This window comes from Streptomyces flavochromogenes (genome assembly GCF_000717595.1).
Classification (GTDB): domain Bacteria; phylum Actinomycetota; class Actinomycetes; order Streptomycetales; family Streptomycetaceae; genus Streptomyces; species Streptomyces flavochromogenes.
This window is the reverse complement of record NZ_JNZO01000001.1, coordinates 230,687-461,372: the sequence shown is the minus strand read 5'-3', so window position 1 is coordinate 461,372 and position 230,686 is coordinate 230,687. Positions and strand designations below refer to the sequence as shown.

The following is a 230,686-nucleotide window of genomic DNA, read 5'->3' as shown; positions in this document are numbered from 1 at the left end:
GTCGGCGCGGTGGACCGCAGCGACAAGATCGCCCCGTTCTCCAGCCGCGGCCCACGCATCGCCGATGCCGGGATCAAGCCGGAGATCACCGCGCCCGGCGTCGGGATCGTTGCCGCCCGCGCCACCGGCACCACCCTCGGCGTCCCCGCCGACGCCGGGTATACCACCATGAACGGCACCTCGATGGCGACCCCGCACGTCGCCGGTGCCGCCGCGATCGTCGCCCAGCAGCACCCCGACTGGACCGGCGCCCGCATCAAGGCCGCCCTCACCTCACATGCCAGGACGGCTGCCGACCAGAGCGTGTACGAGCAGGGGTACGGGCGGGTCGACGTCGCCGCGACCGTCGGCTCCGACCTCGACCTGGCCGGAATCGTCGACTTCGGGCTGGTGAAGTGGCAGGACACCGCCTTCGACAAGCGGACCCGCACGCTGACGTTCACCAACGACGGCACCACGGCCGCGTCCCTGAACCTCACCACCTCCGGCACCGCGCTGCCCGCCGGAGCCCTCACCCTCAGCGGAGGCGGCCAGGTCACCGTCCCCGCCGGAGGCACCGCCGAGGTCACAGCGACCCTCGACCCCAACCTCCTGCCGGCCGGCCGCTACACCGGCTCCCTCACCGCCACCGCGGCCGACGGCCGGTCGGTCCACACCCCGGTCGGCTTCATCAAGGAGTCCCCGAAGCGCGCCGTGACGGTCGGCTTCAAAGACCGCTTCGGCAAGACCCCCACCGGGGTCGAACTCACCGTCCAGGGACTCGACAACGACATCGTCGCCGGCTACCGCCTCAAGGCGCGGGACAGCTACACCTGGCGGCTCCCCGTCGGCCGGTACTCCATCATCGGCTCGCTGACCTCGGCCGACGCCGAAGGCCGTGGCAACGTCGCCTACTCCACGGACCTCTTCGCGTTGCCGGAGATCGACATCACCGAGCAGGACCAGGAGGGACTCACCGTCGACGCGGCGAAGGCGAGCGACCTCGACCTGACGGTACGGGGCGAGAAACGCCCGCTGGAGGACTCGCACTTCTCGCTCCTGATGCAACGCACCAGCCCCGACGGGGCGGAGCCGCAGCAGCGCGGGATCACCGACGTGCTGAACTCCTCCGACCAGAAGTACGGGGTCGTGCCGAGCGAGACCGCCACCACGGGTGAGCTCACCCTGTCGACGTTCATCACCGCACGCGAGCCGCTCCAGCGGCTGTCGGTCACCAGCCCGGTGCGCCGCGACATCACCCTCCGCACCCCGGGCAACGCCGCCCGCTTCGACGGCAAGAAGAGGCTCACCCTGGTCGACGCCGGAGCCGGCACCGAGGCGGACTTCGCCGCACTCGACGTCAAGGGCAAGGCCGTCCTGATCACCGCGACGAACATGGTCGGCATCACCGAGCAGGCCCGGCGGGCCGTCTCCGCCGGAGCCGTCGCGATGATCGCCGCACCGGCCGCCGAAGGCCCCATCACGAGCTTCGTCGGCACCAACCTGGCGATCCCCGTCTCCACCACCGACTACGACGACGGCCGTGCACTCGTCGCGCGCGCCGCGAAGAGTCCCGTCTCCGTCGCCCTGACCGGCGTGTACGAGTCCGGCTACACCTACGCCGCCCAGTTCTACGACACCGGCCGACTCCCCGCCTCCCTGGCGAAGACCACTTCGGACCACGACTACGTCAGCGTCCGCAACACCTTCCACGCCGACCAGGCCCGCCGCGTCGGCTTCGAGTCCCTGGACACATGGGGTCCGTACGGCATCCCGTCCATCCGCACCGCCCAGTTCGTCGGTGAGGGTGGCAGCCGCACCGACCACATCCTGGCCGGCCCCCGGCTCACCTACCAGCAGATGGTCATGCCCACCACCGGCTACACCGCCCGCATGGAAGGTCCCGTCGTCCGCTATCCCCAGGCGGGCCGCCACTACTCCGACACCTGGTACGACGCACCCCTGCATCCCTCGGCCGCCACCCAACTGCCCTGTGCGTTCTGCCGCACCGACGCCGGTACCGTGCTGACCGACAATCAGGGCGGCGACGGCGACGCCGACCACCGGCTGACGTCGGGCCGCTGGCCGACCTGGACGTACTACCGCGACGGACAGAAGATCACCGACCTGGGTACCCTGATGATCCCCGGACAGGCCGACTACCGGCTCGTCCAGGACACCAGCCGTACCTTCCCCTTCGCCGGAGTCACCCTGGGTACCAAGGTGAACACCGAGTGGAACTTCCGCTCGGCCGCGCCCACGCACAACACCGTCGAGGACTGCGGCACGGTCCTGGCCGGCGCGAAGGTCTGCGCGACACTGCCGGTCGTGGTGCTCGACTATGACATTCCGGTCGACGTGCTCAACCGTGCCGCGTCCGCCCGAGAGTTCACCTTCACCGTCAGCGGAGGGCGCGCCAAGGGTTTCACCGGTTCGTCCGCGATGGCCGGGGCGACGGTCTCCGTCAGCTACGACGACGGAGCCACCTGGAGCGACACCCGCGGCCGGCGCCGGGACCCCAACTCGTTCGAGATCACTGTCGAGCACCCCGCGAAGACCGCCACCAACGGGTTCGTCACTCTGCGGACGGAGGTGAGTGACGGACACGGCGGACGCACCGTCGAGACCATCACCCGGGCCTACGCCCTGAAGTAGCCCGTCCCGCCGGCCGTCCGACAGCGCCGTCCGGACGGCCGGCAGCACCGGCTCGTACACCGGTCCGCGTGAGCGGCGTACCCAGCCCGCGCGGACCGCCCGGTCCAGCGCGGATCCCGGCACCCCTGACATCCGCACCTGAGCGGGCGACAGGGGTGTCGGCGCTTGTGCCAGGAGATCGAGCAACTCCGCCACGGCGGGGGGTTCGTGACGCAACCGGTCCGTCACCGTGGCCCGGCTCAGCGTTCCCCGCGCCACAGACAGTGCGAACAGCGGGTTCCCGCCCGAGGACCGGTGGATCTCGGCCGCTCGGAGGGGTCCCACCAGACGGGCGCATTGGGCCGTGCTCAACCGCCCGAGCACCCATTCCTGCCCTGGAGTGCCCAGGTGCGGCACTACCGCGTCTCGCTGCCGGTGTGCCACGACGAACCGCACCGGACGGCGGGCGCACCGCCGTATCAACCGCCCCAGGAACGTCCGGGCCGGTAGCGGCAGTCGCTCGGCGTCGTCCACCAGCACCGCCACCGGGTGCAGATCAGAGAGCTCCGCAAGCAGGTCCGAGAGTGACGACAGCATCCGTGGGGTGGGCGCCCGCCGGGACACCTCGGGGTCCGTCGCCTCGGGACACCGGTCTGCGAGCACCGCCCTGGCCCGGGCGGGCAGGTACCGCACCAGCTCCTCGAACGCGGTGAGCATCGCCGTGTAGGGGCTCGTGCCCTCGACGGTACCTCGTACCCGCAGGACGCGGACCCCTTGCGCCCCCAGGCCCCGAGCGGACTCGTGGAGCATCCGGCTCAGGCCGATCCCCGGTTCTCCGGTGAGCGTCATGACCGGGCGGTCGGTGCGGCGCGGCACCGTCGTCAGTGTGGCCAGCTCCCGCCGTCGGCCGATGAACGCGCCCGTCGTCCGTGCGGCGACCGACGGGGCCGCCGGGCCCGGTCCGGCCACCGCCCGCGCGAACAGCTCCCGCAGACAGGGGTCCGGGTCCAGACCGTGCGCCTGGGCCTGGGCTTTCCGGTGCAGGTGGTAGTGGTCCACGGCCTCCCCATGGCGGCCCAGCCGCAGCAGGACCTCCAGGAGCGCCCGGCAGACGTCACCGGCCGTGGGGTCGACGGTCAGGACCCGCCGCAACGGCCCGACCGCCCGTTCGGGGTGGGCGCCCGCCCGGTGCACGGCAGCGAGCGCGAGCACCGTCTCCCGGCGCAGTGCTCGCACGTCGCGCCGGCATTCCGCGACGAGGGGCTCGGTCTCGTCGTCGGGCAACAACTCGGGGACCAGACCGAGCGCCGCCCGCTCCAGTGCCTCCGGCGAGAGAGGCTCCAGCCGAGCCGCCTCCCGTAGGCTCCAGAGGTCCACCCGGACCAGGCCGGATGCCAGGCGCAGTTCTCCACCGGCCCCTGCCCGTACGTACGAGGAAGCGGCGCGCGGAGCCAACTCCGGTTCCAGGAAACGGCGCAGCGCGTGCAGTGCGACGCGCAGACTGCCCGCCGCCGCGGTCGGCTCCGCGTGGGGCCAGAGCAGTGCGGCCAGCCGGTCGCGGCGCATGCGCCGTCCCTCGGCCAGGGCGAGGGTCCGCAGCAGTCTGCGGGCGCCGGACCGGGGCCAGCGGTCCTCGGGGATCTCCACCCCGTTCCTCAGGACGCGGAATCCGCCGAGGAGCTGGATGTCCAGTGGTTCGGCCGGCGCTGATGTCATGGGGTTCCCCGCTCAGGGTCGATGGAGAGTCCGGGGCACGTTAGGCGGCGACCGTTACCCGGCCATTACCCCGAGGGCGCGGAGCGGAGGGTGCCGGGCCGCTTCACCGCCATGTCACAAAAGCGCCGGGCGGGAGGCCTGTTGCGCACGTCATACGCCGCGCAGGCTTCCGGCGGGCTCGAACCCCCGGGCCCTAGGAAGGGAGTTACCCCACTCATGCGCAGACCTGTAGCACAGGGCTCCGTGGCGCTGGCGCTGACCGCGCTCCTCGCCGCCGCGGGCACCGCACCCGCGACGGGATCGGACACCGAGGGCGAGGCGCGCCTGACGGCGCTGAACCCGTCGAAGTCAGCCGTCGCGGCCCACACGGTCCGCCTGATCACCGGTGACAGCGTGGTGGTCACCGGCACGGGCGATCAGCGGATCGTCACGTTCGCACCGGACGCGGACAGCCCCAGCGGCGTCGCCGAGATCCAGCAGTACGGCACCGACATCACCGTCATCCCCGAAGAGGTGCGGTCCCTGCTCGACGCGGGCGCACTCGACACGCGGCTCTTCGACATCGACGGGCTGATCGCCCAGGGATACGCCGACGGTGCGGATCTGCCCCTCATCGTGCGCCACGCCGAGGAGTCCGCTCCTCTCCCGGCCGGTGCCGAGCCGGTGCGGACGGTGGCGGCTCTCGACGCGACGGCCGCCGTGGTCGCCGCGCCGCGCACCGGCGCGTTCTGGAAGGGGCTGCGCTCCGCCGCGCGGGGCGCGACCGCGAAGAGGCTGGCCGGCGGTGTCGAGAAGGTGTGGCTCGACGGCAAGGTCAGGGCCACCCTGGCCGAGAGCGTCCCGCAGATCGGCGCCCCCGAAGCCTGGGCGAAGGGCTTCGACGGAAAGGGTGTGAAGGTCGCCGTCCTCGACACGGGCGTCGACGCCACCCATCCCGACCTGGCCGGACGGATCACCGAGGCCCGCAACTTCACCGAGACCGGCGACGCCGTCGACCACCACGGCCACGGCACCCATGTCGCGTCCACGGTCGGCGGAACCGGGGCCGCGTCGGGCGGGAGGAACAAGGGGGTCGCCCCGGGCGCGGACCTCATGGTCGGGAAGGTCCTCAACGACGCCGGCCAGGGCAGCGACTCGTCGGTCCTGGGCGGGATGGAGTGGGCCGCGCGCAACGGGGCCAAGGTCATCAGCATGAGCCTGGGGACCGCCGCGGCCACCGACGGCACCGACCCGCTCAGCACGGCCGTCAACGAGCTGACCGCCGAGACCGGGGCGCTCTTCGTCATCGCCGCGGGCAACACCGGGCCCGGCGCCACCACCATCGGCTCACCGGGCTCGGCCGACTCCGCGCTGACCGTCGCGGCCGTCGACAAGCAGGACAGGATCGCGTCGTTCTCCAGTAGGGGCCCCCGCCTCCGGGACAGCGCGCTGAAGCCCGACATCGCCGCCCCGGGGGTGAACATCGTCGCGGCACGCGCCGCGGGCACCACCATGGGCACCCCCGCCGACGCGCACTACACGGCGGCCAGCGGCACCTCGATGGCCACCCCGCACGTCGCGGGTGCTGCCGCCATCCTTGCCGGGGCGCACCCCGACTGGACGGCCGCCGACATCAAGGGCGCCCTCATGTCGGCCGCCGCCGTGGTCGGCTCCGGGGCCTTCGCGGAAGGCTCGGGCCGTACCGACGTGCCCGCCGCCCTGGAACAGACCGTGTGGGCGACCAATGCCTCCTTCGGCACGGTCGCGCCCCGCGGCGCGGCCGAACCGGTCACCCGGCAGATCACCTTCCACAACACCGCGGACCGGCCCGTCACGCTCGCCCTGACCGGCGCGCTCACGCTGGACGCGACCGGAGCGGTCGCGGAAGGCGCCCTCACGCTGGGGGCCGACACCGTGACCGTGCCGGCGCGCGGGAGCAGCGAGGTGGCGGTCACCGTCGCCCCCGACCTGGCCTCGGCGTACGGCACCTACACGGGCACGGTCACCGCGACCGGCGACGGAGTGACCGCGCACGCCACCGTGGCGCTCAACCGGCAGCAGCCCACGGTGAAACTGACCTTCAAGGGCGTGATGCCGGACGGCACCGCCCCGACGACGGGCACCTCGGCCTTCCTCTACGACCTGCGTGCCGACAGGGCCCCGACGTCGATCCGGCTCGGAGCGGGCGGTATCGGTTCCGCCCAGGTCCAGCCGGGCCGCTACACGATCGTGGGACACCTCCAGCAGGGCCAGGAGTACGTCTCCTTCGGGATACCCGACATCACCGTCGGCGACCAGGACATGAGCGTCACCGCCGACGGCCGCGACGCCGTACCCGTCAAGGCGACGACCCCCGAGCGCAGCGAACTGCGGAACCTGATCCTCGCCGTCGGCAGACGCTCCGCCGAGCAGAACTTCGGCGTCACCAGCACCATCGTGCTGGGCAGGGCCGGCGGCCACCAGTGGGCCATCCCGGCCTCGAAGCCGCGGGACGGAACGTTCGGCCTCACCACCAACTGGATCCTCCAGAGCCCGCCCGTCATCGCGAGGGCACAGCTCCGCTCCGGCATGCTCGACCTGGCCGCCGAGTCCTTCCTCGCGTCGGGCCGGTTCGACGGCACCCGCTCCTACGCCACCGTGGACGTCGGACACGGCTCGGCGGCCGAGCTGGCCGAGCACCCCGTCGGGGACAGGCTGGCCCTCTTCCGCGAGGGAGGGGAGGACATCTACACCGTCCTTCCACGGCTGATCGCCGCCGGCGCCGCCGCGGTGATGGTCGTCAACGAGATCGACGACCGGCAGGTCGGCACGTACCCGAGCACGGTCCCGGTCTTCGGTGTTCCCAAGAGCAGCGGTGACCGGGTCGCGGCTGCGCTGGCCGAGGGTCCGGTGACGGTCAAGCTGACCGTGGAGAGCCACCCCTCTTACGCCTACGGGCTGGTGCGCGGAACGGCCGACGGGATCGCCGCCGACCAGACGTACGCTCCCACGGCCTCGGAACTCGCCGGGATCAAGCTGAAGAACTACTCGCCCGCCGCCGACCCGGCAGCCCTCAAGGGCAGCCAGGACGGCTGGCTCGGGTACAGCGAGATCACCGGTCGCGGCTCCGGCGGCTTCGGCGCGCTCACCTTCGGCACCACGCAGCGCGTCTACGTCAACGCGAAGGACGCCAAGTGGCAGCGGGTCGCCGTGCCGCTCGGCAACGGTCCCGCGATGCTGGCCCCGCTCAAGCCGTACACGGCCGGAACGACCGTCACCGAAGAGTGGTTCAAGCCGGTGATGCGGGCAGCGACGCCGAGCACCGCAACCTCGCCCGACACCGGCATGCCCGCTTCGCGCAACGACGAGGGCATGCTCGTCCAGATCCCTGTGTGGGCCTCGGCAGCCGCCGGTTCCTGGGAGGGAGTGTCGATGCGACCCGGTGACACCAACGAGTTCCGGGCCTACCGCGACGGGCAGTTCCTGGGAGCCGCGCCGGTGGCCTACGCACGGATCACCGGACTTCCGGCGGCGAAGTCCTCGTACCGGTTCGAGCTCGACGCCAAGCGCACCGAGGCCTGGTGGGGCGTCAGTACCGAGGCCCACACCGCCTGGACCTTCGACTCGGCACAGCCCGCCGGCGTCGACTGGGAGACGCTGTCGCTCCTCGACGCCGACTACGTCCTGGACGGTGTCGCTCTTGACAGCACCGTCGACGCGGCCCGCACTCATCGCCTGGAGGTCACCTTCCGCAACCCCGGTGCACACTCGCGCCTCACCGGCGCGACGATCGGTGTCTCGTACGACGGCGGCAGCACCTGGACCACCCTGCGGAGCGACGTCACCGATCGCACGGCCACCGTCGGCATCAATCCTCCGCGCCACGCGGAGACCGTCTCGCTGCGCGTCCGGGGCACGAACGCCGCGGGCAGCACCCTCGACCAGACGGTCCTGAACGCGGTCCGGGTCGTGAACTGACCCACCACGTACGCCGACGGGCTGTAGCTCCCACTCTCGGCAGAGTGGGGGCCGCAGCCCGGACGCCGTACGGCCTCGACGTCCAGGTCACGCCTGGGGACGGCGCCGGGCAGGGTGTGATCCGGTACCGGGCCGGACGTGATCCACCCGTAACGCCCTGGCATGAATCGGGTCTCGTTAGGAGAAGGACCGATCGCTAGGATCCCTCACATGTCCATAGCCGCAGCGCAGTCCGGATCCGGGCCCGTCCCCCTCCGGATCCGACTGCTCGGCGGATTCCGCGTCAGCCGGGAGAACGGAGCGCCCGTCGCCGAGCGCTGGCGGCGCACCACCGGACGGACCCTGGTGAAACTCCTCGCGGTGGCACCGGAGCGTACCCGGCACCGCGAAGAGGTCATGGACGTCATGTGGCCCGAGGCCGCTCCGGCCACCGGGCTGCGCAACCTGCGCGTCGCCCTCCACGCCGCACGCCACGCCCTCGAACCCGAGCTGGCCCCCCGCGCCGGATCCGCCTACCTCCTCTCCGAAGGGGACCTGCTGAGGCTGGCACCCGACACGGTGCTGGTGGACGTCGAGGAGTGGGAGGCCGCCGCTCGCGAGGCGCTGCGTACCGGGAACCTCGACGCGATGTCCGTCGCGCGCGCCGCCCTGGGCCCCGAGCTCCTCCCCGAGGACCGGTACGAGGACTGGGTCCAAGCTCCCCGGACGGCACTGGGTCGGCTGCGCGACCATCTCACTTCGGGCCTCAGCGAACGGCTGATCGCCCAGGGGCAGCCCGAACAGGCCCTCCAGGTGTTGCGCGGCGCGGTCGAGGACGTGCCCACCGACGAGGCCAGGCATCTGCTGCTCGCGCGCACCTTCCTCGACACCGGGCAGCCGCGCCTCGCCGTCCAGCAGTACCACGCCTGCCGGGAGGCGCTCTCCGAGGAGCTGGGCGTGAGGCCCTCGGCCGAGTTCGAGGAACTGCACCGCTCGGCGCTCGCCGCCATCGCCCCGCGCCAACCCGTCCCGGTCGGCGTACGGCCCCAGCCGCTGCCCGCGGCGATACGGCAGCCCGCCCCATTGCCCCTGATCGGCCGTCAGCGGTCCCTGAATCTCCTCACCGAACACGCCACTTCTGCCACTGGCGGCGCGCTGGTGCTCGTCCGCGGCGAGGCGGGCATCGGCAAGACCCGGCTGGTCGCCGAGGCCGCCCGCAAGGCCGCCGGAAGCGGGGTCACCGTGCTGTGGGGCGCGGTCCACGAGGCAGAGGGGCAGACGCCCTACGGAGTGTTCGCCGAGGCGCTCGACAGCTATCTCGCCGCCTGCCCTCTGGACGAGCGCGCCGCTTTCGGTGCCGAACACCCCGCCCTCGCCGCCCTCCTTCCCAGCCTCGGGGCACCGCCGCCCGCCGTCGGAAGCCCCGAGGAGGAACGCGGCCGTCTCTTCCGCGCCGTGTCGGGGATGCTCACCGACCTCGCTGCCGTCCGCCCCGTCCTGGTCGTCCTCGACGACCTGCACAGCGTCGACCCCGGCTCGCTCAGCCTGCTGCACCACCTCGTCCGCACCGCTCACACCCGGCGCTGGCGGTTCATCGGCACCCGCCGCGACGAGCCCGCCACGACAGGCGGAGGAGAGGCCTATGCCCTGGACGCGTTCATCAGCCGCCGGATGGCCATCGAGATCGACCTGTTGCGGCTCGGCCGCGCACACTGTGACGAGCTCGCCACCCTCGCCACCCGTGACCAGTCGCCCGAAGGCCTACCCGCTGACGTCTCCCGCATCTTCGAACTCTCGCTCGGCAACCCTTTGTTCGCCTTGGAGCTCGCTGCCGGGCAGCCCGCCGAACGACGCGCGCACGGAATACGCACCGGCTCCGCCCCGGAGGAAGTCGAGATCCCCGACCGGATCAGAGGCCTCGTCGCCCAGCGCCTGGCACGCCTGCCCACAGACGCCCGCCGGGCTCTCTCCGCGCTCGCCGTCGCCGGGCGCGGCACGGTCGCCCTGGCCGAGCTGGAGCCGGTCGCGTCCCGCGGCATGCACCCGCCGCTGAGCGGCCCGGCCGTCGTCGCCGCGCTGGACGCCGCCGGCGAAGCGGGTCTGGTCGACGAACGTGACAGCGTCATCGCCGGCCGCCCCAGCCCCGGCTACGCCTTCCGGCACCCCCTGGTCCGCCTCGCCTGTGCGGACCAACTCGGCAAATCTGCGCGCCGGTTGCTGCATTCCGCTTACGCCGACGCCGTCCTGGGCGTACGGCCCGACGCGGTGGACACCGTCGCCTACCACCTCTCCCGCGCCGACGACGCCCGCGCCCCCGAGTTCCTCCGTCGTGCCGCACAGCGCGCCGCTGCCCTCTACGCCAACGACACCGCCTGCGGCTACTACGAGGAGCTGATCGCCAGGCTGGACGCCGAGGGCGACCCCACCGCGGCTCTCGTCCGCCTCGACCGGGCCGACGTGCTGCGCCGCGCCGCCCGCTACGGAGAGGCGGAGGACACCCTGCGCAGGGCCCGTCGAGAGCTGTTCGACGCCGGCGACAGGTCCGCTGCCCGACGTGCCACGGTGGCGCTCGCGGAGGTTCTCGGCCGGTCAGGGCGGCCCGAGGACGGCCTCGTCGCTCTCACCGAACTCGCCGCGACGGCCGCCACCGCAACCGCCGAAGAGCGCGCCTCCCTCTACGTCTCCACCGCGGCCCTCAGTTTCCACGCGGGCCGTCCCGTCGACGCCGCGCTCGCCGCAGACCGGGCAGAGGACGCCATGGCCCACCTGCCCGAACGGGTACGACTTCCGCTCCACGCACGGCTGCTCACCGTTCGTTCCGCCTCGCTGCTCGTGGCCGACCGCCCCCGCGACGCCCGGCTGACCGCAGGTCGGGCGCTGGAGGCGGCCACCCGGGCGGGCGATGTGGCCCTCCAGTCCAGCGCCCTGTCCGTGGTCGGTGAACTCGCCCGCAAGGAGGGACGGATGGAGGCGGCCCGCGACCTCGCCCGACAGGCCGTCGCCCTCACCCGGCGGACAGGAGACCCCTCCGTCCTCGCGTTCGACCAGAGCAACCTGGCAGGGGCCGAGCTCCTCGTCGGAGCCCACCAGAGGGCCGACGCGCTCGCCGAGTCCGCCGTGAAGCTCGCCCGCACCCTGGGATCCACCTGGTGCCTGCCCTACACCCTCGTCACCCTCGCCGAGATCCGGCTGCGCACCGGGCGCCTCGACGAGGCGGAAACCTCCCTCGCCGAGTGCGCCCGCGCCCTCGGCGACAGCGGAGATCCACAGGTCGGCGCGGGTATGCGACGGCTCGCGGCCGAGCTGGCCGAGCTGCGCACGGCCCGTGTCACCACTCCGTGATCACGGTAATCGCCGGGTAACGGCCCCTGGCTAGCTTCTCCCCGCGGGCCTCGTCTCGGACCGCGCAGTCCACTTCCGGACCGAACGCGGGGAGCCCCATGCATGCCACGACCGGTGCGGACGGCACCGTGACCGCCGTCGTCGACGCGGGTGGTGAGCCGTGGCATCGCGTACAGGCACTGCTCGAAAGACGCCTGGACGACCTGCCGCCGGAGAGCCTTCTCGAAGTGGTGACCGCCGACCGGCACGTGAGCGCCGCGCTCCCCGGCTGGTGCGCCGCCTCCGGCAGCACGCTCCTGGCCACCGAGAAGACCGCGGACACCACCTCGTTCCTGCTGCGCGTGCCTGCCGACACCGAACCGCACGTCGCTTCCATCCACCTTCCGGAGATCTCGTGAGACGCCGCTATCGCGCGCAACTGACCCTGGTACTCGCCACTTCCCTGCTCTGCGCGCAGCCGCTCGGAGCAGCTGCCACACCGACGCCCGAGACTACTGTCGCCACCCCGGCCCTGACCGAGGTTCCGGCCCGTTCCGCATCCGTCACCCTCATCACCGGTGACCGGATCACCGTGGCCACCGCCCCCGACGGGACGACGTCGTACACCGCCGTCCCGCCGGAGGGCGCGGCACCCGGCCGGATCCTCACCCGCAGCGACGACGGCGGCGACGCGTACTTCTATCCCAGTGACGTCATCGGCCAGGTCGGCACGGTCCTCGATCCCGAGCTCTTCAACGTCAGCGCGCTGATCCGCGACGGCTTCGACGACGCGCACCGCGACTCCCTGCCGCTGATCGTGCAGCACGCGGCCACCGCCGAGCCCGAGGCACTGAAGGCCGATGGACTGCTGCCGGCCAAGCGGAAGTTCGCCACCCTGCACGCCCGTACCGCCGTCCTCGACAAGAACGAGGCGGACCGGGTCGGCAGGGAACTCGCGGACGCGACCCCCGCCGCGGGCGGCACGGCGCCGCGCGTCCTCGGCGCCGACGCCGGCGAGCTCAAGGGCATCAGCCGCATCTGGCTCGACGGCAAGGTGAAGGCCGACGCCCTGGACCGCAACCTCACCCAGGTCGGCGCGGACAAGGCGTGGGCGGCCGGACGTACCGGCAAGGGTGTCAAGGTGGCGGTCCTCGACACGGGCGCCGACCAGACCCACCCCGACCTCGAAGGCCGCATCAGCGCCACCGCCGACTTCACCGGCAGCGGCGGCGTCCTGGACAAGGTGGGACACGGCACGCACGTCGCCGCCACCGTGGCGGGCAGCGGGACGGGTGCCCCAGGCGTTCGCTCCGGTGTGGCCTACGACGCCGATCTGATCGTCGGCAAGGTCCTCGGCGACGACGGATCCGGCTCCGACTCGCAGGTCATCGCGGGCATGGAGTGGGCGGTCGCGCAGGGCGCGAAGGTCGTCAACATGTCACTGGGCAGCGGCGCGACCAACGGCGCGGACGCGGTGACCACGGCCCTGGAGGGCCTGGCGACCGCCTCCGACACCCTCTTCGTGGTGTCCGCGGGCAACAAGGGCCCAGGCGTCTCCACGGTCTCGGCGCCCTCCATCGCCCCGCACGCCCTCTCCGTCGCCGCCGTCGACTTCATCGGCGGCACCGCGTCGTTCTCCTCGCGCGGCCCGTCCTTCAACGGCACCGTGAAGCCCGAGATCGCGGCCCCCGGCGTCAACGTCGTCGCCGCCCGCGCCACGGGCGTCGCCATCGGCACCATCCAGTCCGACCCCCGCTACACCGCCCTCTCGGGTACGTCGATGGCCGCCCCGCACGTGGCGGGAGCCGCCGCCGTGCTCGCCCAGGAACACCCCGACTGGTCGGCCGACCGGCTCAAGCACACCCTGATGTCCACGGCGACCGCACCGGCCGCGAACCAGGGCGTCCACGAGGTGGGCAGCGGCGTCATGAATCTCGACGCGGCGCTGAGGCAGACCGTCGTGGCCGACACCGGCGCGGTCGACTTCGGCAAGGCGGGGGCCGACGGCGGACCGATCACCCGCACCGTCGAACTGACCAACACCGGTGAGGCGGCGGCCACGCTCGACCTCGGCGCCACCCTGGCCACCGCCGGCGCGCAGACCCCGGCCGGCATGATCACTGTCTCCCCGTCCCACGTCGAACTCCCCGCCGGCGGTGCCACGAAGGCCACCCTCACCGTGAACGCCGACGGCACCCCGACCGGGGCGTACTCCGGGGCGCTCACGGCCACCGGCGGCACCGGCGGACTTCGGATACCGCTGGTCCTGGACCGGGCCAAGAACCTCACCGTCAGCAATCTCGACCGCGCCGGCAACCCCACCGCGGGCCAGGTGTCCCTACTGAACACGGACAACGGCAGCACGTACACCTTCCCCATCGGCACCGGCGGGACCGCGACCGTCCGGGTTCCCGACGGCCGCTACATCGGCCTCGCCTCCCTCTCCATGCGGACGGACGGGGTCAACCAGCTCGCCGTCGTCAGCGCCGACGTGGCGGCCGACCAGGACGCCGTCGTCTTCGACGCCCGCACCAGCCGGCCCTGGAACGCCTCCGTGAAGGGCCGCGACACCCGGCAGGAGTCCCTGACGGCCAACGTGCGGCGCGGCACCGACGACGGAAAGTACGCGCTGACCCGCACCATCGTGGTCGGCGGCGCCTACGGGGCCTTCGGCACCGACGCCCTGTGGATCACCCCCACCACCGACGCCCACCTCGGCACCGTCCTGTTCAACGAGCACTGGCGGCTCGCCGACGCCCGGAGCGACCACTACGCGGGTGACAGCTCCGCGCTGTACGACCTGGCGTTCACGGCCGACAACGTGCCCGCCGACCCCCGGCACGCCCTGACGGACCTGGACATCGAGAAGCTCGCGAAGGTGAGGACCACCCACCGAGGCATGAACGAGAGCCTCCGGTATCAGGAAGGCAGCACCCCGTACGGCACCGGCCTGACCGACCTGAACGTCACCTCTCCCTCCGGTCTCACCGTGCCTCGCTCCCGGGTCGAGTACATCACCGCGCAGGGCGTCGCCTGGCTGCGCTTCAGCTACCGCCGTGTCGCGAACGTGGTGATGGACTACACCCCCCAGAAGTTCACCTACACCCCGGGCCGTACCACCAGGGCCACCTACTTCGAGGGCCCCCTCTCGATGGCCGCCGGTGGACAGGTCACCGGCGCGCGGCTCCAGCTGGCGTTCAAGGACAGTGTCAACGCGGTCGGCCGGAGCGGCACGTACGGTGACTTCAACGTCCCCCAGCGCTGGTCCTCCACCACCCGCCTGTACCGCGACGGCGTCCTCGTCGCGGACAAGGGCAGCACGATCGACGAGACGTTCACGGACGCCGGCCCGGCCTCGTACGAGCTGACGCGCTCCTTCACCTCGCAGGGCGTCTTCCCCATGGGCGGAGAAGGGACCGCCACCTGGAAGTTCTCCGCGGGCGGCGGTGCGAGCACCGAGGCCACCCCGGTCGGGCTGCTGAACGCGACCTTCGACGCCCCGCTCGACGACCTCAACCGGGCCCGTCCCGGCCGCCTCCTCGACGTGACGGCACAGCTCACCGGCGCCCAGGGCCGGCTCGACGACGTCCGCGCCTGGGTCACCGCCGACGGCGGCGAGACCTGGACACCGACCCCGGCGCTCGGCGGCCACGGCGGGCGCTACCACGTGATGGCCCCGCCGTCCTCGCTGGTGTCCGGCGGATTCCTCGGGCTGCGGCTGACCGCGCGGGACAGCGCGGGCGGTTCGCTCGACCTGTCCCTTCCGCGGGCGATCCCCGTACGCTGACGCGCGCCGCGCCGGCGTCCCGGTCCTGATCGGGGCGCCGGTTTCGGCGTGTGTACGGGCGAGGCCTCTACGGGGAGGGAGTGTCGAACCCGGTGGACCCGGCCGCGGCACCGCCTCCGTCACGCGCGACCGCGATCCCCGCGCCCGCTAGGGTCACCGGGGAGCGTCGTCGCGCAGGAGCAGGGCGGCCAGGGCCAGGGCGTTTCCGCGGGGGGAGGCGATGTCGAGGCCGGTGAGCTCGGTGATTCTCGCCAGCCGGTTGTCCACGGTGTTGGGGTGCAACCCGAGCCGGTGCGCGGTGCTGCGCCGTTCGTGGCGGTGCTCGATGTGGACGCGCAGGGTCTCGATGAGTTCGGGCCGGGCGCCGAGGGGATCGAGGAGAGCGGCGATGCGGTCGCTGCTCTCGTCGTGTCGGGAGAGGTGGTACTCCAGCAGGACGTCGTCCATGCGGTGCACGCCGGCGGGTCGTCCGCAGGCGCGGGCGACCCGGACGATGTCGGTGGCGGTGCGTGCGGCGGTCGGCACGTCCCGGGGGGTGGCGGCGGTGACCGCGGCCACGCGGACGTCGTCTCCGCAGGCCTGCCGGAGCCGCACGGTCAGCTCCTCGCAGGCACGGACGCCGTCGGTGTCGTCCGGCCGCCGAGGGGCGATCACGTGTCCGCCGTCGGCGCCGAGCAGGGACGCGGCCCCCGCGTCGAAGGTGCGGTCCAGGACGGTCTGGACGCGGCGCGTCCGGCGGCGCTCCGCCACGGCCGAGGCATCGGGATCCCGCTCGCACGGAACATACAGGTGGACGACGAGGGTGGGGCCTTCGAGTCTCAGCTCCTCGAAGGCCCGCGCGGGGGGCAGGGAGCCGTCCAGCAGGCCCCGTACGAGGGACCGGTGGTGTTCGCGGCGTTCGGCGGCTAGCGCGGCCTGCTCGTCGAGGTAGGTCTCGGCGACGGCTCCGATGACGGCCTCGTGGCTGCGGAGGAGGAGGTCGACGAGTTCCAGGAGCGCGCCTTCCTCTCCGACCGCGGTCTCGTCCCTGAGGGCCTGCCAGAGCACGTGGACGGCGGTGGAGTGGCTGCGCAGCAGGGTGTGCAGGGGCATCCCCTCGTCGGCGCGCTGGGCGGCGCGTTCCCGGAAGAGGCGGTAGTCCCCGGCGTCGTTCCGCCCGTCGCGTACGCGGTGCAGGAAGAGGCGCAGCCCGTGCCGGACCGTCGCGGCGACCTCCACGTCCTTCACGTCGGTGGGGAGTTCGCTGTATCCGGGCAGCCGCTCGAACGATTCACGGGCCATGCGGCGGGCGAGCTCGTTGACGCGGCCCTCGCACCGGGCGGCGAGCGCCCGGGCCGCGGGCGAGAGGGCGGGACGGCCGTCGTCGGGTGCGGACGGCGGGGTGCTCGGCACCGATGCTCCTCCCGGGGAGATGTGACGGATCACAACACAGGGCGTGAACGACTGTGAAGGCTGCGGATATCCCCCCGCCAGCCTCCGACGCAGACTCTACAGACACCAGAGGGCCACACGGGAGGCGCGGGACGCGCTCCCCGGGGTGACGTGCGAGGAGCCGGAAACTATGACGGAACACAACTCCAGCGGTTACATGGAGTACGCGGACCGGGTCTGGCGCGGGGAGGAGTCTCTGCTGGCCCACTTCACGGGGGAGTTCGCCGGCGGCGGACTCGTGCGGGTCGCCGAGCGGACCGGCTTCTTCCCGGCCTTCGCGAACGTAGCGGTGTTCGACACTGGGGACGGGCTGGTGCTGGTCGATTCGGGCGACTTCCGTACGGCGTCCCAGCTGTACGACGCGGTGCGCAGCCGCTCCCGGGCGCCGGTGACCACCATGGTGTACACCCACGGTCACGTGGACCACGTCTTCGGTGTGGGCCCCTTCGACCAGGAGGCCGCCGACGCCGGCACGGCGCTCCCGGAAGTCGTCGCGCACGAGGCGGTGGCGGCCCGCTTCGACCGCTACCGGGAGACCGCCGGCTACAACACCTGGATCAACCGACGCCAGTTCGGCGTGCCCTCCCTGAACTGGCCGACGGAGTACCGCTACCCGGACACCACCTACCGCGACCGGCTGACCCTGCGCAGGGGAGAGCTGACCTTCGAGCTGGTGCACGCCCGCGGCGAGACGGACGACCACACCTACCTGTGGATCCCGGAGCTGAAGACCCTGTGCACCGGCGACCTGTTCATCTGGAACTCGCCCAACGCCGGCAACCCGCAGAAGGTGCAGCGCTACCCGGTGGAGTGGGCGGCCGCCTTGCGCGCCATGCAGGAGCTCGGCGCCGAGGTCCTGCTCCCCGGACACGGCGTGCCGATCCTCGGCGCCGGCCGCATCCGCCTGGCCCTCGGCGACACGGCGGAACTGCTCGAATCCCTGTGCACCCAGACCCGGGACCTGATGAATGCCGGCGCCCGCCTCGACGAGGTGCTGCACGGCGTGAAGGTCCCGCCCGGCCTGCTGGACAAGCCGTATCTGCACCCCGCGTACGACGAGCCGGAGTTCGTCGTACGGAACCTGTGGCGACTGTGGGGCGGCTGGTACGACCAGAACCCCGCCAACCTCAAGCCGGCCCCCGAAGCCGCGCTGGCCGCCGAACTCGCCGAGGCCGCCGGCGGCGCTCGGGCGCTCGCGGACCGGGCCGGGCGGCTGCTCGCCCGCGGCGAGCTGCGTCTCGCGACGCACCTGGCCGAGACCGCCGCGTTGGCCGCACCCACCGACCCCGACGTGGCCCGGATCCGGGCCGAGGTCTTCACCCGTCGGGCAGCGGCGGAGACCTCGACGATGGCGCGCGGCGTCTTCAACTGGGCCGCCGCGGAGTCCGCCGCCGTGGCGGAGGGCACCGACGTCGCCACCGAGCTGACACGCAGCGACGAAGGGCGGCGACGAGCCGCGGGCGTCATCAGCGTGGGCGTCGTCGACGACGACAGCTGCGGCTGCGCCGCCGCCATGGACGACATCGCAGAGCAAGGGGTGTGACCGTGGACGCAGCGACCGCGATGATGCGGGGCGCGAGCCCGACGGCCCCGAGGGCAGGTGGCCGGCAGGCATGGGCGACCACCTGGCTCCTGCTGGTCTTCATGCTGGTGAACTTCGCCGACAAGGCCGTCCTGGGGCTGGCCGGGCCGGAGATCATGAAGGAGTTCGGACTCACCCGCCAGGAGTTCGGCACGGCCCAGGCCGCGTTCTTCAGCCTCTTCTCGCTCTCCGCGCTGGGCGTCTCGTTCCTGACCCGCAAGGTGCGCACGTCGGTGCTGCTCCTGGTGATGGGCGTGCTGTGGGCCGCCGCCCAGCTGCCGATGCTCTGGGGTGGGGCGGGCTTCGCGACGCTGATCGCCACCAGGGTGTTGCTCGGCTTCGCCGAAGGGCCCTCGGCCCCGGTCGCGGTCCATCACGTCCACGGTTGGTTCGAGCAGCGTGAGCGCACGCTGCCGACGGCCATCCTCATGGTGGGCGCGGCGGCGGGGGTGGCGGTGGCGGCGCCCACCCTCGGTGCGGTGATCTCCCACTTCGGCTGGCGCTGGGCGTTCGGGGCGGCCGGGCTCGCGGGCCTGCTGTGGGTGGCGGTGTGGAGGGTCAAGGGCAAGGAGGGGCCGCTGGCCCCGCCGGTGGGCCGTGACGCGCGTTCTACGGAGGGGAGCTCGGGGGCCGCGGACGTACCGCTGCGCGCCGTCTTCCTCTCCGGCACTTTCGTCACGGCGGCACTGGGCGCGTTCGCCGCCTATTGGGTGATGAGCGCCAAACTCACCTGGCTGCCGGACTATCTCCAGACCGTGGTGGGCTGGGACCTCGACCGGGCCGCCGCCGCGGTCGGCGGGGGAGCCGTGGCCAACGGCGCGGTCCTCCTGGCGCACGGGTTGCTGGCCCGCCGAGCCGCTCTGCGCGGAACGGGCGGAAGGCTGCCGGCCGGTGCCGGCGCCGGTCTGCTCCTGGTGGCCTCGGCGGGCGCGGTGACCGTGTTCGCCACCGTCGACACGCTGTGGATCAAGGTCCCGATGATGTTCGGCCCGATGGCGGTCGCCCTGGTCATGATCACTGCCGCGCAGACGGCCATCGCCCGCATCACACCGCCCTCGCAGCGCGGCGTCGTCCTCGGCGCCCTGGTGGCGGTCTTCGCCCTCGGCGGCATCGTCTCGCCCCTGGTCCTCGGCCGGATCGTGGACAGCGCGGCGACGGCCACGGCCGGCTACGAGAACGGCTGGCTCGTCACGGCGGCCCTGTTGCTGTTCACCGGCCTCCTGGCGGCGTGCTTCATGCGCCCTGAAAGGGACGCCGAGCGGCTCGGCGTCCCGGAGTCACCGGGCGCAGCGGCCCCCGTCGTCCACTGAGGGCGCGCCCCGCCGGCCCGGCGCAGACCGCGACGGGGCGCTGGGGAAGTTCCGGATGCGCCCCGGAGACGAGTGTGGAAGTTTATGGCAAAACGTATTAAACGGGTGAGGAGATCGGTGTGCCGGAGTTGACCGTCGAGGAGGCGCGGAGCGCCGCGGCCGAGGGCTGGATCTGGGGATACGCGCTCCTGCAGAACTACCGGACGATGTATCCGCAGGCGGTCGACCCGGACGACCCCCGGTACGTGGGCGGGTTCGGGCGCTTCCGCCACTACTCGGAGCCGTTCACCCCGGCCAACACGGACGTCGTGACCCCGAACAACGACACCCCGTACTCGTGGGCGTGGCTGGACCTGAGGGCGGAGCCCCATGTGGTGTCGGTTCCGGCCGTGGACCGGTACTACGTCCTGCCCCTGCACGACCTGGACACCTCGTACGTCGGCTACATCGGCGCCCGCACGACCGGCTCGGAGGCGGGCGACTACCTGGTCGCCGGGCCCGGCTGGGACGGCGTGGTCCCCGAGGGCATCGCGGGCGTGCTGCGCGCCGAGACCTTCCTCGTCGGGATCTTGGGCCGTACGTATCTGGCCGGTCCCGACGACGTACCGGCCCTGCGGGAGATCCAGGAGCAGTACCGGCTGCGCCCGCTGTCGGAGTTCACCGGCACCACCCCGCCGCCGCCGGACGAGGAACCGGTCTGGCCCGTCTGGCGGGAGGAGGATCTCGACACCGTCGAGTTCTTCACCCTGCTGGACTTCCTGCTCCAGTTCTTCCCCGTCCTGGGCACCGAGCGGGAACTGCGCGGCCGGCTGGCCGCGCTCGGTGTGCGGGGCAGCGGGGAGTTCGAGCCCGCCGCGCTGAAGCCGGAGATCCGCGCCGCGATCCAGCAGGGCATCGAGGACGCCCAGGCCCGCCTGGAGGAGGCGAAGAAGGACGCGGTCGACTCCACCCACTGGTTCGGCACCCGCGCCGAGCACGGCACCGACTACCTGACCCGCGCGGTCGGCGTCGACAAGGGCCTCTACGGGCTGCCGGCGGCGGAGGCCTGGTACGCGGGCTGGGCCGGGGACGACCAGGGAAACCGGCCGCCGAACGCCTCCACGCACGACCACGTCATCCGTTTCGCCCCCGGGGAGCTGCCGCCGGCCCGCTACTTCTGGTCGGCGACGATGTACCGCCTGCCCGAGCGGCTCCTCGTCGCCAACGAGATCGACCGCTTCTCGATCGGCGACCGGACCCCGGGCCTCGTGTACGACGACGACGGCGGCCTGACCCTGTACGTAAGCAAGGGCCGCCCGGCCGATCCGAAGCAGGCGGCGAACTGGCTGCCCGCGCCCGACGGGCCCTTCACCATCGCCATCCGCGTGTACGGCCCCGACGCCTCCGTACTCGACGGCTCCTGGACCCTGCCCGCCCTGAGCGTCGAAGCCTGAGAGAGGACCCCGTCGTGCCCCACCGGACGGACAACCTGGCCGACTTGGCCGCAGACGCGTACGTCTACGGCTACCCCCTCGTCTTCGACGCATCGATGATCTCCGCCTTCATGCACAAGGGCTTCGGCTCGCTGCCTCCCACTCCCTTCAACCGGTTCGGCCACTCCACGAAACTGGCCACCCCGGACGCCCACTTCGTGTCCGTGAACAACGACACCGTCTACTCGATCGCTCAGGTCGACCTCTCCGGCGGCCCGGTCCTGCTCCACGTGCCGGACACCGCCGGCGCGTACTACGTCCTGCAGTTCGTGGACGTGTGGAGCAGCAACTTCGCGTACCTCGGACAGCGCGCCACCGGGACGGAGGAAGGCGACTGGCTCATCACTCCGCCCGGTTGGTCCGGCACCGCTCCCGACGGGGTACGCGGGGTGATCGACGCCCCGACCGCCGTGATCTCCATCGTCGGCCGCAACGCCTGCGACGGCCCTGAGGACATGCCCCGCGTGCAGGCCCTCCAACAACAGCTCACGCTCACCCCGCTCGACAAGACAGCCCACCGGACCGGTCTGCCGACCCCGGATCCCGATGCCCCCGAAGAGCTGCGCTTCTACGAGCAGCTGCGCGTGTGGATGGCTGACTTCCCACCCGCCGGGCCCGACCAGGACCACCAGGAACGCTTCCAGCCGCTGGGCCTCCTCGAAGAGGGACCCTCGCCGTACGTGAACGCCGAACCCGCCCTCGTCAAGGCCCTCACCGAGGGGCTCGCGACCGGCAAGGCGCGCGTCGAGGCAGCGGCGAATCCGCCCGCCGAAGGAGAACGTCCGCCGGGCGCCTGGGTGATGAACCCGCATCTGTTCGACTACAACCTCGACCACTTCGGCGTCGGAACCCTGGACACCCCGCAGTGGCGGATCGCCGACCGTGAGGCGTCCTACCTCGTCCGGGCCGGTGCGGCACGCTCCGCGCTGTGGGGCAACCATGGCTACGAAGCGGTGTACGCGCACACCTTCACCGACGCCGACGGCGAGCAGCTGAACGGATCCCGGTCCTACACCCTGCGCTTCGAAGAGCAGCCGCCCGTCGAGTCGTTCTGGTCGGTGACCATGTACGACACCCCCGACTACTACCTCGTCGAGAACCCGGTCGGCCGCTACTCGCTCGGCGACCGCACCCCCGGCCTCGTGTACGGCGAGGACGGATCCCTCACTGTCGTCATCCAGCGCGAGCGCCCCGAGGACCCGGCCGAGGCGGCGAACTGGCTGCCCGCTCCCGCCGGCGACTTCCGCCCCATGATCCGCCTCTACACGCCCGGCCCGTCCGTCCTCGACGGCACCTACAGGCTTCCGCCCATCACCGCAAGGAAGTGAGGTAGCGATGGGAGACGCCATCGGGGGGATGCTCGCCTCCGCGGTCGGCATCGCCATCAGCCCCCTTCCGCTGATCGCCGTGATCCTCATGCTGGCCACCCCGAAGGGCCGGCGCAACGGCGTCGCCTTCACGGCGGGCTGGGTGGTCTCGCTCGCGGCGCTCGTCACCATGGTCGTCCTCGCCGGCTCGGGCGGGGACGCCTCGGGCGGCGACGACGGGCCGGCCTCCTGGACGCTGTGGCTGAAGCTCGGCCTCGGGGTGCTGTTCCTGATCATGGGCGTCAAGCAGTGGAAGGACCGGCCCCGGGAGGGTCGGGCGGCCGAGCCGCCGGCCTGGATGAAGGCGATCGACACCTTCACCCCGGTCAAGTCGGCGGGACTCGCCGCCGCGCTCGCCGTCGCCAACCCCAAGAACCTGGTCCTGGCGGTCGGCGGCGCCGTCTCCATCGCCGCCAGTACCGCCTCGGCCGGCGGCAAGACGGTCGCCGCCGTCCTGATGGTGCTGATCGCGTCCCTGTGCACCCTGCTGCCGCTCGGCGTCTACCTCCTCGGTGGCGATGAGTCGGTGAAGGTGCTCGGTGAGTGGAAGGCATGGATGGCCGCCCACAACGCGGCCATCATGACCACGGTCCTGGTCGTCCTCGGCGCCAAGTACGTCGGCGACGCGGTGAGCGGTCTGGCGGGCTGAAGGTGCACGTTCCCGTTCGTCGGCTCCGGCGCCGTCTCGGCCGCCCGAAGCCCGCGGACGTGGGTTCCGGGCTGGTGACGGGGCTCTTCTCGATCCCGGAGGGCATGGCGTACGCGGCGATCGCCGGCTTCAACCCGGTCGCCGGACTCTACGCGGGCGTGGTTCCGGCGATCGTCGGCTCGCTGACCTCCCGGACCGTCCTCATGGTCACCACTCTGACCAGCGCACTCGCGCTGACCTCGCAGAGCGTGCTCTCGGACGCCGGCCTCGACCCGAAGGACGCGGGGAACGTCGCCACCCTGACCCTCATGGCGGGCGTGGTGATGCTCCTGATGGGCGTGCTGCGGCTGGGTGTGGTCATGAGCTTCGTCTCCAACGCAGTCATGACCGGCTTCTCCACCGGCATCGCCCTCCAGATCATCACCGGTGTCCTGAAGGACGCCACCGGCTACACACCGGAGGGTGACAACCGCCTCGTCCAACTCGGCGACTGGATCGCCCACATCGCCGACTGGCACCTCGCCGCGACCCTCGTGGCCGTCGCCACGATCGCCGTATGGGCGGCCACCCGTCTCGTACGACGCCTGGAACCGGTCGCCCTGCTCGTCGCCATGGTCGCCGCCTCCGTGGCCGTCGCCCTGCTCGGCACGAACGTCGAACTCGTCGGCGGCATCGCCCACATCCCCGCCGCCCTCCCCGGCCTCTCCGCACCCGACCCGTCCGCCGTGCCGCACCTGCTCGGCGGCGCGGTCGCGGTCGCGCTCGTCGGCCTCGCTCAAGCGGCGAGCATCGGCCCGTCCGTCCCCAACCCCGACGGCTCGAAGTCCTCCGTCAACGGCGACTTCGCCGCCCAGGGGCTCGCCAACCTCGCCGGCGGCCTCTTCCAGTCGCTGCCCTCCGGCGGCTCCCTGTCCCGCACCGGCGTCGCCGTCTCCGCCGGCGCCCGCACCCGCTGGGCGGGCATCCTCTCCGGCGTCCTGCTCGCCCTGATCGTCCTCGTCTGCGCCCCGCTCGCCGAACACATCCCCATGCCCGTCATCGGCGGCCTGATCCTCGTCGTCGGCGGCGAGCTGATCTGGGGCAAGCGCCACGACATCCGCCTGGTGCTCCGCACCTCCCGCCTGTCGTCGGCGGCGATGATCCTCACCTTCCTCGCCACCACGCAGCTCCCCCTGCAGCAGGCGATCGTCCTCGGCGCCGTCCTCTCCCTGTTCCTGTACTGCGTCCAGGCCGCCCGCCGCGCCCGCCTCGTCGCCCTCGTCCCCGACGACCGGGGCCGCTGGCGCCCCGACGACGTCCCGGAGCGCCTGCCGTCCGGGGAGGTCACCGTCCTCTACTACGACGGCGTCGGCTTCTTCGCCGAACTCCCCGGCATCGAGAAGTCGCTGCCGCCCACCGACGACGCCCGCGGCGCCGTGCTGATCCTGGCCATGCGGGGCGTCCCCGACGTGCCGTCGTCCACCATGACCAAGGTCCTTCGCCGCCACGCCCAGGACCTCCACCGGTCGGGCGGCCGGCTGATCCTCGCCGGCGTGGAACCGGGCCTCGCCCGCTCACTGAAGGCCGCCGGTCTCGACCGGGACCTCGGCCCGGGCGGCATCGTCCCGGCAGGAGGCGCCCTCTTCGACCCCCTCGACCAAGCCCTGTCCGGCGCGCGCGCCTGGATCGCTTCACCGGACCGAGCCCCCGGCCGGGACTGACAGGTGAGCGAGGTGCGCTGAGACACCTGTGAGCACTTACCAGGTGGGTAGCCCTCCCGAAGGAGGACACGCCCACTGGCGCCTTCGCCGGGCTCATGGGCCGTGGCCACCCTCGGGGAACCGCCCTGCCGAAGGCTGGGGGAGGGACCCCGGAACGCACCTGGAACACCTCGCGGCCGACTCCGCGCGGCAGTTCCTCCAGGATGCCGCCGACCGTCTGGGGCGCCCCTGCACGCGTACCGAGCCCACCGGACGAGTCGAGTGCGAGGTCGTCGCCGCGGCCGAGGGGTGTGACCTGCTGATCCTGGCCCGGGACGGCGACCGTGCCCACCTCGGACCGCACAGCCTCGGTCCCGCCGCACGCTTCGTCGTCGACCACGCCCCCTGCCCGGTGCCGCTCGTGTGGCCCGAACCGCCGCCGGGACCGCCCACTTCGCCTCCTCCTCTTCCGCGTCGTACCGGCTGACGGGCGACGAACCGCCAGCCGGCGGGGCCGGTCACGCGCCTTGCTTCCGCGCGAGGCCGGCCGCGAGCAGGAGGCTTGCTGTGGCCGACGTGGCCGACGTGGCCGACGTGGCCGACGTGGCCGACGTGGCCGACGTGGAAGGGGGCTGAGCGGGACTCAGCGATTGAAGGTCAACCGCGGTGCCGCGTTGCGGGCCAGCGAGTGGGCCTGGTCGGGCCACCAGGTGCCGGCCGGCGGGTCGACGATGCCGTACTCGGGGTCGATCGTGCCGCCGGTGTTGCGCGTGCAGCTGCCGTCGGACTCGCCGGGGATCTTGACCCACAGATAGGCGTCGACGAGCGGGACACCGGTGTCGGCGGTCGGGCGCGCGCCGAGGCCGCGGCCGGGCGCGTTGCACCAGATCTCAGGGTCGCCGGTGTACTTGCCGGGCTCCGGGGTCCAGGCGCCCAGACCGTTGCGGCTGGTGTCGATGACGAAGTGGTGCAGGGCGTCGTTCGGCGGGGTGCCCACGTTCTGGTCGAACCAGGCGTCGGTCCAGCGCCAGGTGGCCGGGTCGGCGGAGTCGACCGCGTTGCCCGGGGCGCCGTCGTTGGGCGCGGCGGGCGAGTAGTACTGGGTGGCGCACCAGTCGGTGTGCCCGCGGGCGTGCTCGGGTCCTTCGGTGGCGAACCACATGCACTTGGCTATCCAGCTGCCGTAGCGCGCGTTGTGATCGGTGGGGTGGGTGTTGGACACGTTGAGGGCGAAGCCGTCGCTGTCCTGGACACCGGCGTCGAGCAGTCGTCGCGCCATGTCGCCGACGGGCCGCCACAGGACGTTGCCCGCGTCGAGGTAGACCGCGGTGCGGGCCTTGGCCTTGATGGTCCTGACGGCGTACGCGAGGTCGGCGACGCGGGTCGCCGTGAGTTCGCCGGTCGGGTCCACGCCCGGCCCGCAGTCGCTCGGGAGGAGGGCCAGGCCGTCGGGCTCGACCACGACGACGGCCTTGCTGTCGCCGATGCCGGCGGCGAAGGCGTCGATCCACTGCCGGTAGGCGGCGGAGGACGCGGCGCCGCCGCTGGAGTACTGGGTGCAGTCCCGGCCCGGCACGTTGTAGGCGACCAGGACCGGCGTCCGGTTCACCAGCCGGGCCTCGCGGACGAGGCTTCTCACCTTGGTCCGGACCTCGTCGGGTGTGCCTTCGGTGAACCAATCGGCCTGCGGCCAGCTCGCGAGCCTGGCCATGTTCAGGGCGTTCGCGAAGTCGCCGTTCCCGAGGTCGGTGAGCGCCTGCTTGGCGGCCTTGCTGTGCGGGTCCACGTAGAACCTCGTGGCCGGGGTGAGCGCGTCCGCGACGGGTGCGGCCTGCGCCTGCGCCTGCGTCGCGATGAGGGCGGCGCAGGCCGCGAGCGCCGCGAGGGCGGCGGTCGTACGGCGCCGGAGGCTGCGTGGATTCATGGGGGCTCCTGGTCGGAGGGATGGGGCGAGGAGGGCCGGTGGTGCCTGTGGCCCGGTCGCGGGGGCGGCGGATACCGGGCCACAGGAGTCGGATGTCAGTAGCCGTAGATCATCTTGTAGGCGGCCTCCGGGAGGAACTGGCCGGCCGTGGAACCGGTTCCGACGCCACAGTTGCCGTCGGACTCGCCCGGGGCCTTGATCCACAGCAGCATCTCGGCGCCGCCGCCCAGCCGGGTGGGCGTGCCGATGCGGCGGCCGGCCGCGTTGCACCACTCGCCGTTGGAGCCGTTGCCGTTGCGGCTGGTGTCGACGACGAACGGCTTGGTGTAGCCGTAGCGGGCGACCAGTTCGCTGTTGACGGCGTTGCCGTAGGCGGTGTTCTGGGCGGTGGTGTAGTAGTTCGAGATGTTGAGGGAGAAGCCGTGCGCCTGTCGGAGCCCGGCTTCGTGGAGGCGCTGGGCCATCGTCGCCGCGCTCACCCAGCCGGGGTTGCCGGCGTCGAGATAGACCCAGGTGTTGGGGGCCTGGCGGTTGAACTCGGCGAGGGCGCCGCTGATCATGCCCTGGCGTTCGCGGATCTGGGTCTGGTTCAGGCAGCCGTAGTCCGCGAGGGAGTCGGGTTCGAGGACGACGACGGCCGGGCGGTTGGCGATTCCGCCGGCGAACTGCGCGATCCAGGTCGCGTAGGCGGAGGCCGACGAGGCTCCGCCTCCGGAGTGCCCGCCGCACGAGTCGCGGAGGTAGATGTTGTACGCGACCAGGACGGGCAGCTTGTCGTGGGAGTCCGCTGCGCCGACGTACGCGCCCGCCGCGGTGCCGATCGTGCCGCTCCAGGCGCCGAACCAGCGGGCCATGGGCGTGTTGGCGAGGGAGGTGTTGATCGCGGGGGATCGGCCGTCGCCGGGGTTGGCGGCGACCCACTTCCTCGCGCTGGAGTCCGGGTCCGTGTAGAACCCGCTGGTCATGGTGGTGGGATCCGCAGCGTGGGCGGACGGGGCGACGGCGAGCGCCAACGGCAGTGCGGAGAGGGCTGCGACGAGGGCGCGGATTCTGCGGCGCATGGCTGTACCTCGATTTCCTGACGGCGGACGCGTCGACCGCTCTCGTCCCGAGCGGTGCGACGCGGTGAGGAATTGCGGTGGTACGAAGTTCTCGGTGCGGCGGCTCACGGAGGCGGCGCACCGGCGGGGACACCAGCGCACTCCGGACGCACAGGAGCCAGTGGAAGCGCTCCCACTGGAAGCGTTCCCAGGCCACGATCTGTGGGGCCGAGGTGTGGCCGTATCGTGTGATGCGTCCATCGAGACTGTCAAGTGCGCCCACTTGAACAGCACTTCACAGGACGAGGGGAAGGGTTTACAGTCCTGAAACTGGAAGCGCTTCCAGCCTTCCAGGTGTTCAGATGGAGTGAGGAGGGCAGCTCATGGCGCAAGGTGTGCCGAACCGGCAGTCGACACTCGACGAGGTGGCCGAACTGGCCGGAGTCTCGCGATCGGTGGCCTCGCGTGTGCTCAACAACGCCCCGCACGTCAGCCGCGCGAAACGCGAGGCCGTCGCCCGGGCGGTCCTTCAACTCGGATACGTGCCGAATCCGACCGCCCGGGCGCTGGCGACCCGTCAGACCGGTGCGGCCGCCCTGGTCGTCTCGGGAGAGGATCCGTCGATCTTCGCGGACCCGTTCTTCGCTCAGGTGATCGTGGGTGCCTCGGCCGCGCTGGAGGAGGCCGAACTACACCTGATGCTGTGTCTGGCGGCCTCCGACCGGGGGCGCCGGCGCGTGGAGCAGCTTCTCCGGTCCAAGGGGGCCGACGGAGTGATGCTGATGGCGCTGCGCGAGGACGATCCGCTGGCCCGCATGGCGGAAGAGACGGAGATTCCCGTGGTGTTCGGCGGGCGCCCGGTCGGTTTGGACCCGCGTTGGTATGTGGACGTGGACAACCTCGGAGGAGCGCGCGCGGCGACCGAGTACCTGATCTCGCTCGGCCGGACCAGGGTCGTGACGATCTGCGGGCGGCTGGACACGGAGGTGGGGCGCGCCCGTTACCGCGGCTACCAGGACGCCATGCTGGCGGCCGGCCTCGAACCGTATCCGCCGGAAGCCGGTGACTTCACCGAGTCGAGCGGCGCGGCCGCCATGGCGGCGCTGTCGGCGCGGCACCCGGAGCTGGACGGAGTGTTCACCGCCAGCGACAACATGGGGGCCGGGGCGTTGCGCACACTGCGTGATGCCGGCCGCCGCGTCCCCGCCGACGTCGCCGTGATCGGCTTCGACGACCTGGCCGTGGCCAGGATCTCCGATCCGCCGCTGACCACGGTGCATCAGCCCGTAGAGGGTCTCGGTCGTGAGATGGCGCGCATGCTCGTCGCGCTCATCAACGGGCAGGCCCCCACCCCACTGATCCTCCCCACGCGTTTGGTCACCCGCGCCAGCGCCTGACGAACCGCCTCCCGACCGGGCCTGGCGTACGGCCCCGTGCTCCGGCCCGCGCTCTGCGTGCGCCCCCCTTCCCCGCTGGCCCGTGCGCCCTTCGGCGCTCACCCGCGCCCCGCGTACGGCCTGCCCCCTGCCAGCCGGCTTGACAGACCGTCAAGGTGGCGGCAGGGTTTCGACGCCACCTTTTGGGAGCGCTCCCACTCTGGGAAGGCGCGCCCGCGGCGTCGATCACCACGTCGAAGTCCGCGAGACCGGAGGCGCGGTCCCACGTCCGGTAGGCGGTGGCTCCGAAGCGACGGGAGAGATCGGCTCGGTCGGGGCTCGTACCGACGACGGGTCAGCTCGCTCGGGGAGAAGGCGCAGAGGAGCTGTACGGCGAGCAGCCCGAGGGCGCCGGAGCCGATGACGGCCACCCGTGAACCGGGCAGCGGGCGCGCCTTCAGGACAGCGGCGGCCGCGCAGGCGGCCGGCTCGAGGAACGCGGCGGCGGTGAGATCGGCGTCCGGCGCGAGGGTGTGCAGGAGACGAGCGGGGAGGACCCCCGGCGGCTCACAGGAAGCTGCCCTGGGCAGTGGTCGGAGTGGAACACATGGGGCGACTCCTGACGTTCGATATTTCGGTCGTCGTTCGAAATTGTGTCGCGACGATACGAAGCGTGGTGGGGCGTGTCAACGGGCCGCATTCTGCGGGGTCTTCTGTGTCGAACGGCCCTCAGCGGCTCTGTTAACGCTCACATCCTTGAGGCGGAACTCGATGCGCCGCGACTCGTCACTCCGCATCAAAAAAGGTAACGGCCGTACGAGCCCTTGAGTTACGAGTCTGTTAGCGCTCACAATGTGTCGCGTTCGGCAGCCCACCGGTCGTCGGGGGCCTAGGCGCACTCCGCCTCCGCCCAGCTCAACCACTGCTGCGCAGCCACACCTTCGCCGGGCCCCGCCCCTCCAGGGCACCGCCCTGTACGACGCACGTCCCGAAAGGAACCACGACATGGCCCACAGAGCCCTCCGTGTCATCACCGCCGCTGTTCTGGCCGCTGGTGTGCTGACCGCCTGCACCACCGAGCCCGCGCCCACCGGTACCACCGGCGGCACCGGCAAGGGCTCCTCCGACGGCAAGCTGGTGCTCGGGTTCGCCCAGGTGGGAGCCGAGAGCGGCTGGCGCACCGCCAACACCAAGTCCGTACGCGAGGCGGCCGAGAAGGCCGGCATCACGCTGAAGTTCTCCGACGCGCAGCAGAAGCAGGAGAACCAGATCAAGGCGATCCGCACGTTCATCCAGCAGAAGGTGGACGTCATCGCCTTCTCCCCGGTGGTGGAGTCCGGCTGGGACACCGTCCTCAAGGAGGCCGAGAGCGCCGGCATCCCGGTGATCCTCACCGACCGTGCGGTCGACTCGCAGGACACCTCCCTCTACCGGACCTTCCTCGGCTCCGACTTCGTCAAGGAGGGGCAGGAGGCCGGCAAGTGGCTCGTGAAGGAGTACGAGGGGACCTCCGAACCGGTCAACGTCGTCGAGCTCCAGGGCACCACCGGCTCCGCACCCGCCAACGACCGCAAGGCCGGCTTCGCCGAGGTCGTCAAGGGCGACTCCAAGTTCAAGGTCGTCGCGTCCCAGACCGGGGACTTCACCCGCGCCAAGGGCAAGGAGGTCATGCAGGCCTTCCTCAAGTCCCACAAGGACATCGACGTCCTGTACGCCCACAACGACGACATGGCCCTGGGCGCCATCCAGGCCATCGAGGAGGCGGGCAGGAAGCCGGGCACCGACATCAAGGTGATCTCCGTCGACGGCATCAAGGACGCCTTCGTCGCCATGCAGGAGAAGAAGATCAACGTGGTGGTCGAGTGCAACCCGCTCCTCGGCGACCAGCTGATGGAACTCGCCGAGAAGGTCGCGGCGGGGGAGAGCGTCCCGCGACGGGTCGAGGTCAAGGAGGGCGTCTTCACCCAGGACCAGGCCGCGGCCGCCCTGCCCGGCCGCCAGTACTGACCCGACGCCCGCACCAGACCGGGGGCGGTCCTCGCGCCGCCCCCGACCCCTCAGGAGAGGAGGGCGGATGGCAGTCCCACCCACCCCCACACCCACCCGCACCGACCGGCCGGTCCTGGAGGCCCAGGGCATCCGCAAGGTGTTCCCCGGCGTCCTCGCCCTCGACGGCGTGGATCTGCGCCTCTTCCCCGGCGAGGTCCACGCCCTGATGGGCGAGAACGGCGCCGGGAAGTCGACCCTCATCAAGGTGCTCACCGGCGTCCACCCGCCCGACGCGGGAACGGTCTCCGTCGACGGCAGCTTCCAGCGATTCGCCGAACCGCTGGAAGCGCAGCACGCCGGAATCAGCACGGTGTACCAGGAGGTGAACCTGTGCCCCAACCTCTCGGTCGCGGAGAACATCCTCATCGGCCGTGAACCCCGGCGCCTGGGGCTGGTCCACTGGTCGGCCCTCCACGAACGCGCGGCACGGCTCATCACCGAACTGGAACTCGACCTCGACGTCCGCATGCCGCTGGGCACGTACTCCCTCGCCGTCCAGCAACTGGTCGCGATCGTACGGGCCGTGGACGTCAAGGCGAAGGTCCTCATCCTCGACGAGCCCACCTCCAGCCTCGACCGGGACGAAGTCGCCCAGCTGTTCACCCTGGTCCGCAGACTGCGCGACCGGGGTGTCGCGATCCTCTTCGTCACCCACTTCCTCGACCAGGTCTTCGACCTGTGCGACCGGGTGACCGTCCTGCGCAACGGGCGCCTCGAAGGCGAGTACCGGATCGACGAGCTGACACCCGTCACCCTCGTACACCGCATGGTCGGCAGCGAACTGCGCATCCTGGACGAACTGGCCGAGACATCCCACACCGGCCCCACGGCCGGCACCGGTTCCGGGGACACGTCCTTCCTCAGCGCCCGCGGCCTCGCCCGGGCCGGTGCCGTCCAGCCCTACGACCTGGACATTCACCGTGGCGAGGTCATCGGCCTGGCCGGGCTCCTCGGCTCCGGACGCACCGAGGCGGCCCGGCTGCTCTTCGGCGCCGACCACGCCGACGGAGGCGAGCTGCGGATCGACGGCAAGCGCGCCGTCCTGCGCTCGCCGCGCGCCGCGATTGCCCACAAGATCGCCTTCTGCTCGGAGAACCGCAAGGCGGAGGGTCTGATCGGCGAACTCACCGTCCGCGAGAACATCGTGCTCGCCCTCCAGGCCGCACGCGGCTGGACCAAACCCCTTTCCCGCACCCGGCAGGACGAGATCGCCGCCCGGTGGACCGAGGTTCTCGACATCCGCCCGGCCGACCCCGAGGCACAGGTCCGCAACCTCAGCGGGGGCAACCAGCAGAAGGTGCTGCTCGCCCGATGGCTGCTCACCGACCCCCAGCTGCTGATCCTGGACGAACCCACCAGGGGCATCGACATCGGTGCCAAGACGGAGATCCAGAAACTGGTCACCAGCCTGGCCGCGGAAGGCACAGCGGTCCTCTTCATCTCCGCCGAACTCGAGGAAGTGCTGCGGCTGAGCCACCGCGTGGGCGTCCTGCGCGACCACCGGCTCGTCGCCACCCTCCCCAACGACACGACCCTGACGCCCGACCGGATCCTGGGCGCCATCGCCACCGGAGCCACCTCATGACACCACCTGACGACACCGGCGCCGGGGGGCGCCCGGTCCGGGCGCCCGGCACCCGGCGGCTCATGGAGCACCGCTTGTTCTGGCCCGCCGCCGTGCTGGCCGCCCTGCTGGTGGGGAACGTCGTGTTCACCCATGACTTCCTCGCCGTCCGCGTCCAGAACGGACACCTGTACGGCAGCCTGATCGACATCCTGCAGTTCGGTGCCCCCCTGATCCTCGTCTCGCTCGGCATGACGCTCGTGATCGCCACCCGGGGCATCGATCTCTCGGTCGGCTCGACGGTCGCCATCGCCGGCGCCCTCGCGTGCGAGCACATCACCACCGCGAAGGACCCGGGGAGCCTGTCCACCGTCCTGTCCGCAATCGCGCTGGCGGTCGGCGTGGCCGCCGCGATCGGACTGCTGAACGGCTTCCTCGTCGCCCGGCTCGGCGTCCAGCCCATCATCGCCACGCTGGTCCTCATGGTCGCCGGGCGCGGCGTGGCCCAGCTGATCACCGACGGCCAGATCATCAGCGTGTCCAGCAGCGCCTACAAGATGATCGGCGGCGGCTACTGGCTCACCCTCCCCTTCGCCGTCCTCCTCGCCGCGGCCCTTGTCGCCGTCACCTCCCTCGTCACCCGGCGGACCGCGCTCGGGCTGCTCATCGAATCGGTGGGCGGCAACCCGGTCGCCAGCCGACTCGTCGGCATCCGGGCAGTCGGCCTCCTGGTCATGGTCTACGTCGTCAGCGCCGTGTGCGCCGCGGTGGCGGGCCTGATGATCAGCTCCAACGTGTCCAGTGCGGACGGCAACAACGCCGGCCTGTGGATCGAACTGGACGCGATCCTCGCCGTCGTCATCGGCGGCACCGCCCTGACGGGCGGTCGCTTCTCCCTCGGTGGGACGGTCCTGGGCGCGCTGATCATCCAGACCCTCTCGACCACGATCTACACCCTCGGCGTACCGCCCGAGACCACCCTCGTCTTCAAGGCCCTGGTCGTCATCGTCGTGTGTCTCGTCCAGTCGCCCGCGTTCCGCGCGCGACTCTCACGCCGTCGCCGAACGGCCGCCCCGGACCCGGCATCCGCGGCCGGCGACCTGACGGCCCGCCGGCAGGAGGTCCACCCGTGAGCACCCCCCTCGCCAAGCCGTTCCACCGCTTCTCGGCACGGCACGCCGCCCGCCTGCCGCTCATGGTGACGGCCACGCTGCTGGTCGCGATGTTCTCGATCGGCTCCGTGCAGTACGAAGGCTTCTTCTCCGCGCAGGTCCTGCTGAACGTCCTGATCGACAACGGCTTCCTGCTCGTCGTGGCGATCGGCATGACGTTCGTCGTCCTCACCGGCGGGATCGACCTCTCGGTCGGCTCGATGGTGGCCCTGTCGACCATGCTGACGGCCTGGCTCGTCGAACAGAACGGCCTGCCGCTCGCCCTGGCGGTGCCGGTGGTCCTGCTGGTGGGAGCCGGGGGCGGCGCCCTCATGGGCTGGGTGATCCACGCCTTCGAGATCCAGCCCTTCATCGTCACTCTCGCGGGCATGTTCCTCGCCCGCGGCCTCTGCTACATGATCAGCACCGAGTCCATCTCCCTCACCGACCCGACGACCACGCGGATCGCCCAGACGCGGGTGCTCCTGCCCGGGGGCCTGTTCGTCTCACCCGCCGTGATCATCGCCCTGGTCGTGCTGACACTCGCCTTCGTCGTCCTCCACCACACCCGCTTCGGCCGCACCGTCTACGCCTTGGGCGGCAACGAGTCCTCCGCCCGTCTCATGGGCCTGCCCGTAGGGCGCACCAAGGTCGCGGTGTACGCCGTGAGCGGCCTGTGTTCCGCCCTCGGCGGTCTGCTGCTGACCTTCTACATGCTGTCCGGCTACGCCCTGCACGCCGTCGGCATGGAACTCGACGCCATCGCCGCCGCCGTGATCGGCGGGACGCTGCTGACGGGTGGTTCCGGTTTCGTCCTGGGAACCGCCCTGGGCGTGACGGTCCTCGGCCTGATCCAGACCATCATCAGCTTCCAGGGCACGCTCAGTTCGTGGTGGACCCGCATCGTCATCGGCGGTCTGCTGTTCGTCTTCATCCTCCTCCAACGCCTCTTCGGAGGATCGCGCCAGGTGGAATAGACCCCTCGCCGAGAGCGAATCCCGGGCCGTCCTCCGCGTACGAACGCGGCCAGGGAGGGGGCAGGGCCATCCCTGCCCCTTTCCGGCTGTGCCCTCTCGCCGACAAGGAACCTCCATGAACCCATCACCGTCCCCCTTCACCGGGGTCCCCCCGGTCTGCCGCCCCGATCCGTACGCCGGACAACGATGGACCTTCGGCTTCCCCGGCGGACTCACGGCGGAGGTGCACACCCGCGGCGCCCGCCTCCACGAGCTGTGGGCTCCGGACCGGAACGGCACCCCGGCCGACATCGTCCTCGCTCCCCACGACCCCGCCCGGGCGGCCGACACCGCCCGGTACTTCGGCTCCACCGTCGGCCGCTACGCCAACCGCATCGCACACGGCCGGTTTTTTCTGGACGGGAAGCCGTACCAGCTGACCACGCAGGAGAACGGCCACTGCCTGCACGGCGGCACCGACGGCTTCGACACCCGCCTCTGGGAAGCCGAGAGCGTGCACACCCCGGAGTGGACCGGTGTGCTCCTGCGCCTCCGGAGCCCGGACGGCGACCAGGGGTTCCCGGGAAACCTGGACGTCACCGTCAGCTGTCTCATCGGCCGCGACGGCGAACTCGCCTTCACCTACTCGGCGGTCACCGACGCGGCCACCCTGGTCAACCTGACCAACCACGCGTACTTCAACCTCCACGGCGAGGGCGCCGGCGACATCCTCGGACACGAACTCGCCGTGCACGCCTCCCACTACACTCCGGTCGACGACGACCTCCTTCCCCACGGGGACCACCGCCCCGTCTCCGGCACCGCGTTCGACCTCCGCCGGCCGCTGAGGATCGCCGACGCCCTGGCCCGCCCCGGCGCGGACGGCGGGTACGACCACAACTTCGTCCTGAGCCCGCATGGCGACGAAACCCTCCGCCGGGCCGCCGTCCTCCACGCGCCGTCCACGGGCCGCAGCATGGAGGTGCTGACCACGGAGCCCGGACTGCAGGTCTACACCGCGGGCCAGTTCGACGGAACGGTCCTCGGCAAGAGCGGTACGCCCTACCGGGCGGGCGCCGGCATCGCTCTGGAAACCCAGCACTTCCCCGACTCCCCGAACCGCCCCGGTGACCCTTCCGCGGTGCTGCGCCCCGGCGACGAGTACCGGTCGAGGACGGTCTTGCGGTTCAGCACGCGCGGCTGACCGCGTACGAGCACGCTGACATGGCTGTGCCCGCCGGCGGAGGAGCCGGCGGGCACAGCCATGTCCAGAGCGTTGTCAGGCTCCCGCCCTGCGCTTGTTCCACACGTCGAAGCCCACCGCCGCGAGCAGCACGAGGCCCTTGATGACCTGCTGCCAGTCGGTGCCCACCCCGACGAGGTTCATGCCGTTGTTGAGCACGCCGAGGACCAGGCCGCCGATGATGGCTCCCAGGACGGTCCCGACTCCACCGCTCATCGACGCCCCGCCGATGAACGCGGCGGCGATGGCCTCCAGTTCGAAGTTCACGCCCGCCTTCGGGGAGGCCGCGTTGAAGCGCGCGGCGAAGACGAGCCCGGCGAGCGCCGCGAGCATTCCCATGTTGAGGAACACGGCGAAGGTCACCTTCTTGTCCTTGACCCCGGACAGCTTGGCGGCCGGCAGGTTCCCGCCGATCGCGTACACGTGGCGGCCGATCACCGCGTTGCGCATCACGTAACCGAAGCCGACCAGCAGCGCGGCCAGGATCAGGAGGACCACGGGGGCGCCCTTGTAGCTTGCGAGCAGCAGGGTGGTGACCAGGACAGCGGCGACCAGTGCCGTCAGCTTCAGCGCGAACAGGCCCGTGGGAAGCGGCTCCAGAGCGAATTCGCGCTGGCGACGGCGGTCCCGTACCTCCTGGAACACCACGTAGGCGACCAGTCCCAGGCCGAGGAGCAGGGTCCCGTTGTGGTAGTTGGTCTGCGGCCCCACCTCCGGCAGGAAGCCGTTGGCGACCTTCTGCAGTCCGTCCGGGAACGGGCCGAGCGTCTGACCCTTGAGGAAGATCTCCGTGAGCCCGCGGAACAGCAGCATGCCGGCGAGGGTCACGATGAACGACGGTATGCCGACGTACGCGATGAAGAAGCCCTGCAGGGCTCCGGCGACGGCTCCCAGCAGCAGGGTGAGGAGCACCGCGAGGGGCCAGGCCACATGGTGCTCGACCATGAGCACCGCCCCGATGCCACCGACCAGGGCCATCAGGGAGCCCACGGACAGGTCGATGTGCCCGGAGACGATGACGATCATCATGCCGATGGCCAGGATGAGGATGTAGCTGTTCTGCAGCACCAGGTTGGAGACGTTCCGCGGCAGCAGGAGGTCGCCGCCCGTCCAGATCTGGAACAGGAGCACGATCAGGGCGAGTGCGAAGAGCATCCCGTACTGGCGCATGTTCCGCCGGACGCCGTCCAGAAGCACCCGGGTCAGCGGTGCCCCGGTGGACGGAGTCCAGCGGCCATGAGGCGCCGGCGTGGTCGATTTCGTGCTGACGTCGGTGCTCATGCCTGGTGTCCTTCGCTGGAGGCGGCGCCCGCGGTGACCGCCGGTGGTGCGGGGGTGTCCTGCGTCATGTGCCGCATCAGGACTTCCTGGGTGGCGCCCTCGCGGGCGACTTCGCCGGTCAGCCGGCCCGCGGCCATGGTGTAGATGCGGTCGCACATGCCGAGCAGTTCGGGCAGCTCGGAGGAGATGAGGAGAATCGCCTTGCCCTCGGCGGCGAGCCGGTCGATCACGGTGTAGATCTCGAACTTGGCTCCCACGTCGACTCCGCGTGTGGGCTCGTCGAGGATGAGGACGTCAGGCCCGGCGAGGATCCACTTGCTGAGAACGACCTTCTGCTGGTTGCCGCCGGAAAGGCGGCCGACCGGCTCGAGGACGTTCGGAGCCTTGATGTTCATGGTCCGCCGGTACCGTTCGGCCACCTTGCGCTCCTCGTGCCCGTCGACGACGCCGCGGCGGGCGAGGGCGCCGAGGGACGCGAGCGAGATGTTCCGGCTCACGGAGTCCCCGAGGTTGAGCCCGTAGTGCTTGCGGTCCTCGGTGACGTACGCGATGCCGTGGGCGACCGCCTCGGGGACCGTGCGTGTCCGTACCTCGCGGCCGTCCTTGAGCACGGTGCCCTGCTCGTAGAGGCCGTAGGAACGGCCGAAGACGCTCATCGCGAGTTCGGTGCGGCCGGCACCCATGAGTCCCGCGACGCCGACGATCTCCCCGCGGCGGACCTGGAGCGAGACCCCGTCGACGGCCTTGCGGCCGCGGTCGAGGGGGTGACGTACGGTCCAGTCCCGGATCTCCAGGACAGGGCCGGCGGAGGGCGGGCCCTCGTACGGCGTGCGGTCGGGGAACCGGCTGTCGAGGTCCCGCCCCACCATGCCGCGGATGATGCGTTCCTCGGTGGTGGCGGGGTCCCTGACGTCGAGAGTCTCGATGGAGCGCCCGTCGCGCAGGATGGTGACGGAGTCGGCGATCTGAGCGATCTCGTTCAGCTTGTGCGAGATGATGATCGACGTGATGCTCTGGCTCTTCAGCTCCCGCATCAGCCGCAGCAGCTTCGCGCTGTCCTCGTCGTTGAGCGCCGCGGTGGGCTCGTCGAGGATCAGTAGGCGGACGTTCTTCGCCAGTGCCTTCGCGATCTCCACGAGCTGCTGCTTGCCGACACCGATGTCGGCGACCCGGGTCTCGGGGTGTTCGTCGAGCCCGACCCGCCTGAGCAGTTCGGAAGCACGGCGCAGCGCCTCGTGCCAGTCGATGATCCCGCGCCGGGACGGCTCGTTGCCGAGGAAGACGTTCTCGGCGATCGACAGATAGGGAACGAGTGCGAGCTCCTGGTGGATGATGACGATGCCGCGCTGTTCACTGGCCCTGATGTCCTTGAACCGGCACGGCTCGCCTTCGAAGAGGATCTCTCCTTCGTAGGTGCCGTGGGGGTGGACGCCGGACAGGACCTTCATGAGCGTCGACTTGCCGGCACCGTTCTCTCCGCACAGGGCGTGCACCTCGCCGCGCTCCACGGACAGGGTCACGTCGGACAGTGCTCTGACCCCGGGGAATGTCTTGACGATGGACCGCATCTCGAGGACGGGCCCGGCCGGGGGCGAGGCGAAGACGGGAACCTTGGGGGAGTGGGCCGGGGCGGGCGTCACCGCAGTTCCTCGGCGTTGATGTAGCCGGAGTCGACCAGGACCTTCCGGTAGTTCGTCTTGTCGACGCTGACCGGATCGAGCAGGAAGGCCGGGACCACCTTCTTGCCGTTGTCGTAGGTGGCGTCGTCGTTGATCTCGGGCTTCTTGCCGGCGAGGACGGCGGTCACCATGTCTGCGGCGACCTGCGCGAGTGCGCGCGTGTCCTTGTAGACGGTCTGCGTCTGCTGGCCCGCGATGATCGACTTCACCGAGGCGACCTCCGCGTCCTGGCCGGTGACGACCGGCAGCGGCTTGGCGGCGCTCCCGTAGTCGTCGGACTTCAGGGCGGACAGGATGCCGATGGAGATGCCGTCGTAGGGGGAGAGCACGGCGTCGACCCGGGCGGTGGAGTACGAGGAGGTCAGCAGGTCGTCCATGCGCTTCTGCGCCGTCCCTCCGTCCCAGCGCAACGTGGTGACCTGGTTGAGCTGGGTCTGCTGGGAGCGTACGACCAGCTGCTTCTTGTCGAGGTAGGGCTTCAGTACCTTCATGGCGCCGTTGAAGAAGTACTTGGTGTTGTTGTCGTCGTTGGACCCGGCGAACAGCTCGATGTTGAAGGGGCCCTTCTTCGAGCCGGCCTTCAGCCCCAGCTTCTCGACGATGTACGTGGCCTGGAGCTCGCCGACCTTCTCGTTGTCGAAGGAGGCGTAGTAGTCGACGTGCGGGGAGCCCAGGATGAGCCGGTCGTAGGAGACGACCGGGATGTGGGCGTCGGCCGCCTGCTGCAGGACGTTGGACAGGGCCTCGCCGTTGATGGCGGCCACGACCAGGGCGTCGACGCCCTGAGTGATCATGTTCTCGATCTGGGCGACCTGCTGGTCGGGGTCGTCCTCGCCGTACTGCAGGGTCGTGGCGAAGCCGGCCTTCTTCAGGCTTTCGGTCATGTTGCGGCCGTCGGCGATCCACCGCTCGGAGGATTTGGTGGGCATCGCGATGCCGATGGTGAGTTCCTTCGTGTCCTTCGACTCCTGGCTGCCGCCCTCGCTGTTCTGCCCGCAGGCTGTCAGGAGCAGGGCACAGCCGGTGGTCACGGCCAGGAGGGCGGATGCGGATCGGAACTTCTTCATGGGTTACCTGGCAATCCCGTCGTCGAGGGCGGCTCCGGCCGAGGGACGGGTCCGGCGGCGGCGCGTGAGCTCGCACCACCGGGACGGCGCCGTTCCGGCTGGGTGGCCGGGGCGTCGGCGCCCCGGTCGAGGTTGATTGTTAGCGCTCACAACAGCGTGATACAAGAGGCGCTAAGGTTTTTCTCGCATCGATATACAGCCCGTAAGCACGGAGAAGGGAGGCGAACGTGGTGCATCCCGCGGATGACGTCCGCCCGCCGACGATGGCCGACGTCGCACGAGAGGCGGGGGTCTCCCATCAGACCGTCTCCCGGGTGCTGAGCGATCACCCCAACGTGCGCGCGGCCACCCGGGAACAGGTCACCCTGGCCATCGAGCGGCTGGGCTACCGTCGCAACTCCGCCGCACGCGCCCTGGTGACGCGCCGTACGAGGACGCTGGGTGTCATCGCCGTCAACACCGCCCTGTACGGCCCTGCCAGTACCCTGACCGGCCTGGAGGAGGCGGCCCGGGAGCAGGGCTACCTCGTCTCGACCGTCAGTCTGCGCACCGGAGAGGGGCAGGGGCTCAAGGACGCCATCGACCACCTCGCGTCCTGGGGCGTGGAGGGCGTCGTCGCCATCACCCCGCAACGCTCGCACGTGCAGGCGCTCGCCGAGCTGGACGCACCCTTCCCCGTGGTCACGGTGGAGGGTGGACACCAGCTCGACCTGCCCGGCGTCTCCCTCGACCAGGAGCTCGGCGCCCGCATGGTCACGGAGCACCTGCTCGCCGCCGGGCACGGCAACGTCTGGCACGTGGCGGGCCCCGACGACTGGCTGGAGAGCGAGGCCCGCACCGCGGGGTGGCGCACCGTCCTGGAGGAGAGCGGTATCCGCCCTCCGCGCGTACTGACGGGGGACTGGAGCCCGCTGTCCGGGTACCGGGCGGGACAGGAACTCGCGGGACTCGCCCTGGCCCGTCGCGGGACGACACCGGTCACGGCCGTCTTCGTCGCCAACGACCAGATGGCGCTCGGCGTCCTGCGGGCGCTGCGCGAGGGCGGGATCCGCACCCCCGGACAGGTCGCCGTCGCCGGCTTCGACGACATCCCGGAGGCCGAGTTCTTCCCTCCGCCGCTGACGACGGTCCGCCAGGACTTCGCCGCCATCGGGCGCCGGAGCATCGGGCTGCTGGTGGACCACATCGAGGGTCGCGCCCGGAAGGCCGAGCACCTCCTGGTGGAACCGCAGCTCATCATGCGCGCGAGCACGCGCCCCTCGAACGAATCCTGACGCGGGGGGTGGGCTCTCGCCGCCACCTCATGGAGGCCGGCGTCAGGTCTCCTGTCCGCTGTTTCTGCTGTCCGGGGCCTGCCGTCTGTCGCTCGATGTCCGGCGTCCGGCGTCCGGCTGCGTACGCGCGTCGGTCCGCCCCCGCAAGCGCTCCGTCGACCGTTCCGTCCGCTCGTCCTCCCACGGGGCCGGTCGCGACGCCGGGCCGTCTCAGGGGCGGTAGGTGAGCGCTCACTTCACAAGCTCGGCTTCCTGCCGAAAGTTCGGCAAGAACTGCACGCAGCTCTTGTCCAGATTGATTGTGAGCGTTAACAATCAGGGTGCTCCTCTGGCCCTGTTCATGACGAGAGAGACCGCATCGTGACCACACACACCGTTTCCGGCCCCGCAGCCCCTCACCAGCCCGAGGCATGCACCATCGGAGTCGACTTCGGCACCCTCTCCGGGCGCGCCGTCGTGGTCAGGGTCCGGGACGGCGCAGAACTCGGTTCGTCGGTCCACGAGTACCGCCACGCAGTCATCGAGGACCACCTTCCCTCCACCGGCGCCCCCCTGCCCCCCGACTGGGCCCTGCAACACCCCGAGGACTGGCGCGACGTCCTGCGTACCGCTGTGCCGGCGGCGCTCGCCGACGCCGGAGTCGACCCGGCCCGCGTCATCGGCATCGCCACCGACTTCACCGCCTGCACGGTCCTGCCGACCGCCCAGGACGGCACTCCGCTCGCCCTGACGTCCGAGTGGGCCGACCGCCCGCACGCCTGGCCCAAACTGTGGAAGCACCACGCGGCCCAGGCCCATGCCGACCGCATCAACGCCCTCGCTCACGCACGCGGCGAGAAGTGGATCGCACGGTACGGCGGCAAGATCTCCTCCGAGTGGCAGTACGCCAAGGCCCTGCAGGTCCTGGAAGAGGACCCGGCCGTCTACGCCGCCTCCGCCCGCTGGATCGAGGCGGCCGACTGGATCGTCTGGCAGCTGACCGGAAGCGAGTCCCGCAACACCTGCACCGCCGGCTACAAGGGCATCCACCAGGACGGGACCTACCCCTCGCCCGCCTTCCTCGCCGGACTCCACCCGGACTTCGCCGACTTCCCCGCCACCCGCCTGGAGCACCCCCTGTCCCCGCTGGGCTCCCGCGTCGGCACCCTGAGCAGCCGGGCCGCAGACTGGACGGGTCTCCCCAAGGGCATCGCCGTCGCGGCGGGCAACGTCGACGCCCACGTCGCCGCACCCGCGGCGGGCGCCGTGGAGAACGGCCGGATGCTCGCCATCATGGGCACCTCCACCTGCCACGTACTCAACGGCGCCACCCTCGCCGAGGTCCCCGGCATCTGCGGGGTCGTCGACGGCGGCATCGTCGAGGGTGCCTACGGTTACGAGGCCGGTCAGAGCGCGGTAGGCGACATCTTCGCCTGGTGGCTCCGCCAGGGCGTCCCGGACCACTACCGCGCCGAGGCCGAGGCAGCGAGCGAGGACCTCCACGGGCTCCTGACCCGCAAGGCCGCCGACCAGCCGGTCGGCGCGCACGGCCTGGTGGCCCTGGACTGGATGAACGGCAACCGTTCCACCCTGGTCGACCACCACCTCTCCGGAGTCATCGCCGGCCTCACCCTCGACACCCGGCCCGAGGACGTCTACCGGGCCCTGCTCGAATCCACCGCCTACGGCACCCGGGTGATCGTCGAGACTTTCGAGGGCGGCGGGATTCCCGTCGAGGAGTTCATCGTCACCGGAGGGCTGAGGAAGAACGCGCTGCTGATGCAGATCTACGCCGACGTGCTCCGCCGCCCCGTGTCCGTCGGCACCTCCGAGCAGGGTCCGGCGCTCGGCTCAGCCATCCACGCCGCGGTCGCCGCGGGCGCCTACCCCGACGTCCGCTCCGCCGCTTCCGTGATGGGCAGCGTCCAGCGCCACGCGTACGTGCCCGACCCCGCACGGGCGGACGCCTACGACGCGCTGTTCGACGAGTACCGCGCCCTGCACGACCACTTCGGTACCGGAGCGGACCTCCTCCTGCACCGCCTGCGACGGATCCGCAACACCGCGCGCCTCGTCACCATCTGCTGACCGGGGCGCCTCGCCACCACCGGCCTCCGCCGGCCCGACCTCTCCGCCCCAGCACCTCCGAGGAGCACACCCGACATGACGCTCGCCCAGCCCGACCGCGAGATCTGGTTTCTCACCGGAAGCCAGGCCCTCTACGGCGACGACACCCTGGCGCAGGTCGCCGACCAGTCCCGCGCCATCTGCGACACCCTCGCCGGGCAGCCCCGGATGACCGTCCGCCTGGTGTGGAAGCCGGTCCTCACCGACGCGGCGGCCATCCGCGCGATCTGCCTGGAGGCCAACGCCGACGACCGCTGCATCGGTCTTGTCACCTGGATGCACACCTTCTCCCCGGCCAAGATGTGGATCGCCGGCCTCGATGCCCTGAGCAAGCCCCTGCTCCACCTGCACACCCAGGCCAACCGCCAACTGCCCTGGTCCACCATCGACATGGACTTCATGAACCTGAACCAGGCCGCCCACGGCGACCGCGAGTTCGGCTTCGTCCAGACCCGCCTCGGTGTCCCGCGCAAGACTGTGGCGGGCCACGTCTCCACCCCCGAGGTCGTCGACCGCATCGCCGGTTGGGCCCGCGCCGCCGTCGGCCGCTCCGAACTCACCACTCTCAAGCTCGCCAGGTTCGGCGACAACATGCGCGACGTCGCCGTCACCGAGGGCGACAAGGTCGAGGCGCAGCTGCGGTTCGGGGTCTCGGTCAACACGTACGGCGTCAACGACCTCGTCGCCGCGGTCGACGTTGCCGACGAGGACACCGTCACCGCCCTCGTCAAGGAGTACCAGGACCTCTACACCCTCGCGCCCGAGCTGCGGACCGGCGGCGAGCGCCACGCATCCCTGCGCTACGCCGCCCGCGTCGAAGCCGGTCTGCGCACCTTCCTCACGGACGGCGGGTTCCGCGCCTTCACCACCAACTTCGAGGACCTCGGCGGTCTGCGCCAGCTGCCCGGCCTCGCCGTGCAGCGCCTGATGGCGGACGGCTACGGTTTCGGCGGCGAAGGGGACTGGAAGACCTCCACACTGCTGCGCGCGCTGAAGGCCATGGCCCACGGCCTGCCCGGCGGCACCTCCTTCATGGAGGACTACACCTACGACCTCACGCCAGGCCAGGAACTCATTCTCGGCGCCCATATGCTGGAGGTCTGCCCCTCCCTCACGACGGCCACGCCCAGCTGCGAGATCCACGCGCTCGGCATCGGCGGACGCGAGGACCCGGTCCGACTCGTCTTCGACGCGGATCCCGGTCCGGCCGTCGTCGTCGGTCTCGCCGACATGGGCGACCGGTTCCGCCTCGTCGCCAACCACATCGACGTCGTCGCCCCGCCCGAGCCGCTGCCCAAGCTCCCCGTCGCCCGGGCCGTCTGGCGCCCCCGTCCCGACCTGCGCACCTCCACCGAGGCCTGGCTGACGGCCGGAGCGCCGCACCACACCGTCCTGACCACCGCCCTCGGCGGCGAGGAGCTCGGCGACCTCGCCGAGATGCTGCGGACCGAACTCGCCGTCATCGACGAGGGCACCACGGTCCGGGCCTTCACGCGCGAGATGCGCTGGAACCAGGCGTACCACCGTCTGGCCCAGAGCCTGTGAGCACCCCCGCCACCCCGTCCACCCCCACGAGGACGGAGCCCTCCGTGAGCACCGCCGTCTCCAAGGAACTGCGGCGGGAGGTGCTGGAGGCCAACCTCCGCATCCCCCGGGCCGGTCTGGCCACCCTCACCTGGGGCAACGTGAGCGGAGTGGACCGACAAGCCGGCGTCTTCGTCATCAAGCCCTCGGGTGTGGCCTACGACGTGCTGACCGAGGAGGACCTGGTCGTCGTCTCCCTGTCCGACGGAAGCGTCGTGGAGGGCCACCTGCGACCGTCCACCGACACAGAGACGCACCGGAGCCTCTACCTGGCCTTCCCCTCCATCGGAGGCGTGACCCACACGCACTCCACCCATGCCGTCGCCTTCGCTCAGGCCCGTCGTCCGATACCGGTGCTCGGCACGACCCACGCGGACACCTTCAACGGTCCCGTCCCCGTCACCGCGGCTCTCACCTCCCAGCAGTGCGCCACGGACTACGAGTACAACACCGGCCAGGTCATCGTGGACCTGCTGGGCCGTGACGACATCCGGGCCCGCGAGGTCCCCGGCGCCCTGGTAGCCCACCACGGCCCCTTCACCTGGGGCGCCGACGCCACCGCGTCCCTGGAGCACGCCATCATCTGCGAGGCGGTGGCCGAGATGGCCCTCCACACCATCGCCCTGGGCACGGTCGAGCCTCCGCAGCACCTCCTGGACCGCCACTTCACACGCAAGCACGGCCCGGACGCCTACTACGGCAACCCCTCCTCCGCCTGATAGCACCGAGGGGAGCCAGGATCATCCTGGCTCCCCTCCAGGGTGCGCCGCAGCGTGTCAGGTGCGGGTCCAGCGCTGGTTGCCGCTGTTCCAGCAGGAGTAGAGCTGGATCAGCGTGCCGTTGGCGGTGCCGTTGGCAGCGGCGTCGAGGCAGAGGCCGGACTGGACGCCGACGATGGATCCGTCGGAGTCGAGGCGCCACTTCTGGTTGTCGCCGCCCCAGCAGCTGTAGATCTGGACCTTGGCGCCGTTGCCTGTGCCGGCGGCGTCCAGGCACTTGTCGCCGTAGACCCTGAGCTCACCCGCGGCGGTGTGGGTCCACTGCTGGTTGGTGCGGTTGTTGCAGTCCCACAGCTGGACCTGGGTGCCGTCGGTGGTGACGGCACCGGGTACGTCCAGGCAGCGGCCCGAGGCGACTCCCTTGATCGGTCCGGAGCCGGGGGAGGGGGTCGGAGTGGGGTTGGGGTTGGGGGAGACGGAGTTGAGCGCGTTGAGGACGGAGGAGTAGGCGGGCTTCTTGCTGCCGTCGCCGTTGAAGAGCAGCGGCGTGTGCTCGGCTCGCCAGGAGTCGGTGTCGCGCACGCCCCAGACGGTGATGCCGAGGCAGCGGGGAACAGCCAGGCAGTCGTTGGTCACGTTGGCGTAGGTCGTGCCCGAGGCGCCCTGGATGTCGAGTTCGGTGATGGCCACGTCGACGCCGAGGGCCGCGAAGCTCTGCAGGGTGGTGCGGAAGTTGCCGTTGTAGGGGCTGTCGTTGTTGAAGTGCGACTGGAAGCCGACGCAGTCGATGGGCACGCCGCGCTGCTTGAAGTCCTTGACCATGGCGTACATGGCCTGGGTCTTGGCCCACGTCCAGTTCTCGACGTTGTAGTCGTTGTAGCAGAGTTTGGCGGCCGGGTCGGCGGCACGTGCGGTGCGGAAGGCGACCTCGATCCAGTCGTTGCCGGTGCGCTGCAGGTTGGAGTCGCGCCGGGCTCCCGAGGTGCCGTCGACGAAGGCCTCGTTCACGACGTCCCACTGGCCGATCTTGCCCTTGTAATGGGCCATCACGCCGTTGATGTGGTTGTTCATGGCCTGGCGCAGCGCGCTGCCGCTGAGGTTCTGCATCCAGGCGGGCTGCTGGGAGTGCCAGGCCAGGGTGTGGCCCCGTATCCGCTTGCCGTTCTGCACCGCCCAGTTGTAGACGCGGTCGCCGGCGGTGAAGTCGAACCGGCCCTGCTGGGGTTCGGTGGCGTCGATCTTCATCTCGTTCTCGGCGGTCACCGAGTTGAACTCGCGGTTCGCGATCGTCGTGTACGTCGAGTCGCCGAGCCTGCCCGAGGCGATGGCGGTGCCGAAGTACCGGCCGCTCTGCGCCGCCGCACTGCCGAGCGTGCTCTCGGCGGCGTGTGAGGCCGGCGGCGCCACCAGCACGGTGGCGGAACCGAGGACGCCGACGATCAGCGCCGCGCCGAGGACACCTATTCTCCGGCGGACGGTGGACGGGGGAATGGCATGTGAACGCATGGCTGGACCTCCGGTACGGAAATCACGGATGGATGCGAGCGCGGCGGAAAGATTCCGCGAGGATGATGTCCGCGTGCGTGGATAAAAGACGCGGACCATCAGGGCGCAATGATACGAGGCCGGCGCCGCGACATGCAGGTCAAGGGGCGGTGGCGTCCTCGGGATTCAGTCTGGAAACACTGCAGGAACATGTCAAGTGTTTCGGAGATGTTTCGGGAATTCGGCCCGAGAATGGGGCCTTTGAGGCCTCTCGAAAGGGTCCTTCAAGGAATGTCGGGAGCGCCATGAACGAAGCAGTCCCTATCGAAAGTATTTCGATGGGGACTGCTTCGTTCATAAGCGAGTTATTGCTTCGGTTCCCATTTCCGGGTCGTCGATGCCTGTCGCCCCGGAGGGCCGGCGCGGGTACGCGATGTCGAACCACGTGAAGTGGGCGTGGTTCGTGGACGGCTGGCCGTGGGAGGTGGCGTAGAGGCCGAGCTGGACGCTGGTGAACAGCGGCGTGAGGAACGTGGCTTCGACGGTGGCCAGGTCCTGCCAGGTGCCGTCGGACGCCGCGTGGGCGAAGGTGTGGCTGAAGCCCCGGACGCGCATCCCCAGGCGAACGGGCCCCGGGGGGACGGGAGCGCCGGCCAGGACCTCGGGCCCGTGGCGGAGGACGAGTCCTTCCTCGGTGCGAAGGAAGAGGAGGTGGGTGTCGTCGTCGAGGACGACGGCGAGGCCGGCCTGTTCATCGGGTGCGGCGGGGGTGAAGCGCAGTTCGGTGGAGACGTCGCAGTCCGGCTGTTCCTGCGGGCGGACCAGGAGGGAGGGGACGGTGCGTTCGCCGAGGCGTTCGGGGCGGAGCTGGAGGCGTATCCCGTCGCCGGTGGTCCAGAACGGCGCGCGGGGGGTGCGCAGGGTGCTCCAGTCGGTGGAGAGCGCGGCGAAGTCGTCCTGGAGACGGCGCCGGGGGCTCGTGTGGTCGACAGGGGAGAAGACCGGCCAGCCGTCGTTCCAGGTGACCCTGCTGAGGAAGGTCTCGCGTCCGATGGCGGAGCCCGGGCGGACGCCCAGGAGGACGGCCCGCCAGTCGCCGTCCGGGGTCTGCACGAGGTCGGCGTGCCCGGTGCAGGTCACGGGGCCCGTGGCGGGAGGCAGCACAGGGTTGTCGGGGGCGCCCTCGTACGGGCCGGTCACGTGGTCCGCGAGCGCGGCCACCACGCTGTGGTCCACGTCGGTACCGCCCTCCGCGGTGAGCAGGAGATAGGTACCTTCGATCTTGTAGATGTGCGGGGCCTCCGACCAGCGGGCGCCCGGTCGGCTTCCCGACCACAGGACGTACTCGGGTCCCGTGAGCCGTCGTTCGCGGGGAAGGTACTCACGCATCCAGATCTCGGTGCGGCCGGCGGCCTCGTCCAGCACACGGGCGGCGGTGAACCAGGCCCGGCCGTCGCCGTCCGGCCCGTCGTCGAAGAACAGCGACGGGTCGAAGCCCTCTCCTTCCAGCCAGTACGGTTCCGACCAGGGCCCGGCCGGGTCGTCCGCCGTGACGACGAAATGTCCGGGGCCGTCCATCAGCGTGCAGACGAGGTGAAAGAGCCCGTCATGGTGGCGGATCGTCGGCGCGAACAGGCCGCGGGAGGGCTCGCACCCGTCGAGATCGAGCTGGGACGGCCGGTCCAGCGCGGAGCCGAGACGTCGCCAGTTCACGAGATCGCGGCTGTGGAACACGGGAAGCCCCGGGAACCACTCGAAGCTCGACGTCACCAGGTAGTAGTCCGCCCCCACCCGGCAGACGGACGGGTCGGGCCGGAACCCGGGCAGCACGGGATCCCCGAAGGACGTGGTCACGGCACCGGGACGATCTCGACCGGCACGGACAGCACCCGGTCGGCCGCCGGGTGACGTACGGGGCCGTGCAGGGTGAAGGAGCCCTGGAGCGGGAGGTCGCCGCTGGACCGTCCGACGGCCACGCCGATCTCTCCGGGCTCCACTCTCCTGCGCAGGTCGACACCGGTGAAGGAAGTCCGGTCGGCGTGGACGGAGAAGGTGATCCGGGCGGCCTCGCCCGGCCGCAGCTCTACCCTGCCGAATCCGGCGAGCCACCGCCTCGGTCGCACGACGGACGCCTCGGGGTCCGAGAGGTAGAGCTGGACCACCTCGGTCCCGGCCACCTCGCCGACGTTGCGTACGGTGACCGCGACGGAGACGGCTCCGTCCGTCGGGGCGACGGGATCCACGGAGAGATCCGAGCAGGTGAAGCTGGTCCAGCTCAGCCCGTGCCCGAACGGGAAGAGCGGAGTCGGGTCCACCGAGCTCCAGTCGGTGTGCCCGCCCAACGTGGAGTGCAGGTAGGTGCCGGGCTGTCCCCCGACCTGGCGGGGGATGGAGACGGGGAGCCGCCCGGATGGCTCCGTGGCCCCGCTGACGATCCGGGCCAGCGCCGTCCCGCCCTCCTCGCCGGGGAAGAAGGCCTGGACGACGGCCGCCGCGCGCTCCGCCAGCGAGCCGAGCGCGTAGGGGCGTCCGGAGACGAGGACCAGGACGGTCGGCACCCCGGAGTCCAGCACGGCGGAGGCGAGTGCGGCCTGGTCGCCGGGCAGGTCGAGGGTCTCGGCGTCACAGCCCTCTCCCGAGGTGCCCCGGCCGAACATGCCCGCCCGGTCGCCGAGTACCAGCACGTTCACCTCCGGATCCTCCGCGGTGACCGTGAACCCGGCAGAGGCGAACGCCTCGCCGAGCGTCGGGATCTCCAGCCCTGGGGCGCCGGGCAGCGCCACGTGGTTGGGGAAGGAGTAGCAGCCGAGGAACGACTGGGGGTCGTCGGCGTACGGCCCGCTGACCGCGACCCGGCACGGACGCAGCGGCAGGATGCCGTCGTTGGCGAGCAGCACGGTGGACCGCTCGGCCAGGAGCCTGGCCAGTGCCCGGTTCTCCGGCGGGTCGAGGTCGACCGGTTCGGGCTCGACGGGTTCCCAGTCGGGGTCGAGCAGACCGAGTGCGGCCTTCTGCAGCAGGACCCGCTCCGCGGCCCGGTCGACGAGCTCCTCGGGTACGTCTCCCGACCGTACGAGCGCGGTCAGCGGCTCGCCGTAGCAGCGTGCCGTGGGCAGCTCGACGTCGATTCCGGCGGTCAACGCCAGCGCGCCGGCCGTGCCGCGCGACCCCGCGACGCCGTGCCGGCTCTCCAGGAAGGAGACGGAGTAGTAGTCGGCGACGACGACGCCGTCGAAACCGAACTCGTCCCTGAGCAGTCCGGTCAGCAGGCGTTCGTCGGCGGCGACCGGGACGCCGTCCACGTCGGTGTAGCTGTTCATCACCGACCGGGCGCCTCCCTCGCGCAGCGCCCGTACGAAGGGCTCGACCAGCACGTCGGCGAACTCGCGCGGCCCCGAGGCGACGGGGGCCATGTTCCGGCCGCCGCGCGAGGCCGAGTAACCGGCGAAATGCTTGAGCGTCGCCACGATGCCGGCGCCTTCCAGGCCCTGCACGTACGCGGTGCCGATCGCCCCGACGAGATAGGGGTCCTCACCGATGCACTCCTCGGTCCTGCCCCACCGGTAGTCGCGGACCACGTCGAGCACCGGAGCCAGCCCCTGGTGGACGCCGACCCGCCGCATCCCCTCGCCGATGGCCCCGGCCATCCGCCGCACCAGCCCGGGATCGAAGGACGCGCCCCAGGCGAGCGGCCCGGGGAAGACCGTGGCCCCGAACGTCATGAACCCGGTCAGGCACTCCTCGTGAGCGATCGCCGGGATGCCGAACCGGCCGGCCTCGGTCACCTGCCGCTGGAGTGAGGCGAGCCGCTCCATCCCGGCTTCCGCGGTGATCGGAGCGGTTCCGTACACCCGGGTGAGCTGGCCGAGCCCGAGCCCGACGATGTCGTCGAGGCTCGGCGCGGGTTCGCCGGAATCGTCCTCCATCGGCGCGACGGGTGTCCCGGGATTCGAGGGCAGTGCCCAGAAGCCGGCGAGTTGCCCGGTCTTCTCCTCCAGCGTCATCCGACTCAGCAGATCGGCGACTCGCACGGAAGCGGGCAGCAGAGGATCACACCAGGGCTCGGTCAAGGGGTTCTCCTAGGGACGGGGCGGGGCGGTGGAGACCCGGACCTTGAGCTCGGTCGAGAGCTCCATCCGAGGGCTGACCAGGGGCTGGTCCTCCAGAAGCTGGAACAGTGTGCGGGCGGCGAGCCGGCCCATCTCTTCCAGCGGCTGACGCACCGTCGTCAGCGGAGGCGACAGCCATTCGCACATCGGCAGGTCGTCGAAACCGACCACACTGAGGTCCTGCGGGATGCTCAGTCCGCCCTGCCGGGCGGCCTCGTAGACGCCCATCGCCTGCTGGTCGCTCCCGGCGAAGACGGCCGTCGGTGGATCGGGCAGGGCGAGCAGCTCCTGGGCACACCGGAACCCGCCCTCGTGCTGGAAGTCGCCGAACCGGATCAGGTCGCGCTCGACCTCGATCCCGGCCCGCTCCAGAGCGGCCCGGTAGCCGTCGATGCGGGCCTGGCTGCAGAGCATCTCCTTGCGCCCGCCGATCGCGGCGATCCGGCGGTGCCCCATTTCCAGCAGGTGCTCGGTGGCGGCGAGGCCGCCCGCCCAGTTGGTCGCGCCGATGCTCGGCACGCCGTTGCCCGGCAGGTCGATCGGGTCGATGACGACGAGCGCCACCCCGCCCCGCTCGATCTGGGCGCGCTGAGCCTGGGTGACCGACGCGGTGACGAGGATGACGCCGTCGCTGTGGTGCAGGACCGGCAGTGCGGCCCAACTCGACGGCGTGGCTTCGCCGGGCGGGACGAGCGATACGACGGTGCCGACGCCCCGTTGGGCGCACTCGGCCTCGACGCCGCGCAGTATCTCCACCGCCCACGCGCTGTCCAGACCGCCGATGATCAGGTCGACCAGGCCCGACCTGCGTGCCCTGCCCTGCCGACCGGGCGGGAGGTAGTTGTGGGACCGCAGCAGGCCCTCGATCCGTTCGCGTGTCGAGGGCGCGACATCGGAGCGGCCGTTGATCACCTTGGAGACAGTGGCCTGGGAGACCCCTGCCTCTGCGGCGATGACCGCCAGAGTCGCACGCTGCTCGCTCAACTTCTCTCCTCTTCGACGCCGTCGATCGACGACGGATATCGCAAACTTTCGAAGAGTTTCTGATCGGTGTGACTGCTTGTCAAGCCCAGGATCACAAGCTTTTCCGAGATGGATCGGTGAAAGGTCTTGACCGTGCAGCCTGGTGTTCCTAGTTTATGGCACCACAGAATTCGAGAGTGTTTCGAAAGGTTTTCGGGCGCAAAAGCGGCGTCGTACCCGGCATCCCCATCACGGAGGTCCCATGGCCAGCACTCCCCCGAGCCGACGAAACTTCCTGGCACTCGCGGGCTTGACCGCACTGTCCGTCTCCATGACCGCGGCCTGCGGGGCCGGCGCGTCGGGCGGAAGGGCGTCGGCCGACGGCAAGGTGACGTTCGAGTGGTGGAACATCGCCACGACGGAACCGGGCAAGTCGCTCTTCCCGCAGATCGCCACGGCGTTCACGACCGCTCACCCGAATGTCGCGATCAACACGACCTCGTTGGAGAACGAGGCGTTCAAGTCCAAGCTGACCGCCACCACATCCTCGGGCAAGCTCCCCGACGTCTTCCAGACCTGGGGCGGCGGCGTGCTCCAGCAGCAGGTCGACGCGGGGCTGGTCGAGGACCTCACCGACCTCCTGGACTGGTCGTCCCAACTCACCCCGGTCTCGCTGCAGGCCTACCAGTTCGGCGGCCGCACCTACGGGGTGCCCTACGACATCGGCATGGTCGGCTTCTGGTACAACAAGAAGCTCTTCGCCAAGGCCGGGATCACCACCCCACCGTCCACCTGGGCCGAGTTCCTCGACGACGTCCGGAAGCTCAAGGCGGCGGGCACCACCCCGATCGCCCTCGCGGGCAAGGAGAAGTGGCCGGGCCACTACTACTGGGCCTACCTCGCGATGCGCGTCGCCGGCCTCCCCGCGCTGGAGAAGGCCGCGACCACCAAGGACTTCACCGGCGCCGGCTTCGTCCAGGCGGGCGTCCACCTCAAGGAGCTCGTCGACCTCCAGCCGTTCCAGACGGCCTTTCTCGGCGCCGGCTACGCCACCCCCGGCGGGCAGGCCGCGACCATGGGCAACAGCGAGGCCGCCATGGAGCTGATGGGGCAGTGGGGACCGTCGGTGCAGAAGGACGCGGGCGCCGACCTCGGAGCGGACCTGGGCTTCTTCCCCTTCCCGACGGTCGACGGCGGTGTGGGACAGGCCACCGAGGTGTTCGGCGGCGGCGGTGGCTTCGCGCTGCGCAAGGGCGCCCCGAAGGAGGCCCTGGACTTCCTGAAGTTCTTCGTCCTGGAGAACGAGTCCAAGCTGCTGGCATCCAACGGCTACCTGCCGGTGGTCAAGGGAGCGGAGAGCCGGCTCACCGACGCCAACAAGAGGGTGGTGGCCGGCAGCCTGGGCAAGGCGACGGGCTTCCAGCTCTTCCTCGACCAGGCCTATCCGCCGGCGGTCGGCCAGGAGGTCAACGACAGCGTCGCCGACCTCATAGCCGGCAAGAAGACCCCTGAACAGGTCACCGCCTCGATCACCGAGGCTGCGAAGAGTGCCTAGCTTGTTGTCCACCCTGACAAAGGAGCGGACGGAGGAGGCCGTGCCGACGCCCCCGCCACGCCCGGCCCGGGCGCGCCTGCGCGGGTGGGGACACTGGGCGTCGGTCGCCTGGTTCCTCGTCCCGGCCCTGGTCCTCTTCCTCGTCTTCGTCCTCGCCCCGATCGTCGTCGCCGTCTTCACCGGCTTCTTCAAGTGGGGCGGGATCGGCCCCATGGACGACTTCGTCGGCTTCGCGAACTACACCAGGCTCTTCGACGACCAGGTCTTCCTCGGCGACCTGGGACGCGGGCTCTACCTGATCGTCCTGTCGATCACGGTGCAGCTGCCGTTCGCGCTGCTCACCGCGGTCCTGCTCAACCAGAAGCTGCGCGGCCGGGCCGTCTACCGGATGCTGTTCTTCGCGCCGTACATCCTGTCCGAGGTGGTCACGGCCGTCCTCTTCACGATGATCTTCCTGCCCGGTGCCGGCATGGCCGACCATCTCGCCGGGCTCCTGGGCCTGGAGGGGCTGCGGGGCAAGTGGCTCGCCGACCCCTCGACGGTCATGCCGACCCTCTTCGTGGTCATGATCTGGAAGTACTTCGGCTTCCACATGATGCTCTTCCTCGCCGGACTGCAGAGCATCCCGACCGAGATCCTGGAGGCCGCGTCCATCGACGGCGCCGGCGCCTGGCAGCGCTTCCGGCACGTGACGCTGCCGCTGCTCGGGCCGACCATCCGGATCAGCGTCTTCCTGTCGATCATCGGGTCCATCCAGCTCTTCGACCTCGTCTGGGTCATGACCGCGGGCGGGCCCAACCACTCCTCCGAGACGATGGCGATCGCGATGTTCCAGTTCGGGTTCAAGCGGTACCAGGTCGGCTACGCCAGCGCGATCAGCGTGGTCCTGTTCATGATCAGTCTGGTCTTCTCCCTCTTCTACCAGCGGTACGTGCTCCGCCGTGACCTGAGCGGGGCCGTCACCTCGGGAGGCGCCCGATGAACACCCGTCGGACGGCGCGCGGCCTTTCGCTGCACGCCGTGGTCTGGCTGATCGCCGCTTTCGTCGTCGTGCCGCTGATCTACGCGGTGATCTCCGGGTTCAAGAGCACCGGCGAGCTCACGACGAACCCGTTCGGCCTGCCGGAGCAGTGGAAGATCGGCAACTACACCGGAATTCTCGGCGACGGAATGTTCTGGCGGCAGATCGCCAACAGTGCGGGCATCGCGATCGGCACGACGGTCTGCGCGGTGGCGGCCTCCGCGATGGCGGCGTTCGTACTGGCCCGCTATGCCTTCCGGGGCAGGGAGTTGTTCTATACGCTTTTCACGATCGGGCTGATGTTCCCGTTCGCGGTGGCCGTCCTGCCGCTCTTCCTCATGCTGCGCACTTTCGGCCTGCTCGACAACCCGCTCGGAGTGATCCTCCCGCAGGCGGCTTTCGGGCTTCCCATGACGATCGTGATCCTGCGTGGTTTCTTCCGGACCATCCCGGCGGAGATCGAGGAGGCCGCCACCATGGACGGCTGCGGCAAGCTCCGCTTCTTCTGGAAGATCCTTCTGCCGATGGCACGTCCGGCGCTCGGTACGGTCTCGGTACTGTCGGTCGTCGCGAGCTGGAACAACTTCTTCCTGCCGCTGCTCGTGTTCAACGACCCGAAATGGCAGACGATCCCGGTCGGCGTCCAGCAGTTCCAGGGCCAGTACTCGACCGACTTCGCGCTCGTCCTCGCCTACATCGTGCTCGCCATGGTCCCCGCCCTCGCCTTCTACGCCGTCGCCGAGCGCCAGCTGATCGGCGGCCTCACCGCCGGCGCCACCAAGGGCTGACCCGTCCCGCGTGCCCTCCACTCCGAGGAGACCCCGTGAAACGCCTGACCGCGCTGACCGCAGTCATATTGTTAGCGCTAACAACTCACGTTGCCGCCGCTGACCCCGCGCCACCCGCCCCCCGCCCCGCTATCGACTTCCGGGCCGAACTCCAGCCCATCGACGGATTCGGCTTCTCCATGGCCTTCCAACGGGCCGACCTGCTGCACGGCACGCGCGGACTCAGCCCTGCCAAGCGGCGCGAGGTGCTCGACCTGCTGCTCGGCAAGGAGAAGGGCGCGGGCCTGTCGATCCTGCGCCTGGGTATCGGGTCGTCGACCGACCGGGTCTACGACCACATGCCGACGATCCTGCCGTCCGATCCCGGCGGGCCCGGCGCCCCGCCGAAGTACGTCTGGGACGGCTGGGACGGTGGCCAAGTCTGGCTCGCCAAGGAGGCCAAGGCGTACGGCGTCAAGCGGTTCTTCGCCGACGCCTGGAGCGCGCCGGCCTTCATGAAGACCAACGGCAGCGAGAACGACGGCGGCGAGCTCCTGCCCGAATGGCGTCAGGCCTACGCGAACTACCTCGTCCAGTACGCGAAGTTCTACCAGCGGGAAGGCATCCCGATCACCGACCTGGGGTTCACCAACGAACCCGACTGGACGGCGACCTACGCCTCGATGCGGTTCACCCCGCAGCAGGCCGTCGACTTCCTCAAGGTGCTCGGGCCGACCGTTCGCGCGTCCGGACTGAAGACCGGCGTCGTCTGCTGCGACGCAGCGGGCTGGGGCCGGCAGGTCGCCTACACCGAGGCCATCGAGGCGGACCCCGAGGCCGACAAGGCCGTGCGGACCGTCACCGGCCACCGCTACAGCGGTCCGACCACGGTCCCGCAGCCGACCGACAAGCGGGTCTGGATGTCGGAGTGGTCACCGGACGGCACCACCTGGAACGAGAACTGGGACGACGGCAGCGGTTACGACGGCCTCACCGTCGCCGCCGACATCCAGAACACCTTGACCGTCGGCAACGCCAACGCCTACGTCTACTGGACCGGCGCGTCCCTCAACGCGACCCGGGGACTCATCCAGCTCGCCGACCCCGGTGACGACTACCGGGTGTCCAAGCGGTACTGGGCACTGGCCGCCTTCAGCCGGTTCATCCGCCCCGACGCCGTCCGCGTGCCGGTCACGGACGCCGACCCGGCCCTGAGTGTCACGGCCTTCCGCAACACCGACGGCAGCCGCGTGATCGAGATCCTCAACACCGCGACCACCGAGAAGTCCGCCGAGTTCGCCCTCCGCGGCGGCCACGACCGGCACCCCGAGGGCTACGTCACCGACGAGACCCGCTCGATCACCCCGGCCGACGTCGCCTCCGCGCACGGTACGACCCTCACGGCCACGCTCGCCCCGCGCGCGCTGACCACGATCGTCCTCGACTGAAACGACGGACCCCCTCCGAGGAGTCATCCATGTCCATGTCCCGGCACCTCATCGCCCTGTCCGCCGCCGTCTGCCTCGCGGCCGGCCTCGCCGCCGCGCCCGCGAGCGCCGAGCCGCGTCCCAGGACGCTCGGCGAACTGGCCAGGAAGCACCACAAGTACTTCGGCTCGGCCACCGACAACCCCGAGTTCACCGACGCCGCCTATCTGAAGCTCCTCGGCAGCGAGTTCGGGCAGACCACCCCTGGCAACGCCATGAAGTGGTACGCCACCGAACCCGAGCCCGGCGTCTTCGACTTCACCGCCGGCGACGAGGTCGTGGCCTTCGCCAAGGCCCACCACCAGAAGGTCCGCGGCCACACCCTCGTCTGGCACAGCCAGCTCCCCGCCTGGCTCACCGAGCGCAGCTGGACCGCCGAAGAGCTGCGCCCCGTCCTCAAGAACCACATCCAGAAGGTGGCCCGGCACTACAAGGGCAAGGTCATCCACTGGGACGTCGTCAACGAGGCCTTCAACGAGGACGGTACCTACCGCGAGTCGGTCTTCTACAAGACGCTCGGCCCCGGCTACATCGCCGACGCCCTGCGCTGGGCCCACGAGGTCGACCCGCACGCCAAGCTGTACCTCAACGACTACAACGTCGACGGGATCGGCCCCAAGAGCGACGCCTACTACCACCTGATCAAGCAGCTGAAGGCCGACGGCGTCCCGGTGGAGGGCTTCGGCATCCAGGGGCACCTGGCACTCCAGTACGGCTTCCCCGCCGACGTCAAGCAGAACATGCAGCGCTTCGCCGACCTCGGCGTCGAGGTCGCGGTCACCGAGCTCGACATCCGGATGAACCTCCCCGCGACCCCGGAAAAGCTCGCCACCCAGGCCACCTGGTACGCCGACTACGTCGAGGCCTGCCTCAAGGTCAGGAAGTGCGTCGGGGTCACCATCTGGGACTACACCGACAAGTACTCGTGGATCCCCTCCGTCTTCCCCGGTGAGGGCGCCGCGCTGCCCTACGACGAGAATCTGGCGCCCAAGCCCGCCTACCACGCGATCAGGAAGGTGCTGGGCGGATGATCAGGACGGCGATCGTCGGAACGGGCGGGATCGCGGGCATCTGCCACGTACCCGCCCTCCGGGCGCAGGCACACCGCGCCGAGATCGTGGCCGCCGTCGACGTGGACGCCGCACGCGCCGAGGCCTTCGCGGCCGAGCACGGCATTCCCGCCGTCTACACCGACCTGCGCACGATGCTCGACGAGCAGTGGCCGGACCTCGTGCACCTGTGCACGCCGCCGTACCTGCACGCCGAACAGACCGTGGTCTGCCTGGAGTCCGGGGCGTGGGTGTGGTGCGAGAAGCCGGTGGCCCTTTCGCTGGCCGAGCTCGACCGGATCCACGCGGCCGAGGGCACCGCCGCCGCGGGCGCCGTGTTCCAGCACAGGTACGGCTCGGGCGCCCGGTACCTGCGCGACCGGATCGCGGCCGGGACCCTGGGCCGTCCGCTGGTCGCGCAGTGCGTCACGGCGTGGTACCGCGACGACGCCTACTACGACGTGCCCTGGCGCGGCACCTGGCGGAGCGAGGGCGGCGGCCCGACGCTCGGCCACGGCATCCACCAGATGGACCTGATGCTCGCGGTGCTCGGCCCATGGGCCGAGGTACGCGCGATGGCCGGCCGCCTCGCACGCGACGTGCAGACCGAGGACGTGTCCACGGCTCTGGTCCGGTTCGAGAACGGAGCCCTCGCGACGGTCGTCAACAGCGTCCTCTCGCCACGCGAGGAGAGCTACCTGCGGTTCGACCTCACAGGTGCCACGGTCGAGCTGCGGCACCTGTACGGCTACTCCAACGCGGACTGGACGTTCACCGCCAGGTCGCCCCACGCGAAGTGGGAGCCGCCGGACGACCTGCCCAGCTCGCACACCGCTCAGCTCGCGGAGTTCCTGGACGGCTACGAGGCCGGGATCCGGCCCGGCCTCGGCCGACCCACCATGGAACTGGTCACCGCCCTGTACAAGGCAGCGATCACCGGTCTGCCGGTCCGGCGCGGAGAGATCGACGCGACCGACCCGTTTTACGGATCGCTCGACGGGGGACACCCGGAGGTGTTCCGATGACGTCCGAATTCCCCGAGCACGTCGAACTCCCGGAGCACTTCGAGCTCCTGGAGCGCTTCGAGCTCCTGGAGCGCGAGGACGCGCTGACCGTCCGTGCACGCGGCACCGACCTCTTCCGGTACGTGCACCGGCCGGTCATGGACCCCTTCGAGGCGCCGAAGCCCTACCTTCATCCGGTGCGCACCCTCGCCGGCGACGTGGTCACCGCGTACCGCCCGCACGACCACCGCTGGCACAAGGGCGTCCAGTTCACGGCCTCATGGGTGTCGGGACAGAACTTCTGGGGCGGCGGCACCTACCTGCGTGGGCAGGGCTACGTCGACCTGCCGAACCTCGGCACGATGCGCAGCCTCTCCCTGGCCGCCGAAGAGAGCCCCGGCCGCGCCGTCGTCACCGAACACCTCGCCTGGCACACGATGGCGGGGCAGCACTGGATCGACGAGCGCCGCACGCTGACCGCGCGCGACGTCGAGGCCGACTCCTGGACCCTGGAGATCACCACCTCGCTGACCAACGTCCTCAGCACCGCCCTGATGTTCGGCAGCCCCGGCACACAGGGCAGAGACCTGGCCGGATACTCGGGCCTCTTCTGGCGCGGCCCGCGCGACTTCACCGGCGGCGGGGTGATCGGCCCCGGCATGGGCGAGCAGGGCGACTGGCTGGCCTTCGTCGGCACGCACGACGAGGTCGACCGCTCCTCCACGCTGCTGTTCCTGGACGATCCGGACGCCCCCTGCCACTGGTTCGTCCGCAGTGAGCCCTTCCCCGCCGTCAACCCGTCCCTGGCGTTCGACAGGGAACTGCCGCTGGCCCCGGGCGACACCCTGTCGCGCCGCTACAGGATCGTCGTGGCCGACGGCGCGTGGACCCCCTCACGCCTGTCCCGCCACGTCGAGGAACACCCGTGGTGACCCCGCTTCCCGGCGGGGTGGGGATCTCCGGGCTGACCGTGTACGACTGGGAGGCCGCCGACGGGCTGTGCGGCGGTACCCCGCACATGCACCTCGTCTGCTCAGAGGCGTACGTGGTCATCGGCGGCGAGGGCAGCGTCCAGACCCTCACCACCTCCGGTTTCGCCGACACCCCGCTGCGCCCCGGCGACGTCGTCCGGTTCACCCCCGGAACAATCCACCGCCTCGTCAATGCCGGCGGCCTGCGTCTCGTGGTCCTCATGCAGAACAGCGGCCTCCCCGAGGCCGGCGACGCCGTCTTCACCTTCCCCGCGCCCGTGCTCGCCGATCCCGACGCCTACCGGGCGGCGGCCGTCCTGACCGGCGACCATGCCGCGGCGGCGCGCCGCCGCCGTGACCTGGCACTGGAGGGATTCCTGACCCTGCGCCGCGAAGGAGGGCTGCGGGAGTTCCACAGCGCGGCGCACCGCCTGAAGAGCGAGTTGCTCGACGCCTGGTGGTTCCGCTGGCGTGACGGCCCGCTGGCGGCGACCCTCGCGACCGGATGCCAACTGGCAGGGCTGAAGGCCGGAGACCTCTCCCACCTCGATCACGGCGAGGTGTCGCGGCTGGAGCGCCCGGAGGACCCGGTATTCGGCATGTGCGGCCGTCTCCGTCCCTATTCCGTCCCCGATCTCCCGACGCGCCCGCCGCGCGGTTCGTCGAAGTCATCTCACCCCCACCCACCGAAGGAGCTCTCCTGATGAGATTTCGCCGTCCACCCCTGGTCCTGAGTCTCGTCCTCGCGGTCCTGTCGTCGCTGCTGCTCGGGGCCTCTCTCCTCACCGCCCCGCCTGCCGCCGCCGCGACCGTCGACACCAACGCCTGGTACCTGCTGGTCAACCGCAACAGCGGCAAGGCCCTGGATGTCTACAACCTGGCGACCGGTGACGGCGCCCGCATCACCCAGTGGACCAGGAACGACCAGAACCAGCAGCAGTGGCAGTTCGTCGCCTCAGGCGACGGCTACTACCGTGTCAAGTCCCGCCACTCCGGCAAGGTCCTGGACGTCCAGAACAGTTCCACGGCCAATGGCGCCGCGATCGTCCAGTGGGCCGACGTGAACGGCACCAACCAGCAGTGGCGCCTGGCCGACAGCGCGGACGGCCACGTCAGGCTCGTCGCGCGCCACAGCGGCAAGGCCCTCGAAGTCCAGGGCGCCTCCACCGCCGACAACGCGAACGTCGTCCAGTACGACGACTGGGGCGGCGCCAACCAGCAGTGGCAGTTCGTCAAGGTGGGCGGCGGCACCCCCGGCACCTGTGCCCTTCCCTCGACGTACCGCTGGTCGTCGACGGGCGCGCTGGCACAGCCCAAGGCCGGATGGGCCTCGCTCAAGGACTTCACCGTCGCCCCCCACAACGGCAAGCACCTCGTCTACGCGACGACCCACGGCACCACGGGGACGGGAGTGGGCTGGGGCTCGATGAACTTCACTCCGTTCGCCGACTGGTCGCAGATGGCCACGACGGGCCAGAACAAGATGTCGAATTCCGTCGTCGCACCCACGCTCTTCTACTTCGCGCCGAAGAACATCTGGGTGCTCGCCTACCAGTGGGGCAGGACCGCCTTCTCCTACCGGACGTCGACCGACCCCACCAACCCGAACGGATGGTCGGCGGAGCAGGAGCTCTTCTCCGGAAGCATCGCCGGGTCGGGAACGGGCCCCATCGACCAGACGCTCATCGGCGACGGGACGAACATGTACCTGTTCTTCGCCGGTGACAACGGCAAGATCTACCGGGCCAGCATGCCGATCGGGAACTTCCCGGGCAGCTTCGGCTCGTCGTACACGACGGTCATGAGCGACACGGAGAAGAACCTCTTCGAGGCGCCCCAGGTCTACAAGGTCAAGGACCAGAACCAGTACCTCATGATCGTCGAGGCCCGGGGCGCGAGCGAGCACCGCTACTTCCGCTCGTTCACGGCAACCAGCCTCAACGGCTCGTGGACGCCGCAGGCCGCGACCGAGAGCAACCCCTTCGCCGGCAAGGCCAACAGCGGCGCCACCTGGACCAACGACATCAGCCACGGCGAGCTGATCCGCGCCGGCGCCGACCAGACCTTCACGATCGACCCCTGCAACCTGCAGTTCCTCTACCAGGGTCGTGATCCCAACTCCGGCGGCGACTACGGCCAGTGGGCCTACCGCCCGGGTCTGCTGACGCTCCAGCGCTGACCACGTGGCGGGCCCGGTCGTCGCCCGGGCCCGCCATGGTCGCGGGCCAGGGCCGCGTCCGGACCCGCGTCACCTGTGCCGGCCGCCCACCGGGCGACGCCGGCGGACCGACCCCGTCTCACGTCGTATTCTTTGCCGACGCAGAGGCCGGTCGCCGTCCGCCGGTGGACCGCTTCCCTGGAGAGGGTGGGAATGGGGCTCATCGACGTGGACCACGCGGGGCTGGTCGTCGCGGCGCAGGCCGGTGACGACGGTGCGCGCGAGGAGCTGATCGCCGCGTACCTGCCGCTGGTCTACAACATCGTAGGGCGAGCGCTGAGCGGCCATGCCGACGTCGACGACGTCGTCCAGGAGACCCTGCTGCGTGTGGTGCGCGACCTGCCGGCCGTGCGCGCCCCGGAGAGCTTCCGGTCCTGGCTCGTGTCGATCACGCTCCGCCAGATCAACACCCACCTGCACCGGAAGCACGCCTTCGCCGAACGGACCGCGGTCATCGACGAGGCGCACCGGATACCGGACGCCGGCGCGGAGCCTGTGGACACGGCGATCCTGCGGCTGCATGTCGCCGACGAGCGCCGTCGCGTCGTCGAGGCCGGCCGATGGCTCGATCCGGATCATCGGGTGCTGCTGTCGCTCTGGTGGCAGGAATGCGCCGGTTCGCTGAGCCGTGACGACATCGCCGCCGCGACCGGGCTCACGGTCGCCCACGTCGGAGTGCGCCTGCAACGCATGCGTGAGCAGCTGGAACTGTGCAGGACGATCGTCGCCGCGCTGGAGGCCGACCCGCGCTGTACCCGACTGGACGAGGCCGTCGTCGGCTGGGACGGCTCGCGCGCATCGGTGTGGCGCAAGCGCTTGGCGCGGCACACCCGTGACTGCCCGGTCTGCACGGCGCCGACGGCGGAACGGGTTCCGGCCGAGATGCTCCCCCTCGGCCTCGCGACACTGGCCGTGCCGGCCGGACTGGTCTCCGCGCTCGCCGCCAAGGGCCTGCTGTCGGGTACCGCCGCGATCGCCGCCGGGCCGGCCGCGGCACACCTCGCTGTCGGCACCGCGACGGGGGGAGGTGGCCTGCCCGTCGCGCTGACCGGCAAACTCGCGGCGATCACCGCTCACCCGCTGGTGAGCCTCGCCACCGGCGCGGTGCTCATCGCCGGAACCGCCGTATATGCGACCTGGCCCGAACCGGCGCCTCGGGTGCCCGCCGTCATCGCCGCCCCCACGGCCGGCACCGCCTCGCCGGCCCCGTCGGGCACCAGGACGTCGGACGAACCGTCCCCCGTGAGTCCGTCCGCCGCCGCAGCCACTGTTCCGCTCGGCGCACGGTCGCTGGAGTCCGTGGACGAACCCGGACTGTTCGTCACTCATACCGGCGACCACGCGACGCTCGGTCGGGTCTCCGCGTCCAGCGGCGCGCAGACCCGCGACCGGGGCACCTTCACGGTCATCGCGGGGCTGGCCGACACACGGTGCGTCACCTTCCGCGCCGCGGACGGCCGGTACCTTCGCCACTACTACCTCCGGCTGCGGCTGAGCGCCGACGACGGCAGCAATCTGTTCCGTGAAGACGCGACCTTCTGTCCGCGCCCTGGGTCGGTCGCGGGGGCGGTGACCCTGCACGCGCACAACTATCCCGGCTCCGTCCTCCGCCACCGTGACGGAGGCATCTGGCTCGACGGCTCCGACGGAACACGGACCTTCGCCGGGCAGGCATCCTTCATCGTGCGCCGGACCTGGTCCTGAGAGTCGCTCCTGCGCCATGCCGTTTCCCACCAGGCAGTGAGGCGGGTGCCTTGCACCGCCTCCGCGGGGACGACCGAACCGCGGGGCTCGGCATAACGCTTTCTGCCTGCGACATGCGTCACTGAGCGAACTTCCGGGCGGCGCGACTTTTCTGTTACGCGACCGCGAGTTCGGCAGCCTCCACTTCAGGGGTGACCTTCCCCCACTGGCATATCCCCCCTGAAGAGAGGCCTCCCATGACGCAACGCCCCCACCTGAACCGCGACCCGCGAGGAAAGGCATGAAGGGCCTGCACCGGCTCCGCCGCCGTCGCCGTACCTGGGCGATAGGGCTGTCGGCCGCGGCGGTGGTGACCGGTGTCGTGACGTTCCTCCCCAGCTCCGCGGGCGCCGCAGGCCTGGGTACTCACGCGGCCCCCTCGGGCCGGTACTTCGGCACGGCTGTGGCCGCAGGCCGGCTCGGCGACTCGGCGTACACCGCGATCGCCGACCGGGAGTTCAACATGATCACCCCGGAGAACGAGATGAAGTGGGACGCCATCGAGCCGTCCCGCGGCCGTTTCGACTTCGGTCCCGCGGACCGGATCGTCGACCGTGCCCTGGCACGCGGTCAGCGCGTACGCGGCCACACCACGGTCTGGCACTCGCAGCTCCCCTCCTGGGTGGGCTCCATCCGCGACGCGCAGACGCTGCGCGGTGTGATGAACCACCACATCACCACCCAGATGAGCCACTACAAGGGCAAGATCTACGCCTGGGACGTGGTCAACGAGGCGTTCGCCGACGGCGGCAGCGGCCGGCTCCGTGACTCGGTCTTCCAGAAGGTGCTGGGCGACGGTTTCATCGAGGAAGCGTTCCGCACCGCCCGCGCGGCCGATTCCTCGGCCAAGCTCTGCTACAACGACTACAGCATCGAGAACTGGTCGGACGCCAAGACTCAGGGCGTCTACCGCATGGTCAAGGACTTCAAGTCCCGTGGCGTGCCGATCGACTGCGTCGGGTTCCAGAGCCACTTCGGGGCGGGCGGCCCGCCGGCGCGCTTCAGGACCACCCTGGCCGCCTTCGCCTCCCTGGGCGTCGACGTCCAGATCACCGAGCTGGACATCGCCCAGGCGTCACCCACCCACTACGCGAACACGGTCAGCGCCTGCCTGTCCGTGGCACGGTGCACCGGCATCACGGTGTGGGGCGTCCGTGACAGCGACTCCTGGCGGAGCGGCGAAAGCCCCCTGCTGTTCGACCGGAACGGCAAGCCCAAGCCCGCCTACACCGCCGTCATGAACGCTCTCACGTCCGGCTCCGGCCCCACGCCGACCAAGCCGACCGACCGTGCCGGGGAGATCAAGGGTGTGGCCTCCGGCCGCTGTATCGACATCCCCGGCTCCGCCACCGCCAACGGCACCCGGGCGCACCTGTGGGACTGCAGCGGACAGGCCGGCCAGCGCTGGACCCACACCGCCGCCAAGCAACTGAAGGTCCATGGCGACAAGTGTCTGGACGCCAAGGGCAAGGGCACCGCCAACGGCACCCCGGTGATCATCTGGGACTGCAACGGCGGCGCCAACCAGCAGTGGAGCATCAACACCGACGGCACGATCACCGGTGTCCAGTCCGGGCTGTGCCTCGACGCCGTCGGCGCGGCCACCGCGAACGGCACCACGATCCAGCTGTACACCTGCGCGTCGGTCGGCAACCAGAAGTGGACCGCCCCCTCCGCGACGGGCAGCGGCGCGTGTGCTCTTCCCTCGACGTACAAGTGGAGCTCCACGGGCGCCCTCGCCCAGCCGGCGAACGGATGGGCCGCGGTGAAGGACTTCACTCACGCCATGCACAACGGCAAACACCTGGTCTACGCGTCGAGCGCGTCGGGAACCTCGTACGGCTCGATGGCGTTCAGCCCCTTCACGAACTGGTCCGACATGGCGTCGGCCGGCCAGACGAAGATGAGCCAGAACGCGGTGGCACCGACGCTCTTCTACTTCGCGCCGAAGAAGATCTGGGTGCTGGCGTACCAGTGGGGGGCATCGCCCTTCAGCTACCGCACGTCGAGCGACCCCACCAATCCCAACGGCTGGTCCGCGCCGAAGCCACTGTTCACCGGCAGCATTCCCCGCACCGTATCCGGCACCGGCCCGATCGACCAGACGCTCATCGGCGACGGGACGAACATGTACCTGTTCTTCGCCGGTGACAACGGCAGGATCTACCGGGCGAGCATGCCGATCGGGAACTTCCCGGGCAGCTTCGGCTCGTCGTACACGACGGTCATGAGCGACACGGCGAAGAACCTCTTCGAGGCCCCCCAGGTCTACAAGGTCAAGGACCAGAACCGGTACCTCATGATCGTCGAGGCCCGGGGCGTGAACGAACAGCGCTACTTCCGCTCGTTCACGGCCTCCAGCCTGAGCGGTGCGTGGACCCCACAGGCCGCGACCGAGAGCAACCCCTTCGCGGGTAGGGCCAACAGCGGAGCCACGTGGACCGACGACATCAGCCACGGTGACCTGGTCCGCAGCAACCCCGATCAGACCATGACCATCGACCCCTGCAACCTGCAGTTCCTCTACCAGGGGAAGTCCCGCACCGCGGGTGGCCCCTACGACCGACTGCCGTACCGGCCGGGCGTCCTCACCCTGCAGCGCTGACCCGCCCGATCCACGGTTACCCAAGGAGAACACCCCCCTCATGAACAACCCCACGAACGGCGCGCGCCGCGGGCGTCACCGTCGTCGCTGGAGCGCCACCGCCCTGCTGCTCGGTGTGCCCGCCGCCGTCGTCCCGTACCTCCTGTTCACCCAGGAGGACTCGCAGGCCGCGACGGTCGACGCCAACGCCTACTACCGGCTGCTCTCCGTGCACAGCGGCAAGGCCCTGGACGTCAACGCCTTCTCCACCGCCGACGGCACCCGCATCCAGCAGTGGACCGACCAGAACACCGCCAACCAGCAGTGGCGGCTGCGGCCCACCGGCGACGGCTACTACGAGCTGGTGAACCGCAACAGCGGCAAGGTGCTGGGCATAGCCGGCGATGCGACCGCACAGGCGGCCGCCGCCGAGCAGCAGACCGACAGCCCCTCCGCCTCCCAGGAGTGGCGGATCGACGAGGTGAGCGATTCCGGCGCCGTCACCTTCACCTCCCGCAGGAGCGGTCAGGTCCTGGACGTCTCCGGAGGCTCCACGGCCGACGGCGCGGCGGTCATCCAGTACGGCGGCCATGGCAGCACCAACCAGCAGTGGAAGCTGGTGAAGACGGCCGAGGCGCCAGCCACCGGGACCGGACCGTACACGTGGAGGAACGCCCAGGTGGTCGGCGGCGGTTACGTCACCGGGCTGGTGTTCAACCCGCGGGAGAAGGGTCTGCTGTACGCGCGTACCGACATGGGCGGCGCCTACCGTTGGGACACCGGTGCCGAGCAGTGGATCCCGCTGACCGACTGGCTCGGCGAGAAGGACTGGAACCTGCTCGGCATCGACGCGCTGGCCACTGACCCCGTGGATTCGAACCGCCTCTACCTCGCGGCGGGCACCTACACCAACGAGTGGGCCGGCAACGGCGCGATCCTGCGCTCCACCGACCGGGGCCGCACCTTCCAGCGCACTGAGCTGCCGTTCAAGCTGGGCGGCAACGAGGACGGCCGCGGGGCGGGCGAACGGCTCGTGATCGACCCGTCGGACAACCGCACCCTGCTGCTGGGCACCCGCAAGAACGGCCTGTGGCGCAGCACGGACAGCGGTGTGACATGGCGGCAGGTCTCCTCGTTCCCCGTCAAGGACGGGGCGAGCAGCGGCGCGGGCATCTCCTTCGTGACGTACGGTCCGGCCGGCAGCAGGACGATCTACGTCGGTGTCGCCGACAGGTCCACGTCCCTGTACCGCTCCACCGACGGCGGCAGCACCTGGCAGGCCGTCCCCGGGCAGCCCACAGGACAGCTGCCGCAGCACGGCGTGCTCTCCGGTGACGGCTCGCTGTACCTGACGTACACCAACGCCCTCGGACCCAACGGCGTGACGGCGGGTTCGGTGTGGAAGCACACGCCGGCCGGCGGGGCCTGGGAGAACATCTCCCCGTCCCAGGGCGACTACGGGTTCTCCGGCCTGTCCGTCGACCCGCAGAAGCCGTCCACGGTGATGGTCACCACCCTCGGCCGCTGGTGGCCCGAGGACGAGATCTACCGGTCCACCGACGGCGGCACGACCTGGAAGCCACTGGCCGGGAAATCGGTACGGGACGCCTCCGCCGCTCCCTACGTCGGTACCCACACCGGGCACTGGATGACCGCCCTGGCCATCGACCCCTTCAACTCCGGGCACGTGCTGTACGGCACCGGCAACGGCATCCTGCGCAGCAAGGACGCCGACGCCTCCGACCGCGGAGGCACCAGCCACTGGAGCATGGGTGCCCGAGGGCTGGAGGAGACCGCGCTGATGGACGCGATCGCCCCGCCCGGCGGAGCCACCGTCATCACCGCCATGGGTGACCAAGGCGGCTTCCGCCATGACGACCTGACCAAGGTGCCCGCCGGGCGGCTGAACAACCCGATGATGACCAACAGCACCGACATCGACTTCGCCCAGGCCAACCCCTCGATGATGGTCCGCGTCGGCCGGGGCGGCGCGCAGGACGGCGCCTACTCCACCGACGGCGGCATCAGCTGGACCGGCTTCAAGACGGAGCCGGCGGCCGGCGCCCAGGACGGCCATGTCGCGCTTGCGGCGGACGGCTCCACCATCGTCTGGACCCAGGCCGGCCAGGCCCCGTACCGCTCGGCCGACAAGGGGGCCGGCTGGTCCAAGGTCCGCGGCCTGGGCACCGGCGCCGTCGTCGTCGCCGACCGCTCCTCGGCCAGGACCTTCTACTCACTGTCCGGCGGCACGCTCCACGCCAGCACCGACGGCGGCGCGACCTTCACCGCCCGCGCCACGAACCTGCCCGCCGGCCGGCTCACGGCCGTCCCCGGCGTCGCCGGAGACCTGTGGATCGCCGGCGGCGGCCAGGGGCTGCTGCACTCCACCGACGGCGGCCGCACCTTCACCACGCTCGCCACGGTGCGGTCCGCGTCCGCCCTCGGCTTCGGCAAGGCCGCACCCGGCGCCTCCTACCAGGCCCTCTATCTGATCGGTACGGTCAAGGACGTCACCGGCGTCTTCCGCTCCACCGACAAGGGCGCCACCTGGCTCCGCGTCAACGACGACGCCCACCAGTGGGGCGCCATCGGAGGCGTCGGCGTCGTCACCGGCGACCCCGACACCTACGGCCGCGTGTACGTCGGCACCAACGGACGCGGCCTCCAGTACGGCGACCCGTCCTGACCCTCCCCCCCAGCGGGGCCGCAGGCACGGCGCCTGCGGCCCCGGCAGGTGCTACGGCCTCCCCCCCCCGGGAGGGGCGACCCGTTGCCGACACGCCTCGGGGGCTGCTTGCGCGGCCGGCTCAGTCGGACCGGGCGGGGGCTCGTAGTTCGACCTTGTACCCGCCCTGTGGGGTGGATTCGGCGGTGAGGATGCCGTCGAGCAGTTCGGCGCGTTCCTTGAGACCGATGAGGCCGTGGCGGGCGCTGGGCAGGGCGACAGACGGGCGGGTGGGGGCGGTGTTGGTCACGGTGACGCCGAAGTGGTGAGCGTCGTGCCACAGGCGTACCTCGGCGCGGGCGCCGGGGGCGTGTTTACGCACGTTGGTGAGTGCTTCCTGGACCGTACGGTAGACGGTGCGCTGAGCGGTGGTGCTGATGCCGGCGGGAAGCTCCCCGGCCAGGGTGGTCTCGATGCCGCTGTTGGCGATGAGCTGCCGGAGGTCGGCGAGGGTGGGCTGGGGGGTGAGTGCGGTTTCCCTGCCGCCTGAGGCGCGGAGCAGGGTGACCATGTGGCGGAGTTCGTCCAGGGTGTTCGTGCTCAGGGTGCGGATGGTGCGAGCCGCCTCTCGGGCGTCGAGGTCCTTGGCGGCCACCTGCATCGCTCCGGCCTGTACGGCGATGAGGCTGACCTGGTGGGAGACGACGTCGTGCATCTCGCGGGCGAGTTGGGCGCGCTCGCTGGCGAGGACGGTCTGGGCGTGCAGGGCACGTTCGTGTTCCCGGGCCTCTTCGACCTCGACGAGCTGTCGGGCCACGTCGTGCCGGGCCTGCACGAGCTGGCCGAACAGGACGGGGGCGACGGCCGTGGCCAGCGTGTAGACGAACTGGACGAGCGTCCATGTCCGGTCGCCGTCGAACGCGTCGGACAACGGCCAGACGAGGGTGTCCACCCCCGCGTTCAGCAGGGCACAGCCGGCCAGCATCGGTCGGTTGCGGGTGGACGCGGCCAGTGTGTACAGGGCGGTGATCGGCGCGACCGCGACGTCCATGAAAAGGGTCATGGGCAGGGTGAACAGGAAGACGGCAAGCGGGAAGCGCCTGCGCAGGAACAACGCCGTGCTGCCGAGGGCGACGCAGGCCCAGACGAGAGGGGTCCCCTCGCCGTAGAGGTTGATCCAGGCGTCGAGCACGGCGAGGACGACGAGACCCCCGTCGACGGCCCAGGGGGGTACGCGCCGCCACAGTGCCCGGCCCGTGCTCATCGCCCGTTGTCCCGTGACGGGTTGTCGCCGTTCCTGCCGAGCAGTCCGGCGCGCTCGGCGAGCAGTGCGGCCTGGACACGGCCGGCGACCCGCAGTTTGTTCAGGATCGAGCTGACGTGGTCCTTGACGGTGCCCGCGCTCAGATGGATACGGGTGCCGATCTCGGCGTTGGACAGTCCTTCCGCGACCAGGACGAGGACGGCGCGCTCCCGGTCGCTGAGCAGGTTCACCCGTGCCACCTCCGCGTCCTGGGGTGCTCCCGCCCCAGGATGACCGCGCAGCAGCGCGCGTGAGGCTTTCGGGGACATCACCACCCCGCCGGCGGCCAGGGTGCGCACGAGCTGGGCGAGCTGCTCGGGTTCGGTGTCCTTGAGCAGGAAGCCGGCGGCACCCGACCGCAGCGCGGTGAGGATGTACTCGTCGGTGTCGAAGGTGGTCAGCATGGCGACGTGCGGCGGTGCGGCCAGTTCCTGGATCTTCCGCAGGACGGTCAGGCCGTCCACGTCCGGCATGCGGATGTCGAGGAGTACGACGTCCGGCCTCTCGCGCCGGATGACGTCGGCCGCCTGCGCCCCCTCCGCGGTCGCGACGACCTCGATGTCGGCGGACGCGTTCAGGATCATCTGGAAACCGGACCGCACCAGGGCCTCGTCATCCACCACCACTACCCGGATCACCGGCGTTCCGCCTCACACTCGTCTGCTCCGTCCGGCCTCTCGGCGATCCGTGTCGGCACCCGCACCCGGGGCGTACACGCTCTCGTACGGTGATCGCCTGCCGTCGACAGTACGTCCGGCAGGGTACGCGGTGGCGCGATGACCGTGGAGTGTGGACATCCGGCGGGTCGGCTCCAGCCGTTCCGGGGGGACGATCCCGCCTGTCGGCGGGCAGTGCACGAAGGACGGCGGATGGTGTCCGTCGTCCTTCGTGCGCTGGAGTCGGTCCATGGGCCCGCACGAGTCCGCGGGCCGCAGCCGTTTCCCTACCGTTCGAGGACGACCCCGTCATGCCCCGCCCGTTCCTGCGTCAGCCCGTCCGCGCTCTGCGTCGCTGTGCGGCGCGACCCCGTGTGCTCTTCGGGGGTGTGTACGGGGCGGTGCTGGCCAGTTCCATGGTGGCCGCCCTGACGGAACAGGGTGAGACGGCGCCCGCCGATCGGTTCAACAGCGCCCAATGGCTCCTGGTGACGGCTTTCGCCTCGGCCTTGGCCCACGGCTACGCGCATCTGATGGCCCTGCGTGGCGACCGGACCCATCACGGTGTGCGCGCCGGGGTGCGGCTGTTGCTGTCCGAGTGGCCGTTGGTGGTGGCGACGGTGCCGACGCTGGGCGTGCTGCTCGGCGCCGCCTGGGGATGGTGGCCCACGGCGGACGTCGAGTGCGTGGTCTTCGCCGTGAACGTGGTGCTGCTGTTCGCCTGGGGTCTGTCCGCGGCCCGCGCCGCCGGTCGCACCTGGGGCTCCGCCGTGGGGATCGGCACGGTGGACGCGTTGCTCGGCCTCGTGGTCGTGGTGGCCAACGCCGTCATCAAGTAGGACGGTGGGCCGTCCGGGCCCGCGAACCGTCCTGGGCGCCGTTCCGCCACTCGGCGGGGCTGGTCCCGGCCGGTCGGCGGGGATCTCACCGAAGCCCGTCGGATGGTCCGCTTCCTGGCGGCGCCCGGAGATTGTCCGTATCACACAGATATAGCCGCCGCAGGAGAACTCGCCTCCACTGCCCCGCTCTTCGACCGAGTCCCAGGAAGCTCTCCGGAGGTCCCTCGACGGGGCGCCTGGTCGGGGTGGATCTGGCCCGCGCGCTGGCGGTGTTCGGCATGTACATCGTGCACATCGGCCCGCCGCTGTCGGCCACGGACGGCGTCGCCAGATGGGTCCGGTATCTTGCCGACGGCCACTCGTCGGTTCTGTTCGCCACCCTCGCCGGGTTCTCGCTGATGCTGATCGCCGGGCGCCGTGAGCCGAAGACCGGCCTGGCGGGTCGGCAGGCGAAGGCCCGGATCGCGATCCGCGCCGTGGTCCTGCTGGCGCTGGGCACCGGGCTGGCGATGGAGTACGGGGGAGTGATCATCCTCGGCTTCTACGGTGTCTACTTCCTCCTCGCCCTGCCCCTGCTGCGGCTGTCCGCCAAGGCACTGGCGATCACCGCGGCCGGGCTCGCGCTCGTCACACCCCAGCTGGCGTTCGTCCTGAACTCGCGGCTCAGCGAGTCCGTCCAGCAGACCATCGACGCCTACGACCCGCTCAAGAAGATCAGCGAGGTCGGCGTGCTCGACCTGCTGCTCACCGGCTTCCATCCAACGATCACGTGGATGTCGTTCGTGGTCGCAGGCATGGCGCTGGGCCGCCTCGACCTGTCGTCCGTCCCCGTCCAGCGTCGCCTGGCCGCGCTCGGTGCCGCTCTGACCGTCGGCGCGTACGGCCTGTCCCTGCTGCCGGCGGGCAAGGACGCGCTGCGCAGCATGGCGGAGGACGGGAAGTCGTCCGCCGGGTTCGAGAAGGCGTCGTCCTTCGGCAGCGGATCCTTCGAGGCCCCCCGGCGGGCGGCCTCGGAACTGCTGTCCGCCGGGCCGCACAGCGGCACCACGTTCGACATCGTCGGCAGCGTGGGCGTCGCCATCCTCGTGATCATGGGCGGGACGGTGCTGATGGACCGCCTGCCGCGCCTGCGCAGCCTGGCGAAACCCGTCATCGCCGTGGGCACCATGTCCCTGACGGCCTACGTCGGTCACTTCCTCGCCCAGCCCATGCTCGGCACATCGGCCGGCGAAAGCAGCCAGACGTCCTGGATCCCCGTGCTCCTGTTCATCCTCGGAGCGATCGCGTTCGCCGCGGGCTGGTCCCGCTTCTTCCGCCGCGGACCGCTGGACGCGTTGCTCAACGCCGCCACCAACCGGCGAAGCACATCCGATGAGGCCGGGCCGGGACGTTCGGCACGCATGGCCCGTCCCGGCTGCGCCGATCCACGCGTGGCACTCCTCGTGGTCTCTGCGTGGACCTCCGCCCCGCCGTGCGGCGGGGGCGGCCGGTGGGGGACACCCGCTCTACCCGCCGGGGCGCCCCGCCGGGGTCAGGAGCTGGGTCGCGGCCAGCTGTGTGTACAGCTCGTCCCTGTCCACCAGTTCCTCATGGGTGCCGATCGTACGGACCGTGCCGGCGTCCATGACGACGATGCGCTCGGCGTTCGTGACCGTGGACAGGCGGTGGGCCACCACCAGGACGGTGGTCTCGCGTGCCGTCTCGGCGATGACGTCCCGCAGCGCCAGCTCGTTGGGCGAGGTGAAGGGCTGCGACGGCGACCGGCTGGACGCTCCGGAGGTCCCGGCGATCCAGCTGAAGGCGCGGGGGAGGGTGCGCTGAACTGGGGTTTTCTCCCCGGAGTCGATGTAGGGGTGGGGATGCCTCGGCCTGCCTGTCGCTGTCGTCGCGAGTGTGGGAGGGAGGCGTGTGGCAGCGCCTCCCGGTCTCGCGGTAGGCGGGTGTGCTTCCAGGATGTGCTCGCGTCCGAGCGGGTCCGGTCAGCTGAATGCTGACCCTTTGCCGAGTTTGATGACAGGGCGTCAGGCGCGCGACATCTGGTGCGGGGAGTGTCGGCGGGCCGGTCTTTCCGCTCTCCAAAGCGGCTTCACTCTCCCCAGTTGCTCCTGCTGCCCGGCGGCGTCCGCTGGTGAGAAGGCCCTTCTTGGCTCGGCGTAAGGCTAGGCGCCGCTTGGGAGGGTCGGCAGCGCACGCTGCCGAGATGATGGTCTCTGCGTCCTGCCTGTGCGGTTCGCTTCGGTTGCGCCGTCGAGTGACAGGGGCGGGAGCCGGGATGTGTGAAGTGGCTCGGTCGAGTCGCCTCGTTGGCCCAGGCGGGTTCTCCGTGCGATCACCTCTGGGGATCGGCGTCGCGGCCTTGCCGAGTTCGGGCTGGTGACACGGCGTGGCTCTCGTCCTTCACCGGTTGTGCGCTGTCGTGCCAACTCCTGGGCGCAGGAGGTCAACGCGGTCGGTCGGGTCGCTCGTAGCTTGACGAAGTGCCGAGCCGCCGATGCGGCAGGTGCGCTATCGATTGCTTCGAAAGGACCCCTCATGTTCGACATCAACAAGGTGCAGGCCGCTCCGAGCAAGGACCTGCTCACGCCCGACAACTCGGTCATGCTCTTCGTGGACCACCAGCCGCAGATGTTCTTCGGCACCGGCAGCGGCGACCGGACCGCGATCATCAACAGCACCGTGGGTCTCGCCAAGGCCGCCCAGGCGTTCGACGTGCCGGCCGTTCTGACCACGGTCGCCGCCGAGTCCTTCTCGGGCCCCCTGCTGCCGCAGCTCGCGGAGGTGTTCCCCAAGAACGAGATCATCGACCGCACCACCATGAACGCCTGGGAGGACGAGGCGCTCGTAGCGGCGGTCAAGGCGACCGGACGCAAGAAGATCATTGTGTCGGGTCTGTGGACCGAGGTCTGCCTGGTGCTGCCCGCGCTCTCGGCGCTGGAGCAGGGTTACGAGGTGTACGTCGTGACCGACGCCTCCGGCGGCGTCAGCCCGGCCGCCCACGAGCACGCGCTGCAGCGGATGATCGCCGCCGGCGCCGTCCCCGTGACCTGGGTCCAGGTCCTCCTGGAGCTGCAGCGCGACTGGGCGCGCCAGGAGACGTACGGCGCCGTCATGGAGATCGTCAAGGCCCACGCGGGCGCGTACGGCCTGGGTGTCGTGTACGCGCAGTCGGTCATCGGCGCGCACGCGGCCGGCTGACCCCTGTGGACACCGGCATTCTGATCCTGCGTCTGCTGGTGGGACTGCTCGTCGCCGGGCACGGTGTGCAGAAGGTCAGCCGACACCTGGGCGGCAAGGGACTCGAGGGCGGTACGGAGGAGTTCCGTGGTGACGGTTTCCGCGGCGGCGCCCTCACCGCCCTGGCGGCGGGCGGCGGTCAGATCGGCTCCGGCCTGCTGCTCGCCGCCGGCCTCCTGACCCCTCTCGCCGCCACCGGCGCCATCGGGGTCATGACCGTCGCCCTCACCGTGAAATGGCGCCACGGGCTCTGGGTGCAGAACGACGGGTACGAGTACCCGCTCGTCCTCATCGGCACCGCTGCCGCGCTCGCCGCCACCGGCCCCGGCGCCTGGTCCCTCGACGCGGCCCTCGGCCTCACGCCGTACCCCCTGGGGTGGGCCGCCCTCGCGCTCGTGGCCGGTCTCGGCAGTGGGCTCCTCACCCGGCTCGTCCTGCACCGGCCCCCCGCCGCCCCGGCGATCGCCGAGCGCTGAGCGCGAGCAACGCAGACCGGGTCCGGCCGGCCGCGCACCCCCGACCGGGCGGCCGGGCCCACCCACCCACTTCTCCCTGTACAGGAGTACTCGATGGACACCCTCACGTCTCCGCACGGCGGCGGTCAGCCCCTGCTGCATCAGAAGGGCGCCGAGATCCAGGCGTTCGGCACGCTCAAGCAGCTGCCGATCGGCCTCGGCCACGACACCCGTATGTACGCCTGCCAGCGGCTGAACCGCGTCCTCGCCGACACGCAGATCCTCTACTCCCTCTACAAGAAGCACCACTGGCTCATGCGCGGGGCGACCTTCTACTCGCTCCACCTCATGCTGGACAAGCACGCGGAGGCCCAACTGGCCATCGTGGACGCGCTGGCCGAGCGGGTCCAGAGCCTCGGCGGCGTCGCCGTCGGGGACCCTCGCCACGTCGCGGAGCTGACGGCGATCCCCCGGCCACCGGACGGGGTGGAGCCGGTTCCCGTCATGTTGTCGCGGCTCCTCGACGCGCACGAGCGGATCCTGATCGACGCGCGGGACGCTGCCGCCCGGATCTCGGCCGAGGGCGACGAGGGCAGCACCGACCTGCTCGTCTCCGAGGTCATCCGTACCGGTGAGGCGCAGGTGTGGTTCCTGGCCGAGCACCTCGTGGACACCCCGCTGGTACGCGGCTGATGGCGGCCCCGGACGAGGACGCGTACGACGTCGTCGTGGTCGGCGGAGGGCCGGCCGGCGAGGTCGTCGCCGACCGGATCGTCCGGTCGGGGCTGACAGCCGTCGTCGTCGAGGCAGAGGCGGTCGGCGGCGAGTGCTCCTACCGTGCCTGCGTGCCGAGCAAGGCTCTGCTGCGTCCCGGCGCCGCCCGAGCGGAGGCCCGCTCGGTCGACGGGGCCCGGCAAGCGGTCACGGCGGCACTCGACCCGGCGCGGGTGTTGGCCCGCCGCGACCGGTTCACCGGGCGCGGTGACGACACCGGCCAGGCCGACTGGCTCGACGGTGCGGGCATCGCGCTCGTACGGGGCCACGGACGGCTCGCCGGTGAGCGCCGGGTGGAGGTGACCGCGCCCGACGGCACGGTCCGTACCCTGCAGGCCCGGCGCGCGGTCGTGGTCTGCACCGGCACGGAACCCGCCCTCCCGCCGGTCGAAGGGCTCGACCGGATCGGTGTGTGGACCAACCGGCAGGCCACCACCGCCGACGCGGTGCCCGCGCGGCTCGTCGTCATCGGCGGGGGAGTGGTGGCCTGTGAGATGGCCACCGCATGGCGCTCGCTCGGCGCCTCCGCCACCCTGCTCGTCCGCGACCGGGCCCTGCTGACCGGCTGGGAGCCGTGCGCCGGCGAAGAGGTCACCCGAGGGCTGAGCGATCTGGGCGTCAGGATCCGCTTCGGGGTGTCGGCCGTCCGGGTCGCCCGTGACGAGACCACGCGCACCGTGACCGTGGAGACCGACGACGGCACCGCCCTCGTCTGCGACGAGGTCCTTGCCGCCGTGGGCCGTCGCCCGCGCACGGCCGACCTCGGCTTGGAGACCGTCGGACTGCCCGTCGGCGACTGGCTCCCGGTCGACGACACCTGTCGGGTCACCGCGGGGATCGACGGCGACTGGCTCTACGCCGTCGGCGACGTCAACCGGCGCGCGCCTCTGACCCACATGGCCAAGTACCAGGCCCGTGCCTGCGCGGCGGCGATCGTCGAGCGAGCCGCCGGGCGTCCGGCCGTCACCGGCGGGCGGCAGCGGTGGAGCGCGGAAGCCGACCGTTTCGCCGTGCCGCAGGCCGTCTTCACCCGTCCCGAGGTGGCGAGCGTGGGTCTCACCGAACGCGCGGCACGCGAAGCGGGTCTCGCGGTACGCACGGTGGAGTACCGCATCGACGACGTCGCCGGCGCCGCGCTCCACGCGGACGACTACCGCGGCCTCGCCAAGCTCGTCGTCGACGAGACCCGAGGCGTCGTCGTCGGCTGCACCCTCACCGGCCCGATGGCGACCGAGCTCATCCACACGGCCACCGTCGCCATCGTGGGCGAGGTCCCTCTGGAGCGCCTGTGGCACGCCGTGCCCGCCTTCCCGACGGTGAGCGAGGTCTGGCTCCGGCTCCTGGAGGCGTACGGCCTCTGAGGTCTGGCCCCTCCCCCGAGCCCCGCTCGACGGGCGTACCCCTCCCGCTTGACCGAGCACAACCCAACGCTTCCCCCCCCCACCCGACAAGGACACACCCACCCATGCAACTCACGAGGCGCACCCTCGCCCTCGCCATGCCCGCGACGCTCGCCGCCCTGATCGGCGCCGCACCCGTGAGCCGCCCCGCCGCCGAGAACACCGACCGGTACGTTCCCAAGCCCACGATCGTCCTGGTCCACGGAGCGTTCGTGGACGCCTCCAGCTGGAGCGGCACGATCAGGCGGCTGCAGCACGCCGGCTACCCCGTCCTGGCCCCCGCCAACCCGCTGCGCGGTCTCGCCGCGGACACCACCTACCTGCGCAGCGTGCTGGCCGCTGTCGACGGACCCGTCGTCCTGGTCGGCCACTCCTACGGCGGCGCCGTCATCAGTGGCGCCGCGGTGGGCAACAGCCGTGTGAAGGCCCTCGTCTACATCGCCGCGTTCACCCCGGACAAGGGCGAGAGCGCGGCCGAACTCGCCGCCAAGTTCCCCGGCTCCACCCTCGGCGACACCGTGAACCCGCGGTCGTACCCGCTGCCCGGCGGTGGCACCGGCACCGAGCTCGTCATCGAACGGTCCAAGTTCCACCGGCAGTTCGCCGCCGACGTCCCCACTGCCGACGCGGCTGTCATGGCCGCGACCCAGCGCCCGGTCGCCACCACCGCGCTGGAGGAGAAGGCCGGGGAAGCCGCCTGGAGGACGATCCCGTCCTGGGCGCTGATCGCCACCGCCGACAGGAACATCCCGCCGGCCGCCGAACGGTGGATGGCCCGGCGCGCCGGTTCGCAGATCACCGAAGTGGACGCGTCCCATGCAGTGGCCGTGTCCCGCCCGGCCGTGGTCACCCACGTGATCCTCGCCGCCGCGCGGGCGCCCCGCTGACTGCTCTACCCGCCCCGTACCTCCCCTGAAGGAGAACCCCTCATGAAGAACCGTCCGGTCCTCGAACCCGCCGCCCAGGCGTTCGCCGATGCCACCGCCCAGCCGCCGTACCTCTACCAGATCCCCGTCGCCGAAGGCCGTAAGGCCGTGGACCACGTGCAGAACGGTGAAGGCGTCCCCCTGCCGGACGTCGACGAGGAGTGGATCACCGTCCACGGCGGCCCGACCGGTGACGTCCGCGCCCGGATCGTCCGCCCCCGCGGCGCCACCGGCCCGCTCCCCGTCATCCTCTACATCCACGGCGCGGGCTGGGTGTTCGGCAACGCCCACACCCACGACCGGCTCGTCCGCGAACTCGCCGTCGGCACCCGGGCGGCCGTGGTCTTCCCCGAGTACGACCTCTCGCCCGAGGCGCGCTACCCCGTCGCCATCGAGCAGAACTACAGCGTCGCCCAGTGGGTCGCCCGCGAGGGCCACCACAACGACCTCGACGGCACGAGGATCGCCGTCGCGGGCGACTCGGTCGGCGGCAACATGAGCGCCGCCCTCACCCTCATGGCCAAGCAGCGCGGCGACGTCACGCTCGTCCAGCAGGTCCTCTTCTACCCGGTCACGGACGCGAGCTTCGACAACGACTCGTACCACCAGTTCGATGAGGGCTACTTCCTGCGCCGCGACGCCATGAAGTGGTTCTGGGACCAGTACACGACCGACGAGGCCGAGCGCGCCCAGATCACCGCCTCGCCGCTGCGTGCCTCCACAGAGCAGCTCACCGGCCTGCCGCCGGCCCTGGTCATCACCGCCGAGGCCGACGTCCTGCGCGACGAGGGCGAGACGTACGCGGCGAAGCTCCGTGCCGCCGGCGTCCCCGTCACCGCTCTGCGCGTCCAGGGGGTCATCCACGACTTCGTGATGCTGAACGCGCTGCGCGAGACGCATGGAGCGGAACTGGCCATCGGCGTCGCCACCGACGCTCTGCGCAAGGCCCTCGCATGACCGGGCCGTCCATGAGCATGCCGGTGGCGGGCCTCGTCCCCGCCCAGCGCCGGGAACCCGCGCAGGCCGACCTTCTCGTCCGCAATGCGAAGGTGTTCACCGGCGACCCCGGCCGACCCGAGGCCCGTGCCATCGCGATCCGCGACGGCCGGGTCGCGGCCCTCGGAGACGACCACGACCTCGCCCATCTCGTCGGGCCGGGCACGAAGGTCGTGGACGCCCTGGGCCGCCGGGTGATCCCAGGACTCAACGACTCGCACCTGCACGTCATCCGGGGCGGCCTGAACTACGTCCTGGAGCTGCGCTGGGACGGGGTACGGAGCCTCCGCCAGGCTCTGGCCATGCTGCGTGAGCAGGCCGGCCGCACCCCGAAGGGGCAGTGGATCCGGGTGGTGGGCGGCTGGACCGCCGAGCAGTTCGCCGAGCGCCGGATGCCGACCGTCGCCGAGCTGAACGCCGCAGCCCCCGACACCCCGGTCTTCGTCCTGCACCTGTACCAGTCGGCCCTGATGAACCGGGCCGCGGTGCGGGCGGCCGGGTTCACCCGCGACACCCCCGATCCTCGCGGCGGCCAGATCGTCCGGGGCCGGGACGGCGAACCCAACGGAGTCCTCCTCGCCGCCCCGAGCGCGCTCATCCTCTACTCGACCCTGGTCAAGGCGCCGGCTCTCGACGAGGCCGACAGACGGACATCGACACGGCACTTCCTGCGGGAGCTGAACCGCTTCGGCCTGACCTCCGCGGTCGACGCCGCCGGCGGCTTCCAGAACTTCCCCGACAACTACGCGACCGTCGTCGACCTCGCCAGGTCGGGGGAGCTGACCCTCCGCATCGCCTACCACCTCTTCCCGCAGACGGCCGGGCAGGAACTCGCCGACCTGAAGCGCTGGACCGAGGTGGTCAAGCCCGGGGACGGGGACGAGTGGCTCCGGCTGAACGGCGCGGGTGAGAACCTGACCTGGGCCGCTGCCGACTTCGAGAACTTCTCCGAGCCCCGGCCCGAGCTCGCCGAGGGCTACGAGACCGAGTTCGAGAGCGCGGTACGGCTCCTGCTCGAGAACGGCTGGGGCTTCCGCCTCCACGCCACGTACGACGAGACGATCCGCCGCGACCTGGCCGTCTTCGAGAAGCTCGCCTCGGAGGGACTCTTCCCCGGCGGCAACCGGTGGCTCTTCGACCACGCGGAGACCGTCTCGGCCGGCAGCCTCGACCGGATCGCCGCCCTCGGCGGAGCCGTCTCCGTCCAGAACCGCATGTCCTTCCAGGGCGCCGCGTTTCTCGACCGCTACGGTGCCGAGGCAGCCGCCCACACCCCGCCGGTGCGGGCCATGCTCGACCGCGGCCTGACCGTCGCCGCCGGAACCGACGCCACCCGCGTCTCCTCGTACAACCCCTGGGTCGCACTCCACTGGCTGGTGACCGGGCGCACCGTCGGCGGCACGTCCCTCTACCCGGCGGGGAACCTGATCGACCGGGAGACCGCCCTCGGCCTCTACACCCGGGGCGGGGCGCAGCTCACCGGCGAGCAGGACGTCAAGGGAACCCTGCGCGAGGGCTCGTACGGCGACCTCGCGATCCTCTCCGACGACTACCTGACCGTCCCCGAGGGCGTCATCCCCGACATCGAGTCCGTCCTCACCGTCGTCGGCGGCCGCATCGTCTACGCGACCGCGGAGTACGAGGGGCTCGACGATGCCCTTCCGCCGGTGAGCCCAGAGTGGAGCCCCGTGGCCCGCTTCGGCGGCTACCAGAGCGGTGCCCGTCAGGCGTCGCTCGTGGCCGAGGCCGTCGCCGAGTCCGAGCAGCACCGCCGGTGGCGTGTCGCCCGCGGCTCGGTCCCCCAGACCACGCCGTCCTTCGTCGACCCCTGCTTCGATCACTGAAAGAGAGACATCCGATGACTGCCGCCTCCCCGGCCGCCGACGGCGGCGAACTGGACCCGGCCGCCCCGCCCGGACGCCGTTTCGAGCCGGACCTCCGGTCGATGACACGGATCAACCTGCGCCCCATCGCCTCACCCATGCCGCTCGGATTCTTCACGATCGCCATCGCGTCCGTGATGACGGGCTGCCTCCAGCTCGGGATCCTCGGCGAGGAGGCCCGCACCGCCGTCGCCTTCACCGTCCTGCCGGCCTTCGCCCTCCAACTCCTGGTCAGTGTCCTGGCCTTCGGCGCCCGTGACGTGATCGCGGCGACCCTGATGGCGGTGTTCGCCGGCAGCTGGCTGCCCTACTCGCTCATCATGCTCAGCGGTGCGGCCGACGGCCTGAAGGTCCTCGGCGTCTTCAACCTGGCCCTCCTCTGCTTCGGCGCGTTGATGACCGCCGTGACCGGGCCCAAACGAGCGCTGTGGCTCGTCCTCGCGGTCTCCCTGCCCCGCTGGGCGGCCACCGGCCTCGCGGGCGTCACCGGCGCCGAATGGCTGACGCGCACGTCCGGGGCGCTCGGCCTGCTGGTGGCGGTCGTTGCGATGTACACGGCGTTCGCCCTGATGCTCGAGGACATGCGCAGCGAGCAGGTCCTGCCCATCGGCCGCAGCGGCCCCGCCCACCTCGCCGTCGAAGGCGACCTCGCCGTCCAGCTCCGCAACCTCGAACGCCATGCGGGCGTGCGCCGCACCCTCTGATCGCAGCCACCGCCCCCGTCACACCACGACCGCACAGGAGCACCCATGGAACCCCGAGTGACCGACCGGCCCGAGAAGTCCCGGTACGAGGTCCTCACCGGCGACGGCACCGACATCGCGGGCTTCGCCGAGTACCACCTCTCGGAGGGCGAGATCGCCTTCTTCCACACCGAGATCGATCCCCGCTTCGGCGGCCGGGGCCTGGGCGGGCTGCTCGCCCGCGGCGCCCTCGACGACGCCCGGACCCGCGGGCTGCGCGTCCTGCCGTCCTGCCCCTTCATCCGGGGCTGGATCGGCAAGCACCCCGAGTACGCCGACCTGGTGCCCGAGGCGCGCCGCGCCCGCTTCGGCCTGTGAACCACCCCACCGCCGCCTTCCCCGTCTACTCACCGAGGAGTTCCCCCATGGCCCGACACGCCCGCCCCACCGTCGTCCTGGTCCACGGCGCCTTCGCCGACGCCTCCAGCTTCGCCCGTGTCATCCCCGAACTGACCGCCGCCGGCCTGGAGGTGATAGCCCCGGCGGTGCCCAACCGGAGCCTCGTCGACGACGCCGCGTACATCGCCTCCGTGGTCCGTGCCGTCGAAGGCCCCGTCATCCTGGTGGGGCACTCCTACGGCGGCGCCGTCATCACCCTCGCCGGTACGGAGGACAACGTCCGCGCCCTGGTGTACCTCGCGGGCTACGCCCTCGAGGAGGGCGAGAGCCTGGGCGAGCTGCAGGGCGGCTTCCCCGACTCCGGTCTCGGCGAGGCGCTCGTCTACACCCCGTTCCCGGTGGCCGGTTCCACCGAGAACGGCACCGACGTCTCGGTGGCGATCGACCGCTTCCCCGCCCTGTTCGCCGCGGACGTCGACCCCGACCTCGCCGCGGTGCTCGCCGTCTCCCAGCGCCCCCTGGCCGCGCGGGCCTTCTCGGAGGCGGCGCCGGTCGCGGCGTGGAAGACCAAGCCCTCGTGGGGCCTGGTGGCCTCCTCCGACCGGACCATCAATCCCGACGTGGAGCGCTACGGCTACGAGCGCGCCGGCATGACCACCGTCGAGGTCGACTCCTCCCACCTGGTCATGCTTGCCCAGCCCACGGCCGTGGCGGAGCTGATCCTGGAGGCGGCCGGGTCCACGGGGCACTGATCCGACGCTTGAACTTCGAACGATTGGTCTCTGTCGTTCGAACGCTGTAGCTTTCCGAAACGTCCGCCGAGAACTTGCGGCGGGCGATCGGAGGAAGCACAACCATGAGGTTCGGCGCGAGGCTCGCGCTCGCGGTCATCACCCTCGCCGTCACGGCCACCGCCTGCGGCACCCCGCAGGACAGCGGTTCGCGCTCGCACACCACCGCGGACTGCGGACCGTACGCCCGGTACGGCAAGCACCCCGGCACCGAGGTCACCGTCTACGCGGAGAACCGGGACCGGGAGGCCGATCTGTTCGAAGAGACCTGGGCGGACTTCGCGGACTGCACGGGAATCGACGTCCAGTACGAGGGGGACGGGGAGTTCGAGGCGCAGATCCAGGTCCGGGTCGACGGCGGGAACGCGCCCGACGTGGCGTTCTTCCCCCAGCCCGGTCTCCTGGAACGCTTCGCGCGGGACGGGAAGCTCAAGCCCGTGAGCGCCGGCGTCGCCGCTCTCGCGAAGCAGGGCTGGTCGGCCGACTGGAACAGCTACGCGACCGTGGACGGCACTCTCTACGGCACGCCGCTCGTCGCGAACGTGAAGTCCTTCGTCTGGTACTCCCCGAAGTTCTTCCGCGACAAGGGGCTGAGCGTTCCCCGCACGTGGTCCGAGCTGATGGCCGTGACCGAGAAGGTCGCGGCGTCGGGCGTCAAGCCGTGGTGCGCGGGCATCGAGTCCGCCGAGGCGACCGGCTGGCCCGTGACGGACTGGATCGAGGACGTCCTCCTTCGCCAGCAGGGCACGCACGTCTACGACCAGTGGGTCGCCCATGAGATCCCGTTCAACGACCCGCGGGTGATCAAGGCCATGGACAGCGTGGGGTCCATCCTCAAGAACGACCGGTACGTCAACGGCGGCTTCGGCCCGGCCCGGTCCATGGCGTCGATCTCCTTCCAGGAGGCTGGCACGCCGGTTCTCTCCGGCGACTGCGCGATGCACCGCCAGGCCTCGTTCTACGCCGACATGTGGCCGAAGGGCACCGAGATCGGACCGGACAAGGACGTCTACACCTTCCTCCTGCCGGGGGCCGACCCGGCGAACCGCCCCGTACTGGGCGGTGGGGTGTTCACCGCGGTGTTCGTCGACCGTCCCGAAGTGCGGGCGTTCCAGGAGTACCTGGCCTCCGCGGACTTCGCGAACGCGCGCATGAAGAAGGGTCCGTTCGTCTCGGCGAACAGGGGCGTGGATCCGGCGAACGCCGCGACCCCGGTCGACAGGCTCTCGATCCAGCTGCTCCAGGATCCCCGGACACAGTTCAGGTTCGACGGTTCAGACCTGATGCCGGCGTCGGTCGGCGCCGGGACGTTCTGGAAGGGGGCCGTCGACTGGATCGGCGGCGCGAGCACCCGGCAGGTCGCCGACTCCGTCGAACGGTCCTGGCCGAGCCACTGATGTCGTTCGACACCGTCGCCCAGCAGCCCAAGCTGATGTACCTGCTCCAGGGCGTCGCCGCCTTCGCGGCGGTGGTCGCCCTGGTCCTGCTCGCGCTGCACCGGGGGCCGGTACGGAGGAGGGCCGCGGCCCTGATCCTGCTGACCCCCGCGCTGCTGCTGCTCACGGTCGGTCTCCTCCTGCCCGGTCTGCGCACCCTGGTGCTGTCGTTCACCGTCGGCGGGGGAGACGCGTGGGCCGGCTTCGACAACTATGTGTGGATGTTCACCGACCACCGGGCGCTGGTGGCGCTGCGTAACACCCTGGCGTGGGTGGTGCTCGTGCCGCTGACGTCGACCGCGGCCGGTCTGCTCTACGCGGCGGCTGTCGCACGGTCGCGGTTCGGGGCGCTCGCGCTGTCCCTCGTCCTCATGCCGATGGCGATCTCCCTCGTCGGCGCGGGTGTCGTCTGGAAGTTCGTCTACGCCTACCGTCCCTCGGAAGCCGGGCAGATCGGGCTGCTGAACCAGCTCGTCGTCGGGTTCGGCGGCGAACCCAGGCAATGGCTCGTGGACTCCCCCTGGAACGTCCTGTTCCTCATCGGGGTGATGGTGTGGACCCAGGCGGGCTTCGCGGCCGTCCTGCTGGACGGCGCGATCAGAGCCGTACCCACGGAGCTGACCGAGGCCGCCCGGCTCGACGGCGCGTCCCCCCGGCAGATCTTCCGGCGGATCACCCTGCCGTCGATCAGGCCCACGCTGCTCGTCGTGCTCCTCGCCCAGGCGATCGGCACCTTCAAGGCCTTCGACATCGTCAAGACCATGACCGGCGGACAGTTCGACACGGGCGTCATCGCCCACGAGATGTACGACCAGGCCTTCCGCTACGGCGAGACAGGCCGCGGCGCGGCGCTCGCCGTGCTCCTCTTCCTCTTCGTCACCCCCTTCGTCGCCCACCAGATCAGGGCGCAGCGGAGGACGAGGTGAACGGCGTCCGGGAGCGTCTCGCCTCCCGCGCCTTCACGTCGGTCGCCGTGGTGATCGCGGTCCTCTGGACGACACCGACCCTCGGTCTCCTGCTCTCCTCGTTCCGCCCCGAGGAGGAGATCAAGACGACGGGCTGGTGGACCGTGTTCGGTACGCCTCACCTCACGCTCGACAACTACGGCGAGGCGCTGTCCGGCGGCGGGAACGGGTCGGGGCGGCTCGCGGAGTACTTCGTCAACTCCGTCGTCATCACCGTTCCCTCGGTGCTGTTCCCGCTCGTCCTGGCCTTGTTCGCGGCGTACGCCCTGGCCTGGATCGACTTCAGGGGGCGCGACGCGCTCGTCGTCGGCATCTTCGCGCTCCAGGTCGTGCCGCTCCAGATGGCGCTCGTCCCTCTCCTGAAGCTCTTCTCCCAGGGCTGGCTCTTCCTGCCCGCGTGGCACCTCACCGGACCCGCTCGGTTCGGCCAGGTCTGGTTCGCCCACACGGTCTTCGCGCTGCCGTTCGCAGTGTTCCTCCTGCACAACTTCCTGGCAGGACTGCCCCGGGACCTGATCGAGGCCGCCCGCATCGACGGCGCGTCGCACGGGACGCTCCTGCTCCGGATCGTGCTGCCGCTGGCCCGCCCGGCCCTGGTCAGCTTCGCCATCATCCAGTTCATCTGGGTGTGGAACGATCTCCTCGTGGCACTGACCCTGTCCGGCGGAACGGCCGAGACCGCGCCGATGACCGTCAGACTGGCGAGCCTGGCCGGGACCTACGGCAACGAATGGCAGCGGCTCACCGCGGGAGCCTTCGTGGCGGCGGTCGTCCCGCTGCTCGTCTTCTTCTCCCTACGGCGGCACTTCGCACGGGGACTGCTCGCCGGATCGGTCAAGGGATGAGCCCCGACCGGCCCGACGAACGAGCCATGGCCACGCGGCTGAGCCGGCCCGGACTGCGGGGCCGCGAAGCCGAGCTGGAGCGGCTGCGCGCCCTGGTCGAGGCGGTGCGCGACGGCGAGGAAGGAGCGATCGCGCTGCTCCTGGGCGAGCCCGGGATCGGGAAGACCGTGCTGCTCCAGGAGGCCGTCTCGCTGGCACGGGCCCACGGATTCCTCGTCAGCCACGGACGTGCCGAGGAGCTGCACGAGCTGGCCCCCCTCGCCTCACTGGCCTCGGGCCTCCTGCACGGCGACCCGCCACTGCTCTCCGGCACGGACTTCGCGGACCTCGCCGGCCACCACGACCAGCGCATCTGGCTCGTAGAACGACTGGCCCAGCTGATCGAGGAACGCTCGGCGGGCACGCCCCTACTGATCGCGGTCGACGACGTCCAATGGGCCGACCCGCTGAGCCGCTTCGCCCTCAGTGTCATGCCGGCACGGCTGCTCAGCTCTCCGGTCCTCTGGCTGCTCACGGGCAGGGAGGACCCGGAACTGCACGGGCAGGGACCGCGGACGACGACCCTCCCGCTGCGGCCGCTGTCAGAGACGGCCCTGGCCGAGCTGGCCCGCGACGTCCTCGGCGGGGACCTGCCGGCGCGGGTCGAGGAGCTCCTTGACGGGGCGGGCGGCAACCCGTTCCTCGCGGCCGAGATGCTCACAGGCATCGCGGCGACGGGCGCGGACGGGCCGGAACCGCCCGAGCGGCTGGTCCTCGGCGTACGCGGCCGACTGGCCGACCTCCGGCCGGACACCCTGCACTTCCTGCGGATCGGCTCGGTCCTCGGCCGCGCGTTCTCACTCGCCGACGCCGCCGCCCTGTGCGGCCGGCCCGCCTCCGCACTCAGCGCCGAAGTGGACGAGGCCATCGCCGCCGCCCTCCTCCACGACGACGGCGAACGCCTCCTGTTCCGACACGACCTGCTCCGCCAGGCGGTGTACGCCGACCTTGCCCCCTCCGTACGCCGGGCGCTGCACCGGGAGGCCGCGAGCCGTCTCGTCTCGGCGGGCCGGAGCTCCGTCGACGCGGTCCCGCACCTGCTGAAGAGCGCCGAACCCGGTGACATGGAGGCGATCGGACTGCTCGGCACAGCCGCCGAGGACGTGGTCGACGTGATGCCCGACCTCGCCGCCGACCTGGCCGTACGCGCCCTGGAACTCGTACCGCCCCGTGCGCCCATGGCGTACGACGTGGGCGAGCGGGCCATCGTCGCGCTGACCCGCGCGGGCCGGTACACCCGGGCACGGGACACCGGCGACGCGCTGCTCGCCCGGCAGCCGCCCCTCGACGTCTTCGCCCGTCTGCAGTCCGTACTCGGCGACACGCTGTGGCACCTCGACGACGTCCACGAGCTGACCCGCCGCACGACGGCGGCGCTGGCAGCCGTCACCGACCCCGCGATCCGCGCCCGCCTGACCGCCCGGCAGGCCCTGGCCCGGTCCCGCGGGAGCGACCTCGGGGCCGCTCGCGAGACCGGCGAACGGGCGCTCGCCGAGGCGGAGCGGGCCGGCGACCGGGAGGCCCGCGTCCTCGCGCTGTGGGGCCTTGGCGAGATCGCCCTCAACGCGGGCGACTGCGCCGCCGCCGTCGAACACCACACTGCGCTGTGTGTGTTCGACACGGCCTTCCTCCCCGAGGAGGCCGTCGCCCGGATCCACACGGACGACTTCGACACCGTACGGCGACTGCTCCGGACGGCGGGCGACGCCCCCCTGCGCCCCGCCATGCTGATCTGGGCCCAGGGAACCCTGAGCATGGGGCTCGGCCGGCTCGACGACGCGGACGCCGACTTCATCACCGTCGAGCGGCTCGAAGCGGACCTCCACGTGCCCGGCAACCTGGTCAACCTCCGCGTCAACCGCGGTCTCCTCGCGATGCTGCGCGGCGACCGCGAAGCCGCGCGGGAACACCTGGACGTCGTGCGGGCGGCCGTGACCGACCGGCCGAACGCCGGCAACCACGCCACGCACCAGTACTTCGAGGCCGTCGTCGCCGACTCCGGCGGCGACCACGCGGCAGCGGCCGAACTGGTCCGGTCCGTGCAGCGGGACCACCCCTTCCTCCGGTGGCGGCTGCTGCGCCCTCATGTCGTCCAGGCCGTGCGGATCGCCCTGCGCGGCGGGGACCGGAACCTGGCCGAGGACCTCGCGGACCAGGCCGCCGAACACGCCGCTCGCAACCCCACCGTGCCGACCGCCCAGGGGACCGCCGCCCACGCGTCCGCCCTGGTGAACGGCGACCACGGACTCCTGGAGCGGGCGGTCCGCATCCTCCTCACCGGCCCCCGGCCGCTGCCCCTCGCCGCCGCATCCGCCGACCTCGGGCGCGCGCTGCTGACCTCGGGCCACGCCGCCGCGACACCCGCCCTGACCAGGGCGCACGGCCTCTACGCCCAGGCCGGGGCCGACGCGGAGGCCGACCGGGTCCAGGCCGATCTGGAACGAGCCACCAGCCGCCCCGGCCGGCGCACCGGACGCCTGCGGCCGCGCGCCGACCAGGGCTGGGACGCGCTGACCGCCTCGGAACGCAAGGTGGCCCGGCTGATCGCCGCGGGTCACTCCAACCGGTCGGCCGCGGAGGCCCTCGTCGTCTCCCCGCACACGATCAACACCCATCTGGCGTCGATCTTCCGCAAGCTCGGGGTGCGCTCGCGGGTCCACCTGGCCCGGATCGTCCTGGCGGAGGACGACACCGGAACGGCCACCGGCCGCTGAGCAACCTCTGCGCCCCCGTGCCAGGTGCGGTGCGCAGGACGGCAACAGGAGGCGCGGGACCGGTCCTAGCGTGACGGGCATGCCGCGCCGCTCCGACGCGCGGACCAGTCCACCCGAAACGAGGGAACCCCCATGCCGTACATCACCGTGGGCCAGGAGAACACCAACCCCATCGAGCTGTACTTCGAGGATCAGGGTGCCGGGCAGCCGGTCGTCCTCATTCACGGCTTCCCGCTCGACGGGCACTCCTGGGAGCGCCAGAGCGCCGCGCTGCTCGACGCCGGATACCGCGTGATCACCTACGACCGCCGCGGTTTCGGGCAGTCCTCGCAGCCGACCACCGGCTACGACTACGACACCTTCGCGGCCGACCTGAACACCGTGATGGAGGCCCTCGACCTGCGGGACGCCGTCCTCGTCGGCTTCTCCATGGGTACGGGCGAGGTCGCCCGCTACGTGTCCACGTACGGCTCCGCCCGCGTCGCCAAGGTCGCCTTCCTGGCCTCCCTGGAGCCCTGCCTGCTGAAGAGCGACGACAACCCGGACGGCGTCGCCCCGAAGGAGTTCTTCGACGGCGTCGTCGCCGCCGTCAAGGCCGACCGCTACGCCTACTACACGGCCTTCTTCAGCGACTTCTACAACCTCGACGAGAACCTGGGCACCCGGATCAGCGAGGAAGCGGTCCGCAACAGCTGGAACACCGCGGCCGGCGGCGGCTCCTTCGCCGCGTCCGCCGCGCCGTCGACCTGGTACACCGACTTCCGCGCCGACATCCCGGCCGTCGACGTGCCCGCTCTGATCCTGCACGGCACCGCCGACCGCATCCTGCCGGCCGAAGGCACCGCGCGCCCGTTCCACAAGGCGCTCCCGTCGGCTGACTACGTCGAGATCGAGGGCGCCCCGCACGGACTGCTGTGGACCCACGCGGAGGAGGTCAACGCCGCCCTCCTCGCCTTCCTGGCGAAGTGAAGACGCCGCACCGTTGACCCGCTAGGTGACGCCGGTGCCCCGGCGTCACCCCGGCCCCCGGTCCCGGCGCGGGAACCGGACGACCTCAGGAGAGCAGACGCCCCATGCAGTTCGGCATCTTCACCGTCGGGGACGTGACCCCCGACCCCACCGACGGCCGTACTCCGTCGGAACACGAGCGCATCAAGGCGATGGTCGCCATCGCCCTCAAGGCCGAGGAAGTCGGCCTTGACGTTTTCGCGACCGGCGAGCACCACAACCCGCCGTTCGTCCCGTCGTCGCCGACGACCATGCTCGGCTACATCGCCGCCCGTACCGAGAAGCTGATCCTGTCCACGTCCACGACGCTGATCACCACCAACGACCCGGTGAAGATCGCCGAGGACTACGCGATGCTCCAGCACCTGGCCGACGGCCGGGTCGACCTCATGCTGGGCCGCGGCAACACCGGTCCGGTCTACCCGTGGTTCGGCCAGGACATCCGCCAGGGCATCAACCTCGCCAAGGAGAACTACACGCTGCTGCGCCGGCTGTGGCGCGAGGACGTCGTGGACTGGGAGGGCACGTTCCGTACGCCGCTCCAGTCCTTCACGTCGACACCCCGGCCCCTGGACGGCGTCCCTCCTTTCGTCTGGCACGGATCCATCAGGTCCCCCGAGATCGCGGAACAGGCCGCCTTCTACGGCGACGGCTTCTTCCACAACAACATCTTCTGGCCGGCCGACCACACCAGGCGCATGGTGCAGCTCTACCGGCGCCGGTTCGCGCACCACGGCCACGGCCGGCCCGAGGACGCCGTCGTCGGCCTGGGCGGACAGGTCTTCATGCGCAAGAACTCCCAGGACGCCGTACGGGAGTTCCGTCCCTACTTCGACAACGCTCCCGTGTACGGCCACGGCCCGTCGATGGAGGACTTCACCGAGCAGACCCCGCTGACGGTGGGCTCTCCCCAGCAGGTCATCGAGCGGACCCTGTCGTTCAGGGAGAGCGTCGGCGACTACCAGCGCCAGCTGTTCCTGATGGACCACGCGGGCCTGCCTCTGAAGACCGTCCTTGAACAGCTGGACATCCTCGGCGAAGAGGTCGTGCCCGTCCTGCGGAGGGAGTTCGCGAAGGGGCGTCCGGCCGGCGTGCCGGAGGCCCCCACGCACGCGTCGCTCCGAGCGGTCCGGGAGGTGTCCGCCGCATGAGGCTGATCGTCGTCTCCGCGGGGCTGAGCACCCCCTCCTCCACCCGCCTGCTCGCGGACCGGCTGACCGAGGCGGCCCGCGACGAACTCGCCGCCCGCGGGCAGGTGCCGTCGATCGAGGTCGTGGAGCTGCGGGAACTGGCCGGCGACATCGCCGACCACCTCGTGACCGGATTTCCGCCGCCGCGACTGAGCGCCGCGATCGACGCGGTGACGGCGGCTGACGGCCTGATCGTGGTGACTCCCGTGTTCGCGGCCTCTTACAGCGGTCTCTTCAAGTCCTTCTTCGACGTGATCGATCCGGAAGCCCTCTCCGGGAAGCCGGTCCTGACTGCGGCGACGGGCGGTACCGCCCGCCACTCCCTGGTCCTTGAGCACGCCGTGCGCCCGCTCTTCGCCTATCTCCGCGCCGTCGTCGTCCCCACCGGCGTGTTCGCGGCCTCCGAGGACTGGGGCTCGGGGGGAGACGAGTACACCGACGGCCTGCCCGGCCGCGTTCGCCGGGCGGGCGTCGAGCTCGCCGCGCTCATTGCGGCGCGCCCGGTCGGTGAACAGCCTGAGGACGACGTCGCCGACCTCGAACGGCAACTCGCCGACCTGCGCTTCGACTGAGACGGGCCTCGGGCCGGGCGACGGCGGGGTGGTTCATATGGTTCATACTGTTCCGCCGTATGAGCGTGAACCGAGTGACGACAAGGACCGTGCCCGAGGAACTCGAGGGTGCACGGACGCCCCTCCGCGGCAGGGACGCCGAACTGGCGTTCATCGAGGCGCGGCTCGACGCGCTCGACCGGGGCGAAGGCGGGATCATCCGCGTCGAAGGCCCCGTCGGCATCGGCAGGTCCAGGATCCTCGTGGAGGCCGCGGCGGCCGCGCGGCGGCGCGGGACGAGGGTCTTCGAGGGGACGGCGGACCCCGACGAGCACTTCGTGCCGCTCGGTCCCTTCCTCGACGGCGTGCTCGGCGGCAACGAGCCGCTGTCGGGAGTCGTCCGTCTCCGGGACCTCGCCACGACACCCGGTCAGCGGTTCTGGCTGCTCCAGGAACTGGGCGACCGCCTGCGGGAGACCGTGCGGAACGGCCCGCTGCTCGTCGTCCTCGACGACCTCCAGTGGTGCGACGACCTGACCCTCCTCACCTTTCACACCCTCGCGGCCGGACTCTCGTCGCACGCCATCCTGTGGCTGGTCGCCGTGCGCGGCGGCAATGTGCCGTCGGGAGTGCGCACGACCCTGGACAGGATCCGGCAGGCAGGCGCACACGAGCTCGCGCTGGGAGCGCTGGGGGACCGGGCGACCGCACAGATCACCGAGGACGTCCTGGGCGCCGCTCCCGACCCGGACGTCCTGAGCGTCGCCCGCCGCGCCGAGGGGGTGCCACAGCTGCTGGTCGAGCTGCTCGGCTCCTGGCGTGCGGACGGGGCGGTGACGATCGAGAACGGCATGGCCGGGCTGTCCGCCGGCCCCCCGACCCCACGGGTGCTTCCCTCCGTCGAGCGCCGCCTCGACCAGCTGTCGGCGGAGGCCCGGGAGCTGGTGCGGACGGCGGCCGGGGTGGGCGGCCCGGTCACCGTCGGACAACTCGCCGAACTGCTCGGCAGGTCCCCGGCGGTGCTCGTCACGGCACTGCAGGAATCCCTCGACGCCGATCTGCTCGCCGAGAGCGGCGACCGCCTCGCCTTCCGCCACGACCTGATCCGCGAGGCGGTGGGAGCCGGCCTCCCCCTGCCCCTTCAAGCCGCCGAGCCGCCGTGGGGGAGCGCGGCCTCCTCCGTCGAGCGTCCCGGGCCCTCGGCGGGAACAGCGGGCCGGGACGCCGCGGAGGCCGACCGGCTGCGCGCGGAAGCGGCGGAACTCGTGTCCACCGCACCCGGACCTGCTGCGGAGCGCAGCCTCAAGGCCCTGGAGCTCACCTCGGCGGACGCCCCGGAGCGGCCTCGGGTCATCGCCGAGACGATCCCGCTGCTCTGGCAGACGGGCCGAGCCGCGCAAGCGCGTGAGCTGGGGGCCGCCGCCCTGGCGGCCGGCGGTCTCGGACCCGAGGACGAGGCCCTCATACGCCTTGCCCTGGCACGCCTCGCCGTACAGTTCGACTTCTCCGAGGCGGTCCGCCAGGCCCGCGCCGGCGCGGAACTGCCCGGGATATCCGCGACCGCGAGGGGGCGACTGCTCGCCATGCTCGCTGTCGGCCTGTCGATGTCGGGCGAGCACGCTGCGGCCGAGCAGGTCGCCGCGGAGGCGTGGGAGACCGCGGCGGCAGCGGGGGACCGCACTGCCGAGGCCACGCTGACTACAGTCCGCTCGGCCGTCAGTTTCCACCGCATGGACCTGACCGAGGCTTTCCGGCAGGCCGAGCGGTCCGCCGCGCTGGCCGACGCCCTGGGCGTCAGCACCTCGCTGTGGGTGCCGGAGGCCTTGTGGCACGCTCTCCTGTCGAACACCACGGGACGCACCGCGGAGGCGCTCGCCGTCGCGGAGGAGGGCATCCGGATCACCAGGGAGCAGGGTCGCACGGCCGCCACCCGCATGTGGCTCATGACCCGCACCCGCGTCCTTCTGGAAACCGGACGGCTGTCGGACGCCCGGGCCGACGCCGAAGCCGCGTCCCCGGCGACCGGCGATCCCGGCCCGGGCAACCTCGCCGACGTCACGCTCCGGTACGTGATGCTGCGCGTCGCCCTCCATACCGACGACCGGCAGACCGCAGAAGCGTACGCGGCGGAGGCGAGGCGCATGCGGAGCGACGGCGCACCCGTCGTCCGGCACTTCGGCACCTGGATGCTGGCCCTGATGGCCGACTTCGCAGACCGGCCCGACCGCGCCATGGCCGAACTCGACGAGGTGATGACGTCGCCCGCTGCGGACCGGCCCGCCTACGCCGGCCTGATCGACCCCGCCGACGCCCCGGTGCTCGTCCGTATGGCGCTGCGCGCGGGCAGGCACGAACGGGCCGCGCAGGCGGTCGCCCTGGCCGAGAAGCGAGCCGTGCTCAATCCCGGCTTCGCGTTCCTCGCCGCCACCGCTGCGCATGCCCGAGGGCTCCTCGACAACGACCTCGCCCCTCTCGTACGCGCCGTCCGGCTGTACGAGGACTGCCCTCGGGTACTGGCCCGGGCGTCGGCGCTGGAGGACGCCGGACGCAAGCTCGCGACCACCCGCAGGTCCGAGGCGGTGCCGTACTTCGAGACGGCCCTCGCGCTCTACGCGCGATCCGGTGCCGTGCGGGACGTCGCACGCGTCCGCCGGCGCCTGCGGGCCGCCGGCGTCCGCCGCCGGCCCTCGGCGGCCGGACTCTCCGACGCATGGCCCGAGTTGACGGCCGCGGAACTACGGGTGGTACGTCCCGTGGCCCGAGGGCTGACCAACCAGCAGGTGGCCGAGCACCTCTCCCTCTCACCGCACACGGTGAGCTCGCACCTGCGCCGGGCCTTCACCAAGCTGGACGTCACCTCGCGCGCCGGGCTGACCCGGCTGGTCAAGCACCGTGACAGCGGAGAGTAGTCGGTTCGTATCCCACGTGGGTGTCGTGGCAATGGACGATTCATGCGATGTGCCGACGTCGTCGTTTCCTCAGACTGATCAAGAACCGCGGAATGCAGAGGTCTGCGGGGAACAGTTGATCGAGAGAGGAACAGCGCATGACCGTAAGGCTCCAGCGAGCCCGCCCCGGCAGCCCCGAGCTCCAGGCATTCGTCGACGAGCTCGCGGAGCGGCTCGGGCGGTCCGTCGCCGTCGACGACCCGCTGGTCCGCATGGTCTGCACGAGCCGCCACTTCGGCGACGAGGACCCGGTGCGCATCGGCACCCTGTTGCAGGGCCGCGCCGACAACGCGGCCATCCGCCATGTCCTCGCCCAGGGCGTGACCCGGTGGTCCAGACCCGGGTTCATCGACGGCCGTGACGATCTCGGACTGCTGCCCCGTTACGTCGTGCCGCTGCGCGAGCGCGGACATCTCCTCGGGCTGCTCGTGGTGGTCGTGCCTGAGAAGACGCTGGGGGAGGAGGAGACCGCTGCCATCGCCCGGGCCGCGGACGCCATGTCGGCACAGATGTACGGAGAGCAGATCGCCGCCGACACCCGGAAGGCCGACGAGCGGGACCTGGCCCTCGCACTCGTCGGCGCCGACGTCGCCGCACGCATCACCGCGCGTCGGCACGGCAAGGAACTCGGGCTGCTCGGGGCGGCGGAGCACGTCCTGGTCACCGTCGTCCAGCTGAGCTGCGGGACGGAGCTCGTGCGGCAGTCCGAGGCCGCCCTGTGGGCGGCCTTGGAGGGGTTCCGGCAGACGCGCACCGCCCAGGGCCTCATCGCGATCGGCAAGGAGCGGGCGCTGCTGCTCCAGCTCCGAGACCGGCCGCCCGGCCAGGACGAGATCGCCGCCCAGTCCGCTCGCATCCTCGAGGAACTCCGCACCTTCCTCGACCCGTCGGCGGACCCCGTGATCGGCGTCGGTGGCAGGCACGCCGGCCTGGACGACGCATGGACGTCGTACGAACAGGCGCTCGTGGCGGCCCGCGCGGCACGCCGACTGCCCACCCTGAAGAGCATCGGTGACTGGGAGTTGCTCGGGGAACTCGCCGTGCTGCTCCAGCTTCCCGAGTACGTCCTGAACGCGTCCCTGGTCCCGAAGCCGCTCCGGAGCTTGAGCGAGGCTCATGGCGGCGACCGCCTGCGGGACACCCTGCGCTGCTTCCTCGAACACGCGGGATCGATTCCCAGGACCGCGGACACCCTGGGCATCCACCGCACCTCGCTCTACTACCGCCTGCGCCAGATCCAGGAGACGACCGGACTCGACCTCGACGACGGCGCCCACCGGCTCACCCTGCACCTCGGCCTCAGGATCGAGGAACTCCTCGCTCCGGGCGCCGACAGGACCCTGTGACCACGGACTCGCTTCGACAAAGCGAGGAGGATCCACGGCCTGATTCCTACAGCTCGCGGTGGTTCAGGCGACGGGCGCCATTCGATGATGTTCGAGACGGGCGGGAACGACGTACCGCCTCTGACCAGGGGAGAGGTCATGAAGGAACTGATCACGACGGACGGCGCACGGCTCGCCTACCAGGACACCGGCGGCGAGGGCGTTCCGCTGGTGATGCTGCACGGCTGGGGGCAGACGCAGGCGATGTTCCGCCACCAGGTCGAGGGACTTGCGCCCGGTCGTCGCGTCGTCACCGTCGACCTCCGCGGCCACGGGAAGTCCGGCAAACCGCGTCACGGCTACCGCATCGCCCGGCTCTCCCGCGACGTGCTCGAACTCGTCGACCACCTCGGGCTGGCCCGTTTCGACGCGCTGGGCTGGTCCATGGGCGTCTCCGTGTGGTGGAGCTTCGTCGACCAGTACGGGACCGGACGGATCCGGCGCTTCGTCGCCGTCGACCAGCCCGCGGCGGTCGCCGCCGTGCCCTGGACGACTGAGCGGGAACAGCGGGACTCCGGCGCCATCTTCGATGTGTCGGGGCTGTTGTACCTGGGCGCGGCACTCGCGGGGCCGGAGGGCGACACGATCCTCGCCGACTTCGTGCGCGGCATGTTCACCGGCGAGCCCGACCCCGAGGTGCTGGCCTTCGTCGCTGAGGAGATCAGGTCCACGCCCGCCTACGCTGGCGTACCGCTGCTGTTCGACCACTGCGCGCAGGACTGGCGCGACGTGCTTCCCCGGATCGATGTGCCGACCTTGGTCATCGGCTGTGAGGGAAGTCATGTGCACCCCGATTCGCAGCGCTTCGTCGCCGAACGGATTCCCGGCGCACGCCTGCACGTCTTCACCTCCGACGTGGCGAGCTCGCACTTCCCCTTCCTGGAGAACCCGCCGGCCTTCAACGCCGTGGTGGAGAAGTTCCTGGCCGAGCAGCGGGCGATGGGGGCGTGAACCCGCCCCCTCCGCCCGCACGAACCTACGGCTAGGAATCCCCATGACTCTCACACTGACGTCACGTGCGCCCGAGCAGGTGCCCCGGCAGGCGTCTGATCCGACCTCGCTCCCCTCCCGCTCGGGGTGGCTGGTCCAGATGCTCTCCGAGATGCCGGACACGAACGACCGGAACCACGTCTACCTCGGTGTCCATGTCCGTGGGCCCGTCACCGTCCTCCATGAGCGTGCCAAGACCCTGTTGGAGCCGAACGACCTGGTCTTCTGCGACCCGGCCCGACGGCACCTGCTGCAGTTCGGCGAGGACTGCCAGATGATCTTCTTCCGGGTGCCCCGCTGCTATCTGGGCGTCAGGGAGGCGGAACTGGACCAGGTGCTCGGCGTCCCCGTACGCGGCGGGGAGGGGATCGGGGCGCTGGCGTCCGACTTCCTGACCGCGCTCGCCGCAAAAGCGGAGTTCCGCCGGTCCACGATCGGGGACCGGCGTGCCCGGACGGCTGTGCACCTCCTCTCCGTCCTGGTCATGGAACTCCTCGAAGCGGACACGACGGACGAGACCGACGACGCGTCCGGGACCGGCAACGAGATGCTGTCCCGCATTCGCGCCTACATCGAAGAACACCTGATGGACCCCGACCTGTCACCGGATTCGATCGCACGCGCCCACCACATCTCCGTCCGATACCTGCAGAAGCTCTTCCAGAACGACGGCAGCACGGTGAGCCAGTGGGTGCGGCAGCGCAGGCTCGAGTTCTGTCGGTTCGAGCTGGGCCGCTCCAACCGGAGAATCACCATGGCCGCGGTGGCGCACCGCTGGGGCTTCAGCAGCCCCTCGCACTTCAGCCGCACGTTCCGCGGCGCCTACGGCATGAGCCCCAGCGAATGGCAGGCGCTGGCGACCTCGGCCTTCGCACCGACGCATGCGGGCGCACAGGACGAGCGAAGGCGCTGAGACGCGTGTGCGCCGTCATGACAGCGTGGTTGCGCGCAGAGACAAGAGGTGCCGTTTCCTCGGCTCTACCGTGAGTAACAGTCGCACGGACCTCTACCGAATTCCGGGCCGCGCCCCGACCGTCGTCGTGACGACGTCCCACACGTGGCCCGACACTGAGAAGAGAACTCGCATGACCCACCCCACCGTCGTCCTCGTGCACGGCGCCTTCGCCGACGCGACAGGCTGGATAGGCGTCATCTCGGAACTCCGGAGCAGCGGTATCCCGGTGATCGCTCCGTCCAACCCGCTCCGGGGCCTGACCGCGGACGCCGCTTACCTCGCCTCGGTCCTGGCGCAGATCGAGGGTCCGGCCGTACTCGTCGGCCACGCGTACGGCGGTGCGCTGATCACCGTGGCCGGCGCCGCGGAGAACGTCGTGGGGCTCGTCTACGTGGCCGCCTACGTGCCCCACGAGGGCGAGAGCCTCGGCCAGCTCCAGGGGGGCTTCCCCGAGCCCCCGCTGGCGGGCAACTTGAAGGAGTGGACGTACCCGCTCCTCGACGGCGACTCCGCGGTCGAGGTCACGATCGAGGAGACCGCCTTTCCCTCCGTCTTCGCGGCGGACGTGCCCGAGGACGTCGCCGGCGTCCTGGCGGCGGCTCAACGCCCGCTCGCCACGGCCGCGTTCACCGAGCGCGCGCCCTCGGCAGCGTGGCGGACGAAACCGTCCTGGGCTCTGGTGGCCGGGGCGGACCGCACGATCGGCCCCGAGGTCCAGCGCTTCGGCGCCGCACGGGCCGGAGCCGTCGTCGTCGAACTCCCGGACGCCTCCCACGCCGTCGCCCTGTCCGAGCCCACAAGGGTCGCCGACCTGATCAGAGACGCCGTACGGGCGACGAGCTGACCGACCGGCCATCGGAATCGACAGGAGTGGGACCGCGTCAGCCGGTACGCCACGCCCTCAGGACGGACGGGAGGGCCCTACCCACCTGGCCGCGGAGCGCGTCCCGAGTGACGGTGACAGCTTCCACTTCAGCGCGGCGTCCTGATCCGTGGGCGGGTCACCTCGACGAGTACCGTGGCCGAGGTGATCACCGGAAGGTCGGCGTCGCGGGCGGCGGTGAGCCACTCGTGGACCTCGCGGTCGTGCTGTACGGCCTTGGCCAGGTCCTCGCTGTCCAGGACGAGAGCGCCGCTCACGCGGCTGCCCCGGCCCCGAACGAGGGGCTGCCGGGCGGCTTGGGGTCGGCGAGCCGGCTTCCAGGGCGATCGAGCGTCGACCGGCCGATGACCGAAGGGGCTGTGTTCTCTGAACCAGAGTGGTGTCGGTGCCCGACAGGCCGGTGCGTGGACGCGCGTCGTCCGTGTGTGCAGAGGGGTCTCCCACATGGTTGACGGGTCGTCAGGTAAGTCGGCATGCGGTCAGCATGAGTCGCCGGGCGTTCCCGGAGGATTGCCTGAACAGGCTTCTGTGGTGGCGCGAAAGCCCAGGTAGGAAGCCGTCTCGCCTGACCGGAGCGATGTTCCTCACAAACATCGGACGGGGGTGCCGGTGTAGAGTCGCGACCGCCCTTGACCTGCAGAAAGCAGGCAGGGAGCCGTCTTAGAGGAGTCCATCGTGCTGCGCACCATGTTCAAGTCCAAGATCCACCGGGCCACCGTGACCCAGGCCGACCTGCACTACGTCGGCTCCGTCACCGTCGACGCCGACCTGATGGAGGCGGCCGACCTTCTGCCGGGTGAGCTCGTGCACATCGTCGACATCGACAACGGCGCCCGACTCGAGACCTATGTCATCGAGGGCGAGCGCGGCTCCGGTGTCATCGGGATCAACGGCGCCGCCGCACACCTCGTGCACCCCGGCGACCTCGTGATCCTCATCAGTTACGCGCAGATCGAGGACGCAGAGGCCCGGACGTTCGTGCCGCGCGTCGTGCACGTCGACGGCGACAACCGCATCGTGGAGCTGGGGACCGACGCCTCCGCGCCCGTCCCCGGGAGCGACACGGTGCGCGGCCCGCACGCCGTGCCCGGGCCCGCCGCCGAGTCCGTGACCGCACACGTCTGACCCGTCCACGCCGAGGGAGCCTCGTCTCGTGGCCGAGCCGGAGATCCGTGACGACCGGGCGAACGGACGCCTGGAGGCCTTCGAGGGCGGCGCCCGTGTCGGTGTCGTCGTCTCCTTCGTGCTCGCCGCCGAGCCGCACGCCCTCGTCGCCGTGCACACCGTCGTCGAGGACGGCCACGAGGGCAAGGGCGTCGCCGGAGCGCTCGTGCGCGCGTTCTGCGCGATCGCCGCGCGTGAGGGCGTACCCGTCGTGCCGCTCTGCCCGTACGCCGCCGCCTGGGCGGAGCGTCACCCGGACGAGGCCCCGATGGCCCCCTCCGAGGTGGTCGACGCGGCGAAGCTGCAGCTGAAGGCCACCCCGGGCCTGTGGTGACCATGACCGGCACCCTGGCCCTGCTGCACACCTCGCCGGTCCACGTCCCCGTCTTCGACGGGCTCCGCGACCGGCACCATCCCGGGCTCGTCCTGCGTCACCTCGTCGACGAGGAGCTGCTGGCGCGCGCCCGTGAGGCGGGGCCGGAGGCGGTCGGCGGGGCGGTGGCCGCCGCGCTCGCGGCGGCCGTCGCGGACGGCGCCGAGGCCGTGCTCTGCACCTGCTCCACCATCGGCGGGATCGCCGAGCGGCAGACGGGCGTCCTCGGCGTGCCCGTGCTCCGGGTGGACCGGCCGATGGCGGCGGAGGCCCCCCGGTACCGCCGGATCGTCGTCGTGGCCGCGCTGCGCTCCACCCTCGAACCCACCGTCGCCCTCATCGCCGAGGAATCGGGACCGGAGACCTCGCACGTCAGCACCGTCGTGGTGGAGGGGGCTTGGGAGCTGTTCGAGGCGGGGGACCGGGACGGCTACCTCGACGCCGTCGCGGCCGCCGTGGACGGTGCGCCCCCGGTGGAGGGCTGCGTGGTCGTCCTCGCGCAGGCGTCCATGGCCGACGCCGTCGACCGGACGACCACCTCGCGCCCCGTCCTGGCGAGTCCACGCCTCGGGCTCGCCGCCGCGGCCGCAGCCGTGTCCGGTTCGCGCGGTGCGGTCGGCGACTGACCCGAAGGACGGGATCCGGCGGGCGCCGCGGCGTCCGCCGGGCCACTCTGGGGAGGGAGGAACCCGTCGACCGAGAGGTCCGTGATGACCCACCCGTATCCCGATCCGCTGCCGCCCTCGCCCATTCCGCCGCCCGTTCCCTCACCGCCGCCGGTCCCCCCGCCGAACCCGGTCCCGGCCCCTCCGGACCCCGATCCGAGCCCGGCGCCGCAGCCCGGCGGGCCCGTACCGGAACCCGAGCCTCAGCCCCAGCCGGGTCCCGCCGGTCGCCGTCCGCCGTCAACGGGAAGGTGACATAAGGACCTTGGGCTTTGGCGTATCCCTTGTCACGGAGCGTGCGCCACCCCTAACTTGGACGGCTGCTGCTGTGTTCAAGGGGGGCCCATGGCCGTACGCGGACGTCACCGCCGCCACCAGCCGAGCCGGATCAACCGTGCCTCGCTCACCGTCACCGCGGGAGGCGCCGGAATGGCGCTGCCCTTCATCGGCGCGGGCACCGTCCAGGCCGCCTCGCTCGACGTCTGGGAGAAGGTCGCTTCCTGCGAGTCGACCTCCCACTGGCACATCAACACGGGCAACGGCTACTTCGGCGGTCTGCAGTTCAGCCAGTCCACCTGGGAGGCCTACGGCGGCACGCACTACGCGCCGCGTGCCGACCTCGCCTCCAAGGACCAGCAGATCGCGATCGCCGAGCGGGTGCTGAAGGGGCAGGGGCCCGGCGCCTGGCCGTCCTGCGGCCCGGGTGCGGGCCTCGCCCGGGGCGGAGACGGCCCGGGCATCGCCCCGGGTACGGCGACCGCGAAGGCGTCGCGCGGCGGGAACGCGCCCAGCACCGCCTCCCTGCCTGGGCAGCGCGCCTTATCCGAGCGGCCGGCCGGGAACGCCGGCCCGACCGCCGTCCCCACCGTGCGTGAGATGTACACGGTGACGCCCGGCGACTCCCTGTCGAAGATCGCCCGTGACGAACGGGTCCAGGGCGGCTGGAAGCGCCTGTACGACGCGAACCGGCCCGTCGTCGGCGACGACCCCGACCTCATCCTTCCCGGCCAGCGCCTGACCCTGCGCATCGCCGCCCCGAAGAAGCCCCCGACGAAGGCCCCCTCGGCCACGACGTCCCCGCCGAGGCTCTCGGGACCGGGCACCGCGCCCCGGACGCGCCCCGTCGCACCGCCGACCACGAAGCCGGTCGCCCAGCCGCCCGTGGCGAAGCCGGTGGCCAAGCCCGTGGCGAAGCCCGCGGCCAGACCGGCCGTGAAGCAGGTGTCCAAGCCCGCCACGAAACCCGTGGCGAAGCAGACGTCCAAGCCCGCCGCGAGGCCCGCGGTCAAGCCCAAGGCGAAGCCCGCGTCCAGGCCGCGGCCGCCCGCCGCGGCGGAGGACCGCTACTCCGCCCCTGTCTCCGCCTCCATCGGCACCCGGTACGGCAAGCCCGGGTCGTCATGGTCCAGCGGCTACCACACCGGTGTCGACTTCCCCGTGCCCACCGGCACCTCCGTCAAGGCCGTGGCGGGGGGACGGATCGTCTCCGCCGGCTGGGGAGGCGCGTACGGCTACCAGATCGTGCTCCGCCACGACGACGGCCGCTACAGCCAGTACGCCCACCTCTCCGCGCTCGCCGTCCGCGAGGGCCAGCGGGTCACCGCCGGCCAGCGCATCGGCCGCTCAGGATCGACCGGCAACAGCTCGGGACCGCACCTGCACTTCGAGGTACGGACGGGTCCCGGGTACGGCTCCGACATCGACCCCCTGGCCTACCTCAGGGCGCGCGGGGTCTCCCTCTGACCCCGCCGCTGGTCCGGAGTCCGGCGCACGCCCCTGACCCGACGCCGGGAGTGACTCGGCCGGCACCGTCATCCGGTCCAGCGTGAGCTGGATCAGGCCGCCCGCGGCCACCGCGCCGCTGATCAGCGCGGCGACTGTGCCCGCCGTGCCGTAGCGGAAGCTCTCGCCGAACAGGGTCAGGCCCACGGCCGCGGCGACCACCGGGTTGACCACCGTGACGGTGGCCAGCGGCGCCGCGAGCCCCGCGCCCCGGTACGAGGCCTGGGACAGGAGCAGCCCGGTCACGGCGAGCGCCGAGAGCACGAGCAGCGCGGTCCACTGGGCGAGCGGAGCGCCGGGCGTCCACTCCTCCGCCACCGACTTCGTGAAGACCGAGGCGATACCGAAGGAGACACCCGCGGCGGCCGCCAGGACGACGCTGCGCAGCACCGACCTGCCCACCAGGTGCGCGGCCGCGAACAGGGCGGCCACCACGGCGAAGGTGCAGCCCGCGAGCAGCCACCGGTCGCCGTCGGCGAGCGACCGCGCCTCGGCACCGCTCGTCAGGCTGAGCAGCCCGGCCAGACCCACCGTGGCCATCACCGCGCCGCGCCAGGCCCGCGATCCCGCCCTGCGGCCGACGAACAGCGCCGCCATGGGCAGCGCGAACACGATCGTCAGCGCACCGAGCGGCTGGACCAGGCTGAGCGGTCCGTACGCGAGGGCCGCGACGTGCAGGGTCGCGCCGACGCCGTTGAGCAGGACGGAGCCCCACCAGGCCGGGCTGCGCAGCGGCGCGTAGCGCGGACCTGCGGCGGAGGCCGCGACCCGCTCCTGCACGATCGCCGCGGCCGCGTAGGCGACCGCCGAGACCAGGGCCAGGAGAACGGACAGCAGGAGGGGACTCATACCTTCCACGATCTCTCTTCCCGGCCGATCGCGTCGTCGTACCAGGGGACGTCTTCGCGGGTACACCTGTCGCAGTACATGGGCCCGACGTACGCCTGGAGATGTACACCCGTGCAGGTCAGAACGGGTGCAAAGCGACTTTTTCGAGCTGTCCGGAGGCGCTCGCGGAGAGGCGGTACGGTGTGCGGAAATCGTCGGATCCGGACCCGCGGGGACGGGCTGAGGACAGAACCAGGGGGAGCTCGGGGTGGATCTTGTGGAGAGCGGGTCGGTGGGCGGATTCTTCGCCCTGCGCACCAGCCCGCCCGAGACCGGCGGAGCGCACCGCCCGCTCGCGCGCCTGTACGCGGGCGACGACGGCCCCCTCCACGCGCGCGTGGACCGGGTGGCCGCCCGGCTCGGCGCCCCCGAGCGGCGCGTCGGGGCGTCCGTCGCCCACCTGGGGCTCGCCGCCCGGCTCTGGTCGACCGCCCTCGGGCCCGCCGCCCTGCACGGCCGGTTTCCCGCCCTCGACCCCGCCGAGCTGCACTGGGACGGGGCGCTCACCTCCCCCGACGACCTGTGGTGGGCCGGCTCCGACACCCGCCCGGCGTCCGTCGACGCGATCCGCGCGGCCGTCCAGGAGGCCCACCTCGTGCCGCTCCACGCGGCACTCCGCCGCGACGGGCACATCTCCCCGCGCCTTCTCTGGGGCAACGCGGGCTCCGCCCTGGCCGGCGCCCTGCGCGAGCTGACGCGCTGGGCACACGCCCACGGCCGCCCCGAGGTCGCCGCACGGGCCGCCCGCCTGGTCTCCGGACTCCTCGACCACCCCGACCTCGCCGGTACGGTCCGCGGCCCCCGGCTGCGCCGCGCCAGCTGCTGCCTCTACTACCGCTGCCCCGGCGCGGGACTGTGCGGCGACTGTGTCTTCGACCACGCCCCCCGAACGGGTTTGGAGGGGCGGCCCCCCGCTCCGTAAAGTTGCGGAGGTTGCCGTCCCGCGAGCCCACGGACGGTGACAGCCCACGAACGGTGACGTACGAGCGAACGAGGAACCCGAAGGCCATGACGGTGACCGAAGAAAACCAGGACTACGGGCCGGGTATCGACCCCGATCGCCTGGCCGTCTGCCTCGGCGTCCTCGACGAGCTCGACAAGCTGGACGTCGACCACCCGGACGCCATCCGCGTCCGGCGCGCCACCGCCGGGATCTACCGGACCGTGAAGCAGCGCCGCCGCCAGGAGCGCCGGGCGTCCAAGACCGCCAACGACAAGGCGGTCACCGAGGCCACGGCCACCGGCTCCGCGCAGCGCATCGACGACGAGACCGAGGGCATCCTGCCCTCCTCCGTCACCGAGGAGGGCAGGATCGCGGGGATACTCCAGCGTCCGCGCTCCTGCTACGTCTGCAAGACGCGGTTCGTCGAGGTCGACTACTTCTACCACCAGCTCTGCCAGAGGTGCGCCGCCGAGAACCGGGCCAAGCGCGAGGCCCGCGCCGACCTCACCGGCAAGCGCGCCCTGCTCACCGGCGGCCGGGCGAAGATCGGCATGTACATCGCGCTGCGGCTGCTGCGCGACGGCGCCCACACCACCATCACCACCCGCTTCCCCAAGGACGCCATCCGCCGCTTCAAGGCGATGGAGGACTCGGCGGACTGGATGCACCGCCTCGAGGTCGTCGGCATCGACCTGCGCGACCCGGCCCAGGCCGTGGCGCTCGCCGACCAGATGACCGAGGCCGGGCCGCTGGACATCCTCATCAACAACGCGACGCAGACCGTGCGCCGGCTGCCGTCCGCGTACGCGGCCCTGGTCGAGGGCGAGAACGCCGCGCTGCCGGCCGGCGAGCTGCCCGCCCACCACGTGATCGGCGCCTTCAACTCCGGCGCGGTCGGCGAGCTCGTCGGATCGTCCGAGCTTCCCGCCGGCGTGCGCGACCTTGAGGCCCAGCAGGTCGCCGACCTCGCGCTCGTCGCGGGCAACGCCACCATCGCCAAGCACCTCGACGGCACCGCCATCGACGCGGGCGGCCTGGTGCCGGACGTCGTGGACTCCAACACCTGGGTGCAGAGCATCGAACAGATCTCCCCGGTGGAGCTCCTCGAGACCCAGCTGTGCAACTACACGGCGCCGTTCATCCTCATCAGCAAGCTGCGTCCCGTGATGGCCGAGGCGGCGAAGAAGGCGGCCAGCGGACGTTCCTACGTCGTGAACGTCTCCGCCATGGAGGGTGTCTTCAGCCGCGGCTACAAGGGCGCGGGCCACCCGAACACCAACGCCGCCAAGGCCGCGATGAACATGGTGACGCGGACCAGCGGCGAGGAGATGTTCAAGACCGACGGGATCCTCATGACCTCGGTCGACACCGGCTGGATCACCGACGAGCGTCCGCACTTCGACAAGCTGCGCCTCGCCGAGGCCGGCTTCCACGCCCCGCTCGACCTGGTCGACGGCGCGGCCCGTGTCTACGACCCGATCGTGCGCGGCGAGGACGGCGTGGACCTCTACGGCTGCTTCCTGAAGGACTACGCTCCCGCGAACTGGTAGAAACCGTCCGCGACCGGTCGTACGAGCGGATTCCGTCGCCTGACAAGAGCGCCTCACCGGCCAGGTGGGGCGCTCTTTCGGCTCGGTTCACCCGATTGCGTCACAGTTCGGAGCCCGGTAGAGCGCGGGCGTGCTCATTTGGTTACTCTGATGTTCACGGTCGGCCACCGAGGAGACACACCGTCCTCACGGCCTTCCAGGGACAAGGCCTTCCACCAAGGCCGCGGTCCCGCCCGACGAACGGCGCCACCGCGACCGACCGGCACTTGTCCTACAGGTACGTGACACGAAGGAGTGCGCGGTGACACCAGAACTGACGAAGCAGGAACCGCGACCGGCCGAACCCAAGAAAGACCGGCCGCGCAGGAACGGTGAGCTGGGAAGCCTCGAAGTGTGGGCTCACGCAGCCCCGATCCGGCTCGCGGGCTACGAGGACGACCTCGCGGAGCCCCACATCCTGCCCGGTATCGACTGATCCCCTGCTTCATCCCCGGTGCCCCCGGCCGTTCGCGGCCCGGGGGCACCGGTGCGTTCAGCGGGGCCCGTGCGCCGGTTCCCGCAGCCGGGTCGGCGGCAGGTACTCGCGTACGAGCGTCCGGTGCCACCAGGCCCCGGTCGCCCGGAGTTCGCGCCAGTTCGTGTACCGGTACCGGTAGAGCCGGGCGCGGACGAACGTCGGTGGCGCGTCGGGGAACGGGTTGTGGGCGAGCAGCCGCAGGGTGTCCCGGTCGCCGTCGAGCAGCCGCTCCACGAACGGGCCGAACCAGTCGCGCGCGTACCCCGGGCTGAGCGCCGCGAACCACATCAGCCAGTCGAGCCGCAGATGGTACGGGGCGAACTGGCGCGGCAGCCGGCGCGGATCACCGGGCTTGCCCTTGAAGCCGTACTCCCGCCACACCGTGCCCGCGTGCGGGGCCGGGGCGTCGGTGCCCTCGACCACGATCTCGTCCCTGATCCGTCCGACCGTGCCGAACGCTCCGTACGTGTTGACCAGGTGGTACGGGTCGTACGAGCGGTTCATCGCCTGGTTCCGGGAGAGCAGGTTGCGCACCGGGCGGTAGCTCCGTACCAGGACGAACGCGGTGACCGCGACGACCACGACCACGTACCAGAGCGGCGGATCAGGCAGGGGGTGCTCGCCGGTGACGGGGGAGGCGTCCACGACGGAGAGGGCGAGCACGATGGTGATCCAGTTCAGCCAGGCGAAGTTGCCGGAGAGCACCAGCCACAACTGGGTCGCGATCATCAGACCGGCCGCGATCGTGGCCACCGGCTGCGGGGTGAACAGAAGGAACGGCACGAAGAGCTGGACGACGTGGTTGGCCGCCACCTCCACCCGGTGCAGGGGGCGCGGCAGATGGTGGAAGAACCAGCTCAGCGGACCGGGCATCGGCTGGGTCTCGTGATGGTGGTAGAGGCAGGTCAGGTTGCGCCAGCACGGGTCGCCGCGGATCTTGATGAGCCCGGCGCCGAACTCGACCCGGAAGAGCAGCCAGCGCAGCAGGAAGAGCACGAGGACGGGCGGCCCCGTCTCGTCGTTGCCGAGGAAGACCGCGAGGAACCCGGTCTCCAGGAGCAGCGACTCCCAGCCGAAGGCGTACCAGGTCTGGCCCACGTTCACGATCGACAGGTACAGGGCCCACAGGACCAGCCACAGCAGCATCGACACCGGCAGCGGAACCGCGTCCCCGGCGCCCGCGAGCAGCGCGAGGGCGAGCGCGGCGCCGGACCAGGCGACGGCGGCGAAGAGGCGGTCGGAGTAGCGCCAGTGGAAGAGCGACGGAGTGCTCCGCGGCCGGGTCCCGCGCACGTACTCCGGTACCGGGAGCATGCCGCGCTCCCCGATCAGCGCCCGGAACTGCAGGGCCGCCGACAGGAACGCCACGCAGTACAGCCCGGCGAGGCCCCGCTGGAAGACGATCCGGCTCAGCCAGTGGTCGGGTGCGGTGAACCACTCCATCACTTCCAGTATCGGCCCGGGATCACGTCCTGACGAGGCGCCGCAGCGTCCGGCCCAGCTGACGCGCGTACGCCCGCTGGAGGAGGGGGATCACGGGGCCGCCGAGCCGGGTGTACCAGGCGGCGGGGCGGCTGAACGCGGTGACCGCGAACCGGACCGTCCCGTCCGGATCCAGGTGGACCATGAAGGACTCCTCGCCGCACTCCGGATGCCCGGTGAGGGTTCCGTAGGCGAAGCCGATGCGCTGTTCCTCGTACGCCGTCCAGATCACCGAGCAGGGGGCGCCGAGCCGGAGCGGGCCGAGGCCCGCCGATATCTCGACGGACACGCCGGGTGCGGCACGCTCGGAGCCGGCGAGGAGGCGCGCCCCGGTGGCGCGGTGCATCCGCCAGGTGGTGACGGCGGCCCCGGCGGCCTCGAAGGCGGCCCGGCCGTGGCCGACGACCGACTGGTGCCGCAGATGGTGGTAGCCCTCGGGGAGGGCGTCCGGGGCGCGGGTGGCGGCGACCTCGCGGTAGCTCAGGGTCGGGCGGGGGCGGTCTGGCCGGGACAGGCTGCTCATGAGGCGGGTCATGCCGGAAGCTCCGTTCGCGGGTGAGCCGTGGGGCGGGTGGGGTTGGTGGGAACCGGGGGAGTCGAGAGGTGCGCCGCCTGCGGGTGGTCCGAGCCGAGGCGACGGTGGGCGAGCAGCGCGCAGACCGCGAAGCCCAGGGCGTTGCCCAGGCCGTGGGTCGCGGCCGTCCAGGTGAGATCGAGGTGCGGAAGGCCGGTCGCCTCGCCCAGGGCCCAGCTCAGCGCGAGCAGCATGGTGACGAAGAGGACCAGGGCGGAGAGCGCGAGCAGCCCCCGGGTGAGGCGGTCGGCGGCAAGGGCGCGGCGCTCGCGCAGGGTCAGGACCGCGACCGCCGTCATGCCGGCCGTCAGGACGACGGCGCCGAGCAGCTCGGCCCAGTCGTCGACGAAGTAGCCGAGCAGGACGAGCAGGGTGCCCGCGGGGACGCTGAGCGCGGCGAAACGGCCGGTGGGGCCGTCGCAGACGCGGCAGAGGAGACCGGCGACGAGGGCTGCGGCGAAGCCCGCGAAGTGGAAGTGCGGGACGGTCAGCGCCAGGATGTCCAGGTCGAAGCCGAAGAGCGGGTACGAGGCCCGTTCCGCGACCAGCGCGAGGCCGGCGACGGACGGCGCGACCAGGGCGGTGAGGACCGCGACCTCGCCCGGCACGAGGGACCGGGTCAGGAGCAGCCGGGCGGGGGCCTGGAGCGCGAGGGCCAGCGTGGCGAGGGCGTAGACGGCGGCGAGCGCGGTCGAGAGTCCGGAGCGGGGCAGCCACAGGGCGAGCGCGCCGGGGGCGGCGAACAGCGGCCAGGCCCGTCGGAGCGGATCCCATCCGGGTGGTCGGGGGCCGTCGAGGAGTGCGAGCCCCGTCGGGACCACCCAGAACATGCCGATCGTGACGACCGTTCCCACCAGGACCGACAGTGCGGTCATCGCGCATCCCCCCCACTTGAACGTGTTCAACTGGCGAGTTCGAGCGTAGAGCCTTTCTTGAACGCGTTCAAGTGCAGGGGTCGACACGGTCGGCCGCCCTCCGCTTGCGGGGCCCGGCGCACTGCGACAGACATGAAGGACTGGCCGGAACCGGGCGCCGTGGCCCGGGGGAGAGAAAGCGGGAGAACCAGGTGCGCTCACCCTTCGACCGGACGCGGCGAACCCCCACCGCTCCCGGCGCGACCCACCCGACCGCTCACGATCCGACGGCTCCCGACCCGACCGTTCCTCGCGTGACGCCCCGCGCCGCCGTGACCCGTTCCGCCCTCGCGGCGCTCACCGCGTCGCTCCTCCTCGCCGGGTGCACCTCCGTCTGGGAGGGATCCCGGGGCGGCGCCCAGCCCGCCGCGGCCGGTTCGACGCAGGACGTCCTCCTCCAGCCGCACGCCGCCCAGGGCCCCGACCCCTTCACCGAGTCGTCGGCCAGGGCCACCTCGCAGGGGTCGTCCCCGGCCCGGAACCCGGACACCGGGGGCGCGCAGGTCCGTGAGGTCACCGGCTCCACCCCCGGCCTCTACGGCGGCACGCGCGCGGAGGGCAGCTGCGACGTCGAGCGGCAGGTCGCGTTCCTCTCCGCCGACCGGGACAAGACCCGCGCCTTCGCCGAGGCCGCCGGCATCCCCGAGGCCAACGTCCCCGACTGGCTGCGCGGGCTGACCCCGGTCGTCCTGCGCTCGGACACCCGGGTCACCAACCACGGCTACCGCGAGGGCAGGGCCAACGCCTTCCAGTCCGTCCTCCAGACCGGCACGGCGGTCCTCGTCGACCAGTACGGCTCCCCGCGCGTCCGCTGCGCCTGCGGCAACCCCCTCCGCACCCCGGCAGCGGTCCGGGACGGCGTCCACCAGGGCGAGCCCTGGGACGGCTTCGACCCCGAGCGGGTGATCGTCGTCCGGCCGACCACCACCGTGGTCACCAGCCTGGTCATCGTCAACACCGCCGACCGCAGCTGGATCGAGCGCGCCACCGGCAGCGACGGCGCCGAGGACCGCAAACCCGCCGTGGAACCCGGCTGCGACCCGGACGCGTGTGCCCTCGCCGACGCGACACCCGACGGCGCCTCACCCGACCCCGCCACCCCGGACACCCCCTCCCGGGCGCCCGCCCCGGTCCCCCCGGCCCCGGAGAACCCGCTGCCCGACGCCTCCGGGACCGGTGGCACCGGCAACGACCCGAGCCCGACCGATCCCGAGCCGTACCCCGTGCCCGACACGGACCCCCGCCCGCAGCCGGACCCCGCCGACCCGTACGCGGTCCCCCCGGGCGAGCAGACCGTCCCGGACGGCGAACTGCCGCCCGAGGAGCTCTTCCCCGCCGACCCGGTCCCGGATCAGCCCGAGACCTTCGAGGGATGAAACGGATCTTCATGGTGCGCACGGGCGGAGCTGCGCCTAGCGTGGCCCCATGAACGCGGGCAACGGGGGCGGGGATGCGGTCGAGCGGCTCAGCCGCGTCCTGGAGGGAAAGGGCGCAGGGACGGCGCGGATCCTGGCCGCGTTCGGTACGGCCTTCCGGATGGGCGGTTTCGACTGGGATCTCGCCGACGGCACGATGATCATGGACGAGGCCGCTCTCGACGTCTTCGACCTGGACCGTGCGGACTACGACGACCGCCCCGAGTCGCTCGGCTCGCGGGTCCTGCCGGACGAGGCCCGCCGCCTCGACACCCTGGTCGCGCAGGCGCTCAAGGACGGCAGCGCGGAGTACGGAGCGTACTTCCGCATCCGCCGCCGCGACGGAGGGCACCAGTGGACCCACACCCAGGGAATCGTCCACCGCGACGACACCGGCCGCCCGGTCCGTATCGTCGGCGTCGTCCGGGACGCCACCCATGAACTCAGCGAGTCCGCCGCCCGGCTCGGCCTGGACGAGGGGCGGCGCCGGCGCGCCGGGGTCGTCGAGGGCACCACGGCCGCCCTCGCCTACGCGCGGACCGTGCAGGACGTCATCGACCTGCTCAACGACTCCCACGCGCTGGAACACTTCGGCGCCGCGAGCCTCGTCATGGGCCTCCTCGACGCAGGCCGCATCCATCTGGTCGCCGAGGGCCCCGACGGTGCCTTCGTGCCGGGCACCCGATTCACCCGGGTGGACGAGCCGTACCCGATGAGCGAGGTGATCCGCACCCTGCGGCCGCGGTTCATCGAGTCGCCCCGGGACTTCGCCGACTCCTTCCCGGTGCTCTGGCCGCACATCAGCGGACTCGGCATCACCGCCGCCGTCTATCTGCCGCTCATCGCCCAGGCCCGGCCCATCGGCGCGCTCGGGCTCCTCTACAGCGACAAGACCGGCTTCAGCGAGGACGAGCGGACCCTCCTCGTCGCCCTCGGCAGCAGCATCGCCCAGAGCCTCCAGCGGGCCATGCTGTACGAGCAGGAGCACGACCTCGCCGAGGGGCTCCAGCAGGCGATGCTGCCCCGCCGGATCCCCGACGTGCCGGGCGCCCAGACGGCCGTCCGCTACCGTTCGGCGCGCCTCGGCCGGGACATCGGCGGCGACTGGTACGACATCATCGCGCTCCCCGGTGGGCGGGTCGGCGCCGTCATCGGGGACGTACAGGGCCACGACACCCACGCGGCGGCCGTCATGGGCCAGCTGCGGATCGTGCTGCGCGCGTACGCCGCCGAGGGGCACACCCCGGCGACGGTGATGGCCCGCGCCTCCGTCTTCCTGCACGAGCTCGACACCGAACGCTTCGCCACCTGCACGTACGCGGAGGTCGACCTCGGCACCGGGGTCGTCCAGGTGGTGCGCGCCGGCCACGTCGATCCGCTGATCCGGGAGATGGACGGCCGCTGCCGCCGGATCCCCGTGGAGGGCGGACTGCCGCTCGGGCTCTCCGCCGAGTTCGGCCGGCTCGACTATCCGGTGACGACGCTGGAGCTGGACCCCGGGCAGACGCTGATGCTCTACACCGACGGTCTCGTGGAGAAGCCCGGATCCGACCTCGACGAAGGCCTCCAGTGGCTCTCCTCCCTCGTCCGGCGCGGCCCCGCCGACCTCCAGGAACTCGCCGACCACCTGTGCGACGTGGTCGCCGACCGGGGTGGTGAGGACGACGTCGCGATCCTGCTCCTGCGCCGCCAGGCCGCGGCCGCCGCTCACGGAGCGGGCCGGTTCCAGCAGCACGTGGCCCAGAACGACCCCGAGGCGCTGAGCTCGGCCCGGCACATGATCAGGGCCGCCGTCCGGGCCTGGGGCGCGGAGGAACGGGCCGACGAGATCGAGCTCGTCGCCGACGAGCTGATGACCAACGCGCTGATGCACACCGACGGCGGGGCCATCGTCACCCTGCGGATCCTCGGCGGGACCGAACGGCGGCTCCGGGTGGAGGTCGAGGACCGCTCCAGCGCGCTGCCCCGGCGCCGGGAGGCGGGAGAGGCGGGCGTCTCCGGGCGCGGACTGCTGCTCGTCGACCAGCTCTCCGACGTCTGGGGAGTGGAGTCGCGGGGGAGCGGCAAGTGCGTGTGGTGCGAATTCACCGTGCAGAACTGAGCCCGTCACAGAGAGGTGCGACTGTTGACAGAAGGGCGAGACTGCTGACAGAGCGTGCATCGATCGTCCTTGACCGTAACTGTCGGTACGCGATTGACTTCGTGCTCCCGGCTCTCCGTGCCGCCCGTATGTGAGGACACCCGTGAGCAGCGAGCTACTGGCACCGCTAGACCTGGCCTTCTGGCACCTGGAATCCACCGCGCACCCCCTGCACCTCGGGGCGCTGGTCCACTTCGGCCCCGCCCCCACGGACAGCGGCCAGGAGCCGCCCGACGTCCTCGGCCTGCTCGCCCGCCGCGCCGCGGCCGTCCCCCGGCTCCGGATGCGCGTCCGCGACGTCCTGATCCCCGTCGGAGGGGCCGCCTGGAGCGCCGACCCCGACTTCGACGTGAGCCGGCACGTCCACGAGATCGCCCTCCCCGGCGCCGACTTCCCCGCCGAGGCCGCCCGCCTCGCCGCCGAACTCATGGAACGGCCCGTCGCCCGCGGTCTGCCGCCCTGGGAGATGTACCTGCTCAGCGGCGCACCCGACGGTTCCTTCGCCGTCCTCGTGAAGCTCCACCACGCCCTCGCCGACGGCATGCGCGCGGTCGCCATCGGCGCCGGGATCTTCGACGAGATCGCCGCGGGCCGCCGCACCGCGGGACGCGCCCGGCCCGTACCCCCGCGCTCCTGGCTCCCCGGGCCCGGACGGCTTCTCGGCATGGCCCGCGACCGGCTCGGCGACCTCGGCCGGGCCGTCGAGGTCGGCGCCTCCGTCGTCCGCGCCAGCCGTCTCGACGGACGGCCCACCGCCGCCCTCGCCGCCGAGTCCAGCGGCACCCGCCGGATCGCCACCGCCTCGCTGCCCCTGGAACGAGTCCACCGGATCCGCCGCGTCACCGGCGGCACCGCCAACGACGTCCTCCTCGCCCTGGTCGCCGGGGCCCTCCGCCGCTGGATCGACGGGCGCGGGCTGCCCCTCCCCGGAGCCGACCTCCGGGCCCTCGTCCCCGTCTCCCGGCGCCGGCCCGGTACCCCGCCCGGCCCCGGCAACAGCCTCTCCGGCTACCTCCTCGACCTGCCCGTCACCGAGGCCGACCCGGCGGCCAGGCTGGCCGCCGTCCGGGGCGCCATGGACCGCAACAAGGCCGCAGGCCCCCTCAGGGGCGCCGGAGCCGTCGCGCTCCTCGCCGACCAACTGCCGCCGCTCGCCCACCGCTTCGGCGCCCCGTTCGCCTCCGGCGCCGCCCGGCTCCTCTTCGACCTCCTGGTCACCCAGGTGCCGCTGCCCCGCTCCGCGCTCTCCCTCGGCGGGGCGCCGCTGCGCGCGCTCTTCCCCATGGCCCCGCTGGCCCGCGGCCAGTCGCTCGCCGTCGCCATGTCCCCGTACGGCGGCCAGGTGCACATCGGCCTCGTCGCCGACGGCGAGGCCGTCCCCGACCTCGACGCGCTGGCCGATGCCCTCACGGCCGAACTCGACCTCCTGGACCCGCCGGACACGCCGTAACCCCGGGGCTCACGCGGTACGGAGCGTGCCCCGGAAACCCCGTCCGGTCCGCGGGGGACACGACGCACCCCCGTCCGGCCCCCGGTGGGCACGCCCCCGAGGGTGTCCGGCGCGCGACCCCGCCACCCGTGCGGCAGGGTGGAACCATGCCCGAACTCCCCGAGGTGGAAGCGCTCCGCGCGTTCCTCGACACGCACCTGGTGGGCAAGGAGATCGCCCGCGTGCTGCCCGTCGCGATCAGCGTCCTCAAGACGTACGACCCGCCCCTGAGCGCCGTCGAGGGCGCCGAGGTCACCGCGGTCGGACGGCACGGGAAGTTTCTCGACCTCACCGCCGCGGGACCCGCCGGCGAGCTGCACCTCCTGTTCCATCTCGCCCGCGCGGGCTGGCTCCGCTGGCAGGACCCGCTGCCCTCGGGACCGCCCAAGCCCGGCAAGGGCCCGCTGGCACTGAGGACCGCGCTCACCGGCGGCGACGGCTTCGACCTCACCGAGGCGGGCACCACGAAGCGCCTCGCCGTGTACGTGGTGCACGACCCGCAGGAGGTGCCGGGCGTCGCGCGGCTCGGACCCGACCCGCTCGCCGAGGACTTCGGCCCCGAGGAGTTCGCCGCGCTGCTCTCCGGCGAACGGCGCCAGATCAAGGGCGCCCTGCGCGACCAGAGCCTCATCGCCGGCATCGGCAACGCGTACAGCGACGAGATCCTCCACGCCGCGAAGACGTCCCCCTTCAAGCCCACACAGAACCTCACCCCGGACGAGACGGCCGCCCTCTACACGGCGATGAGGACCACCCTCCACGAGGCCGTCGAACGCTCCCACGGCCTCGCCGCGGGCAAGCTCAAGGCCGAGAAGAAGAGCGGCCTGCGCGTCCACGGCCGCACCGGCGAGCCCTGCCCCGTGTGCGGGGACACCATTCGCGAGGTCTCCTTCAGCGACTCCTCCCTCCAGTACTGCCCCACCTGTCAGACCGGCGGCAAGCCGCTCGCCGACCGCCGCCTGTCCAGGTTCCTCAAGTAGCCCGACGCCGCGGAGCCGCCCCCGGCCGCCCGTTACACTCCGCCGCATGCTGCGCGTACTGGCCGTCGACGACGAGGAACCCGCCCTCGGGGAACTGCTCTACCTGCTGCGCGCCGACCCCCGTGTGCGCTCCGCCGAGGGCGCGGGGGACGCCACCGCCGCCCTCCGCAGGATCGGGCGTGCCCTGGATGCCGGACCGGACGGCGACGACGCCGTCGACGTCGTCTTCCTCGACATCCACATGCCCGGCCTCACCGGACTCGACGTGGCCCGTCTGCTCGCCGGCTTCGCCCGCCCGCCGCTCGTCGTCTTCGTCACCGCCCACGAGGGTTTCGCGCTCCAGGCCTTCGACCTGAAGGCGGTCGACTACGTCCTCAAGCCCGTCCGCCGCGAGCGCCTCGCCGAGGCCGTCCGCCGCGTGCACGACCTCGTGCACGCCACCTCCGCCCCCGCCCCGACGGGGCCCACCGCGGCCTCCGTGCCCGAGCAGATCCCCGTCGAGCTCGGCGGGATCACCCGGTTCGTCTCCGTCGACGACATCGTGTACGTCGAGGCCCACGGCGACTACGCCCGCCTCCACACCGATCACGGCAGCCACCTCGTCCGCATCCCGCTCTCCACCCTGGAGGAGCGCTGGGCGGCCCGGGGCTTCGTCCGCATCCACCGCAGCCATCTCGTGGCGCTCGCCCGGATCGACGAGCTCCGCCTCGACGCCGGCGCCACCTCGGTACGGGTCGGCGACACCGACCTGGCGGTCAGCCGGCGGCACGCCCGCCCCCTGCGCGACCTGTTGATGCGCCGCGCCGGAGGCTGAGCCCACCCGCGCCGCCCCCTACCGCAGGCGCTCCCACCTGCGTAGACTCCACGCGACCCGGGCCCGACGGCCGCTCCTTCCGACCGAAGCGGACGACGATGTCCGAGCAGCACCCTCCCCCGGCCCCCGGCCGAGGGGACCCCCAGCGCCGACCCCGCCGCGAGACCGTCACGTACGCCTCCGCCCACGGCGCCCGGACGACCGTGCCGGGCCCCGCCCGGCGCCACGCCGTCCATCCGCCGGCGCGCTCCGAGATCGACGAGCAGACCACCCTCGGCCACACCTACGTCCGCTCCCTGATGCGCAGCCAGCTGCGCGCCGCCCTCACCGCCCTGGGCGCGCTCGCGCTGCTCGTCGGCTCGCTGCCGCTGCTCCTCGCCCTGCCCGCCCCCGAGGCCTTCGTCTGGCTCGCCCTCGGTGTCGGGGTGTACCCCGTCGTCTGGGGGACAGCCCACTGGTACGTCCGGCGCGCCGAACGCAACGAGCGCGACTTCACCGGCCTCGTCGAACGCTGAGACGCGCCCCATGAACGAGCCCCGGAAGCACCGGACCCCGAGACACAGGACCCGTACGAGCGATCCGCACGCGGGCGCCGCGTGAACCAGACCTACGCCGTCGCGGCCGTCACCGCCGTCGTCCTCGCCACCGTCCTCATCGGGGCGCTCGGCCTGCGGATCTCCCGGACGACCTCCGACTTCTACGTGGCCTCGCGCACCGTCCGGCCCGGCCTCAACGCCGCCGCCATCAGCGGCGAGTACCTCTCCGCGGCCTCCTTCCTCGGCATCGCCGGGCTCGTCCTCGTCCAGGGCCCCGCGATGCTCTGGTACCCGGTCGGCTACACCGCCGGCTACCTCGTGCTGCTGGTCCTCGTCGCCGCCCCGCTGCGCCGCTCCGGCGCGTACACCCTCTCCGACTTCGCCGAGGCCCGCCTCGAATCCCCACAGGTGCGCCGTCTCGCCAGCCTCTTCGTCGTCGGCATCGGCTGGCTCTATCTGCTGCCCCAGCTCCAGGGCGCCGGGCTCACCCTGGAGATCCTCACCGGCGCCCCCGACTGGGTCGGAGGACTGCTCGTCGCCCTCGTCGTCACCGGGACGGTCGCCGCGGGCGGCATGCGCAGCATCACGTTCGTGCAGGCCTTCCAGTACTGGCTGAAGCTGACCGCCCTGCTCGTCCCCGTCCTCTTCCTGCTCGCCGCCTGGTACGGCGACGGGGCGCCCAGGGCCCGCTTCGACGCCCCCGCCGTGCTGCGCGGTCACACCGTCGTCAAGGTCGCCGACACGGTACGGATCGGGCTCGACGCCCCGCTCACCCTCACGGTCACCGGCAGCGTCGACTCGGTCCCGTACGAGAAGCGGACCGTGACCCTCGCCCCCGGCACCCATCACGTCCTCGGCGGCACGACCCTCGCCTTCGCCCCGGGAGCGGCACTGCCCGAGAGGGTCGCCAGCGGCACCGACCCGCTCGGCTGGTCCCAGCCGCTGGCCGGCGGCCGCGACGGACACCAGCTGTACGCCACGTACGGGCTGATCCTCGCGACCTTCCTCGGCACCATGGGCCTGCCGCACGTCGCCGTCCGCTTCTACACCAGCCCGAACGGCCGGGCGGCCCGCCGCACCACCCTCGTCGTGCTCGGACTCGTCGGCGCCTTCTACCTGCTGCCACCGCTCTACGGCGCCCTCGGCCGGATCTACGCCCCCGAGCTCGCCCTCACCGGCTCCGCCGACGCCGCCGTGCTCGTGCTGCCCGACCGCATCCTGGGCGGGCTGCTCGGCGACCTCCTCGGCGCGCTCCTCGCGGGCGGCGCCTTCGCCGCCTTCCTCTCCACCGCCTCGGGGCTCACCATGTCCGTCGCCGGAGTCCTCACCCAGGACGTGCTGCCCTCCCGGGGCGTACGGCACTTCCGTCTCGCGACCCTGCTCGCCACCGCCGTACCGCTAGCCGTGGGGGTGTTCGCCTCGAAGGTGCCGGTCGCCGACGCCGTCGGCCTCGCGTTCGCCGTCTCCGCCTCCTCCTTCTGCCCGCTGCTCGTCCTCGGCATCTGGTGGCGGCGCCTCACCCCGCCCGGCGCGACGGCCGGGCTGCTGCTGGGCGGCGGCTCGGCGCTCGCGGCCGTGATGGCGACCCGGGCGGGGCTCGCCCCCGAGGGCTGGCCGCACACCCTGATGGCCTGGCCGGCGGTCTGGTCGGTCCCGCTCGGCTTCCTCACCATGGTCCTGGTCTCGCTGGCCACACCCCGCCGCGTCCCGTCCGGCACTCCGGCGCTCCTCGCCCGCCTTCATCTGCCGGAGGAGATCATCGGCACCGTCCCCGGACCCGCCCACGAGGTCCGCCGATGAGCGGCATCGCCCTCGCCGCCGCGGCCGCCGCCGGAGCCGTGCTGCTCGCCGCGGGCTTCGTCCTCGGGCGGCTCGCCGCCCGGCGCGGTGGCCGCTCTGCCGATCCCGACCTCGGCACACCCGTCGAACGGGCCACCTTCCACACCCTGCACACCGCCTCACTCGCCGCGCCGCCGCTCCGCGCCGGGCTCACCGAGGAGACCGCGCGCAGGGCGGCCGGCACCCTCCGCTCGCTGCTCGGCACCGAGGCGCTCTGTCTCACCGACCGGGGCGCCGTCCTGGCCTGGGACGGACCGGGCGAGGACCATCACCGGGCGCACGTCCCGGAACAGGCCGCCGAGACCCTGGAGACCGGCCGCAGCCGGTCCGTGCACACGGACTGCGCCGACCCCGCCTGCCCGCTGCGCTGGGCGGTGATCGCCCCGCTCACCGGCGAGGACGGTGTCCTCGGCGCGCTCGTCGCCTACGGCTCGCGGGAGTCGGCCGTCCTGGTGCGGGCCGCGACCGAGGTGGCCCGCTGGGCCTCCGTACAGCTGGAGCTCGCCGAACTCGACCGCTCGCGCACCCGCATCGTGGAGGCCGAGATCCGGGCGCTGCGCGCGCAGATCTCCCCGCACTTCATCTTCAACTCCCTCGCCGCCATCGCCTCGTTCGTGCGCACCGACCCGGAGCAGGCGCGCGAACTCCTCCTCGAATTCGCCGACTTCACCCGATACTCCTTCCGCAGGCACGGCGAGTTCGCCCAGCTCGCCGACGAACTGCGGTCCATCGAGCAGTACTTGGCGCTCGCCGGGGCGCGCTTCGGGGACCGGCTGAAGGTGACGCTGCAGATCGCCCCCGAGGTCCTCCCGGTCACCCTGCCCTTCCTGTGCCTCCAGCCCCTCGTGGAGAACGCCGTGAAGCACGGACTGGAGGACCGGGAGCGGGGCTGCCGGGTCACGATCGCCGCCCGCGACGCGGGGGCGGAGGCCGTGGTGACCGTCGAGGACGACGGCATCGGCATGGACCCGGAGCTGCTCCGGGCTGTCCTGCGGGGGGAGCACCCCGCGGGCTCCGGCATCGGCCTCTCCAACGTGGACGAGCGGCTGCGCCAGGTGTACGGGGCGGAGTACGGCCTCGTCATCGAGACGGGGGTCGGCGCGGGGATGAAGGTGACGGTACGGATCCCCAAGTACCGTCAGGGCGTGCACCGTTCGTCACCCTGACCGGGGACGGCCGGGTAGGGACCGGGCAGGGGGCCGGGTCAGCGCAGGTGCAGCGAGAGATGGGCGAGCGGCAGGCCCAGCTTCCAGGCGGGCAGCCAGATCTGCTCCTCCTCGTCGACCGCGCAGCCGGACTCGTCGTCCGTCCGGCCGTCGAGGTCGGCGGCGCGGACCCACGTGTCGCGCAGACCGCGCCACGCGGTCTCCGCGAGCGCGAGGTCGGGGCCGTCGCCGCCGGCCGCGCGGCGCGCCGCGAGCCGCTCCTCGACCCAGGGCGGCCAGGGCCGGTCGTACGCCGTGTGCCGCAGCCATTCGTCGACGCGGCCCGCGGGCCGGCCGCCCACCGGTCCGTCCGGCTCCTCCGAGAGGTGGACGGTGAGGGCGAGCGCCTGGAGGCCCGCCCGGTACTCCAGTGAGCCGGGTGCCACGAGGGCGGCGGCCCGCAGCACCTCGTCGGCCAGGTACTCGGCGCACAGCCAGGCCATCGGGACGGCGAGTTCGCCGCCACTCGTGCCGCCGGCGCCGTTCGTGCTCTCGGGGCGCAACGCTCCCACCTTCTCCCGGACATCGGGGACCCGGACGTGTGGGACCCGGGGAGAGCTTCCTCCGTGGAGGGCGCCCGCGTGTCCCGCTTTGCTCAACTCGCCCGTGTGGTTTCGGATACGTTTCCCGGCCGGATCGGTGCCGGTGGGGTTTCTGATGTCCCGGGTGGTGCACGGGGCGGAGGAGGTGTCTCCGGCAGCGCCTGAGCCCACGTCGGCGGCAGCTGCGGAGGCACCCGCTCCGCCGGCCGCCGGGGTGGCGGCCGGGGAGTGGCGAATCAGCCGAGGAGCGCGTACACCGCGGTCGCGTGGGCCGCGGTCTCCTCCGTGCCCTCGGCCGTCATGGTGATGTCGGCGAAGGCCATCCGCTTTCCCGCCTTGGTGAGCCGGGCCCGTACCAGGACGTCGGCGCCGACGACCGCCCGCTGGAAACTGATCGACTGCTGGACGGTGGTCATGGGCACGAAGCCGTCCCGGGCCGCGGCGACCGCGATCACGGTCGCCGTGTCGGCGGCGGCCATCAGGGCTTGCCCGGACAGGCCCCCGCCCTCCCGGGCGAGCCGGTCCGACCACGGGAGCCGGAGCACGGCCTCCTGGCCGTCGACCGATGCGACGGTGAGCCCGAGATCGAGCACCCAGGGCGCGAAGTTGTCGGCGAGGATCTTTTCTGCGGCGGCGAGTGTCAGCGTCACGGCGTCATTGTGAGGCCGTGACGCGGGGCCGGGCAACGGCCGCGCGGTGCGGCCGGTAGCCGGGCAGCGAGCGGCCCAGCTGCCGCAGTGCGTAGTGGGAGCGGGACTTGACGGTTCCGGCCGGGATCCCGAGGTCGACGGCGGCCTCGTTGACGGTCAGGCCGTGGAAGTAGATCCGGACCAGGACCGCCCGGTGCTCGGGGCTCAGTTCGCGGACGGCCGCCCGTACGTCGAGCGCGGCCTCGGCCGAGGCGGTGGCGTCGTCGGGGTCGGGGGTCACCGCGAGGACGCCGTCCCCGATCTCGGCGGGCCTGGCGAGGCGTGAGCGCCGGGCGTCGATGGCGAGGCGGCGGGCCACGGTGAAGAGCCAGGGGCGCATCGACTCGTAGGGGCCGTCGAAGGCCTCGGGGTGGAGCCAGGCCCGTACCAGGGTCTCCTGGGCGAGGTCCTCGGCCCGCTGGCGGTCCCCGTAGGTGAGGCCGAGCAGGAAGGAGAGGAGTGCGGGGCCGTGGTCCCGCTGCAGCTCCTCGAGGGTCCGTTCGTCGGTGGTCGCCGTTGTCATGCTCCCCGCCTCTCCTGCGGCTCGTCGTCCGGGGCGTATCGGAACCCATTCGGACGACGAGGGACAGGGAACGGACAACGGTCTGCGACGAACGGTCGCACCGAGCGGCGAATGGTACGGCGAGCGGTCACGAGGCGGTCGACCGGAGTCACTGCGTCCGTTTCAGCGGGGTTCCGGAGGTTCTGCGGCCTTGACCCTTGACTGCGGCTTTACTGCGAGATCAATTCGTATGAACGGATGTTCATCCTACGAATTGGGCGGAGTGCCGACATGACCTCACGCGCCAGACCCGCGGGCGTGGTGGCGCTCGCCGCCCTCCTGCTCGCGGCGACCGGATGCAGCGACGGGAGCGGTCCGGCCGGGGGAGCTCGCAGCCCCGAGGTCACGAGCGGGCGACCGGGATCCCCGCAGCCCGCCGCCCCCTCCGCCGCGCCCGGCGGGGCGTCCGCGCCCGCCGGGTTCACCCTCGTGGCCTCCGGAGACGTCCTCCCGCACGACTCGATCATCCGCCGCGCGGCTCAGGACGCGGTCGGGGGCGGCTACGACTTCACGCCGATGCTCTCCGGGGTGAAGTCGGTCGTCTCCCGCGCCGACCTGGCCATCTGTCACATGGAGACCGTGTACGGGGAGGACGGCGGGCCCTACACCGGCTACCCCGCCTTCACATCGCCGCCCGAGGTCGCGGCCGCGCTCAAGACCACCGGCTACGACTCGTGCTCCACCGCCTCCAACCACACCCTCGACGACGGGGCGGCGGGCCTCGCCCGCACCCTCGACGCGCTGGACCGGGCCGGTGTCCGCCATGCCGGCTCGGCGCGTACGGCCGAGGAGGCGGCGAAGCCCACGCTGCTCACGGCGGGCGGCGCCACCGTGGCCCAGCTGGCCTACACGTACGGCACCAACGGCTATCCGATGCCGGAGGGACAGCCGTGGGCGGTGCGGACACTCGACGAACAGAAGGTGATCGCCGACGCCCGCGCCGCCCGCGCGGCCGGCGCCGACGTGGTCGTGGTCAGCGCCCACTGGGGCAGCGAGTGGCAGACCGAACCCGACGAGCGGCAGCTCACGCTCGGCCGGGCGCTCACCGCCTCACAGAGCGGCGGCCGCCCCGACATCGACCTGATCATCGGAACGCACGCCCATGTCCCGCAGGCGTACGAGAAGGTCAACGGCACCTGGATCGTCTACGGGATGGGTGACCAGATCGCCGGGGACATGATCAACCACGAGGGCGCCTACGACCCCCGCGGCAACCAGGGCACCATCGGCCGCTTCACCTTCGGCCCGCCCAGGACCCCCGGCGGGCGCTGGGAGGTCACCAAGGCCGAGTTCGTCCCCCAGTGGTTCGACACCGGACGCGGCCGGGTGGTCAACCTCGGCGCCGCCGACGGTTCCGACCCACGCCACACCGAGATCCGGGACACCGTCCGGCGCGTGGTGCTCAGCCGCGGCGCGGCCGCGGACGGCCTGGTGATGGGCAGGTAGACCGCCACCGGCCACCCGGGCCGGTCGCGGCCCCGTCACCGCAACGACCGGCCGGTCGCGGCGTGCAGCCCGGGTACGCAGCGGCCGGCGGGTCGCGGCGTGAAGCCGGGGCACCGCAGCGGCCGGTCGGTCACGGTACGACGGTGACCGGCCAGCGGCCCGCCTTCACGAGCCGCACGGCCACGGAGCCCACGAACCGGTGTCCGGCCGACTCGGAGGCGCCCACCACCACGGCGTCCGCCGTCAGCTCCTCCGCCGCCCGGACCAGGCCCGCGTAGGCGTCGCCCCGGAAGGTGTGGAACTCCCACCGCATCCGCCAGAGGTCCTTCACGCGCTCCGCCGACGCACGGATCTCCGCGACAAGCTCCTGGGCGATCTCCTCGGTGGTCCCCGCCATCGGCGCGCCCATGGCGGCCCCCGCCGCGATCACCGGCTGCACGTAGACGAGCGCGAGCAGGGCGTTCTGCCGCCGCGCGAGCCCGGCCGCGTACGCCGCCGCGCGCAGCGAGGAGTCGGATCCGTCGACTCCCGCCATGATCACTTTCGGACCGTCGGTACCGCGTTCGAACCGACCGGGCTGCTGTTCGCTCACCCTTCGAGATTATCGGCTCATCGGGTGCTTTCGACCGGACGGCCGGTGTCGATGAGCCGCGCCGGGCCTCATCCGTATGAACCATTAGTCATGAAAAAGGATCAGATGCCCCATGGTCGCCGTGCGGTGCTTCGGCTTGCCGCTGCCCTCGGTGCCACCGCCACGGTCGGAGTCATCGCGGCGGACCGGCTCGCGGCGCCCGAACGGGCCGGCGGGACCGCCGCGCCTCCGGCTCCGCCCCGCCGGGGTGCGGGACCCGCCGCCGGCCCGCAGGCGCAGGCCGCCCGGCTGCGCCCCAGCTCGTACCGGCTCCAGCCGATGACCGCGTACGCGCCCCCGGCGTTCCGGCGGGCGGTGCCGCCGGTCCGGCAGCGGCCGTTCCTCAGCCTGTCCGGGGTCGGCCGCTCGATGGTGCTCAGCTTCGACGACGGGCCGGACCCCCGCTACACCCCGGGCATCCTGGAGACCCTGCGCCGCTACGACTGCCGGGCCATGTTCTTCGTCTGCGGCGAGATGGCGGTCGAGAACCCGGACCTGCTGCGCGAGATGGCCGCGGACGGACACGTGGTCGGCAACCACTCCTGGTCGCATCCCCTCATCCCCGAACTGCGGCCCTCCCGCATCCGCGACGAGCTCGGCTCCACGAGCGAGGTCGTCGAACGGACCCTGGGGGCGGCCCCGCTCTGGTACCGCGCGCCCTACGGGGCCTGGAACCGCCACTCCTTCGAGATCGGAGCCGAGCTCGGCATGGAGCCGCTCGCCTGGACCGTCGACACCCTGGACTGGAAGGAGCCCGGCACCGACACGATCGTCCGCCGCGTCCTCGACGGCGCCGCGCCCGGCGCCGTCGTCCTCTCCCACGACGCAGGCGGCGACCGCGCCCAGAGCGTGACCGCGCTCCGCCGCTATCTGCCCGAACTCCTCGACGCGGGTTACCACATCACCGTCCCCCGGCGCTGACCGCTCGGGTCCGCGCGGCAGGGGCGGGGCGTGGGCTCGGGCGCGGCCGCGTAACGGGCTCCGGTACGGGAAGGGGTCCTGGAACGGGGAAGGGCCCCGGCACCACCAGGTGCCGGGGCCCTTCCCCGTGTCCCGCTAGCGGGAGCCGACCATCCGCGCGTACACGACGACGTTCCCGTCGTAGCCACGCGCGCGCGTGTAGCCGCCGCCACAGGTGATGACCCGCAGTTCGGGCTCACCGGTGTCGGCGTACACCTGCACGCCCGGGAAGTTGTCCTTCGCGTACACCTCGAGTCCGTAGATCTCGAAGACCGCGACCCGGCCGTCGTATCGCTCGACCTCGATGTGCTGGCCCTTCTCCAGGGAGCCCAGGCCGTAGAAGACCGCGGGGCCCTGCGCGTTGTCGACGTGACCGACGACCACCGCGGTGCCGCGCTGGCCGGGGGAGATGCCGTTCTGGTACCAGCCGGCGAGGTTGGCGTCCTGGGGCGGCGGGGCCGCCACCCAGCCGTCCGGGTCCAGGCCCACGTCCATGATCGGGGCCGCGACCTGGATCGCCGGGATCTTGATCCGGGAGGCGGGGGCGAACGGCAGCGGCTCAAGGCCCTCGGTCGCCGCGTCCTGCGGCGCGACGGGACGCGCCACCGGTCGGGCCGCCGCGGCGGGCTGCGGAGGCCCGAGCGCGACGTCCACTCCGTTGCGCATCATCGCGATCCCGGACAGCATGGCGAGGGCCAGTACGCCCCAGGGGCGGCGTCTCCTGCGCTGGAGGACGCGGAAGTCCTTCGGGGGCATGGTTCTCCCTTCGTGGCGTCGTCAGAACGGTAAGGGCGACCTGACGGGCCGTCGCGCCGGACGGGGCGAACGGGTGGGGGCCACCGCCGGACGGGTGTCGGAGCGCGGGTACGCGGGTACGCCGACGCCCCTCCTGCCGTGCGCGCCCGGGGCAGTGGGGAGCGCGCCCCGGGTGACGGGCAGCCGACAGGTGGGTGACTCGGGGCTGACCCATCCGAGTAATCGTCAGATAAGCGGCTCGATCAGCCCTGACCTGCGGTTCCTCCCCCTTCGGGGGTCCGATTCCGGGCGTGTCGCCTCACCGAGGTGGACCAGTGCCGAAATGCGCAGCTCGCTCTGACTTGTGATGGTTCGTCATGGAAGGCGTACTCGTCGACACTCCCGGAGCACCGCTTTGGGGCGTCTTCCACTGGAGGTTCAACCATGCGTGCTGCACGCACTCTGGCGGTGACCGCCACCGCGATCGCGGCGGTCGGCCTCGCGGCCCCCCTTGCCGCCGCCACCTACGGTCCGGGCAACGTCGTCAGCGGTGGCTCGAACAACACCCCGAGCAACGTCACCGTCAGCCCCTTCGAGGTCCACCCCGGGTCGACGCTCACGATCACCGCCAGGGGCTGCAACCGTGGCGGCACGGTCACGTCCAACGCCTTCCCGGACGCCACCCTCTCGGGCGGCAACGGCGTCTCCACGGCCGTCGCCCGCGTCTACAACAACGCCACTCCCGGCAACTACAACCTGGCCGTCAGGTGCAACGGCGGCTCCAACGTGGTCACGGAGCCGTTCCGGGTCCTCCCGGGCCGCGGCGCCCAGGGCGGTCTCGGCGGCTCGATGGCCCCCACCTCCACGGAGATGGCCGTCGGCGGCAGCCTGGTCGCCGCCGCCGCGCTCGGCGGCGGGCTCTTCATCGTCCGTCGTCGCCGTATGACCGGTGCGGGGGTCTGACCGGTCGAACCTCCCGGTCCGGCCCGCCCTGCCCGTCGCCCCCGAGTCCCTGCCGGGACCCGGGGGCGACGGGCGTCCACGGACGCCCGGCACCGGACCGGCCACGACCGGCCGCTCAGTGACGACGGGTCGCGCCGGACCGGCGACGCACCACGTACACGCCACCGACGGTCGCGGCGAGCACGAGTGCACCTCCGGCGACCAGTTGGAGCGGCTCGACGCCGCCCACCGAACCGCCCAGACCGCCCTGCACCCCGCGCGGGGGAGTGAGGATGGTGGAGCTGATCGTCGGGGTGGCGGTCGGAACGCCGCTGATCGTCAGGGTCGTGGTGTCCGAGATCCCGCCCGTGCAGTTGAACGACACCGTGTACACGGCGCCTCGTCGGGCGTCCGCGTCCACGGTGGCGATGGCCGCCGACCCCGGTGCGATGGTGACGGTGTCGAAGATGCCGGCCGAGGCCGTCGCCGTACTGGCGCAGCCGGGGGCGCTCAGCGTCACCCGGCCGCCCGGCGCGACGACCGAGGGCGACACGACGAAATCGCCCGGTGCCTTCGCCCGTGCCGCTCGCGGGTTCGGTGCGGGAGCACCGTCCGCCGCGACGGCGGTGGGGGCGGCCAGGGCGAGGGCGGCCGCCCCCAGCAGGGCAGTGGTCGCGGCACGTATCGCGCGCATGGTGAATCCTCCGGGTCCCGAGGGGCAGCCGCGGAAAGGGGGTTTCCGCGAAAGACCGTGCGTACACCTCGATGTCCGAAACGCTAGAAGCGCACTACCACAGCCGCGATCCCAGACGTGCGAATGGGGCATGCATGTCCCCCTAGTGGCCCACCCGGCCGTGTCGCCTCACGGTGTGAGCTGCGGAAACAGATCGGTGAACGGCGCGGCGGTGGCCGAGATGCCCCGGCCGAACGGCGCGTCGAAGTCCCAGATGAGGAACAGCAGGAAGGCGATCAGCACGCTGAAGAGTCCGGCGAGCAGCAGTTCGCGCCCGGTCCTGCGGATCTGCAGGGTGAAGATCAGGCCGACCGTCACCAGGGCGCCGATGATCAGGCCGAACCACACCACCCCCGGCATGGTCGCCCCCGCGTTCTGCCCGCGGGCCCCCCGGGCGTCGTCGGCCACCGCCACCTGGTCGACCAGCGGTTGGTACGCCTGTCCCTCGAAGTCGTCGGCGGGCCGGTAGTCGGTGACGCTGCGCCGCACCTTCTCCAGGAGCGCGGTGCCCTCCTCGCTCAGCTCGCCGTTCTCCGCCATGTACGTCCACTCGTCGTTGACCACATAGCCGACATACGCGTCGACATCGGCGCGGATGCGCTCACGGACCGCCTGCGGGTACACCTCGGCACGTGCCGAGATCTCGTGCATCGCCTGTGCCTCCTGCCGCACGGTCTCCTGGGCGGCGCCACGGGCCTCCCAGACACCGGCGATGGCGAGACCGAGGACGATCGCGTAGATCACGCCGATCATCATCGTCATGTATTCGATGACGTCCGGGGTCTCGCTCGGATCGTCGTCCTCCGGGATCCGGCGGTTGTTGATGACGACGATCGTGAGGACGACGGCGCACGCGGCAGCCATCGCAAGGGTGAGAACAAGCCATTCAGACATGGATTCCTCGTGCGGGACTCAGAGGGGCAGAGGGGTCGTTGCGACGGCCGGTCACTTGGACCGGGGGCGCAGGATCGCCGTCGCGAGCACCGCGGGCGCGGTGATCATGAGGGTCGCGGTGACGACCGAGGTGCCGTTCTTCGGCTGGGGGCGCGAGGCGCGGCGGTAGTGGGGCAGCGCGACGGGGCCGGGCGCCGGGGCGCGGGGCCGCACGGTGGGCGGCGGCGTCGGGCTCGGGCTCGGCGGCGGGGGAGGCGGCGCGGGCGCGGGCTCCGGCGGCCTCGTGGTCGGCGGCGCCGGGGCCGGCGGTTCCGGTCGGGGCGCCGGCCTGGCGGTTGGTGGCTTCGGCACGGGCCGGGGTGGACGAGAGGTGGGCGGTGGCGGGGGCGGCTCCGGCTTGGGGGAGGGCGAGGGCGTCGGGGACGGGGAGGGGGACGGCGGTTCGGGTGTCGGCGTCGGCTTCGGTGTGGGGGAGGGCGTGGGCGTCGGCTGGGGCGTGGGCGACGGGCACGGCGGCGGCGGCTCGGTGGGGCAGGGCTTCGGGTGGTGGTGATGGCCGTGCCCGTTGCCCTTTCCCTTGCCGTGGCCCTTGCCGTGGCCCTTCCCGTGGGGGCCCTTGCCCTTCCCTGAGTCGCCGTCACCGCGAGCGTCGACGGGCCCGTCGACGGCGATCGCCACCGCGACGTGGGAACCGCCCGGGCCGGTCGAGGCGTGGGCGCAGGCGTCCGCGGCGGCGGGCACCGGGGTGGCGAGCAGCCACACCAGTCCGAGGGCCGCCAGCGGCCGCGCGAGGAGTGATCCGTACAGAGACACGCCGTCGAGCTTGATCACGGCTGCGGTGGGCCGGGGCGGAAACACCTGGGATTCGCCGGATGGAGCGGATCTTCGGTCGCACTGGTTTGACGTTTCGCCTCACTCGAAGCCGGCCGGGGAGACTCGGCGGGGCTCAATGCCCGTGTATCGCCGGGCGGATGGATTCCGGAAGGCGGCGGACCGGGTCCGTTCCGGCCTCGGATCGATAACTGTCCGGTTGTCGCCCTGTCGGAGGGGAAGGAGAAGGGGGCATCCTGCACCGGCGACCAGACCCCTCCGGCAGCAACAACCGAGGTACGGGCGGGACCTGGGCGTCCACCGCGGGGCGGCCGCACTCGGCCGAAGAGCCGACGCACACTCATATGCACGTGAATTTGCACAGTCGGAAGGCGTGAACTCTTCGTTCCCGAGAGCACGTGCCAATGGCGTGTGACCAAGAACGGACCGCTAATTTCCGTTTCTACTCGCTCTCTCGGCGGGCGATCAGTAGCCTCACCTCGAACACCGGCCGCGAACACATGGCCGCATCCCCCATGGCGACTTGTTGGAGACATTGATGGAGCGTCCCGCCTGGGCTCCGCCTGGTATCGACATTTCGGTGCCGAGCGTGTCCCGTATGTACGACTTCTATCTGGGCGGCTCGCACAATTTCGAAGTGGACCGGGAAGCGGCGCGCAAGGCCATGGAGTTCATGCCTGGCCTGCCCAAGATCATGCAGGCGAACCGTGCCTTCATGCGGCGCGCCGTCCGTCACGCCGTTGACAACGACGTCACCCAGTTCCTGGACATCGGGTCCGGCATACCCACCTTCGGCAATGTGCACGAGGTCGCCCGGACCGCCGACCCCGCGGCCCGCGTCGTCTACGTCGACCACGACCCGGTCGCCGTGGCCCACAGCCGCGCCGTCCTGGAGGGCGACGAGGGCGCCGCCGTCGTCGCCGCGGACCTGCGCAAGCCGGCCGACATCCTCTACAGTCCCGAGGTGTCCCGACTCCTCGACCTGGAGCGGCCGGTGGCGCTGCTCCTCGTCGCCGTCCTGCACTTCCTGGAGGACGAGGACCGGCCGTACGAGGCCGTCACCGAACTGCTCGACGCCCTCGCGCCCGGCAGCCTCCTGGTGCTCACCCACGCCTCGTACGAGGGCATTCCGCTCTCCGAGGAGCAGGCCGGCGGCACCGTCGGGGTATACCGGAACATCCGCAACCCGCTGGTGATGCGTTCCGGTGCCGAGATCACCCGCTTCTTCGAGGGCACCGAACTGATCGAGCCCGGCCTCGTCCCGATGCCCGGCTGGCGTCCGGACAGTCCGGTCGAGGAGGAGGATCCCTACGCCTTCTCCGGTTTCGCAGGGGTGGGGCGCAAGGCGTGAAGGTCCCGTCTCAGCCGTCCGGCGGCGTTGCCGAAGCCGACGGCCCGGAGGACAGACTCAGGCGGTTCGTCACCATCTGGAGCCGTGCCATCTTCCCGGTGACCGCCACCTCGCTGACCCGTGCCGAGTTCGAGGTCCATCTGCTGCCGCTGGCGCGGACCCTGAACGAGGCGCTGCACGCCCGGCCGTTCGACACGGCCCCGGCCCAGCGCACCGGCGCGGCGCTCGTCGCCGCCCACTGCACCGACCCGGACGCCCTCGGCCGCAGCCTCGGGGTCGTGGACTCGTACCTGGTGCTCTACTGCGGTACGGAGTCGGACCTGCCGGCCGAGGAGCTCCGGGCCCGCTGCGCCCGGCTCCAGCACGCGATGGCCACCGGCTACGCCCAGGCCCTGCGCGAGCGGACCCGGGCCGAGCAGGAGGCCATCGCGCGCTCCGCGCTCTCCGCCCGCAGCGCCGCCGAGATCGCCCTGCACGCCACCGAGAGCCGCTTCCGGGCGGTCTTCGACGGGGCGGCGATCGGCATCGGCATCGCCGACCTCGACGGCAACGTCCTGGAGGTCAACGAGACCCTCACCCGGATGTTCGGCGGAATGGAGGGGCCGCTGCGCAGCCGGAACGTCAGCGAGTGGGTCCACCCGGAGGACGGCCCGCACGTCTGGAAGCTGTACGACGAGCTGGTCCGCGGCGACCGTGAGCACTACCGGGTGGAGAAGCCGTACTACCGCGGAGACGGAACGGTTCTCTGGACCAACCTCACCGTCTCGCTCCTCCGCGACGCCGAGGGCAACCCCCAGTACCAGCTGGCCCTCATGGAAGACACCACCGAGCGGCGCCTGCTCCATCTGCGCCTGCGGTACGAGGCCACCCACGACGCGCTGACGGGGCTTCCCAACCGGACCCTGTTCTTCGAGCGCCTGGAGAAGGCCCTCGCGCCCGGCGACAACGCCCGCTTCGGCCTCTGCTACCTGGACCTCGACGGCTTCAAGGTCATCAACGACAGCCTCGGCCACTCCACCGGAGACCGGCTCCTCGTCGAGGTCGCCGACCGGCTGCAGAGCTGCGTCACCGGCGCCGGCGAGATGGTGGCCCGGCTCGGCGGCGACGAGTTCGTCGCCCTCACCACCGGTGCCGCCGGCGAACAGGACGTCACCGAACTCGCCGACCGCATCCTCGCCGCCCTCGCCACCCCCTCCGCATCGACGGCCGCGAACTGACCGTCCGCGGCAGCCTGGGCGTCGTCGAGGGCCCGGCCGGCGAACGCACCCCGGCCGAGGTGCTGCGGAGCGCCGACATCACCATGTACCGGGCCAAGTCCGCCGGCGGCAACCGCTTCGAGCTCGCCGACCCGGAGGCAGACGCCCGCGCCATCACCCGGCACGGCCTCACCACGGCGCTGCCGACCGCGCTGGAACGCGGCGAGTTCTTCATCGAGTACCAGCCGCTCGTCCACCTCGACGACGGCAGCGTGCACGGCGCCGAGGCGCTCGTACGGTGGTGCCATCCGCAGCACGGAGTGCTCGGCCCCGACCGGTTCATCCCGCTCGCCGAGGACACCGGGCTCATCGTGCCGCTCGGCCGCTGGGTGCTCCAGGAGGCCGTGCGTCAGGCCCGCTTCTGGCAGGCCCGGCACGCCGACGGAGGACCGCTGCGGATCAACGTCAACCTCTCCCCGACGCAGCTCCACCATCCGCGCCTGGTCGCCGACACCGTCGACGTCCTGGAACGGTCCGGGCTCGAACCGGGCGCGCTCTGCCTGGAGGTGACCGAATCGGCGCTCATCGGCGCCGACGAGGACCTGCTCAAGCCGCTGCGGCAGCTCGCCGAGATGGGCGTGGACATCGCGCTCGACGACTTCGGCACCGGCTACTCGAACCTGGCCAATCTGCGCCGGCTGCCGGTGAGCGTCCTCAAGCTCGACCGCTCCTTCACCCGGGGCATGCAGCAGCATCCGGTGGACCCGGTCGACCTCAAGATCGTCGAGGGGATCGTCTCCCTGGCGCACAGCCTGGAACTCGCCGTCACCGTCGAGGGCGTGGAGACCGGGGCGCAGGCCCGCCAGCTCCGCGACCTCGGCTGCGACACGGCCCAGGGCTGGTACTACGCCCGCCCCGGCGCCCCGGACCGCATCCACTCGCTGCTCCTGGCGGACGCGGTCTGAGACCCGGACGTACGAAACCGGCCTCCCCGCGCGAAGCGGGGAGGCCGGGAAGAGAGACGGGGGAGGAAAGCGGAGAGGCTATTTCATTGGAGTATGAGAAGGAAGCCTCTCCATGGCCTCGCCCCGGAAAGACCGTAACACTCAGGCGGGCAGCAGGTCGCGCAGATTTTCCGGGGTGAACACCCGCGAGCCGGGGGCGAGACCGTCCGGCCGTTCCAGACCGATGTAGGTGACCGGGGCGTCCGGCACGGTCCGGCCGTCCCACAGGGTCGTCCGCACGCCCGACTCCTCCATCAGCGCCACGAGGTGACCGACCGTCAGGGACGTGCGTCCCATCAGGCCTCGCAGCAGGACCGCGATCGACACCCGGTGCCCCTCGACCTGGTTCGCCGACGGCGTTCCCCTCAGGTACAGGTGCAGCCAGTGCGCGTGCCAGCGGCCCTCGTCGTCCCGGCGGAAGGCGAGCGGCAACGCCACCCGGCCGGGGCCGCGCAGATCCGACTTCATGCGCACCGTACGCGGCTCGAACGGCCGGCCACGCTGCTCGGACTCGCGCAGCATGAAGCCGAAGAAGCCCTCCGCCACCTGGTCGAAGCCCTCACCCGAGAAGACGTGCACCTGCGGCACGATGAACGTGCCCCGTACCGCTCCGAGCCGCAGATCGATGAACTCCGAAGCCCCGTCCGGGGCTTCGGTGATGTCACCCGAGTGCCGGCCCTCGACGTCCGTCAGGGCCGTGTACGACAGCCAGGTCACGGTCGAGTAGTCCGCGTCCAGGACGAGCGCCGACAGATCGAGGTCGGTCGTGTGCCGCGCCTCCCGCCAGTACGTGAAGAAACGCAGCAGCTCCCCCTCGACCGGCGAGACCGAGCCGCGCGGCAGCACGCCGAGCCCCGCCGAGGCCGCCCGTCCGCTCAACGGCAGGGCCACGGCCAGGACGTCCGGGTCGATCAACAGGTGCCCGGAGGAGGGGAGCCGGCGTCGGGTCTCGGCGTCGAGCACCGCGATGAGCCGCTCGCGGTCGCTGTCCTCCAGCGGCGGACGCGTGTCGTCGGCGACCCACGCCTTGCCCTCCCTGTTCACGAAGACCCTGCGCACGCCGCCGCTCCCGCCCGCGCGGTTCTGCAGGTGCTCGCGCACCGACAGGACGACTCGGCTCGACACCTCCGGCGCGGCCCGCTCGACGGCCGCGAGGACCGCCTCCCGCTGCTTGCCCTCCGCCGCGATGCGCAGCAGCCGATCCAGAGCGCGGAACAGCCGGCCCGGGGCGGCGGCCAGCAGCTCCGCAGCGCCCGCGACCTCCCCTCGTTCCAGCAGCTCCTCCACGCGACTGTCGAACGACGGCGCCTTCCGCTCGCCCCGTGCGACGGCGAACACCTCGGCGGCGTACGGCCAGTGCGGGTACTCGTGGGGGTGCAGGCGCTCCCCGAGGCGCTTCCACGCCTCCGCGTGCGCGGACACGTCCGACAGCTTCGCCGGGGACGCGGCCACCACCGCGTCGAGACCCGCCAGCAGGACGCGGCGGTGGGGACGGGACAGCGCCCGGAAACGGGTGGGCTCGCGCAGGGTGACATCGCCGTCCGCGAGGACGCAGGCCAGCCGCAGCACGTCGGTCACGGTGTCGAGCAGCGGCGTCGCGCCCACCCGAAGCCGGGCGTGGTTGACGACGGCGCGGCTCTCCCGGACCGTGATCGTCTCGGGCTGCGGGCCGTCCGCGCAGTGCTCGGCGAGCACGGCCAGATCACGCAGATGCTCCTCGCCGAGTGGCGTCGAGCTGCCGGCCAGGGCCAGATACAGCGCGGTGACCTCGGTGTCCGCGTCCGCGCCGAGGTGCAGCACCGTCAGCCGGTCGCCGGCCGCCGCGATCAGCTCGTCGTGGACGGAGAGCATCTCCTCGTACGTGTGCCGGTAGCGGCCGTACGAGGGGAGGGTCAGCAGGTCGAGGACGCCGGCGCTCAGCTGCTCGACGGTGCGGGCGCGGGTGCCGTCGTCGGCGAGCGCCTCGGCCACGCACGCCCTCCAGAAGTCGAGCGTGTCCGGCACGTTGTCCGGGAAGTCGACGAAGTAGACGTTGTGCCGCACGTGGTCGCCGACGAGTTCACGGACGGTCGCGAGGGTGCGGACGGCGGTCTCGACGACCGTGGGACCGGCCAGCCCGGACAGGCGCTCGACCAGGTCGCCCGACAGCTTGAACCCGGCGGTCATCAGGGCCGCGTCGAACCTGCGCGCGGCGACGGCCCCGTCCCCGGCCGGACCGGCGGGTGAGGGGAGACGGCGGGTGTGCCGGACGACCAGGTGTTCGAGAGCGTGGACCATGGAGGCATGCTCGCAGCCGCCGACGGTCTGTCGCACGCGGATTTACGGGGGTGCGGGAGGGGGGACCGGGGTGAGGGAGGAGCGGCGGGGGCCGGGGCGACGACCCCCTCAGCCGGTGCCCGCCGCCCGGTCCGGGCCGCTCCGCCGCGAGGTCAGCAGCATCCGCTGGAGCTCCCGCGCCGCCCTCGGCGGTGCGACGTCGCTCCGGTGCGCCAGGGCGATGGTCCGGCGCAGGCCCGGCCGGGCCAGGGCGGTCACGCGGAGGTCCCGGCCCGCCCGCGCCGCCACCATCGCGGGGACGACCGCCAGCCCGAGCCCGGCCCGTACGAACCCGAGGACCGCGTCCAGCTCACCGCCCTCGACCGTGAACGCCGGCTCGAAGCCCTCGGCCCGGCAGGCCGCCACGGTCAGTTCCCGCAGGTCGTAGCCGTGCCGGAACATCACGAGCGGCTGGTCCCGCAGGTCGGTGATCCGTACCGGGCGGCGTGGCGCCGGGGCCGAGGCCGAGGAGACGACCACCAGGTCCTCCCGGAGCAGCTCCACCGTCGTCAGGGCCGGTGACGGGCTCGGCAGCGGCAGCACCACCAGCGCCAGGTCGAGGGCCCCGCGGGCCAGCTCCCGTACGAGATCGTGCGAGCCGCCCTCCTCGATGAGGAGCTCGATCCCCGGGTGCAGGTCGTGGAAAGTGCGCAGGACGTCCGGCAGCAGCCCCGTGCACAGGCTCGGCGTCGCGCCGAGCCGTACCCGGCCCCGCTTCAGCTGGGCCAGCTCCTGCACCTCGATCCGGGCCGTCTCCGTGTCGGCGAGGATCCGGCGCGCGAGCGGCAGCAGGGCCTCACCCGCGTCGGTGAGCGTGATGTTCCCCCGGGCTCGGCTGAACAGCTCGGCGCCCAACTCCTGTTCCAGGGCTTTGATCTGCTGGGAGAGCGAGGGCTGCGAGACATGGACGCGTTCGGCGGCCCGGGTGAAGTGACGGGTCTCGGCCACGGCGACGAAGTAGAGGAGCTGCTGGAACTGCATGGTCACCAGGGTAGGCGACCTTCATAGGGTAGGCCTATCGAGATCAGCCGGACCATGTCTTGGACCTCTGGGGCCCTTCGGCCCTAGCGTCGTGAGCATGGCTCTGGCACCCACGAGGGACCGGACGGCGGGCCGCCCGCCGTCCCCCACACCGTCACGCGGATTCCTGTCGTCGACCCTCGGCAAGAAGACGGTCATGGCAGTCAGCGGGCTGCTCATGCTCGGCTATCTCGTCGCCCATGTCGCCGGCAATCTGAAGGTCTTCTTCGGCCCCGAGGAGTTCAACGCCTACGGCCACTGGCTGCGGGTCATGGGCGCCCCCGTCCTGCACCACGAGTGGGCCCTCTGGCTCGTCCGGATCGTGCTCCTCGCCGCCGTCGTGGCCCACGCCGTCTCCGCGTACCAGCTCAGCCGCCGAGACGTGCGGGCCCGCCCCATCGCGTACGTCCACCGCCGCAAGCGCTCCTCGTACGCCACCCGCACCATGCGCTGGGGCGGGATCATCCTCGCCCTCTTCATCGTCTGGCACGTCCTCGACCTGACCACCGGCACCGTCCACCCCGGCGGTTTCGAGGAGGGCAAGCCCTACCAGAACGTCGTCGACACCTTCTCCACCTGGTACGGCAACGTCATCTACATCGTCGCCATGCTCGCCGTCGGCCTCCACGTCCGGCACGGCTTCTGGAGCGCCGCCCAGACCCTCGGCGTCGGCAGCGCCCGCCGCGAGCGCCTCCTGCGAGGCCTCGCCGACACCCTCGCGCTCGTCCTGACCGCGGGCTTCGTCTCCGTCCCCGTCGCCGTCATGACCGGAGTGGTGAGCTGATCCATGACCTCCACCGAATTCGCGGCCTACGCCACCGGTGAGCCGATCACCGACACCAAGGCCCCCGCAGGACCCGTCGCCGAACGCTGGGACACCCGCCGCTTCCAGGCCAGGCTGGTCAACCCCGCCAACCGTCGCAAGCACCGCATCATCGTGGTCGGCACCGGCCTGGCAGGCGGCTCGGCCGGCGCCACCCTCGCCGAACAGGGCTACCACGTCGTCCAGTTCTGCTTCCAGGACTCCCCGCGCCGGGCCCACTCCATCGCCGCCCAGGGCGGCATCAACGCCGCCAAGAACTACCGCAACGACGGCGACTCGATCCACCGTCTCTTCTACGACACCGTCAAGGGCGGCGACTTCCGCGCCCGCGAGTCCAATGTGCACCGGCTCGCCCAGATCTCCGTCGAGATCATCGACCAGTGCGTCGCCCAGGGCGTCCCCTTCGCCCGCGAGTACGGCGGACTCCTCGACACCCGCTCCTTCGGCGGCGTCCAGGTCTCCCGCACCTTCTACGCCCGCGGCCAGACCGGGCAGCAGCTCCTCCTCGGCGCCTACCAGGCGCTGTCCCGGCAGATCGCCGCCGGAAACGTCGAGATGCACGCCCGCACGGAGATGCTCGACCTGGTCGTCGTCGACGGGCGGGCCCGCGGCATCGTCGCCCGCGACCTGATCACCGGCGAGATCTCCACCCACTACGCGGACGCGGTGGTCCTCGCCAGCGGCGGCTACGGCAACGTCTTCTACCTGTCGACGAACGCCATGAACTCCAACGCCACCGCCGTCTGGCGGGCCCATCGGCGCGGCGCGTACTTCGCCAACCCCTGCTTCACCCAGATCCACCCCACCTGTATCCCGCGCACCGGCGACCACCAGTCCAAGCTGACCCTGATGAGCGAGTCGCTCCGCAACGACGGCCGCATCTGGGTCCCCAAGGCCAAGGGCGACACCCGCGCCGCGGCCGACATCCCCGAGGACGAGCGCGACTACTACCTGGAGCGGATCTACCCCTCCTTCGGCAACCTCGTCCCGCGTGACATCGCCTCCCGCGCCGCGAAGAACGTCTGCGACGAGGGCCGCGGCGTCGGCCCCGGCGGGCAGGGCGTCTACCTCGATTTCGCCGACGCGATCCGCCGCATGGGCCGGGCCGCCGTCGAGGAGAAGTACGGGAACCTCTTCGACATGTACGCGCGGATCACCGCCGAGAACCCGTACGAGGTCCCCATGCGGATCTACCCCGCCGTCCACTACACGATGGGCGGACTCTGGGTCGACTACGACCTCCAGACCACCGTCCCCGGGCTCTTCGCCATCGGCGAGGCGAACTTCTCCGACCACGGGGCCAACCGGCTCGGCGCCTCCGCCCTCATGCAGGGCCTCGCCGACGGCTACTTCGTCCTCCCGGCCACCATCAACGACTACCTCGCCCGGCACCCCCACGCGGAGCCCGTCACCGACGACCACCCGGCCGTGAAGGAGGTGCTCGCCGAGACCGAGGACCGGCTGAACCTCCTCCTCGCCGTCGACGGCGACCGCACCCCCGACTCCTTCCACCGCGAACTCGGCGAACTCATGTGGGAGTACTGCGGGATGGCCCGGACGGAAACGGGCCTGCGGACCGCACTGGCCCGCATCCCGGAGATCCGCGAGGAGTTCTGGAGCCGGATCAAGGTCCCCGGAACGGGCCGGGAGTTCAACCAGTCGCTGGAGAAGGCCAACCGCATCGTCGACTACCTGGAACTCGCCGAGCTGATGTGCCTCGACGCGCTCCACCGCGCCGAGTCCTGCGGCGGCCACTTCCGCGAGGAGTCCCAGACGCCCGACGGCGAAGCCGCCCGGCACGACGAGGAGTTCGCGTACGCGGCGGCCTGGGAGTTCGGCGGCACCGGCACGGCCCCCGTCCTCCACAAGGAGGACCTCACCTTCGAGTACGTCCACCCCACCCAGCGGAGCTACGCATGAGGCTCACCCTGCGCGTCTGGCGCCAGCGGAACGCCGACACCCCCGGCGCGATGTCCACCTACGACGTGGACGGGATCTCCGCCGACATGTCGTTCCTGGAGATGCTCGACACCCTCAACGAGGACCTCATCCTGCGCGGCGAGGACCCCGTGGCCTTCGACCACGACTGCCGCGAAGGGATCTGCGGCGCGTGCAGCCTCGTCATCAACGGCGACGCGCACGGGCCGGAGCGGACCACGACCTGCCAGCTCCACATGCGGTCGTTCCACGACGGCGACACGATCGACGTCGAGCCCTGGCGGGCCTCCGCCTTCCCCGTCGTCAAGGACCTGGTCGTCGACCGCTCCGCCTTCGACCGCGTCATCCAGGCCGGCGGCTACATCTCCGCCCCCACGGGCTCGGCCCCCGAGGCGCACGCGACCCCCGTCCCCAAGGCGGACGCGGACTCCGCCTTCGAGCACGCCGAGTGCATCGGCTGCGGCGCGTGCGTGGCGGCCTGCCCCAACGGTTCGGCGATGCTCTTCACCTCCGCCAAGGTCAACCACCTCAACGTGCTGCCCCAGGGCTCCCCGGAACGCGAGACCCGGGTCCTCGACATGGTGGCCCAGATGGACGCGGAGGGCTTCGGCGGATGCACCCTGACGGGGGAGTGCGCGACGGCCTGCCCGAAGGGGATCCCGCTGCCGTCGATCTCCGCCATGAACAAGGAGTGGCTCCGGGCGCGGAGGAAGGTGAAGGGGTAGGGGGCGGGGTCACAGCGGTGTGGCGTACGGGTCGAGGGACGCCCAGCCCTTGAGGGTCTGGACGTAGAGGAGGCCGCCCGCCACGATCACCCCCGCCTCGCTGTTGCCCGCGTCGCTCATCCCCGCGGGCAGCACGAAGCGGGCGGTCAGGGTGTGCCGGGTGAGGTCGACGACGACACCGGCGGTACCGCACACGACGTAGGCCCGCTGACCTGTCACCACCGGGGGAGCGTCGGTCGGCCCGCAGGCGAGGCCGAGCGGCAGCTGCCAGAGCGGGCCGCCCGTGACGCCGTCCAGCTGGGCGAACGAGTGGTCCGGGCGATCGGCCTCGACCACGCCGAACAGGCCGCGCTCGGCGACCGTGAGCGAGGCGATTCCCCGGTTCGCGAGGTCCAGTTCGGCTTCCTTCCGGCCGGACCGCTGTACAAGGTGCCCGTTGCCGCCCATCGCCCAGCAGAAGTAGGCCGGGGGCTGGCCCCCGTCGCGCGGCGGAACCACCGTCAGCCCCCAGGGGAAGCACGGTCGCCGGAGTGCCGTCGTCGCCACGGTCGAGCCGTCCGACGTGCGCAGGCTCAGGACGGTCTGCGCGTCCGAGAGAGGGTCCTTGATGGTGAGGACGTGGACGCGGTCGCCCGAGATCCGCACCCGGGGATACCCGATCCCCTGGACGACTCCGGGGCGCCGCCAGCGCGGATCCCCGGTGGCGGCGTCGACGGAGAACACGGTCCCGTCGAACGTCGCTCCGTAGAAGACTCCGCCGGACGCGGTCAGCCGGCCGACAGTGTCCCCTTTCTCGCGGGTCCACAGCGTGTGTCCGTCGGAGAGGGCCACGGCCCGCAGGCCGCCCGTGGTGGAGACGGCGATCGTCCCGCCGACGACCGCGGGCTCCCACCCCTCCGCGACCGCCGCCGGCACCGACCAGATCGTGCGTCCCGTGGCCGCGTCGACCCGGACGAGCCTTCCCTTCCGCGTCACGTCGTGCGGTGCCGTGCAGACCAGTGACGCGTCGACGAACACACAGCCCTTCAGCTCTGTGCCGACGGCCCACGCCCGCCAGCCCTTCGGACGGCGCCCGGGGGCGTCGGCGTACGCGTGGGTGGTGCCGGGATCACCCCCGTACACCGGGCTGTACGCCGTGCTCGCCGCCAGTACGGAGGCGTCCGGCACCCGTGCCTGTGGCGTGCGGGATGCCGGGGAGGTGACAGGGGCCGACGGCCCGCCGCTGCCCGCGGCGTCCGGTGCGGTCATGTCCCGCCACCCCATGTACGCGCCCGTCCCCGCGACGAGGGCGACCACCGTCGCCAGGGCCACCAGGGCCTGCCGACGGGGCCGGAACCGGGGACGGCGGGCCTGCTCGGTGGGCGAGGGCGGGTGCGGCCCGGCCACCGTCGGAAGGGGTGGGCGGCGGCCCCACTCGATCTCCGGCACCGTGCGGAACGCCGTCAGCAGGTCGTCGGGGCCCGGACGTTCCGCCGGGTCCTTCGTCAGGCACCACTGGACGATCTCCCGGACGGTGCCGGAGAGTTCCGCCACCTCCGGCGGCTCGTGGACCACGTTGTACGCCGTCATGTACGGGCTTCCGCCGTCGAACGGTCCTTTGCCCGTCGTCGCGTAGCAGAGGACCGCGCCCAGGGAGAAGACGTCCGTCGCCGAGGTCACCCGGTGCGGGGCGGAGAGCTGTTCGGGGGACATGAACGGAGGTGTGCCGAGGATGCGGCCGGTGACCGTCATGGTGCGGTGATCGGGCGCCCGGGAGATGCCGAAGTCGATGACCCGGGGGCCGTCGTCCGTGAGCAGGACGTTGTCGGGCTTGAGGTCACGGTGGATCACGCGCACCTGGTGCATCTCGCGGAGCGCCTCGACCAGGCCCACCGCGAGGACGCGCAACTCCGTCCCGGAGAGGGGCCCTTCGGAGTCGACGCGGTCGCGGAGCGTCCGCCCGGGGACGTATGTCGTCGCCATCCACGGCCGTGCGGCGTCGGGGTCAGCGTCGACGACCGGTGCGGTGAACGCGCCGCTGACCCGGCGCGCCGCCCGAATCTCCTGGCGGAAGCGCGTGCGGAACTCCGGGTCGGCGGCGAACTGTTCGTGCACGATCTTCAACGCGACGGGCCGCCCCGAGTCCGCCTGCGCCAGGAAGACGGTTCCCATCCCGCCGGCTCCCAGCCGGTCGTGGAGCGCGTACCCGCCGATCCGGCGTGGGTCGTTGTCCCGTAATGCCACGTCGTCCCCGTCCCCCGGCCTCGTGTGCGAGAGAGCGTACCGGGCGGCGGAGTCCGGATCAGGACAGTCTTGGGGCGTGGGCTCCGCCACACGGTGCACCCCGCATCGAAAGATCATTCACAGAATGATCACTTTCTCCGTAAGATCTTCGCTCAGGGGTGCTGTCCGCCCTCCGGACAGCAAGATCAACTCTGTTCAACTCTGTACATTGTGTGGCGAGTTGTCCACTTCGCAGCCAACCGGCTTCCGGTGATTTCCGCCCCGCCCACCCTCCCGGGTACTGATGGGCTCTGCCGGGGGCATATGACCAAACCCCCGGTCGCACAGACCATTTGGGGGTTTCATGTCCAGCATCACCCGCCGCCGGGTTCTCGGCGTCGCGGCCGGAGCCGCAGGGGCCGCCGCGAGCCTCGCCCTGGCCGGTTCCGCCGTCGCCGACGGTCCCCGAACCGCCGCTCCCGCGGCCGGCCCGGCCCCGGCGTCCTTCGACGAGGTCTACCAGGGCCGCCGCATCAAGGGCGGGCCCGCGCACGGGGGAGGCCACCACGGGGGGCACCACGGAGGCGGCTACTCCGTGACGATCGACGGCGAAGAGCTGCACGTCATGCAGAACGCCGACGGCACCTGGATCAGCGTGATCAACCACTACGAGCCCGTCGCCACGCCCAAATCGCTGGCCCGCGCGGCCGTCCGCGAACTCCAGGGCGCCCCGCTCGTCCCCCTCACCCTCGGCTGATCGATCCAGGAACGGCACCCGTCATGACCGTACGCAAGAACCAGGCCACCCTCACCGCCGACGAGAAGCGGCGCTTCGTCAACGCCCTCCTGGAGCTCAAGCGCTCCGGGCGGTACGACGCCTTCGTCACCACGCACAACGCCTTCATCATGAGCGACACCGACAACGGCGACCGCGTCGGTCACCGGTCGCCGTCGTTCCTGCCCTGGCACCGGCGCTTCCTCATCGAGTTCGAGCAGGCACTGCAGTCCGTCGACCCGACCGTCAACCTCCCCTACTGGGACTGGACGGCCGACCGCACCTCCCGCTCCTCGCTGTGGGCGCCCGACTTCCTCGGCGGCACCGGGCGCGCCCGCGACGGCCAGGTACTCGACGGTGCGTTCGCCCGCAGCGGCAACCGCTGGACGATCACCGTCCGCGTCGACGGCCGCGACTACCTGCGGCGCGACCTCGGCGCGGGCGGCCGCCAGCTTCCCACCCGCGCCGAGGTGGACTCCGTCCTCGCCATGGAGACCTATGACACCGCCCCGTGGAACAGCTCGTCGGACGGCTTCCGCAACCACCTCGAAGGGTGGCGCGGTGTGAACCTCCACAACCGTGTCCACGTCTGGGTCGGCGGTCAGATGGGCACCGGGGTCTCCCCGAACGACCCCGTGTTCTGGCTGCACCACGCCTTCATCGACAAGCTGTGGGCCGACTGGCAGGCCCGCCACCCCCGGTCCCCGTACCTGCCGGCCGCGGGCACCGCGAACGTCGTCGACCTCGGCGACACCATGCGCCCGTGGAACGACGTGACCCCGGCGGACATGCTGGACCACACCCGCCACTACACCTTCGACACGGCGGCCTGACTCCGTCGGATCAGGACCCGGACCCGGACCTGGACCCGGGCTCCGGCTCCGGCGGCCGCACCCCCGCGGACCCCGGCTCCGTCGGCCCGATCCCGCCGGACGGACATCAACTCCGTCCGGCGGGCCCCAGGGCCCGGAGCAGATACGGCGCGGTGCGGCTCTCCGCCGTCCGTGCCACCCGGTCCGGGGGACCCGAGGCCACGATCCGGCCGCCCTCGTCGCCGCCGCCCGGGCCGAGGTCGACCACCCAGTCCGCGGTGGCGACCACGTCCATGTCGTGCTCGACGACGATCACCGAGTGACCGGCGTCCACAAGACCGTGGAGCTGCCGCATCAGGACCTCGACGTCGGCCGGGTGCAGCCCCGTCGTCGGCTCGTCCAGGACGTACAGGGTGGGGGAGCGGTGCGGCCGCTGGAGCTCGGACGCGAGCTTGATGCGCTGTGCCTCGCCCCCGGACAGCTCCGTCGCGGGCTGCCCGAGCCGCAGATAGCCGAGACCCACGTCGAGCAGGGCGCGCAGGCTCCGCGCGGCGGCGGGCGTGCCCTCGAAGAACACGGCGGCGGACTCGACGGTGAGATCGAGGACCTCCGCGATGGTGAGGCCCCGCAGACGCACCTGGAGGGTCTCGGGGTTGTAGCGGGCGCCGTGGCAGTCGGGACAGGGCGCGTACGTACTGGGCAGGAAGAGCAGCTCGACCGAGACGAATCCCTCGCCCTGGCAGGTCTCGCACCGGCCACCGGGAACGTTGAAGGAGAAGCGGCCCGCCCTGTAGCCGCGGGCCCGCGCCTCCGCGGTCTCCGTGAACAGCTTGCGCACCACGTCGAACAGGCCCGTGTACGTGGCCAGGTTGGAGCGAGGGGTGCGCCCGATGGGCCGCTGATCCACCGTCACCAGCCTTTCGACCCCGGAAAGTTCCTCGGTGAGCGCGCTCACGAGCGTCGACTTGCCCGAACCCGAGACGCCGGTGACCGCCGTCAGCACCCCGACGGGGAAGGCCGCGTCGACCGCCCGCAGATTGTGCCGGGTCACCGGGCCCGTCCGCAGCCAGCCGGCCGGTGCGCGCACCGCCCGCGCGGGTCCGGGCTCCCGGTCGAAGAGGAAACGGCGGGTCGCGGACGCCTCGACGTCCGCGAGTTCACCCGGCGGTCCGCTGTGCAGGACCCGTCCGCCGTGCACCCCGGCGAGCGGTCCGACGTCCACGAGCCAGTCGGCGTGCCGGATCACGTCGAGGTGGTGCTCGACGACGAAGACGGAGTTCCCGGCGGCCTTGAGCCGGTCGAGCACCACGAGCAGGGCCTCCGTGTCGGCCGGGTGCAGGCCGGCGGACGGCTCGTCCAGGACGTACACCACGCCGAAGAGCCCCGAGCGCAGCTGGGTGGCGAGCCGCAGCCGCTGGAGCTCGCCGTTGGAGAGGGTGGGGGTGGCCCGGTCCAGACTGAGATAGCCGAGGCCGAGCTCGGTCACGGTCGCGATCCGGGCGACGAGGTCGCCGGTCAGGACGCGCGCGGTCTCCCCGTCCTCCGCCGCCGTGGTGGCGAGCAGCCCGGCCAGTACCGTCAGCGGCAGCGACGCCAGGTCGGCGATGGTCCGGTCGGCGAACCTCACCGCGAGCGCCTCCGGCCGCAGCCGGCCGCCGCCGCAGACCGGGCAGGGCGCGCTGGTGAGGAAGCGCTCGGCCTTCGCCCGCAGCGTCGGGCTCTTCGAGTCGGAGAAGGTCCGCAGGACGTAGCGCCGGGCGCTCATGTACGTGCCCTGGTAGGGGCGTTGGATGCGGTCGGCGTCCCGTACCGGGTGGACCGTGACGACCGGCTGCTCATCGGTGAAGAGGATCCAATCCCGGTCCTTCGCGTCGAGCTCGCGCCACGGCCGGTCGACGTCGTACCCGAGCGTGTCGAGGACGTCCCGCAGGTTCTTTCCCTGCCAGGCACCCGGCCAGGCGGCGATGGCACCCTGACGGATCGACAGCTCCGGCTCGGGTACGAGGAGTTCCTCGCTCGTGTCGTGGATGCGGCCGAGGCCTTGACACGAAGGGCAGGCGCCCGCAGCCGTGTTGGGGGAGAAGGCGTCGGAGTCGAGGCGTTCCGCCCCCTCCGGATAGCGGCCCGCCCGGGAGAACAGCATGCGGAGGGAGTTGGAGAGGGTGGTGACCGTACCGACCGAGGAGCGGGCGTTCGGGGAGGACCGGCGCTGCTCCAGGGAGACCGCGGGCGGGAGCCCGGTGATCTCACCGACCGCGGGCGCCCCCACCTGATGGATCAGCCGCCGTGCGTACGGCGCCACCGACTCGAAGTAGCGCCGCTGCGCCTCCGCGTAGATCGTGCCGAAGGCCAGGGACGACTTGCCGGATCCGGAGACCCCGGTGAAGACGACGAGCGCGTCGCGGGGGATGTCGACGTCCACTCCGGCGAGGTTGTGCTCACGGGCGCCGCGGACACGGACGTACGGATCATGGTGGCTTTCGGGCATAACGTGATTTTATCCTTGGAGTCGCTTCCGTCCTGGTCGGGGCAGGGGCAGTGCGCGGCGGGGGCGGCGCGCGGAGGTGCCGGAGCGGCGCCGGGTGGAGGTGCCGGGCGGCGGCGCCCGACGGAGGCGCCGCGAGCGCCGGTGGTGTCAGGCGGGCAGCGACCGCCGCGCCCGCGGCGTGAGGCCGACCGCCCTCGCGAGCCGCCGGTACGACTCGCTCAGCGCCGCCCTGTCGTACGTGCTGGTGGTGACCAGGACCTCCTGCGCCCCGGTCTCCTTCACCGCCCCCTCCAGCGCCCCTGCCACCTGCTCCTCCGTGCCGTACAGGTGGCCGCTCAGCCCCGACTCGTAGAAACCGCGCTGCTTCTCCGTCATCGGGAGCTCCTCGATCGCCTCGGGCGCGACGAGCGGTGGGAAGACGCCCCGCGTCCGGGAGTGGGCGAGCGACCAGGCCTCGGGCATCAGCAGCCGCCGGGCCTCCGCCTCCGTCTCCGCCACCGCGACCGTCCCGGCGATCACCACGTACGGCTCGGCGGACCACGAGGAGGGCCGGAACCCGGAGCGGTACGTCTCGACGGCGGCGAGCAGCCGGTCACGGCCGCGGAGGTCGCCGATGACCAGCGGCAGTCCGGCCGCCGCGGCGATCGACGCGCCCTCGCCGGTCGCCAGGACGAAGGGCGGCACCCGCAGCCCCTCGGCGGGTCGGGCGTGCACCTGCGGGTGAGCCGTCTGGTCGCCGGTGAACCACCCGAGCAGCTCGCCGAGCTGCTCCCCGAAGCGGTCGGCGTCGTCCTTGTCCCGCCCGAGCGCCCGGCGGATGCCGTCGGTGAACCCGACCGAGCGGCCGACGCCCATGTCGATCCGGCCGGGGAAGAGGGCCTCCAGGACACCGAACTGCTCCGCCACGACCATGGGTTGGTGGTTGGGGAGCATCACCCCGCCCGTGCCGACCCGGATGCCCGTCGTGGCGGCGGCCACGGCGGCCGCGAGGACCGTCGGCGCGGAACCGGCGACCCAGGGCACGCTGTGGTGCTCCGACACCCAGAAGCGGTGGTAGCCGAGGGCCTCCACCTCCTGGGCGAGGCGCACGGTGTCCCGCAGTGCCTGGGGGGCGTCCTCGCCCTCCCGGGTGCGGGAGCGGTCGAGGACCGAGAAGCGGACGTCGCCGGGAAAGGTGCTCACAAGGGGTTCAACACTCGGGACGGGGAGGGATTCCCGTATCGCGCTCTTGATCCACAGCGCCGGGGTGCGGCCTGCGCCCACCTTCTAGGCTGGGCCGCGTGACAGCCGACAACCACCGGCCCCTGGCCGTCTTCGACCTCGACAACACGCTCGCCGCGACCGCCCACCGTCAGCACTTCCTGGAGCGGCGCCCCAAGGACTGGGACGCCTTCTTCGCGGCGGCGCCCGACGATCCGCCGCTGGACGAGGGGATCGCGCTGTGCCGCGAGGCGGCCGAGGAGTGCGACGTCGTCTACCTGACCGGACGCCCGGAGCGCTGCCGCCGGGACACCCTGACCTGGCTGGCCGCGCAGGGGCTCCCGGAAGGCCCGGTCCACATGCGCCGCAACCGGGACTTCCGCCCGGCCCGGGTGACCAAGGTGGAGATCCTGCGGCGGCTGGGCGCCGACCGCGCCATCAGGATGCTCGTCGACGACGATCTGCTGGTCTGCGACGCGGCCGAGGGGGCCGGATTCCCCGTCGTACGCGCCCGGTGGGCGACCCCGTCCGAGGAATTGAGGGACGCCCAGGAGAAGGAGGGCCGGACCTGATGAGCGCGGAGGGGTTCACGTCGGCACCGGTGGTGGTCCGGATGGAGGCCTACGACCGGTCCGAGATCTTCGGGGAAGCCGCCGACCCGTTCGGGGTGGATGAATGGGGTCTGGTCTGGCTGCCCAAGGAGTACCACTTCGGGATCAGGTCGGAGGGCCGGCTCCTCGCCCACGCGGGGCTCCTCGTCCTGCCCCTGTCGGTCGGCGGCAGCCGGATGGACGTGGTGGGCCTCGGAGGGGTCGCCGTCGCCTCGGACCGGCGGGGCCGCGGGCTCGCCGCACGGGTGGTGGGCGGAGCGCTTGAGCACGCGCGAACGCTGGGGCCCGAGTTCGCGCTGCTGTTCTGTCGCCCGGACGTCTCCGGCCTCTACGCCCGGCTCGGCTGGAACGAGGTGGTCGGCGACGTGGAGGTGGAACAGCCCGACGGTCCGGTGACGATGCCTCTGCGGACGATGTGGTTCCCGCTCCGGAGGGGGAGCCGGTGGCCCGAGGGGCCGGTCCGGCTGCATTCCCGTCCGATGTGACACGGAGGTGACGCGGACGCGACGCGGGAGCGTGCTCCGTCTCGACTCGCGGCGGTCTCCGGTTCCGTGCAGTGTGGATGGAGTCGTCATGCGTAAGGAGAGGCCGCCATGGGAGATCACGTCTACCGCGTCACGGAGATCGTCGGGTCGTCCTCGGAAGGCGTGGACACCGCCATCCGGAACGGGATCACCCGCGCCTGCGAAACGCTGCGCTCGGTCGACTGGTTCGAGGTCACGGAGGTCCGCGGCCATGTCGAGGACGGGCAGGTCGCCCATTTCCAGGTGGGTATGAAGGTCGGCTTCCGCCTGGAGGAGCCGAGCTAGGGCCTGATCTGCCGGACAGGCCCCGCGGGCCTGTCCTTCGCAACGCTCCCGACGATGCCTCATGGCGTCGCTCGGGGGCTTTGTCGTGCTTCCTCCTCCGTCGCACAGCGGATCAAATGTCACCGACGGGTAGTTACCTGGGGTAATGGAACGCATGGTGCGCTCGCTGTGCGGAACGGGATGGTCAAGGACTTGACCATCCCGTTGGTCCAGACCAGAATCCAGGCCACATACCCGCGCGAACACCCCGTTCGGTCCCCCCATGTCGGGTCAGCCCCCCATGCCGCACGACCCTGTGCTGAACCGCAGAAGGTGACCTACGTGAAGAACCGCCATCTGGCCTGCCCCCTGGCAGCCGCCACAGCACTCGCCCTCGCCGGCTGCGGGATGCTCCCGGGCGGCGGCGGGACGAAGACCGTCAACATCTGGCTCATGCGGGACAGCGTCAGCGAGGACTTCCTCAACCGCTTCACCGAGGCGTACGAGGAGGAGCACGACGGCGTCGAACTCCAGGTCACCATCCAGGAGTGGACCGGCATCGGAAAGAAGGTCACCGAGGCCATCCAGGGCTCCGGCGGACCCGACGTCATCGAGGTCGGCAACACCCAGGTCGCCCAGTACGCCGACACAGAGAAGCTCTTCGACCTCACCCTGGAGTCGGTCCGCGACCTCGGCAGCGAGGACTGGCTGCCAGGCCTCGCCGAGCCCGGCAGCATCGGCGGATCCCAGTACGGCATCCCCTGGTACGCGGCGAACCGCATCGTCATCTACAACAAGGACCTCTTCGCCGACGCCGGCATCGACAAGCCGCCGGCCACCCGCGCCCAGTGGCTCACCGACACCGAGAAGCTCAACAGCAAGGGCTCGCAGGGCATCTACCTCGCCGGCCAGGACTGGTACACCCTCGCCGGATTCATCTGGGACGAGGGCGGCGAACTCGCCACCGACAAGGGCGGCGAGTGGACCGGAGCGCTCGAGAGCGCCGCGGCCCGCCGCGGCATGGCGTACTACAAGGAACTCCAGGCCCTCGGCTCCGGCCCCAAGGACGCCGACGAGCAGAACCCGCCGCAGGCCGACGTCTTCGCCAAGGGCGACGTGGCCCAGCTCATCGCCACGCCCAGCGCCGTCGCCGCGATCGTCAAGGCCAACCCGGCCCTCAAGGACAAGCTCGGCTACTTCCCCATACCGGGCGCCAAGGAGGGCCAGCCCTGCGCCGTCTTCACCGGCGGCTCCGACCTCATCATCCCGGAGAACGCACCCCAGCGCGGCGCCGCCCTCGACGTCGTCAAGGCGCTCGCCGGCGAGAAGTGGCAGACCGACCTCGCCCGCACCATGGGATACGTGCCCAACAAGAAGGGCCTCGCCTCCGTCGTCGCCGGCCAGGAGGCCACCGCCGTCATGGCCAAGGGCGCCGCGCGCGGCCGCGCCACCCCCAACTCCCCGCAGTGGGCCAACGTCGAGGCGGACAACCCCATCAAGCCCTACATGACGGCCGTCCTCCAGGGCGAGGACCCGCTGAAGGCCGCCAAGCTGGCCTCGGCCGAGATCACGGACACCCTCGCCGAATAGCATTCAGCGCCTCCACACCCGCGGGTCCCCGGACGGTCACGTCGAATCCAGCCGGTGACGGAAGAAGTAAGGAGCCGGGCCACCGCTCACACGGCCCGGCGCCGTCCCTTCCCCTTCCGTACGCCGGAGGAGCCCGACATGGCCGCACCGACCCCCACGCTCGCCGTCCCCGCTCAGCCGCTCCCCGTCCCCGCCCAGCCCCGGCCGCTCGTCGAGCAGCCCTCGCCGGGGGCCCGCGCCGAGCAGGCGGCACCGCGGACCCCGGCCGAGGAGCCCACCCCCCGCTACCTCGTCGGGCTCGCCCGTGACCAGGAGGACGTCCGCGCCGCCCAGCGGCTGCGCCACCAGGTCTTCGCCGGTGAACTCGGCGCCCGGCTCGACGGCCCGGAGCCCGGCCTCGACATCGATGCCTTCGACGCGTACTGCGACCACCTCCTGGTACGGGAGGAGACCACCGGCGAGATCGTCGGCACCTACCGCATCCTGCCGCCCGACCGGGCCGCCGTCGCCGGGCGCCTCTACTCCGAGAGCGAGTTCGACCTCACCCGGCTCGCTCCGGTCCGGCACGACCTGGTCGAGGTCGGGCGCTCCTGCGTCCACCCCGCCCACCGCAACGGCGCCGTCATCGCCCTCATCTGGGCCGGACTGGCCCGCTACATGACGAACACCGGCCACAACTGGCTCGCCGGCTGCTGCTCCCTCCCGCTCGCCGACGGCGGCACCCTCGCCGCGGCCACCTGGGACACGGTCAAGGCCAAGCACCTCGCCCCGGAGGAGTACTGGGTCACCCCGCACAAGCTCTGGAGCCCCGAGGGCATCACCCGCCCCGAGGGCCGCACCGAGCTGCCGCCGCTGCTCCGCGGCTACCTGCGGCTCGGCGCCTGGGTCTGCGGCGCCCCCGCGCACGACCCCGACTTCGGCGTCGCCGACCTCTACGTCCTGCTCTCGCTGCGCCGGACCAACCCGCGCTACCTCAACCACTTCCTCGCGCTCGCCCCGGCACGGTGAACGGGACCACGGCCCTCTCGCCGTGGCTCCCCACGGCCCCCTGCACCCCCGGCCACTGCGCCGCCCACCCCGAGTCCGGCCACCGCCGGCGAAGCGCCGAGGCGGACCCGGCCGGGGCCGTCCGAGCCGTGGGCCGGCTGATCGCGGGACTCGGCACCGTCATCCTCGGGCTCCTCCTCGCCCCGCCGGCCGGCCTTCTGCCGGCCGCCACCCGGCTGACCCTGGTCCGGTACTGGATGCGGGCGGTGGTCCGCGCCTTCGGCGTCCACGTCCGGTACGAGGGCGCGGCCGCTCCGGCCGGCGGCCCGCTCCTCGTCGTCGCCAACCACGTCTCCTGGCTCGACATACCGCTGATCGCCGCCGTGCTGCCCGGCCGCACGGTCGCCAAGTCGGAGGTGCGCCGCTGGCCCGTCCTCGGCACGCTCGCCGCGCTCGGCGGCACCCTCTTCATCGACCGGGAAGGGATCATGGCTCTCCCCGGCACCGTGCGGACCATGGCCGGTGTGCTCGCGGGCGGGGGCCGGGTGGTCGTCTTCCCTGAAGGCTCGACCTGGTGCGGACGAGAACGCGGCCGGTTCCGTCCGGCCGCGTTCCAGGCCGCCCTCGACGCCGGGTGCGCCGTGCAGCCGGTACGGATCGACTACCGGCCCACGGACGCCGCCGCCTACGTGGGGGCCGACCCGCTCGGCTCCTCACTGTGGCGGGTCGTGTCCATCCGACGGCTCACCGCCGTCGTCCGGCTCGGGGAGCCGCTTCCCGGCGCGCTCTACCCGGACCGCCGTGCCCTGGCGGCCGCCGCTCAGCGGGCGGTGGCCAGCGACAGCGCGAACCTCCCCTCGCTGTCGGTCCACCAGCGGTCGAGGTCGAGGTCCGCCTCCGCGAGCTCGGCCCGGACGCCCGCCTGACGGAACTTCGCGGACACCTCCGTCCGCATCTCCTCGCCCGCCGCGAACGGCACCACCAGATCCAGCTCCGGGATCTTCACGGTCAGCGCGCGGCGGGCCCGCAGCCGCATCTCGATCCACTCCCGCTCGCGGTCCCACACCGCCACGTGGTCGAAGGCGTCCGGGTCGAAGTCCGCGCTCAGCTCCCGGTCGATCACCGCGAGCACGTTCTTGTTGAAGGCGGCCGTCACCCCGGCCGAGTCGTCGTAGGCGGCCACGAGAGTCGACTCGTCCTTCACCAGGTCCGTGCCGAGCAGCAGCGCGTCGCCCGGCGTGAGCATCGCCCGTACGGAGCGGAGGAAGGTCCGCCGCTCGCCCGGCAGCAGATTGCCGATCGTCCCGCCGAGGAAGGCCACCAGACGCGGCCCCGGCGTCCCGGGCAGTGCGAGCCCCCGGGTGAAGTCGGCGACCAGGGCGTGCACGTGAAGCCCCGGCCGTTCGGCGAGCAGGGACTCCGCGGCCCCGGTCAGCGCCGACTCGCTCACGTCCACCGGCACATATCCGTCCAGGCCGGGCAGCAGCGCGTCGATCAGGAAACGGGTCTTCTCCGAGGAGCCTGAACCGAGCTCCACCAGGGTTCTGGCCCCGGTGGCGGCGGCGATCTCCGGCGCCCGCTCCTTCAGGATCTCCCGCTCGGCCCGGGTCGGGTAGTACTCGGGCAGCCGGGTGATCTCCTCGAAGAGTTCGCTGCCCCGGGCGTCGTAGAACCACTTCGGCGGCAGCTCCTTGGGGGAGCGGTTGAGCCCGTTGAGGACGTCGGCGCGCAGATCGGCGCCGGCGGCGTCCGGGGCGAGGGTGCGGGTCAGCTGGAACGGGCTCACGCGGAGGGCTCCTTGAGCGGGGTGAGGGTGACGTCGGCACGGGTGGCGGTCACGAGCGTGCGCCCGGGAACCTCCCGCCAGCGCGGATCGTCGTCGTACGGTTCGGAGGCCACGACCACCCGGTCGGGACCCGTCAGGTACCAGAGGCTGTTCTCCCAGGCGGTCGCGGCGATCAGCGACCCGTCGGTGAGCAACAGGGTGAGACCGGAGCCGGGAGCCGCTTCGGCGGCCTCCCGCACCGTGTCGGCCAGGGCTCGGCCCGGCGCGTCGCCGGACCGCAGCCGGTGCAGGACGAGCGCCCAGAGCAGCGCCGAGTCGGTCCGGGCCTCCAGTCCGAGCAGCTCGCCGGCCGGGAGGGTCGCGGCGAGCGGCGCGAGCGAGTCCGGCCAGCCCCTGACGGCGCCGTTGTGGCTGAAGAGCCAGGGCCCGGCGGCGAACGGCGCCGCTGCGGCCTCCCCGTCGGCGCCCGGCAGGGTCGCCCCGCGGACCGCGGCGAGCAGCGCCCGGGAGCGCACCACCCGGGCCAGGTCCGCGAAGGAGAGGTCGCCCCAGAGGGGGCCGGAGCGCCGGTACCGGGCCGGTACCGGATCGCCCTCGGCGTACCAGCCCACCCCGAACCCGTCGGCGTTCACCACGCCGCTGGTCTGTGCACGGGGCTCCCAGGACTGGCGCAGCAGAGCGTGCTCGGGCCGGACGAGCAGCTCGCCCAGCGCCACCGGTTCGCCGACGTAGGCGATATGACGGCACATCAGTCGAGCTCCGCGCTGCGGGCCGTACGGAAGCCGGAGAAGATCTGACGGCGCACGGGCAGGTCCCAGTTACGGAAGGTGCCCCGGCAGGCGACCGGGTCGACGGCGAAGGAACCCCCGCGCAACACCTTGTGGTCGGGGCCGAAGAACACCTCCGAGTACTCCTTGTACGGGAACACCGTGAAGCCCGGGTACGGCAGGAAGTCGCTCGCCGTCCACTCCCACACATCCCCGATCAACTGCCGTACGCCGAGCGGCGACGCACCCTCCGCATAGCTGCCCGCGGCGGCCGGACGCAGGTGCCGCTGGCCGAGGTTGGCGTGCTCGGGACCCGGATCGGCGTCACCCCACGGATAGCGGCGCGAGCGCCCGGAGTCCGGGTCGTACCGGGCGGCCTTCTCCCATTCGGCCTCGGTCGGCAGCCGCCGGCCCGCCCAGCGCGCGTAGGCGTCCGCCTCGTACCAGCTCACATGCAGGACCGGCTCGTCCTCCGGCACCGGCTCGGTGACCCCGAACCGGCGGCGCAGCCACTGGGCGCCGTCCCGGCGCCAGAACAGCGGGGCCTCGATGGCGTGCTCCCTGATCTGCGCCCAGCCCTCGGGACGCCACCAGCGCCGGTCCGCGTAGCCGCCGTCGGCCATGAAGGCCAGAAAGGCGCCGTTGGTGACCGGCACGGTGTCGATGTGGAAGGCCGGCACCATCCGGATGTGCGCCGGACGCTCGTTGTCCAGGGCCCACGGCTCCTCCGAGGTCCCCATGGTGAACGGACCACCGGGGACGAGGACTTCGGTGGGAAGCGGGCCGCTCCGCAGGGGCGGCGGCGGGGGAGCCGTCAGCGCCGCGGGGCCCTTCCGCAGCTGATGGGTGATCAACATCGTCTCGTCGTGCTGCTGTTCGTGCTGCGCGACCAGACCGAAGGCGAAGGCGGCGCGCAGCAGCGGACGCCCGTCGAACTCGGCGCGCTCCAGCACGTCGAGGACGCGCAGCCGTACGTCCGCCGCGTAGGTCCGGGCCTCGCCCGGCGCGAGCAGCGGCAGCGAGGGGCGGGCGGACCGCGGGTGCTCGAAGGCGTCGTAGAGCGAGTCGATCTCGGGCCGCAGCGCCTCCTGCCCGCCGACGGCCCGCCACAGCCACACCTCCTCCTGGTTGCCGATGTGCGCCAGGTCCCAGACCAGCGGGGACATCAAGGGGGAGTGCTGGGCGGTGAGTTCACCGTCCTCGACGCAGGAGGTGAGCAGCGCCGTCCGGGCCCGCGCCGCGGTCAGGGCGTCCAGGGCGTGACGGCGCAGGGCCTCGGGGCCCAGCTCGGTCCGGGTCTCCGTCATGACGTCAGCACCTCCAGGTCGTCGGCCGGGCAGCTCCCGGGGATCACGTACCGCTCGTGGAAGGCGGCGACGGCCTGCCGCACGTCCTCGCTCGCCCCGATCCGGGGCAGCGCCTCGATCGCCGCGGCGAAGACGGTGAGCGCGGTGGCGTGCAGCTCGGCGTCGGTCAGGCCGTCACGCGCCGCCGCCAGCCAGAGCGGGTTGCGCGGGGCGGGGGCGTAGCCGGCCCGCTCGGCGAGCGGCTTCACCGCCCGGTACACGGTCTCCGCCGCCTTCGGGTCCTCGAACACCGCCGTGGTCACGGCCACCGGCACCATCCACCCGTCCGGGCCCGGCTGCGCGTCGACCATCCGCAGCTCCAGATGGCCGCGCGGCCTCACCGGCGGGAACAGCGTCGTCATGTGGTACCGCAGGTCGTCGGCGTCGGCCGGCCGGGGCAGGCCCGAGCGCAGCCAGTCACGGAAGGTCAACCCCTCCGGAACGGCCCACGGGCCTTCGTCGGCCCGTACGCACAGCACGGGGGTGTCCAGGACATGCGCCGCGTACTCGGCGCGCGGCTCCCCGTCCGGCAGGGGGGCGAGCGTCCGCCGGGGGTCGAGGTCCGCCCACAGCGCCTGCCGCGTCGAGCGCCAGCCAGTGCGACGACCCTTGTGCAGGGGGGAGTTGGCGAAGGCCGCCACGAGCACCGCTCCGAGGAGATGGGCGAGCTGCCAGCGCCGGTGGTAGCCCAGCGGTCCCGGCTCCTCGAGACCCGCGTCCAGACAGATCTGCACCGACGCCGAGTCGCACATCATCGCCCGGCCGGCGGGGCCGGTGCGGTCCAGTGCTGCCTCCATGGCGTCGTAGCGCGGCTCGTGGAGCAGCCGGCCGCGCGGCGAGTGCCAGGGGTCGACCCCGTATCCGCTGAGGGTGAGGCCGAGTGGTCCGAGCGCCGACCGTACCGCCCGGAGATCGGCGGCGAGGGAGTCGAGGCATTCCATGAGCGAACCGGCCGGGCGCGAGCTGAGCTCCAGCTGCCCGCCGGGTTCGAAGGTCAGGGACGACACCAGCGGCAGGGACCGAACGGTGTCGAGGGCCGCCGCGAGCCTCGGCGGACGGACGGGGAGCCGGGGGTCCCGGAGCTCGTGCACGAGCCATTCCAACTCCACGCCCACGGTGCGGGGTGGGCCGGTCTTGAAGCAGATACATCGCAGCAGTTCCTCCGCCTCCGCCTCCGCGAGAGGGGGTTCGCCGCTCCGTATGCCGCTGGACGACATCCGTACACCTCCTGGTCGTCAGGCCGGTCGTAGGGACCGGCCCCGGGAAGTTCTGCTTCCACCTAAAGCCACCGTCGAGCGGCGTGCAAGAGCGCCCCGAACGCGCCGAACACGCTCCTCGCACCCCACCCGGCCGGAAACCGCCCCGGGCAGGACCTGTCGGGACCCGGCCGGATCCCGGGAAAATCCGTTGTCCCGGCCGGGACGAAACGATCATCCTGAGGTCATGAGTGCACGACTGCGCGCGATCGCGCGGCAGACCGAGGAGATCGTTGCCGCGGGCCACTACCAGGTCCCCGACGGCCGCACCGTCTCCGTCGCCGAAGACCTCGCGGCCGCCCTGGCCGGAACGCGTCTCCACGGCCCCGAGCCCGTCACGGTCACCCCCGACACCGACCGGACGCCCACCCTCGACGTCACCGGCGAGAGCAGCCTTGCCGCCGCCCGGCGGATGACCGCCGCCGACGCGGCCCGCCCCGTGGCCGTCCTGAACTTCGCCTCCGCCCGCAACCCCGGCGGCGGCTACCTCAACGGCGCCCAGGCCCAGGAGGAGGCGCTCTGCCGCTCCTCCGCGCTCCACGCCACCCTGCTCCGCGCCCCCGACTACTACACCCACCACCGCGAGGACCGCGACGTCCTCTACACCGACCGGGTCATCCACTCGCCCCGCGTACCGGTCTTCCGCGACGACCGCGGCGCCCTCCTCGCCGAACCCTTCACCGTCGGGTTCCTGACCTCGCCCGCGCCGAACGCCGGTGTCGTCCGCCGCCGCACCCCCGCCCTCGTCGACCGGCTGCCGGGCGCCCTCGCGTCCCGGGCCGAGCGGGTCCTGGAGACGGCCGCCGCGGCCGGCTACCGGCGCCTCGTGCTCGGAGCCTGGGGCTGCGGCGTCTTCCAGAACGACCCCGAACAGGTCGCCGGAGCGTTCATGGCTCTCCTCACCGGGGACGGCCGCTTCGCCGGCCACTTCGAGGAGATCGTCTTCGCCGTCCTGGACCGCGCCCCGGGCACACCGACACGGGCCGCTTTCGCCCGCGTCGTCGGGGCGGCCGCCGTCTGACATGCGGTGCTCGCACCCCCGTGCCAGGCTGAGGGGATACGGACCACAGTCCGACACCCGTCACGGGAGGCACGATCGTGGGCAAGAAACAGACCCGGACGAACCGGGGAGCCCGTACCGGCGGCCATGAGCACCGCACCGAGGCGACCACGAAGGAACAGACCTCGGCGGCTCCCAAGAGCGAGACGTCGATGCCCCTCGTGGAGCACGCGTCGCACCGCAAGGAACGGAAGTTCGGCCACAACTGAGGGTGGCCACAGACGAGTTCGGCCACGACTGAGCGAGCCAGGACCGAGTTCGGACACTGCTGAGTCCGGCACGACTGAGCGGGCGACGACCGAGTTCGGAACCGACTGAGCCGAGTGGGCCGACGGAGCGAGGCGGGGAGCCGACGGGGGTACGAGGCCGGGGCCCGGCGCCGTCATGGCACCGGGCCCCGGCCCGTGTCCTCCCTGTCGGGAGTCGACTACTCCCCGTCGACGACCGTGATCTCGACGCTCTTCTCCGGCGCCCGGGGCGCCGGGGGCACTCCCGTCCCCAGCCGCTCCTGAGCTGCCGGGTTCATCGTGGACAGCAGCTGGCGGGCCAGACCCAGACCGGTCCCGCCCATGGTCAGCGCCTTGGCGAACACGTCCGCCATGCCGTCGGCGCCGTTGAGCAGCACCATCTGGTCCACGTTCCCGAACGCCGACGCGCCCGCGGACACGATCTCCGGCCACTTCTCGGCCAGTTGCTGCGCGACCACGGCCTCCTGGTTCTCCGCGAGCGCCGCCGCACGGGCCTTGATCGACTCGGCCTCCGCCAGACCCTTCGCCCGGGTCGCCTCCGCGACCGCGAGCCCCTTGGCGTGCTGTGCCGCCGCCTCCGCCTCACCGGTGAGCCGGGTCGCCGTCGCCATGGCCGCGCTCGCCAGCTCGGTCTCCTTCGCTTCGGCCTCGGCCGCCGAGATCCGCGCGTCACGCTCGGCCGCGGCCAGCGTCCGGGTCTCGTACGCCATCGCGTCGGCCGGCTTGCGGACCTCCGCCTGGAGCTGCTGCTCCTTCCGGTGTCCCTCCAGCTCCGCGACCCGGGTCTCCTGGACGACGACCTCCTGGCGCGAGGCCGCCTCCGCCAGCGGACCGGCCTGCCGGGCCTTCGCGGACGCCTGGTCCCGCTCGGCCTGGTAGCCCGCCTGGAGGATCTCGCTGTCGCGGGTCGCCTCCGACATGCGTGCCGCGGCCTGCTGCTCGGCCTCGGTCGCCCGCCGGTTGGCCTCGGCCTGCGCGATCCGCGCGTCCCGCTGGACGGCGGCCGCGTGCGGGGCGGCCAGGTTCTTGATGTACCCGGTCGGGTCCTCGATCTCGTGGATCTGCAGCGAGTCGACGATCAGGCCGAGCTTCTCCATCTCCGTGCCACAGGCCGAACGCGCCTGCCCGGTCAGCTTCTCCCGGTCACGGATCATGTCCTCCACGGTCAACCCGCCGACGATGGCACGGAGATGACCGGCGAAGACGATGTGCACCCGCTCGCTCATCAGCTTCTGCTGGTCGAGGAAGCGGCGTGCGGCGTTGGCGATCGACACGAAGTCGTCACCGACCTTGAAGATCACCACACCCCGGACCTTCAGAGGAATGCCCTGGTGGGTGACGCACTCGACGGACAGCTGGGTCTCGTTGAGGTCGAGCGAGAGCTTGCGCACCGCCTGCACACCCGGCAGGACGAGCGTGCCCCGCCCGGTGACGATGCGGAACCCCATACCCGCGCCGAGGCCCTCGTTCTTGTGATTGGAGCCGGAGATGATCAGTGCCTCGTTGGGTTCCGCGACGCGCCACATCATCTTGAAGACGATGACGAGAACGGCGAAGGCGCCGACGACGGCGCCCGCGAGAATGCCGATGCCCATGGACATGGTCCCCCTTCACCGGAGCCGGTGCGGATCCGGTGAAGGGAGTGTGCGCCTGTGACCGGCGCCACTCAACGGTTGCGTCAACTGTCGTACGCGGCTGTGACATAGACGGTGCGTGGAGGGAGATGTTCCATGACCATCACCACCGTTCCCACGTCGATCCGCTCCTTCGGGGAGGCCGGATGGGCGAGGAAGTGCTCGGCACCGCCCCGGATCCGGACGATCACCTCACCGACGAGACCGGGCCCGACGGTGCCGGTCACCCGGCCGAGCAGTCCCACCATCGAGGAGTCCATCGACGCGTCGTCCATGCCTGAACGGTACGTCAGATCCAGTCCTCCAGCGCGGACATGAACCCTTCGAAGTCGTCCCGGTGGATCGTGTGACCCGCCCCCTTCACCGTACGGAGCTCGAATCCGCGGTCCGTCAGCATCCGGGCGTGCTCAGGCCGCACCAGCGTGCTCGGATCGGCGAGGGTGACGAGGGAGGGCACCACGGGCCGGACCGGCCACATGTCGGCGCCCACGAACTCCGTGAGGCCGTGTGCCGTCCGCTCGTCCCAGTCCCGTACCGACGCCATCTCCACGTCGACGTCCTCGTCCGGCCAGTGCGGGTTGAACCCCTTGATCTGCTCCCGCGTCATCGACTTGCCCCGGACGAACATCTCGGCCCGGTAGCCGCAGGGACCGGCCGACAGGTGCCAGGCCGGGTCGGAGTACACCGCCCGGGCCGGCGCGAGACGCTCCACCGCCCGGGCGAGCACGAGCCCGCCCAGGGAGTGGCCGATCGCCAACTCCGCTCCTGAGGGCAGCGATTCGACCAGATCGTCGGCGTGGTCCTCCGGTCGGTACGCCTCCGGCCCCGCGGCCCGCCCACTCAGCCCGTGCCCCCGCAGGTCCACCGCGATCACCCGATAGCCGTGCTCCGCGAGTGCCGGGCCGACCCGCCGCCAGGTGCGGTGGTCGGCCATGAGGCCGTGGACGAGCAGGGCGATCCGGTCGCCCGAACCCCAAGTGAGCGTGTGCAGACGCACGGTGCGGCCTTTCTGACGGTGCCGGGCGGGCGCCGGCCGGGGTCAGCGCACGCTGCGGATGGGGCGCACGGCGAGCGCGCCGACTACCGACAGTACGGCGGCGATCAAGAACAGCGCCGTGTACCCGCCACTGAGCGAGACGACGAGCGAGGCCACGAAGGGGGCGACGATCTGCGGGCCCGCGTTGGCGACGTTGAGGACACCCATGTCACGGGCGGCGTCCTCGGCCTTCGGCAGCACCATGGTCACCAGCGCGGTGTCGACGGCCATGTAGCAGCCGAAACCGAGGCCGTTGACCGCGGAGAAGGCGAGCATCGCGGTCCAGCTCGTCGAGACGGCCGGGATGAGCAGGGCGACGGCGGCCAGCGCCGCGGAGGCGCCCACGAAGAGCTTGCGCCGGTCGAAGCGGTCCGACAGCCAGCCGCCCAGCACCGTGGAGACCACCATGGCGATCGCGTTGAGCGGCATGAGGATCGCCACCGCCTCCTCGGGGCTCAGCCCGGCGGGCAGCTCGGTGTGGTCCTTGAGGATGTACAGCTGGAACCCGGCCACCGCGAAATAGCCCAGGACCAGCAGGGCACGGCCGATGAAGGCCCAGCGGAAGTCGTGGTCCGTGAGGGCGCTGCCGAAGGCCGCGAGCTGCGCCCTCACCGGCAGCGGGGCCTTCGCGGGCATGCGCCGCTCCCGGGCGCAGGCCGTGAACAGCACGGCGGTGGCCGCGACGATCGCGCCGAAGACGAGATAGCCGGTGCGGTAGTCCTCGGAGAAGGCGGCGCCGACCAGGGCGCCGATCGTCGAGCCGACGGGGAGGCCGAGGCCGACGGCGGCCGAGGCCCTGCCCCGGGCGGCCATGGGGACCCGGTCGGGGACCACGGAGGTCAGGGCCGCCTGGTAGATGTTCATGACGGCCTGGCCGAGGCACCAGGCGATGGTCACCAGCAGGATCGTGTGGACGCTGCCGAGGAGCAGCATCACGGGCAGCGCGAGCAGACCGCCGGCGAGGATCCACGGGTTGCGGCGGCCCGAGCGGTCCGAGAGGGCGCCCGCCACGGGGTTGAAGACGGTGGCGAAGATCGCGGATATGCCGGAGACGAGGCCGAAGTTGGCCACCTTGCCGGCCGGGTCGATCTCCTCGATCTGGAGGGCGAGGAGCAGTCCGGGGACGCCGATGTACAGGGCGTACATCGCGGTGTTCCCGGCGAGGAGCAGGGGCAGCAGCCCGCGGGTCGGCCGGCCGGACGCGGCGGAGCCGGGCCCCGGATCGCCGGTGTCCGACGTGGTGGGGCCGGGGGAGGAAAGGGCCACGGTGCCCTCCTGGGGTGATCGCCCGACAAGGGCGAGAAGCGGATCGAACGATTTAGTTACACGTGTCAGTGACACGTGTGAGCATTGTGTAGCACCCGTTTCCGGCCATCCGCCAGACCCGGGGCCGGATTGTTCTGGAAAGATGCCGAAGCGATGAGTCAGCCAACCGAACACACCCCCGAACGCCCCAGCGGGCGCGCGGTCCCGACCAGCGCCGACGTCGCCCGTCTCGCGGGCGTCTCCCGGGCCACCGTCTCGTACGTCCTGAACAACACCTCCACCGTCCGCATCAGTGAGCCCACCCGCCGCCGGGTGCGCGAAGCGGCCGAGGAGCTGGGGTACGTGCCCCACGCCGCCGCCCGCAGCCTGCGGGCCGGCCACAGCCGGATGGTGCTGCTGCCGACCTCCCACGTGCCGGTGGGACCGCTGTACAGCCAGTTCTTCGACGAGTTCCAGTGGGCCCTGAGGCGCCTCGACTACACGGTGGTCCAGTACGGCAGCGTCGGCCTGGAGGCCGAGGAGGCCGCCCGCGCCTGGGCCGAGCTCCGGCCCGTGGCCGTGGTCTCGCTCGGCGAGGTCCGGCTGACCGGGCAGGGCGTCGAGATCCTCAAGAGGTCCGGGGCACGGGCGGTGATCACCCTGGGCGCCCAGGGCGTGGAGGGCACCCACGCCCTCGTCATGGACCAGGGACGGGTGGGCGAGGTGGCCACCGCCCACCTCGTGGAGAGCGGCCGGCGCCGGATCGGCGTCGTCATCCCCGAGGAGCCGGGCCTCGCCATGTTCTCCGGCCCCCGCCTCGACGGCGCGCGGCGCGCGGCCCGCGGCACCGACGCCACCGTCGTACCCCTGCCGCTGCGGTACGACGAGGAGTCGGCGAACGAGCTCGCGGCGCGCTGGCGGGAGCTCGGCCTCGACGCCGTCTTCGCCTACAACGACGAGTACGCGATGCTCCTGATGCGGGCGCTCCAGGACGTCGGCCTGGCCGTGCCGGAGGAGGTCGCCGTCGTCGGCGCGGACGACCTGCTGCTCGGCCGGCTCCTGCGGCCCCGGCTCAGCACCGTGAGGATCGACATGGTGCTCGGACGTGAACTCGCGGAGCTGGTCGACCGGGCCGTCCGCGAACCGGAGGTCCCGCCCCGCACCCGCTCGCTCCTCGCCTCACAGGTCGTCCGGCGCGAGTCCAGCTGACCGGCCGCCCGGCGAGCGGGCGGTCGAGCGCTTAGCGTCGATCCATGAGCACAGTTCCGCAGCGTTTCGAGATCCTGCTGGTGCCCGCCCACGTCGAGGACCGGGGCGGCGCCGCCGTGACGGACAGCGCCGTGCGCACCGCCGTCGTGGAGGCCACCGGGCGGCGGGGCGAGTCGGGCTATCCGATCTACGAGGGCCACGGCATCAGGGTCGACATCGACCCCGAGACGCGCACCGTGGAGGCGCTCCTCGTCGACGGACGCGAGCTCGACTACGGCCTCACGGCCCTCGCCCGCCCGGTGGGGCGTGACTGACCTGGGGCGTCCTGTCCCGAAGGGGCCCGTTGACAGGGCGGTCCGACGGGCAGAGACTCTGCGCGCGCGCCAAGACGAGAGTGCCGAGGGCGAAAGTCCTGTCACCAGGCGAACAGAGTCGTTCCGAAGGTCACGTGGGAGAGAACCGATGAGCATCCGCGACGTCTACATCGTCGACGCCGTCCGCACCCCGATCGGGAAGTTCGGGGGCGCCCTCGCCTCGGTACGCCCCGACGACCTCGCCGGACACGTCGTCCGGGCTCTCGTGGACCGTACTCCCGCGCTCGACCCGGCGCGCGTCGACGACGTCTACTTCGGCGACGCGAACGGCGCCGGCGAGGACAACCGCGACGTCGCGCGGATGGCCGTCCTGCTCGCCGGGCTGCCCGTCTCGGTGCCCGGCGTCACCGTCAACCGCCTCTGCGGCTCCGGGCTCGAGGCCGTCATCCAGGCGGCCCGCGCCATCGCCCTCGGCGACGCCTCCGTGGCGATCGCCGGCGGTGTCGAGTCGATGTCCCGCGCCCCCTGGGTCCTGCAGAAGCCCGAGCGGGCCTTCCCCGCGGGGCACCAGCAGCTGCACTCCACGACTCTCGGCTGGCGCATGACGAACCCGCGCATGTCCGCCGAGTGGACGGTCCCGCTCGGCGAGGGCGCGGAGCTGATCGCCGACAAGCACGGCATCACCCGCGAGCAGCAGGACGCCTTCGCGCTCGCCAGCCACCGCAAGGCGGCCGAGGCCTGGTCGAAGGGTCTGTACGACGACGAGGTCGTCCCCTACCCGGGCGTGGAGCTCTCCCGCGACGAGTGCATCCGCGACGCCACGTCGATGGAGGCCCTCGCGAGGCTGAAGCCCTCCTTCCGTCCCGCCGGCGGCACGGTCACGGCGGGCAACTCCTCACCGCTCAACGACGGCGCCGCCGCCCTGCTGCTCGTCGACGAGGACGGGCTGCGCGAGACCGGCCGTGAGCCGCTCGCCCGGATCCGCACGTCCGCGGTCACCGGCATCGAGCCCCAGCTCTTCGGCCTCGGCCCGGTCGAGGCGGTCCGGCGGGCCCTGGAGAAGTCGGGTCGTTCCTTCGCGGATCTGCGGACCTTCGAGCTGAACGAGGCCTTCGCGGCCCAGTCCCTCGGCTGCCTCGCGGAATGGCCGGAACTGGACCCCGAAATCGTGAATCCTCGCGGTGGGGCCGTCGCCATCGGCCACCCGCTGGGTGCCTCGGGCGCCCGCCTCGCCGGATCGGTCGCCCACCAGCTGGCGGCGGCCGGCTCGGGCACCGGCCTCGCGGCCCTCTGCATCGGCGTCGGCCAGGGCCTCGCCCTGGTCCTGGAGCGCTGAGCACCAGGACAGCACGCGAGGGGGGTACGGGAGTCGCTCCCGTACCCCCCTCGCGGTGGATCACTTCTGCTTGGCGTCCTCGACGGACTTGCGGACCTCGTCCATGTCCAGCTTCCGTGCCTGGCCGATGACGTCCTCCAGAGCGGCTTCCGGCAGGGCGCCGGGCTGCGCGAAGATCGCCACGTTGTCGCGGACGATCATCAGCGTCGGGATCGAGCGGATCTCGAACGCCGCCGCCAGCTCCGGCTGCGCCTCGGTGTCCACCTTGGCGAAGACGAGGTCCTCGTGGCGCTGGGAGGCCGCGTCGTACACCGGGGCGAACTGACGGCAGGGACCGCACCAGGAAGCCCAGAAGTCGATCAGGACGAAATCGTTCCCACTCACGACCTCGTCGAAGTTGTCCTTGGTGAGCTCTACGGTGCTCATTGTTCCTACCTTTCGGGGATCTCCTGGCGGTGTCCTCACGGTCCCCTGGGGACTCGCCCCGCACAACGGCGTATCGAGCCGCGCTATTCCGCACCGCTGAGCCAGACTGTCACCCATGACACGAACGGTGGAGAGCGAGCACGAGCACGAGTACGACGTGGTGGTCCTGGGGGCGGGCCCGGTGGGCGAGAACGTCGTCGACCGGGTGCGGGCCGCCGGCCTGAGCGCCGCGATCGTCGAGAGCGAACTGATCGGCGGCGAGTGCTCGTACTGGGCCTGCATGCCCAGCAAGGCCCTCCTTCGCCCCGTGATCGCCCGCTCCGACGCCAGGAAGGTGGCGGGCCTGCGCCAGTCGGTCTACGGCCCGCTCGACGCACTGGAGGTCTTCGCTCACCGGGACGAGGTCGTCGGCGACTGGACGGACGACGGCCAGGTGGACTGGCTCGACTCGATCGGCGTACGGATCTTCCGGGGCCACGGCCGTCTCCTCGGGCCGCGCCGGGTCGAGGTCGCGGGCCCCGAGGGCGAGCGTCACGTCCTCACCGCACGCCACGCGGTCGCCGTCTGCACCGGCAGCCGCGCCGTCCTGCCTGACCTGCCCGGCCTGTCCGGGGCGCGCCCCTGGACCAGCCGCGAGGCGACCAGCTCCGACCGGGTGCCGGGGCGGCTGATCGTGGTCGGCGGGGGAGTCGTGGGCGTCGAGATGGCGACCGCCTGGCACGCCTTCGGATCGAAGGTGACGATGCTCGTACGGGGCGGGGGACTGCTGCCCCGGATGGAACCCTTCGTCGGCGAGCACGTGGCCGCGGCCCTCACCGCGCGCGGCGCGGACATCCGTACCGGCGTCTCGGTCACCGCGGTCGTGCGCGACGGCGGTACGGGACCGGTCACCGTGGTCCTGGAGGGCGGCGACCACGTCGAGGGCGACCAGGTGCTGTTCGCGACCGGCCGGGCCCCGCGCACCGAGGACATCGGCCTGGAGAAGGTCGGTCTGAAGCCGGGCTCCTGGCTCGACGTCGACGACAGCCTCAGGGTCACCGGCACCGACTGGCTGTACGCCGTCGGGGACGTCAACCACCGCGCGCTCCTGACCCACCAGGGCAAGTACCAGGCCCGGATCGCCGGCGCCGCGATCGCGGCCCGTGCGAAGGGCACGGAGGCCCTGGACGAGTCGAACTGGGGGGCGCACGCGGCCACCGCCGACCACGCCGCCGTACCGCAGGTGGTGTTCAGCGACCCCGAGGCGGCCGCCGTCGGGCTCTCGCTCGCCGAGGCGGAGCGGGCCGGCCACCGGGTCCGGGCCGTGGACCTCGACATGAGCCATGTCGCCGGGGCGGGGCTCTACGCCCAGGGCTACCGGGGGCACGCCCGCATGGTCGTCGACCTCGACCGCGAGGTGATCCTCGGCGCGTCCTTCGTCGGCCCGGGCATCGGCGAGCTCGTCCACTCGGCGACCGTCGCGGTCGTCGGCGAGGTGCCCATCGCCCGCCTGTGGCACGCCGTGCCGTCGTACCCGACGCTGAGCGAGGCGTGGCTGCGTCTCCTGGAGGCCTACCGGAGCTGACGAGTCGTCAGGACGCCGCCCCGTCCGGGACGTCGCCGGAGCCGGAGGCGTACGGGGCGATCAGCGCCCGCACCGCCGACCGGGCCACCTCCAGGGCGGGCCGCGGGTCGCGGCCGGACTCCTGGCCAAGGACGACCCGGGTGCTCAACCCGTCGAGCAGGGCCAGGAGTTCGGAGGCGCGCGCCCCGGCGTCGAGCGGGGCGAAGCGACGCCGCGCGACACCCGCCGCGAGCAGCGCCTCCAGGTCCTCGTGCCACCCCCGGTCCAGCTCGTCCTGGGCCTCGCCGAGCGCGCTGTTGCCGGGGGTGCGGGCCCACAGCTCGATCCACAGGGTCCAGCGGGGATCGCGTGGCCCGCGGGGCAGGTAGAGCACCAGGAACCGGTCGAGCTTGCGCTCGGCCGTGATCCGCCGGGACAGCAGCGCACGGCGCTCCTCGGCCAGCGCGGCCTCGCTCCACCGGAGGGCGGCGAGCAGCAGCAGGTCCTTGCTGCCGAAGTAGTACAGGATGTGGCCGCCGCTCGTGCCGAGCCGCTCCGCGAGCGCCGACATCGTGAGCGAGGAGAGGCCGTCCTCGGCGATCGCCGTCATGGCCTCCTCCAGCATCCGTTCCTGGGTGACGTGCCCGTCCCGCCGTCGTGCCGCCCCTGCCACCGCCACTGTCCCCGTTCCGCCGATCCACCGGTGCCTCTGCTGGGTCGACCTTAATCGCAACCCTCGAAGGTCTTGACGTGGCCGGAACCCATCGCACATCTTGAATGCCATTCAAGAACTTAGAACGTCATTCAAGACGGCGTTCACGACAGCATTCACGGCAGCGTCCGCGACGACGCTCAGGATCAGGAGGTGCGGTGTGCTCGGACACGAGACGGCGCCCGGAACCACGGGGGCCACGGCGACCACGGCCCGGGACGAGGTGTTCCAGGTCGAGGAGCACGGGATCGACCCCATCCCCGACGCCGAACGGCACGGCAGCGCCAAGGACGTCTTCTGGCTCTGGTTCGGCTCGAACCTCACCTTCACCTACGTCATCAACGGGGCCCTCGCCGTCGCCTTCGGACTCTCCTTCTGGCAGGCCACCGCGGTCGTCGTGATCGGCGGCCTCTCCTTCCTCGCCATCGGCGCGGCCGGCCTCAGCGGGGTCCGCACCGGCACCGCCACGCTCGTCATCTCCCGCGCCGCCTTCGGCCTGCGCGGCAACTGGCCGGCCGGTCTGCTCAACTGGATCGTCAGCATCGGCTACACCATCGTGAACACCGTGGTGGGCACTCTCGCCCTCGAGGCCTTCTTCGCCGACCTCGGCTGGAGCGGCGGCTCCGCCACTCGCGCCCTCGCCCTCGGCGTCACCCTCGCCCTGACCTTCGCCGTCGCCCTCTGGGGCCACGCCACCGTCCAGTTCGCCGAGCGCTGGATGGCCTACGTCCTCGCCGTCGGGTTCGCCGCCCTGCTCGTCCTCGTCCTCCCGGGCGCCGACACCTCCGCACCCTCCGCCGCACCCGGCGCCGCCGGCTGGAGCCTCGCCTTCGTCGTGATGCTCGCCGGCCCCTTCTCGTACCTCCCCATGCCCGCCGACTACACCCGCTACCTGCCCCGTACGACCTCCCTCAAGGCCGTGACCTGGAGCGGAGCCCTCGGCGGTTTCGTCTCCTCCGTCGCCCTCGGGGTCGCCGGGGTGGCCGCCGCGACCCAGGTCGACATGACCGACGCCGTCGCCGGCACCGAGAGCCTGCTCCCCGGCTGGTTCCAGCCGCTCTTCCTCGCCCTGGTCCTCGGCGGGTCCGTCACCAACTCGATCATCACGCTCTACTCGTCGAGCCTCAACCTCCAGGTCCTCGGCATCCCCTGGAGCAGGGCCCGCGCCATCGTCATCAGCGCCGCCGTGACGGCCGCCGGCTCCCTCGGCGCCCTCTTCCTCACCGACTTCACCACCTCGCTCCTCTCCTTCCTCTCCCTCCTGATCATCGTCTTCGCCCCCTGGGGCGGGGTCTTCCTCGCCGACATGGTGCTCCGCCGCTGCGCATACGACTCCGCGGGACTGCACGCGAGCATCGGCGGTGCCTACTGGTACCGCTCCGGCTGGCACCCGCCCGGCCTGACCGCGCTCCTCGCGGGCCTGCTCTTCTCGGCGCTGACCTGCGACTCCGAGCTGTGGACCGGCCCGCTCGTCGCCCCGCTCGGCGGCGCGGACCTCACGCTGCTCGGCGCGGGAGTCTCCGCGCTCGTGTACGTGCTCCTCGCACGCCGGACGGTCGCGCCCTTCCACCCCTGAGAGCCCCCGGCGCCCCGAAACCGCCCGAACACCCCTCGTACGTACGTCACGGAGTCACCCCGCATGAACGGCACCACCACCCCCTCCTCCGCCTCTTCCCCGGCCCCTTCCGCAGGCCGCCTCCCCGCCGACCTCCTCCTCACCGGCGCGCGGATCCACACCGTCGACCCCGCACTCCCCGAGGCCGAAGCCCTCGCCGTCCGTGACGGCCGGATCGTCTGGATCGGCTCCGACGCGGAGGCACACGCCTGGTCCGGACCCGGCACCCGGGTTCTCGACGCCGGCGGACGGCTCGTCCTGCCGGGCTTCGTCGACGCCCACAACCACGTCCGCCTCGGCTCCGACGACGCCTGCGTCCAGCTCGCCGGCGCCCGCACCCTCGACGCGATCCACGACCGCATCCGCGCCTGGCACACCGCGCACCCCGACGCCGAGTGGATCGAGGCCGAGGCCTTCGACTACTCCGCCGTCCCCGGGGGGCGCATGCCCACCGCCGCCGACCTCGACCCGGCCACCGGCGACGTCCCCGCCCTCGTCCTCAGCTACGACGTCCACACCGCCTGGCTCAACACCGCCGCCCTCCGCAGGCTCGGCGTCGACCGCGACCACACCGACCTCCCCTTCGGGCGGGCCGTCACCGACCCGGCCACCGGCGAACCCACCGGATTCGTCAAGGACTTCGCCGTCAAGGGGCTCTCCCGCGACGGTCACCGCGCCCTGCGCGCACTCGGAGTCCCCTGGGCCGCGCCGGACCGGCAGTACGGCCGGCTCGCCAAGAGCCTCGACGACGCCATCGGCTTCGGCATCACCACCGTCGTCGAACCCCAGAACTCCCTCGACGACCTCGCCCTCTTCCAGCGCGCCCGCGCCGAGGGACGGCTGCGCTCCCGGATCGTCGCCGCGCTCTTCCACCCGCGCGGCACGACCGACACCGACCTGGACGCATTCCGGGCCGTGTCCGAGGAGTTCGCGGACGACCGGCTGCGGGTCGGACCGCTCAAGCTCTACATCGACGACGTCGTGGAACCCCGCACGGCCGCCCTCCTGGAGCCGTACGCGGGCTGCGCCCACCACCGCGGCGACACCTTCTACCCGCCCGAGGAGTTCGCCGAGCTGCTCACCCGGCTCGACGCGCGCGGCTTCCAGTGCTTCGTCCACGCCACCGGCGACCGGGGCATCCGGACCGTGCTCGACTCCGTGGAGCGGGCACGCGCCGCCAACGGGCCGCGCGACGCGCGCCACCAGATCGTCCACGTCGAATGCCTCGACCCGGCGGACACCCCGCGCTTCGCCGAACTCGGCGTCGTCGCCTGCATGCAGCCCCGGCACGCCGCCCCGGACATCGCGGGACCGGGCCAGGACTGGGCCGAGAACGTCGGCCCCGACCGCTGGCACAAGGCCTGGCCGCTGCGCAGCCTGCGCGAGGCGGGCGCCGTCCTCGCCCTCTCCAGCGACTGGAACGTCGCCGAGATGGACCCCATGGTCGGCATCCACGCCGCCGTGACCCGCCGCCCGCCCGGCGGCGGGGAGGCGTGGACGGCGGGGGAGACGATCGACGTCGAGACCGCGGTCGAGGGCTACACGATGGGTTCGGCGTACGCCAACTTCCTGGAGCACGAGCGGGGTTCGCTGACCGTCGGCAAGCTCGCCGACTTCGTCGTCCTCTCCCGCGACATCCTGCGGATCGCACCGGAGGCGATCCCGGGCACGGTGGCGGAGACGGTCGTGGTGGGCGGCGAGGTGGTCGTGGAGCGCTGAGAGGGGGCAGTGGGGCAGGGGGAGCACGCGGGGCACGACCCGACTCGGAGGCGCAGGGCAGGCCCGGCCGGGGTCGGCCCGGGCCGGGCGGGATGCCGGCGGTCAGGGCCGCCATCGCGGCGCAGCGGTGCCGGTCAGTGGGCGTCGCCCGTGGTCTCCACCGCCATCCGGCGCGCGAAGGTCCGGCCCGCGTCCCGTGACTCGTACACCCCGTCCCCGGTCGCGACGAGCAGACGGCGGGCGTCCACGACCGTGAGCGCCTGCGGTGCCCCGCCGGGCACGGTGGAGACCCGGGTCCAGCCGGCGCCCCCGCCCGTACCGCGGAAGAGGACGCCGTCGGGACCGACACCGAAGAGGGCGTCGGGGGCGCCCCACGAGAGGTACGCGAGGACGCGGCCCGTACCGGTCGCGAAGGTCCTGCCGCCGTCCGTGCTGCGGGCCACACCGGACTCGGTGGAGGCGAGGACCGTCCCCGGGTCGGCGGGGGAGACGGCGATGTCGAGGGCGCGCAGCGCCGCGCGGTCGTCCCAGGTGACGCCGTCGGCACTGACCCGGAGCCGTCCGTTCGCGCTGTCGTACCCGTAGACGGTGGAGTCGCGGGCGGTGTCGAGGGCGTGGAAGTCGACCTTCCCGGCGAGCGACTTCTCCCGCCAGGTGCGCCCGGAGTCCGTCGACGCGACGAGACCGAGGTCTGCGGGACCGCCGGCACCCGGGGCCGGGTGTCCGCTCGCGAGGAAGTCGCCGTCGGCCGTGACGGTGAAGCCCATGAAGTCGTCCCGGCGGTGGCCGACGGGGATCGGATCGCCGTCGGCGTCGGGTGTGTAGAGGCCCTGGTGGGTGGCGACGTAGAGGCTGCCGTCGCGCAGGCCGAGCCCGTGGATGTGGCTGAGGGCCGCGGCGGAGCCGGCGCGGGGGGCCCTGCCGTCGGAGGAGCCACCGGACGACGCGCATGCGGTGAGGGCGAGGCCGAGGGTGAGGGCGGCAGCGGCGGTGGCCTTGGGGAGGGGGAGGCGCTTCGTCATCGTTCCTTCGCCCGGGAGCAGGGGTACGGCGCGGCGGGGCGGCCCGCTCCGGAGAGGGACGGGCCGCCCGTGGCGCGCGGACGTATCCGTGCGCCGTGTGTACGGGAAGGGGGAGCCGGACCGGATCAGAGCCGGTCGAGGATCTTCTTCAGGGCGGTGACCTCGTCGGACTGGGTCCGTACGACGTCGTCGGCGAGCGCCTTGGCGGTGGGGTTCTCGCCGTTCCTCTGCTCGTCCTTCGCCATGTCGACGGCGCCGTTGTGGTGGGCGATCATGAGCTCGGCGAACGTGCGGTCGAAGGCCTTGCCCTTGACCGCGGCGAGGTCCTTCATCTCCTGGTCGGACATCATCCCGGCCATGCCGTGGCCGCCCCCGCCGCCGTGACCGGCGGACTCGGGCCTGCCCCAGCCCTTGAGCCAGGCCTTCATCTTCTGGATCTCGGGGTCCTGGGCCTGCTCGATCGCGGTGACCAGCTTCTTGACCTCGGCGTCCTCGGCCCGGCCGTCGGCGAGCTTCGCCATCTCCAGGGCCTGCTCGTGGTGGGGGATCATCATCTGCGCGAACATGACGTCCGCGTCGTTGAAGGCGCCGGGTGCGGCGGTCGCGCCGGAGGAGCCGGAAGCGGAGGCGGACGGGGCGGCCGAGGCGGAACCGGACGCGGAGGCGGACGTCGTGGCGGACGGACCGCCGTGGTCCATTCCGCTGATGCCGTCGTCCGTGCCGCAGGCGGTGAGCAGCAGCCCGGTCGCGGTGGCGGCGCCGACGAGGGCGAACTTCCTGACGGTGCGAGGGGTGATGGAACGCATGGTGATACCTCGTGTGCTGGTCGTACAGACGGAAAGGTGCAGGCCGAAGGCGTTCACGGGCAGCGCGAGGCGCCCGCGGTGGCGATACGGCCTAGATCCGCAGGACGGACAGCCGGGCGAGGTCGGGAGGTCGGGGCGGGGGCGCGTGCGGCCCCAGCGCGGTCGTCAGCCGCGCGAGCAGCACGGTGAGCCAGTCGGGGCGGCGGCCGAGCGCGGCTCTGACGAGCCCCGCGAACAGCCAGCCGGCGAGGACGGCCACGCACAGAGTGGTCATGTCCGTCCCCGAACCCGGCTCGTGCCCCGAATCGGAGCCCTCGTCACCGTGGGCGGCGACGGAGTGGTGGGCGGACACCGAGCCGGTCCCCGTTCCGCCGGCGGACCCCTCGGGGTGGCCGACGGCGTGCATCAGGAACACCCCGAGCGCGAGCACGACGACGAGCAGAAGCTGCGCCAGGGCACCTTCTGCTCGTCTGCGGCGTTCCGCTCGGTGTGTACGCACGGCCAGGACCTCCTGGCCGCCGAATATACCGGACGGGGGTATCGGTGGAGTGTCAGGCCGGCGGTGTCTCGCCTGCCATCGCGGCGGCCATCCGCAGGTGCGGCGCGGCCTCGTCCGTACGTCCCAGGCGCTCCAGGGTGCGGCCGAGCATCAGCCGGGCGTAGTGCTCGACCGGGTCGCGCTCCAGGATCGCCCGCAGCTCGGTCTCGGCCCGGGAGAGCTGGGCGGAGTGGTAGTAGGCCCGGGCGAGAAGGAGCCGCTGGGCCGTCTGCTCCGGGTGCTCCGCGACCAGCCCGGTGAGGATGCGGACGGCTGTTCCGTACTCCTTCGCGTCGAAGAAGAGCCGGGCCCGGTCCCAGCGCTCGCCGGCCGTTCCGAACTCGTAGTACGTGTCGCTCACTTGCTCGCCCTTTCCCGAGGCCTGGATCTGTCACCCTGTGGGGTGGTCGACCACGTCAACACAGCGAGATGGTTGAACATTCCACAATGGTTGCCGTCTCCGGACAGGAACAGGTTGAGCATGAGCAATCTTGATCGCCAGGCCGCGCTGACCGTGTGCGGCGGCCGCGGATTCGTCGTCGCCGAGCCGGTACGGGAACTCCTCAGCCCCCGCCACGTCCAGCTCGGCGAGTCGACCGAGGTCCGCCGACTGCTCCCGAACCTGGGCCGGCGGATGGTCGGGGCCTGGGCGTTCGTCGACCACTACGGCCCCGACGACATCGCCGACGAACCGGGCATGCAGGTCCCGCCGCACCCGCACATGGGACTCCAGACCGTCAGCTGGCTCCACGAGGGCGAGGTCCTGCACCGCGACTCCACCGGCAGCCTCCAGGCCATCCTGCCGCGCGAGCTCGGCCTGATGACCTCGGGCCGGGCGATCTCCCACTCGGAGGAGAGCCCACGGCCGCACGCCCGCTTCCTCCACGGAGCGCAGCTCTGGGTGGCCCTCCCCGACGCCCACCGCCATGTGGAGCCGCACTTCCAGCACCACGCCGACCTGCCCCGGATCACGAGCCCGGGCCTGACGGCCACGGTGATCCTCGGCGAACTCGACGGCGCCGTCTCACCCGGCACGACGTACAGCCCGATCGTCGGCGCCGACCTCGCGCTCACCTCCGGCACGGAGACTCGCCTCCCCCTGGACCCCGACTTCGAGTACGCGGTCCTCGCCATGTCCGGCGAGGTCCACGTCGACGGCGTCCCGGTCCTGCCCGGGTCCATGCTCTACCTCGGCTGCGGCCGCACCGAGCTCCCCCTCCGCGCGGTCTCCGACGCCGGTCTGATGCTCCTCGGCGGCGAACCGTTCGAGGAGGAGATCGTCATGTGGTGGAACTTCGTGGGCCGCACGGACGAGGAGATCCGGGAGGCGCGCGAGGCCTGGACGACCGGCACCCGCTTCGGCGAGGTCAAGGGCTACGACGGCGACCCCCTGCCGGCCCCGAAGGTCCCGGCCGCCCACCTGAAGGCCCGGGGGCGGGTGCGCTGACCTCGACCTCCTCCCGGCCGACGCCCGAAGGGCGCTCGCCGGGCCGGGCCATGCCTCTGGCTTTCGGTGACGGCGCCGGGCGTGTCGGTGATGCCGTCGTGGCATCGGCCGGAACTCCGGCCGTGAGTGACGGCGCGGCCGCCGCATCCGGGGGCCGCGCATGTGTTCCTCCGGTGCCCGGAGCGGCCACATGCCGGTCCCCGCACGGCCCATGAGGAGCCGGGGCGGTGAGCCGGCGGCGTTCAGCAGGTTCTACATCTGCTCCGCCGTGGTGGCGGTGTCGTCCAGGAAGCCGCCCGACTGGTGCTGCCACAGCTTCGCGTAGGCACCCTCCGTGGCGAGCAGCTCGTGGTGCGTGCCCTGCTCGACGATGCGTCCGCTGTCGAGGACCACGAGCCGGTCCATGGTGGCGACCGTGCTCAGCCGGTGCGCCACCACGAGGGCCGTCCGCCCGTCCATGAGGCGCCAGAGCGCGTCCTGTACGAGGATCTCGCTCTCGGAGTCCAGGGCGCTGGTCGCCTCGTCGAGCAGCAGGATCGGCGCGTCGCGCAGAATCGCCCGCGCGAGGGCGACCCGCTGGCGCTGGCCGCCGGACAGCTTCACTCCGCGCTCTCCCACCATCGTGTCGAAGCCCTCGGGCAGCGTGTCGACGAACTCCGTGACGTGCGCCGCCTCGGCCGCACGGCGGATCTCGGCGTCGGTGGCGTCCGGCCGGGCGAAGGCGATGTTCTCCCGCAGGGTGCGGTGGAACATCGCCGGGTCCTGCGGCACATAGGCGATCAGGCTGCGCAGTTCGGCCTGCCGCAGCCGGCTGATGTCCTGCCCGCCGATCGTGATCCGGCCGCCGTCGATGTCCGTCATCCGCAGCAGCAACCGGGTGAGCGTGGTCTTGCCTCCGCCGGACCGGCCCACGAAACCCACCTTCGCCCCGCTGGGCACGGCCAGCTCCAGGCCCTCGAAGAGCGGCTTCGCGCCCGCGTGGGCGAACGTCACCTGCTCGAAGCGGACATCGGCGCCGTCGGAGAGGAGCGGTTCCGGCGTCTCCGGGTCCCGTACGGTCGGCGGCGTCTGCAGCAGGTCGGTGAACTGGGCGGCTTCGGTCATCGAGCTTTCCAGGCGGCGGTAGATCTGGTTGAACTCGAACATGATCCGTGTGGCGTTGGAGTAGTAGGTGAAGGCGACGACGACGGCCTCGACGCCGTGCTCGCCCGCGCCCAGAGAGAGTGCGAGCACCAGGCCGAGGACGTTGGTCAGCACGGACATCGGTGCGATGAGCGTGTCGATGCGCAGGTTGCCGTAGTCCCATGAACGCAGCGTGAGTCGGCGCGATTCGGCCACGCGCGAGCGGTGTTCGGCCGCCTCGCGTTCCTCGGCGGCGAACGACCGGACCGTGTCCATGTTCATCAGGCTGTCGGAGACGTGGCCCGACACCCGGGCGATCGCCTCCTCCCGCTGGTCGACGAGCGCCTGGCGGCGACGGATCAGGGGCCGCACGCACAGGGTCGTGACCGCGATCATCGCCAGGAGCCCGACCACGAGCAGGGGTTCGTACGTCCACAGCACCACCGACGCGAACACCAGGGGTACGAACTTGCCCATCACCGAGAAGGTGAGCGTGTCGACGAACTCCTCGAACCGCGAGGCGAAGCTGAGGACCCGTTTGGTCAGCGAGCCGGCGAAGTTGTCGTGGAAGAAGGCGGCGTCCTTGGCGAACAGCGCGTCCATCCCGATCACGTACAGGTGCTCGATGCCGAGCGCGTCAAGACGGTTCAGACAGTGCAGCCCGACGCGCCACAGGGCCTCGGCGAACAGCAGCACACCGGCGAAGCCGAGGACGTACGGCAGCATCGGGCCGAGGCCGCCGTCGGATTCCCCCGCGATGCGGCCGACGAGCTTCGCGACGATCAGCGGCACGATGTAGAAGATGCCGATGTTGCCCAGGGCCGGTAGCAGCATCGCGGGCACGGTCCACCGCTTGAGCCGGGTCAGCTCCCGTGTGTAGAAGCGAAGCGCGAGAAGCACCGAGCCCTTGCCCGGCGAACGCTTGCGCGATTCGGGTGTTCCCATCCATTCCTGCCTTTCGGATCAAAGTAGACAGGATGGGCAGTTTTCCGTGAACGGAGTCACGCCGTCCAAGGGTTTTCCCGGGGTGGCTCCAGCGGAGCCCCTCGCGACCCGGTGGTGCAATTGGCCCCAATTATTCCTCTGGTTGACAGGTCATCGTCTCAGGGGCCGATAATTCCGGCCGCAACGCCGAATCGGAGGGGCCATGGACGCGAGGGACGCACGTGCACGTATTCCGGAGGACACTTCCTCCGACGGGGACGCCGCGTTCGCCCGGTCCGGTGTCATCCGACGCCGGCAGAGGCTCGTCGGCCGCGTGCTGGGTGCGGCGGGACTGACCGCGGCCGTCGGCGGGATCGTGCTCCTCGGCACCGGATACACGACGGCCACCGTCGCAGGCGACTCCATGAACCCGACCTACCCGCAGGGCGATCGCGTCTTCTTCGAGCGCATCGAAGCGGGCGAGGTCGAGCGGGGCGATGTGGTGCTCCACCGGGCGGAGGACCGCAACGGGATCCGGCTCCTGCTCCGTCGTGTGATCGGCATGGGCGGCGACCACGTCCGGCAGGGCCCCGGCGGTCCCGTGACAGTGAACGGGGTACCGCTGACGGAGCCGTACGTGAAGGACGGCGATCCGTCCGGCGTCCCCGTCGCGTACGACGTGGTGGTCCCCGAAGGGATGCTGTTCCTGCTCGGCGACCACCGCGCGAACTCCCTCGACTCCCGCTTCTCGCTCGACGAGCAGTCGGGCGGCGTCGCGGCCACCGCGGTCGAGGCCCGGGCCCTCGAGAACCGCACGGGGCTGCTCCTGCTGGTGCTGACGGCGTTGTGCGGGCTGCTCGGCACCGTCGGCGGGCTCGCCATCGAGATCGCTTCGCGCGCCGCGCGGCGGGAGAGCCCGTACCTCCACCCGCCCGCTCCGACGGGCCCGGGTCGATGAGGGTCAGGGGCCAACGGCTGCTCGACGGGAGATGAGCCGCCCAGGCGGCCCGCCGCTCAGGGGCTGCGTCGCTTCATCGCTCAGGAGCTGCGTCGCTGCGTGTCGTCGTGTGCCTTCCGCGCGCTCTCGTGGACCCGCTCGATCGCCGCGCGGGCCTCGGCCGCCATCTGGTCGGCCTTGCCCTCGGCCTCCAGGCCCGTGTCGCCCGTGGTCTTCCCCGCAGCCTCCTTGATCGCGCCCTTGCCCTTCTGCACGGTGCTCTTGCGCATGATCGGGTTCCTTCCGTCGAATCCCACGCCGGGTCGCTTGCCTTCTCCCTGCCGCTGCCCCTGATGCCGGGGTTCATGCGGGGGTAACGGGACGGCCGGTCGCCGACGGGCGCCCGTGCGTGCGCGGACGTGGACGCGCATCCCCCGCGCTCAGTCCGCCCGCCGCCGTGCCGCCGCGTCCCGTCGTCGGGCCACCGCCCGCAGCAGCAGCCGCATCAGGCACACCACGGTGATCACCCACACCGCGGAGAAGAGCCACAGCGCACCGGACGACGAGGACGCGACCGCGAGCAGGAACAGGGCCACGCAGCCGATGGCGAGGACGGCGGTGGACCAGCCGAGGCGATGCCGCAGGGCCGCGCCCCAGCTGCCTTCCGTGTCCGCTGTGGTGTGCCCGAGCGAACGCAGCCTGCGGTTGAGGGACGCATCGCCGCGAAGGCCGGCTTCGATGCCCTCGAGGATCTTCCGTTCCTGATGGGTGAGCCTGGGATGGGGATCGTGCATGCCGAACTCCCGTCGAGCGTCGAGCGGTCCGGTCACCGTCGGGTCTCACGGATCACGGTCGGGTCGCCCATGCCGTCACGGCGTCACCGGTCACGTCCAGGTGGTGCGCAGACGATCCCGGTGCGCCGCGAGCCATGTGCCGAAGTCCTGGAGGGCGGGGTTGAGGCCCCGGACGGCGTCGATGTCCCGGGCCTCGGTGAAGTGCTGCTCGCAGTCCGCGTAGTACTGGAACATGTTCCCCGACTCGTCTGCGCCCGGGAATCCCTGCGCACGCCATTCGTTCGGAGTGAGGGGGCGGTAGCGCACCGGTTCGCCGAGCGATTCCGTCAGGGCCGCGGCCATGTCGGCGACCTTGAGGTGTTCGCCGGCGATGCTGACCGTCGCCGCGATGAGATCCGTACCGCGTGCGAAGACGGCCAGTGCCGTCCTGCCGACGTCGTCCACGGCCATCCCGGAGAGCCTGGCGTCGCCCATCGGGTACGTCAGCCACAGCGCCCCGTCCGCGCCGCGCTGCGGGGCGAAGGAACCGAACAGGTTCTCCCAGAAGAAGGTGGTGCGGAGGAACGTCGTCGGCACGCCCGCGTCGAGGAAGAAGCGGTCCGCCTCGGCCTTTCCGTCGAAGTGCGGCACCTTGTAGTGGTCCTGGAGCGTCGGCATCCGCTCGTCGTCGAGCGGCACGCATTCCCGGGTGTCCTCGAGCGTCGACCAGATGGCGTGCTGCACCCCCGCGTGCGAGGCGGCCCGGGCCAGGGCTTCGGCCTGGGTCTTCTCCCGCTCCGCGGACATGTGCTCCCAGAAGTTCGTCATCAGGAAGGCGCCGTACGCGTGCTCGAAGGCGGGGCCGAGGCTCGACGGGTCGTCCATGTCCCCCCGTACGACTTCCGTACCCAGCTGCTTCAGCTCCGCGGCGGGATCCCCGTCGGGGTGCCTCGTGACGGCACGGACCGTGAACGCTCCGTCCCGGTCCGCGAGAACGGCCCGCACGAGGGCCCCGCCCTGCCGTCCGGTCGCGCCGAACACCGTGATGATCTTCTTGGCGGTCATGACTGGAATCGCCTCGCAGCCGCGTGCGGAACCCGTGGGGCCCGAAGGCCTCCTCCGGGAGTCTTCCCGCGAACGGCCCTCCGCATGCGAGGGCCGACCGGACACCTCGGCCCCGTGACGAGGACTCGGTCTCGACCGCGGTCTCGGCTTCGGGCTCGGCTTCGGAGTGCAAGAGGAGCCGCCGGCGCCGGCGGATACGGGCGGCGCGGGCGTCCAGGGTGACGGCGGCCCGCGGGACCGGGCCGTCGGAGCCGCGGTCCCGATCGACGACGCCCCTACGTACCCGTGGCCGGAGCCGGTGACTCCTTCGGTGAGCGTCCCAGTGAGCGGATCGCGGGTACGGAGAGCATGACGCCGATCAGGGCGACGCCCATGACCGACGAGAACAGCAGCACCCGGTCCGCGCCGTAGGCGTCCGCCGCCGGGCCGGCCAGGGCTCGGCCCAGGGGGATGACCATGATGGAGCCGGCCACGTCGTACGCCGAGACGCGGCTCAGGACGGCGAGCGGGATGTGGGACTGCACGCTCGTCGCCCACATGACGCCCCAGAAGGCGAACCCGCAGCCCGCCACGACGCCGGTGAGCGCCGTCACCGTGAAGGACCAGCCCAGAGCGGGTGCGAGGGGGTTGAGGGCGAAGAAGAACATCGCGCAGGCTCCCGCGACCAGCGGGCGCCTCGGGCGGACCCGCATGCCGAGCAGGCCGCCGACGATCGTGCCGGCTCCGTCGGCCGAGGCGATCCAGCCGTAGCCGCTCGCACCGTGCTGTTCGGTGAGCAGCGCCGCGCCGAGCGGCAGCGCCGGGCCGAAGACGAACAGGCCGTACACCGCCCACACCGCGATGACGCCCCACAGCCACGAGCGCGACCTGAACTCGTGCCAGCCGGTGGCCAGCCGGTGCCACATCGGGTCGTCGCTCTCGTCCTTGGCGGTGCCGAGCCGACGCAGCGGTGCCAGGCCGAGGGCGCTCAGCGCGTACGCCGCCGCGATGACCACGAACGAACCCGCCACGTTCCAGTAGGCCACGAGAAGGCCTGCCACGCCCGGTCCGAGCAGCGTGCAGATCGCCTCGGAGATCCGCAGCAGCGCGTTGGCCCGCTGGATGTCCTCGGCGACCCGGGGGACCAGACTCGCCAGACCCGGCTGGAACATCGCGGTCGCGGCGCCGCTGAGCGCGAGCAGCGCCATGATGTGCCACAGCCGCACGTCCGAGCCGATCAGCAGTACCGCGAGCGCCAGCATGGCCACCATGCGCACCACGTCCGCGCCGACCATCATCACCTGCGGCGTGAACCGGTCGGCGAGCACGCCGCCGAACAACACGAGCAGCACGATCGGTGCCATCCACGCGGCGAGGGCGTATCCCACACCGCCCGCCCCGTATCCCGCGCCGAGCACGGCGGTCGTGAGCGACACCATCAGCATGCCGTCGGCGAGCAGCGAGGTGCTGCGCGCGGTGAAGAACAGCCGGAAGCGACTCGATCGCCACGGGCTGGGAGGAATGGCCTGCTCCCGTTGCGCGGTTGCCTCATCCATCGTCATGTCACATCCCGGTCCCGGCCGGTCCCTTCCCTGAGAATCTGCTGCCGGAGCCAGGCGCTGGTCCGGTCCGCCTCCGTCGGCGGGTTCTGGACGATCACGTACCGGCGCGGGGCCAGTACTCCGGGGCGACCGGGGAGCGCGTCCATCAGTGCGGTGTGGGCCCGTGCCGGTGTCAGCGGGGTGTCGCCGGCGGCGATGTACGCCGTCAGGATCGCGTCCTTCGGCGTCGGGCCGTCCGGGGTCGTGGCGTCCGGCGTCGCGGCATCCGCGGTCACGTGTACGGACAGGCCCTCCAGGGCCTCGCTCAGTGCCTGCGCCACGAGCGGCGGCGACGTCCAGGACCCGTCGACCCGGCACCACCTCGGTCCCCGCTCGACGGGACGGACACCCGTCACCTCGGTCAGCGACGCGAGGGGTACGTCGTCCGTGGCGGCCGCCTCCAGAAGCCGTACGAGGCCGGTCAGGAAGGCCTCCGCCTCGTCCCGCTTGAACAGCGCGGGATCCGACCAGGTGCTCAGGTGCAGTACCGGGCGGATCGCGTGGACGAAGGTCAGGACGCGGGTCGGCAGCACCTGGTCCGGGCCCCAACTCAGTTCCAGATCAGGTCCATTGGCTGTCTCCGGGGTCGCGGCCGCCGCAGCCTCCTCGGCCGCGGACGTGACCGTCGTGACCGTTGCGGGAAGCGTGCTGACGTCGTTGAAGACGACATCGCGCGCGAACCGGCTGCCCCGTTCGTGAGTCGTCCTCCCGATCATCTCCCAGAGCGCCACCGCGTCGAACCGACTGTGCCGGTACGCGTTGAGCGCCGCCCCCCAGGCCTTCTTGAGCAGTGCGTCGAAGGTCGGTACCCGGACGTCGAGGGCGAGCAGCGCGTCCTGGGACAGCGTGTTCACCGAGCGGGTGAGCCGGGGGTGGTAGCGGTTGGACGTCGGGACGGCGGCCACGCACGCGGGCTGGTCCGTACGGTGGGCGACGAGCGCGCACCACGCGGTCAGCAGCACTGTGGACGGCATGCCTCCGGTCCGCTCGGCCACGAGCGCGAGGGCCCGCGCGGCCCGCCGGGAGCGGAGGGTGAGCTGCGGAGTCCGCACGTCGGTCCCCTCGGCGCCCGGCTCGGCGAACATGGCCTGGGGTCCGGTGCGGATGATCCGCTCCCAGTACCGCAGCGAGGCCTCGGACCTGCGGAGCCCGGCCGGGGTCGCCTCCTCGGCGGCGAGGCCGAGCGGTGTGAGGGACGCCGGCGGCGGGAGGGTCTCACCGGCGAGCAGGCTCAGCCACTCCTCCTTGAGGACCGCGAGGGCGCTGACGTCGGTCACGGCGTGGCTCGCCGCCACGGCCACGAAGACGGGTGCGCCGGACCGGGCGACGAGGGAGATGCGGAGGGGGAAGTCCCGGTCCAGGGCGAAGCGTTCGGCGCGGGCCCGGCGGGCCAACGACTCGGCGTACCCGGTGGGGTCGTCCGGCAGGTCGTCGTGATCGAGGACGGTGACCGTGAACGTCCCTTCGGCCGCCACCACCTGCTCCCGGGGTGCGCTCCCGGCGGCGTGCGGAAACGTCGTACGGAGCGCCTCGTGCCGTACCGCGAGCGCCCGGAGGGCCTCGATCGCGGACTCCGTCCGTGTCCCCTCGGGCACGGGCCACACATCGTGGATGTTGATGTGGTCCGGCTCGTCCCGCAGCATGCAGCGGATCATGTTGGCCTGCCCCATGGAGACGGGGCCCCGGCGCTCCTCGCCCCCGGCGTACGCCACGGTGAGGGTGCGGGCGTTCCTCGGGGGGACCGTCCGGCTCGCGCGGGTCAGCGACTCCCACGCGTCGGTCAGCAGGGCGAACTCCTCCATGTCCTGCCGTGCCTCGTCGAGGAGCTGCTCGCGGAGAGGGGCGAGGGCGTCGGCCGCGCCGGTGTAGCGGCCGCCCAGGGCGCGGTAGGAGCGGTCGAGGACGGCGAGCCGTTCGGCGTTCGCCGACCGGTCCACTCGGGTGCTGTTCCTGACGAACCCGGAGACGACGGAGGCCCGGACGTGACCCTCGGCGTCGAGCAGTGCGTCACCGGCCTCCGTCATCGCGGAGTAGACCGACGCGAAGTGGGGTGTGGAAAGGAGGTACTTGGCGAAGCGAAGCTGGTAGGCGAGGAAACCGGCGTCCGAACGGCGTTCGTCGGTATGGAAGTTGACGATGTGCCGGTTGTGGAGGACGCCCGGGAGGCGGGCGTCCTGGACCAGATGGATGAGGAAGTAGTCGCTGCCGATGGTGTCGGTGGCGGGTGGCAGCGGCACCCGGCCGTACACCTCGCGGTCGAAGGCGATGTTGCACATGTCCACACGCGTCGGGCTGACGCTCATGAGAGTCGTCCGGTCTGCGGTGTACGCGGCGGTTCCGGCGCCCCGGAACGACTCGGCGATCAGGTTCCTGCGCCAGATCTCCGGGTAGTCGGAGGGGACCGACAGGCCGACGACGTCCTCGTAGATCCCCGGGTCGATACGGCGGATCTCCTCGACGTCCACGGACATCTCGCCGACGAAGGAGCCGCCCACCAGGGACACCGGCCGGTCCGCGCAGGCGGGGTCGAGCCTGCTCCGGGAGACCAGACCGGCCACGTCGGCGGCTCGCAGCCCCAGTGCCGTGAGTTCGTGGTGGAGGGGGAAGACCGGTTCCCCGTCCAGGTACTGGTAGCGGCTGTCCGAGTCGCGGCGGTGGACCGACGTGCAGCCCAGGGCCTCCGCGAGGAGGAAGGCGCGGTTGGTGCAGGCGCCGTAGGAGACGCGGTCGGGCAGCATCAGGCGGAGCACGCGGTCCGGCGCGGGGACGCCGGACCGGGCGATGACCTCCCGCAGGAAGTCCCGCTGCTCGTCCTCGTCGAGGTGGTGGACGACGACCCCGGGGACGACGGGCAGCGAGGCGATCACGGCGCGGTGCTCGGCGACGATCTCGGCGTCGGAGGAGTCCAGGACGAGGAGCAGCACCTCCACGCCGAACGCGCGGGCGCCGTACGCGGCCTCCTCGGCCACGGCCCGGACGGTCGCGGCGCAGGCCCGGTGGGTGGGCAGGGTCAGACAGACACGGCGCACGCCGGCTCCCCTCCCTGGTCGGGGACGGTGGCGGCGCCCTTGCCGGCGGCCGGGTCCGGGCTCGCGGCCGGGCTTCCGGCCGGAGCCGCCGCGCGGGTGGCCTCCGCGCCCGCGCCGGTGCCCGTGTCCGCACCGACGCCCGCGCCGGTGCCTGCGCCCGCGCCGTCGGCCGAACCCGAACCTGAACCGGTGCCCGGACCCGAAGCCGCGCCCGCACCCTCGCCTCCGTCGGACGTGGATGCTTCCGCCGCGTCCTTCCACGAGGTGAGGCCCAGCAGACGGCTGCCGAGGTCGTTCAGGGTGGCAGTCGGGTACCGCTTGGACTCGTGGAGCACGGGGTCGCCCACCAGGGTCCGGTTCCAGCGCGGGGTGCGCAGGTGCCGCCAGGAGTCGACGCGCGACCGCCTGAGCCGCTCGTGCTCCTCGAGCGCCGGCATCATCGACAGGTACTGGACCGCCCTCACCTGGTCCTCGGACACATTGCGTGCCACGCCATGGGCGAGCAGTCCGTTCCAGATCAGCAGGTCGCCGGGGCGCAGATCGGGGCGTACGACGGGGTACTCGGTGCGGTCCACGGCGGGTCGCAGCGGGTCGCGGTCGGCCGGCTGGGCGACCTTCCACTCCTCGAATCGCCGGAACAGCTCCGGGTCGCACTGGAAGCCGCCCGACTCGGGCCGGGTGTCGTTGAGCGCGATGATCCCCTGCACGCGCTGCGGAGGGACCCCGAGCGTGGTGTCGATGTCCCAGTGCAGTTCGATGTCGAAGCCGCGGTCCGTGGGCTCGATGAGGGCACGGTCGCGGTTCCCGATGTTGGGCGGGTTGAGGTTGAGCCGGTCCTGGGTGACCCACAGCTCCTCGCAGTCCCAGACGTCCACGAAGGCGTCGTAGACGCGCTGGGCCTGGCGGTTGTCCCAGAGGAGCTGGTGGTGGTACGCCTCCACGAAGCCGTAGACGTGCAGCTGTTGGTCGAGCTCGGAGCGGAACGGCCGGTCCTCGTACCAGGTCTCCGGCCTGTCCGGGTCGAGGCCCTGGAAGTCCCAGGCGAAGTCGAGCAGGCGCTTGGCAGCCTCCGCCGGGATCGCCTCGCGGACAATGACGTAGCCGTACGTCTGCCAGTGCGCGAAGTCCTCCTCGGACAGCACCCGCAGCGGCCGTGACTTCTTCAGCTCCCGCAGCGTGGTCTGGGCGAGATAGGACTCGCCGTCCGCGCTGAAGTACGGCAGGTCCGAGGCCGCCCGGTGGAGGTGGGGGCGGCGGCGGGGGCGATGGGGTGCGGGCGTCGTCATCTGGTCCCTCCAGGGCGGGAGTCGGGGCAACGCGTTCCCCGGCCGGTGGACAGCACGGAGAAACCCTCGGCGCGGAGCCGGGGGCGAGTGGCACGGGCAGACGGAAGGGCGGACGTCGGGGGTACGGAGCGGACGCACGGCGGCGCCCGGCGCGGGATGTGTGGGCCACGCCGTTCAGAACAATTGGTTTAGACCATACTTGTTGTCAAGTGACGTCTCAATATGCGGAGTTGCATGTGGCAGCCTATCGGCTTTGGTCTAGACAACCTGCACGAGGCTGACCTACTGTCCCCTTGCGCAGTCCGGTCCCGCAGGGATGTCAGCCGACTTCATCGCTGCTGCGCTTCGCGGTCGAAGGCGACCACGTCCATGGGCGTTCACCCGCATCTCGGTTCGCCCACGCCCAGAGGGAGCGGTTTCCATGAGCACACGCAGCACCACGGCCCTGCCGGACGGCGGCCTGAAGAGCCCGGGCGCGGGCCTGATCACACTGGACCCGGTCCGGACCGCGCTCCTGCGAGGACTCGACGAACTGCTCACCGGACTCGCCGCACGACTCTCGGCACCGGAGGTCGTCGGCCCGCCGCTGCTGTCCGTGGAGGGCCTGACGCGCCTCGACTTCTTCCGCAACTTCCCCCATCTCGGCGTCTCCGCCGGACACTTCGCCCCGGACGCGCTCGACGGACTCGCGGGCGGGGAGGCGCCGGGGGAGCTGCCCCTCCGGCCGACCGGCTATCTGCTGCCGTCCGCGACCTGCTACGGACTGCTGCTCTCCCTGGAGGGCCGGGACGTCGGCGAGGAAGGCCTCCGTCTCTCCGCCGCCGGCCGCTGCTTCCGCAACGAGACCCACTACGACGGCCTGCGCCGCCTGTGGGGCTTCCACATGCGTGAGGTCCTGTACCTCGGCACCAAGCAGGGATCCGTCGAACACCTGGAACGGGGAGCCGAGTTCATCCTCGAAGCGGCCGCGCTGCTCGGCCTGGAACTGACCAGGTCCGTGGCCGACGACCCCTTCTACGACAAGGGCGGCTCCCGGGCCAGGCTGATGGCGCTCGACCCGGTCAAGCACGAGTTCTGCGCCCCCGACGGCACGGCCATCGCCTCCGTGAACCGGCACCGCAACTTCTTCGGCGAACGGCTGGACATCCGCGCGGGCTCGGAAGGGCCGGCGTACAGCGCCTGCGTCGCCTTCGGCATCGAGCGCTGGATCCACGCGATGATCCTCGCCCACGGCACCCCCGAGCAGGCCCTGGACCGGCTCCGCGCCGCCCGCGTCTGAAGCGAGGCCGCCGCTTCGCCGCGCCGCCCCGACGCATCCCGCATCCCTTTCCCGATTCCCCACGACAGCTGTGAGCAAGGAGCGACCTCTTCCCATGGAACGCATCGCCGAGTGGCTGCACGAGAAGAACCCCGGCCTCGACGGCCCGATCGCCCACGACGAGGACCTCATCGAGGCGCGTCTCATCGACTCGATGGACTTCCTGGAGTTCATCGACCTCCTGGAGGAGCTCTCCGGGAGCAGCATCGACCTCCAGGAAGTCACCATCGACGACTTCCGCACCCTCGGCCGCGTCCAGGAGCGCTTCCTGAGCGCCGCCGGCTGAGCGTCCCCCGATGACGGGCGATCCCGAGCCGGACCGGGCCACGGCACTGGCCATCGTGGCGACGACCCCGGAAGTGCTGGCCCACCCCGAGCTGGACGAGGGCATGCTGGCCCCGTGGGAACGGCGTCGCCTCACGGGGATACGGCTGCCGAGCCGCCGGGACGACGTACTGGCGGCGCGCCTCCTCGTGCGGCTGTGCGTCGCCCGCGTCACCGGCCTCCCGCCGGACACGCCGGTCCTCGCCCAGCTGTGCCCCGGGTGCGGCGGGCAGGGCCACGGCCGCCCGTACCTGCGTGGCCGCCCCGAGACGGGCGTCAGCCTCAGTCACGCCGACGGTCTCGTCGCGGCCGCCGCGGGGCCGGGCGCGATCGGCATCGACGTGGAGCCCTCGACGCGCCGCCCCGGCCCCGTCCACGTACTCCGCCGGCTCCTCCCGGAAGCCGACCTCGCGGAGGCCGCGGCCGCACCGGATTCCGGCCCTGCACTGCTGCGTCTGTGGGTCCGGGCGGAAGCCCGGCTGAAGGCCGGCAGCACCGATCAGGACGACGGGGGCGAGATGCGGCTCCTCGACTGGACGGACCGGCCCCGCGCGGCCGTCGCCGCCGTGGCCTGCACGACGCGGATCACGATCGCCTCCGCATGACGATCCGCCCCCGCCCCTACCCCAGAGCCTCCCTCCGTGTCGCTCCGGAAGGTTCCGGGTGCTCCCGAGCGTGTCCTCGTCGCCACCTTCCAAGCGGCCGGGAACCACGTTCGTCACGCACCCCAGCAGGAGGTCACGTTGACCGCGCAGCACCCCACCCGCAGAAGCATCCTGAAGTCCGCCGGCGGGCTCACGGCCGCGATGGCCCTGGGCGCCGGAGGCGTCCTCGCGGGGGCGTCGACGGCCTCGGCGGCCGGTGACGGCATCGGCCTGCGCATCGTCGACCGCAACGAGAGCGACCACCGGATGTGGTACTACCGCTTCGCGACCGACGCGATCGGCTGGAACCCCGGCGTGAACGTACTGCTCCCGACGACTACCACTGGAGCGGCCGCACCTACCCCGTCCTCTATCTCTTCCACGGCGGCGGCACGGACCAGGACTTCATCACCTTCGACCGCGAGGGCATCAGGGCCTGGACCGCGGGCAAGCCGATCATCGTGGTCATGCCCGACGGCGGACACGCGGGCTGGTACTCCAACCCCGTCAGCTCCAACGTCGGCCCCAGGAACTGGGAGCACTCCCACATCGCCCAGCTGCTCCCCTGGGAGGAGGCGAACTTCCGCACCTTCGCGGAGTACGACGGCCGCGCGGTGTCCGGGTTCTCCATGGGCGGCTTCGGAGCGCTGAAGTACGCCGCCAAGCACTACGGCCACTTCGCCTCGGTCAGCGCCCACTCCGGCCCGGCCAGCCTGCGCCGGGACGGCGGCCTCGTGGGCCACTGGGCCAACGCCTCGGCCGCTGCCCTCGACCTCAACGGCGGCACGATCTATGGCGCCCCGTTCTGGGACGAGGCCCGGGCGGTCGCCCAGCGCCGCACGCTCTCGCCGTCGCGGGTGAGCCAGGTGCCGTCGCCGAGCGGCACGGCGGTGACCCCCTGCGGCCGTGGGTAGGCGAGTTCGGCGAGGGGCCTGAGGGTGCGGGCGTCCAGCAGGAGGTGGGTTCCCTCCTCCGCCCACTGTTCCTCGGCCGACACCACGAGGATCCGCTCGTCGTCGACGAAGCCCGGGGTGTAGCCGACGAAGCCCTCCCCCTCGGAGAGCACCTCGCCGGCCTCGACGATGACGTCGTCGGCGCCGTCCTGCGTGCGGCAGAGGTAGCCTCCGCCGACATCCTGGCTGATCAGCACACCGTCGGCGCCGAGGCCGACGTAGGGCTCCTCGGCGGTGCCCGCCGCCCGGACGTCGAGCCCGGCGGCGGTGCGGGCGACCAGGAGACAGTGCGTGCCGTCCTGGCCCATGGAAGCGGTGAGGAGCACGTCGGGGCGCGCGTCCGGGAAGTGCTCGAAGGCGTACGTCGCCGAGAAGGACGCCAGGGTGTGCTCGGCCAGCACCTCACCGGTGGTCAGGTCGAGGGCCCGGCAGACGTCGCCCGCGTACGATCCGCCGGGTCCGTGGGGCCCGGCCATGGCCGCCAGGAGGACCCGGCCGGCCGGGTCGGGCGCGCACGCCCCGGACGCTCCGGGTGAATGCCGCCACTCCTCGTGGCGGTGCTCCCACCGGACGGTCCCGTCGGCCTCGTACACGGTGACGGCCTGTCGGCCGCTGACGGCCAGGGCACCGCCGGGGAGCGGTGAGCAGTAGGTGCCGGAGGCGTCCGGTGCCGGGTTCCGCCAGGTGGCGCGGCCGGCGAGCACCCGGGACGGATCGGTGTCGACCCTGCCGACGGTGATCGTGCCCTCGTGCCGGGTGACGAGCCAGTGCGCGCGGTCGCGCAGGAGCAGGCCGTCCATGTTCCCCAGCCCCTGGGTGATGCCGGGCAGGGACTCGTGGGCAAGCGGCCGTACGGGTACGCGGGGGTGGTTCATCCACGGTCTCCTCGTGCCGACCGTCCGTGCGACATGCGCCCATTGTGACGCCGCCGCACCGCCGATCGGCGGAGTTCCCGGTGCCCGGCCTGTGATCCTGACGACAGGAGGTCGTCGCGGGTGGTAGGTCGGTGGGATGCAGCCAGGCACATCACCGACGGTCACGGTCAGCCCCTTCCTGCGCGCGGCCGCCGCGTACGCGTGGCGGCTGCTCGTCGTCGGCGTGCTCGTCTACAGCCTGTTCGCGGTGCTCGGACGGTTCCACGAGATCGGTGTGGCCCTCTTCCTCGGGCTCGTGATCACCGCGCTGCTGCGCCCCCTCGCCGATGTGGTCGCGCGGGGGCTGCCCCGGCCGTTCGCCGTGGCGCTCACCCTCCTCGGCAGCATCGCGCTCGTCCTGGGCGTGCTCGCGCTCGTCGGGGAGGCGGTGGCGGGGGAACGGACGACCCTCGTGCGCGAGTTCCGGGTGGGGGTCGACCGGATCGAGGACTGGCTGGAGCGGCCTCCGTTCCGGCTGAACCCGGGAGCGTTGAGCGACCTCCAGGCGAAGATCGGGGAGTACGTCTCCAGCCATCGCTCGTCCCTGGTCAGCCAGGCGGTGAGCGGAGCCCATCATGTGGTGGCCGTGCTGACGACACTCGCCCTCGCCGTGTTCTCCGCGGTGTTCTTCATCCACTCGGGCGACCGCCAGTGGGCCTGGTTCCAGAAGCAGCTGCCCGGGTCGGTCCGCGAGCGGGTGGCGGTCGGCGGGCGCGCCGCCTGGCGGACCTTCACCGGCTACACCCACGGGATCGTCCTCGTGGCGGCGGTGAACGCGGTGCTCGTCGGGATCGCCCTGTGGCTCCTCGGTGTCCCGCTCGCGGTGCCGCTGGCCCTCCTGGAGTTCGTGGCCGCGTTCGTGCCGCTGATCGGCTCGCCCGTCGCCCTGGCGGTCGCCGCCGTCGTGGCGCTGGCCTCGCAGGGTCCGCTGATCGCCGCGATCGTGATCGGTCTGATCGTGGTGATCGGTCAGATCGAGGGCCACCTCCTGCATCCGCTCGTCATGAGCTGGGCCGTACGGCTCCATCCGCTGGTGGTCGCGATCTCGGTCATCGCCGGTTCGATCGCCGCGGGCATCGTGGGCGCCGTGGTGGCGGTTCCTCTGGTCTCGGTGGTCTGGTCGGTGCACACGGCCCTACGGGATGCCCGCGCGGCGACGAGGGAGGCCGGGGCGGCGACGGCGGAGGGCGACGCGCCGAGGACGGAGGGCTGACGCTCGCGGGCACCCGTGGACGCCTCTGCGGAGCCTCTGGGAGATCGACGTGCCCCTGTGCGCGAACTGACGGACGGCCAGGAACCGATGCGCCGTCGGTGTCCGAAAGTGCATGCCTGATAATCGATCATGCGGCAGCGGGGGGTGACGCACGGCTGTGTGGTGACCGGCACGGGGCCGGCCCGCTGTCGCGTCGAGGCTTGGGGGCCGCATGGGATCGGTGGTTGCGTCAGAGGCTGTCGGGGTACGTGAGGACAGGTTCGCCTGGTTCTGCCAGACCGTGTCCACCGAGGTCATGCCCGTCATGCTCAGCACCCGGCACACGGCCGACTTCCGGGCGAGCGTCACGGACCTGGACCTCGGTGCGGTGCGGCTGTCCGCCCTGGCCTGCTCACCGGTGGCGTCGCGACGCACGCCGATTCACGTCCGGCGCGGCGACCCCGAGCACCTTCAACTGGCCCTCGTCACACAAGGCGCGGTCAGGATCTCCCAGCGGGGCAACGACGCGGTGATCGCCGGGGGACTCGTCCTCACCGACACCTCACGGCCGAGTGAGGGGGCGTGCCTGGGGGAGCAGGTCGAGTCGGTCGTCCTGCAGATTCCCCGGCAGGCCCTGGCACTGCGCGCGGACCGGGTGGACAGGCTCCTCGCACGGGACCTGGCTGCGGATGTGGGGTCCGGGGCGATCGTCGCCGACTTCCTGCGGACGCTGCTCAGACGCGGCCCGCTCTGCGGCCCGGAGGAGCTGCGCGGGATGGGGGCCGTCGCCCTCGACCTGGCCGTCGTGTTCCTCGCGCAGCAGCTCGGTGACCCCCGTGAGGCGCCCGCCGAGGTCCGTGCGCGGGAGACGGTGCGGCGGATCCAGCGCTTCATCGAGAACAATCTCGGCGACCCCGACCTGACGCCGCAGGTCATCGCCGATCGGCACAACATGTCCCTGCGACGGCTCTACACCCTCTTCGAGGACGAGCCCCTGACCATCTCGGCACGTATCCGCCAGACCCGGCTGGAGCGCGCCCACGCCGACCTCGCGTGCGGAGCCGGGAGGGGCCAGTCGGTGCAGGCGATCGCGGCGCGCTGGGGCTTCTCCAGTGCCACCGGTTTCAGCCGGGCGTTCCGTGAGGCCTACGGGATCACCCCGACCGAGCACCGTGCGTCGTCCCAGGTCGCCCCACGGCACGGATAGCACAGGAACTCTGCACGTCAGGCACACCATCGCACGCTGCCGGGGCCTAAGTTCACCGCTGGAGACACCATCCCAGCACGAACGGAGACACGGGACATGAACGTACGCACCAGGGTTGCCACCGTCACAGGGGCCGCCGCGCTGGCCTTCGCCGGAGTGCTGGGCTCCGCGGGGCAGTCGTTCGCCGCGTCGAACGGGCAGCAGATCCACTTCCACGACAGCAGCGGTCTCGTCTACTCCATCCGCGTCCAGGGCTACAACCAGAACGGCGATGTGGCGGCGGGCTGTTTCAGTACTCCGGGCAAGGACACCTGGGTCGGCGGCTGGTGGTGGAAGGGGGAGGTCAAGGTGACCTTCTACAAGGGCGGTTCCTGCTCCTTCGCCACGTACTTCGGGGAGACGAACGCGTGGGTTCCCACCTCGCAGAGCGGCGACTGGACGACCGTCTCCTCCTGACCCCGGGAGGCCCTCAGGCCGTGGTGCCCGCTCCCGCCGCGGCCCTGGTCCCGGACCTCTCGCGAGCGCCACTTCTTCAGACGATCAAGAGAATGAGATGGATATGTCAAGCCGCATGGCCAAGTTCGTCCGCCGCGCCGTGGGTACGGTCGCCGCCGGCGTGCTCGTGTCCCTGAGCCTTCCCGCGTCGCCCGCGTCCGCGACCATCGGCACCGAGTGGCAGAGGCTCACCAACTTCAACAGCTCCAAGTGCCTCGAGGTCGGCGGCTGGAGCACGGCGAACGGTGCCGGGGTCGGGCAGTGGGGCTGCCATCTGGGAAACAACCAGCTGTGGTTCTTCGGCAACTCCAGCAAGCAGGTGTTCAACGCCAACAGCGGTAAGTGTCTCGAGGTCGCGGACTGGAGCCGCGCCAACGGTGCGCCCGTCCGGCAGTGGGACTGCCACGGCGGGGCGAACCAGCAGTGGGAGTGGGGCGGCACGACGGTCGACGGGGTCGACGTGATCGTCCTGTGGAACGTGAACAGCGGCAAGTGCCTCGAAATCGCGGACTGGAGCCGCGCCGACGGTGCCGGGGCCCGCCAGTGGGACTGCCACTACGGAAACAACCAGCTGTGGTACGCCGCCGACGTGACGTGATGTGACACGGAAGCGGCCCGGCAGGAGGGCCCCCGCCCCGTGGCGCCCGGTCGACGCGAACGTCCCGCGCCGGGGCCGCGCGTCCCGGATGTGGCGCGGGGGTCTTGCGCGGGACTTCCGGTCTCTCTACTCTCCGGCCAATGGTTAGGAATATTTCCTAACCATTGGCCATGGAGGGAAAGGGAGTTGTCATGCGTCGACGAAGCGTCTCGCTTCTCGGGCTCGCGGGTCTGCTGGCGTTGCCCCTGACGGTGCTGCCGCAGGCACAGGCCGCCGACAGTCTGGTGTCCACCGGAAAGGCGGTGACGGCCTCGTCCGTCGAGACCTCGGCCTTCGGGCCCGGTCTCGCGGTGGACGGCAGCGCGGCCACTCGCTGGGCGAGCCTCGAAGGGGTCGATCCGCAGTGGATCCGCATCGACCTCGGTGCGAATCACACGATCTCCCGGGTCAAGCTCAACTGGGAGGACGCGTACGGGAAGACGTACCGGATCCAGACCTCGGCCGACGGCTCGACCTGGTCCGACGTCTACTCCACCACGGCCGGTGACGGCGCGACCGACGACCTCACGGTCTCCGGCAGCGGCCGTTACGTCCGCATGTACGGGACCGGTCGCGGCACCGCGTACGGCTACTCCCTCTGGGAGTTCGAGGTGTACGGCGCGCCCACCGGCACCGGAGGCGGCGGCGGCACGGCCGTCCCCTTCGGAAGCCACCTCAAGCCCTATGCCGCCGGCATGCTGAAGCCGTCCGGCTCCCAGGCCACCCTCGACCAGAAGGTCGTCGACTACTACAACAAGTGGAAGTCCGCCTTCGTCCGGCAGAACTGCGGCAACGGCTGGTACCAGATCATCTCGCCCGACGCCGACCACCCGTACGTCGCCGAGGCGCAGGGCTACGGCATGGTCGTCGCCGCGACCATGGCCGGCGCCGACCCCGACGCGAAGAAGATCTTCGACGGCCTCGTCAAGTGGAAGATCGACCACCCGTCCGCCGTCAACCCGAACCTGCTCGCCGCCGAACAGGACGTCAACTGTCGCAGCGTCAACGGCGGTGACGGCGCCACCGACGGCGACATGGACGTGGCCTACGGCCTGCTCCTCGCCGACAAGCAGTGGGGCAGCACCGGCACGTACAACTACAAGGACCTCGCGCTCAAGCACATCGCCGCGATCAAGAAGGACGAGCTCAACCCGACGACCAAGCTCCTGAAGCTCGGAGACTGGAGCAGCTCCGGCGACCAGTACTACTACATATCCCGTACCTCCGACTGGATGGTCGACCACTTCCGCGCCTTCCGTACGGCCTCCGGCGACACGACGTGGGACGCCGTGCGCACCGCGCACCAGACCCAGATCTCCCGTCTCCAGTCGACCTACGCCTCCGGCACCGGACTCCTCCCCGACTTCGTCGTCGACACCAACACCACGCCCAAGCCCGCCCCGGGCCAGGTCCTCGAGGACCCCAACGACGGCGCGTACTGGTGGAACGCCTGCCGCACCCCGTGGCGCATCGCGGACGACGCGGTGACCAGTGGCGACGCCACGTCGCTCGCGGCCGCGCGGAAGGTCAACAGCTGGATCAAGACGAAGACCGGCGGAGACCCGAACAAGATCGCCATCGGCTACAAGCTCAACGGCACCCAGATCTCGGCGGGCAGCGAGGCCGCCTTCTTCGCCCCGTTCGCGGTGGCGGCGATGACCGACTCCGGCAGCCAGGCCTGGCTGGACGCCCTGTGGAACAAGATGCTGGCGACCCCGATCGACACCAGCAGCTACTTCTCCGCGAGCATTCAGCTCCAGGTCATGATCACGGCCTCAGGCAACCACTGGGTCCCGTAGCGGCACGGACAGCGCCTTGAGGCAGTCCGTCAGGGCCGCAGTGGTGGCGCCGAGCGGGAACCGCGCGGCGAGCTGCCCGTCGGGGCGTACGACGAAGCCGGTGGCGCCGTCGGGGAGGTAGATCCGCGCGAACGCCCCGGCGGCGTCCCGGTACACCGGAGCACCCAGGGCCGGGGCGGTGTCCGGATCGGCTTCCCGTGGGAGCAGGGCGACGACGTCGAGCGGCAGTCGTTCGCCGGCGGCCGCCCTCGCCGCCGCCACGGCCCGCGCGAGCCCGGTGACATCGGCCCCGTACAACACGGCCACGTGTCCCGGGCGGTCGCGCAGGACGTCGAGCAGCCGCATCGGGTGGACGGCGATCGGTGTGCTCAGACCGCCGCAGTCCGGGGCCCGATCGCCGGGCTGCGGCGCGTCGACCGGCCCGTACGGGGCGCCGGCGAGCGGGCCGCCCCGGTAGCCGACGAGCAGTTGGGCCTCGCGCAGCAGCAGGGTCGTCAGGTCGTCCCGATCGTTCTCGATGCCCCGGGTGGCGTGCCGCACGGTACGGCCGACGACCTCCTCGCCCACCGGGCGGCGCTCGGCGTCGTAACTGCCGAGCAGCGCGGGCCCGGCCTCGCCCTTCACCACGAGGGCGAGCTTCCAGGCCAGATCGGCGGCGTCCTGGATGCCGGTGTTCATGCCCTGGGCGCCGGTGGGCGGGTGGATGTGGGCGGCGTCGCCCGCGACGAAGACCCGCCCCTCGCCGTAGCGGCCGACGATGCGGTGGCTGATGCGGAAGACCGACGACCAGCGCAGCTCGGAGAGCCGCGCCGGGCCCGGGGCCAGCCGGTCGACGACGGCCTGGAGGTGGGACAGCTCGGGGCCGTGACCCCCCTGGAGGCCGTGGGCGAGACCGTCCGACGGGGAGGCGGTCCGGGGCGGTTGCGCCGCACCGTCCAGTTCGGGCGGCACCTTCATCGACATCCGGTAGCGGCCGGCGCCGGGCAGCGGGATGCAGACGAGGACGTCGTCGAGGGACCCGTCGGCGGCACGGTGCTCACAGCGGAGCGCGTACCCCCGGGGCAGGTCCCAGTCGGACTCGGCCACGACGTCGCCGAGCATGTACGACTCCGGGAACGCGCCGCCCTCGTACGACAGGCCCAGTGTCTTGCGGACGACGCTGTGGGCCCCGTCGCAGCCGATCAGATAGGGGACCCGCAGCTCCTCGGTGAACCCCGACGAGCTGCGCAGCAGCGCGGTCACCCCGTCCGGGTCCTGGACGAACGACACGAGTTCGGTCCCGCGCTCGATGTGCGTTCCCAGGCCGGCGACGTACTCCTCCAGGAGCCGCTCGGTCTCGTACTGCGGCAGCGCGGCGAAGCCGTACGGCACGTCCGGGGGCAGCTCCAGCACGATCCGTGCCGCCTCCGCGCCGTTGACGTACGTCAGTTGGCCGCGCATCGGGACGGCGGCCTCCAGGACGGCACGGATCAGACCCATCCGGTCCCACAGCTCCAGGGTGCGCGGCTGGATCCCGACGGCCTTGGCGTACGGGAGTCTGGCCGGCAGCCGGTCGACGAGGCGGCAGCGCACCCCGTGCCTCCGGAGCTCGGCGGCGGCGCTCAGGCCGACGGGACCCGCGCCCACGATCAGTACGTCGGTGGTGGTGCCGGTGTGCGCCACGGGTGCCCTCCAGTGCCGGCCGGCTTCTCGCCAGGTCCCGTTGTCCATGGTCACCCGCGGCCGCCCGTTCGGCGAGCCGTGCCGTGCCGTCCGGACCGTGTACGCGCGCGTGGGGCGTCCGGACGGCGGAGCGGTGAGGGGTGCACGGGGTCCCACCACGCGAACCGGCGTACGGAACCGGTGGGCGACGCCAGGCGTCCCTCCCGGTCATGAGCGAGAACCCCGCCATCGATCCGGACGGCTTCAGCGAGGTTGCGGAGGCCACCGAGGCCACCGGTGGCACCAGCGGCGGCGATGACAGAAGCGACGCCGACGACGACGGACGGACCCAGGGCGCCGTCGGCTGTCTGCTCGCCGTCGCCGGGGTCGCCGTCGCCGGGGTCTTCGCCCTGCCCCGAGCCGCGTACAGCATCGACGGCGGGTTCGAGGCGCACGCCCGGGACTGGAGCGTCATCCTCGTCGAGCTGCCGCTGATCCTCCTCGCCGGCCTCCTCGTCCCGCCCATGACCTGGGCGGCCGCGACGCGGTGGCTCCGCCCGTGGGCGGCGTTCCTCGTCTGCGCCGCCGTCGTCGCGCTCGGCATCTGGGGCGTCGCGGCGGTGTGGCATCCCCGCCAGGGGCCCGATCCGGGGTACGGACCCGGCATGTGACGGCCCTGGGAGTGGCGATAGCGTGCCGGGCGGGAATCCCTCCGGGGGCGCAGGAAAGAGCGAGGAATTCATGGCACAGGAACAGATCCGCCCGTTCGTCGTCTCCCACCCGGTGGGCCGTGTCGTCGGGGGCCGCGAAGAGGTGCGCGACGACGAGTGGGGCGACGTCGAGTCGGTCATCCGGCTGGACGCGGAGTCCTTCGGCCCCGAGGCGCTCGCCGGCCTGGACGCGTTCTCGCACCTGGAGGTCGTCTACCACTTCGACCGCGTACGACCGGACGCCGTCGAGACCGGTGCCCGTCACCCGCGTGGCAACACGGAGTGGCCGCTGGTCGGGATCTTCGCCCAGCGCGGCAAGAACCGCCCCAACCGGCTCGGTCTCTCCCGCTGCGTGCTGGTGCGCACGGACGGCCTGGACATCCATGTGCGGGGCCTCGACGCGGTCGACGGAACGCCGGTCCTGGACGTCAAGCCGTACATGGCCGAGTTCGCCCCGCAGGGCCCGACCACCCAGCCGGCCTGGGCGGACGAGATCATGCGGCACTACTACTGAGCGGCTGACGCCACGAGCGGGCGCGGCGGCCACGGGTGCGCACGCGATCGGACCTCAGCTCTCCACGATGCCCCGGACCACGCCCAGGTCCACGAGGTCCCGAGGGCGCAGGCGGAGTTGGTCCGCTGTCGCTGCGGATTCCTCCGGCGATCTCTTGAGGATCGACGCGGCCGCCTCCGGCGCGATCACCGAGAAGTAGCTGTCGGGAGTGGCCCAGAGATGGCCGGGGGCCGCGAGGGCGAGGGCGCCGCCCGAGCCGCCCTCACCGATGAGGAGCGAGGTGACAGGGACGCGCGCGGTGGCGACGGCGGCGAACAGCTCGGCGATCGCCGGGCCCGCGCCGGCGTGTTCCGCCGCCGGGTCGTTGGCCGCGCCCGGCGTGTCGACGAGGGTGAGGACCGGGATCCCCAGCCGGTCGGCCAGCCGCACGAGCCGGGTGGCCGTGCGGAAACCGGCCGGGCGGGTCGCCGTCCCGCACTGCGCCGCGTACGCCACCGTACGGCCGTCGGGGAGCCGCCCGAAGCCGCATCGCATCCCCGGGTCGACCCCTCCGGCGCGGTCGCCGGAGATCTCCTGGAGGACGGAGAAGTGCGCGTCGAGGTAGGCGGCAGCCCGGGGCCGCTCGGCGTGCCGGGCCCGGGCCACCGCCTCCCGGCCGCTCGCCGCCGGCGGCGTGTCCGGGTCGCCGAGCGCGCGCGGCGCCGCCGCCCGCCCTTCGGCGGGACGCGTGAGCAGGGAGAGCCAGCGCCCGAGGGTGTCACGGAGCGCGTCGGGCGCCACGATCGCGTCGACGTGGCCGTGTGCGAGCTGCGCCTCCGCGGTGTACGCGGCGGGGTCCGCGTCCGGCGGGCGGACCCGGGAACCGGCGAAGCCGACCTGGGCGCCGGGCAGCGCGAGCACCACATCCGATCCGGCGCCGAGCGTGGCCCAGCCGCCGCCCGTCGTCGGGTCACGCAGCACGGCGATCTGCGGCAGCCCGGCGGCGCGGGTGAGGGCCGACTCGCCCGCCAGAAGCTGGAGTTGGAGCAGCGCCCGCATGCCCTCGTGCATCCGGCTGCCACCGGTCGCCGGCAGCACGACCACGGGCAGCCGCCGCGCGCGAGCCCGCGCGTGGGCCGCGGCGACGCGCGCACCCGTCCGCTCCCCGACGGAGCCGCCGAGAAACCCGAACTCGAAGGAGATCAGGACCGCCCGCACCCCGCCGATCCCACCCGTGCCGCAGACCACCGACTCGGTCTCGCCGGTACGGGCCGAGGCGCGCGCGTGCGCGGCGGAGTAGCCGGGCCACCCCAGCGGTCCGTCGTCCGCCAACGGCCCCTCCTCGAAGGGGAACTCGGTGAAGTCGTCGCCGGCGACGAGGGCGATCGCCTCGCGTGCCGTCGTCGGGTCGCTCATCCGGACCTCGCAGCTCGTCGACGGGGTGGGGGCCCGCCGCCCAGCGGTGGCCGCCGGGAACCGGACCCGTTGGTGCGTCGCCACCGTAGCGTCCGGCGGCCCTACGGCTCCGGCCGCCCCCGTCCCTCCGTCACGGAGGGCCCGCGCCCCAGCGGCCCCGTCCCTCCGCCACCGTGGCTCCGCGCTTCTGCCGGCCCCGACGGTCCCGTCCTCCGTCAGGCCAGGATGCCGCTCCCGTGCGGCGCGTACAGGTCGAGGAGCCGGACCCTGGTCACCTGGAGGCGGTGGGCCAGGATCGCGCCCACCCAGAACATGACCGAGGCTCCGAACTCCGCGTCCGAGCGGCACATCGAGCGCACGGCCGGGGCGTCGAACTCCTGCGCCCGGACGGGGGTCATCGCCTCCGCTCCCGACTGGCACAGATACGGCGGGAACAGCCACGACAGGCCCACCAGCTCACCGTGGTGCAGGGTCTCGATCACCGGCGCCCCACGCCCCGGCACCTTCGCGTCGAGCGTCACCGCGCCCGTCTTCACGATCCAGAACCGGTCGGCGTGCTGCTGCTCCTCGAACAGCCGGTGACCGGATTCGAAGTACACGTCCTCGGCGAAGGCCATCAGGCGCTCCCGGTGCTCCGGCGGCAACGTGCTGACCTTGGGTGCGGCACTGCTCATGGCGGACCCTCCTCGCGCACTCGGCTCCCACCCCCAGTGTCCGCCAGGCCGCCCCCACGCGCGCGTACGCGGGGCGGACGGCTGCCGCGCCCCGCCCGTACGCCCTCGCGCGGCGTCCCAGGCCGGGGCCCGCGCGCGTGCCCCGGCCTGACATGCGGGGCCACCGCCCCTCCCGTAGCGGGACGGCGGGGGCACAGGGCGGGAGCAGGGGCGGATCCGCTCCTCGCGCGGATCGGTACGGAACCCGTGGCAGCCAAGCCCGCGATCGTCCTCGTCCAGAGCTTCTGGGGCGGCGCCGCCCCAGGGGCCAAGGTGATCACCGAACTCCACCGCCTGCCGCGTGACCCCCGCCCTCAGCCCGGGGGTCACGCTTCGGTGTGCCCGCTCACCCTGCGTGCACCCTCTCCGGCGTGCGGGGGCGGGGCGGAGGGCGGAGCATGAACGTGAGAAGGAGCGGCAAGCGGGGGCGTGAGCCAGGAGGGTGACATGCCCGTCCCGGAAGGCGGCGACGCGCTCGTCGTGCTGCGCGGTGTCGACAAGCACTTCGGCGACCTGCACGTCCTGCAGTCCATCGACCTCACGATCCACCGCGGCGAGGTCGTGGTCGTCATCGGGCCGTCGGGATCGGGCAAGTCGACGCTCTGCCGTGCGATCAACCGCCTGGAGACCATCGACAACGGCGAGATCCTCGTCGACGGACGCCCCTTGCCGGCCGAGGGACGCGAACTCGCGGCCCTGCGCGCCGACGTCGGGATGGTCTTCCAGTCCTTCAACCTCTTCGCACACAAGACGGTGCTCGGCAACGTCACCCTGGGCCAGATCAAGGTCCGCAAGAAGGACCGGAAGGCGGCCGAGCAGCGCGCCCGCGCGCTGCTCGACCGGGTCGGAGTCGCCTCCCAGGCGGAGAAGTACCCCGCCCAGCTCTCCGGCGGCCAGCAACAGCGCGTGGCGATCGCCCGCGCCCTCGCCATGGATCCGAAGGTGATGCTCTTCGACGAGCCGACCTCCGCGCTCGACCCCGAGATGATCAACGAGGTCCTGGAGGTCATGCAGCAACTCGCCCGGGACGGCATGACGATGGTGGTCGTCACCCATGAGATGGGCTTCGCCCGCTCCGCCGCCAACCGTGTCGTCTTCATGGCCGACGGCAGGGTCGTCGAGGAGACGACCCCGGACGAGTTCTTCAGCAACCCGCGCAGCGACCGTGCCAAGGACTTCCTCTCCAAGATCCTCCACCACTGACAGCGCACCACGGCACCACCGCACGACACGGCAGGGCCGCAGCCCGACCAGCAGCCCCCAGGGGTGATCCTCATGAACGCGACCAGGACAGGCAGGGCGACCGTCAGGACCGGCAGGGCCACCGTGGCCGTCGCCGCGGCCGTCGTCCTCTCCTTCACCTCCGCAGGATTCGCCAACGGCGCGACCGGCGCCGTGCCACGCGACCACGGCGAGGACGAGATCACCGTCGGCATCAAGTACGACCAGCCCGGCATCGGCCTGAAGACCCCGGACGGCACCTACACCGGCTTCGACGTCGACGTCGCCACGTACATCGCCAAGGAACTCGGCCACGACCCGTCCGACATCGTGTGGAAGGAAGCCAAGAGCGCCGACCGGGAGACGCTGCTCCAGCGCGGCGACGTGGACTTCATCGCAGCCTCGTACTCGATCAACGATGAGCGGGCGAAGAAGGTCGACTTCGCCGGCCCCTACCTCCTCGCCCACCAGGACGTCCTGATCCGGGCCGATGACGACTCCATCAAGCAGCCGTCCGACCTGAACAACAAGAAGCTCTGCTCGGTCACCGGCTCGACGTCCGCGCAGAACGTCAAGGACAAGATCGCCCCGGACGCCCAACTCCAGGAGTACGGCGGTTACTCCGAGTGCCTGACCGGACTGGAGAACGGAGTCATCGACGCGCTGACCACGGACGACTCGATCCTCGCCGGATACGCCGCGCAGAGCCAGTTCAAGGACAAGTTCAAGCTCGCCGGCTTCAAGATGAGCAACGAGAACTACGGCATCGGCGTCCAGAAGGGCAGCGAACTCAAGGCCAAGATCAATACCGCTCTGGAGAAGATGGTCGCCGACGGTTCCTGGGACGCGGCGGTGAAGAAGAACTTCGGCCCCGCGAACTACCAGAACGAACCCGCCCCCGAGATCGGCGTCGTCGTGAAGTGAGCGGGCCGTCGTGTTCGACTTCCTCCAGGGGTACGACCTGCTCGGAGCCTTCTGGGTGACGGTGCAGCTCACCGTCTACTCGGCGATCGGCTCCCTCGTCTGGGGGACGCTGCTGGCGGCGATGCGCGTCAGCCCCGTCCCCCTCATGCGGGGCTTCGGCACCGTCTACGTCAACATCGTCCGCAACATCCCCCTCACCGTCATCATCGTCTTCACCTCGCTCGGCCTCTTCCAGACCCTCGGCGTCAGCATGGGCGCCGACCGGTTCACCACGATCAACTTCCGGCTCGCCGTCCTCGGCCTCACCGCCTACACGAGCGCCTTCGTCTGCGAGGCGGTGCGCTCCGGCATCAACACCGTGCCCCTCGGCCAGGTCGAGGCCGCCCGCGCCATCGGACTCAGCTTCCCCCAGGTCCTGCGGATCATCGTGCTCCCGCAGGCCTTCCGCTCGGTCGTCGGCCCCCTCGCCAACGTCCTCATCGCCCTCACCAAGAACACCACCGTGGCCGCCGCCATCGGCGTGGCCGAAGCCGCCCTGCTGATGCGGGAGATGATCGAGAACGAGGCCCAGCTCATCCTCATCTCCGTGATCTTCGCGGCCGGATTCATCTGCCTGACCCTGCCCACCGGCCTGTTCCTCGGCTGGGTGGCCAAGAAGGTGGCGGTGAAACGGTGAAGGCCAAGCCCACCGTCCTCTACGACGTCCCCGGCCCGCGCGCCCGGCGCCGTAACGTCCTCTGGACGGTGCTGTTCCTGCTCGCGCTCGCCGCCGTCGTGTGGTGGGTCGTGGCGAGCCTCGCCGACAAGGACCAGCTCGAATGGTCCAAGTGGGCCCCCTTCTTCACCGACGCCCGCGTCTGGGAGACGTACATCCTCCCCGCTCTCAAGAACACCGTGATCGCGGCCGGACTCGCCATGGTGATCGCCCTGCCGCTCGGCGCCCTGCTCGGCATCTCCCGCCTCTCCGACCACCGGGCCGTGCGCGGCGCCGCGGGCACGGTCGTCGAGTTCTTCCGCGCGATCCCCGTCCTGATCCTCATGCTCTTCGCCAACGCGGCCTACTCCGAGTTCACCGACATCAGCCCGGAGACCCGCCCGCTGTACGCCGTCGTCACCGGCCTCGTCCTCTACAACGCCTCCGTGCTCGCCGAGGTCGTGCGGGCCGGAATCCTCGCCCTCCCCGCGGGCCAGACCGACGCGGCCAAGGCCGTCGGCATGCGCAAGGGCCAGACCATGACGTCCGTGCTCCTCCCGCAGTCGGTCACGGCGATGCTGCCCGCCCTCGTCAGCCAGCTCGTGGTCATCGTCAAGGACACCGCGCTCGGCGGAGCGATGCTCGGCTTCTCCGAACTCCTCGCCTCCGTCCGCCCGATGAGCGCCAACTACGGAGCGAACACGATCGCCTGCTTCACCGTCGTCGCCGTGCTCTTCGTCATCCTCAACTTCGCGCTCACCACCTTCGCCTCCTGGCTCGAAGGGCGGCTGCGGCGCGGCAAGAGGTCCACCGGCGCGGTCGTCGGAGCGGACGCGGTGGACGAACTGGCCACACCCGGAGAACACATGGGCCCGACCGACGGGACCAAGTGATCCTCCGGTCGCTCGGGGGCACGCGTGCGCGTGCCCCCGAGCCGGCCCGCGGTCAGGCCCGGGGGAGGGCGAGCAGCGCCACCGGTGCGGAGGTCGGCCTCGGGGAACCACCGGCCGGTTCGACGGTGACCCCCACCCCGGACGCCCGGTTCACGGGACCGTCGAGGAGGGTCGCCTCGGCGCCGGCACCCGGGTCCATCAGCCCCGCGGACCGCATGGTGCCCCCATCGTCGTACCAGAGCTGATAGACCTTGCCGGCCGGTGGCGGCGCCATGCCGGAGGCGGCGAACACCGCCCGGTCGAGCGAGGCCGAGACGACGACCGTGCCCACGGCGCCCCCGTCGAGCCGGCCGGTGGAGACCCGGGCGTCCGGGGCCGCGAGGACCGCGGCGACGGCGTCGTTCGCCTCCCGTGCGCGGGCCGTCTCCTGGCGGGCGTCCTCGGCGAGACCGTGCTGCCAGGCCGCGACCCCGCCGAGCCCGACCGCCCCGGCGAGACAGGCCGCCAGTGCCCAGTGAGACCACCGGCGGAGGCCGTACCACCGGCGCGGGGCCCGCGTCGCCCTCGTGGTCGCCGGCGGCTCCTGGCGTACGGTCGCGATCCGCTCCAGGACGTTCGTCCGCAGCGTGGCGGTCGGCGTCACCGCGACGGCGAGACCGAGCCGGACGACGGTCTCGGAGAACTCCGTGACCTCCTGGGCGCACGACGGACACTCCGCCAGATGACGCCGTACGGCCTCATGCTCCTCGGGGTCCAGTGCGTCGAGCGCGTACGCGCCGGTCAGCGTGTGCGGATCCACGGCGCTCACACGCCCACCCCCAGACAGTCCCGGAGCCGGATGAGCCCGTCGCGCATCCGCGCCTTGACGGTGCCCAGCGGCACGGCCAGCAGTTCCGCGACCTCGCGATAGGTGAGGCCCCGGTAGTACGCCAGGTTCACCGACTGGCGCTGCAGCTCGGTGAGGCCCCGCAGACAGCGCCGGACCTGCTCCCGCTCCAGCCGGCCCTCGACCTGCTCCACCACCTCGTCGTAGGCGGCCGTGTGCTCCAGCAGAGCCACCCGCTTCTCCCGGTTCGACGCCGCCTGCTCGGACCGCACCCGGTCGACCGCCCTGCGATGCGCCAGCGTCATGACCCAGGCAAGGACCGACCCCCGGGCGGGCTCGTAGCGGGCCGCGGTCCGCCACACCTCGACCAGCACCTCCTGGGCGACCTCCTCCGACTGGGCGGGGTCCCGCAGCACGGTGCGGACGAGGCCGAGCACCGGCCCCGAGACGGCCTCGAAGACGGCCGTGAAGGCCTGCTGGTCACCCAGCGCCACACGCCCCATCAGCTCGGGAAGGTCCGGAGCCGCTGGTCGGACGTCGCCGATCCACACGTTCTCTCTCACCGGCGGTCTCCTCCAGGAATCACTCGAGTACAGGAGGTGTTCGGAGCCGGCGGCCCGGCGGACGGGTCGCGCCGGAGGCTATTCCGCAGAGCTCCGCCGGCCGAGGCGCGGCGGCCGATCCTCATCACTCATTCGGGTGAGCAGAGCCGTCCGGACGCAGCCGCGCACCGAATGACGCCCGACGGGTCGCCGGCCGGCGGACCCGAAGCCCCAGGAGTGATCATGAACACCCAGACCTTCCGTCGCGCCACCGTCGCCGTGACCGCCGCCGTGCTGCTGCCGCTGGGCCTGACCGCCTGTTCGGCCGAGGCGAGCGGTGACGGAGCGGCGGCCCCCGCGGCGGCGTCCTCGCAGTCGACGGCGACCGCCACGACGGCCGACGGCCCCTTCGGCCCCGGGTGCGCCTCGGTGCCGAAGGACGGCGCCGGCTCCTTCGACGGCATGGCCAAGGACCCGGTCGCCACCGCCGCCTCGAACAACCCCGAGCTGTCGACGCTGGTCACCGCCGTCAAGCAGGCAGGGCTCGTCGACACGCTGAACAACGCCGAGAACATCACGGTGTTCGCGCCGACCGACGCCGCCTTCGCCAAGATCCCGAAGGCCGATCTGGACAAGGTCCTCGCCGACAAGGCGATGCTGACGGACATCCTCACGTACCACGTCGTGGGCCGGAAGCTGACCCCGAAGCAGCTGGAGAACGGCTCCTTCGAGACCCTCCAGAAGGGCAGCCTGACCACCGAAGGCTCCGGCGAGTCCTTCACGGTCGACGACTCCGCGAAGGTGGTCTGCGGCAACGTCCCCACGGCCAACGCCACCGTCTACATCGTCGACACGGTGCTGATGCCTAAGTAGCGGACGCGTTCTTCCGGGAGGCACCGCCCTCCGGCCCCGTCGCCTCCCGGCTGAGCGCGCCGGGCCACCACGCGACGGGGCCGAGGTCCCGTACGAGCGCGGGCACGAGCAGCGAGCGGACGACGAGGGTGTCCAGGAGGACGCCGAACGCGACGATGAAGGCGATCTGCACCAGGAAGGCGAGCGGAATGACGCCCAGCGCCGCGAACGTGGCGGCCAGCACCACACCGGCGGACGTGATGACACCGCCGGTCGCGGTCAGTCCGCGCAGGACGCCCTCGCGGACCCCGTGCCGCAGCGACTCCTCCCGCACCCGGGACATCAGGAAGATGTTGTAGTCCACGCCGAGCGCGACCAGGAACACGAATCCGTAGAGCGGGACCGAGGAGTCCGTGCCGCTGAAGCCGAAGACGTGCCGGAAGACCAGGGCCGAGACCCCGAGGGTGGCGAGGAAGTTCAGCGCCACCGTGGCCACGAGCAGCAACGGCATCAGGACGGAGCGGAGGAGGATTACGAGGATGGCCAGGATGACGGCGAGCACCACCGGCACGATCAGCATCCGGTCGCGCTCGGCGGTCCGCTGGGTGTCGTACCGCTGTGCCGTGTAGCCGCCGACGAGGGCGTCCGCCCCCGGCACCGCGTGCACGGACGCGCGGAGCCGGGCGACCGCCGCCTTGGCGGCGTCGCTGTCGGCGGCGTCGGCCAGGGTGACGTCGATCCGGACGCGTCCGTCGACGACCAGCGGCGCTCCGGCCCCCGGGCGGCCGGAGGCGGTGACGGCGGTGGCCGAGTCCACCCCCTCGACCCGCTCGGCCGCAGCGGTCACCCGGGCCGCCGCGTCCGCGTCGGCGATGACGATCGCCGGGTTGCCGGCGCCGCCGGGGAAGTGGCGTCCGAGCTGCTCCTGAGCGGCGACGGACGGGGCGTCGTTGACGAAGATCTCGTCGAGCGGAACCCCCTTGGACTCCAGGACCGGGGCGAAGGCGGCACAGGCGAGGAGTCCGGCGAGCGTCACCGCCCACACCTTGCGCGGAGCACGGTCCACCAGCGCGGCCACGCGACGCCAGATGCCGTGGCCGCCGCCCCCGGCCTCGGAGGCCTGCGGCCGGGAGGGCCAGTACGCCGCGCGGCCGAGCAGGACCAGGACGGCGGGCAGGAAGGTGAGCGTGCTCAGTACGGCGCAGACGATGCCGATGGCGCCCACCGGGCCGAGCGCCCGGTTGTTCGTCAGATCGCTGAACAGCAGCGCGAGCAGGGCGAGTGCCACGGTGGCCGCGCTGGCCGTGATGGGGCCGGCGGACTGGCGCAGCGCCGCGCGCATGGCCGGGACGCGCTCTCCGTCGCGTCCGGCGAGTTCCTCGCGGTAGCGGGCGGCGAGGAGCAGCGCGTAGTCGGTGGCGGCGCCGATGACCAGGATCGACAGGATGCCCTGGACCTGTCCGTCGACCCGGACGACGTCGTGGTCGGCGAGCACGTACACGACGGCGCAGGCGAGGGCGAGCGAGAGCACCGCGCCGACGATGATGATCAGGGGCAGCAGCACACTGCGGTACACCAGGAGCAGGATGAGCAGCACGGTGACCAGGGCGACCGCGAGCAGCAGCCCGTCGATGCCGGCGAAGGCGTCCGACAGGTCGGCCTGGGTGGCGGCGGGACCCGCGAGCCAGACGGTCGTCCCGGGCACCGATGCGGCCGCCCGGTCGATCGCCTGGAGCGTGGGCGTCAGCTCCTCGCCGAGGTCCGGGCGGAGCTGTACGACCCCGCGCAGGGCCTCCCCGTCGTCGGAGGGGAGGGCCGGGGTCGGGGTGCCGACGACACCGGGCTGCCCGGTGAGCGTGGCCAGCGCGCGGGTGGCGGCGGCCCGGGTCCCGGGGTCGATCGGTCCGCCGCCCGGTGAGGTCCAGACGACGAGTGCGGGAAGCGTCTCGTCCTGACGGAAGGCCCGCTGGGCCTCGATCACCCGGGTGGACTCGGCACTGCGGGGGAGGAAGGCGGCCTGATCGTTCGTGGCCACCTCGCCGAGCTTGCCCGCGTACGGGCCGAGCCCGCCGCCGACGGCGAGCCAGAGGACGAGCAGGACGAGGGGCAGCAGTCGGGCGGCCCATCGTGTGGGGCGGGGCATGCGGACTCCAGGGCAGGGGTCTCTCGACATGGACGAAGTATCTCAAGGAAAAAGAATCTCAATGATTGAGAGAGATTGAACCATGGAGAAGCCGCGCGAGGGGGCAGGGGGCACCCGGACTCGCCGGGGCGCCGAACGCCTCCGCCGGCGGCGCGGGTCAGCGGCGGGGGACGTGCAGGTCGCCGAGCTCCTCGTTCAACGCGTCGAGGAAGCGCACGGCCACAGCCAGCTCCTCCGCGTCGAACCGCAGCCGGGCCCGCTCCGCCGCCTGCGCCAACGGCATGAAGTAGCTGCGCGCGGCGGCCTTCGCCCCCTCCACGTAGTGCACATGGACGACCCTGCGATCGGCGCTCTCCCGGGAGCGGCGGATGTGCCCGGCCCGTTCGAGCCGGTCGAGGCAGGCCGTGACCGCCCCCGAGGTCAGACCCAGGTGCTCCCGCAGCCGACCCGGCGTCAGTGGCTCCGGGCTGTCCAGGACGACCGAGAGCGCCTGCACGTCCGTGGGATGCAGCCCCTGCGCGAGCGCGAAACCATGGACCAGACGGTTGATCTCACCGTTCGTCCGCCGCAGTGCGCGGGCGAAGCTCTGCGCATCACCCGTCACGCGCGCGGGCGCGGTCCCACCGGTCTCGGGTTCCTCTGTACTGGCCACACGATCAGCCTATAGAAACCGGCCGGTGCATCCGCGGCGGCCGCACCTCCGGAAGAGAACCAGGAGGAAGCCGAACCCCCGGCCGGTGGGGGAGCGCGGCGCCCTCCCCCGGACAGCGGAACGGAGCAGATCCATGAGCGACGCGTCAGGGCACGAGACCCCGGGACCGCTGTGCCTGGTCACCGGCGCCAGCGGCTACATCGGCGGCCGCCTCGTCCCCGAACTCCTGGAGGCGGGTTTCCGGGTGCGGTGCCTGGCCCGTACCCCCGCGAAACTGCGCGACCACCCCTGGGCCGGGGAGGTGGAGATCGTCCGGGGCGACGTCACCGACGCCGAGACCCTCGGTCCCGCCTTCCGAGACGTCGACGTCGCCTACTACCTGGTGCACGCCCTGGGCGCCGGACGCGGCTTCGAGCGCACCGACCGCACGGCCGCCCTGAACTTCGCCCGAGCGGCCCGCGCCGCCGGTGTCGGCCGCATCGTCTACCTCGGCGGCCTCACCCCACGCGGGGTGCCCGACCGAGAGCTCTCGCCGCACCTGCGGTCACGCGCCGAGGTGGGCCGCATCCTCCTGGATTCCGGGGTTCCCACCACGGTGCTCCGAGCCGCCGTGATCATCGGCTCCGGCTCGGCCTCGTTCGAGATGCTCCGCTACCTCACCGAGCGCCTGCCCGTGATGGTCACCCCGAGCTGGGTCCGCACCCGGATCCAGCCGATCGCCGTCCGGGACGTCCTGCGCTACCTGGTCGGCAGCGCGCGGATGCCCGCCGAGGTCAGCCGGACCTTCGACATCGGCGGCCCCGACATCCTCACGTACCTCGGCATGATGCGCCGCTACGCCGCCGTCGCCGGACTGCCCCGGCGGCTCATCTTCCCCGTGCCGGTCCTCACCCCCAGGCTCTCCAGCCACTGGATCGGCCTCGTCACGCCGGTGCCCCGGTCCATCGCCCGCCCGCTGGCCGAGTCGCTCCGCTACGAGGTCGTCTGCGACGAGCACGACATCGCCGACTGGGTGCCCGACCCGCCCGACGCCCCGCTCTCCTTCGAGCGGGCGCTCGCCCTCGCCCTCCAGCGGGTCCGCGAGGCGAAGACGACCACCCGCTGGTCCTCCGCCTCGGTGCCCGGCGCGCCGAGCGACCCCCTGCCCACCGACCCCGACTGGGCGGGCGGCAGCCTCTACACCGACGAGCGCGAACTCACCGTCGGCGCGTCACCACAGGCCCTGTGGCGGGTCGTCGAGGGCGTCGGCGGGGAGAACGGCTGGTACTCCTTCCCCCTCGCCTGGGCCGTCCGCGGCTGGCTCGACCGGCTCGTCGGAGGCGTCGGTCTGCGCCGGGGCCGACGCGACGCCCTGCACCTGAGAGCCGGGGACTCGCTGGACTTCTGGCGGGTGGAGGAGATCGAACGGGGCCGGCTGCTGCGGCTGCGCGCCGAGATGAGGCTCCCCGGCCTCGCCTGGCTGGAGATGTACGCCGAGCGTGACGACAGCGGGCACACCCGCTACCGGCAGCGGGCCCTGTTCCACCCCCACGGCCTGGCGGGCCACGCCTACTGGTGGAGCGTCGCGCCGTTCCACGCCGTGGTCTTCGGCGGCATGGCCCGCAACATCGCGCTGACGGCGGAGGCGAGCGAGGCGGCGGAGGCCGCAGGCCCCGCGCCGGATTCCGGCTCGTCACCCGCTTCGCCGTCCGCATCCGCCCCGGCGCCCGCATCCGGCCCGCCCCGGCAGGGCGAATGACCTCAGCACGTCAGTACAGCGACCCACCGGGCAGGCGCTCCGCCGAGCCGGTCGGTGTCCCCATGCCAGGAGCGGTGCCATGAACGTCTCGGTCGTCCTGTTCACCTCGGACCTCCGCGTCCACGACCACCCGCCGCTGCGCGCCGCGCTGGGCCGGGGGCACGAGGTCGTCCCCCTGTTCGTGCGGGATCCGGCCGTGGCCCGCGCGGGCCACGGGGCGCCGAACCGGGACGCGTTCCTCGCGGACTGCCTCGCCGACCTCGACACCGGACTGCGCGAGCGCGGCGGCCGGCTCGTGGTGCGCTCGGGCGACCCCGTCGCGGAGGTGGGCGCGGTCGTGCGCGAGGCCGACGCCGACGACGTCCACATGGCGGCCGGCTGCAGCGGGTTCTCCCGGCGCCGTGAGGACCGGCTCCGTCGGGCCCTGGAGGCGGACGGGCGGCGTCTGTACGTCCACGACGCCGTCGTCACCGCGCTGCCCACGGGCGCCGTGACACCGGACGGCTCGGACCACTACGCGGTCTTCACCCCCTACTTCCGCCGCTGGTCGCGCGAGCGGCTGCGGGAGCCGCTCGCGGCGCCGCGGGTGGTCCGGACGCCCCGCGACATCCGCTCCGAGGACCTTCCCGCCCGCACGGACGTCCCGACCGTCTCCGAAGGGCTCGCCGACGGCGGTGAGCAGGAGGGCCGGAGGCGGCTCGCCGCCTGGCTGGCACGGGGCGTCGACGCGTACGAGGAAGGCCACGACGACCTCGCGGGCGACGCGACGTCCCGCCTCTCGCCGTACCTCCACTTCGGCGCCGTCTCGGCGACCGAGGCGGTCCACCGGGCCCGGTCGCGCGGCGGGGCGGGCGCCGAGGCGTTCGTACGCCAGCTCTGCTGGCGCGACTTCCACCACCAGGTCCTCGCCGCGCGCCCCGATGCCGCAGCGGACGACTACCGCACCCGTCACGACCACTGGCGGCGGGGGAAGGAGGCGGACGCCGACCTCCGGGCGTGGCGTGAGGGCCGCACCGGCTACCCCGTCGTCGACGCCGCGATGCGGCAGCTCGCCCACGAGGGCTGGATGCACAACCGGGGGCGGCTGCTCACCGCCTCGTTCCTGACCAAGACCCTGTACATCGACTGGCGCGAGGGAGCGCGACACTTCCTGGACCTGCTGGTCGACGGCGATGTCGCCAACAACCAGCTCAACTGGCAGTGGATGGCCGGCACGGGCACCGACAGCCGCCCCAACCGGGTGCTCAACCCGGTGATCCAGGGCAAGCGGTACGACCCGGACGGCGCGTACGTACGGAAATGGGTGCCGGAACTCGCCGGGCTCGAGGGCCCCGCGGTCCACGAGCCGTGGAAGCTGCCCGGGCTCGACCGCGCCCGGTACGACTACCCGGACCCCGTGGTCGAACTCTCCGACGGCCTCGCCCGCTTCCGGCAGGCGCGGGGCAAGGACCAGGGGGCCTGAGGCCCGAACCGGGCGCCGGACGCCGGGAGCGGGCCGGACGGCGCCCGCTCAGGAGCCTCTCGAAGCGGTGGCGTCCCCCTCGCCGTCCCGTGCGGCGACGCACAGACCGCGCAACAGCGACAGGGCCTCCCGCAGACCCGTGGGGCGCAGCATCCCCGGTCCGGGTGTCCGGCCCGCCCAGCCGGGTCCCGCGAGAAGGACCGCCGTCCGCGACCGGGCGCCCCTGACGCCCCACGAGGTGTCGGCGACGTGGCGCGCCAGGGGGTGGTCCGCCGTCGAGCGCGCCTGGGCCCACAGCGCGACCGCGGCGGGGCCCGTCCTCCGTACCGCCTGGTCGAGCGCCTCCGGCGGCACCGCCGCCCCGAACATCAGGGTGGGCACCCCGAGTTCGGCCAGACCCGCGGCGAGCGCCTCCAGCGGGAGGGTGTGCTGCTCGTGCGGCACGCAGGCGAGCAGGACCGGGCGGGTGCCCGCCCCCGGGGGCTCGGCACGGCCCGTCGAGCCGACCCGGCGCAGCGCCGTCGAGACGTGCCAGGACAACAGGTGCTCCACCTCGACGTAGCGGTCCTCCGAGGTCTCCCACTTGCGGCCCACGGCATGCAGGGCGGGCGCCAGCACCTCCTCCCACGCGGTGACCAGACCGTGCCGCGCGATCGCGGAGTCCAGCAGCTCGTCCATGGCCGCCGAGTCCAGCCTGACGGCCGCGCGGCCCAGACCCCGCAGCTCCCGTCGGACGTCGCCGAGGGCCGGTCCGTGGTCGGCGGGCCGGGCAGGTGCCTCCCCGGCGGCGGGCGCGGCCGGTACGGCTCCGGCCCGGGCGGCCCGGGCCGCCTCCGCCGGAGGAACTCCGGACGCCGTCAGCCGGCACATCTCCTGGAGGACGGCGATGTCGCCCGGGCTCCACCGGCGGTGCCGGCCGCTCTGATGGGCGGCGGGGCCGATGCCGTAGCGCCGGTCCCAGGAACGCAGGGTGGTGGGTGCGACACCCAGGCGGCGCGCGACCGCGCCGCTGGTGAGACCCGGCGAGGGTTCGGTCATGAGCCCACGATACGACGCACGACCGTTGCGAATGGTGCGGGCGCCGTGCCGGGGCGGAGCCTTGGGGTGCCCCGCGAGGGGACCCCGCCCGCGCCGACCGGTCTCCGCCGGTCCCGGCCAGAGGAGCAGTCGCCATGACCGCACCGAGCGTCGACACCGAAACCCGGCCCCCGCTGGGGAGCGAGCCGCGCGCCCTGTCCGACCGTGAGGTCGCCGACGGGTTCGTGAGCGGCGACGAGCGCTGTCTGGCCGTCGCCCACGCCCGGTGGCACGGCCTCGTGCACGCTCTCGCCGCCCGCACCCTGGGCGATGCCCGGGAGGCGGAGGACGTCGGCCAGCAGGTCTTCCTCGCGGCCTGGCGGGGCCGGGCCGGCTACCGGCCGGAGCGCGGCCCCTTCCCGGGCTGGCTCGTCGGCATCACCCGGCGGAAGATCGCCGACGCCCTCGCGGCGCGCACCCGGCGCCGGGACCTGGTGGTCGCGGTGGGCGAGCGGCTGTCCCCCGACGGCGTGTCCGTCCAGGAACCCGACCGGGTCGTCGAACGGCTCGTGGTCACCGGCGAGCTGGCGAAGCTGCCCGCCGCGCAACGCGAGGTGCTCGCCATGGCCTTCTACGGGGACCTCACCCAGGTCCAGATCGCCGAGCGCACCGGAATGCCGCTCGGCACCGTGAAGAGCCACGCGCGTCGGGGCCTCGACCGGATGCGCCGTTCGCTGAGCGAGACACCGGGCGTACGCACCGCCACCGCCGGCTGACACCGGCCTGCGGCCGCACGAGCCGAGCGGGCCCCCGGTCGATCGCGCCGCGCCCGGCGCTACCCAGATCGGGCCCCGGGCACGTCGCGCCGCGCGGGCGACGCGTATCCCGAGCGGGCCCCCGGTAGGGTCGCGCCGCGCGGGCGACGCGTATCAAGAGCCGCGGCCGGGCGCCGGGACCCCACCGCTGTCCACCTTCCAGGTGAATCGGCCCATCCCGAGCGCCGTCGATGCCGAATGAGGAGCATGACCCTCTCCGAGCCCCCGGGCGAGCCCACCCGCACGGACCGACTTCTCGCGGCCGTCGGCGGCCTGATCGCCGGATACGTCTCCCTCGCCGTCGCGGACCTCGCCGCCTTCTGGGTACGGCCCGAGGCGAGCCCCGTGACCGCCGTCGGCGGCGCCGTCGTCGACCGGACACCGGCGGCCGTCAAGGAGTGGGCGATCCGTGAGTTCGGCGAGAGCGACAAGGCCGTACTCCAGCTCGGCATCCTGGTCGTCCTCGGGCTCCTCGCCGTCGGGATCGGGCTCCTCGCGCTGCGCCACCGGCTGCTCGGCTCGGCGGCGGTCGGCGCCTTCGGCGTCCTCGGTGCCCTGGCGGCCGTCACGCGGCCCGACGCGGACTCCGCGCTCGACGCCGTGCCCTCGCTGGTGGGCGCCGCCGTCGGCGCGGCCCTGCTGTACGCCCTGACCGGGCTGCTCGCCCGGAGAGCCGGGACGGGGTCGCGGGCCGCCCGCGCCGACCGCCGGACCTTCCTGGTGGTCGCCGCGTCCGCCGGCCTCGCCGCGACCGGCGCCGCCGCCCTCGCCAGGGCGGTCGGCAGCCCCGTGGAGGAGAACGCCGCGGCCTCCCGCGCGGCCCTGCGCCTGCCCCGACCGGCGTCCCCCGCGCCGCCCGTACCCGCCGGAGCCCAGCTCCGGGTCCCCGGCATCAGCCCCTTCATCACCCCGAACCGCGACTTCTACCGCGTCGACACCGCGCTCGTCGTCCCGCGTGTCGACGCCGACCAATGGCGGCTGCGCGTCCACGGCGCGGGCGTCCGCGAGGAGCTCACCGTCACACTGCGGGAGCTCATGACCCGGCGGGTCGTGGAGCGGGACATCACCCTCGCCTGCGTCTCGAACGAGGTCGGCGGCCCGTACGTCGGCAACGCCAGCTGGCTCGGCGTGTCCCTCGCCGACCTTCTGAGGGAGGCAGGCGTGCGGCCGCCGTCCGAGGGAGGCCCCGCCGACCAGCTGGTGGCCCGCTCCGTCGACGGCATGACCATCGGCACCCCGGTCGAGCAGGTCATGGACGGCCGTGACGCCCTCCTCGCCTTCGGCATGAACGGCGAACCCCTGCCCTTCACCCACGGCTTCCCCGTCCGCATGGTCGTCCCCGGCCTCTACGGGTACGTCTCCGCCTGCAAGTGGATCGAGTCGATCGAACTCACCACCTTCGCCGCGTACGACGCCTACTGGGTCCCGCGCGGCTGGGCCGCCCAGGCCCCCGTCAAGACCCAGTCCCGCATCGACACCCCCCGCGCCTTCGCCCGCCCCGCCGCCGGCACCGTCATGATCGCCGGGGTCGCCTGGGCCCAGCACCGGGGAATCCGCCGGGTCGAGGTACGGATCGACGACGGCCCCTGGCAGGAGGCCCGGCTCGCCGCCGAGGACAGCAGCGACACCTGGCGCCAGTGGCTGTACCCGTGGACGGCCACCCCCGGCCGCCACACCCTCACCGTCCGCGCCACCGACGGCACCGGCGCCATCCAGCCCGAGGAGCGCACCGGCACCATGCCCGACGGGGCCCAGGGCCGGCATTCGGTCGTCGTGACGGTCGAGGCGGGGTAGCCGTCCGGCCCGAAGTGAAGGAGTCGTGACGGTGGAAGGGGGTAGCCGTGACGGTCGGGGTGCGGCATCGTGACGGTCGGGAGGGTGGCGCCGCTCCGGTCCGGGCAGCGTAACGAACCGGTGCCGACCACCCGTTCGTCGTTCTCATGAGGGAGACTGCTCCCGTGCGTGGACATCTGCCGGACGAGAACCCCGGTTTCGTGGGGCGCCGCACGGAACTGGACCGGATATCCGCCGCGTTGGCGGAGCACCGCCTCGTCACCGTGACCGGCGTCGGGGGAGTCGGGAAGACCCGGCTCGCGCTGCGTGCCGCTCACCGCGCCGCCGACGGGTACTCCGACGGCGCCTGGTGGACCGATCTCACCCCGCTCGACGGCGACCGGCTCCTCGTCGCCCTCGTCGCCGACTCGGTCGACCTCTCCGACCACACCCCCGGCATGGCGACCACCGGACTGTGCCGCCGGCTCGCCGACGACCGGCTGCTGCTCGTCCTCGACTCCTGCGAACACCTCGCCGAACCCTGCGCACGGCTCGTCGCCGAACTCCTCGCCGCCGCCCCCGGACTCACCGTCCTGGCCACCAGCCGGCGTCCCCTCGGCGTCGAGGGGGAGCGGGTCGTCGCCCTCGACCCGCTGCCGCCCGCCGGGGGCGACGCCCTGGAGCTGCTCCGCCGTGCCGCGGGCGAGGACTTCACCGCCGCGGGCCCGGCCGGTGAGATCTGCGTACGCCTCGAAGGCATTCCGCTCGCCCTGGAACTGGCTGCCGCCCAGATCCGCCTCCAGGGCGCCGAAGCCGTCCGGGACCAGCTCGGCACCCGCTTCGACGCCCCGCCCTCCGCCCGCTTCGAGCTGCTCGCGCACACCGAGCGGGTTTGGCCGAGCCGCCACCAGACCCTGCGGGCCGCCATCGGCTGGAGCCATGAGCTGAGCGCTCCGCTCGAACGCCTCCTCTGGGCCCGGCTCAGCGTCTTCCGCGGCCCCTTCGACCTGGCGTCGGCGACCGCCGTGTGCATCGGCGGCCCGCTGAACCGCGCGACCCTGCCGGGAGCCCTCGACGGGCTCGTCCGCGCCTCCGTGGTCCGCCCGCCGGACGCGGGCGGACGACTCAGGATGCTCGACACGATCCGTGCGTACGGGGCGACCTGGCTGGACCGCACCGGCGAGACCGGGACGGTCGCCGACCGGCACGCCGCCCATTTCCGGGGGCTCGCGCGCCGGGGCGAGACCGAATGGCACGGGGCGCGCCAACTGCGCTGGTACCGGACCGTCGACGCCCACCACACCGACCTGCGCACCGCTCTCGACCGGCTGCTGCGGACCGACCCCGACGCCGCCCTCGACCTCATCGGCTCGGTCGCCTTCGCCTGGTCCTGCCGCGGCCGTCTCCGCGAGGCCCGCGACGGTCTCGAACACGCCCTGCTGCTGAGCGGCGCCCGCGGCCGCACCCGGGCCCGCGCCTTGTGGGCGCTCGGCGTGACCCTCGTACTCCAGGGGGAGTTCGGTCCCGCGCAGGAGGTGAGCGAGCGCTGCGCCCGGGAGTCCCGGTACACGGAGTACAAGGACCGCACGGAGGACGCCGACGGTGCCGGGCGCGCGGGCGACCCCGGCCGCCCCGGTGACCTGACCCTCGACGCCGCCGCCCTCGCCGGCCTCCTCGCCCTCACCACGGGCCGTCCGATGGCCGCGTACGTCGTCGTGGACCATGTCCTCGACGCCGCCCGGGGCGGCCCCGCCGACTCCGCCGCCCGGCTCCGCTGCCATCTCGTCCGCGTGTTCGCCCTGACGGGCCTCGGCCGGCTCGGCGAGGCCCGCGACCGGGCGCTGGCCCTGCGGACCCTGTGCGAGGAGCTGGACGAGCACTGGACCCGGACGGCCCTGGAGTACCAGCTCGCCCTCACGGGCCTCCTGGAGGGCGACCCCGCGACGGCGGCCGGGCACGCGCGCGCGATGCTCGAAGGCACGCGAGGGCTCGGCGCGAGCCTGGGAGTGGCGCTCGGGCTCGACGTCCTCGCCACGGCGCTCGCGGCGGCCGGTGACGGCGAGCGGGCGGCCGACGTCTCGGGCACGGGGGAGGCGTACTGGCGCTCCACGGGCCAGCCCCGTCGCGGCCTGCCCGGCCTGCGGGCGCTGCACGAGAAGTACACGGACACCGCCCGCGCGACGATCGGCGAACCGGCCTACGAGGAGATCTTCGTACGCGCCCTCACCGGGCTTCCCCAGGACGGCCTCGACCGAGCCCTGCGAGGCCCCCGCCAGACCTGAGGCCGCACATCCCGGACGGTCCGCCCGAGACGCGTCCGTGCCGAGGTGCCGGGCCCCGGGCCGCGGCGCACCATGAGGGCATGGACGGATCCCTGAGTGGTCTGAGTGACATCAGCACACCGGGGCGCGTGGCCGGGCCGGACGAGGGCGTCTCCGTGCAGGAGTTGGCCCTCGCGGCCCGCAACCACGGGCTGCCCCTGGAAGCGCTGCGGTACGACGTCACTCCGCCGGGGCTGCACTACGTCCTCGTCCACTACGACATCCCCGACACCACCGCAGACGGCTGGCGGCTCACCGTCGGCGGCCGGGTGCTGCGCACCCTCGACCTCGACCTGGACGCGCTCCGCTCCCGGCCCTCCGTCACCCGCCGGGTCACCCTGGAGTGCGCCGGGAACGGCCGCGCCCGGCTGTCGCCCCGGCCGGTCAGCCAGCCCTGGCTCGTCGAGGCCGTCGGAACCGCCGACTGGACCGGTGTCCCCCTCGCCGCGCTCCTGGACGAGGCGGGGGTCGCGGAGGACGCCGTCGAGGCGGTGTTCACGGGCGCCGACCACGGGGTGGAGCGGGGCGTCGAGCAGGACTACCGGCGGAGCCTCCCCCTCACGACGGCCGCCGACCCGGCCCGGGACGTCCTCGTCGCGTATGCCATGAACGGGGCGCCCCTGCCCCCGCAGCACGGCAGCCCGCTCCGGCTCGTCGTCCCCGGCTGGTACGGCATGGCCCATGTGAAGTGGCTCCACGACATCACGCTGACCGACACCCCGTACACCGGCTTCCAGCAGGCCGTGGCCTATCGCGTCCGGCAGGCGCCCGAGGATCCGGGGGCGCCCGTCACCCTCATCGCGCCCCGGGCCCTGATGGTGCCGCCGGGATTCCCCGACTTCATGTCCAGGACCCGCGTGGTCCGTCCCGGCCCCGTCCCGCTCACCGGCCGCGCCTGGTCGGGCCATGGCCCCGTCACCCGCGTCGAGGTGAGCGAGGACGGCGGGGCGGCCTGGACGGGGGCGGAGCTCGTACGGGATCCCGCGCACCCCTGGGCCTGGTCCGCCTGGCGGACCACCTGGACGGCGACCCCGGGCCTGCGGCATCTGACCGTGCGGGCCACCGACGCCGCGGGCAACGTCCAGCCGGTCGTCGAGCCCTGGAACCGCGGCGGATTCGCCAACAACCTCGTCCAGCGGGTCGAGGTCCTCTGCACCCCGGACGCGACGCCGGACACGACCGGGGCCCGAGGCTGACGGCCGGCGCGACGCCGGACACGACCGGGGCCGGAGCCCGACGGCGTCGGGAGCCGTGGCCCGTGGCCCCGTCGCCGTGTGGCCGGTCGAGCCGACCGGGGCGGCGGGGCCGGGGCAGGGCGACGCGCCGCAGGCCCGGTGCGTAAAGTCGACTCCCGCAGCCCCGAACCCGACGAGGAGACCTCCGTGACCGACCCGGCGTCCACCGCCCTCCAGCAGCAGATCGCCCGGGACCTCCAGGTGGCCGAGACCTTCGACCCGCGGGCCGAGATCGAGCGCCGCGTGGCCTTCCTGACCGAGCGGCTCACCTCCACCGGTCTGCGCTCCCTCGTCCTCGGCATCAGCGGCGGCGTCGACTCCACCACCGCCGGACGCCTCTGCCAGCTCGCCGTGGAGCGGGCCCGCGCCGCCGGACACGAGGCCACCTTCTACGCGATGCGCCTGCCGTACGGCGTGCAGGCCGACGAGAAGGACGCGCAGACCGCACTCGGCTTCATCCGCGCCGACGAGGTCCTCACCGTGGACGTGAAGGCCGCGAGTGACGCGGCCCTCGAGGCCGCGCGCGCCGGTGGCGTCGCCTTCCGCGACGCCCACCACCAGGACTTCGTGCAGGGCAACATCAAGGCCCGTCAGCGCATGATCGCCCAGTACGCGGTCGCCGGAGCCTGCGACGGGCTCGTCGTCGGCACCGACCACGCCGCGGAGGCCGTCTCCGGCTTCTTCACCAAGTTCGGCGACGGTGCCGCGGACGTCGTCCCGCTCACCGGGCTGACCAAGCGGCGCGTCCGCGCGGTCGCGGCCGAGCTGGGCGCCCCGGCCGAACTGGTCTGGAAGACCCCCACGGCCGACCTGGAGACGCTGGACCCGGGCAAGCCCGACGAGGACGCCCTCGGTGTCACGTACGACGACATCGACGACTTCCTGGAGGGCAAGCCGGTCACCGAGGCCGCCTTCACCACGATCGTGCGCCGCTACGAGCTCACCGAGCACAAGCGGCAGCTGCCGATCGCGCCCTGAGCGACCCGGCCCCGGGCGGTGACCCGGGGCCGCGCCCCGCACCCCCGCGCCTCACTCTGAGCGGCGGGCGGCGGACACTCGGCGGATCCTGGAAGGGGTGCCCGGAAGGGGCCCCCGGAAAGGAGCACGCCATGTTCGGCGAAACCCCGGCATTCAGCGGTTTCTCGGTCGACGACCTGGACGCCGCCCGGCGCTTCTACGGCGAGACCCTCGGTCTCGCGGTGGGCGAGGAGGGGGAGGGCGACATGCGGATGCTCTTCCTCACCCTGGCGGGCGGGGCACGGGTCTTCGTCTATCCGAAGGACAACCACACCCCGGCCACGTTCACGATCCTCAATTTCGCGGTCGACGACATCGACCGGGCCGTGGACGATCTGACGGGGCGCGGAGTGACCCTGGAGCGCTACGAGGGATTCGAGGCCGACGCGAAGGGGATCGTGCGGGTCGACGGCGGACCGGCCATCGCCTGGTTCACGGACCCGGCGGGCAACGTCCTGTCGGTGCTCCAGGAGAACCGCTGACCGTCGGCGCCGAGCAGGGCGGCGGTGCGATCGCCCGTGTCTCCCGGGTGTCGGCGTAGCCGTCCGGCACCGTCTCCGCCCCCGAACGGACCGGTCCGCGTGCGCCACGGCCCCGTACCGCCTCGAATGGGAGGGTGATCGCGCCGCCCGACGACTGCCTCGCCCGCAACGAGTGGATCTGCGGCGCCTATCTCTCCACCCGGAGGGAGATCCTCACCGACGCCGTCGTCCAGCACCTCCAGCTGGCGGCCGTCTCCGTCGCCCTCGGCCTGGTGCTCGCCCTCCCGCTCGCGGTCGCCGCCCGCCGGTGGCGCTGGGCGGCCGGGCCGGTCCTCGGGGTCACCACACTCCTGTACACGATTCCGGCGCTCGCGATGTTCTCGCTGCTCCTGCCCGTGTACGGGCTGTCCGCCACCCTGGTCGTGGCCGGCCTCGTCCTGTACTCCCTCACACTCCTCGTCCGGAACATCCTGGCCGGGCTCCGCGCCGTTCCCGAGGAGACCCGCCAGGCCGCCCGCGGCCTCGGATACGGTCCGGTCCGGCTGCTGCTCGCCGTCGAGATGCCGCTCGCCGTGCCCGCCGCCATGGCCGGGCTCCGGATCGCCACCGTCTCGGCCGTCTCCCTCGTCACGATCGGCGCGATCGTCGGTCACGGCGGACTCGGCAACCTCATCTACTCGGGCATGAACACCTACTTCAAGGCCCAGGTGCTCACCGCCTCCGTGCTCTGCGTCGTGATCGCCGTCGTCGCCGACCTGCTTCTCCTGGGCGCGCAACGCCTGCTCACCCCCTGGACCAGAGGGCAGGCCGCATGACGCCGCCCCCCGGGCCCGCGGGCGGGCCGCACGGCCGCCGCCCCCAGGGGTCCGAGGGCGGGCCGCATGACCCCACCCCGGACCCGAGGGCGGGCCGCATGACCCCAATCCGGGCCCGAGGGCGGGCCGCGTGACCACCCTCGCCGACGCCTGGTCCTGGCTCACCACCTCCGCGCACTGGTCCGGGGAGAACGGCATCGGGCACCGGCTCGCCGAGCACCTCTTCCTCACCGTCGTCTGCCTCGCCGTCAGCTGCGCGATCGCCCTGCCCGTCGCCCTTGTCCTCGGGCACCTCGGCAAGGGCGGCGCACTCGCCGTGAACCTCTCGAACGTCGGCCGGGCCGTTCCCACCTTCGCCGTCCTCGTCCTGCTCCTCCTCAGCCCGATCGGCTCGTACGGGCAGTGGCCGACGATCATCGCGCTCGTCCTGTTCGCCATGCCCCCGCTGCTGACCAACGCGTACGTGGGGATGCGCGGCGTCGACCCCGACGTCGTACGGGCCGCCCGGGGCATGGGCATGACGGGCCGCCAGACCCTGACCCTGGTCGAAGTGCCGCTGGCGCTGCCCCTGATCCTGACCGGTGTGCGGATCGCCGCGGTCCAGCTCGTCGCCACCGCCACCGTGGCCGCGCTCGCCGGCGGCGGCGGGCTCGGCCGGATCATCACGGCCGGGTTCAACCTCGCCTCCACTCCGCAGGTCGTCGCCGGTGCGTGCCTCGTCGCCGTGCTCGCGCTGCTCGTGGAAGGGGTCTTCGAGGGAGTCCAGCGCCTCGCCCCCGCCGGAGGACGGGGGAGCGGCCCGTGAGCAGACCGCCCCGCCCGTCCCGGGTCGCCGCCCTCGGTCTCCTCCTGGCGGCCTGCGCGGTCCTCGGCGGCTGCGCGACGGGACCCTCCCTGGAGGCCCGGGGCGAGGTCACGGCACCACCGGGCGACAGCCGCCGGCTGACCGTCGGCTCGGCCGGGTTCACCGAGAGCGACCTGCTGGCCCAGATGTACGCCCTGCTCCTGGAGGACGCCGGGTACGGTACGAAGATCCTCTCCGTCACCAACCGCGAGCTGTACGAACCGGCCCTGGAACGCGGTCAGATCGATGTCGTGGCGGAGTACGCGGCGACCTTCGCCGACTGGCTGAACGCCAAGGCCAACGGGGCCGACGCGCCGACCGTCGGTTCGCCCGACCCGGACGCCACGATGAAGGCCCTCCGCGAGCTCGCCGCACCCCGGGGGCTCACCGTCCTCGACGCGGGGCGTGCCGTCGACCAGAACGCCTTCGCCGTCACCGCCGAGTTCGCCGCCGAACACCGGCTGAAGTCCCTGAGCGACCTCGGCGCCACCGGCCTCCCGATCCGCCTCGCGGCCGGTGACGAATGCGTCCGGAGGCCGTACTGCGCCCCCGGCCTGAGGGAGGTCTACGGCATCGACATCACCGCCGTCGACCCCAAGGGCGTCGGTACCACCCCCGCCAAACAGGCCGTCCAGAACGGCCAGGATCAGCTGGTGCTCACCACGACCACCGATGCCACACTCGACGCGTTCGGCCTCGTCCTGCTCGCGGACGACAAGCGCCTGCAGAACGCCGACCACATCGTCCCCGTCGTCAACCGCGCCCGCGCCGGCGGCGAGCGCGTCACCCGGGCGCTGTCCCGTCTCAACACGGTCCTGACCACGGCCGATCTCGCTCGGCTCAACGCACAGGTGGACAGCTGGCGGCGACTCCCGGAGGACGTGGCGCGGAACTATCTCGTGGCGAAGGGGCTCGTCCCGCACTGAGGCCGGGGGACCGTGGCCGTCAGCCCGCTGAACTGCGTCTCTTGTCATGACCCTTGCGAGGCGGTTCGCGACCCTGCTATTCATCCGTTAGGAAAGTTTCCTTCCAGTCCAGCTGTGCCTTCCGGCCTTCCGCAAGGCCTCGTTCGTCGTTCCGTGGAGACCCCCATGACTTCGGCACGATCCGCACGACTCCGCCCCCTCGGCCATCGCCCCGGCATCCGACGCCTCGGCGTCGCCGGAACCGCCCTCGGCGCGCTGCTCCTCGGCCTCGCCGTCACCCCGCCCACAGCGACCGCCGCCCCCGTCACCTACGAGGCGGAGACGGCGACCGTCTCCCAGGGCGCCGTCGAGTCCAACCACACCGGGTTCACCGGAAACGGATTCGTCAACTACGACAACGCCAGCGGCAGTTACGTCCAATGGAACGTCAACGCCGCCCAGGCGGGCCCCGCGACCCTCACCCTGCGCTACGCCAACGGCACCACCACCAACCGCCCCATGGACATCGCCGTCAACGGCGCCGTCGCCGCATCCGGCAAGTCCTTCGCCGGCACCGGCGCCTGGACCAGCTGGGCGACCACCACCGTCACCACCACCCTGAAGGCCGGCGCCAATACGATCCGCGCCACCGCCACCACCGCCAACGGCGGCCCCAACGTCGACCACATCAAGGTCGACGGCACCACCACCCAGCCGCCCACCGGCACCACCCCCGCCGCGGTCAACGGCCAGCTCAAGGTCTGCGGCACCAAGCTCTGCAACACGTACGACAAGCCGATCCAGCTGCGCGGCATGTCCAGCCACGGCACCCAGTGGTACAGCCAGTGTCTGACCGGCGGCTCGCTCGACGCCCTCGCCAAGGACTGGAACGCCGACGTCCTCCGCGTCTCCACGTACGTCCAGGAGGAGGGCTACGAGACCGACCCGCGCAAGTACACCGACCTCGCCCACTCCCTCATCGAGCAGGCCACCGCGCGCGGCATGTACGTGATCGTCGACTGGCACATGCTCGACCCGGGCGACCCCCACTACAACCTCGCCCGCGCCAAGACGTTCTTCACCGAGATCGCCCAGCGCCACGGCGCCAAGACCAACCTGCTGTACGAGATCGCCAACGAGCCCAACGGCGTCGCCTGGTCCCGCATCAAGAGCTACGCCGAGCAGCTGATCCCGGTCATCCGCGCCAAGGACGCCGAGACCCCGATCCTCGTCGGCACCCGCGCGTGGTCCTCGTTCGGCGTCTCCGACGGCGCGAACGAGTCCGAGGTCGTGTCCAACCCCGTCAACGCGACCAACATCATGTACACCTTCCACTTCTACGCGTTCTCGCACCGGGACGAGTACCTGGACACCCTCTCCCGCGCCGCCGACAGGCTGCCCGTCTTCGTCACCGAGTTCGGCACCCAGAACTACGCCGGTGAAGGCAGCAACGACTTCGCGATGTCGCAGCGGTTCCTCGACCTCATGGCCACCAAGAAGATCAGCTGGGTCAACTGGAACTTCTCCGACGACGAGCGCAGCGGCGCCGTCTTCAAGACCGGCACCTGCGACTCCGGCGGCCCCTGGGCGGGCACCGCCTCGCTGAAGCCCGCCGGCGTCTGGATCCGCGACCGCATCAGGACGGCGGACGACTTCCCGACCTCCTGACGCCCCTCCTCCGGTACGCCCCCGCCGTGTGATCCACTGTCCTGGCGGGGGCGTACCGAACAGGAGCAGGAACGCGTGACCACCTACCGGCAGCCAGGACTCGTCCTCACCGACCACCGCTTCCCCGTCCCCCTCGACCACGCCCGCCCCGACGGCGAGCGGATCGAGGTCTTCGGCCGTGAGGTCGTCGCGAGCGGCAACGCCGGGGCGGACCGCGAGCAGCTCCCCTGGCTGGTCTACCTGGAGGGCGGTCCCGGCTTCGGCGCCCGCCGGTTCATCGGTCCGCAGGCCTGGCTCGGCCGGGCCGTCCAGGAGTTCCGCGTGCTCCTCCTCGACCAGCGGGGCACCGGCCGCTCGACCCCCGCCAACCGCCAGACCCTGCCGCTCCGCGGCACCCCCGCCGAACAGGCCGACTACCTCGCCCACTTCCGCGCCGACTCGATCGTCAGGGACTGCGAGCTCATCCGCCGCCGGCTCACCGGCGGCGCCCCCTGGACCGTCCTCGGCCAGAGCTTCGGCGGCTTCTGCGCCACCCACTACCTCTCGACCGCGCCCCAGGGCCTGGAGCGGGTCCTGATCACCGGCGGCCTGCCCTCCCTGCACGCCACCGCCGACGAGGTCTACCGCGCCGCCTACCCCCGTATCCGGCGCAAGAACGAGGCGCACTACACCCGCTACCCGCAGGACGCCGAACGGGCCCGCGCCGTCGTCGCCCACCTCCTCGACCACGAGGTCACCCTGCCCGGCGGCGGCCGGCTCACCCCCGAGGCCTTCCAGTCCCTCGGGACCCTCCTCGGCTCCGGCGAGGGCACCCACCAGCTCCATCTGCTCCTGGAGGGCGCGTTCGTCCCCACCCCCGGCGGGCCCGCGCTCGCCGACGCCTTCCTGGAGCAGGTCCAGGCCCACCTGTCGTACGCCGGACACCCGCTGTACGCCGTGCTCCACGAGGCCATCTACGCCCAGGGGAAGGGCCCCACCGACTGGGCGGCCGAGCGCGTCCGTGCCGAGTACCCGGAGTTCGACGCCGGGGCCGCGCTCGCCGAAGGACGGCCGCCGCTCTTCACCGGCGAGACCGTCCACCCCTGGCACTTCACCACCGACCCCGCCCTGCGCCCGCTCCGCGAGACGGCGGAACTCCTCGCCGCCCGCACCGACTGGACCCCGCTGTACGACCCCGAGCGCCTCGCCGACAACCGGGTCCCGGTCGCCGCGGCCGTCTACCACGACGACATGTACGTGGACACCGGCCACTCCCTGACCACCGCGCGCGCGATCCGCGGCCTGCGCACCTGGCTGACGGACGAGTTCGAGCACGACGGGGTGCGGGCCGGGGGACCGCGCGTCCTGGACCGGCTGCTCGCACTGGCCCGCGACGAGATCTGACCGTCCGGGTGAGGGGCGAGGTGCGGCCCGCGGCGCGCGAAAAGTCCAAGGGGTGGGCCGCCCCTGCTCATGGAGCGCACCGGACGGATGCCGGTAGAACTCGGTCCGGGCCCCGTGCGGGGGCCTTCCGAGGAGAGGACCCGGACATGAGCACCCACGTCAGCGCGGAGATCGCCGGCCAGCCCGACTGCTGGCGCCGCGCCGCCGAGATCGCCGGCCGCGACGCCGACCTGCTGCCGGCCCGCGGCGAGCGGGTGGCGGTGGTCGGCTGCGGAACCTCGTACTTCATCGCCCGCGCCTACGCGGCGTTGCGCGAGTCCCTCGGCGCGGGCGAGACCGACGCGTTCCCCGCCTCCGACTCCACGCCGCTCGGGCGCGGTTACGACCGGATCGTGGCCCTCACCCGCTCCGGCACCACCACGGAGGTCGTCCATCTCCTCGCCGGCGCTGCGGGGCGCATTCCGACCCTCGTCCTCACCGGGGTGCCCGACAGCCCCGCCGGACAGCTCGCCGACCGGGTCCTCGATCTCGGGTTCGCCGACGAACGTTCCGTCGTCCAGACCCGGTTCGCGACCACGGCACTCCAACTCCTGCGCGCGGGACTCGGGGTGGACCTGGGACCCGCCATCGCCGACGCCGAACTCGTCCTCTACGAGCGGCTGCCCGCCGCGTGGGAACGGCGCGGCCAGTTCACCTTCCTCGGCACCGGATGGACCGTCGGACTCGCCGACGAGGCCGCCCTCAAACTGCGCGAGGTGGCCCGCGGCTGGACGGAGTCGTACGCGGCGATGGAGTACCGCCACGGCCCGATCAGCATCAGCGACCGGTCCAGCCTCGTGTGGTGCCTCGGCCCCGCCCCCTCGGGGCTGAAGGACGAAGTGGAGTCCACCGGCGCCCTGTTCGCGGCCGACGCGATCGACCCGGTCGCGGCGCTCGTCCGCGCCCAGCGGCTCGCGGTCGCCCTCGCGGTGCGTCGCGGGCTCAACCCCGACCGGCCCAGGAACGTCTCGCGTTCGGTGATCCTTTCCGGAGCGTTCCGCCCGACCGCTGCGGAGGCGGCCCGTATCCTGCGGTCATGACCGGAACCGATGTCACGGACCTCGCGGAGATGCCCGGCGACTGGCAGCGCGCCCTCGCCGTCGTCGCCCACCCCGACGACCTGGAGTACGGCTGCGCGGCGGCGGTCGCCGCCTGGACGGACGCAGGCAAGGAGGTGGCCTACGTCCTCGCGACCCGCGGTGAGGCCGGCATCGACACGATCGCCCCGGACGACTGCGGTCCGCTGCGGGAGCGGGAGCAGCGGGACAGCGCCGCGGTCGTCGGCGTGGACACGGTGGAGTTCCTCGACCACCGCGACGGGGTGATCGAGTACGGGCTCGGACTGCGCCGGGACATCGCGGCGGCGATCCGCAGGCACCGACCGGAGCTGGTCATCACCCTCAACCACCGCGACACCTGGGGCGGGAGCCCGGGCGCCCCCTGGAACACCCCCGACCACGTGGCCGTGGGCCGTGCCACGCTCGACGCGGCGGGGGACGCGGGCAACCGCTGGATCTTCCCCGAGCTCGCCGACCAGGGACTGGAGCCCTGGAACGGGGTGCGCTGGGTGGCGGTCGCGGCGTCCAGCACCCCGACCCACGCGGTGGACGCGGCCCCGGGCCTGGACCGTGCGATCCGTTCGCTGCTCTGTCACCGCGCCTACATCGAGGTCCTGACGGACGAGGACCCGGAGCAGTACGTCCGGTCCTTCCTCACCTCGGCGACGGGCCAGGCGTCCGCGCGCTTCGGCGGCCGCCCGGCGGTGGCCTTCGAACTCTTCGGGCGCTGACGTACGGGCTCGGGACGCGGGCCCGGGGGTCAGGGACGACGGGTCAGCACGCGGGTGGTGCTGCCGTCGTCCTCGGTGATGTCCCGGACGTGCTCGAATCCGATCCGGCCGAGCAGCTTCAGCGAGGCGGCGTCGGGCTCGGCCGCGGTGGCGTGCACCTCGGCCAGGCCGAGCGTGCCGAACCCGTGAGCCACGAGGGCCTCGGCCCACCTCCGTACCGAGCCCCGAACCCCAGGCCGCCGGTGCGAGCGCGTACACGATCTCGTGCCCGCCGACGTCCTCGGACGGCTTGATCCCGGCGTGCCCGACCAGCACCGCGTCCCGGCGCACGGCCCAGACGGCGAACAGCTCCTGGGCGTAGACCTTCGTGGAGATCCGCCCGAACAGGGCCCGGTCGTCCTCCTCGGACGCCGGGCCGTCACTCATCCACGCCGACACCCTCGGATCCTGGAAGAGGGCGATGAAGGCCTCCTCGTCCGTGGGGACGCAGGGCTCGAGCAGGAGGCGCTCGGTGCGCAGCGTCGGTATCACGAACGGCGACGCTCACCACCGGGCGCCGACCGGGCAATCGACTTTCGCCGCGGGGGAACGGTGGCGGCCGGTCAGCCCATCGGGGCCGGCTTCAGGACCGCGAAGGCCGCGCCGAAGGGGTCGGCGAGCCATGCGATGCGGCCGACGTCCGGGATGTCTGCCGCGGGCATCAGGACCGAACCGCCGTTGCCCTGGGCCGCCGTGACGATCGCGTCCGCGTCCTCGACGTCGAAGTACACGATCCAGCGGGGACCCTCGTTCGTGTCCTGGAGTTCGGCCGCGCCGCCGAAGGACGCGTCCTGCTGGTCGCCGTCGGCGGTCGAGACGACCCGGTACTTCATGCCGGGGGCGTCCATCTCCGCCGACCGCCAGCCGAACAGCGTCCGGTAGAAGGCCAGGGTGCCCTCCGGGTCCGTCGTGTGCAGCTCCACCCAGACGAGGGTGTTCGTCGACGACGTGCGGTCGAGGCCCTTGGTCGTGCCCGGCTGCCAGATCGCGAACTGTGCGCCGCCCGGGTCGGTGAGGGCGGCCATCCGGCCCGCCTCCATGACGTCGAGCGGCGCGAGGCGTACGGCGCCGCCTGCCGACTCGGTGTCCTTCGCCGTGGCGTCCGCGTCCGGGGTCTGGAAGTACACGGTCCAGGCGCTGGACGCGCCCTCCTCGGTGAGCGGACCCAGCGCGGCGACCGTCCTGCCGTCCTGCTGGAAGAAGCCGTATCCGCCGGCCTCGGGACCCGCGGAGCGGAACTCCCAGCCGAAGACGGCGGTGTAGAAGGCGGCCGCCGCCTCCGTGTCCGGGCTGCCGAGGTCGATCCAGCAGGGAGAGCCCTTGGTGAACTGCGTACCGAGCATGGGAGGTGTCCCGTCCTTCCGTGAGCCGTCGTCCGAGTACCGAGTACCGAGTACCGAGTACCGAGTGCCGAGTTTCGTGTGCCGGGTGCCGTCGACCGTCACCCGTGTGCCGTATTCGGCCACCATGACTGATCCTGGTGCCTCGGCCCACGCGGCGCAGCCTCAACCGGCCCGGTTCATCCGACCGGCCGACCGGCCACCTTCTCCTCCAGGTCGCCGAACACCAGCTCGCTGTTGAGCGCGGCCGCGGCGCGGTAGCCCCGGCTCACCGCGTTGACCACCTGTTCCTGTGGACCCGTGACGTTCCCGGCCGCCCATACGCCCGGCACGCTCGTGCGCCCCACCTCGTCCACCACCACGAACTCCCCGAACGGGGTCTCGCGCAGCTCCGCGCCCAGCTGCCGCAGCACCCCGTCGCGGGCCGCCAGACGGGTCGCCGCCGCGAAGACCACCGAGCGGGCCACGGTCCGCCCGTCGGCGAGCCGCACCCCGGTCAGCCGGTCGTCCTCCACCGCGAACCCCGTCACCTCGCCCCGCTCGATCCGGACGCCCGCCGCGTCCAGGAGCGCCGCCTCGTGCTCCGACGGCTCGGCCGAGGTGTGCAGGAACAGGGTCACGTCCTTCGACCAGTGCGCCACCATCAGTGCCTGGTGCGCGGGCATCGTCGGGTGCGCGATCACTCCGAAGGCCTCGTCGCGGACCTCCCAGCCGTGGCAGTACGGGCAGTGCAGCACGTCCCGTCCCCACCGGTCGGCCAGTCCGTCGATCACGGGGAGCTCGTCGACGAGCCCCGTGGTGACGACGAGCCGCCGCGCCCCGACCGTCTCCCCGTCCGCAAGGGTGAGGACGAACCCGCCGTTCCGGTCCGGTGCCGCGCCCGTCACCTCGCCGGACCGCAGCTCGACCCCGTACGCGACGATCTCGGCCCGGCCGGCCGCCAGATAGTCGGCCGGGCTCATACCGTCCCGGGACAGGACGCCCTGCATGTGCGCGGTGGGCGCGTTCCGCGGCTCTCCGGCGTCGACGACCAGGGTCCGGCGCCGCGACCGGCCCAGCACCAGGGCTGCGCTGAGCCCCGCCGCGCCCCCGCCGACCACCACTGCCTCGTATGTGTCGTTCTCCAGGTGTACGTTCATGGGCCGAGCGTCACCCGAGTCCACGAGATGAGCAAGTGAGCTTGCCGATTCTGCAAAACTGGACGTATGACCGAAGACGATCGCATCGACGCCGTG

At 72.1% G+C, this 230,686-nt stretch carries 187 protein-coding genes and 10 pseudogenes (2 of these 197 cut by a window edge); 131 read left to right on the top strand and 66 right to left on the bottom strand.

Annotation, left to right across the window (positions count from 1 at the left end):
• Positions 1-2,634 carry the 3' portion of a S8 family peptidase gene (locus IF00_RS47565; RefSeq protein WP_030313417.1) on the top strand. Its footprint begins 1,119 nt before the window's first position, so 2,634 of the gene's 3,753 nt are visible here — the last part of the coding sequence; its start codon lies beyond the left edge, outside the window; it ends in the stop codon at positions 2,632-2,634.
• Positions 2,635-3,072: 438 nt separating this feature from the next.
• Here IF00_RS47565 and IF00_RS47965 read toward each other — a convergent pair.
• Positions 3,073-4,179, bottom strand: a pseudogene (locus IF00_RS47965) (AfsR/SARP family transcriptional regulator); the annotation flags it as partial.
• A 366-nt stretch (positions 4,180-4,545) separates the two neighbouring features.
• On the opposite strand from IF00_RS47965, the gene IF00_RS0101835 reads away from it, so the two are divergent.
• From IF00_RS0101835 to IF00_RS42490, 4 genes are all read left to right on the top strand, one after another.
• A complete protein-coding gene (locus tag IF00_RS0101835) occupies positions 4,546-8,265 on the top strand; it encodes a S8 family serine peptidase (RefSeq protein ID WP_078944493.1) in 3,720 nt (1,239 codons plus the stop codon).
• A 210-nt stretch (positions 8,266-8,475) separates the two neighbouring features.
• Complete coding sequence (locus IF00_RS0101830; RefSeq protein WP_051819613.1) at positions 8,476-11,586, top strand: ATP-binding protein; 3,111 nt, start codon at positions 8,476-8,478, stop codon at positions 11,584-11,586.
• A 98-nt stretch (positions 11,587-11,684) separates the two neighbouring features.
• Positions 11,685-11,984, top strand: coding sequence for a sulfurtransferase TusA family protein (locus tag IF00_RS45515; RefSeq protein WP_030313406.1), 300 nt, complete (start codon positions 11,685-11,687; stop codon positions 11,982-11,984).
• A complete protein-coding gene (locus IF00_RS42490) occupies positions 11,981-15,352 on the top strand; it encodes a S8 family serine peptidase (RefSeq protein WP_051819611.1) in 3,372 nt (1,123 codons plus the stop codon). The genes IF00_RS45515 and IF00_RS42490 overlap by 4 nt, the downstream gene beginning before the upstream one ends.
• Positions 15,353-15,505: 153 nt before the next feature.
• Here the strand turns inward: IF00_RS42490 and IF00_RS0101815 are convergent, their stop codons facing one another.
• Entirely contained in the window at positions 15,506-16,744 is a 1,239-nt protein-coding gene (locus IF00_RS0101815) for a PucR family transcriptional regulator (protein WP_051819609.1), read from the bottom strand.
• A 169-nt stretch (positions 16,745-16,913) separates the two neighbouring features.
• Here IF00_RS0101815 and IF00_RS0101810 point away from each other — a divergent pair, with 169 nt between their 5' ends.
• The 7 genes and pseudogenes from IF00_RS0101810 to IF00_RS46685 form a co-directional block, all read left to right on the top strand.
• The gene (locus IF00_RS0101810) at positions 16,914-18,326 is read left to right on the top strand and encodes an alkyl sulfatase dimerization domain-containing protein (protein WP_051819604.1); all 1,413 of its coding nucleotides are present in this window, start codon (positions 16,914-16,916) and stop codon (positions 18,324-18,326) included.
• A gap of 2 nt (positions 18,327-18,328) precedes the next feature.
• Positions 18,329-19,675 (top strand): MFS transporter, encoded by a 1,347-nt coding sequence (locus IF00_RS0101805; protein WP_158710418.1) that lies wholly within the window; start codon positions 18,329-18,331, stop codon positions 19,673-19,675.
• A 119-nt stretch (positions 19,676-19,794) separates the two neighbouring features.
• Complete coding sequence (locus IF00_RS0101800; RefSeq protein WP_051819602.1) at positions 19,795-21,108, top strand: DUF1254 domain-containing protein; 1,314 nt, start codon at positions 19,795-19,797, stop codon at positions 21,106-21,108.
• Positions 21,109-21,122: 14 nt separating this feature from the next.
• Positions 21,123-22,475 carry a DUF1254 domain-containing protein gene (locus IF00_RS0101795; protein ID WP_030313394.1) on the top strand — a complete coding sequence of 451 codons (1,353 nt, stop codon included), beginning with the start codon at positions 21,123-21,125 and terminating at the stop codon, positions 22,473-22,475.
• A gap of 7 nt (positions 22,476-22,482) precedes the next feature.
• A complete protein-coding gene (locus tag IF00_RS0101790) occupies positions 22,483-23,163 on the top strand; it encodes a GAP family protein (protein WP_030313388.1) in 681 nt (226 codons plus the stop codon).
• Between the two features lie 59 nt (positions 23,164-23,222).
• The gene (locus IF00_RS0101785) at positions 23,223-24,863 is read left to right on the top strand and encodes a SulP family inorganic anion transporter (protein ID WP_245234391.1); all 1,641 of its coding nucleotides are present in this window, start codon (positions 23,223-23,225) and stop codon (positions 24,861-24,863) included.
• 77 nt (positions 24,864-24,940) lie between these two features.
• Positions 24,941-25,329: pseudogene (locus IF00_RS46685) on the top strand (universal stress protein); the annotation flags it as partial.
• A gap of 156 nt (positions 25,330-25,485) precedes the next feature.
• On the opposite strand, the gene IF00_RS0101775 reads toward IF00_RS46685, so the two are convergent.
• Together IF00_RS0101775 and IF00_RS0101770 are read right to left on the bottom strand one after the other, a co-directional pair.
• A complete protein-coding gene (locus IF00_RS0101775) occupies positions 25,486-26,766 on the bottom strand; it encodes a glycoside hydrolase family 6 protein (RefSeq protein WP_030313382.1) in 1,281 nt (426 codons plus the stop codon).
• Positions 26,767-26,861: 95 nt separating this feature from the next.
• A complete protein-coding gene (locus IF00_RS0101770) occupies positions 26,862-27,827 on the bottom strand; it encodes a glycoside hydrolase family 6 protein (RefSeq protein WP_030313380.1) in 966 nt (321 codons plus the stop codon).
• 362 nt (positions 27,828-28,189) lie between these two features.
• Here IF00_RS0101770 and IF00_RS0101765 point away from each other — a divergent pair, with 362 nt between their 5' ends.
• Positions 28,190-29,203, top strand: coding sequence for a LacI family DNA-binding transcriptional regulator (locus IF00_RS0101765; protein WP_030313378.1), 1,014 nt, complete (start codon positions 28,190-28,192; stop codon positions 29,201-29,203).
• On the opposite strand, the pseudogene IF00_RS47960 reads toward IF00_RS0101765, so the two are convergent.
• Positions 29,184-29,742, bottom strand: a pseudogene (locus IF00_RS47960) (hypothetical protein); the annotation flags it as partial. The gene IF00_RS0101765 and the pseudogene IF00_RS47960 overlap by 20 nt on opposite strands.
• A gap of 445 nt (positions 29,743-30,187) precedes the next feature.
• On the opposite strand from IF00_RS47960, the gene IF00_RS0101760 reads away from it, so the two are divergent.
• From IF00_RS0101760 to IF00_RS0101740, 5 genes are all read left to right on the top strand, one after another.
• Positions 30,188-31,189, top strand: a complete 1,002-nt coding sequence (locus IF00_RS0101760) for an ABC transporter substrate-binding protein (protein WP_030313377.1) — start codon at positions 30,188-30,190, stop codon at positions 31,187-31,189.
• 67 nt (positions 31,190-31,256) lie between these two features.
• A complete protein-coding gene (locus tag IF00_RS0101755; RefSeq protein WP_051819600.1) occupies positions 31,257-32,816 on the top strand; it encodes a sugar ABC transporter ATP-binding protein in 1,560 nt (519 codons plus the stop codon).
• Entirely contained in the window at positions 32,813-33,928 is a 1,116-nt protein-coding gene (locus tag IF00_RS0101750) for an ABC transporter permease (RefSeq protein WP_030313374.1), read from the top strand. Before IF00_RS0101755 ends, IF00_RS0101750 begins: the two co-directional genes overlap by 4 nt.
• Entirely contained in the window at positions 33,925-34,923 is a 999-nt protein-coding gene (gene yjfF / locus IF00_RS0101745) for a galactofuranose ABC transporter, permease protein YjfF (protein WP_030313372.1), read from the top strand. The genes IF00_RS0101750 and yjfF overlap by 4 nt, the downstream gene beginning before the upstream one ends.
• 115 nt (positions 34,924-35,038) lie before the next feature.
• Complete coding sequence (locus IF00_RS0101740; protein WP_030313370.1) at positions 35,039-36,106, top strand: aldose epimerase family protein; 1,068 nt, start codon at positions 35,039-35,041, stop codon at positions 36,104-36,106.
• Positions 36,107-36,181: 75 nt separating this feature from the next.
• On the opposite strand, the gene mmsB is transcribed toward IF00_RS0101740, so the two are convergent.
• From mmsB to chvE, 3 genes are read right to left on the bottom strand one after another with little or no spacing between them, the layout of a single operon-like run.
• Positions 36,182-37,426, bottom strand: coding sequence for a multiple monosaccharide ABC transporter permease (gene mmsB / locus IF00_RS0101735; RefSeq protein WP_030313368.1), 1,245 nt, complete (start codon positions 37,424-37,426; stop codon positions 36,182-36,184).
• Positions 37,423-39,066: a multiple monosaccharide ABC transporter ATP-binding protein gene (mmsA, locus tag IF00_RS0101730; RefSeq protein WP_030313365.1), complete on the bottom strand. Its 1,644-nt coding sequence runs from the start codon at positions 39,064-39,066 to the stop codon at positions 37,423-37,425. Before mmsA ends, mmsB begins: the two co-directional genes overlap by 4 nt.
• The gene (gene chvE / locus IF00_RS0101725; RefSeq protein WP_030313363.1) at positions 39,063-40,172 is read right to left on the bottom strand and encodes a multiple monosaccharide ABC transporter substrate-binding protein; all 1,110 of its coding nucleotides are present in this window, start codon (positions 40,170-40,172) and stop codon (positions 39,063-39,065) included. The genes mmsA and chvE overlap by 4 nt, the downstream gene beginning before the upstream one ends.
• Before the next feature lie 263 nt (positions 40,173-40,435).
• Between chvE and IF00_RS0101720 the strand changes: the two genes are divergently transcribed.
• The 4 genes from IF00_RS0101720 (at position 40,436) to araD (ending at position 45,855) form a co-directional block, all read left to right on the top strand.
• The gene (locus tag IF00_RS0101720; RefSeq protein ID WP_051819684.1) at positions 40,436-41,446 is read left to right on the top strand and encodes a LacI family DNA-binding transcriptional regulator; all 1,011 of its coding nucleotides are present in this window, start codon (positions 40,436-40,438) and stop codon (positions 41,444-41,446) included.
• A gap of 360 nt (positions 41,447-41,806) precedes the next feature.
• Positions 41,807-43,513, top strand: a complete 1,707-nt coding sequence (araB, locus tag IF00_RS0101715) for a ribulokinase (protein ID WP_030313361.1) — start codon at positions 41,807-41,809, stop codon at positions 43,511-43,513.
• A gap of 75 nt (positions 43,514-43,588) precedes the next feature.
• A complete protein-coding gene (gene araA / locus IF00_RS0101710; protein ID WP_030313360.1) occupies positions 43,589-45,097 on the top strand; it encodes an L-arabinose isomerase in 1,509 nt (502 codons plus the stop codon).
• A 44-nt stretch (positions 45,098-45,141) separates the two neighbouring features.
• Positions 45,142-45,855, top strand: coding sequence for an L-ribulose-5-phosphate 4-epimerase AraD (gene araD, locus IF00_RS0101705; protein ID WP_030313359.1), 714 nt, complete (start codon positions 45,142-45,144; stop codon positions 45,853-45,855).
• A gap of 57 nt (positions 45,856-45,912) precedes the next feature.
• Here the strand turns inward: araD and IF00_RS0101700 are convergent, their stop codons facing one another.
• The 4 genes from IF00_RS0101700 to IF00_RS0101685 all read right to left on the bottom strand — a co-directional run bounded on the left by IF00_RS0101700 (position 45,913) and on the right by IF00_RS0101685 (position 52,433).
• Positions 45,913-47,361 carry an endo-1,4-beta-xylanase gene (locus tag IF00_RS0101700; RefSeq protein WP_030313357.1) on the bottom strand — a complete coding sequence of 483 codons (1,449 nt, stop codon included), beginning with the start codon at positions 47,359-47,361 and terminating at the stop codon, positions 45,913-45,915.
• Positions 47,362-47,694: 333 nt separating this feature from the next.
• Positions 47,695-49,194: a glycoside hydrolase family 43 protein gene (locus IF00_RS0101695; RefSeq protein WP_030313355.1), complete on the bottom strand. Its 1,500-nt coding sequence runs from the start codon at positions 49,192-49,194 to the stop codon at positions 47,695-47,697.
• The gene (locus tag IF00_RS0101690) at positions 49,191-51,410 is read right to left on the bottom strand and encodes a beta-glucosidase (protein ID WP_030313353.1); all 2,220 of its coding nucleotides are present in this window, start codon (positions 51,408-51,410) and stop codon (positions 49,191-49,193) included. Before IF00_RS0101690 ends, IF00_RS0101695 begins: the two co-directional genes overlap by 4 nt.
• A gap of 9 nt (positions 51,411-51,419) precedes the next feature.
• Positions 51,420-52,433, bottom strand: a complete 1,014-nt coding sequence (locus tag IF00_RS0101685; protein ID WP_030313351.1) for a LacI family DNA-binding transcriptional regulator — start codon at positions 52,431-52,433, stop codon at positions 51,420-51,422.
• Between the two features lie 241 nt (positions 52,434-52,674).
• On the opposite strand from IF00_RS0101685, the gene IF00_RS0101680 reads away from it, so the two are divergent.
• From IF00_RS0101680 to IF00_RS0101625, 12 genes are all read left to right on the top strand, one after another.
• Positions 52,675-53,967: an extracellular solute-binding protein gene (locus tag IF00_RS0101680; protein ID WP_030313350.1), complete on the top strand. Its 1,293-nt coding sequence runs from the start codon at positions 52,675-52,677 to the stop codon at positions 53,965-53,967.
• Between the two features lies 1 nt (position 53,968).
• On the top strand, positions 53,969-54,949 hold the full coding sequence (locus tag IF00_RS0101675) for a carbohydrate ABC transporter permease (RefSeq protein WP_425338245.1): 981 nt from the start codon (positions 53,969-53,971) through the stop codon (positions 54,947-54,949).
• Positions 54,946-55,776: a carbohydrate ABC transporter permease gene (locus tag IF00_RS0101670; protein WP_030313347.1), complete on the top strand. Its 831-nt coding sequence runs from the start codon at positions 54,946-54,948 to the stop codon at positions 55,774-55,776. Before IF00_RS0101675 ends, IF00_RS0101670 begins: the two co-directional genes overlap by 4 nt.
• A 35-nt stretch (positions 55,777-55,811) precedes the next feature.
• Positions 55,812-57,203 (top strand): glycoside hydrolase family 30 protein, encoded by a 1,392-nt coding sequence (locus IF00_RS0101665; RefSeq protein ID WP_030313346.1) that lies wholly within the window; start codon positions 55,812-55,814, stop codon positions 57,201-57,203.
• Positions 57,204-57,238: 35 nt separating this feature from the next.
• Positions 57,239-58,273: an endo-1,4-beta-xylanase gene (locus IF00_RS0101660; protein WP_388308667.1), complete on the top strand. Its 1,035-nt coding sequence runs from the start codon at positions 57,239-57,241 to the stop codon at positions 58,271-58,273.
• Entirely contained in the window at positions 58,270-59,316 is a 1,047-nt protein-coding gene (locus IF00_RS0101655) for a Gfo/Idh/MocA family protein (protein ID WP_030313343.1), read from the top strand. The genes IF00_RS0101660 and IF00_RS0101655 overlap by 4 nt, the downstream gene beginning before the upstream one ends.
• Complete coding sequence (locus IF00_RS0101650) at positions 59,313-60,227, top strand: DUF6807 domain-containing protein (RefSeq protein WP_106975745.1); 915 nt, start codon at positions 59,313-59,315, stop codon at positions 60,225-60,227. The genes IF00_RS0101655 and IF00_RS0101650 overlap by 4 nt, the downstream gene beginning before the upstream one ends.
• A complete protein-coding gene (locus IF00_RS0101645) occupies positions 60,224-60,970 on the top strand; it encodes a cupin domain-containing protein (RefSeq protein WP_030313339.1) in 747 nt (248 codons plus the stop codon). The genes IF00_RS0101650 and IF00_RS0101645 overlap by 4 nt, the downstream gene beginning before the upstream one ends.
• Positions 60,970-62,445 carry a non-reducing end alpha-L-arabinofuranosidase family hydrolase gene (locus tag IF00_RS0101640; protein WP_030313337.1) on the top strand — a complete coding sequence of 492 codons (1,476 nt, stop codon included), beginning with the start codon at positions 60,970-60,972 and terminating at the stop codon, positions 62,443-62,445. Before IF00_RS0101645 ends, IF00_RS0101640 begins: the two co-directional genes overlap by 1 nt.
• 192 nt (positions 62,446-62,637) lie before the next feature.
• Positions 62,638-64,188, top strand: a complete 1,551-nt coding sequence (locus tag IF00_RS0101635; RefSeq protein ID WP_030313336.1) for a sigma-70 family RNA polymerase sigma factor — start codon at positions 62,638-62,640, stop codon at positions 64,186-64,188.
• 280 nt (positions 64,189-64,468) lie between these two features.
• Positions 64,469-66,832, top strand: coding sequence for a non-reducing end alpha-L-arabinofuranosidase family hydrolase (locus IF00_RS0101630; RefSeq protein ID WP_030313334.1), 2,364 nt, complete (start codon positions 64,469-64,471; stop codon positions 66,830-66,832).
• Between the two features lie 40 nt (positions 66,833-66,872).
• The gene (locus IF00_RS0101625; protein WP_030313332.1) at positions 66,873-69,497 is read left to right on the top strand and encodes an RICIN domain-containing protein; all 2,625 of its coding nucleotides are present in this window, start codon (positions 66,873-66,875) and stop codon (positions 69,495-69,497) included.
• Positions 69,498-69,618: 121 nt separating this feature from the next.
• Here the strand turns inward: IF00_RS0101625 and IF00_RS0101620 are convergent, their stop codons facing one another.
• Together IF00_RS0101620 and IF00_RS0101615 are read right to left on the bottom strand one after the other, a co-directional pair.
• Positions 69,619-70,740, bottom strand: coding sequence for a sensor histidine kinase (locus IF00_RS0101620; RefSeq protein ID WP_030313330.1), 1,122 nt, complete (start codon positions 70,738-70,740; stop codon positions 69,619-69,621).
• Positions 70,737-71,363: a response regulator gene (locus tag IF00_RS0101615; RefSeq protein WP_037637381.1), complete on the bottom strand. Its 627-nt coding sequence runs from the start codon at positions 71,361-71,363 to the stop codon at positions 70,737-70,739. The genes IF00_RS0101620 and IF00_RS0101615 overlap by 4 nt, the downstream gene beginning before the upstream one ends.
• Before the next feature lie 383 nt (positions 71,364-71,746).
• On the opposite strand from IF00_RS0101615, the gene IF00_RS0101610 reads away from it, so the two are divergent.
• Both IF00_RS0101610 and IF00_RS40850 read left to right on the top strand, forming a co-directional pair.
• A complete protein-coding gene (locus IF00_RS0101610; RefSeq protein ID WP_030313327.1) occupies positions 71,747-72,274 on the top strand; it encodes a hypothetical protein in 528 nt (175 codons plus the stop codon).
• A gap of 178 nt (positions 72,275-72,452) precedes the next feature.
• Positions 72,453-73,649, top strand: a pseudogene (locus IF00_RS40850) (DUF418 domain-containing protein).
• Positions 73,650-73,779: 130 nt separating this feature from the next.
• Here IF00_RS40850 and IF00_RS46000 read toward each other — a convergent pair.
• A pseudogene (locus IF00_RS46000) lies at positions 73,780-74,007 on the bottom strand (ABC transporter ATP-binding protein); the annotation flags it as partial.
• A 799-nt stretch (positions 74,008-74,806) separates the two neighbouring features.
• Between IF00_RS46000 and IF00_RS0101590 the strand changes: the two are divergent.
• From IF00_RS0101590 to IF00_RS0101485, 22 genes are all read left to right on the top strand, one after another.
• Positions 74,807-75,469 carry a hydrolase gene (locus tag IF00_RS0101590; RefSeq protein WP_030313322.1) on the top strand — a complete coding sequence of 221 codons (663 nt, stop codon included), beginning with the start codon at positions 74,807-74,809 and terminating at the stop codon, positions 75,467-75,469.
• Positions 75,470-75,474: 5 nt separating this feature from the next.
• Positions 75,475-75,984, top strand: coding sequence for a DoxX family membrane protein (locus IF00_RS0101585; RefSeq protein WP_030313320.1), 510 nt, complete (start codon positions 75,475-75,477; stop codon positions 75,982-75,984).
• 93 nt (positions 75,985-76,077) lie between these two features.
• Positions 76,078-76,656 carry a Dps family protein gene (locus IF00_RS0101580; RefSeq protein ID WP_030313319.1) on the top strand — a complete coding sequence of 193 codons (579 nt, stop codon included), beginning with the start codon at positions 76,078-76,080 and terminating at the stop codon, positions 76,654-76,656.
• Complete coding sequence (locus IF00_RS0101575) at positions 76,656-78,098, top strand: dihydrolipoyl dehydrogenase family protein (RefSeq protein WP_030313318.1); 1,443 nt, start codon at positions 76,656-76,658, stop codon at positions 78,096-78,098. The genes IF00_RS0101580 and IF00_RS0101575 overlap by 1 nt, the downstream gene beginning before the upstream one ends.
• Positions 78,099-78,202: 104 nt before the next feature.
• On the top strand, positions 78,203-79,024 hold the full coding sequence (locus IF00_RS0101570; protein ID WP_030313317.1) for an alpha/beta fold hydrolase: 822 nt from the start codon (positions 78,203-78,205) through the stop codon (positions 79,022-79,024).
• Between the two features lie 42 nt (positions 79,025-79,066).
• Positions 79,067-80,020, top strand: coding sequence for an alpha/beta hydrolase (locus tag IF00_RS0101565; RefSeq protein WP_030313316.1), 954 nt, complete (start codon positions 79,067-79,069; stop codon positions 80,018-80,020).
• Positions 80,017-81,903, top strand: coding sequence for an amidohydrolase (locus IF00_RS0101560; RefSeq protein ID WP_030313315.1), 1,887 nt, complete (start codon positions 80,017-80,019; stop codon positions 81,901-81,903). Before IF00_RS0101565 ends, IF00_RS0101560 begins: the two co-directional genes overlap by 4 nt.
• Positions 81,904-81,917: 14 nt before the next feature.
• A complete protein-coding gene (locus tag IF00_RS0101555; RefSeq protein ID WP_030313313.1) occupies positions 81,918-82,646 on the top strand; it encodes a GPR1/FUN34/YaaH family transporter in 729 nt (242 codons plus the stop codon).
• A 45-nt stretch (positions 82,647-82,691) separates the two neighbouring features.
• A complete protein-coding gene (locus tag IF00_RS0101550; RefSeq protein ID WP_030313311.1) occupies positions 82,692-83,003 on the top strand; it encodes a GNAT family N-acetyltransferase in 312 nt (103 codons plus the stop codon).
• A 47-nt stretch (positions 83,004-83,050) separates the two neighbouring features.
• A complete protein-coding gene (locus tag IF00_RS0101545; protein ID WP_030313309.1) occupies positions 83,051-83,776 on the top strand; it encodes an alpha/beta fold hydrolase in 726 nt (241 codons plus the stop codon).
• A gap of 104 nt (positions 83,777-83,880) precedes the next feature.
• Complete coding sequence (locus tag IF00_RS0101540) at positions 83,881-85,212, top strand: ABC transporter substrate-binding protein (protein WP_030313306.1); 1,332 nt, start codon at positions 83,881-83,883, stop codon at positions 85,210-85,212.
• A complete protein-coding gene (locus IF00_RS0101535) occupies positions 85,212-86,177 on the top strand; it encodes a carbohydrate ABC transporter permease (RefSeq protein WP_030313304.1) in 966 nt (321 codons plus the stop codon). Before IF00_RS0101540 ends, IF00_RS0101535 begins: the two co-directional genes overlap by 1 nt.
• Entirely contained in the window at positions 86,174-87,061 is an 888-nt protein-coding gene (locus tag IF00_RS0101530) for a carbohydrate ABC transporter permease (protein WP_030313302.1), read from the top strand. The genes IF00_RS0101535 and IF00_RS0101530 overlap by 4 nt, the downstream gene beginning before the upstream one ends.
• Positions 87,058-89,814 (top strand): helix-turn-helix transcriptional regulator, encoded by a 2,757-nt coding sequence (locus IF00_RS0101525; protein ID WP_030313300.1) that lies wholly within the window; start codon positions 87,058-87,060, stop codon positions 89,812-89,814. The genes IF00_RS0101530 and IF00_RS0101525 overlap by 4 nt, the downstream gene beginning before the upstream one ends.
• A gap of 132 nt (positions 89,815-89,946) precedes the next feature.
• Positions 89,947-90,783 carry an alpha/beta fold hydrolase gene (locus tag IF00_RS0101520; RefSeq protein WP_030313297.1) on the top strand — a complete coding sequence of 279 codons (837 nt, stop codon included), beginning with the start codon at positions 89,947-89,949 and terminating at the stop codon, positions 90,781-90,783.
• Between the two features lie 104 nt (positions 90,784-90,887).
• Positions 90,888-91,973 carry an LLM class flavin-dependent oxidoreductase gene (locus IF00_RS0101515; RefSeq protein WP_030313295.1) on the top strand — a complete coding sequence of 362 codons (1,086 nt, stop codon included), beginning with the start codon at positions 90,888-90,890 and terminating at the stop codon, positions 91,971-91,973.
• Positions 91,970-92,584 (top strand): FMN reductase, encoded by a 615-nt coding sequence (locus IF00_RS0101510; protein ID WP_030313292.1) that lies wholly within the window; start codon positions 91,970-91,972, stop codon positions 92,582-92,584. Before IF00_RS0101515 ends, IF00_RS0101510 begins: the two co-directional genes overlap by 4 nt.
• A gap of 59 nt (positions 92,585-92,643) precedes the next feature.
• A complete protein-coding gene (locus tag IF00_RS0101505; RefSeq protein WP_030313290.1) occupies positions 92,644-95,472 on the top strand; it encodes a helix-turn-helix transcriptional regulator in 2,829 nt (942 codons plus the stop codon).
• Between the two features lie 137 nt (positions 95,473-95,609).
• Positions 95,610-96,857: a PucR family transcriptional regulator gene (locus IF00_RS0101500; RefSeq protein ID WP_030313288.1), complete on the top strand. Its 1,248-nt coding sequence runs from the start codon at positions 95,610-95,612 to the stop codon at positions 96,855-96,857.
• 138 nt (positions 96,858-96,995) lie between these two features.
• A complete protein-coding gene (locus tag IF00_RS0101495; protein WP_030313286.1) occupies positions 96,996-97,847 on the top strand; it encodes an alpha/beta fold hydrolase in 852 nt (283 codons plus the stop codon).
• A gap of 43 nt (positions 97,848-97,890) precedes the next feature.
• Complete coding sequence (locus IF00_RS0101490) at positions 97,891-98,799, top strand: helix-turn-helix domain-containing protein (RefSeq protein WP_051819596.1); 909 nt, start codon at positions 97,891-97,893, stop codon at positions 98,797-98,799.
• 172 nt (positions 98,800-98,971) lie between these two features.
• Positions 98,972-99,685 (top strand): alpha/beta fold hydrolase, encoded by a 714-nt coding sequence (locus tag IF00_RS0101485; protein ID WP_030313281.1) that lies wholly within the window; start codon positions 98,972-98,974, stop codon positions 99,683-99,685.
• Positions 99,686-99,799: 114 nt separating this feature from the next.
• Here the strand turns inward: IF00_RS0101485 and IF00_RS40845 are convergent.
• Positions 99,800-99,981, bottom strand: a pseudogene (locus IF00_RS40845) (DNA-binding protein); the annotation flags it as partial.
• 418 nt (positions 99,982-100,399) lie between these two features.
• On the opposite strand from IF00_RS40845, the gene panD reads away from it, so the two are divergent.
• From panD to IF00_RS0101460, 4 genes are all read left to right on the top strand, one after another.
• Entirely contained in the window at positions 100,400-100,849 is a 450-nt protein-coding gene (gene panD, locus IF00_RS0101475) for an aspartate 1-decarboxylase (RefSeq protein WP_030313276.1), read from the top strand.
• 28 nt (positions 100,850-100,877) lie between these two features.
• Entirely contained in the window at positions 100,878-101,222 is a 345-nt protein-coding gene (locus IF00_RS0101470) for a GNAT family N-acetyltransferase (RefSeq protein WP_030313274.1), read from the top strand.
• Positions 101,223-101,224: 2 nt separating this feature from the next.
• Positions 101,225-101,887 carry a hypothetical protein gene (locus IF00_RS0101465; RefSeq protein WP_030313272.1) on the top strand — a complete coding sequence of 221 codons (663 nt, stop codon included), beginning with the start codon at positions 101,225-101,227 and terminating at the stop codon, positions 101,885-101,887.
• A 384-nt stretch (positions 101,888-102,271) separates the two neighbouring features.
• Positions 102,272-103,669: a transglycosylase family protein gene (locus IF00_RS0101460; RefSeq protein ID WP_030313270.1), complete on the top strand. Its 1,398-nt coding sequence runs from the start codon at positions 102,272-102,274 to the stop codon at positions 103,667-103,669.
• Here IF00_RS0101460 and IF00_RS0101455 read toward each other — a convergent pair.
• Positions 103,550-104,557: a DMT family transporter gene (locus tag IF00_RS0101455; RefSeq protein ID WP_030313268.1), complete on the bottom strand. Its 1,008-nt coding sequence runs from the start codon at positions 104,555-104,557 to the stop codon at positions 103,550-103,552. The two genes, IF00_RS0101460 and IF00_RS0101455, sit on opposite strands and share 120 nt — an antisense overlap.
• Positions 104,558-104,804: 247 nt before the next feature.
• Between IF00_RS0101455 and IF00_RS0101450 the strand changes: the two genes are divergently transcribed.
• The 3 genes from IF00_RS0101450 (at position 104,805) to IF00_RS45995 (ending at position 107,564) form a co-directional block, all read left to right on the top strand.
• Complete coding sequence (locus tag IF00_RS0101450; protein ID WP_030313263.1) at positions 104,805-105,518, top strand: (2Fe-2S)-binding protein; 714 nt, start codon at positions 104,805-104,807, stop codon at positions 105,516-105,518.
• A gap of 86 nt (positions 105,519-105,604) precedes the next feature.
• Entirely contained in the window at positions 105,605-107,089 is a 1,485-nt protein-coding gene (locus IF00_RS0101445) for an SDR family NAD(P)-dependent oxidoreductase (RefSeq protein ID WP_030313261.1), read from the top strand.
• A gap of 301 nt (positions 107,090-107,390) precedes the next feature.
• The gene (locus IF00_RS45995) at positions 107,391-107,564 is read left to right on the top strand and encodes a hypothetical protein (RefSeq protein WP_167346833.1); all 174 of its coding nucleotides are present in this window, start codon (positions 107,391-107,393) and stop codon (positions 107,562-107,564) included.
• A gap of 57 nt (positions 107,565-107,621) precedes the next feature.
• On the opposite strand, the gene IF00_RS0101435 is transcribed toward IF00_RS45995, so the two are convergent.
• Genes IF00_RS0101435 through IF00_RS0101425 form a run of 3 tightly spaced genes read right to left on the bottom strand, consistent with a single transcriptional unit; the run spans position 107,622 to position 110,528 of the window.
• A complete protein-coding gene (locus IF00_RS0101435; protein WP_030313259.1) occupies positions 107,622-109,049 on the bottom strand; it encodes a lipase maturation factor family protein in 1,428 nt (475 codons plus the stop codon).
• Positions 109,050-109,071: 22 nt separating this feature from the next.
• On the bottom strand, positions 109,072-109,623 hold the full coding sequence (locus IF00_RS0101430) for a DUF1990 domain-containing protein (protein ID WP_030313255.1): 552 nt from the start codon (positions 109,621-109,623) through the stop codon (positions 109,072-109,074).
• The gene (locus IF00_RS0101425) at positions 109,620-110,528 is read right to left on the bottom strand and encodes a YndJ family protein (RefSeq protein WP_051819675.1); all 909 of its coding nucleotides are present in this window, start codon (positions 110,526-110,528) and stop codon (positions 109,620-109,622) included. Before IF00_RS0101425 ends, IF00_RS0101430 begins: the two co-directional genes overlap by 4 nt.
• Positions 110,529-110,830: 302 nt before the next feature.
• Between IF00_RS0101425 and IF00_RS0101420 the strand changes: the two genes are divergently transcribed.
• The 8 genes from IF00_RS0101420 to IF00_RS0101385 all read left to right on the top strand — a co-directional run bounded on the left by IF00_RS0101420 (position 110,831) and on the right by IF00_RS0101385 (position 120,955).
• Positions 110,831-111,952 (top strand): DUF6777 domain-containing protein, encoded by a 1,122-nt coding sequence (locus tag IF00_RS0101420; RefSeq protein ID WP_030313250.1) that lies wholly within the window; start codon positions 110,831-110,833, stop codon positions 111,950-111,952.
• A gap of 49 nt (positions 111,953-112,001) precedes the next feature.
• On the top strand, positions 112,002-114,092 hold the full coding sequence (locus tag IF00_RS0101415; RefSeq protein ID WP_030313248.1) for a SpoIIE family protein phosphatase: 2,091 nt from the start codon (positions 112,002-112,004) through the stop codon (positions 114,090-114,092).
• Positions 114,093-114,234: 142 nt separating this feature from the next.
• Positions 114,235-115,581: a wax ester/triacylglycerol synthase family O-acyltransferase gene (locus tag IF00_RS0101410; RefSeq protein WP_030313241.1), complete on the top strand. Its 1,347-nt coding sequence runs from the start codon at positions 114,235-114,237 to the stop codon at positions 115,579-115,581.
• 146 nt (positions 115,582-115,727) lie between these two features.
• Positions 115,728-116,600: an Fpg/Nei family DNA glycosylase gene (locus tag IF00_RS0101405; RefSeq protein ID WP_030313240.1), complete on the top strand. Its 873-nt coding sequence runs from the start codon at positions 115,728-115,730 to the stop codon at positions 116,598-116,600.
• Between the two features lie 46 nt (positions 116,601-116,646).
• Entirely contained in the window at positions 116,647-117,414 is a 768-nt protein-coding gene (locus IF00_RS0101400; RefSeq protein ID WP_030313237.1) for a LytR/AlgR family response regulator transcription factor, read from the top strand.
• A 98-nt stretch (positions 117,415-117,512) separates the two neighbouring features.
• Positions 117,513-117,929, top strand: a complete 417-nt coding sequence (locus IF00_RS40840; RefSeq protein ID WP_030313235.1) for a DUF485 domain-containing protein — start codon at positions 117,513-117,515, stop codon at positions 117,927-117,929.
• A gap of 81 nt (positions 117,930-118,010) precedes the next feature.
• Positions 118,011-119,750: a sodium/solute symporter gene (locus IF00_RS0101390; protein ID WP_030313233.1), complete on the top strand. Its 1,740-nt coding sequence runs from the start codon at positions 118,011-118,013 to the stop codon at positions 119,748-119,750.
• The gene (locus IF00_RS0101385) at positions 119,747-120,955 is read left to right on the top strand and encodes a histidine kinase (protein ID WP_030313230.1); all 1,209 of its coding nucleotides are present in this window, start codon (positions 119,747-119,749) and stop codon (positions 120,953-120,955) included. Before IF00_RS0101390 ends, IF00_RS0101385 begins: the two co-directional genes overlap by 4 nt.
• Positions 120,956-120,993: 38 nt before the next feature.
• Here IF00_RS0101385 and IF00_RS0101380 read toward each other — a convergent pair whose 3' ends face one another.
• From IF00_RS0101380 to IF00_RS0101370, 3 genes are all read right to left on the bottom strand, one after another.
• Positions 120,994-121,497 carry a hypothetical protein gene (locus IF00_RS0101380; protein WP_030313228.1) on the bottom strand — a complete coding sequence of 168 codons (504 nt, stop codon included), beginning with the start codon at positions 121,495-121,497 and terminating at the stop codon, positions 120,994-120,996.
• 275 nt (positions 121,498-121,772) lie between these two features.
• A complete protein-coding gene (locus IF00_RS0101375; RefSeq protein ID WP_030313227.1) occupies positions 121,773-122,186 on the bottom strand; it encodes a PaaI family thioesterase in 414 nt (137 codons plus the stop codon).
• 4 nt (positions 122,187-122,190) lie between these two features.
• Positions 122,191-122,748, bottom strand: a complete 558-nt coding sequence (locus tag IF00_RS0101370) for a sigma-70 family RNA polymerase sigma factor (protein ID WP_030313225.1) — start codon at positions 122,746-122,748, stop codon at positions 122,191-122,193.
• Positions 122,749-123,018: 270 nt separating this feature from the next.
• Here IF00_RS0101370 and IF00_RS0101365 point away from each other — a divergent pair, with 270 nt between their 5' ends.
• A complete protein-coding gene (locus IF00_RS0101365; protein ID WP_030313223.1) occupies positions 123,019-124,233 on the top strand; it encodes a CapA family protein in 1,215 nt (404 codons plus the stop codon).
• 130 nt (positions 124,234-124,363) lie between these two features.
• On the opposite strand, the gene IF00_RS0101360 is transcribed toward IF00_RS0101365, so the two are convergent.
• A complete protein-coding gene (locus tag IF00_RS0101360; protein ID WP_030313221.1) occupies positions 124,364-124,825 on the bottom strand; it encodes a universal stress protein in 462 nt (153 codons plus the stop codon).
• Positions 124,826-124,930: 105 nt separating this feature from the next.
• Between IF00_RS0101360 and IF00_RS0101355 the strand changes: the two genes are divergently transcribed.
• The gene (locus IF00_RS0101355) at positions 124,931-125,785 is read left to right on the top strand and encodes a polysaccharide deacetylase family protein (protein WP_245234390.1); all 855 of its coding nucleotides are present in this window, start codon (positions 124,931-124,933) and stop codon (positions 125,783-125,785) included.
• 135 nt (positions 125,786-125,920) lie between these two features.
• Here the strand turns inward: IF00_RS0101355 and IF00_RS0101350 are convergent, their stop codons facing one another.
• On the bottom strand, positions 125,921-126,580 hold the full coding sequence (locus IF00_RS0101350; RefSeq protein ID WP_030313217.1) for a class F sortase: 660 nt from the start codon (positions 126,578-126,580) through the stop codon (positions 125,921-125,923).
• A gap of 423 nt (positions 126,581-127,003) precedes the next feature.
• Here IF00_RS0101350 and IF00_RS0101345 point away from each other — a divergent pair, with 423 nt between their 5' ends.
• Entirely contained in the window at positions 127,004-127,522 is a 519-nt protein-coding gene (locus IF00_RS0101345; RefSeq protein WP_030313215.1) for a hypothetical protein, read from the top strand.
• 115 nt (positions 127,523-127,637) lie between these two features.
• Here the strand turns inward: IF00_RS0101345 and IF00_RS0101340 are convergent, their stop codons facing one another.
• The 3 genes from IF00_RS0101340 to IF00_RS45510 all read right to left on the bottom strand — a co-directional run bounded on the left by IF00_RS0101340 (position 127,638) and on the right by IF00_RS45510 (position 129,941).
• Positions 127,638-128,195, bottom strand: coding sequence for a hypothetical protein (locus tag IF00_RS0101340; protein WP_030313213.1), 558 nt, complete (start codon positions 128,193-128,195; stop codon positions 127,638-127,640).
• A 168-nt stretch (positions 128,196-128,363) separates the two neighbouring features.
• Entirely contained in the window at positions 128,364-129,128 is a 765-nt protein-coding gene (locus IF00_RS0101335) for a bestrophin-like domain (protein ID WP_030313211.1), read from the bottom strand.
• A gap of 51 nt (positions 129,129-129,179) precedes the next feature.
• Positions 129,180-129,941, bottom strand: coding sequence for a hypothetical protein (locus tag IF00_RS45510; protein WP_209439722.1), 762 nt, complete (start codon positions 129,939-129,941; stop codon positions 129,180-129,182).
• 556 nt (positions 129,942-130,497) lie between these two features.
• Here IF00_RS45510 and IF00_RS0101320 point away from each other — a divergent pair.
• Both IF00_RS0101320 and IF00_RS40830 read left to right on the top strand, forming a co-directional pair.
• On the top strand, positions 130,498-131,310 hold the full coding sequence (locus IF00_RS0101320; RefSeq protein WP_030313207.1) for an SAM-dependent methyltransferase: 813 nt from the start codon (positions 130,498-130,500) through the stop codon (positions 131,308-131,310).
• Positions 131,307-133,471: pseudogene (locus tag IF00_RS40830) on the top strand (putative bifunctional diguanylate cyclase/phosphodiesterase). Before IF00_RS0101320 ends, IF00_RS40830 begins: the two are co-directional and overlap by 4 nt.
• A 141-nt stretch (positions 133,472-133,612) precedes the next feature.
• On the opposite strand, the gene IF00_RS0101310 reads toward IF00_RS40830, so the two are convergent.
• Both IF00_RS0101310 and IF00_RS0101305 read right to left on the bottom strand, forming a co-directional pair.
• A complete protein-coding gene (locus tag IF00_RS0101310; protein ID WP_030313205.1) occupies positions 133,613-135,787 on the bottom strand; it encodes a TerD family protein in 2,175 nt (724 codons plus the stop codon).
• A gap of 108 nt (positions 135,788-135,895) precedes the next feature.
• On the bottom strand, positions 135,896-136,807 hold the full coding sequence (locus IF00_RS0101305) for a LysR family transcriptional regulator (protein ID WP_030313203.1): 912 nt from the start codon (positions 136,805-136,807) through the stop codon (positions 135,896-135,898).
• Between the two features lie 97 nt (positions 136,808-136,904).
• On the opposite strand from IF00_RS0101305, the gene IF00_RS0101300 reads away from it, so the two are divergent.
• The 3 genes from IF00_RS0101300 to IF00_RS0101290 are packed head-to-tail and all read left to right on the top strand — an operon-like array spanning position 136,905 to position 140,332.
• Positions 136,905-137,630, top strand: a complete 726-nt coding sequence (locus IF00_RS0101300) for a succinate dehydrogenase (protein WP_078944486.1) — start codon at positions 136,905-136,907, stop codon at positions 137,628-137,630.
• Between the two features lie 3 nt (positions 137,631-137,633).
• Positions 137,634-139,589 carry a fumarate reductase/succinate dehydrogenase flavoprotein subunit gene (locus tag IF00_RS0101295; protein WP_030313201.1) on the top strand — a complete coding sequence of 652 codons (1,956 nt, stop codon included), beginning with the start codon at positions 137,634-137,636 and terminating at the stop codon, positions 139,587-139,589.
• Entirely contained in the window at positions 139,586-140,332 is a 747-nt protein-coding gene (locus IF00_RS0101290; RefSeq protein ID WP_030313200.1) for a succinate dehydrogenase/fumarate reductase iron-sulfur subunit, read from the top strand. Before IF00_RS0101295 ends, IF00_RS0101290 begins: the two co-directional genes overlap by 4 nt.
• Positions 140,333-140,341: 9 nt before the next feature.
• Here the strand turns inward: IF00_RS0101290 and IF00_RS46670 are convergent, their stop codons facing one another.
• Positions 140,342-142,555 (bottom strand): protein kinase domain-containing protein, encoded by a 2,214-nt coding sequence (locus tag IF00_RS46670; protein ID WP_245234389.1) that lies wholly within the window; start codon positions 142,553-142,555, stop codon positions 140,342-140,344.
• A gap of 343 nt (positions 142,556-142,898) precedes the next feature.
• On the opposite strand from IF00_RS46670, the gene melC1 reads away from it, so the two are divergent.
• Positions 142,899-143,291 (top strand): apotyrosinase chaperone MelC1, encoded by a 393-nt coding sequence (gene melC1, locus IF00_RS0101280; RefSeq protein WP_030313197.1) that lies wholly within the window; start codon positions 142,899-142,901, stop codon positions 143,289-143,291.
• A 23-nt stretch (positions 143,292-143,314) separates the two neighbouring features.
• Positions 143,315-144,142, top strand: coding sequence for a tyrosinase MelC2 (melC2, locus tag IF00_RS0101275; RefSeq protein ID WP_030313196.1), 828 nt, complete (start codon positions 143,315-143,317; stop codon positions 144,140-144,142).
• 106 nt (positions 144,143-144,248) lie between these two features.
• On the opposite strand, the gene IF00_RS0101265 is transcribed toward melC2, so the two are convergent.
• Complete coding sequence (locus tag IF00_RS0101265; protein WP_030313195.1) at positions 144,249-146,609, bottom strand: ATP-binding cassette domain-containing protein; 2,361 nt, start codon at positions 146,607-146,609, stop codon at positions 144,249-144,251.
• A gap of 147 nt (positions 146,610-146,756) precedes the next feature.
• Entirely contained in the window at positions 146,757-147,791 is a 1,035-nt protein-coding gene (locus IF00_RS0101260) for an LLM class flavin-dependent oxidoreductase (protein ID WP_037637315.1), read from the bottom strand.
• 98 nt (positions 147,792-147,889) lie between these two features.
• Between IF00_RS0101260 and IF00_RS0101255 the strand changes: the two genes are divergently transcribed.
• From IF00_RS0101255 to IF00_RS43300, 6 genes are all read left to right on the top strand, one after another.
• Positions 147,890-148,381 carry a phosphatase domain-containing protein gene (locus tag IF00_RS0101255; protein ID WP_030313193.1) on the top strand — a complete coding sequence of 164 codons (492 nt, stop codon included), beginning with the start codon at positions 147,890-147,892 and terminating at the stop codon, positions 148,379-148,381.
• A complete protein-coding gene (locus IF00_RS0101250) occupies positions 148,381-148,905 on the top strand; it encodes a GNAT family N-acetyltransferase (RefSeq protein WP_030313192.1) in 525 nt (174 codons plus the stop codon). The genes IF00_RS0101255 and IF00_RS0101250 overlap by 1 nt, the downstream gene beginning before the upstream one ends.
• Before the next feature lie 108 nt (positions 148,906-149,013).
• A complete protein-coding gene (locus tag IF00_RS0101245) occupies positions 149,014-149,229 on the top strand; it encodes a dodecin (protein WP_030313191.1) in 216 nt (71 codons plus the stop codon).
• A gap of 321 nt (positions 149,230-149,550) precedes the next feature.
• On the top strand, positions 149,551-150,798 hold the full coding sequence (locus IF00_RS0101240; RefSeq protein ID WP_030313189.1) for an extracellular solute-binding protein: 1,248 nt from the start codon (positions 149,551-149,553) through the stop codon (positions 150,796-150,798).
• Between the two features lie 138 nt (positions 150,799-150,936).
• A complete protein-coding gene (locus tag IF00_RS0101235; protein ID WP_030313187.1) occupies positions 150,937-151,806 on the top strand; it encodes a GNAT family N-acetyltransferase in 870 nt (289 codons plus the stop codon).
• Positions 151,803-152,711, top strand: coding sequence for a lysophospholipid acyltransferase family protein (locus IF00_RS43300; RefSeq protein WP_078944485.1), 909 nt, complete (start codon positions 151,803-151,805; stop codon positions 152,709-152,711). Before IF00_RS0101235 ends, IF00_RS43300 begins: the two co-directional genes overlap by 4 nt.
• Here IF00_RS43300 and egtD read toward each other — a convergent pair.
• Genes egtD through egtA form a run of 4 tightly spaced genes read right to left on the bottom strand, consistent with a single transcriptional unit; the run spans position 152,606 to position 156,901 of the window.
• Positions 152,606-153,571 (bottom strand): L-histidine N(alpha)-methyltransferase, encoded by a 966-nt coding sequence (gene egtD, locus IF00_RS0101225; RefSeq protein WP_030313184.1) that lies wholly within the window; start codon positions 153,569-153,571, stop codon positions 152,606-152,608. The genes IF00_RS43300 and egtD overlap by 106 nt on opposite strands.
• The gene (gene egtC / locus IF00_RS0101220; RefSeq protein ID WP_030313182.1) at positions 153,568-154,320 is read right to left on the bottom strand and encodes an ergothioneine biosynthesis protein EgtC; all 753 of its coding nucleotides are present in this window, start codon (positions 154,318-154,320) and stop codon (positions 153,568-153,570) included. The genes egtD and egtC overlap by 4 nt, the downstream gene beginning before the upstream one ends.
• Entirely contained in the window at positions 154,320-155,645 is a 1,326-nt protein-coding gene (gene egtB, locus IF00_RS0101215; protein ID WP_030313180.1) for an ergothioneine biosynthesis protein EgtB, read from the bottom strand. Before egtB ends, egtC begins: the two co-directional genes overlap by 1 nt.
• The gene (gene egtA / locus IF00_RS0101210) at positions 155,642-156,901 is read right to left on the bottom strand and encodes an ergothioneine biosynthesis glutamate--cysteine ligase EgtA (protein WP_030313178.1); all 1,260 of its coding nucleotides are present in this window, start codon (positions 156,899-156,901) and stop codon (positions 155,642-155,644) included. Before egtA ends, egtB begins: the two co-directional genes overlap by 4 nt.
• Positions 156,902-157,127: 226 nt before the next feature.
• Here egtA and IF00_RS0101205 point away from each other — a divergent pair, with 226 nt between their 5' ends.
• Both IF00_RS0101205 and IF00_RS45990 read left to right on the top strand, forming a co-directional pair.
• Positions 157,128-157,961, top strand: a complete 834-nt coding sequence (locus IF00_RS0101205) for a TIGR02452 family protein (protein ID WP_030313176.1) — start codon at positions 157,128-157,130, stop codon at positions 157,959-157,961.
• 77 nt (positions 157,962-158,038) lie between these two features.
• Positions 158,039-158,209, top strand: coding sequence for a hypothetical protein (locus tag IF00_RS45990; RefSeq protein ID WP_167346832.1), 171 nt, complete (start codon positions 158,039-158,041; stop codon positions 158,207-158,209).
• Positions 158,210-158,427: 218 nt separating this feature from the next.
• Here the strand turns inward: IF00_RS45990 and IF00_RS0101195 are convergent, their stop codons facing one another.
• The 4 genes from IF00_RS0101195 to IF00_RS0101180 form a co-directional block, all read right to left on the bottom strand.
• On the bottom strand, positions 158,428-159,843 hold the full coding sequence (locus IF00_RS0101195; RefSeq protein WP_037637313.1) for a flotillin family protein: 1,416 nt from the start codon (positions 159,841-159,843) through the stop codon (positions 158,428-158,430).
• An 83-nt stretch (positions 159,844-159,926) separates the two neighbouring features.
• A complete protein-coding gene (locus IF00_RS0101190) occupies positions 159,927-160,157 on the bottom strand; it encodes a hypothetical protein (RefSeq protein WP_030313172.1) in 231 nt (76 codons plus the stop codon).
• 14 nt (positions 160,158-160,171) lie between these two features.
• The gene (locus tag IF00_RS0101185; protein ID WP_030313170.1) at positions 160,172-160,879 is read right to left on the bottom strand and encodes an alpha/beta fold hydrolase; all 708 of its coding nucleotides are present in this window, start codon (positions 160,877-160,879) and stop codon (positions 160,172-160,174) included.
• Between the two features lie 42 nt (positions 160,880-160,921).
• The gene (locus IF00_RS0101180) at positions 160,922-162,184 is read right to left on the bottom strand and encodes an MFS transporter (RefSeq protein WP_030313168.1); all 1,263 of its coding nucleotides are present in this window, start codon (positions 162,182-162,184) and stop codon (positions 160,922-160,924) included.
• A gap of 153 nt (positions 162,185-162,337) precedes the next feature.
• Between IF00_RS0101180 and IF00_RS0101175 the strand changes: the two genes are divergently transcribed.
• The 3 genes from IF00_RS0101175 to IF00_RS0101165 all read left to right on the top strand — a co-directional run bounded on the left by IF00_RS0101175 (position 162,338) and on the right by IF00_RS0101165 (position 165,022).
• On the top strand, positions 162,338-163,372 hold the full coding sequence (locus IF00_RS0101175) for a LacI family DNA-binding transcriptional regulator (protein WP_030313166.1): 1,035 nt from the start codon (positions 162,338-162,340) through the stop codon (positions 163,370-163,372).
• Positions 163,373-163,416: 44 nt separating this feature from the next.
• Positions 163,417-163,686: a hypothetical protein gene (locus tag IF00_RS0101170; RefSeq protein ID WP_030313164.1), complete on the top strand. Its 270-nt coding sequence runs from the start codon at positions 163,417-163,419 to the stop codon at positions 163,684-163,686.
• Positions 163,687-163,834: 148 nt separating this feature from the next.
• Positions 163,835-165,022: a thiolase family protein gene (locus IF00_RS0101165; RefSeq protein WP_030313162.1), complete on the top strand. Its 1,188-nt coding sequence runs from the start codon at positions 163,835-163,837 to the stop codon at positions 165,020-165,022.
• A gap of 60 nt (positions 165,023-165,082) precedes the next feature.
• On the opposite strand, the gene trxA is transcribed toward IF00_RS0101165, so the two are convergent.
• Entirely contained in the window at positions 165,083-165,448 is a 366-nt protein-coding gene (trxA, locus tag IF00_RS0101160) for a thioredoxin (protein ID WP_030313160.1), read from the bottom strand.
• Positions 165,449-165,563: 115 nt separating this feature from the next.
• Here trxA and IF00_RS0101155 point away from each other — a divergent pair, with 115 nt between their 5' ends.
• Positions 165,564-167,012, top strand: coding sequence for a dihydrolipoyl dehydrogenase family protein (locus IF00_RS0101155; RefSeq protein ID WP_030313158.1), 1,449 nt, complete (start codon positions 165,564-165,566; stop codon positions 167,010-167,012).
• 7 nt (positions 167,013-167,019) lie between these two features.
• On the opposite strand, the gene IF00_RS40825 is transcribed toward IF00_RS0101155, so the two are convergent.
• Complete coding sequence (locus IF00_RS40825; protein ID WP_051819671.1) at positions 167,020-167,664, bottom strand: TetR/AcrR family transcriptional regulator; 645 nt, start codon at positions 167,662-167,664, stop codon at positions 167,020-167,022.
• Between the two features lie 199 nt (positions 167,665-167,863).
• Here IF00_RS40825 and IF00_RS0101145 point away from each other — a divergent pair, with 199 nt between their 5' ends.
• Positions 167,864-169,279 (top strand): purine-cytosine permease family protein, encoded by a 1,416-nt coding sequence (locus IF00_RS0101145; protein ID WP_030313154.1) that lies wholly within the window; start codon positions 167,864-167,866, stop codon positions 169,277-169,279.
• A gap of 63 nt (positions 169,280-169,342) precedes the next feature.
• Entirely contained in the window at positions 169,343-171,037 is a 1,695-nt protein-coding gene (locus IF00_RS0101140; RefSeq protein ID WP_030313152.1) for an amidohydrolase, read from the top strand.
• A 134-nt stretch (positions 171,038-171,171) separates the two neighbouring features.
• On the opposite strand, the gene IF00_RS0101135 is transcribed toward IF00_RS0101140, so the two are convergent.
• The 4 genes from IF00_RS0101135 to IF00_RS0101120 form a co-directional block, all read right to left on the bottom strand.
• Entirely contained in the window at positions 171,172-172,059 is an 888-nt protein-coding gene (locus IF00_RS0101135; RefSeq protein ID WP_030313150.1) for a F510_1955 family glycosylhydrolase, read from the bottom strand.
• A 125-nt stretch (positions 172,060-172,184) separates the two neighbouring features.
• Positions 172,185-172,865, bottom strand: a complete 681-nt coding sequence (locus IF00_RS0101130; RefSeq protein WP_030313148.1) for a DUF305 domain-containing protein — start codon at positions 172,863-172,865, stop codon at positions 172,185-172,187.
• Between the two features lie 91 nt (positions 172,866-172,956).
• Positions 172,957-173,364 (bottom strand): DUF6153 family protein, encoded by a 408-nt coding sequence (locus IF00_RS0101125; protein ID WP_030313146.1) that lies wholly within the window; start codon positions 173,362-173,364, stop codon positions 172,957-172,959.
• A 52-nt stretch (positions 173,365-173,416) separates the two neighbouring features.
• The gene (locus IF00_RS0101120) at positions 173,417-173,764 is read right to left on the bottom strand and encodes a tetratricopeptide repeat protein (RefSeq protein WP_030313144.1); all 348 of its coding nucleotides are present in this window, start codon (positions 173,762-173,764) and stop codon (positions 173,417-173,419) included.
• 120 nt (positions 173,765-173,884) lie between these two features.
• On the opposite strand from IF00_RS0101120, the gene IF00_RS0101115 reads away from it, so the two are divergent.
• Positions 173,885-174,850: a pirin family protein gene (locus IF00_RS0101115; protein ID WP_030313142.1), complete on the top strand. Its 966-nt coding sequence runs from the start codon at positions 173,885-173,887 to the stop codon at positions 174,848-174,850.
• A gap of 252 nt (positions 174,851-175,102) precedes the next feature.
• Here IF00_RS0101115 and IF00_RS0101110 read toward each other — a convergent pair whose 3' ends face one another.
• Positions 175,103-176,917: an ABC transporter ATP-binding protein gene (locus IF00_RS0101110; RefSeq protein ID WP_030313141.1), complete on the bottom strand. Its 1,815-nt coding sequence runs from the start codon at positions 176,915-176,917 to the stop codon at positions 175,103-175,105.
• A gap of 202 nt (positions 176,918-177,119) precedes the next feature.
• Here IF00_RS0101110 and lepB point away from each other — a divergent pair, with 202 nt between their 5' ends.
• Positions 177,120-177,854 (top strand): signal peptidase I, encoded by a 735-nt coding sequence (lepB, locus tag IF00_RS0101105; RefSeq protein WP_078944484.1) that lies wholly within the window; start codon positions 177,120-177,122, stop codon positions 177,852-177,854.
• Positions 177,855-177,934: 80 nt separating this feature from the next.
• On the opposite strand, the gene IF00_RS0101100 is transcribed toward lepB, so the two are convergent.
• From IF00_RS0101100 to IF00_RS0101075, 6 genes and pseudogenes are all read right to left on the bottom strand, one after another.
• Positions 177,935-178,123 carry a CsbD family protein gene (locus tag IF00_RS0101100; RefSeq protein ID WP_030313137.1) on the bottom strand — a complete coding sequence of 63 codons (189 nt, stop codon included), beginning with the start codon at positions 178,121-178,123 and terminating at the stop codon, positions 177,935-177,937.
• Positions 178,124-178,273: 150 nt separating this feature from the next.
• On the bottom strand, positions 178,274-178,627 hold the full coding sequence (locus tag IF00_RS0101095) for a DUF3040 domain-containing protein (protein ID WP_030313135.1): 354 nt from the start codon (positions 178,625-178,627) through the stop codon (positions 178,274-178,276).
• A 90-nt stretch (positions 178,628-178,717) separates the two neighbouring features.
• Complete coding sequence (locus tag IF00_RS0101090) at positions 178,718-179,671, bottom strand: NmrA/HSCARG family protein (protein ID WP_030313133.1); 954 nt, start codon at positions 179,669-179,671, stop codon at positions 178,718-178,720.
• A gap of 275 nt (positions 179,672-179,946) precedes the next feature.
• Positions 179,947-181,212 (bottom strand): MFS transporter, encoded by a 1,266-nt coding sequence (locus tag IF00_RS0101085; RefSeq protein WP_030313131.1) that lies wholly within the window; start codon positions 181,210-181,212, stop codon positions 179,947-179,949.
• Positions 181,209-184,220 (bottom strand): DUF6271 family protein, encoded by a 3,012-nt coding sequence (locus IF00_RS47955; protein WP_425338249.1) that lies wholly within the window; start codon positions 184,218-184,220, stop codon positions 181,209-181,211. Before IF00_RS47955 ends, IF00_RS0101085 begins: the two co-directional genes overlap by 4 nt.
• Before the next feature lie 260 nt (positions 184,221-184,480).
• A pseudogene (locus IF00_RS0101075) lies at positions 184,481-185,566 on the bottom strand (phytanoyl-CoA dioxygenase family protein); the annotation flags it as partial.
• A gap of 421 nt (positions 185,567-185,987) precedes the next feature.
• Here IF00_RS0101075 and IF00_RS0101070 point away from each other — a divergent pair.
• The 4 genes and pseudogenes from IF00_RS0101070 to IF00_RS40820 form a co-directional block, all read left to right on the top strand.
• Entirely contained in the window at positions 185,988-186,845 is an 858-nt protein-coding gene (locus tag IF00_RS0101070) for a class-II aminoacyl-tRNA synthetase family protein (RefSeq protein WP_030313127.1), read from the top strand.
• A gap of 94 nt (positions 186,846-186,939) precedes the next feature.
• Positions 186,940-187,170 (top strand): hypothetical protein, encoded by a 231-nt coding sequence (locus IF00_RS0101065; protein WP_030313125.1) that lies wholly within the window; start codon positions 186,940-186,942, stop codon positions 187,168-187,170.
• Between the two features lie 10 nt (positions 187,171-187,180).
• Positions 187,181-187,813, top strand: coding sequence for a 4'-phosphopantetheinyl transferase superfamily protein (locus IF00_RS0101060; RefSeq protein WP_030313123.1), 633 nt, complete (start codon positions 187,181-187,183; stop codon positions 187,811-187,813).
• A 201-nt stretch (positions 187,814-188,014) separates the two neighbouring features.
• Positions 188,015-188,683 (top strand): annotated as a pseudogene (locus IF00_RS40820) (alpha/beta hydrolase); the annotation flags it as partial.
• Here the strand turns inward: IF00_RS40820 and IF00_RS44750 are convergent.
• Complete coding sequence (locus tag IF00_RS44750) at positions 188,643-189,680, bottom strand: hypothetical protein (protein WP_030313121.1); 1,038 nt, start codon at positions 189,678-189,680, stop codon at positions 188,643-188,645. The pseudogene IF00_RS40820 and the gene IF00_RS44750 sit on opposite strands and share 41 nt — an antisense overlap.
• A 136-nt stretch (positions 189,681-189,816) precedes the next feature.
• Between IF00_RS44750 and IF00_RS0101045 the strand changes: the two genes are divergently transcribed.
• The 5 genes from IF00_RS0101045 (at position 189,817) to IF00_RS0101025 (ending at position 195,049) form a co-directional block, all read left to right on the top strand.
• Positions 189,817-190,932, top strand: a complete 1,116-nt coding sequence (locus IF00_RS0101045; RefSeq protein WP_030313120.1) for an AI-2E family transporter — start codon at positions 189,817-189,819, stop codon at positions 190,930-190,932.
• 280 nt (positions 190,933-191,212) lie between these two features.
• Positions 191,213-192,118 (top strand): AraC-like ligand-binding domain-containing protein, encoded by a 906-nt coding sequence (locus tag IF00_RS0101040; RefSeq protein WP_245234388.1) that lies wholly within the window; start codon positions 191,213-191,215, stop codon positions 192,116-192,118.
• A 96-nt stretch (positions 192,119-192,214) separates the two neighbouring features.
• Positions 192,215-192,574, top strand: a complete 360-nt coding sequence (locus IF00_RS0101035; protein WP_037637310.1) for a hypothetical protein — start codon at positions 192,215-192,217, stop codon at positions 192,572-192,574.
• A 115-nt stretch (positions 192,575-192,689) separates the two neighbouring features.
• Positions 192,690-193,211 (top strand): RICIN domain-containing protein, encoded by a 522-nt coding sequence (locus tag IF00_RS40815; RefSeq protein ID WP_051819593.1) that lies wholly within the window; start codon positions 192,690-192,692, stop codon positions 193,209-193,211.
• A 191-nt stretch (positions 193,212-193,402) separates the two neighbouring features.
• Complete coding sequence (locus tag IF00_RS0101025; protein ID WP_030313110.1) at positions 193,403-195,049, top strand: glycosyl hydrolase family 8; 1,647 nt, start codon at positions 193,403-193,405, stop codon at positions 195,047-195,049.
• Here the strand turns inward: IF00_RS0101025 and IF00_RS0101020 are convergent.
• Entirely contained in the window at positions 195,026-196,711 is a 1,686-nt protein-coding gene (locus IF00_RS0101020) for an FAD-dependent monooxygenase (RefSeq protein ID WP_030313101.1), read from the bottom strand. The two genes, IF00_RS0101025 and IF00_RS0101020, sit on opposite strands and share 24 nt — an antisense overlap.
• Before the next feature lie 209 nt (positions 196,712-196,920).
• Here IF00_RS0101020 and IF00_RS0101015 point away from each other — a divergent pair, with 209 nt between their 5' ends.
• Positions 196,921-197,361 carry a hypothetical protein gene (locus IF00_RS0101015; protein WP_245234387.1) on the top strand — a complete coding sequence of 147 codons (441 nt, stop codon included), beginning with the start codon at positions 196,921-196,923 and terminating at the stop codon, positions 197,359-197,361.
• Positions 197,362-197,431: 70 nt separating this feature from the next.
• Positions 197,432-197,914: an SAM-dependent methyltransferase gene (locus tag IF00_RS0101010; RefSeq protein WP_030313097.1), complete on the top strand. Its 483-nt coding sequence runs from the start codon at positions 197,432-197,434 to the stop codon at positions 197,912-197,914.
• Positions 197,915-197,968: 54 nt separating this feature from the next.
• On the opposite strand, the gene IF00_RS0101005 is transcribed toward IF00_RS0101010, so the two are convergent.
• Entirely contained in the window at positions 197,969-199,309 is a 1,341-nt protein-coding gene (locus tag IF00_RS0101005; RefSeq protein ID WP_030313095.1) for a carboxyl transferase domain-containing protein, read from the bottom strand.
• Positions 199,310-199,524: 215 nt separating this feature from the next.
• Positions 199,525-199,983: a Crp/Fnr family transcriptional regulator gene (locus tag IF00_RS0101000; RefSeq protein ID WP_030313093.1), complete on the bottom strand. Its 459-nt coding sequence runs from the start codon at positions 199,981-199,983 to the stop codon at positions 199,525-199,527.
• A gap of 486 nt (positions 199,984-200,469) precedes the next feature.
• Here IF00_RS0101000 and IF00_RS0100995 point away from each other — a divergent pair, with 486 nt between their 5' ends.
• The 4 genes from IF00_RS0100995 (at position 200,470) to IF00_RS0100980 (ending at position 203,754) form a co-directional block, all read left to right on the top strand.
• Positions 200,470-201,225 carry an amino acid ABC transporter ATP-binding protein gene (locus IF00_RS0100995; protein ID WP_030313091.1) on the top strand — a complete coding sequence of 252 codons (756 nt, stop codon included), beginning with the start codon at positions 200,470-200,472 and terminating at the stop codon, positions 201,223-201,225.
• 72 nt (positions 201,226-201,297) lie between these two features.
• On the top strand, positions 201,298-202,167 hold the full coding sequence (locus tag IF00_RS0100990) for a glutamate ABC transporter substrate-binding protein (protein WP_030313089.1): 870 nt from the start codon (positions 201,298-201,300) through the stop codon (positions 202,165-202,167).
• Positions 202,168-202,177: 10 nt separating this feature from the next.
• Entirely contained in the window at positions 202,178-202,843 is a 666-nt protein-coding gene (locus tag IF00_RS0100985; RefSeq protein ID WP_030313087.1) for an amino acid ABC transporter permease, read from the top strand.
• A complete protein-coding gene (locus tag IF00_RS0100980) occupies positions 202,840-203,754 on the top strand; it encodes an amino acid ABC transporter permease (RefSeq protein ID WP_030313085.1) in 915 nt (304 codons plus the stop codon). Before IF00_RS0100985 ends, IF00_RS0100980 begins: the two co-directional genes overlap by 4 nt.
• A gap of 52 nt (positions 203,755-203,806) precedes the next feature.
• Here the strand turns inward: IF00_RS0100980 and IF00_RS0100975 are convergent, their stop codons facing one another.
• Positions 203,807-204,562, bottom strand: coding sequence for an anti-sigma factor (locus IF00_RS0100975; RefSeq protein ID WP_030313083.1), 756 nt, complete (start codon positions 204,560-204,562; stop codon positions 203,807-203,809).
• Complete coding sequence (locus IF00_RS0100970) at positions 204,559-205,143, bottom strand: sigma-70 family RNA polymerase sigma factor (RefSeq protein ID WP_030313081.1); 585 nt, start codon at positions 205,141-205,143, stop codon at positions 204,559-204,561. Before IF00_RS0100970 ends, IF00_RS0100975 begins: the two co-directional genes overlap by 4 nt.
• Before the next feature lie 222 nt (positions 205,144-205,365).
• Between IF00_RS0100970 and IF00_RS0100965 the strand changes: the two genes are divergently transcribed.
• Positions 205,366-205,995, top strand: a complete 630-nt coding sequence (locus tag IF00_RS0100965; protein WP_030313078.1) for a fasciclin domain-containing protein — start codon at positions 205,366-205,368, stop codon at positions 205,993-205,995.
• On the opposite strand, the gene IF00_RS0100960 is transcribed toward IF00_RS0100965, so the two are convergent.
• Complete coding sequence (locus tag IF00_RS0100960; protein WP_037637309.1) at positions 205,988-208,117, bottom strand: MMPL family transporter; 2,130 nt, start codon at positions 208,115-208,117, stop codon at positions 205,988-205,990. The genes IF00_RS0100965 and IF00_RS0100960 overlap by 8 nt on opposite strands.
• Before the next feature lie 157 nt (positions 208,118-208,274).
• On the bottom strand, positions 208,275-208,769 hold the full coding sequence (locus IF00_RS0100955) for a MarR family winged helix-turn-helix transcriptional regulator (RefSeq protein ID WP_030313074.1): 495 nt from the start codon (positions 208,767-208,769) through the stop codon (positions 208,275-208,277).
• Positions 208,770-208,902: 133 nt separating this feature from the next.
• On the opposite strand from IF00_RS0100955, the gene IF00_RS0100950 reads away from it, so the two are divergent.
• Both IF00_RS0100950 and IF00_RS0100945 read left to right on the top strand, forming a co-directional pair.
• Entirely contained in the window at positions 208,903-210,507 is a 1,605-nt protein-coding gene (locus IF00_RS0100950; RefSeq protein WP_030313072.1) for an SDR family oxidoreductase, read from the top strand.
• Between the two features lie 79 nt (positions 210,508-210,586).
• A complete protein-coding gene (locus IF00_RS0100945; RefSeq protein WP_030313070.1) occupies positions 210,587-211,969 on the top strand; it encodes a cryptochrome/photolyase family protein in 1,383 nt (460 codons plus the stop codon).
• A 48-nt stretch (positions 211,970-212,017) separates the two neighbouring features.
• Here IF00_RS0100945 and IF00_RS0100940 read toward each other — a convergent pair whose 3' ends face one another.
• The gene (locus tag IF00_RS0100940) at positions 212,018-213,007 is read right to left on the bottom strand and encodes a MerR family transcriptional regulator (RefSeq protein WP_030313069.1); all 990 of its coding nucleotides are present in this window, start codon (positions 213,005-213,007) and stop codon (positions 212,018-212,020) included.
• Between the two features lie 134 nt (positions 213,008-213,141).
• Here IF00_RS0100940 and IF00_RS0100935 point away from each other — a divergent pair, with 134 nt between their 5' ends.
• The 13 genes from IF00_RS0100935 (at position 213,142) to IF00_RS0100875 (ending at position 228,072) form a co-directional block, all read left to right on the top strand.
• Positions 213,142-213,762 (top strand): sigma-70 family RNA polymerase sigma factor, encoded by a 621-nt coding sequence (locus tag IF00_RS0100935; RefSeq protein WP_030313068.1) that lies wholly within the window; start codon positions 213,142-213,144, stop codon positions 213,760-213,762.
• A gap of 246 nt (positions 213,763-214,008) precedes the next feature.
• Positions 214,009-215,595, top strand: a complete 1,587-nt coding sequence (locus IF00_RS0100930) for a molybdopterin-dependent oxidoreductase (protein ID WP_106975743.1) — start codon at positions 214,009-214,011, stop codon at positions 215,593-215,595.
• Positions 215,596-215,741: 146 nt separating this feature from the next.
• On the top strand, positions 215,742-217,856 hold the full coding sequence (locus tag IF00_RS0100925) for an ATP-binding protein (RefSeq protein WP_030313066.1): 2,115 nt from the start codon (positions 215,742-215,744) through the stop codon (positions 217,854-217,856).
• Positions 217,857-217,936: 80 nt separating this feature from the next.
• Positions 217,937-219,091, top strand: coding sequence for a sulfite oxidase (locus tag IF00_RS0100920; RefSeq protein WP_030313065.1), 1,155 nt, complete (start codon positions 217,937-217,939; stop codon positions 219,089-219,091).
• A gap of 186 nt (positions 219,092-219,277) precedes the next feature.
• On the top strand, positions 219,278-220,108 hold the full coding sequence (gene nadE, locus IF00_RS0100915; protein WP_030313064.1) for an ammonia-dependent NAD(+) synthetase: 831 nt from the start codon (positions 219,278-219,280) through the stop codon (positions 220,106-220,108).
• Between the two features lie 131 nt (positions 220,109-220,239).
• A complete protein-coding gene (locus tag IF00_RS0100910) occupies positions 220,240-220,629 on the top strand; it encodes a VOC family protein (protein WP_030313063.1) in 390 nt (129 codons plus the stop codon).
• Positions 220,630-220,763: 134 nt separating this feature from the next.
• Positions 220,764-221,444, top strand: coding sequence for an ABC transporter permease (locus tag IF00_RS0100905; protein ID WP_030313061.1), 681 nt, complete (start codon positions 220,764-220,766; stop codon positions 221,442-221,444).
• Between the two features lie 130 nt (positions 221,445-221,574).
• A complete protein-coding gene (locus IF00_RS0100900) occupies positions 221,575-222,249 on the top strand; it encodes an ABC transporter permease (RefSeq protein ID WP_030313059.1) in 675 nt (224 codons plus the stop codon).
• Entirely contained in the window at positions 222,246-223,214 is a 969-nt protein-coding gene (locus IF00_RS0100895) for an ABC transporter substrate-binding protein (protein WP_030313057.1), read from the top strand. Before IF00_RS0100900 ends, IF00_RS0100895 begins: the two co-directional genes overlap by 4 nt.
• Positions 223,215-223,379: 165 nt before the next feature.
• Positions 223,380-224,861, top strand: coding sequence for a cellulase family glycosylhydrolase (locus IF00_RS0100890; protein ID WP_030313056.1), 1,482 nt, complete (start codon positions 223,380-223,382; stop codon positions 224,859-224,861).
• A gap of 75 nt (positions 224,862-224,936) precedes the next feature.
• On the top strand, positions 224,937-226,244 hold the full coding sequence (locus IF00_RS0100885) for an alpha/beta fold hydrolase (RefSeq protein ID WP_030313055.1): 1,308 nt from the start codon (positions 224,937-224,939) through the stop codon (positions 226,242-226,244).
• A 146-nt stretch (positions 226,245-226,390) separates the two neighbouring features.
• Positions 226,391-227,323, top strand: coding sequence for an SIS domain-containing protein (locus IF00_RS0100880; RefSeq protein ID WP_030313053.1), 933 nt, complete (start codon positions 226,391-226,393; stop codon positions 227,321-227,323).
• Positions 227,320-228,072: a PIG-L deacetylase family protein gene (locus tag IF00_RS0100875; RefSeq protein WP_030313051.1), complete on the top strand. Its 753-nt coding sequence runs from the start codon at positions 227,320-227,322 to the stop codon at positions 228,070-228,072. The genes IF00_RS0100880 and IF00_RS0100875 overlap by 4 nt, the downstream gene beginning before the upstream one ends.
• Before the next feature lie 29 nt (positions 228,073-228,101).
• On the opposite strand, the pseudogene IF00_RS40810 reads toward IF00_RS0100875, so the two are convergent.
• The 3 genes and pseudogenes from IF00_RS40810 to IF00_RS0100860 form a co-directional block, all read right to left on the bottom strand.
• Positions 228,102-228,603: pseudogene (locus tag IF00_RS40810) on the bottom strand (GNAT family N-acetyltransferase).
• A gap of 71 nt (positions 228,604-228,674) precedes the next feature.
• Complete coding sequence (locus IF00_RS0100865; RefSeq protein ID WP_030313050.1) at positions 228,675-229,454, bottom strand: VOC family protein; 780 nt, start codon at positions 229,452-229,454, stop codon at positions 228,675-228,677.
• 176 nt (positions 229,455-229,630) lie between these two features.
• The gene (locus IF00_RS0100860; RefSeq protein WP_030313049.1) at positions 229,631-230,590 is read right to left on the bottom strand and encodes an NAD(P)/FAD-dependent oxidoreductase; all 960 of its coding nucleotides are present in this window, start codon (positions 230,588-230,590) and stop codon (positions 229,631-229,633) included.
• Between the two features lie 66 nt (positions 230,591-230,656).
• Here IF00_RS0100860 and IF00_RS0100855 point away from each other — a divergent pair, with 66 nt between their 5' ends.
• Positions 230,657-230,686: the 5' portion of a helix-turn-helix domain-containing protein gene (locus IF00_RS0100855; RefSeq protein ID WP_030313048.1), read on the top strand. It continues 561 nt past the right edge of the window; the window shows 30 of its 591 coding nt (coding positions 1-30); it begins with the start codon at positions 230,657-230,659; its stop codon lies off the right edge, out of view.

Excerpts from the sequence above, each read along its gene's own strand:
- IF00_RS0101405 (WP_030313240.1), top strand. The coding sequence starts at position 115,728 with ATGCCCGAACTCCCCGAGGTGGAAGCGCTCCGCGCGTTCCTCGACACG.
- IF00_RS0101655 (WP_030313343.1), top strand. The coding sequence starts at position 58,270 with ATGATCAGGACGGCGATCGTCGGAACGGGCGGGATCGCGGGCATCTGC.
- mmsB (WP_030313368.1), bottom strand. The coding sequence starts at position 37,426 with ATGAGCACCGACGTCAGCACGAAATCGACCACGCCGGCGCCTCATGGC.
- melC2 (WP_030313196.1), top strand. The coding sequence starts at position 143,315 with ATGACCGTACGCAAGAACCAGGCCACCCTCACCGCCGACGAGAAGCGG.
- IF00_RS0101035 (WP_037637310.1), top strand. The coding sequence starts at position 192,215 with ATGAACGTACGCACCAGGGTTGCCACCGTCACAGGGGCCGCCGCGCTG.
- IF00_RS0101630 (WP_030313334.1), top strand. The coding sequence starts at position 64,469 with ATGAAGGGCCTGCACCGGCTCCGCCGCCGTCGCCGTACCTGGGCGATA.
- IF00_RS0101720 (WP_051819684.1), top strand. The coding sequence starts at position 40,436 with ATGGCCGACGTCGCACGAGAGGCGGGGGTCTCCCATCAGACCGTCTCC.
- IF00_RS0100995 (WP_030313091.1), top strand. The coding sequence starts at position 200,470 with ATGCCCGTCCCGGAAGGCGGCGACGCGCTCGTCGTGCTGCGCGGTGTC.
- IF00_RS0101765 (WP_030313378.1), top strand. The coding sequence starts at position 28,190 with ATGGCGCAAGGTGTGCCGAACCGGCAGTCGACACTCGACGAGGTGGCC.
- IF00_RS0101625 (WP_030313332.1), top strand. The coding sequence starts at position 66,873 with ATGAACAACCCCACGAACGGCGCGCGCCGCGGGCGTCACCGTCGTCGC.
- IF00_RS0101100 (WP_030313137.1), bottom strand. The coding sequence starts at position 178,123 with ATGCGCAAGAGCACCGTGCAGAAGGGCAAGGGCGCGATCAAGGAGGCT.
- IF00_RS0101670 (WP_030313347.1), top strand. The coding sequence starts at position 54,946 with ATGAACACCCGTCGGACGGCGCGCGGCCTTTCGCTGCACGCCGTGGTC.
- IF00_RS0101495 (WP_030313286.1), top strand. The coding sequence starts at position 96,996 with ATGAAGGAACTGATCACGACGGACGGCGCACGGCTCGCCTACCAGGAC.
- IF00_RS0101135 (WP_030313150.1), bottom strand. The coding sequence starts at position 172,059 with ATGACGAAGCGCCTCCCCCTCCCCAAGGCCACCGCCGCTGCCGCCCTC.
- IF00_RS0100910 (WP_030313063.1), top strand. The coding sequence starts at position 220,240 with ATGTTCGGCGAAACCCCGGCATTCAGCGGTTTCTCGGTCGACGACCTG.
- IF00_RS0101505 (WP_030313290.1), top strand. The coding sequence starts at position 92,644 with ATGAGCGTGAACCGAGTGACGACAAGGACCGTGCCCGAGGAACTCGAG.
- IF00_RS0101300 (WP_078944486.1), top strand. The coding sequence starts at position 136,905 with ATGGCTCTGGCACCCACGAGGGACCGGACGGCGGGCCGCCCGCCGTCC.
- IF00_RS0101775 (WP_030313382.1), bottom strand. The coding sequence starts at position 26,766 with ATGAATCCACGCAGCCTCCGGCGCCGTACGACCGCCGCCCTCGCGGCG.
- melC1 (WP_030313197.1), top strand. The coding sequence starts at position 142,899 with ATGTCCAGCATCACCCGCCGCCGGGTTCTCGGCGTCGCGGCCGGAGCC.
- IF00_RS0101345 (WP_030313215.1), top strand. The coding sequence starts at position 127,004 with ATGCGTGCTGCACGCACTCTGGCGGTGACCGCCACCGCGATCGCGGCG.
- IF00_RS0101385 (WP_030313230.1), top strand. The coding sequence starts at position 119,747 with ATGAGCGGCATCGCCCTCGCCGCCGCGGCCGCCGCCGGAGCCGTGCTG.
- IF00_RS0101435 (WP_030313259.1), bottom strand. The coding sequence starts at position 109,049 with ATGGAGTGGTTCACCGCACCCGACCACTGGCTGAGCCGGATCGTCTTC.
- IF00_RS0101500 (WP_030313288.1), top strand. The coding sequence starts at position 95,610 with ATGACCGTAAGGCTCCAGCGAGCCCGCCCCGGCAGCCCCGAGCTCCAG.
- IF00_RS0101045 (WP_030313120.1), top strand. The coding sequence starts at position 189,817 with ATGCAGCCAGGCACATCACCGACGGTCACGGTCAGCCCCTTCCTGCGC.
- IF00_RS0100990 (WP_030313089.1), top strand. The coding sequence starts at position 201,298 with ATGAACGCGACCAGGACAGGCAGGGCGACCGTCAGGACCGGCAGGGCC.
- IF00_RS0101070 (WP_030313127.1), top strand. The coding sequence starts at position 185,988 with ATGAGCACACGCAGCACCACGGCCCTGCCGGACGGCGGCCTGAAGAGC.
- IF00_RS40840 (WP_030313235.1), top strand. The coding sequence starts at position 117,513 with ATGTCCGAGCAGCACCCTCCCCCGGCCCCCGGCCGAGGGGACCCCCAG.
- IF00_RS0101535 (WP_030313304.1), top strand. The coding sequence starts at position 85,212 with ATGTCGTTCGACACCGTCGCCCAGCAGCCCAAGCTGATGTACCTGCTC.
- IF00_RS0100865 (WP_030313050.1), bottom strand. The coding sequence starts at position 229,454 with ATGCTCGGTACGCAGTTCACCAAGGGCTCTCCCTGCTGGATCGACCTC.
- IF00_RS0101640 (WP_030313337.1), top strand. The coding sequence starts at position 60,970 with ATGAGATTTCGCCGTCCACCCCTGGTCCTGAGTCTCGTCCTCGCGGTC.
- egtC (WP_030313182.1), bottom strand. The coding sequence starts at position 154,320 with ATGTGCCGTCATATCGCCTACGTCGGCGAACCGGTGGCGCTGGGCGAG.
- IF00_RS0101750 (WP_030313374.1), top strand. The coding sequence starts at position 32,813 with ATGACACCACCTGACGACACCGGCGCCGGGGGGCGCCCGGTCCGGGCG.
- IF00_RS0101320 (WP_030313207.1), top strand. The coding sequence starts at position 130,498 with ATGGAGCGTCCCGCCTGGGCTCCGCCTGGTATCGACATTTCGGTGCCG.
- IF00_RS0101515 (WP_030313295.1), top strand. The coding sequence starts at position 90,888 with ATGCAGTTCGGCATCTTCACCGTCGGGGACGTGACCCCCGACCCCACC.
- IF00_RS0100945 (WP_030313070.1), top strand. The coding sequence starts at position 210,587 with ATGAACGTCTCGGTCGTCCTGTTCACCTCGGACCTCCGCGTCCACGAC.
- IF00_RS0101835 (WP_078944493.1), top strand. The coding sequence starts at position 4,546 with ATGCGCAGACCTGTAGCACAGGGCTCCGTGGCGCTGGCGCTGACCGCG.
- IF00_RS0101565 (WP_030313316.1), top strand. The coding sequence starts at position 79,067 with ATGAAGAACCGTCCGGTCCTCGAACCCGCCGCCCAGGCGTTCGCCGAT.
- IF00_RS44750 (WP_030313121.1), bottom strand. The coding sequence starts at position 189,680 with ATGAACCACCCCCGCGTACCCGTACGGCCGCTTGCCCACGAGTCCCTG.
- IF00_RS0101615 (WP_037637381.1), bottom strand. The coding sequence starts at position 71,363 with ATGATCCTGAACGCGTCCGCCGACATCGAGGTCGTCGCGACCGCGGAG.
- egtA (WP_030313178.1), bottom strand. The coding sequence starts at position 156,901 with ATGTCGTCCAGCGGCATACGGAGCGGCGAACCCCCTCTCGCGGAGGCG.
- IF00_RS0101175 (WP_030313166.1), top strand. The coding sequence starts at position 162,338 with ATGAGTCAGCCAACCGAACACACCCCCGAACGCCCCAGCGGGCGCGCG.
- IF00_RS0101755 (WP_051819600.1), top strand. The coding sequence starts at position 31,257 with ATGGCAGTCCCACCCACCCCCACACCCACCCGCACCGACCGGCCGGTC.
- IF00_RS0100950 (WP_030313072.1), top strand. The coding sequence starts at position 208,903 with ATGAGCGACGCGTCAGGGCACGAGACCCCGGGACCGCTGTGCCTGGTC.
- IF00_RS0101415 (WP_030313248.1), top strand. The coding sequence starts at position 112,002 with ATGAACGCGGGCAACGGGGGCGGGGATGCGGTCGAGCGGCTCAGCCGC.
- IF00_RS0101430 (WP_030313255.1), bottom strand. The coding sequence starts at position 109,623 with ATGACCCGCCTCATGAGCAGCCTGTCCCGGCCAGACCGCCCCCGCCCG.
- IF00_RS0101650 (WP_106975745.1), top strand. The coding sequence starts at position 59,313 with ATGACGTCCGAATTCCCCGAGCACGTCGAACTCCCGGAGCACTTCGAG.
- IF00_RS0101305 (WP_030313203.1), bottom strand. The coding sequence starts at position 136,807 with ATGCAGTTCCAGCAGCTCCTCTACTTCGTCGCCGTGGCCGAGACCCGT.
- IF00_RS0101155 (WP_030313158.1), top strand. The coding sequence starts at position 165,564 with ATGACACGAACGGTGGAGAGCGAGCACGAGCACGAGTACGACGTGGTG.
- IF00_RS0101295 (WP_030313201.1), top strand. The coding sequence starts at position 137,634 with ATGACCTCCACCGAATTCGCGGCCTACGCCACCGGTGAGCCGATCACC.
- IF00_RS0101310 (WP_030313205.1), bottom strand. The coding sequence starts at position 135,787 with ATGGTCCACGCTCTCGAACACCTGGTCGTCCGGCACACCCGCCGTCTC.
- IF00_RS0101620 (WP_030313330.1), bottom strand. The coding sequence starts at position 70,740 with ATGAGCACGGGCCGGGCACTGTGGCGGCGCGTACCCCCCTGGGCCGTC.
- IF00_RS0101810 (WP_051819604.1), top strand. The coding sequence starts at position 16,914 with ATGACGGAACACAACTCCAGCGGTTACATGGAGTACGCGGACCGGGTC.
- IF00_RS0101365 (WP_030313223.1), top strand. The coding sequence starts at position 123,019 with ATGACCTCACGCGCCAGACCCGCGGGCGTGGTGGCGCTCGCCGCCCTC.
- IF00_RS0101140 (WP_030313152.1), top strand. The coding sequence starts at position 169,343 with ATGAACGGCACCACCACCCCCTCCTCCGCCTCTTCCCCGGCCCCTTCC.
- IF00_RS0100965 (WP_030313078.1), top strand. The coding sequence starts at position 205,366 with ATGAACACCCAGACCTTCCGTCGCGCCACCGTCGCCGTGACCGCCGCC.
- IF00_RS0101095 (WP_030313135.1), bottom strand. The coding sequence starts at position 178,627 with ATGCACGATCCCCATCCCAGGCTCACCCATCAGGAACGGAAGATCCTC.
- IF00_RS0101590 (WP_030313322.1), top strand. The coding sequence starts at position 74,807 with ATGTTCGACATCAACAAGGTGCAGGCCGCTCCGAGCAAGGACCTGCTC.
- IF00_RS0101250 (WP_030313192.1), top strand. The coding sequence starts at position 148,381 with ATGAGCGCGGAGGGGTTCACGTCGGCACCGGTGGTGGTCCGGATGGAG.
- IF00_RS0101445 (WP_030313261.1), top strand. The coding sequence starts at position 105,605 with ATGACGGTGACCGAAGAAAACCAGGACTACGGGCCGGGTATCGACCCC.
- IF00_RS0101090 (WP_030313133.1), bottom strand. The coding sequence starts at position 179,671 with ATGACCGCCAAGAAGATCATCACGGTGTTCGGCGCGACCGGACGGCAG.
- IF00_RS0101570 (WP_030313317.1), top strand. The coding sequence starts at position 78,203 with ATGCAACTCACGAGGCGCACCCTCGCCCTCGCCATGCCCGCGACGCTC.
- IF00_RS0101165 (WP_030313162.1), top strand. The coding sequence starts at position 163,835 with ATGAGCATCCGCGACGTCTACATCGTCGACGCCGTCCGCACCCCGATC.
- IF00_RS0101290 (WP_030313200.1), top strand. The coding sequence starts at position 139,586 with ATGAGGCTCACCCTGCGCGTCTGGCGCCAGCGGAACGCCGACACCCCC.
- IF00_RS0101015 (WP_245234387.1), top strand. The coding sequence starts at position 196,921 with ATGAGCGAGAACCCCGCCATCGATCCGGACGGCTTCAGCGAGGTTGCG.
- IF00_RS0101610 (WP_030313327.1), top strand. The coding sequence starts at position 71,747 with ATGCCCCGCCCGTTCCTGCGTCAGCCCGTCCGCGCTCTGCGTCGCTGT.
- IF00_RS0101830 (WP_051819613.1), top strand. The coding sequence starts at position 8,476 with ATGTCCATAGCCGCAGCGCAGTCCGGATCCGGGCCCGTCCCCCTCCGG.
- IF00_RS0101455 (WP_030313268.1), bottom strand. The coding sequence starts at position 104,557 with ATGAGTCCCCTCCTGCTGTCCGTTCTCCTGGCCCTGGTCTCGGCGGTC.
- IF00_RS0101760 (WP_030313377.1), top strand. The coding sequence starts at position 30,188 with ATGGCCCACAGAGCCCTCCGTGTCATCACCGCCGCTGTTCTGGCCGCT.
- IF00_RS0100860 (WP_030313049.1), bottom strand. The coding sequence starts at position 230,590 with ATGAACGTACACCTGGAGAACGACACATACGAGGCAGTGGTGGTCGGC.
- IF00_RS0101265 (WP_030313195.1), bottom strand. The coding sequence starts at position 146,609 with ATGCCCGAAAGCCACCATGATCCGTACGTCCGTGTCCGCGGCGCCCGT.
- IF00_RS0100890 (WP_030313056.1), top strand. The coding sequence starts at position 223,380 with ATGACTTCGGCACGATCCGCACGACTCCGCCCCCTCGGCCATCGCCCC.
- IF00_RS0101235 (WP_030313187.1), top strand. The coding sequence starts at position 150,937 with ATGGCCGCACCGACCCCCACGCTCGCCGTCCCCGCTCAGCCGCTCCCC.
- IF00_RS0101770 (WP_030313380.1), bottom strand. The coding sequence starts at position 27,827 with ATGCGCCGCAGAATCCGCGCCCTCGTCGCAGCCCTCTCCGCACTGCCG.
- IF00_RS0101400 (WP_030313237.1), top strand. The coding sequence starts at position 116,647 with ATGCTGCGCGTACTGGCCGTCGACGACGAGGAACCCGCCCTCGGGGAA.
- IF00_RS0101490 (WP_051819596.1), top strand. The coding sequence starts at position 97,891 with ATGACTCTCACACTGACGTCACGTGCGCCCGAGCAGGTGCCCCGGCAG.
- IF00_RS0101510 (WP_030313292.1), top strand. The coding sequence starts at position 91,970 with ATGAGGCTGATCGTCGTCTCCGCGGGGCTGAGCACCCCCTCCTCCACC.
- IF00_RS0100880 (WP_030313053.1), top strand. The coding sequence starts at position 226,391 with ATGAGCACCCACGTCAGCGCGGAGATCGCCGGCCAGCCCGACTGCTGG.
- IF00_RS0101680 (WP_030313350.1), top strand. The coding sequence starts at position 52,675 with ATGGCCAGCACTCCCCCGAGCCGACGAAACTTCCTGGCACTCGCGGGC.
- IF00_RS0101575 (WP_030313318.1), top strand. The coding sequence starts at position 76,656 with ATGGCGGCCCCGGACGAGGACGCGTACGACGTCGTCGTGGTCGGCGGA.
- IF00_RS0101025 (WP_030313110.1), top strand. The coding sequence starts at position 193,403 with ATGCGTCGACGAAGCGTCTCGCTTCTCGGGCTCGCGGGTCTGCTGGCG.
- IF00_RS0101520 (WP_030313297.1), top strand. The coding sequence starts at position 89,947 with ATGCCGTACATCACCGTGGGCCAGGAGAACACCAACCCCATCGAGCTG.
- IF00_RS0100940 (WP_030313069.1), bottom strand. The coding sequence starts at position 213,007 with ATGACCGAACCCTCGCCGGGTCTCACCAGCGGCGCGGTCGCGCGCCGC.
- IF00_RS0101555 (WP_030313313.1), top strand. The coding sequence starts at position 81,918 with ATGACTGCCGCCTCCCCGGCCGCCGACGGCGGCGAACTGGACCCGGCC.
- IF00_RS0101010 (WP_030313097.1), top strand. The coding sequence starts at position 197,432 with ATGGCACAGGAACAGATCCGCCCGTTCGTCGTCTCCCACCCGGTGGGC.
- IF00_RS0101370 (WP_030313225.1), bottom strand. The coding sequence starts at position 122,748 with ATGACAACGGCGACCACCGACGAACGGACCCTCGAGGAGCTGCAGCGG.
- trxA (WP_030313160.1), bottom strand. The coding sequence starts at position 165,448 with ATGAGCACCGTAGAGCTCACCAAGGACAACTTCGACGAGGTCGTGAGT.
- IF00_RS0100875 (WP_030313051.1), top strand. The coding sequence starts at position 227,320 with ATGACCGGAACCGATGTCACGGACCTCGCGGAGATGCCCGGCGACTGG.
- chvE (WP_030313363.1), bottom strand. The coding sequence starts at position 40,172 with ATGAAGAAGTTCCGATCCGCATCCGCCCTCCTGGCCGTGACCACCGGC.
- IF00_RS0101790 (WP_030313388.1), top strand. The coding sequence starts at position 22,483 with ATGGGAGACGCCATCGGGGGGATGCTCGCCTCCGCGGTCGGCATCGCC.
- IF00_RS0101350 (WP_030313217.1), bottom strand. The coding sequence starts at position 126,580 with ATGCCCCCGAAGGACTTCCGCGTCCTCCAGCGCAGGAGACGCCGCCCC.
- IF00_RS0101355 (WP_245234390.1), top strand. The coding sequence starts at position 124,931 with ATGCCCCATGGTCGCCGTGCGGTGCTTCGGCTTGCCGCTGCCCTCGGT.
- IF00_RS0101245 (WP_030313191.1), top strand. The coding sequence starts at position 149,014 with ATGGGAGATCACGTCTACCGCGTCACGGAGATCGTCGGGTCGTCCTCG.
- egtB (WP_030313180.1), bottom strand. The coding sequence starts at position 155,645 with ATGACGGAGACCCGGACCGAGCTGGGCCCCGAGGCCCTGCGCCGTCAC.
- IF00_RS0101000 (WP_030313093.1), bottom strand. The coding sequence starts at position 199,983 with ATGAGCAGTGCCGCACCCAAGGTCAGCACGTTGCCGCCGGAGCACCGG.
- IF00_RS0101130 (WP_030313148.1), bottom strand. The coding sequence starts at position 172,865 with ATGCGTTCCATCACCCCTCGCACCGTCAGGAAGTTCGCCCTCGTCGGC.
- IF00_RS0100925 (WP_030313066.1), top strand. The coding sequence starts at position 215,742 with ATGAGGGAGACTGCTCCCGTGCGTGGACATCTGCCGGACGAGAACCCC.
- IF00_RS0101205 (WP_030313176.1), top strand. The coding sequence starts at position 157,128 with ATGAGTGCACGACTGCGCGCGATCGCGCGGCAGACCGAGGAGATCGTT.
- IF00_RS0101085 (WP_030313131.1), bottom strand. The coding sequence starts at position 181,212 with ATGACGATGGATGAGGCAACCGCGCAACGGGAGCAGGCCATTCCTCCC.
- IF00_RS0101110 (WP_030313141.1), bottom strand. The coding sequence starts at position 176,917 with ATGGGAACACCCGAATCGCGCAAGCGTTCGCCGGGCAAGGGCTCGGTG.
- IF00_RS0101060 (WP_030313123.1), top strand. The coding sequence starts at position 187,181 with ATGACGGGCGATCCCGAGCCGGACCGGGCCACGGCACTGGCCATCGTG.
- IF00_RS0101580 (WP_030313319.1), top strand. The coding sequence starts at position 76,078 with ATGGACACCCTCACGTCTCCGCACGGCGGCGGTCAGCCCCTGCTGCAT.
- lepB (WP_078944484.1), top strand. The coding sequence starts at position 177,120 with ATGGACGCGAGGGACGCACGTGCACGTATTCCGGAGGACACTTCCTCC.
- IF00_RS0101540 (WP_030313306.1), top strand. The coding sequence starts at position 83,881 with ATGAGGTTCGGCGCGAGGCTCGCGCTCGCGGTCATCACCCTCGCCGTC.
- IF00_RS45515 (WP_030313406.1), top strand. The coding sequence starts at position 11,685 with ATGCATGCCACGACCGGTGCGGACGGCACCGTGACCGCCGTCGTCGAC.
- IF00_RS0101460 (WP_030313270.1), top strand. The coding sequence starts at position 102,272 with ATGGCCGTACGCGGACGTCACCGCCGCCACCAGCCGAGCCGGATCAAC.
- araA (WP_030313360.1), top strand. The coding sequence starts at position 43,589 with ATGACGCTCGCCCAGCCCGACCGCGAGATCTGGTTTCTCACCGGAAGC.
- IF00_RS0101485 (WP_030313281.1), top strand. The coding sequence starts at position 98,972 with ATGACCCACCCCACCGTCGTCCTCGTGCACGGCGCCTTCGCCGACGCG.
- IF00_RS0101115 (WP_030313142.1), top strand. The coding sequence starts at position 173,885 with ATGAGCAATCTTGATCGCCAGGCCGCGCTGACCGTGTGCGGCGGCCGC.
- IF00_RS0101335 (WP_030313211.1), bottom strand. The coding sequence starts at position 129,128 with ATGTCTGAATGGCTTGTTCTCACCCTTGCGATGGCTGCCGCGTGCGCC.
- IF00_RS0101465 (WP_030313272.1), top strand. The coding sequence starts at position 101,225 with ATGACCGGCACCCTGGCCCTGCTGCACACCTCGCCGGTCCACGTCCCC.
- IF00_RS0101550 (WP_030313311.1), top strand. The coding sequence starts at position 82,692 with ATGGAACCCCGAGTGACCGACCGGCCCGAGAAGTCCCGGTACGAGGTC.
- IF00_RS0101170 (WP_030313164.1), top strand. The coding sequence starts at position 163,417 with ATGAGCACAGTTCCGCAGCGTTTCGAGATCCTGCTGGTGCCCGCCCAC.
- IF00_RS0101560 (WP_030313315.1), top strand. The coding sequence starts at position 80,017 with ATGACCGGGCCGTCCATGAGCATGCCGGTGGCGGGCCTCGTCCCCGCC.
- IF00_RS0101525 (WP_030313300.1), top strand. The coding sequence starts at position 87,058 with ATGAGCCCCGACCGGCCCGACGAACGAGCCATGGCCACGCGGCTGAGC.
- IF00_RS0101700 (WP_030313357.1), bottom strand. The coding sequence starts at position 47,361 with ATGCGTTCACATGCCATTCCCCCGTCCACCGTCCGCCGGAGAATAGGT.
- IF00_RS0101195 (WP_037637313.1), bottom strand. The coding sequence starts at position 159,843 with ATGGGCATCGGCATTCTCGCGGGCGCCGTCGTCGGCGCCTTCGCCGTT.
- IF00_RS0101065 (WP_030313125.1), top strand. The coding sequence starts at position 186,940 with ATGGAACGCATCGCCGAGTGGCTGCACGAGAAGAACCCCGGCCTCGAC.
- IF00_RS0101660 (WP_388308667.1), top strand. The coding sequence starts at position 57,239 with ATGTCCCGGCACCTCATCGCCCTGTCCGCCGCCGTCTGCCTCGCGGCC.
- IF00_RS0100930 (WP_106975743.1), top strand. The coding sequence starts at position 214,009 with ATGACCCTCTCCGAGCCCCCGGGCGAGCCCACCCGCACGGACCGACTT.
- IF00_RS0101340 (WP_030313213.1), bottom strand. The coding sequence starts at position 128,195 with ATGCGCGCGATACGTGCCGCGACCACTGCCCTGCTGGGGGCGGCCGCC.
- IF00_RS0100935 (WP_030313068.1), top strand. The coding sequence starts at position 213,142 with ATGACCGCACCGAGCGTCGACACCGAAACCCGGCCCCCGCTGGGGAGC.
- IF00_RS40815 (WP_051819593.1), top strand. The coding sequence starts at position 192,690 with ATGGCCAAGTTCGTCCGCCGCGCCGTGGGTACGGTCGCCGCCGGCGTG.
- IF00_RS0101190 (WP_030313172.1), bottom strand. The coding sequence starts at position 160,157 with ATGGACGACGCGTCGATGGACTCCTCGATGGTGGGACTGCTCGGCCGG.
- IF00_RS0101005 (WP_030313095.1), bottom strand. The coding sequence starts at position 199,309 with ATGAGCGACCCGACGACGGCACGCGAGGCGATCGCCCTCGTCGCCGGC.
- IF00_RS0101545 (WP_030313309.1), top strand. The coding sequence starts at position 83,051 with ATGGCCCGACACGCCCGCCCCACCGTCGTCCTGGTCCACGGCGCCTTC.
- IF00_RS0101740 (WP_030313370.1), top strand. The coding sequence starts at position 35,039 with ATGAACCCATCACCGTCCCCCTTCACCGGGGTCCCCCCGGTCTGCCGC.
- IF00_RS0101635 (WP_030313336.1), top strand. The coding sequence starts at position 62,638 with ATGGGGCTCATCGACGTGGACCACGCGGGGCTGGTCGTCGCGGCGCAG.
- IF00_RS0100960 (WP_037637309.1), bottom strand. The coding sequence starts at position 208,117 with ATGCCCCGCCCCACACGATGGGCCGCCCGACTGCTGCCCCTCGTCCTG.
- IF00_RS0100920 (WP_030313065.1), top strand. The coding sequence starts at position 217,937 with ATGGACGGATCCCTGAGTGGTCTGAGTGACATCAGCACACCGGGGCGC.